Genomic DNA, 226,044 nt, shown 5'->3' with positions numbered 1-226,044 from the left:
CAGAAGGTGAAGGAGGGCGTCGTGTTCTGCGACGTCTGCGGCAACGTCTCGGCCGAGACGACGTGCCGCATCTGTTCCGACGCCCGCCGCGACCCGTCGGCGGTGTGTGTGGTCGAGGAGCCCAAGGACGTCCTCGCGATCGAGCGGACCCGCGAGTTCAAGGGCCGCTACCACGTTCTCGGCGGCGCTCTCGACCCGTTGTCCGGTGTCGGCCCGGAGCAGCTCCGCATCCGCCAGCTGCTCACGCGGATCGGGTCGGAGGAGATCACCGAGGTGATCCTGGCGATGGACCCGAACACCGAGGGCGAAGCGACCGCCACCTATCTGATCCGGATGCTGCGCGACTTCCCCGGCCTGACCGTCACCCGGTTGGCGTCGGGGCTGCCGATGGGTGGCGACCTGGAGTTCGCCGACGAGCTGACCCTGGGTCGCGCGATGTCCGGCCGCCGCACGGTGTGAGCCTCGCCGGCGACATCCTGACCGCGCCCGCCCGCCTGGGCGCTGTCCGGCTGGTCGCCGTGGACGGGCCGACGGGTGCGGGCAAGTCCACCCTCGCGGCCCGGCTGGCCGACGACCTGCGAACACGCAGCGTGGCCACGGCCGTGGTGCCGACTGATCACTTCGCCACCTGGGACGACCCGGTCGCCTGGTGGTCCCGGCTTGTCGAAGGCGTGCTGAACCCGCTCGAAAACGGCGTTCCCGGCACCTACCAGCGCACTGAATGGCCTGGTGGGGTGCCCTCTCCGGGCGCGTGGATCACCGTCGAGGTGCCCGATGTGCTCATCATCGAGGGTGTGTCCTCGGGCCGACGCTCCGTGCACCCCCGGCTCTCGCGGTTGATCTGGGTCGAGTCTGGCGATTTCGCGACCCGCCTGGAGCGCTCGGTGGCCCGCGACGGTGAGTCGAGCCGGGCCGAACTGGTGCGCTGGCAGGCATTCGAGTCCGGCTGGTTCGCCGTCGACGACACACGGGCGCGCGCTTGCGTGCGTGTCCGTTCCTGACCATTTGACGCAGTCGGGTGTCCGCTGAACGGACGAACGATCAAGAAACGTCACGCATCGTAGGCAAGCTGTCGCGTAACGGTGATTCTGCGTATACCAGTTGGCCGGATCGTGACCTGCCGTAGCTGAGGGAAGTAGTTATGAGCGGCTATGGTCGGCGACCACACGGTGAGATCCCGTGCACAGTTTTGAGCGGAAAACGAGGAGTGCGTGATGGCTTACCAGCGATCCGCGCGACTTAGCCGGCAGGCGCACACGCCTCGGCTCGTCGCGCAGTCGCCTCGGCACGGGCGGTTCGTCGGATGACGCCGCCGCTCGAAGTGACCGAGTCGACCGCTGAAGCGCCACCCGAGGTCATCCTTGTCGGGATGAGCAAGAAGGCGATCCAGGGCCGTTCGCTCAGCCAGATCGCGTGGCTGCGCCTCAAGCGCGACAAGATCGCCATCGCGGGCGCGTTCGTGATCATCGCGCTGATCCTCGCGGCTATCGCGGCGCTGGTCTTGGACCGTGTCTTCAACGTCATCGGTCCGAACGACTTCCATCAGGACCTGATCGACACCGAGGGCGGGACGCTCTCGCCCAAGGGCACGTTCGGCGGGATGAGCCTTGAGCACCCGCTGGGCATCGAGCCGGTCAACGGCCGCGACCTGCTGGCGCGCATCTTCGCCGGATCGTGGATCTCGCTGCTGATCGCGTTCCTCGCCACCGTGCTGTCGGTCCTGATCGGCACCGTCATGGGCGTGATGGCCGGGTTCTTCGGCGGCTGGATCGACACCATCATCAGCCGCTCGATGGACGTCTTCCTCGCGTTCCCGCTGCTGGTCTTCGCGATGGCGCTGGTCGGCGTCATGCCGGACACGATCTTCGGCCTCGGCTCGGAGACGGTCCGCATCGGCATGCTGACCTTCATCATCGGCTTCTTCAACTGGCCCTACATCGGGCGCATCGTCCGCGGCCAGACCCTGTCGCTGCGCGAGCGTGAGTTCGTCGACGCGGCCCGGAGCCTGGGCGCCCGCGGCCCGTACATCCTGTTCCGGGAACTGCTGCCCAACCTGGTCGCCCCGATCCTCGTGTACGCCACGCTGCTGATCCCGACCAACATCCTCTTCGAATCCGCGCTGTCTTTCCTCGGGGTCGGCATCAACGCGCCGACCGCGACCTGGGGCGGCATGCTTTCGGAGGCATCGCGCTTCTACACGATGCCGCACTTCATGCTCTGGCCCGGTCTGGCGATCTTCGTGACCGTGCTGGCCTTCAACCTGTTCGGAGACGGGCTGCGTGACGCCCTCGATCCGCGGGCTCGATAGGTGATTGGTTCCGGTAATCCCATTGCTCCGGGAAAGAAAGGGTGCAACCGCAAGATGAACAACAAGCGCTTGGTTACCGCGGTGGCCGCGGGTGCGGTTGTCGTCATGGGCCTCTCGGCCTGTGGTGGCAACGGCACCGGCGGCGACAAGAACGGCGGCGGTGGCACCGCCACCCCTGCCTTCAATGCGGCGCTCACTGAGACATTCAACCCTTCGGACAAGAAGGGGGGAATCGTCAAGATCGCCAATGCCGGCACGTGGGACTCCCTGGACCCGGGTGAGACCTACTACGGGTACTCCTGGAACTTCCTGCGGCTCTACGGCCGTTCGCTGCTGATGTTCAAGCCCGCCCCCGGCGGCGCGAGCAACGAGCTGGTCCCGGACCTCGCCGAGAGCCTGGGCGTGGCCAGCGAAGGCGGCAAGACCTGGACCTACAAGCTGCGTGAGGGCATCAAGTACGAGGACGGCACCACCGTGACCTCGAAGGATGTCAAGCACGCGGTGCTGCGGTCGACCGACAAGGAGACCTTCCCCAACGGTCCCGCGTACTTCGAGGGCTACCTCAACCTGCCCGAGGGCTACAAGGGCCCGTACAAGTCCAAGGGCATCGACACCACTTCGGCGATCGAGACGCCGGATGACCGCACGATCGTCTTCCACCTGAAGGCTCCCTTCGGTGGTTTCGACTACTTCGCGCACCTGCCGCAGACCGTTCCGGTCCCCGAGGCCAAGGACACCGGCGCGAAGTACCGCGAGAAGGTGCTCTCCACGGGCCCGTACAAGTTCGACAAGAACGAGATCGACAAGCAGTTCAACCTCGTTCGCAACCCGGAGTGGAAGCCGGAGACCGACCCGAACCGCAAGGCGCTGCCGGACGGCTACGAGGTCACGATGAACGTCAACGCCGACGACATCGACAACCGGGTCATCTCGGGCGACATCCACATCGACATCACGGGCACGGGCGTGCAGCCCGCGTCCCTGAGCCGCGTGCTCAGCGACCCGGCCCTCAAGGCGACCGCGGACAACCCGACGATCGCGCGTCTCTGGTACACCTCGGTCAACCCGACCGTCGCTCCGCTGGACAACAAGGAATGCCGTAAGGCCGTCCTGTACGCCGTGGACCGCACCGGCTACCAGACCGCGTACGGCGGCGCGTTCTCCGGTGGCGACATCGCGAGCACGCTGATGCCGCCGCAGATCCCCGGCGCCGAGAAGTTCGACCTCTACCCGGCGGGTGCTGACAACAAGGGTGACGTGGCCAAGGCCAAGGAGGCCCTGACGGCTTGCGGCCAGCCGAACGGCTTCGAGACCAACATCGCCTACCGTTCCGAGCGGCCGAAGGAGAAGGCCGCCGCGGAGTCCATGCAGCAGGCACTGGCCCGGGTCGGCATCAAGCTGACGCTGCGCCCGTTCCCGCAGGGTGACTACTTCTCGCAGTTCGCGGGCAACCCGCCGTACGTCGTGGCCAACAAGCTCGGCCTCGCGCTCAACGGTTGGGGCGCCGACTGGAACGACGGCTTCGGCTTCCTGTCGCAGATCGTCGACAGCCGCGTGATCCGTGAGACCGGTGGTTCGTCCAACACCTCCGTGCGCATCCCCGAGATCGACAAGATGCTCGATGAGGCCATCGGCGAGACCGACACGGCCAAGCGCGAGAAGATGTGGGGCGCCATCGACAAGCGCGTCATGGAGGAAGCGGTGATCCTCCCGGGCGTCCACAGCAAGAGCTTGATCCTGCGTGGCAAGGGACTGACCAACGTGTTCGTCTCCGACGCCTATGGCATGTACGACTACCTCGCCATGGGTCTCGCGTAACCACGTTCCCCATCGGTAACTCCACGATAGGCAGGTGAAGGCAGCAGGTGGCAGGTCCGGGTGACCCCCGGGCCTGCCACCGGTGCCGGCCACGGTGATCACATACATCTTCCGGCGGCTCTTCGCAGCGGTCGTTCTCCTCTTCATCGTGAGCGCGGTGACGTTCTCGATCTTCTTTGTCATGCCCAGGCTCGTCGGCGGCACCCCGGAAACCCTGGCCACCCGCTATGTGGGCCGGGCCGCGACCGCCGAGACCGTCAAGATCACCGCGGAGAAGCTCGGCTTCTACGACCCGGTGGTCGTCCAGTACGGCAACTGGGTCAAGGGCGTCGTCGTCGGCGCCGACTTCGACTACGGCGCCGGTGTCGAGCGCTGCCCCGCGCCGTGCCTCGGCTATTCCTTCCGCACCAAGCAGCCGGTCTGGCCCGAACTGCTCGACCGCGCACCGGTGACGATGTCGCTGGCCGCGGGCGCGGCGACGCTGTGGCTGATCGGCGGTGTCGCGGTGGGCACGCTCTCCGCGCTGCGCCGCGGCACGTTCTTCGACCGCACGGCCATGGGCATCGCCCTCGCCGGTGTGTCGCTCCCCATCTTCTTCACCGGGCTGATCTCGCTGACGTTCTTCAGCTATTCATTGGGCTGGACAGCGCCAGGAGGCGCGTACACACCGTTGCTGGAGAATCCGGCGGAGTGGGCGTACAACCTGCTCTTGCCCTGGATCACGCTCGCGTTCCTGTTCTCCGCCCAGTACGCGAGGCAGACCCGAGCGGGCATGCTCGACACGATGAACGAGGACTTCATCCGGACCGCGCGGGCGAAGGGTCTGCCCGAACGCACCGTGGTGGTCAAACACGGTCTGCGCGGCGCGCTCACCCCGATCCTCACGATCTTCGGCCTCGACGTCGGCCTGCTGCTCGGCGGCGCCGTCCTGACCGAGAGCGCGTTCTCACTGCAGGGCCTGGGCAAGTACGCCATCGAGGGCATCACCAACTACGACCTCCCCAAGGTCATGGGTGTCACGATGTTGGCGGCCTTCTTCGTCGTGGTCGCCAGCCTGGTCGTGGACCTCCTTTACGCCGTCGTCGACCCGAGGGTGCGCACCAAGTGAGTGAGTTTTCCGAAGACAGCCTCGACGGCGGCGCCGTGACCCGGCCCGAGCCGTCGACGAACCCGGACGCGTTCCTCGAGGTACGCGGCCTGCGGGTGCATTTCCCCACCGACGACGGTGTCGTCAAGTCGGTCGACGACCTGTCGTTCAGCGTCGCGCGCGGCAAGACCCTGGGAATCGTGGGCGAGTCCGGCTCGGGTAAGAGCGTGACCAGCCTGTCGGTCATGGGTCTGCACAAGGCGGGCACGGCCAAGATCACCGGTGAGATCCTGCTCGACGGCGAGAACCTCGTCGGCATGAGCGCGGAGAAGGTGCGCGCGCTACGGGGCAAGCGGATGGCGATGATCTTCCAGGATCCGCTGTCGGCGATGCACCCGTATTACACGGTGGGCAACCAGATCATCGAGGCCTACCGCGTGCACAACAAGGTCGCCAAGTCGGTGGCCCGCAAGCACGCGATCGACTTGCTCGACAAGGTCGGCATCCCCAACCCCAAGGGCCGGGTCGACGACTACCCGCACCAGTTCTCGGGCGGCATGCGGCAGCGCGCGATGATCGCGATGGCGCTGTCCTGCGACCCGGAGCTGTTGATCGCCGACGAGCCGACGACCGCGCTCGACGTGACGGTGCAGGCGCAGATCCTCGACCTGATCCGGGATCTGCAGCAGGAGTTCAACTCCGCGGTCATCATCATCACCCACGACCTCGGCGTGGTCGCCGAGCTGGCCGACGACATCATGGTGATGTACGCGGGCCGGGCCGTGGAGTACAGCACCGCCGAGGACATCTTCAACTCGCCGCAGCACCCGTACACGTGGGGTCTGCTCGGCTCGATGCCCAGGCTCGACCGTGACCGCACCGAGCGGCTGCTGCCGATCCCGGGCACGCCGCCGAGCTTGATCAACGTGCCGGACGGCTGCCCGTTCAACCCGCGCTGCGCCTACGCCAACCTCAACGGCGACCTCAGCATGACCGAGCGGCCCGAGTTCCGTGACATCGGCGGCGACCACCACATCGCTTGCCACCTTTCCGCCGAGAACCGGGTCCGCATCTGGGACACCGAGATCAGGCCGAAGCTGTGAGTATCGAAAACGGGGACGCCGTGAGCGCACAGACCGAAACCCAGCCCGTCGAGGCCGAGCGGACCGGCGAGGCGCTGCTGTCCGTCGAGGGACTGAAGAAGCACTTCCCGATCCGTAAGGGTTTGCTGCAGCGCCAGGTCGGCGCCGTGCAGGCGGTCGACGGCCTGACCTTCGACGTGATGAAGGGCGAGACCCTCTCGCTGGTCGGCGAGTCCGGCTGTGGCAAGACGACGACCGGCAGGCTGCTGACCAGGCTGCTGGAGCCGACCGCGGGCAAGGTCGTCTTCGACGGCAAGGACATCTCGCACCTGTCCGTCGGCAAGATGCGACCGCTGCGCCGCGACATCCAGATGATCTTCCAGGACCCGTACTCGTCGCTGAACCCGCGGCACACGGTCGGCACGATCGTCGGGGCGCCGTTCAAGCTGCAGAAAGTCAAGACCGAACACGGTGTCAAGCGCGCGGTGCAGGACTTGTTGGCACTGGTGGGTTTGAGCCCGGAGCACTACAACCGCTACCCGCACGAGTTCTCCGGCGGCCAGCGCCAGCGCATCGGCATCGCCCGCACGCTTGCCTTGCGCCCCAAGCTGATCGTCGCCGACGAGCCGGTCTCGGCGCTGGACGTGTCGATCCAGGCGCAGGTCGTCAACCTGCTGGAGGACCTGCAGACCGAGTTCGACCTGACGTACGTGATGATCGCGCACGACTTGTCGGTCGTGCGGCACGTGTCCGACCGGGTGGCGGTGATGTACCTCGGCAAGATCATGGAGATCGCGGACCGCACCGCGCTCTACGAGCGGCCGATGCACCCGTACACTGTGGCGCTGCTCTCGGCGGTGCCGATCCCGGACACCGCCCGGCGCGGCAACCGTGAGCGGATCAGGCTGCAGGGCGACGTCCCCAGCCCGGTCAACCCGCCGTCGGGCTGCCGTTTCCGCACCCGGTGCTGGAAGGCGCAGGAGATCTGCAAGCTGGAGGAGCCGCCGCTGGCGGAGTTGGCTCCCGGCCACCGCGCGGCGTGTCACTTCCCGGAGAACACGGACAAGCTGACCATCGATCCGACCGGTGCGTCGCGTTCCTGAGTAGACAGACCGAGAGCGGCCAGGGGTTTCCTGGCCGCTCTCGCTTATTCCCCGGTGGCCCCGTCGATGCGCTCGCGGAGAAAGTCAGCATGGCCGTTGTGCCGCGCGTATTCCTCGATCATGTGCGTGAGCACGTAGCGAAGCGAGAACTCCTCATCGCCGTGGCGTCCGAGCACATCGAGTGATTCGGCGCTGTCGACGATGGCCCGCGACCGGGCACACGCCTCATCCCAGACCTCGACCGCTTTTTCCGGATCAGCCTCGTCGACGTCGAACTCGGAGCGTTCCCCGTCTGCTCCGCGGCCCCAATAGCTCGGGACCTGCTCCCCGTTGATGACGTTGCGGAACCAGCTCCGCTCGACGTCGGCCAGGTGCCGGACCAGTCCGAGCAGCGATATCGCGGAAGGGGGAACGGCTTTCTCTTTGAGCTGTTCCCCGGTCAGGCCTGCGACCTTCATCGCGAGGGTTTGGCGCTGCCAGTCCAGGAACTGGGTCAGCGAAGCGCGTTCGTCTGCCACCCGCGAGGGTTCGGTTCTCTGCTGCTTGTCCACTCCGCGATCATTTCACCCCCGGTGCGGATCAGGGTGAACACTGGCTTGTATTACAAGGCGAACTTCTACGCGCTCGTCGACATGCGTTGGAGTCGCTCCACGCCCGATGAGGTTCCACTCCAACCCATCGAGGGCATGCGTTGACCACAGCGGACCAAGCAAGTCATCCACGGCGAGGGTGAGAACGGTCGATGGGCGCGTCGGGAAGCTTGTAGAGCCCATCTTCCTCGGCGACTCGCACCATCTCGTCGAGACCGGCGCCCCGTGCGCGCCTGGCGCGCTCTTGGTAGGCGAGCACGTCGGCAAGCCGCACCCGCCGATGCCGGGCGGGTTGATCGAACGGGATTTCGCCGGATTCCAGTAAACGCACCAAGGTTGGCCGGGACACGCCGAGCAGACGCGCGGCCTCGCTTGTCGTCAGGATCGTGTGCAACGGCGCGATGGTGATCGCGAACCCTTGAGACAACGCCTGAAGCACGTCCCTGAGCACGTCGTAGATCTCGGCGGGGACGTCGAGTCGGCTCCTCGTTCGCGCACCTGGAGAGTTGACAAATGATCACTGGCGGCGCGAACCGGTGGTGAAACGAGCAGGAAACGCGCCGGTCATCGATTGGCAGCACCCCTGCTGCTCAATGGGTGTCTGCTGTCCTTGGAGGCGCCATGCCCGACACCGACCCCTTCGCGGTCACCTTGCGGTTCAAGGACATCCACGGTTACCGGCGGGCCTACCGGATGGGCGGCAGCGGCCCGGTCCTGCTCTTCATCCACGGCATCAGCGACTCCTCGGAGACCTGGCGGGACGTGCTGCCCGACCTGGCCGAGCGCTACACCGTCATCGCGCCTGACCTGCTCGGTCACGGTGACTCCGACAAACCGCGGGCCGACTACGCCGCCGCGGCCTACGCCTGTGGGATGCGGGACCTGCTCGCCGTCCTCGACGTCGACACCGTGACCGTCGTCGGCCACTCGCTTGGCGCCGGGGTGGCGATGCAGTTCGCGTACCAGTTTCCCGAGCGCTGCGAGCGGTTGGTGCTGGTCAGCGGGGGTGGGGCGGGTCGGGCGGTGCACCCGCTGCTGCGCCTGGCCGCCGGGCCGTGGGCGGAGGCGGTGATCCCGCTGGCGGTGTCGCGCCCCGTCAACGCGATCGCCGACGGGATCCTGGCGGTGCTGCCCCGGCTGCCCGTGTCCAGCCACACCACCGACCTGACCTACGTCCTGCAGCGCTACCGGCTGCTGCGCGAACGCCGCGCGCGGGCCGCGTTCCTGCGGACCCTGCGGGCGGTGGTCGACCAGCGCGGCCAGGTGGTGACGATGCTCGACCGCAGCTACCTGGCCATCGGCATGCCGACGCTGTTGATCTGGGGCGCGCGGGACCGGATCGTCCCAGCCGCCCAAGCCGAGGTCGCCCAGGCCGCGCTGCCCGGCAGCAGGCTGGAGATGTTCCCCGACTCCGGCCACTTCCCGCACCACGACGACCCCGCGCGGTTCGTCAAGCTGATCGACGAGTTCCTGGAGGGCACCGACCCCGCCGAGTATGACCCGGCCCGGTGGCGGGAGATCCTGCGCGGCGGCCGTCCCGACTGACCCATTGCGGTTCCGAAGCGGATGCGTCGTTTGCCCGATGCGCCCGCGGTCACTGGGTTCCTAGCGTGAGTCCATGACCAGCATGCCGATGTTCGCCGGAATCGCCTCGACGGTGATCTTCGCGTCGAGCACGCTGCCGATGCTCCTCAAGGCCCACCGGACCAGGGACCTCGGCTCCTACAGCCTGGGCCACATGTTGCTCGCCAACCTCGGCAACCTGATTCACTCGCTCTACGTGTTCAGCCTGCCCGCCGGTCCGATCTGGGCGCTGCACGGCTTCTACACGGTCAGCACGGCGCTGATGCTGGTCTGGTTCGTGCGGTACACGAACCTACCTATTGCCCGCCGCCGGCAGATGGGTGTTCTGTCCGACGCGGCGGCCCCGCCCGGTCCATAGCGTTCGAAGCCCCCACTTCAGGAGGCGCGACATGACCACCCAACACATCGAGACCCTGATCATCGGAGCCGGCCAGGCCGGCCTATCCACCGGCTACCACCTGCGCGAACTCGGCCGCCCGTTCCTCATCGTGGACGGCAACGACCGGGTCGGCGACAACTGGCGCAGGCAGTGGGACACGCTGCGGCTCTACACACCCGCCAAGTACGACGGGCTGCCCGGCCTGCCCTTCCCGACGGACAGCTGGTCCTTCCCGCACAAGGACGAGGTCGCCGACTACCTCGAAAGCTACGCCCTGCATTGGGACCTGCCGGTGCGGATGAGCACCCGCATCGACCTCCTCGAAGCGCGCCCCGGCGGCGGGTACACCGTCTCGCTCGGCGCGGACACGATCACGTGCGACAACGTCGTCGTCGCGACCGGCACTTTCGGGCGCACGCCTTACGTTCCCGCCTTCGCCGGCGAGCTCGACCCGAGCATCCGGCAGCTGCACTCCAGCGAGTACCGCAGGCCAAGCCAGCTCCAACCCGGCAAGGTCCTCGTCGTCGGCGCCTCGCACTCGGGCACCGACATCGCCTACGAGGTGGCGCCCATCCACGAGACCGTCCTCTGTGGACGTGACTGCGGCCAGATCCCCATGCGCCTGGAGTCGCGCAAGTTCCGGGCGGCCTTCCCCACGATGCTGTTCGTCGCCCGGCACGTGCTCAACCGCCGCAACCCGATCGGCCGCAAGGTGATGGACGAGATCCGCGCCCACGGCGGCCCGATGCTGCGGGTGAAGCGCGCGGACCTCGAGGAACGCCATGTCGAGCGGGTGCTGTCCCGGGTGACCGGCGCGTACGGCGGCCTTCCCGTGCTCGACGACAAGCGGGTCGTCGACGCGGCGAACGTCGTCTGGTGCACCGGCTTCAAGCAGGTGTTCGACTGGATCAAGCTGCCGATCTTCGGGGAGAGCGGCTGGCCGACCGAGTTCCGCGGCGTCGTCGACGACGTGCCCGGGCTGTACTTCTGCGGCCTGGCCTTCCAGTACTCGTTCAGCTCCATGGTCCTGCCCGGCATCGGCCGCGACGCCGAGTACCTCGCCCGCCGGATCGCCGCCCGCGCGCCCGTCCCAGCCTGAAAAAAGGCAGGTCAGGGCCTATCCTTTGACCGAGGGTGATGCGTGATGAGCGTAGTCGACGACCTGGCGAGGGCCCGCGCGGCGTTCGAGCACCGCGAGTGGATGGCGGCCTACGAGGCGCTGTCCGAGGCGGACGACGCCGCGCTGACCGCCGACGACTTCGCCCAACTCGCCACCGCGGCCTACCTGGTCGGCAGGCCGAACGACTGCGTCCAGGCGATGCAGCGGGCCTACCAGGGACACGTGGACGCGGGGGACACCCTTGGTGCCGTGCGCTGCGGGTTCTGGCTCGCGATGGTCCTGCTCATGGGAGGCGAACCGGCGATCAGCGGTGGCTGGGTGAGCCGCTGCCAGCGCCTGCTCGACGACGTCCCTGGCGACGTCGTCGAGCGCGGCTACCTGCTGGTCCACTCGATGTTGCGGAGCGTCGTCACCCGCCAGTTCGAGTCCGCCCACCGGCTCGCGCTCGACGTCACCGACTACGGCCGCCGGTACCGCGACGCCGACCTGCTGGCCAACGGCCTCAACGCGCAGGGCAGGCTGCTGCTCTACTCGGGCCGCGTCCCCGAGGGCCTGGAGCTGCTCGACGAGGCGATGATCGGGATCTCCACCGGCGAGGTGTCGCCGGTCTTCGCCGGCCAGGTCTACTGCTCGATGATCGAGGCCTGCCAGGAGGTCAGCGACTACGGCCGCGCCGCCGAGTGGACCAGCGCGCTGACCTCGTGGATCGACGCGCAGCCGGGTCTGGTCATGTTCACCGGCCAGTGCGCGGTGCACCGCGGCCAGATCATGCGGGTCCGGGGCGCGTTCGCCGAGGCGGTCGAGGAGTTCGAGCTCGCCGTGCACCGCTACGTCACCGTCGAGTCCCCGGCCGCGGCGGGCCTGGCGATGGCCGAGTGCGGCGATGTCCTGCGGGTCCGCGGTGACTTCGCCGCCGCTGAGGAGGCCTACGACCGCGCGGCGGGTTACGGTATGAGCCGCAGCCCGGGCTCGCCCTGCTGTGGTCGGCGCGGGGTCGCAAACCGGCCGCCGTGGCCGCCGTGTGCCGGGTGCTCGCCGAACTGCACGACCCGGTGCACCGGTCGCATCTGCTTCCGGGGGGTGTGGAGGTGTTGCTGGACGCGGAAGAGGTCGACCGCGCCGACGAATTCAGCGTCGAACTCGCCGACATCGCGGGGTCGTTCCGCTGCCCCGCACTGCGTGCCATGGCCTGCTACGCGCGTGGCGCGGTCTTGCTCGCCCGAGCCGACCCCGCCGCGGCGTTGCCCGAACTGCGCATCGCCCGGCAGGAGTGGCAGCGGCTCAGCTCGCCGTACGAGCTGGCCCGGAGCCGGGTGCTCATCGGCCGCGCCCTGCGCGAACTGGCCGACGAGCAGTCCGCGACCACGGAGTTCGCCGCCGCCCGCCAGGTCTTCCACGACCTCGGGGCGCTCCCGGCCGAGCAGGAGGCCGCCCACCTGCTCGCCCCCGCCGCCCCGGGCGGCCTCACCGCGCGCGAGGTCGAGGTGTTGCGGCTGGTCGCGGCCGGACGCAGCAACCCGGAGATCGCCGCCCGGCTGGTCCTGAGCGAGAAGACCGTGGCCCGGCACCTGTCGAACATCTTCACCAAGCTCGACGTCACCTCCCGCACCGCCGCCGCCGCGTTCGCCTACGAGAACCGGCTCGTCTGACCGGATCGCTCTCCAAAGTGGACTCGGTTTGGTTAAAGCCTTCACATTGAGCTCTCGTGAGCCGGTAGCGTGCCGCCAGCCCGACACGCGATCCCGTGTGTGATTGGGGGCATCACCGAATTGAAGGTATTCATGAGCACCGACACGCCCGCGCCCGCTCCGTACGTTCCCGCGGAGGAGCCCGCGCCCAAGAAGAAGAGCATCGGCGTCAAGATCCTGACCTACATCGTCGGGGCGATCGTCGTGGCTGGACTCATCTACGGGTTCAACTACTTCTCCAGTGACGCGGCGCAGGCCAAGGCAGGCGAATGCGCGAGTGTCACCGGCACCACCGCCAAGCCCGAGTTCAAGGTCGTCGACTGTGGCGCCGCCGAGGCGAACTACACGATCGGCAAGGTTCTTGGCTCGACCACCGAGAAGTGCGGCGGCGGCTACGACGAGTACACCGAGAGCGCGCGCAGGGGTCCGGACTCGAAGCTCTGCCTGGTCCCGAACGTCGTCGAGGGCGCCTGCTACGAGGACCCCTCGACGTCCAAGGCCATGGGCATGGCGAAGACCGAGTGCAAGGCGGGCACCATCAAGGTCGTCAAGAAGGCCGAAGGCGTCGAGGACGAGAAGCTGTGCACGGAGTCGGCGCCGCTGACCTACCCCGAGCCGAAGCTGACCCTCTGCCTCGCGCCGGGCGAAGCCGCCTGACGCTCTGACAGACAAGAAGGTGCGCGTGCCGCTCGTCGGCACGCGCACCTTTCGTTTGTCCTATCGGTCAAGGTCCGACACGATCGGCGGATGTCGGGACTGGATCGGCCGGTGGTTGTCGCCGTGTGTGGGACCCCTGGGGCCGGAAAGACCACCGTCGCCCGCGCGACGGCGTGCCGGCTCGGTGTGCCGTTCCTGACCCGGGACGAGCTCAAGACCGGTCTGGGACTGTCTTCCGCTTCCGTCGCCGAGGACGGCGACGTTCGGTTCACGCCAGACTTCCATGTCGCGGGCGGTCCGGTGAGTCAGCGGGCTGAGGCGGTGATGGTCGACGCCGCGCGGCTGTTCGCTTCCGCGCGGATGAGCTTCGTCGTCGAGTCTTCCGTGTTGTCCCACAAGCTGCTGGACGCGCTGGTCGACGCCAGAGTGCTCGCTGTTCATGTCACCGCTCGCGAAGCGGTCATCGACGGACGCCTCCGCGCCCGGGCCGCCGCGGGCAGGCCTATCGACCAGCAACTCGCGTCCCAGTTCCAACGGGGCGAGATGCAGCCGTCGATCTTCAAGCCGCCAAACGGAATCGATGTGGTCGAAGTCGACACTTCGGATCACGAGAACCCGGACGTCGGCCCGATCGAGGCAGCGATCAGCGCCCTGCTTCGGTGACAGAAGGTGCGCGTGCCGCCGAAGCGGCACGCGCACCTGGTCCTACTTGTGCGCCCGGTTCACCGCGGACACCACGGCCCGCAGCGAAGCGGTGACGATGGAGCTGTCGATCGCCACGCCCCACAGCACCTGGTCGCCCACCGCGCACTCGACGTACGCCGCCGCGCGGGCGTCGTCGCCCGACGTCAGGGCGTGCTCGGAGTAGTCGAGCACCCGCACGTCGTAGCCGACGCTCGCCAGGCCGTCGACGAACGCCGCGATCGGGCCGTTGCCCGCGCCGGTGATCTCGTGGTCCTCGCCCTCGACGCCGACCGTCGCCGCGATCTCGTCGCGGCCCTCGCCGTCGTCGGCGATGCGGCTGCGGCGCAGGCGCAGCGGGGACACCCGGTCCAGATACTCGCCGGCGAAGACGTCCCACATCTCCTTCGGGCTGACCTCGCCACCCTCGCTGTCCGTGACAGCCTGGATGACCTGGGAGAACTCGATCTGCAGCCGGCGCGGCAGCTTGAGCTGGTGCTCGGTCTTCATCACGTAGGCCACGCCGCCCTTGCCGGACTGCGAGTTGACCCGGATGACCGCCTCGTACGACCGGCCGATGTCCTTCGGGTCGATCGGCAGGTACGGGACCTCCCACGGGTGGTCGTCGACCCCCACGCCCGCGGCGTCGGCGTCGGCGCGCATGGCGTCGAAGCCCTTGTTGATCGCGTCCTGGTGGCTGCCGGAGAACGCGGTGAAGACCAGGTCGCCGCCCCACGGGTGGCGCTCGGCGACCGGCAGCTGGTTGCAGTACTCGACCGTGCGGCGGATCTCGTCGATGTCGGAGAAGTCGATCTGCGGGTCGATGCCCTGGCTGAACAGGTTCATCCCCAGCGTGACCAGGTCGACGTTGCCGGTGCGCTCGCCGTTGCCGAACAGGCAGCCCTCGATCCGGTCGGCCCCGGCCAGGTAGCCCAGCTCTGCCGCCGCGACGCCGGTGCCCCGGTCGTTGTGCGGGTGCAGGCTCAGCACCAGCGAGTCCCGGTTGTCCAGGTTGCGGTGCATCCACTCGATCGAGTCGGCGTACACGTTGGGCGTGGCCATCTCGACGGTCGCGGGCAGGTTGACGATCATCGGCCGCTCGGGCGTCGGCTGCCAGATCCCGGCCACCGCGTTGCACACCTCGGCGGCGTAGGACAGCTCGGTGCCGGTGTAGGACTCTGGGGAGTACTCGAACCGGAAGTCGGTGTCGCCGTACTTCTCGGCGAAGGACAGCACGACCTCGGCGCCGTCGGTGGCGATCTTCTTGATGCCCTCGCGGTCCTGCCGGAACACCACGCGCCGCTGCAGGATCGACGTCGAGTTGTACAGGTGCACGATCGCGCTGTGCGCGCCCTCGACGGCCTCGAAGGTGCGCTCGATCAGCTCGGGCCGGGCCTGGGTGAGGACCTGGATGCGCACGTCGTCGGGGATCGCGCCCTCGGTGACGATCTCGCGGACGAAGTCGAAGTCGGTCTGGCTCGCCGCCGGGAAGCCGACCTCGATCTCCTTGTAGCCCATGCGCACCAGCAGGTCGAACATGCGGCGCTTGCGGGCGGGCGACATCGGGTCGATCAGCGCCTGGTTGCCGTCACGCAGGTCGACCGCGCACCACAGCGGCGCCTTGGTGATGCGTTTGGTGGGCCAGGTGCGGTCGGGTACGTCGATCGGCTCGACCAGCTCGGGGAACGGGCGGTACCGGTGGAACGGCATCGAGCTGCCGCGCTGCGGGTTCCACGCGGGCTGGCCGTCCGGGATGGGACGCGACGGCGTCCGGATCCGGCTGTTGGCGGAGGTGTAGGCGTCTGAACTGCTCATTGCGGGGGCTCCTGCTTGACGGTGTCGGGGACCGGCGGCGACGCCCGAACTCCGCGACGGGGAGCCGGCCTGATCAGGCCCCGTCGCGGCAGCGAAGCAGGAGGAGAGCGTGAGCCACGCACTCAGCGTAGCCACGGACCGGCCCGATATGGAAACCCGCGTCCACATGGTGGGCGATGACCTTGTTAGGCCATCTGGCCGAGTTTGCGAATCGGCAGGTCGGGGCACCCTTCGGGCATGACTACGCGCAGATGGTACGCAACACGAGGCACCGGCACCGCGGCCCGGATCGTGTCCGGCATCGGTGCACTGTTCGCCTTCATCATCCTCATCTACATCCTGTTGGTCATCTTCGGCGCGAACATGGCGAACGCGTTCTCCAGGTTCATCCAGTCCATGGCGGAGCCCCTCGCGCTGTTCTTCCCCGGCCTGTTCCCGATCGCCAACGCGACGCTGAACGTGATCGTGAACTACGGCCTCGCGGCGCTGTTCTGGATCGTCGTCACGGGCCTCATCGCGCGCGTCATCTCCTGATCGCACGCATAGCCCTCGGGCGGGGCGCCGTGCCAGACTGCCCGCATGGCTGACAGCACCAAGAAAACAGGCCGCCAGAGCCGCACGGGCGCACAGTGGCGGGCCGACGTCGTCGGCCTCGTCGCGAACCTCGTGCGGTGGGCGGGCCTGTTGATCACCTTGGTCCTGGTCGTGCACGTCATCCTGGTGATGGGCAACGCGAACACGGCAAACGGCATCACGACCTTCGTCCGCGACACCGCGGACGTCTTCGTGCTGGCGTTCAAGAACCTGTTCCCGCCCGAGGACGCGAAACTAGGTGTGCTGGTCAATTACGGCCTGGCCGCGATCTTCTGGCTCGTCGTCACCACGATCCTGGCCAGGCTGATCCGCCGGCTCGGCTAAAAAGGTTCGCCCCAGTCGGTGAAGGCCAGCTCGGAGAGCGGCAGCCGCGCCCGGGGCCTCGTCTCGCGTTCCCGCTTCTCTGGTGGGAGCAGCTCCGGCGGTCCGAGCACGCCGACCGCCACCGCGACCAGCGGCCTGACCGTCTCCGGCAACGAGAACTCCGCGGCGATCCCGGCCTTGTCGAACCCCGCCATCTGGTGCGCGACCAGCCCCTCGGCCACCGCCTGCAGCACCAGGTTCTCCGTCGCCAGCCCCACGCCGTACTCCGCGTACGGCACCTCGCCTTTGGGGTTCACCGTCGCGGCGCAGGCGATCAGCAGCGCGCCCGCGTTGCCCGTCCACGCCTGGTTGCCGCGGTTGAGCTGCCCGAAGATCCGGTCGAATGTCGGCGTCCCGCGCAGTCCGACGAGGTAGCGCGCGGGCTGGGTGTTGCCGTATGACGGCGCCCACCGGGCCGCCTCCAGCATCCGCCGCATCGCCTCCTCGGGCACGACACCGGAAGGGTCGAGCGCGCGCGGACTCCAGCGTGCCTTGATCAACGGATGCGGGTCAGATGGCCCAAGGTCAGATGGCATAGTCCCAGGCCGTGATCGAGTACGCGCCGAACCACGCCGACGCCACCGCGATCCCGGCGAGCGTGAGCACCACGGTCGACGGGCGGCGCTTGGCCAGGGCGAGGGCGATCGGGAGCAGCAGCGTGAACGCCGGGAGCATCAGCCTGGCCTTGGAGTTCATCAGCCCGTTCGAGCACAGGTCCATCGCCAGCACCCCGGCCGCGTACACCAGCAGCGGCCACTCCAGCCGCCGCCGCCAGCCGATGACCAGCAGCGCCAGCGCGCCGATGATCAGCCCGACCGTCGCCACTTCCAGCACCGACCGCGCGTTGCCGAGCACGTCCATCGTGAACCGCACGGTCGCGACACCGCCGTCGAACTCCGAGTCCCAGCCCCGGCGCTGCAGGGCGAACCAGCCGTCCCACTCGCCGGTCTGCACGCCCACCCACGCGAGGTAGCCGATCAGCCCGACCGGGGCGAGCACCCCGCCCAGCCACGGCCGCCACGAGTCGCGTCGCTGGAACACCGCCACCAGCGCCGCCAGCCCCACGGCCAGGATCAGCGCCGACGCCGTCGGCCGCACGAGACCCGCGGCCGCGCAGCACAGCCCGGCGCCGATCCACTGCCGTTCCAGCACGAACACCAGCGCCCACACGGCCAGCGCGCAGAACATAGCCTCGGAGTACGCCATCGACAGCACGATCGCCATGGGCGACGCGGCGAACAGCGCCACCAGGATCAGCCCGACGGTGCGGGACCCACCGGTGACGATCGTGCCCAGCCTGGTCAGCCCGTACGCGCACACCACACCAGAGGCGATGGTGACCGCCAGCGCTGAGGGCAGCAGCCGGAACCCCAGGTCGCTGAGCCAGCCGACGACGGTCGGGTAGCCGGGGAAGAAGGCGAGCGGTGTCTCGAAGCTGCGCCTGCCGAACGCGTCGACCAGGTTCGGCGGGACACCGGCGTAGCCGTTCCCGGCGATCGCCAGGAACCACTGCCCGTCCCACGACCTGAGCGCGTCGGTCGTCGAGATGTCGTTGCGGCCTGCCATCCAGCTCAGGATCAGCAGCCCGAACTCGCGGATGCCGAGGAAGATCACCCCGGGTGCGATGACGTAGGTGATCCGTCGGGCGGTCCACCGCCGCGCACGCCTGGGGGCCACCTCAGGCGGCGCCGTCGTGGTTTCCTCAGCGCTCGCGGGCGCCACGTCCGTCGCAGACACCCCGATCCTCTCCATCCGCAGGCCGTCCGGCCCAGCGTAGCCGCACGTGCGCGAGCTGTCGGGCAGTGGCGGGAGACACAGAGCACCTCGGGGCGAAGCCGGTGCGCAGGTAGGCTCTCCTGCGATAAGCGTGGCGGCCTCGGCTGCCCGCCCGCGGGCCTGAGGAGGTTGCACGCAGTGGCGCTCGTCGTCCAGAAGTACGGCGGATCCTCGCTGGAGAACGCCGACCGGATCAAACGGGTCGCCGAGCGGATCGTCGCGACCCGCAAAGCGGGGAACGACGTCGTAGTGGTCTGCTCCGCGATGGGTGACACCACCGACGAACTCCTTGACCTGGCCAAACAGGTGAACCCGGTCCCGCCGGAGCGCGAGATGGACATGCTGCTCACCGCGGGTGAGCGGATCTCCAACTCGCTCGTGGCGATGGCGATCAGCGCCCTCGGCGCTGAGGCCAGGTCGTTCTCCGGCTCCCAGGCGGGCGTGATCACCACGTCGGTCCACGGCAAAGCCCGGATCATCGACGTCACCCCCGGCCGCGTGCAGGCCGCGCTCGACGAGGGCTACATCGTCCTCGTCGCCGGCTTCCAGGGTGTCAGCCAGGACACCAAGGACATCACCACTCTGGGCCGCGGTGGTTCGGACACCACAGCGGTCGCTCTCGCCGCGGCGCTCAACGCCGACGTCTGCGAGATCTACACGGACGTGGACGGCGTCTACACCGCCGACCCGCGCATCGTGCCCGACGCGAAGCGTCTCGACCGCGTCACCTACGAGGAGATGCTCGAGATGGCGGCGGGCGGAGCCAAGGTGCTCATGCTGCGCTGCGTCGAGTACGCGCGCCGCTACGGCGTCCCGATCCATGTCCGCTCGTCGTACAGCACAAAGTCCGGCACGATCGTCGCCGGATCAATGGAGGACTTGACCGTGGAACAAGCGATGATCACCGGCGTCGCGCACGACCGGTCGGAGGCGAAGGTCACCGTGACCGGTGTCCCGGACCACGCAGGCGTGGCCGCCCGGATCTTCCGGACCGTGGCCGACAGCGAGATCGACATCGACATGGTGCTGCAGAACGTGTCCAGCACCGTGTCCGGCAAGACCGACATCACCTTCACCCTGTCCAAGAGCAACGGCCCCACGGCCGTGGCGGCGCTGGAGAAGATCCGCGAGGAGCTGGGCTTCTCCGCGGTCCTCTACGACGACCACATCGGCAAGGTGTCGCTGGTCGGCGCCGGGATGCGGTCGCACCCGGGCGTCACGGCGATGTTCTGTGAGGCGCTGTCCAAGGCGGGTGTGAACATCGAGATCATCAACACCTCGGAGATCCGGATCTCGGTCCTGATCCGCGACACGCAGCTCGACGAGGCTGTGCGCGCGATCCACGAGGCGTTCGACCTCGGCGGCGACGAGCAGGCCGTCGTGTATGGGGGGACTGGACGATGACCCAGCAGACGACGACCAAGCCGACGCTGGCCCTGGTGGGCGCAACCGGCGCCGTGGGCACCGTGATGATCGACATCATGAACGGCCGCAAGGAATGGCCGTGGGGTGAGGTCCGGCTGATCGCGTCGCCGCGGTCGGCGGGCAAGAAGATCACCGTGCGCGGCGAGGAGCTGACGGTGATCGCCCTTGCGCCGGAGGTCTTCGACGGCGTCGACGTCGCGATGTTCGACGTGCCCGACGAGATCTCGGCCCAGTGGGCCCCGATCGCCGCCGAGCGCGGCGCGGTCGCGGTCGACAACTCGGGCGCGTTCCGGATGGACGCCGATGTGCCGCTGGTGGTGCCGGAGGTCAACAGCGACAAGATCGCCGACCGCCCCCGGGGCATCATCGCCAACCCGAACTGCACGACGCTGTCGATGATGGCCGCCATTGGCGCGCTGCACCACGAGTTCCAACTGCAGGAGCTTGTGGTCGCCTCCTACCAGGCGGCTTCGGGCGCCGGGCAGGACGGAATCGACCGCCTCCAGGCCGAGTACGCGGCCGTCGCGGGCAAGGACCTGGGTTCCAAGGCAGGCGACGTCCGCGAGGCTTTGGCGGCGGCGGGTCTGTCCCAGGAGGGCTCGCCCTTCCCGGCCCCGCTCGCGCTGAACGTCATCCCGTGGGCGGGCTCGCTCAAGGAAGACGGCTGGGCCAGCGAGGAACTGAAGGTCCGCAACGAGTCCCGCAAGATCCTCGGCATCGAGGACCTGAAGGTCTCGGCCACCTGCGTGCGCGTCCCCGTGGTCACCACGCACTCGCTGGCCGTCCACGCGCGGTTCGCCCGTCCGGTGACGGTGGAGCAGGCGCGCGGGATCTTCTCGGCGCAGCCGTCGGTGGTGTTGGTGGACGACCCGGAGAAGGGCCAGTTCCCGACCCCGGCCGACGTGGTGGGCGGCGACCCGACGTACGTGGGACGCATCCGCCAGGCGCTGGACTTCCCGAACACCCTGGACTTCTTCGTCTGCGGCGACAACCTGCGCAAGGGCGCGGCCCTCAACACCTACGAGATCGCGGAGCAGCTGGCCAAGCGCTGAGGCGACCAAGCGGACTCCGGGAACCTCAGTGTGCCGCCGCTGGGGTTCTTGGAGTCCCGCACGCGCACGGTGGCTGAGTAGGCGATCTCCACGCACTCGGCTTGACCAGCGCCACTGAAGCTCGACTTCCGCCACTCAGCGTGCATGCCGTTTCAGCTCCGTTCGTAATCGGCCGCCATCCTCGTCAGGAAGTTCACCGTATCGGCGGACCCCAAAGCGACCCTTACGAGCTTAGCTGTCTTGCTCCGGAATTTCTTGATCTCTTCGGGCGCATCCAGGAACCCGGAAACAGCCTCGCTCTCCAGGTAGACGATTGGTGGCTCGGAGCGGAACTCCATGAGCGAGAACATGCCGGGGTTGGTGTATCCCCCGTGTTTGAACGGGATCACGAGAATCGTCACGTTGGGCGTGGACGCTCTGCCGATCAGCCAATGGATCTGTTGAGCCATCACCTCGGGCCCGCCGAATGGCCTCTTCAATACAGATTCGTCGAGAATGGCCACGTATTCGGGCCCATTCGGATTTGTCAACACCTTCTGGCGATCGAGACGTGCCGCCACCATCGCCTCTTGATCAGGCCCGGTGATGTCACCGGCGGCATGCACTGCCCGCGCGTAAGCGGGGGTCTGCAGGAGGCCAGGCACGGTCGAGTGCGCGAAGTGCACGATCACGTTCGCCGCTGACTCGAAGCCTGCCAGCGCGGGCAACAGCAGCGGCAGGCGATCGCCGGTCTCCAGCCATTCCCGCGCGTTCAGGTTCTCCGCCAAGTCCAGCAATCGGACCCTCTCCGGGCCGGTCACCCCATAAACCGCCAGCAGCGCCGCGATATCCGTGATGTGCGATATCCGCTTCGCTTTCTCCGTGCGATTCAGGGTCGCGGTGGAGGTTCCGATTCGCGCGGCGGCTTTCTGGGTGTTCAGGCCTGCCTGCGCCCGAAGGACCTTCAACTCCATCGCCAAGGCCCGCATCCGGGCGGGCAGCCTGTTGCTGATCATCGACCCATGACAACGGTCCTTCCCACCCGCCGCAACCTGCCCGAACGGGGTAACCATCGCGGGTGGTGAGATCGCGACCCGGCAGGGTCAGCGTCACCTCCCTTTCGTAGGCTGTCGCCGGACAGCGCGGAGGGGGATCTCATGGCCGAGCCGAGACTGGTGGCCGGGCGCTACGCATTACTTGGGGAACTGGGCCGCGGCGGCATGGGTGTCGTGTGGCTGGCTGAGGACCGGGTCATCGGCAGGCGGGTCGCGCTCAAGGAACTGCCGTTCCCGCCCGGGCACAACCCGGCGGTGTTCCAGGAACGCGTCCTGCGGGAGGCGCGGACGGCGGGTGGGCTCAACGACCCGGCGATCGTCACCGTGTTCGACGTGTCGTTCGAGCGGGGCTTCGCCTACCTGGTCATGGAACTGGTCCAAGCCCCCACCCTCGCCGACCTGATCGCCGCCGGACCGCTGGCCGAGGCCCGGGTCGTGACGATCGCCCGGCAGGTGCTCGGCGCACTGAAGAGCGCGCACGACGCGGGGATCGTGCACCGCGACGTGAAGCCGAGCAACATCATGGTGTTGCCCGGCGACCGGGTGAAGCTCGCCGACTTCGGCATCGCCCGCGGCGTCGACGACCCGAGCCTCACCGCGACCGGCGGCATCATGGGCTCCCCCGGCTACATGGCGCCGGAGCTGTTCGCCGGGTCGCAGCCCGCGCCCGCCTCCGACCTGTGGTCGCTCGGCGCGACCCTCTTCCACGCCGTCGAGGGCAAAGCGCCGTTCACGCGGACCACCACGGCCGCCACCATGCACGCCATCCTCACCGAGCGTCCCCAGCCACGCCGCTGCGGCGAGCCCCTCAGCTCCCTGCTCAACGGCCTGCTGAGCCAGGACCCGGCCGAGCGGCTCACCGGCACCAGGGCCGCCGCCCTGCTCGGCGTGCCCGCGGACGTGGAAACGACCGTCACGTTCCCGCCGGTCGCTGTCCCGGACGGCTCAACCGAACTCGTCGCCCCGGTTGCCGACTCGACCGAACTCGTTGCCGGACCGACGATGGCGGTCGCCGCCCCACAGCGGTCGACCCGCGAGAACGTCATGGACAGTGTGGCCCCCGCAGCCCCGGTGTGGGTGAGCGACGACCCGTGGGACGAGAAGAAACGCCCCAGCCGCAAGGTTCCCGCCCTCCTGGCGGGCTCGGCGACGGTCGTCGTCGCCGCTCTGGTCACGGTCTTCCTGTTGGTCCCCGGGGACGAGGAAACCCCGACGGCGATGCCGGTCGTGGACAAGCAGACCCAGTCGTCGACGCCACCCGCCACGCTGACGGAGACCCCGACGTCGTCTTCCGACGCGCCCAGTTCCACCGCGCCGCCGAGCAACAGCGCCTCGGGCGCACCGACGTCGGGGGCCGCGGCCTCCGGTTCGGTCGAGCCCACCACGGTCTCGGCGGGCCAGCCCGCCCCGCCCAAGCCGACCACCGCGGCCCCCACGACCACACCGCCGCCGACGTGGACGCGCACCACGGTCACCCGCTACAACCACTCGACTGGCTGGCACGTCCTCACGACCCCGGCCTACCCCGCGCCCGCCGGCTACAGTCGCGAATACCCCCTCGGCGCGCTGTCCGCGAAACCGGCGCCCGGCACCAAGAAGCTGTACTCCTGCAAGCAGAACGCCTCAGAGGACCACTTCACGTCGGCCGATCAGAGCGGCGGCTGCGAGGGCCACAAGGTGATCGGCCTGCTCGGCTACATCTTCACCGCGCCCCCGGAGGGAGCGAAGTCGGCCTCGCTGTACCGCTGCACCTACAGCGGCGGCCACTTCGACTCGATTCACGCCAACTGCGAGGGCTACAACCAGGAATATCGGCTCGGCTACCTGCTGATCTGACGACAAAGCGCAGGCCGCCGGGATGCGGCGGCCTGCGCTTGTCAGTGATCCCTCAGTGCTGATCAGTACCGCTAGGGAACCGGAGCGGGCTCCGGTTCCTCATCGACCGGCGGCGCGGGCTCTTCAACCGGCGGGGCGGGCTCTTCAACCGGCGGCGCGGGCTCCTCGACCGGCGGCGCGGGCTCTTCAACCGGCGGCGCGGGCTCTTCAACCGGCGGCGCGGGTTCCTCAACTGGCGGGGCGGGCTCTTCAACTGGCGGGGCAGGCTCCTCGACCGGCGGTGCAGGCGGCTCCTCCGGCGGAGCCTCGTCCTTCACGCATTCGCCCTCGGTCAACGCGTCGAGTGCCTTGGCGGCGCCCTCGGCCTCGGGGCCCATGGAGGTCAGCTTGGGCTCGGACGTCGTCACCAACGCGATCGCACCGTACAAATGGGACAGTAGTTTCGCCGTGGCCTCGTGACAGGTGTCGAGTTCCACGCCTTCACCCGGTGGCACGTCCGGCAGGCATTCATCGGTCTGCAGCGTGGTCACGAGAGTCCGGAACGACGAGACGAGGTCTGTGGTCGTCGCGAGATCCGGCTCCTCGGCCTGCGCCTCTTCGCTCAGCGCGGACAGGTTGTCCTTCAAGCTGTCGAGCGATTCGCTGCATGTCCTGGTTGGTTCAGCGGCGGCCGAGGGCACGCCGAGGCCCACCAGACCGGTGGCAGCGGCGGCCAAACCAATGGCCAATTTCCTGAACATTCGGCTCACTTCCCCTGTTACGAGTTGAAGATCCGAAGTGCGTTCAGTCGTACGACTCAGTCGATGCCCGGGCTAGCCGATCGTAAGCACAGCTCCGATGGTTCCTCTTGCCGGGAACCGACATTCACCTTTTCGTGAAAACGCCAGGTAGCCGCCGCGACGCCCGCCACGACCAGTCCGCCCGCCCCCGCGACGGCGAATCCCCAAGCGGGCGAACCATGATCGACAACGAAGCCAACCAGGGGAGTTCCCGCCGCCGCGCCGAGGGTGAACGCCGAACTCTGCAAGCCCGTCGCGACCCCGCGCATCGACGCCGGAGCCAGGCTGCCCACCTTCTCGTTCGTGGCCGCCAGCGTCGGCGCGCACAGCGCGGTCGCCGGAATCAGCGCGAGCGTCAGCAGCAACCACCACTGGCCCGACGCGATACCGACCGGCACGGTCAGCAGGCTCATCAGTCCCATGAGGACAAACTGCTCGAAGGGCCGCCGTAGCGTGCCATAGACGACACCGCCGACCGCCGAAGCGACACAGGTGATCGCGATGACCAAGCCGGTCCACTTGAGCTGGCCCGTCTCGCGCAGCGCGGCGACCACGGCGACATCGATGCCGGCGAGCACGAAGACCGCGCCACCGCCGACCGCGAGCACACCGAGCAGGCGCGGGGTCAGCCATTCCCGGCGCGGCAGCCGTCGCCCGCCCGCGACCTCTTCGTGGTCGGCCCGCATCTTGGGGTTCATCACGAACAGCAGCGAGCCGCTGAGGAACACCGCGACCGCCATCGCCGTCAGCGTCCACGAGGTCGACATCTGCGTCGACAGGGCGACCGCCGCCGCGGGGCCGATCATGAATGTCATCTCGGTCGAGACCGAGTCGAGCGAGTACGCCGTGCGCCGCAGGTCGGCGGTCACGACCGCGGCGATCGCCTGGCGGCCGATCGACATCGCGGGGATCACCAGGAAGCCGCCGAGGAACGCCAGCCCGAGCAGAGTCTCGTAGTTCATGTACCGCGCCGACGCCCAGAACGTCGTCTCGCCGATCGTGACGATCATCAGCAGCCTGCGCAGGCCGTAGCGGTCGACCACCCGGCCCATGATCGGCGAGCCGAGCGCGATCCCGACCGTCGCCGAGGCGCCGACGAGACCGGCTTGGCCGTAGCCCATGTCCATGCCGACGGCGACATGCAGCATCAGCACGATCGCCGCGGCCGAGACCGGGATTCGCGCGAAAAGCATGACGATCATCAGCGTGCGCACACCGGGGAGGCCGAGCGTCCGGCGGTACTGCTGCATGGGTTCATCCGACCTTGTTCGGTTGGTCTAGGCAACCGAATTACGGCCGGACTCAGGTCATGGCGAGTGCCGTCTTCAGCGTGGCCGCCGCTTCGCTGGTCGCTTCCTTGAACCTGGTCCCCACGCCGATGAAAGTGGCGTAGCCGTGGATCAGGTCCGGGTGCCGTCGGGCGATCGTCGCGACCCCGGCCTCCTTCAGCTTCTCCGCGTACGCCTCGCCTTCGTCCCGCAGCGGGTCGAAGCCCGCGGTCGCGACGTAGGCGGGGGGCATGTTCGTGAGGTCTTCGGCCAGGAGGACGGAGAACCGGGGGTCCGACCGCTCGGCAAGGTCCGGGCAGTAGTGGTCGCTGAACCAGTCCATGTCGTCGCTGGTCAGGAAGAAGCCCTCGGCGAACAGTTCGCGGGAGCGGCGGCGGACGGAGGCGTCAACGGCCGGGTAGAAGAGCAACTGGAAGACAGGCTTGGGCCCGCCGGCCCGCACCGTCTGGTGAGCGGTGACGGCAGCCAGGTTGCCGCCCGCGCTGTCGCCGCCGACGGCGATCCGGGTGGGGTCGATGCCCAGTTCGGCGGCGTTCTTCACGGCCCAGTGGAAGGCGGCCAGCGCGTCGTCGGCGGCGGCGGGGAACCGGTGTTCCGGGGCCAGCCGGTAGTCGACGGACAGGACCTTCACGCCTGCCTCGATGGCCAGGAAGCGGCAGAGGTTGTCGTGGGAGTCGAGGGAACCGACCACCCAGCCGCCACCGTGGTAGAAGACCAGAAGCGGAACGTCGTCGCCGAGGCCGTCCGGGGTGTAGAAGCGGGCCGGGATGTCGTTCTCGATGGTGAGACCGCGCACAGCGACCGGCTCGATCGGGGGGCCGCTCACCAGCGCCTTCGAGGCCGCCAGCCGCTCGCGTGCCTGCACCGGTGTGCCGTCGGCGAGCTTGTACCCGGCCAGCTTCTCCAAGACCAGCAGGAGTTGGGCGTCGAGCGCCAATTCCTGGCCGTCTATGCGAATCGGGGCGCCCACGAGGAGCCTTCGCACGGACTTCGGCAGGGCGTAGGTCGCCCGGACGGTCGCCGCCTGGACGCGCGGGGGGACGTTGTTCATCAACTTTGACATCAAGCCTCCTCGACTTCCCGCAGGACGTTACCCGCCGGTAGGGCGCTGGTCACGCTTCTGTCGGGTGGAAGGATGGCGGACGTGACGATCTCGGTAGTCGGAATCGGTGGGTCGCTGCGCGCGGACTCGCAGTCGGAGCGCGCCCTGCGGGTCGCGCTGGCCGGGGCGGCGGAGGCGGGGGCGAAGACGACGATCCTGTCCGGGCCCGACCTGGTGCTCCCGTTCTACGACCCGGCCGTCCCCGAGCGCTCCGCGGCGGCCATGCGGCTGGTCGAGGAACTGCGCGCGGCCGACGGGGTCGTGCTGGTCTCGCCCGGCTACCACGGGACGGTGTCCGGGCTGGTCAAGAACGCCCTGGACTACGTCGAAGACCTCCGCGACGACGACCGGCCCTACCTGCACGGACGCGCCGTGGGCTGTGTGGCCAGCGCGTCCGGCTGGCAGGCCTCGGTGACCACGCTGACCGCCCTGCGCTCGGTCGTCCACTCGCTGCGCGGCTGGCCGACGCCGCTGGGCGTCGCGGTGAACTCGGCCGAAGTGCTGTTCGACGGCTCCGGCGAATGCGACGACCCGCAGGTCTCGACGAACCTGCGGACCATCGGCCTGCAGGTCGTCGAGTTCGCCCTGGCGCACTCTTAGCGCAGCTTCAGTGCCTTCAGCGCGAAGTACACCTCGATCAGCGACTGCTTGATCGTCTCCGCGACCACCAGCGAGCCGTGGCCCGCGTCGTAGCGGTAGACCTCGTACGGGGCGTCGCGCTCGGCCAGCCGGTCGAGGTAGTTGTCGATCTGCCGGATCGGGCAGCGCGGGTCGTTCTCGCCCGCCACCACCAGCACCGGTACCCGCACCTGGTCGACGTAGGTGATCGGGGAGCACTCGACGTAGCGGTCGTGCAGCTCCTCCGGTGAACCGCCGAACAGGGCGCGGTCGAACGCGCGCAGCGGCTCCATCTCATCCTCGTAGGCGGCCAGGTAGTCGGCCACCGGGACGCCGGCGACACCCGCGGCCCACAGCTCCGGCTGGGTGCCGAGGGCGAGCAGGCTCAGGTAGCCGCCCCACGAAGCGCCGTTGACCACGCAGCGCGCGGGGTCGGCGAGACCGGACCCGACCGCCCAGGCGTGCACGGCGGCGACGTCGGCCAGCTCGGTCAGGCCGGGCCTGCCCTCGATCGCGTCCCGCCAGGCGGAGCCGTAGCCGGTGGAGCCGCGGTAGTTGACGTGCACGACGGCGAACCCGGCGTCGAGCCACATCGCGCGGTAGGCGGAGAAGCGGTCCTCGTCGGCCGCGTGCGGGCCGCCGTGGAGGCTGAACACTGTGGGCAGCGGGCCGTCCGGGGCGTTGTGCGGGCGGGAGACCAGGGCGTGGACGCGACCGTTCTCGGTCTCCACGAACACGTCTTCGAGCTTCACGGAGTGTGGCGCGGCGTCGCCCGGGGCCGCGAGCAGGACGCGCTCGGTGCCGTCGGTGAACAGGGCGCGCACGACCGTCGGCGCGGCGGCGCTGGACCAGGAGTACTCGACGGTGCCGTCCGGCCGGGGGCTGGCGGACCCGATCGTGCCCTTCGGGGTGTCCAAAGTGGACAGCGTGCCGGTGGCGATGTCGTAGCGGTGCAGGGAATCGCGAGCCTCGTGTGTGTGCGCGACCAGCAGGGCGGTGCCATCGGTAAACCACGCGGCGGTGACCTCGCCGGGCAGGTCGATGGTGATCTCCTGCTCGGTGTCGGCCTCGACGTCCCAGATCAGCAGCTCCTCGCGGCCCCGGCGCTCATGCGAGACCAGCAGCCTCGGATCGCCCGCGACCGGGCAGAACGCGATGCCGTCGAGGCCCTTGCCCTTGCCGTCCCACTTCTCCGCGACGGTCGACCCGTCGGCCACCGACAGCACCCGCAGCGCCGGGTGGCGGTTGTCGCCGTGCTCGGAGTGGGCGATCGCGACCAGCCGCTCGTCGAACGACAGCGCCGAGACCCCGCCGTCGTGCTCGTCGCGGTAGATCACCTCGGCGTCGGCGTCGCCGCGGGCCAGGAAGATCGTCGTGCCGTCGTCGTCCGCCACACCCACCACGGCGACCTCGCGGCCGATCTCGACGCCCGCCGGGTAGCCGTCCTTGGTCCCGCCGACCGCGGGGACGGGCTTGCCGTCGCTCGGGAGGCCGGCGAACGGCTCGCGAACCCAGCCGCCGAATTCGTCGCCGTCGGTGTCGGCGAACCACCAGATGCGCTCGCCGTCCGGGGCCACCTCGGCGTGCAGCGTGCCGTTGGAGCGGTCGGTGACCTGGCGGTGGGTGTCGGTGGCCCGGTCCCAGGCGTAGACCTCCCAGACGCCGCTCACGTTGGAGACGTAGACGTTGCGGTCGGGCGCGTCCCTGGCCCAGCTGGGCAGCGAGAGCCGCGCGGCGTGGAACCGCGCGCGCCACCGCTGCTCGGCTTCGTCATCGGCGAACAGGCGGTCGGGGACCTCGGCGACAGGATGGTTGGTCACGGGTCCGATCCTGCCAGGCGGGTAGCCTGGACGTCGTCCGATGTGCCCGGTGGGGGAGCCGCGATGTCAGATCCATGGCAGGGCCAGTTCGCGCCCCAACAGGCCTTCTTCAGCCCGCGCGCGCCGGAGCCGCCCCGCAAGAAGCCGGTCAAGCTGTGGGCGTTGCTGTCCGTGCTGGTCGTGGCGGTGCTCGCGGCCGTGACGTGGCTGGTCGTCGAGACCAGCCGCACCCCCTCGCGCCCGGCGACGTCGGCCGCCGAGTTGGACCGATCGACCAAGACGGTGACGGCGGAGGACGGCCGCAGCGTCATGACGGTGCCCGCCCAGTGGGCTGAGCTGCCCTCGGACTACCGGGTGCCCGGCAGCGTGCTGGCTCTGGGGCAGATCTACCAGGAGCGCTACCTCATGGTGATCTCGGACGACAAGTCCGATTTCGAGGACTTCGCCGACTACGAGGAGACCGCCGAGATCTCGCTGACGCAGCTGTCCGGCGCGGTCGTCGGGCAGCCGGTCGACACCACCCTCGGGGGTCTGCCCGCAGTGCGGTACGAGGTCAACGGCACGTTCGACGATGTCGCGGTCGTGTACTGGTGCACGGTGGTCGAGGGTGAGCGCGCCTACCATCAGATCCTCACCTGGACCCTCGCCGACCGCCGCGTGGCAAGCGAGCCGGCGCTGCGAGAAGTCGTGGATACCTTCCGGGAAAAGTAGTTCCCGCCCTATGGTGGATCAGTGACCTGGAAACTGGAAGTGAACGCGGGGGCGTGCATGGCCTCCGGTCTGTGCGCGGGCATCGCACCTGACCACTTCACCCTCGAGGGCGTCAGCGCGGTGGCGAATGCCCCCGAGGTCGAACCCCACGACGACGTCCTCGCAGCGGCCGAATCGTGCCCCGCGATGGCCATCTCGGTGACCGAGAACGGCCGTGATCTACTGGCCTGAATTGTCGTACCCCTCGGGTAGTTTTCCTTGGTAGACAAGGGAAACGAGGGGAGCCACGATGATCAGCACGACATCGTTCGCGGAGTACGCCACGGGCAGTCGGCGCAGGCGCACGGAGATCGTCGCCGCCCAGCTGGTGGCAGGCGACGTCCAGTTCTACCGCCCCATCCTCGACGCGATCCGGGTCGCGGTGTCGGTGGGTGATCTCTCGGTCTTGGCGCGCGCGGTGGACCAGGCGGAGCTGACCGGGCAGCCCCGAGCGTTCGCCCAAATCGCCGACGGCTTCGTGGGCTGGTGGTCAAAGGCGCGGGCTGTCCCGATTCGCTGCGGGGCAAGCGCTTTGCGGGTCGGGGACGTGGACCTGTCCGTGGTCCCGCACCTGGCGGTCCGGTCGTCGGGGGGCGATCAGGTGATCATGTTCCACTTCAAGGAACAACCCCTGGAACGGGACGCGGCCCATGCGGCCTTGCGGATCTTGCAAATCTGCATGGACGACTTGGTCCCCGGCGGCTCGGCCCTGATGGTCGACGTGCGGCGAGGGAAGGAACACCGCTTGGCCCGCAACGTAAACCTGACCTCAGTGGACGCCTGGCTGACGGCATCGGCCAGCGCTTTCGCCTCCCATTTGCGGGCGGCTTTGTAGTTCGTGCACGAGTTCAGGCCCGGTCCGGGCCTGAACTCGTCACTCGCCGGTGAGCTCCTGGAGCTGCTCGGCGGCGGTGGAATTGCCCTTTTCGGCGAGCCGCCGCAGTTCGTCCATGTCACCCAGTTCGGTCGCGAGCTCGATCAGTTGATCAGCGGCGGTGGAGTTCCCGCCATCGGCGAGCCGTCGCAGCTCGTTCATGTCACCGTTCTCAGCGGCGAGTTCGATCAACACATCGGTCGCGTCGGAGCTGCCTTTGTCGGCGAGCCGTCGCAGCTCATCGAGGTTGCCACGCTCGCCGGCGAGTTCGACCAGCATGTCGGTCGCGTCGGAGCTGCCTTTGTCGGCGAGGCGCCGCAACTCGTCGAGGTTGCCACGCTCGCCGGCGAGTTCGACCAGCATGTCGGTCGCGTCGGAGCTGCCTTTGTCGGCGAGGCGCCGCAACTCGTCAATGTCGCCCAGTTCGCCTGCCAGTTCGATCAGCTCGTCGAGCGCGTCCGCGTCGCCCGCTTCGGCTCGCTCGCGCAGGACGGACATGTCGGAGTCAGTCATGACGCCCAGCTTTGAACGCCCGGTTCTCGTCCGCAACCCGGTAACCGCACCCGGGCCACCAACCCGCTGTGAACGGACGTGTTCTCAGTGGCTGGGGCGCGCCCACCGGCGCAACGCGTCGATGGTGGTCTCGGGTGAGGTGTTGAAGCAGAACACGATGCCGGGGACGAGTTCGTTGAGCAGGTTCACGACCCGTTCGAACAGCAGGGTGTGCTCCTCGGCCATCCGCAGGCCGGCGCCGATCATCACGACCTGGATGGGTCGTTCGGCGACGCACCCGTGGATCTTCTGCACCGCCTCGTCCACGTCGGCGGGGACCTGGCACGCCACGATGTCGAAACCGGCCTCACGCAGTGCCGCGTCGCCTGCCGCGATCCGGGCCGCCAGCATCTCCTCGGTGAGCTCCGGGTGCCTGCTGAAGTCGACGGCGCTCGGATGCAGCCCGAGCGACAGGATCGTGTCACCCATTGCTTCGCCTTTCATCGTCGTCACCACGCGACGGTCCCGTCGCGGTCGAAGAACCCACCGGTCGGCCCATCCGAGCCGACGCCCGCCAGCCGGACGATCGCGTCGGTCCCCTCGGCCACGGTCTGGAAACCGGCGTTGTCGGTGAGGTCGGTGGCGGTGTAGCCAGGATCCACGGCGTTGACCCGGATGCCGTCCAGCGCGCGGGCGTACTGACTGGTGATCATGTTCAGGGCGGCCTTCGACGCGGGGTAACCGAGCGTCGGGGGCACCAGCCCGAACCACCGCGGGTCATTGGCGACGGTGAACGATCCCATTCCACTGGACACCATGACGATCCTGGGCTGCTCGGCGGCACGCAGCAGCGGCAGGAAGGCGTTCGTCACCCGGATGGGGCCGAACACGTTCACCTCGAACAGGTCCCGCAACTCGGCGGCCCGGGTGTCGGCAGGCGGGCGGGCGGGCCCGCCGATGCCCGCGTTGTTCACGAGTACGTCCAGCCGCCCCGCGTGTGCCTTCACGGTGTCCGCGGCCGCGGCGACGGACTCGTCGGAGGTCACGTCGAGCGGGACGAACCGCACGACCAACCCGTCCCCGGCCAGTTCCGCCACCGCCGCGGTGCCACGTGCGGTGTCACGCGCCGCCAGGAACACGTCCCATCCCAGCGTGGCGAGCCGCCGCACGGTCTCCCGTCCCAATCCTTTGTTCGCCCCGGTGACCAGGGCGGTGGTCGCTGCTGCTGTTCTCGTTGTCGGCACAGTCGTAGCGTCGCCGCGGCTGCGGCCGGGCGCCAGGACCGCCGGGGCATGGGACCGCCGGTACCACCCCGAGCGGCCGCCCGTCCGGCACGATGGGATGTGTGGACAGAGCCGAACTGGCAGTGGTGCTGCGCACCGCGCGATCGCGCGTCAAGCCCGCCGACGTCGGCCTGCCCGCAGGCCCGCGCAGGCAGGTGCCCGGCTTGCGCCGCGAGGAGGTCGCCCACCTCGCGGGCCTCGGCGTCGACTACGTGATCCGGCTGGAGCAAGGCCGCGGCCCCAGGCCATCGCCACAAGTGCTCAGCGCGCTGGCCAGGACACTTCGGCTCAGTGACGACGACCGCGACATGATGTTCCGGCTCGCGGGCGCGACACCCCCACAGGCGGGCCGCGTCCCGATGCTGGTTCGGCCGAGCGTGCTCCGGCTGCTGGACCGGGTGGTGGACCTGCCCGCCCTCGTGCTTTCGGCCAAGTCCGACGTGCTCTCCTGGAACCCCCTCGCCGCCGCGCTGCTCGGTGACTTCTCGGAGTTGCCGCCCCGGCGACGCAACCTCATCTGGCAGCGGTTTCTCGGTAAGACACCGGACCCTGACACGGATGCCGACTGCGTGGGTTGCCTGCGGACCGCGCAGTCCCGCTACCCCAAGGACCCCGACCTGGCCAGACTCGTCGCCGACCTGCGTGCGGGCAGCGCACGGTTCGACAGCCTGTGGCGAGCCGGACGCTCCGGGCGGCTGCGTGCCGGCAGCACGACCATCGATCACCCGGAGCTCGGCAGGCTCTCCCTCGACGTCGACACCCTCCAGGAACCGGAGACTGACCAGACCGTCCTGGTCTACTCGGCTGCGCCAGGCACACCCGAGTCGTCGGCGCTGGACCTTCTCCGCGTCACCGGCCTCGAACGGCTCACCTACCGACATTCGGTGGTTCATTGAGGCAAAGACAAATCAAGGCCCGTCCACATGAGAGTGGCCAGGCCTTGATTGGTCGGGGTGACAGGATTTGAACCTGCGACCTCTTCGTCCCGAACGAAGCACGCTACCAAACTGCGCCACACCCCGAGTGCGACGAATGAAGTCTAGCGAACCTTCGCGCGGGCTCCGAATCGGGCTCCCCTTGTGCCCTCGCGAGCCGGGTCGCCGCCGGTGGGGCGGGGGACCAGGGTCAGCAGGCTCGCTTCCGGCGGGCAGGCGAAACGCACTGGGGCGTAAGGGGAAGTGCCCATGCCCGCGGACACGTGCAGCCAGGTGTGCGCGCCCCAGCGGGACGAGCCGCGGGCCCGGGAGCGGTCGAGTTCGCAGTTGGTCACCAGGGCGCCGTAGCCGGGGATACGGAGCTGGCCGCCATGGGTGTGGCCTGCCAGGACCAGGTCGTAGCCGTCCTCGGCGAAGCGGTCGAGGACGCGTGGCTCCGGGGAGTGGGTGACGCCCAGCCGGAGGGTGGCGGTCCGGTCGGGGCGGCCGGCGATCTCGTCGTAGCGGTCGCGCTTGAGGTGGGGGTCGTCGACGCCCGCGGCGGCGATGAGGCGGCCGTCGACGGTCAGCCGGGTGCGGGTGTGGGTGAGGTCGTGCCAGCCGCGCTCAAGCATGGCGGCGCGCAGGTCGCGCCACGGGAGGGAGATGCCGTGGATGCGCTTGTCCGAGGGGAACAGGTAGCGCGCGGGGTTCTTCGGCTTGGGCGCGTAGTAGTCGTTGCTCCCGAAGACGAACAGCCCAGGCCGGTTGAGCAGCGGGTTCAGCGCCCGGATCACGGCGGGCACAGCCTGCTTGTGTGCGAGGTTGTCACCGGTGTTGACGACCAGGTCCGGGTTGAGACTGTCCAGCTCGGCGACCCACGCCTGCTTCGACTTCTGCCCGGGCATCATGTGCAGGTCGGAGATGTGCAGCACGCGCAGCGGGCGGGAGCCTTCGGCCAGGACCGGCAGGGTCGCCTCCCGCAGCGTCCAGCGGGTCCGTTCGTACCCCGCGGCGTACGCGAGGGTGGCGGCGCCGAGGGCGGTCGTACCGAGGGCGATGCGGCGCAGGGTCGTGGCTAGGTCACTCACGCCAACGAGGGTACGGGGCGCGGTGTGCGTGCCGGGTATTGCGTTTGTGCGGCCAGTAGGGTTCTCGACATGGCTGAGCTCAAGAACCGGTTGCAGGCGGACCTGACCGCCGCGATGAAGGGCCGCGAGAAGACTCGAACGGCCTCCCTGCGGATGGCCCTCGCCGCGATCACCACCGAGGAGGTCGCGGGCGACTCGGCCAGGGAACTCACCGACGACGAGGTTCTGAAGGTCCTGGCCCGCGAACTGAAGAAGCGCAAGGAAGCCGCGGAGGCCTTCGCGGGCGCCGGCCGCGCGGAGTCGGCCCAGGCCGAACTCGACGAGGCCGAGGTGCTCGCCGCCTACCTCCCCAAGCAACTCGACGACGCCGAGCTCGCCGGCCTGGTGGACAGCGCTGTGGCTGAAGTCACCGAGCAGCTGGGCTCGGCGCCCGGCCCGAAGCAGATGGGCCAGGTCATGAAGGCCGCCAACGCCAAGGTCGCGGGCCGCGCCGACGGCGGCCGGGTCGCCGCCGCGGTGAAGGCCAAGCTCACTGGCTGAGCGCGCGAACCGAACGACACTGGGCTGCTATCCCTCGCCGGATGGCGGCCCAGCTTGTTCCCGGCGGCCCGTCTGACTGACCCCGGGCTCTGGGTAGGCGGCCATGCGGGCTGGCTAGGCCTGTCGATCGATTCGGTCGGGCCGGCCGGGTGGTGGGTCAGGCGGGCGGGGGCGTTCGGGTTGGCCAGTCGGGTCGGTCGGCCACCCAGCCCATCCGCCCGGCCCATCCGTCCACCAGCCCCTTCAGTTGGCTGCCCCGCGGGGAGGCTGCCACTCCAGCCGGTCGGCGCCGGTCAGCAGGCGCAGGTGGGCGGGCAAGCAAGGCGGGGACGTGGATTCGTGGTGTGGGCGATCCCGCCGCCGTTAGGCGGTTCCGTGTGGGCGTGCCTCACGAGGCTGGAACGACACTGGACCGCTATCCCGACCAGGGATAGCGGCCCAGCGCTGTCATGGATCAACCGGTCCGATGGTGATCGGTGGCCCGTTGCCCCCGCCGTTGCCTGGCGGCCCGGTTCCGGGTCCCGGTGGTGGCGGCAGGCCTGGGCCGGTGCCCGGTGGGGGCTCCGACGGCGGGATCGGCGCGTCCGACGTCTTCGGTGGCGGGACGTAGCCCGAGCTCACGAAGATGGTGATCATCTCGCCCGCCAGGGCGGCCCCGCGTGGTGACTGGCCGACGACGGTGCCCTTCTTGGCCGCGTCGTTGCGGGTCTTGGGGGCTACCTGGTAGCCCGCGTTCTGCAGGATGGACGTCGCCTCTTCCTGGGACTTGCCGATGACGTCCGGGACCTTGATCTCCGGGCCGCCCTCGAGGTACCGCTGGTCGGCGGGGGGCAGACCGTCGGCGGGTTGCCCCTCCAGGACCTTCGACATCGTGTTGAACCAGGTGCGGGCGGGGACCCGGCCGCCGTAGATGTTGCCGCCGCCGCCGCACAGCCGCGGTGGGTCGCCGTCGCAGATGCCCTGGGGGCGGGGGCTGTCGTTGAACGTCAGGACGGCCGCCGCGAGTTGCGGGGTGGCGCCGACGAAGCCCGCCGACTTGTGGTCCTGGGTGGTGCCGGTCTTGCCGATCATCGGCCGGTTCCAGCCGACCTGACCCGCCGCGGTGCGGGCGGTGCCGCTGCCCTCGTGGTCCTTGCCGAGCCCATGGGCGAGCGTGTTGGCCAGCGGCTCCGCCACGGCCTGCTCACACGGCTGCTCATTGATCTCGATCTTCTTGCCGTCCCGGTCCAGCACCTCGACCAGCGGCGTCGGCGGACACCAGACGCCGCCACTCATGATGGTGGCGCCGACGTTGGCCAGCTCCAGGGTGCTCAGCGGGCCTGGGCCGAGGGTGAACGAACCCTCGCCGGGGTTGTTGGGCTTCGGCTTGAAGAAGTCGGACTGGCTCAGCTTGACCTCGGCCCGCTTGCCGTTCGGGTCCGGGTCGACGCCCGCCAGGCTGGCCTGCATGGTGTCGCGCAGGCCGAGCCTGCTCGCCATGTCGACGACCGGGCCCATCCCGACCCGCTCTTCGAGGATCACGAATCCGGTGTTCGGCGACGTGGCCAGCGCGTCCTGCAAGGTCATCTTGGCCGGGTAGTTCGGGCCCGCGTTCTCCACGCAGTACCAACGGGTGTTCGGCTGCCCGGTCGCCGGACAGCTCTTGCCGCCACCGCGGAAGACGCTGGAGACGTGCTTGAACGGCACATTGATCTGGTTCATGATGCCGCCGCCCTTCTCCAGGTAGGCCGCGGCGGTGAAGATCTTGTAAATGGACCCGGCGCCGAACTTGTTGGCGATCCGGCTCGGCAGACCGTAGGTCGTCTGGCCTTTCGCCTGGTCCAGGCCGTAGTCACGGTTGGCGACCAAGGCGATGACCTGGTGGCGCTCCTTGCCGGGCCGCACGATCGCCATCGTGTTCGCGATACCCGGCTGCGTCTTCGGGACCTGGCCCTCGGCGGCGGCCTTCGCCAGCTGGGTGGCGCGGGCGTCGAAGCTGGTCTTGATCGTGTAGCCGCCGGTCTGGATCTGGTCCTGGGTGAAGCCGAGCTTCTGCAGGTACTCGTAGACGTACTGGCAGAAGAAGCCGTACTCCGGCCCGGCGCCGACGCAGTTCGCCGCGGGCTTCTTCGGGGCGGGGAGGATCCCGAGGTCTTCCTTCTTCGCGGCCTCGGCGGCGTCGGGGGAGAGCTTCTCGTTCTCGACCATCTTGTCGATCACGACGTTGCGCCGGGCGAGCGTCTCCGTCGGCTTGCGCCACGGGTTGTAGAGGACCGGGTTGTTCACCGCGCCCGCGAGCAGGGCGGCCTGGGCGACCGAGAGCTTGTCCGGCGTGGTGCCGAAGTAGGCGCTCGACGCGGCGCCGATGCCGTAGACCTCGTAGGCGAACTCGACCACGTTGAGGTAGCCGGTGAGGATGTCTTCCTTGCTCATCTTCTGCTCGAGCTGGATCGCGATCCGCGCCTCGCGCAGCTTGCGCGCGATGGTCTGCTCCTGGGCCTTGGACTGCTCGGTCTTGTTGCCCCGGTTGACCACGTTGATCAGGTAGTTCTTGACGTACTGCTGGGTCAGCGTGGACGCGCCCTGCACGTCGCCGCCGGTCTGGTTCGACACGGCGGCGCGGATGGTGCCCTTCCAGTCGACACCGTTGTGCTGGTAGAACCGGCGGTCCTCGATCGAGACCAGCGCCGCCTTCATGGTCGGCGAGATCTGGTCCGGGGTGACCGGGATCCGGTACTGGTCGAACAGCGACGCGATCGGAACCCCCGCGCTGTCGGTGATCGTGGTGATCAGCGGCGGGTCGGTCGCGACAAGGTCGGCCGACACACTGTCGATCGTGTCACTGGCTCGGTTCGACACCACCCCGAGTGCCCCCATGACAGGGAACATCATCCCGGCCACGAGCACACCGGCGAGCAGGCAAAGACCGAGTAGTTTCAGCAGGCTGTCTCCCAAACGCACATGGTCAGCCTACGCGCCTGGCGGTCGGCTCACCGTGAGACGACGCGCGCCTGTGGATAACTCGCGGGGGCGCGGGATTCTCTCACCTGGGGAGGTTGCGAGTTCATCAAATTGCGTAACGCGCGTCTCCCCGATGTTTTCGATGGAACCGATACCCACTAAGGTTCGTCAACGTCTCACGACAGGCAGAACAGCCCACGGGCTGGGACGCAACCGGTACCGGGGGGTATTCGGTTCAGGGTCGCGACGACGACAGGGGTGGGGGCTATGCATCTCGAAACCAAGGTCGACTGGCGAGTTCGCGCGACGTGCCGTGACGAGGATCCGGACGGTCTGTTCGTCCGCGGCGCCGAGCAGCGCAAGGCCAAGCTGGTGTGTATCGCGTGTCCGGTGCGGACCGAGTGCCTCGCGGAGGCGCTGGACAACCGCATCGAGTTCGGCGTGTGGGGCGGCATGACCGAGCGGGAACGCCGGGCGCTGCTACGCCGCAGGCCGGACGTGCTTTCCTGGCGCGACCTGCTCGACAACGCGCGGCGGAGTCACTCCTTCGACGACGAGGAAGAAGACGTCCGCGTCGGCTGATCTCCGGCCAGGCTCGTCCCGATCCGCCGCAGGCCTTCCAGGTCGTGCACGTCGGCGGGCATCGCGGGCACGTGGACCAGCGCGACCGCCGGGTGTGCCTTGGTGAAGCGGGAGATCAGTCGACGCTCCCGCTGCGCCAGCGCCACCCGGTCGGCGTGCAGCCGCAGCACGGCCGCGGCCAGGGGGGCCTCACCGGCCGACTCCAGGCTGTCGGCCGCGGCGATCGCCTTCGGCGCGGACAGCGCGGTGAGCACCGGGTGGGTCCGGTTGACGACCAGCCCGGCCAGCGGCATCGACTCGGCGGCCAGCCGCTCGACGAAGTAGCTGGCCTCGCGCAGCGCGTCCGGTTCGGGCGCGGCGATCACGACGAACGCCGTGCCCTCCGACCGCAGCAGCTCGTAGGTCTTCTGGGCGCGCTCGCGGAAGCCGCCGAACATGCCGTCGAAGGCCTGCACGAACGCGGACGCGTCGGCGAGCAGCTGACCGCCCACGATCGTGGACACGGCCTTCGCGAACAGGCCGAACCCGGCGCTGACGACCTTGCGCAGACCCCAGCCGCCCGCCCGGGCGGGCCCGGTCAGCAGCTTGATCATGCGGCCGTCGAGCGCGGTGGACAGCCGCTGCGGCGCGTCGAGGAAATCCAGCGCGGACCGCGACGGCGGGGTGTCGACGATGATCAGGTCCCACTGCGCCTCGCCTGCGAGCTGCCCGAGCTTCTCCATCGCCATGTACTCCTGGGTGCCGGAGAACGACGTGGAGATCGTCTTGTAGAACGGGTTCCGCAGGACTTCCTGCGCGCGCTTCTCGCCCGCGTGCGCCAGCACCATGTCGTCGAACGTCCGGCGCATGTCGAGCATCATCGCGCTCAGCTCGCCCGCGGGCTCGAAGCCTTCGACGGACACCGATTTCGGGGTGTTGCCCAGTTCCTTCAGGCCCAGCGCTTGGGCGAGCCTTCGCGCGGGGTCGATCGTCAGCACCACGGCCTTGCGGCCGCGCTCGGCCGCGCGCACGGCGATCGCGGCGGCGGTCGTCGTCTTGCCGACGCCGCCGGAGCCGCAGCAGACGATGACGTGGGTGGCGGGGTCGTCGATCAGCGCGTCGACGTCGAGGCCGCTCATCGGACGCCCTGGTCGACTAGGGACTCGGCGAGTTCGTACAGCGCGGCCGTGTCGACACCGTCGACGAGGTCGGGCAGTTCGACGGCGGGCAGGTCGACCTCCGCGAGCTGAGCGCGCGCGCTCTGTTCGGCCTGGACTCTGATGGCGTGTTCCACGGTTTCCTCGACCAACCCGTCGATGTCCTCGGCGGAGAGCTTCAGGCCCGCCGACATGAGCCCGTCGCGCACCCTCGTCGCGTCGACCCGGCCGTCGGCGGCCGCGGTGACCGAGCGGGCGGGCAGCCGCGGCGGCCGGACCCGGTTGACCATGATCGCGCCGGGCCGCAGGTCGGCCTCATCGAGTTCCTCGACGGCCTCGACGGTCTCCCGCACCGGCATCTCCTCCAGCAGGGTGACCAGGTGGATGGCGGTGTCACCGGAGTGCAGCAGCCGGATCACGCCGTCGCTCTGCCCCTTGATCGGGCCGACCTTGGCCAGGTCGGCCATGGCCTTGGTGACGTCGAGGAACTTCACGATCCGGCCGGTCGGCGGCGCGTCGAGCACGACCGCGTCGTAGACGTGCCTGCCGTGGTCGTCGGTGCGCGTCACGCACTCTTTGATCTTGCCGGTGAGCAGCACGTCGCGCAGGCCCGGCGCCAGGGTTGTGGCGAACTCGATCGCGCCCATCCGGCTCAGCGTGCGGCCCGCGAACCCCAGGTTGTAGAACATTCCGAGGTATTCGAGCAGCGCGGCCTCGACATTGATGTGCAGCGCCTTGACTTCCCCGCCCGCCGCGGTCAGCGCGACCCGCTCCTCGGAGTACGGCAGCGGCTGGGTGTCGAAGAGCTGGGCGATGCCCTGCCTGCCCTCGACCTCGACCAGCAGCACCCGCTTGCCCGCCGACGCGATGGCCAGCGCGAGCGCCGCGGCGAGGGTGGTCTTGCCGGTGCCGCCCTTGCCCGTGACCACGTGCAGTCGGGCGCGGGCGACTTCCTCTGTCCAGCCGACGACGGGTGTAGTCACGACATTCAGCGTAATTGCCCGGTAGGCGCTCCCGCCCGACCGGTCAGCCGACGAGCAGCATCGCCGCCCCGGCGATCCCGACGACGATGACGACGCCCCAGGCCACGGGCGGTGCGAGGACCGTCAGCGTCAGCACGCACAGCAACGCCAGGACAGTGACGCAGATCGCGCCCGCGATCGCGACGCTTCCCGCGGAGCCGGTGCGTTCGCGCACTTTGGCCATCGTGACCAGCAACAAGACGATTCCGCCCGCACCGAGCAGGGCGGCCGCGAGCACACGCCAGGTCTCCACTTCGCAACCGTACCCATCAACTGTATGAAGCTGTTCTAGGCTGCCGCCCATGACGAAGTGGGAGTACGCCACGGTGCCACTGTTGATCCACGCGACCAAGCAGATCCTCGACCAGTGGGGCGAGGACGGCTGGGAGTTGGTGAGCGTCGTCCCCGGGCCGACCGGTGAGCAGATGGTCGCCTACCTCAAGCGTCCCAAGGGGGCCTGATGAGCAGGCACGACCGTCTCGCCGAACTGGGCATCGAACTGCCCAAGGTGCCCGCCCCCGCGGGGTCCTACCTCCCGGCCGTGCGCACGGGCTCCCTGGTCTACACCTCGGGCCAGGTGCCGATCGTCGACGGGGCGGTGGTGGCCACCGGCAAGGTGGGCGCCGACATCAGCCCTGAGCTCGGCGCCGAGCTCGCCCGGATCTGCGCGCTCAACGCGCTGGCCGCGATCGACAGCTTCATCGGGCTCGACGCGGTGACCAGGGTCGTCAAGGTCGTCGGGTTCGTCGCCTCCGCCGAGGGCTTCACCGGCCAGCCCGGCGTGCTCAACGGCGCGTCCGACGTGCTGGCCGAGATCTTCGGCGAGGTCGGGCGGCACGCGCGTTCCGCCGTCGGGGTCGCCGAGCTGCCGCTGGGTGTGCCGGTCGAGGTCGAGCTGATCGTCGAGGTCGCGTGAGCGCCGCGGCCGAGTGCCACGAGCTGCTGCTGCGGCTCGCCGGCCGACTCGGCGACCGGGAGCTCTGGCGGCTGCGTGACTGGCTGGCCAGCGACTCGCTCGACGCGGTCGCGCGCGCTCTGCCGCTGACCCTGCTGCGGGAGCGGGTCGCGATCACGCCCGCCGAGTTTCGCCTGATCAACAGCGCGCTGCTGCCGTCCGGCGCGGACGGCGAACGGCTCAATGCGGTCTCGTGGGTAGACGAAGTCGACGATCTCGACTACACCTTCTCTGCGGAGTCGCCCGAATGGGTGAGCATGGGCGATTCGGTCGCGGTCGTCCTCATGGCGATGCTGCGCGGTCGGCCCGACGTGGTCGAGGCGCGGTCGGCGTGGCGGCGCGACCGGGCCGGGGGCGGCGCGGCGACCAGGGTCGTCCTGGTCATCGCCACCGGTGACGCGGCCCGGCTCACCGGGGAACTGCAGCGGGTGCTGCGGGCCCTCGGGACCTACGAACCGGCCGTCGAGGTCCTCCCGGACGACCTCGAGATGCCCGCGTACCACGAGGCCGCCTACGCGGCTTCGGAACCGCTGGTGGCCAAGGGGCACTTAGTCCCGAGCTAGCCCGACTACGTGGAGGGGTCCATCGTGACGAAGGTCGCCGCTGGTGCCGGATGGGCGGGAGTGACACTCCCGGTCCGCGTCCATGATCTTTTGTTGTCGCTCGCGGGCAGGCTCGATGACGACGCCTTGGCCGACGCCCGCGAGCTGCTCGCCTCCACCGAAGTCGACCGGGCGCTGGAGCTGATCGTCGGCTCGCTGGCCGCGGGTCCGATCCCGGTCACCCGGGTCGAGCGCGACGAGCTGACCGAGCTGATGGTGGCGGCGCACTGCGACCCGGCGGTGGTCGAGCGGATCAGGGTGATCGAGACCGCGGTCAGCACGACCCACAAGTTCTCCGCGGGCAAGATCGGCGGCGTCGGCGCCGACCAGGGGGTCGCCGAGGCGACGATCCAGGTCCTCGACGTCCTCCCCGACATCCGAGCGGTGTGGGCGGTCTGGCGGCTGACCCCGGCGGGGGCAGCGTCCGGCCCGGTGCCGCACCGGATCGTGCTCATCCGGATCGGCCCGACCGGCTCCGGCCCGGCCACCGCGTACCGCGTCGAGCACGCGCTGCGCCGCGCCGGGCTGACCGCGTCTGTCGAGGTTCTGCGCGACAGCACGGAATCCAGCGACTACCACCACTCGGCGATGCGCTACGCGACGTCGGTTCCGCTGGAGCGCACGTCGTCCAAGCCGCCGGTCACGAAGGCGTGGAAAGAGCGGGCCGCCGCCGAGACCAAGCCCGTCACCACGCCGGAGCCCTGGATTCCGCAGGCGAGCGACGGCGAGGCCGACGACGACCAGGAACTGACCCTGCTGCGCGAACTGCAGGAAGAACTCGCCCGACGCGAGGGTGGCGGCGACACGCCCGGCTGGAAGTCGAGTGAGTCCTACGGCTGGCAGGAAGCCAACCGGTCGACCCTGGTCAACGGCGTTCCGTTGCAGCAGAAGGAAAAGAGCTAGAGTTTTGCGGCCACCGCGCCGAGCAGCCGCTGAATCATGAGTCCTCTATGGACGTTCAATGGATGCTCGGTGCGGCGGTCGCGGACCAGGCCGGTGAAGTCGTCGAGCAGTGCGGCGTAGGCGTCTTGGGCGCTGCCCACCCGGCCGCTCAGCTCGCGGTATCCGCCGTCGCCGTAGACCGACACGTCGGTGACGGTGGGGTCGACCGGCATGAACATCGACAGGGTCGAGGTGCTGGTCGCGCCGCTCTCGTGCGCCAGGACGACGGTCCAGAGGTCGGCCACGCCATGGTGGGCGGCGACGACCTCGACCACGGGCCCGAGGGCGGCGTCGAGCAGGTCGAAGACGTGCGGCCCGACGTCGACGAGCGCGCCGCCCGCGTGCCGCCAAGTCGACCCTGAGTACTTGCCGCCCAGTAGGGCCCCGGACAGCCACCGCGCGTTGCCGCCCGACCAGGTCTGTCCCTGAACGTCATCGAGCCACTGGATGACCTCCGGCGCGAACCGGCGGATGAAGACGACCATCGACGCGACCCCCGCCCGCTCGATGGCGTCGACCAGGCGTTCGGCGGTCTCGACGGAGTCGGCGATCGGCTTCTCAAGGATGACGTGCTTGCCCGCGTTGGCCGCCTTGATCGCCATCTCGGCCTGGATGGCGGGCGGGACGGCGAAGGCGACGGCGTCCACAGTGGACAGCAGCTCGTCGAAATCCGCGATGACCGGGACGCCCATGTCGGCCGCCGCCTCCGGCCGCCTCGCCCACACGGCTGCCAACTCGGTCCCCGGGTGCGCTGCGATGCCCGGGGCGTGCACCGCCGTCGCCCATGGCCCCGCTCCAACCAACCCGACTCGTAAAACAGTGTCGTCCATGGGCCCATTTTGCCGGAATGGTCTATACCTCGCGCAGGTGGTCGTGACGGAAGGCCGCAGGTGTCAGCCGCGGCCGATCGCTCAATAGCCGAAAATGTTGTTCGAGCGGGGGGAGCCTGCCTCGAACCGGGTTTCCACGTCCTCGTAGCTCTGCCAGCTCTCGGTGTCGTCCGGGTCGAGCACGTGCAGCCACGTGCCTTCCGCCGTCCCGTCGGTCTTGGCGCCCGCGATGACGATCCGGTGCCATGGCGCGCCGGGGACGATGATGCCCTTGGGGCCGTTGTCGAGCAGTTGCAGCCAGCCCTCGGGGGTGTAGCAGGCGGGGGCCACCAGGAACATGTCGAGCTGCGCGAGCGCTGTGTCGACCTCGGACACCGTGGCGCCGTCCCTGGGCAGGCCGACGTGGTCGCACAGGGTGTGGTCGTCGAAGTTCGAGCCGTCGCGGTAGTTGACGATCATCGCCAGGCACGCGGCCCAGCAGGTGTCCTGGCTCTGCTGGGCGATGTAGGTGACCGCGTGGTCGACCTCGCCCGGCTCCCAGCCGGTGGTTCCGTCGCCGGTCGCGTCGGTGCCCTCCGGGTCCGGTTCGCCGGGCGGCAGCGACACGTGGTCGCGCAGCCCGCCCCAGGTCTGCCGTCCGACGATGCCGTCGACCTGCATGTTCATCGCGGTCTGGTAACTACGGACGGCGGCGTCGAGGGCCTCGTCGAACACCCCGGTGTCGTCGCCGTCCCAGTAGCCCTCGTTGCGGAGGAGCTGTTGAAGGTAGGTCACCCAGTCCGACTCGGTTGACCCCGTGCGCAGAAGGATTTCGCCAGCCATGCGTCCAGGGTCGAGCACGTCGGCGGCGGTGGTAATGCCCTTCCGGGCAGTCATCGGTTCGGCCCTGCGGACATGGGTGGAGCCGTTCGGCGCGTGGCCGGTGGCACAGTCCGGCGCGGTGCCGACCGCGTAGGGTCGGGGCGTGCGTGAGCTGCCCAAGGAACTGGTGCTGCCGGAGGGGTTCGTCCCCGCGGAGCCGCCCGACCCGCCGGTCGTCCCGAAGGACGCCGCGACCGTGATCCTGGTCCGTGACGGCGAACCCGGCCTGGAGGTCTTCCTGCTGCGGCGGGTGGTCGGGATGGCCTTCGCCGGCGGCATGACGGTGTTCCCCGGCGGCGGCGTCGACCCGCGCGACGCGGACGCCTCCGTCGCCTGGCACGGTCCAGACCCGGCGTGGTGGGCCGAGCGGTTCGGCTGTTCTCCGTCGATGGCACGCGCCCTGGTCTGCGCGGCGGTGCGGGAGACGTTCGAGGAGTCCGGTGTCCTGCTGGCAGGCCGGGACGCGGGCAGCATCGTCTCCGACGCGCGCCCCTTCCACGCTGCCCGACAGGACTTGGTCGACCGCAAGTACTCCTTCGCCCAGTTCCTCGCCGACAACAACCTCGTCCTGCGCGCCGACCTCCTCCGCCCCTGGGCGAACTGGGTCACCCCCGTCGAGGAACCCCGCCGCTACGACACCCGCTTCTTCCTCGCTGCCATGCCGGTGGGCCAGCACGCCGACGGCGACACCACCGAGGCCGAGGACGTCGCCTGGCAGCCCCCGTCGGAGGCCCTGCGCGACTGGGCGGAAGGCCGACGAGGCCTGCTCCCGCCCACGTGGGTGACCCTCGCCGACCTCGACGAGCACGCGACGGTCGCCTCCGCGATGGCCGCCGAACGCGCCGTCGACAAGATCATCCCCAAGGTCGTCCGCGACGGCACCCAGGTCCGCGTGGTCCTACCCGGCGACCCGGCGTACGGGGTCGCCGAATGAGCCACCCCGCCTACGGCGTCGTCCGGCAGGTCACGCCCTTTGCCTCGGTGCTGCTGGAAGACAACCCCAGTGCGATGACCCTGGACGGCACCAACACCTGGCTCCTCCGCGCCCCCGGCGCCGAGGGTTGCGTCGTGGTCGACCCGGGTTACGAAGACGAGCCACACCTGACCCGCGTGATCGAGGCCGCGGGCAAGATCGAGGCCATCCTCATCACCCACCACCACGCCGACCACGTCCAAGGCGCCACCTGGCTGGCCCGCCACGCGGACGCGCCCGTGCGAGCGTTCGATCGTGAACTGTGTCTTGGCGAAGGTCCTCTCGTCGACGGCGAAGAACTGACGTTGGCGGGACTGGGCCTGGAAGTCATCCACACCCCCGGGCACACGGCCGACTCGATCTGCCTCGCCATTGACCACAATGGACAGTCGGCGATGCTGACCGGCGACACCGTGCTAGGTCGCGGGACAACCGTGATCGCTCCACCGGACGGCGACCTCGGCCAGTACTTGGACTCCCTTCGACTACTCAGCGGCAGGCGGGGTGTGGTGCTGCCAGGCCACGGACCGGACCTGCCGGACCTGGCGCTGGTAGCGGGACAGTATTTGGCGCACCGGGAAGTACGTCTCGACCAGATTCGGGCGGCCCTGCGAACCCTCGGAACAACGGCGACTCCTGGACAGGTAGTAGAGATCGTTTACGCGGACGTCGACCAGTCCCTATGGCCGGCGGCTGAGTGGTCTGTCCATGCACAGCTGGAATACCTGCGCCGCACCGAACAAGCCTGATCCGCGTCTCGGGGGACATCACTGGCCGGAAACGCAAGGGGCGCAACCAACGACTCGACTGAGTAACCCGCCCTACCAGCACGAACGCATGAGGCTGATCCCACCGACCTGTTTGATGGTCGCCGGCCAAGGGCTCGCCCCCGCGAACGCTAGGGCTGATCCCAAACAGGCACCAGCAGCCGGAGCCAGCCGGCGAACCACCCAATAGGCGCCAACCCCTTAGCCTGCAAGGGAATCGCCGAGTCAGCCGGTCTTCGGCGGCAGCATCGGCATGATGATGTACCGCAACTCCACCTCCCCACTCTCCACAGCCGTCACGACCGTCGCCCGCATCCCCGGCTGGATCGCGAGCCGGATCCGCCTGCCCGCGAACGGGCGTAAGGCGTCGATCAAGTAGCGGGCCTGGTAGGACGGGCTGGTTCGGCCGCCGTCGACTGTGGCTTTCACGGATTCCTCCGCTTCTCCGGTCTGCCGGTCCGAGGTGCGCAAACGCACTTCGCTGTCGCCGACTTCGAGGGAGATCACGCCCCGGGCGTCGGTGTAGAGGGCGACTCGGCGGGTGGCGCCGGCAAGGGCGTCGGCGTCGGCTTCGAGGTGGGTGTCGAAGTCGGACAGGGCGAGCTTGGACTCCGACAGGTAGGTGCCGTCCAGCACCGCGGTGGTCACAACCATGTCTTCCCAGGCGAGCGACAGCCGGTTGGCGTCGACGCCGATCGACACGTCGCCCACCACCTGCTTGCCGATCTCCGCCAGCAGGGTGGCCGGGATGAGGGCGTCGATCGTCGACGGCCCCGGATTCCACGGGATCGTGGCGATGGCCATCCGGTAGCGGTCCGTGGCCCGCAGCACCAGCTTGTCGCCCTCCGACCGCACCCGGACACCGGTGAAGATCGGCAGCGCTTCGTCGCGGGCGGCTGTGGTGGCGACCGTGGACAGGGCCGAGGCGAACACCGCCGCCGACACGGAGCCGCTGGGGGCGGGCGGCTCGGCGACGCCGGGGTGCAGGTCGACGTCGAGCAGCGGCAGGGCGAAGCGGGCGCCCTCCGCCCGGATGGCGAGGCGGGCGCCCTCGACGACCAGCCGGACCTGTGGTTGTTCCAGCGCCCGCAGCGTCTCCGCCAGCGGTTTGGCCGGGACCAGCACCTGACCCTCGGTGTGCACGAGCGCGTCGCAGCTGATGCACGCTGTGCGTTCGCGGTCGTTGGCGGCGAGCACCACGCCCCGGGCGTCGGCGGTGAGTAGTAAGCCGCCGAGCACCGGGTCGATCAGCTTGCCCGGCACCAGCCGGACGACGTCGGCGGCGGCCGCGGCGAGCTTCGCTGTGGTGATCGTCAAGTCCATGAGGCGACCGTAGCTCGATCCACCGACACATGCGGAAAATTGTCCACAGGTGGTCAGACGAGCGCGGGTTCCATGGCCTTGACCTGGGTGTTCACGTCGACGACCGTGCCCCGCCGGGCGTAGACGACGGCGGCGAAGAGCAGTCCGACGACGCTGGCGCCCAAGTACGACGACGCGATGCTCACGTGTTCCACGAGGTATCCGCTCACCGACTGCCCGAGCGCCAGGCCGAGGGTCACCGCGGTGATCACCCAGCCGAACGCCTCCGTGACCGTGCCCTTCGGCGCGACCAGTTCGAGCGCCGCCGAGTGGGCGGTGGCCTGCGGCGTGACGAGCATGCCCGCCACCAGCAGCGCCGCGCCGAGCCACACCAGGGTGGTCGGTATCGCGAGGAACGCCACGAGCACCGCGAACCCGCCGAGGAGCACCGGCAGCCGCAGCGACATCGCCCGCGGCCACGGACGAATTCCGTAGAGCACGCCGAAGATGACCGAGCTGATCGACCACAGTCCGAGCAGGAACCCACCGGCGGGCGGGTTGCCCGCGGTCGTGGCGGCGGCTGGGACGGCGACCTCGATGAAGCCGATGGTCGCGCCGAAGCCCATCGCGGCCAAGGCCACGGTGCGCATGCCCGGTGAGGCCAGGGCGCCGAGCATGCCGTGGTCCCCGCGGTCGGCCCGGTTCGGCCGGAAGTGGCGCACGGTCGGCATCAGCGCGAACGACGTGCCGCCGACGATCATGCATGCGGCACCCGCGACCACGCCGGTCCCCGCCCACGGCGCCGCGAGCAGCACACCGGCCAGGGCGGGGCCGAGGATGAAGAAGACCTCCATGCTGATCGCCTCATAGGCGAACGCCGCGTTTCGGGCGGGGCCCGCGGGCAACAGCCGGGTCCAGTTCGCCCGGGACGCCGAACCGATCATCGGCTCGGTGGTGCCGACGGCGAAACCGAGGATGACCAGCAGGTACGTCGGGGCGTGCGCCTCGACCGCCAGGATGGCCACGGTGGTGAACACCGCGAATATGGCCGACGCGACCAGGAGCGGTCGCGAGGGGCCGACCCGGTCCATGATCCGGCCCTGGGTCACCGACCCGACGGCCACGCCGATCAGCGAACCTGCCGAGACGAGGCCGGCGATAGCGAACGACCCGGTCGAGCGCTGGACATAGAGCAGCAGCGAAAGGCCCATCATCGCGATCGGCAGCCTGCCGACCAGGGCCGACAACACCGGACCGCGCGCGCCTGGGGTCGTCAGGGCCGTGCGGTAGTCGGCGAAACCGGCAGAGTGGGACATGCGTACCAGTATGCCGCACTCTGGTACGGACGTACCAGTAAATATTGGGTGGTTTAAGACACCAGGTTTGGTGGTAGGTCTCGGTTGAATAACGGTAGAGGGTGTTCCGTGCGAACTCGCGCAACGAAACCCGGCGATCGGAGTCCTTGAGGGTGATACCTCTTGAGGTCAGCGCCAGAGATTTGCGATGGTCTGTATGTAGGGCGTTACACCCAACTGGCGGAACGCGATACGCCAACTGAATACCACGATTTCCCTCCGGCATACGGGTTCGGGGCCTAACCCGGAGGGCGGGGAGCGTGGACCGTCGGGGGATGGTTCGCGCACTTGCGAGAGGTCGGTGCGCCGCGTCGGGGGCGGCGCCCGACCTCTCGCCTCTTTATTCGGCTGTCAGCGGGCCCGGCGGGCGAGCCGCTCGGGGTCGAGAATCAGCACGCTCTTGCCTTCGAGCCGCAGCCAGCCGCGGTGCGCGAAGTCGGCGAGCGCCTTGTTGACGGTCTCGCGGGAGGCGCCGACGTACTGGGCGATTTCCTCCTGCGTGAGGTCGTGGGTGACGCGCAGCAGCCCGGCTTCTTGGCTGCCGAAACGCTGTGCGAGCTGCAGCAACGCCTTGGCGACGCGGCCGGGCACATCCGTGAAGATGAGGTCGGCCAGCATGCCGTTGGTCCGCCGCAGCCGTCGGGCGATCACGCGGAGCAACTGCTCGGCGATCTCCGGTCGGGTACCGATCCACTGGCGAAGCGCCGGTCGGTCCATCGTCACCGCGCGTACCTCGGTGACCGTGGTCGCCGTCGACGTGCGCGGGCCCGGGTCGAAAATCGACAGCTCGCCGAACATGTCGGACGGTCCGAAGATTCCGAGCAGGTTCTCGCGGCCGTCCGGAGACTTCCGCCCAAGCTTCACCTTGCCGGACTGGATGATGTACAGCCGGTCGCCGGGCTCGCCTTCGGCGAAGATCACGTGTCCCCGGGGGAAATCCACGGCTTCGAGCGTCTGTGCGAGCGCTTCCGCCGCGGCCGGCTCGACCCCTTGGAAGATGCCCGCACGGGCCAGGGTCTCATCCACCTCGGTCCTCCTGTATCCACCTCGGCCGCCGCATCAATGCGGCGCCGACTCACGCTTACAGTGTAGGGCGTTCGCCAGGTTTGCCCTGACGGCTCGCCGACAGCGCGGGTCGCGCGTTCGGCGGGCCGATGATCGCCCAGTTGGATGACCCTAGCGCCTATGCCCCGCCCTTGCGACCGCGCAGCTTCGCGGCGCGTCCACCGACCCTGCGCAGCCGGAACAGCTCAAGTGCGCGGCCGATGCCGTGGCCGAAGAGAGCACGGACCTCGTCGGGCCGGGCGGACTCCAGGAACTCCTCGACATCGGTCTCTTGGACCGCGACATGGCGGATGCGGGTTTCCACGCGTTCCATGAACAGCGCGAAAAACATGATCACCAGGGGCACTACGAACACGAACCAGACTGCCATGGTGTCGTCGATCCTCGTCTGTCGTTGAAGATTCTCGATGGTCTGATGCGTAGACGTCTGGGGCACATTTCGGGTTGTCCGACGGCCCGTAGGCTAACGAGGTGCCTCCGACCACCCGACGCCCGCCCCGTGCTGCCGCCGCGGAGGCGGACTCGGAGGCGGAATCCAGTCTCTCCTTGACCCGCCGCGCCCGCCGGATGACCCGCGCCCTGGCCGAGGGCTACCCCGACGCGCACTGCGAGCTGGATTTCACCACCCCGCTGGAGCTGGCTGTGGCGACAATCCTGTCCGCGCAGTGCACCGATGTGCGGGTCAACCTGACGACTCCCGCCCTCTTCGCAAAGTACCGCTCGGCCGCCGATTACGCCGGCGCCGACCGCGCTGAGCTGGAGGAGATGATCCGGCCGACCGGTTTCTACCGGAACAAGGCGAACTCGCTGATGGGTCTCGGCGCCGCCCTCGTCGAGGGCTTCGGCGGCGAGGTTCCCGGCAGGCTCGACGACCTGGTCAAGCTGCCCGGCATCGGCCGCAAGACCGCCAACGTGATCCTCGGGAACGCCTTCAACGTGCCCGGCATCACAGTGGACACCCACTTTGGCAGGTTGGTGCGCCGCTGGAAATGGACCGAGGAGGAAGACCCGGTCAAGGTCGAGCACGCGATCGGCGCGCTGGTCCCGCGCAAAGACTGGACCATGCTGTCGCACTGGGTGATCTTCCACGGCCGCCGTGTCTGCCACGCGCGCAAGCCCGCGTGCGGCGCCTGCCTGCTGTTCCGCGACTGCCCGTCCTACGGCGCGGGCCCGACGGAGCCGGAGCAGGCGGCGAAGCTGGTCAAGGGCGTGGAGGCCGAGCACCTGATCGCCCTGGCCGAGCGCACCCGCGACGGCTACCGGCCCGGGAAGCCGAGCGAGTGAAGTCGCGTTGGGCGTTGGTCGTGGTGATTCTCCTGGTCGCGGGGGTCGTCGCACTCTGGCCGCGCGGTGACGACCCCAAGCCCCCGGCCCCAGGTCCGGACCTGACCGCGGCGCGGGCCGAAGCGGCGCTCATGCCGTGCGCGACAGCCGCGGGCGGGCCGGAATCGGTGCGCGGGATCACAGCGGAATGCCTGGCCGACGGGGCCAGGGTCGAGGTCGCGGGGGTGCTCGCGGGCCGGCCCGTGCTGCTCAACGTGTGGGCGACGTGGTGTCAGCCGTGCCGCGAGGAACTCCCCGTCCTCGCCGAGTACGCGGCGGGCACGGACGCTATCGCCGTTGTCGGGCTCGCGATAAAGAGTCCCACCGGCGACGCTCTAGGCCTCCTACGAGACCTCAACGTCAAGTTCCCCAACCTGCTGGATACAGACGGCTCGGTCGAACGCGGCCTGAAGATCCCCGCCGCGCTGCCCGCGAGCTACCTGATCGCCGCAGACGGGACCGTGACGTTCATCTCCGACCCGCGGCTGCTGCGGTCGGTCGACGACGTGCGCGGCGCCGTCACCCGCTACCTCGGAGGCGCCCGATGACCCACGGACCGCTGGTCGACCCGGCTGAGCTGCCGGATTGGCTCGCCCCGCTGGTCGCCGCCACCGCCGACCTCGACGCGGACATGTGGCGGCGGTTCTCGCCTGCGGACGCGACCGCCCGTGACGCCGCCGTGCTGATCCTGCTGGGGGAGGACTCCGACCGGGGTCCTGACGTGCTCTTACAGTTGCGCGCGACCGGTGACGACAAGCACTCCGGTCAGGTCGCCTTTCCCGGCGGCAAGACCGAACCCGAGGACGACGGCCCGGTGGCCACCGCGCTGCGCGAGGCCATCGAGGAGACCGGCGTGGACCCGTCCGGGGTGCGACCGGTCGCGCTGCTGCCGTCGCTGCACATCCCGGTGTCGCGTTTCCACGTGACGCCGGTGATCGGGTACTGGGAGAAGCCGAGCCGGGTGTGGGCCGTCGACGCCGCGGAGACGCAGGCCGTGGCCCGGGTGCCGATCTCGCACCTGGCCGATCCGGCCAACCGGTTCATGGTGAAGCACCCGTCGGGGTACGTCGGGCCGGGTTTCGCGGTGCCGGACATGTTGGTGTGGGGTTTCACCGCGGGACTGCTGACGCTGCTGCTCGCGGTAGGCGGCTGGGAACAGCCATGGGATGCCGCGGACGTCCGTGACCTTGACGTAGCGTGGCGCTCCACCGGTAACCGAGGCGCGGAGGTCTGAGGCTTGAACTGGGTGGACGTGCTGGTCGTCGCACTCGCCGTGCTCGCGGCGATCTCGGGCGCCCGCCAAGGGGTGATCACCGCGCTGCCCGCGTTCATCGGGGTGCTCCTCGGGGCGGTCGCGGGCATCAAGCTCGCGCCGCTCGTGGTGTCCCGGATCAATTCGACGCCGACCAGGGTCGCGTTCGCGGTGGCGATCTTCGTGCTGCTCGTCGCGCTCGGCGAGACCTTCGGCGTGTGGGCAGGCCGCACCATCCGGCAGAAGTTCTCCTCACCCCGGCTCGCGGGTGTCGACAGCGCGCTCGGGGCGGTGGTCCAGGGCGCTGTCGTGTTCGTGGTGTCGTGGCTGATCGCGCTGCCGCTGACGACGGTGGGCGGGCTTCCTGGGCTGTCCTCGGCGATCAAGGACTCGGCCGTGCTCGGCGGGGTCAACGAGGTCATGCCGCAGGCCGCGCGCGGGCTGCCCAACGAGCTGCGGCTGCTGCTCGACGTGTCGGGGTTCCCGGCCGCGGTCGACCCGTTCAACCGGACGCCGAACAAGGAAGTCGAGCCGCCGGACCCCGCGCTGCAGGCCAGCGCCGTCGTCCAGCGGGTCCGACCGAGCGTCCTCAAGATCAATGCCAAGGCGCCGTCGTGTGAACGGGCGCTGGAGGGCAGCGGGTTCGTCATCGCGCGCGAGCGGGTCATGACGAACGCCCACGTGGTCGCGGGCACCGACGAGGTCAGCGTGGAGTCGGGCGAGTCACAGCTGCGGGCGCGGGTCGTGCACTACGACCCGGCGACCGATGTGGCGATCCTCGCCGTGCCGGGGCTGACCGCGCCGCCGCTGCCGTTCGCTCCTGGTGACGCGAAGAGCGGGCAGGACGCGATCGTGCTCGGCTACCCGCTCGACGGTCCGTACACCGCTTCGCCCGCGCGCGTGCGTGACCGGATTCCGCTTCGCGGACCGGACATCTACGACTCGGCGACTGTCAACCGCGACGTGTTCACCCTGCGCGCGAAGGTGCTCAGCGGGAACTCGGGCGGCCCGCTCGTCGACACCGACGGCCAGGTCGTCGGCGTGATCTTCGGCGCGGCCGTGGACAACTCCGAGACCGGCTTCGCGCTGACCGCCGCCGAGGTTCGCGAAGAAGTCGGCCGCGCCCCCGGCCTCACCGAGCGAGTCGGCACCAGCCGCTGCGCCAGCTAGTCCGCGAGTCGCCCCGCCAGGCAAACGAGTCGCCCGCTCCGGCAACTGAGTTCGACATTCGCCCATCGTGAATGTCGAACTCAGTTGCCTGGAGGGGCGACTCGTTTGCTGGAGGGGGCGACTCGCGGTTAGGGCAGGAACGTTGTGAGCAGGCGGTTGGTGGCGGCGGGGGCTTCTTCGTGGGGGAAGTGGCCGATGCCCGGCAGGACGTGCTTCTCGGCGCGCGCGCCGAGCCAGCGGGTGGAGGCGTCGCGGGTCCGGGCCAGCACGCAGGGGTCTTCGGCGCCGTAGAGCTGCAGGACCGGGTGCTCGATCTTGCGCTGCATGGCCTCGACGTAGCGCCTGCCCTCACTGCGCAGCTGTGACCGCATCGCCCACCGGTAGTACTCCAGCGAGCAGTGCGCGGCGCCGGGGACGAGCATGGCCCGCTGGTATTGGTCGACAGCGGCCGAGAAGTCGCGGTGTCCGGTCCACATCGGGCTCGACCAGGTCTTCATCAGCGTTTCCACGGTGGCCGCGTTGTCGCGGGTCAGCCAGCGTTCCGGCGCCATCGGGACCTGCGCGCGGAACACGTGTCCCACCGCGCGGGCCTGGTTGTGCCGCTGCCCACGCAGCGCGGTGCGGCGGATCTCGGTGCGCAGCGCCAGCGGATGCGGCGCCGACAGCGCGGCGACCGAGTGCACAACGCGGGGGTGTAGCGCGGCGACAGTCCAGCCGACCATTCCGCCCCAGCCGTGCCCGACCAGGTGCGCGCGGCTTTCACCCAGGGATTTGACCAAGCCCGCGATGTCGCCCGCCAGTGTCCACGCGTCGTATCCGCGCGGGGGTTTGTCGGAATCGCCATAGCCGCGCAGGTCGACCGCGACGGCCCGGTAGCCCGCGTCGCCCAGGGCGGTCAGCTGGTGGCGCCAGGTCCACCAGAACTGGGCGAACCCGTGCAGGAGCAGGACCAGCGGGCCTTCACCGGTCTCGGCGATGTGCAGCCGGATGCCGTTCGCGTGGATGTCGCGGTGCGACCACGGTCCGTCGACTCTGACTACCGAGGGGTCCGGGCGGGAGCGCACGGCGCTGCTCAGCGGTCGGCCGCTCAGTGGCGAGCGGGCACATGCTCGTTGCCGCTGTGCTCACCTCGGTGGGTAAGCGCCGCGGCGGTGTCCTTCATCGAGTTGATCGTGCGCCGCGGCGCCCGGATCGCGCGAACCTTGCGCCAGCCGAGGAACCCGAACAGGGCCGCGAGCGCCAGCATCAAGCCGAACACGATGCCGAAGGCGGCCGAGCGGACCAGGCCGATGTCGGCCAGGAGTTCGGCGAGTGCGAAGAACAGGAAGAACGAGCTGTAGAGCAGGACCGTGAGGGCGACGATGAAGAAGATGCTGCCCTTGAGACCTTTCTTGATCTCGCCGGTGACCTCGGACTTCGCCAGCTCGACCTCGGCGCGCACGAGCGTCGACAGGTGCGTCGTGGCGTCCTTGACCAGGTTGCCTATCGACTGGTCGCCCGCTTCGGCGAAGGCCCGGTCGTCGGCAAGGGGGATCGAGGGCACCTTGGGCAGCCCCGAACCATTGCGGTCTCCGTTTGCGTGCGCGCTGCTCACGAGCGTCATCGTGCCATGCTCGATGCGACCAGGCCGACCGGCCGGTAAATCCGGGCTTTATTCGGCTTGGTGGGCGCGACTTCGGCGGGCCAATAGTGCCGCCGCGAACAAGGACGCCGCCGCCGAGGCGACCAGCACCGCGGCTTTGGCGAGTTCGGCGTCGGCCTTGCCCAAGGACAGCTCGGCTATCAGCAGGCTGACCGTGAATCCGACGCCGCCCAACATCGCCACCGCGCTGATGTCACGCCAGCCGAGACCGGGTGGCAGCACCGCGAGCTTGGTCCACACCGCCAGCAGCGACGCCCCGACGATCCCGACGAACTTGCCGACGATGAGGCCGATGATCACCGCGAGCGCCATCCGGTCGGTGTAGAGCTTGCCCAGTGCCTCGCCGTTGACCGGCACGCCGGCGGCGAAGAGGGCGAACACGGGGACGGCGAACCCCGCCGACCACGGCTGCAGCCGGTGTTCGAGCCGCAGGGCAGGCGACTCCTTCTCGAACTTGTCACGCCGGACCCGGGTCAGCAGGCCCATCGCGACGCCCGCGACCGTCGCGTGGACGCCGCTGGAATGCACCGCGACCCAGATCGCGACCGCCAGCGGCACGTAGATCCAGTACGCGGTGACCCGCTTGTGCTGCAGGAACCAGTACAGGGCAAGCAGCGCCAGGGCGATGCCGAACGCGACGAGGTCGAACGTCGCGGTGAACAGCACGGCGATGATCAGGATGGCGCCGAGGTCGTCCACCACGGCCAGGCTGAGCAGGAAGATCCGGGCTCCACTGGGCATCCCCGCCCCGGTCAGCGCCAGCACACCCAGCGCGAAGGCGATGTCGGTGGCGACGGGAATGGGCCAGACATCGCCCGCCCGTGGGTCTCCCCAAGCGACCGATAGCGCTATCAGTGCGGGGATGACCATTCCGCCGATAGCGGCTAGAGCGGGCAAGAGCGCTGCCTTGAAACGCGACAGTTCGCCGATCACCAGCTCGCGCTTGAGCTCCAGGCCCACGACGAAGAAGAAGAGAGCGAGCAGACCGTCTTTCGCCCACGCTCCGACGGTGAGATTCAGGTGGAGCAGGTGCGGCCCGATCTCGGCGTCACGGATAGCCGTGTAGATGCCGGAAGCGGGTGTGTTCGCGAGGATCAAGGCGGCCGCGGTGGCCGCGAGGAGCACCAGGCCACCGACGGTCTCAGTTCGAAGGAACCTGGCGAACTCGGCTACGGCCTTGGGCGCGGCGCTACGACGTCGCTGTGACACGGGTTACTCCTTGGTCGGCGGACACCTCCGGCTCACGCCGACCAGGCTTCCCGGCACACCATCGACAACCTTATAGGACGATCATGACCAGCGAAAACGCTGACGCCGCCCCCTCCGTCGGGCCGTTAGGCGATGATGCGCGGGTGCGCACTGACTCGAACAGACACATCGGCGTGTTCCGGGCGATCAAGCTGATGTTCCTGCTGCCCCGCCGGGGTCGCGGCTTCTGGTACAGCCTGGCGATCGACCTGCTGTGGCCGCTTCTCGCGATCAGCACCCGGCTTCGCTTCCGCGGCGAGCTGCCCAAAGAGGGCGGCCTACTGCTCGCGTCCAATCACCTCTCCAACGCCGACCCGGTGACGGTCACCGCGTTCGCACTGTCCGCGGGCCGGATTCCGCGCTTCCTGGCGAAGTCGAGCCTGTGGAAGGTGCCGGTGATCGGGAACGTGGCGCGCGGCGGCGGTCATATACCGGTCGAGCGGGAGACCGCGCAGGCCCGTGGCGCCTATCACGGCGCGGTCGACGCGGTCCGCCGCGGCGAGTGCGTGCTGTTCTTCCCCGAGGCGGGGTTCTCCGACGACGTCGGCCACTGGCCGTCCGCGCGCGTGAAGAACGGTGTCGCGCGAGTCGCGCTGGAGACCGGCGCGCCCGTGGTGCCGGTGGTCAACTGGGGCACCCACACGCTGCTCCCCGCGAAAGCGAAGTTCCCCAAGCTGTTCCCGCGCAAGACCATCGACATCGTGGCGGGTGATCCTGTCGACCTCTCCGACATCACGGGCACCGACCGCGAGGCGCTCAACGAGGCGACCCGGCGGATCATGGCCGCGATCACCGACCTGCTCGCCGAACTCCGCGGCGAGCGCCCACCGGTTCGCTAGTGCTGTGTTCGTGGACACAGCACTAGAGCACCGTCACCCCGAACAGGACGCCGATCGCGTACGTCACCGCCATGGCCAGGCAGCCGACCCCGACGTTCCTGATCACCGCCGTCTTCACCTTCGCGCCGCCGAGTCGGGCGCTCACGGCTCCGGTGATCACCAGGCCGATGACGACGGCGGCCGCGCACGTCCACACCCGCAGGCTCACCGGCGGCAGCGCGATCGCCAGCAGCGGCAGCAGCGAGCCGAGCGCGAAGGACACCAGCGACGCCAAGGCCGCCTGCCACGGGCTGGTCAGGTTGTCCGGGTCGATCTGCAATTCCACCTCGGCGTGGGCGCGCAGAGCGTCTTTCTCGGTCAATTCCCGGGCGACTTCGGCGGCCAGTTCCGGCGAAAGTCCTTTTTCGACATAGATGCCCGCGAGTTCGCGTTCCTCGGCTTCAGGCATTTCGGCGAGTTCGCGCTTTTCCTTGAGGAGCAAAGCCCGCTCGGTGTCACGTTGGGTGCTCACCGACACGTATTCGCCGCCCGCCATCGAAAGGGCGCCCGCGACCAGGCCCGCGACACCGGCGACGAGGATCGCGCGGTTGTCCGTCGTCGCGCCCGCGACACCCACGACCAGGCCCGCGGTCGAGATGATTCCGTCGTTGGCGCCCAGCACGCCCGCGCGCAGCCAGTTGAGCCGCTCGCCGACGCCGCCCGTGTGTGGTTCGGCCGCATGCGGGCCCGGCCGCGCCTCCATTTGTGTCACACCTCAATGAAAGCACGGCCGGGAATCGTTCGGGTAACGCAGGATCGCCTTGATATGAATAGGCAATCCTCATTTAAGTAAGGCTTGCCTGTCAGTCCTCCGACGGCTTGTTGGCCAGTCCCTCGGTGATCAGGTTCATTACCGCGCTGTCGGCCAGGGTGGTGGTGTCGCCGATTTCCCGGTTCTCCGCGATGTCGCGCAGCAGCCGCCGCATGATCTTGCCGCTGCGGGTCTTGGGCAGTTCGGTGACGACGAGGATCTGCCGTGGCTTCGCGATCGGGCCGATCTCCTTCGCCACGTGGTCGCGCAACTCGCTGACCGCCGCCTCCGGTGTGCCCTCTGGGCGGTTGCGCAGGATGACGAACGCGACGATGCCCTGGCCCGTTGTGGCGTCGGTGGCGCCGACGACAGCGGCTTCCGCGACGGTCGGGTGCGACACCAGTGCGGACTCGACCTCGGTGGTGGAGATGCGGTGGCCGGACACGTTCATGACGTCGTCGATGCGGCCGAGCAGCCAGATGTCGCCGTCGGCGTCGTACTTGGCGCCGTCGCCCGCGAAGTAGAAGCCCTCATCGGCGAACCGGGACCAGTAGGTCTCGCGGAAGCGCTCTTCGTCGCCCCAGATGCCGCGCAGCATTGACGGCCACGGCTGGGTGAGCACGAGATAGCCGCCGCCACCGGGCTGCACCTGCTTGCCCGCCTCGTCGACGATCGCCGCGCCGATCCCCGGCAGCGGACGCTGGGCGCTGCCCGGCTTGGCCTCGGTGACCCCGGGCAGCGGGCTGATCATGATCGCGCCGGTCTCGGTCTGCCACCACGTGTCGACGATCGGGATGCGGTCACCGCCGATGTGCTTGCGGTACCAGATCCAGGCCTCCGGGTTGATCGGCTCGCCGACCGAGCCCAGCATCCGCAGCGACGACAGGTCGTAGCCCGCGGGGATCTGCTCGCCCCACTTCATGAACGTGCGGATCAGCGTGGGCGCGGTGTAGTAGATCGTCACCCCGTGCTGCTGGATGATCTCGAAGTGCCTGCCCTCGTGCGGGGTGTTGGGCGTTCCCTCGTAGACCACCTGCGTCGCGCCGTTGGCGAGCGGGCCGTAGACGATGTAGGTGTGCCCGGTGATCCAGCCGATGTCGGCGGTGCACCAGTAGACGTCGGTCTCGGGCTTGAGGTCGAAGACGGCGTTGTGTGTGTAGGCGGCCTGGGTCAGGTAACCGCCGGACGTGTGCAGGATTCCCTTGGGCTTCCCGGTGGTTCCCGAGGTGTAGAGGATGAACAGCGGGTGCTCGGCGTCGAAGGCCTCGGGCGTGTGCGTCTCGGGCTGCTTGTCGACGACGTCGTGCCACCACAGGTCGCGGCCCTCGGTCCACGGGATGTCGGCGCCGGTGCGCCGCACGACCAGGACATGCTCGATGCTCGGCGTCTCCGCGGTGGCCTCGTCGGTCGACTCCTTCATCGGCGCGGGCTTGCCGCGGCGGTACTGCCCGTCGGAGGTGATCAGCAGCCGCGCCTGGGCGTCGTCGATGCGCGAGCGCAGCGCGGTGGGGGAGAACCCGCCGAAGACCACGCTATGCACGAGGCCGAGTCGCGCGCACGCGAGCATCGAATAGATAGCCTCGGGCAGCATCGGCATCTGGATCGCCACGCGGTCACCGGCGTTGAGGCCCAACTCGGCGAGCGCGTTGGCCGCCTTGCTGACGTTGCGCTGCAGGTCGGCGTAGGTGATCGTCACCGAGTCGCCGGGCTCGCCTACCCAGTTGATCGCCACCCGGTCGCCCAGGCCCGCCTCGACGTGCCGGTCGACGCAGTTGTAGGCGACGTTGAGCTGTCCGCCGACGAACCACTTCGCGAACGGCGCGTCGTCCCAGTCGATCACCCGCGACCATTTGCTCACCCAGGTCAGGCGCTCGGCCTGCTTGGCCCAGAACGCGTCGCGGTCGGCGTCGGCGTCGGCATACCACTGCGCCGAGGCGTTCGCCTGCGCCGCGAACTCGGCCGACGGCGGGAAGACCCGGCTCTCCGTCGACAAGTTGTCCAACGCTGGACTTTGACCGGACTGCTCGGTCATGGGACCTGACCTCCTAGGTAGATGCCTGACAAGGTCGAACCTATAGCGATCCGGGTCACCCCGACAGTCCTTGGCGATAAAGGTTTAGACCAATTTCCACCGTGGCGCGGACCACCTCAGAGTGCCGGGTACTGTCCGGTAGGTGACCGATCCCCTGGCCCCGCTGCTCGCCCTTCCCGGTGTCGAGGACGCCGTGCGCTCCGCGCGGGACTCGGTCGCCGAAGTCCACCGGCACCCGACGAACCGCCGCGGCTGGCCCGCGACGGCGGCCGAGGCGTCCGTGCGTGCCGCCCGCGCGTCGGCCGTCCTCGACGGCGGCGACCCGGAGATCCCCGAGATCGGCGACGTCAGCGATCCGATCCTCGCAGGCGCCCTGCGGGTCGCCGAGGCGCTTGGGCCGCTGCTGCCGACGTGGGAACGCGCGCCGCTGCAGGCGCTGGCGAAGCTGCACCTGCTCGCCGCGGCCGACCTGACCGACGGCGAGTCGCTGGGCAGGCCCAAGTCCGGCGCCGCGCCCCGGCTCGACTTGCTCGGCGGCCTGGTCGCGGGCGGGACGAAGGTGCCGGGACCCGTTCTGGCCGCCGTCGTGCACGGCGAACTGCTCACCCTTGCGCCCTTCGGCACCGCCGACGGCGTGATCGCCCGCGCCGCGGCCCGCCTGACGTCGATCGGCACCGGGCTGGACCCGAAGGGCCTCTCGGTCCCGGAGGTGTCCTTCATGCGCCGCGCGGACCGCTACCGCGCGGCCGCCGCCGGCTTCGCCACCGGTGAGCCGGAAGCGGTGGGCGCGTGGATCATCTTCTGCTGCGAAGCCGTCGAGGCGGGCGCCCGGGAAGCGACGAGTATCGCGGACGCATCACTCGCTGAGTAACGTCTATAACGCTCAAACGTACCAACGCATTGTGTTTCTGCTCGCACTTCGACTCTTTTGGTAACACAGAGGGTCTTTTTGCGAGGTCTCAGGCATGGGGTTCACTCGTTTGGGGCTAATTCTTGCTGCTGGTGTGGTTGTCACGCCGTACGTCCTCTTTCCGGGAGTGGATGGCGGTGGCCACGGTGCTGACAGCGCCGACCACCACATCGTCCCGACCGCTGCGGCGATGGTGCCGGTCGCGCCCGCGCTCGCGCGCGACGGCTGGACCGTCAACGCCACGGGCGAGCGGCCGGACGCGCGCGCGTCCAACGTCCTCGACGGTGATCCGTCGACCATCTGGCACAGCGGCGCGGACGCGCGGCACTCGATCACCATCGACATGCGACGCACCCAGCGCGTGTCCGGCCTCGCCTACACGCCCCGGCCCCACGGCGGGAACGGTGCCATCGGCCGCTACGAGGTGCGGCTCAGCACCGACGGGACGACGTGGTCGGACCCGGTGAGCAAGGGCGTCGCGCTGGACGATCCGGCGGTCAAGACCATGAGCTTCGCCGTGAGCGGCGCCCGGTTCGTCCAGCTGACGTCATTGGCCGAGGCGGGTGCGCGCGGCCCGTGGGCCAGCGCCGCCGAGCTCACCTTGTTCGGCGATCCGGGTGGTCCCGTGCCCGCGACGCCGCTGGCCCGGGGCGACCGCACCGCGACCGCCACCGACAAGGCGATCACCCTGGACCTGAAGGCGCCGATGGTGGTCACCGGGCTGACCTACCGGCACCCGGGCGCGCGCGTCGGCGAATATCGGGTCGCGGTGTCGACCGATGGGAAGACCTTCGGCCCGGCCGTGGCCTCCGGCGTGTGGGACAACGGCGACAAGGTCAAGGACGCCGTTTTCGCCGGCGAGGTCACCGGTCGCTTCGTGCGACTGACCTCGGTCACCGGATCGGTTTCGGCGAAAGCTGAGATCGACTTGGCCGGTCCGGTCCCCGGCGGCGCCGCGCCGCTGAGCCGATACGGCTGGAGCGCGACCGCGTCCGATGAGGACAGTGCGAATCCCGCGGCCAACATGGTCGACGGGCGGCAGGACACGGTGTGGCGGGGCCGGGGTTCCAAGCTCTCGTCGTTCACCGTCGACCTCAAGCGCGAACAGCCGGTGTCCTCGATCGCGCTCGCTCCCCGCAACCCTGGCGGCGTCGCGAACTACTCGGTCGCGGTCAGCACCGATGGCACGACCTTCGGCGCGCCCGTCGCGTCGGGCACCTGGTCTGACGATGGGCTGGTGAAGACGGCTGTACTTAAGGGAGCGCCCAACACCCGCTTCGTCCGGGTGACCTCGACCGCGGAAGCCGTGGAGGGCGCGGAGTTCTACGCCTATGCGGCGATCGACCCGGCGAGCACCACCGCGCTCGACCGCACGGGGTGGAGCGCCTCGGCCTCCGATGAGGAAACCGATCCGAGGTACGACGGCCGGGCCGCCCTCGCCATCGACGGCACGGACACGACGATGTGGCACTCGAAGTGGACCGGCGTGCCCGCGCCGCTGCCGCACTGGATCACCCTCGACATGAAGACCGCCAAGACGGTCGCGGGCATCCGCGTGCAGCCGCGCGGGGACGGTCTCTCCGGCTGGAACGGCCGGATCGGGCAGTACCAGCTCCGGGTGAGCAACGACGGCGTCAACTTCGGCGACCCGGTCGCCGCGGGGACGTGGCCCGACACCTCCACGCCCCAGACGGCGCTGCTCACCTCGACCGTGTCGGCTCGCTATGTGCGGCTGACGGCGCTCACCGAGGCGGGCAACCGCGGCCCGTGGACGACGATCCCCGAGCTCAACGTGCTGACCCCGGCGCCGCCGCCGGACAAGAGCCAGGCTGGTTCCTGGTCCGCGGTGAACGGGTATCCGCTGATCCCCGTCGCCACCGCCGTGCTGCCCAACAACAAGCTGTTGATGTGGTCGGCGTACCTGCCCGACAACTTCGGCGGGACGAACGGCTACACGCAGACCGCGATTCTCGATCTGACCACGGGGAACATCACCAATCGTCGGGTCTCGAACACCGAACACGACATGTTCTGCCCCGGCACCTCGGTGCTGCTCGACGGTCGTGTCCTGGTGACCGGCGGCAGCGACGACAACAACGCCAGCATCTACAACCCGTTCACCGACACCTGGTCGCGGGCCGGAACGCTGAACGTCCGGCGCGGATACCAGGGTCAGACGACCTTGTCGACGGGCGAGGCGTTCATCGTCGGCGGCTCGTGGAGCGGCGGCGAGGGCGGCAAGACCGCGGAGGTCTACTCACCCGGCCGCAACTCGTGGCGCCTGCTCAGCGGCGTGCCTGCCGAACCGCTCATGACAGCGGACCGGCGAGGTGCGTACCGCGCCGACAACCACGGCTGGTTCTTCGCCGCCAGCGAAGGCCGTGTGTTCCACGCGGGGCCGAGCAGGCGGATGAATTGGATCAGCACCAGCGGCGACGGATCGATCACCGACGCCGGGCCGCGGGGCGACAGCCCGGACGCGATGAACGGCAACGCGGTCATGTACGACATCGGGAAGATCCTGACCGTCGGCGGCTCACCGCAGTACTCCGAAGGCGATGCCATCAACCGCGCGTACTCGGTCGACATCAGCACGGGCAAGAGCGCCACGGTGACCCGGGTCGGAGACCTGGCGATCCCCCGCACGTTCGCGAACAGCGTCGTCTTGCCAGACGGCAAGGTGGCCGTTGTCGGCGGCATGACCTACGGCGTCGGGTTCAGCGACCAGACCGCCGTGTACATCCCGGAACTGTGGGATCCGGCCACCGGCCAGTTCACCAAGCTCGCCCCCATGGCGGTGCCGCGGACCTACCACAGCGTGGCCAACCTGCTGCCGGACGGAACGGTCTTCACCGGTGGCGGCGGCCTTTGCGGGAACTGTGCGGTCAACCACCAGGACGGCCAGATCCTCACCCCGCCATACCTGCTGAACCCGGATGGCTCACCGAAGCCGCGCCCGAAGATCGTCGCCGCGCCCGGCGGAGCCACCCTCGGCGGGACGTTCACCATCGCGACGGACAAGCCCGTGACGGCGTTCTCGCTGATGCGGCTCAGCTCGATCACCCACTCGGTGGACAACGACCAGCGGCGCATCCCGCTCACGCCGGTCGCGCTCGGGGGCAACTCCTACGAGGTGTCCGTGCCCACCGATCCCGGTGTCGCGCTGCCTGGGTACTACATGCTGTTCGCGATGGACGCGAACGGTGTGCCCAGCGTGGCCAAGATGGTCAAGATCAGCGAGCCGTTCGTGGCCCGGGTCGGTTCGCGCGGTCCCGGCTGAGCTTCCGCAGGCGCGGGCAGGCTGCCGTCGTTATCGTGGGCGGCAGCCGAGCCCGGCGCCTGAGGAGGATCCACACCCGTGAGCGCGATTGACGACATCCTTGGCCAGATCCCGCTGTCCCAGCTCGCCGCCCAACTTGGCGTAGACGAGGGCACCGCGGAGCAGGCGACCCGTGCCGCGCTGCCCGCACTGCTGGGCGGAATGCAGGCCAACGCCCAAGACCCGGCGGGCGAGCAGTCGCTGCTGAAAGCGTTGGGGCAGCACGATCCCAGTCTCGTCGAGGGCGGCGTCGACCTGGACCAGGTGGACACAACGGACGGTTCGAAGATCGTGAACAACGTCTTCGGCGCGCAGCAGTCGGAGGTCGTCAACACCCTGGGCGGGCTGCCCGGCATCGACGGCAAGGCGCTGATCGCCAAGCTGCTGCCGCTGCTCGCCCCGATCGTGATGTCCTACCTGGCCAAGAAGCTCGGCGGCAAGCTCGGCGTGCCCGTGCCGGACCAGTCCCAGCAGCCCCAGCAGCAGAGCGGCGGCGTCCTCGGGGATCTCCTCGGCGGCCTCCTCGGCGGCGGCTCCTCCGGTGGCGGCGGGCTCGGCAACCTGGGCGACCTGCTCGGCGGACTCCTGGGCGCCGGTCGCAAGTAGACAGTGCGCCGTGGCGCACCCGGCTGGGTGCGCCACGGTTTCCTAGATGACGTGTGCGTCGAGCAAGCCCAATGCCTGCCGGACGTGGCCGCTGGTCTCCGTGAGCGCCTGCCGGGCGCTCGGGGTGTCCACACCGGACAGCAGGTGCACGAGCGCGACCTTGAGGTCGCCATGCGACTCGGTCAGCGCCGCGGAGCACTCGGCCATGCCCAGGCCCGTCGCCTCGCGCAGGATCCGCAGGGTCCGTCCGCGCAGCTTGGCGTTGTTGGCCCGCATGCTGACCATGAGATTCGAGTACGTGCGGCCCATCTTGACCATGACCGCCGTGGAGAACGCGGTCAGCACGAGCTTCTGCGCCGTGCCCGCCTTCATCCTCGTCGAACCGGAGATCGCCTCGGGCCCGGTGTCGACCACGATCACCAGGTCGATCTGCGACGTTCGCGCGGCGTTGGGATTGTTCGACACCAGTGCCGTCGTCGCACCGATGCCGTGCGCGGTCTCGAGGGCGCCGATCACGTACGGGGTGCGGCCGGAGGCGGTCAGGCCCAGGACGAAATCACCGGGCCGGACGTCGCGGTTCATCTCCTCGGCGGCGGCCAGGTCGTCGTCCTCGGCGGCCTCGGCGGACCTGTGGACGGCCCCCGGGCCACCCGCGTGGTGAACCTGGAACCAGTCCGGCGGGGTGTTGTACGTCGGGGCGAGTTCCGCGGCGTCGAGGGTGGCGATGCGGCCGGAGGTGCCCGCGCCGACGTAGTGCACGCGCTTGCCCGCGCGCAGGGCCACCGTCGCCAGGTCGACCGCCTGCGCCAAGAGCGGCAGCGCGGCGGCCACGGCGTCCGGGACCGCGCGGTCCTCGGAGTTGATCGTCCGCAGGATGTCGACCGTCGACATCTGATCGATGTCGGCGGTGCGCGGGTTCCTCCGCTCCGTGGGGGAGTCGACATGCACGGTTTGCCGAGGCACCGTCATCTCACACAATCCCTTCCCCGAAGCGGCCAGACCCGCGCACCACAGATCACTTCCCGGTGTCTCGCGGCTTGCGCCGTCCGTCGTGCCGGGTCTCGAGCCGGTGCGGTCCGACCGCGTCCCGAGTCGAGTCGAGCGCCTTGATCGTCTCGTCCAGGTGCCGCTGCGCGACCCCGATGAACAGGCAGTCGACCACCGTGAGCTGCGCGATCCGGCTGGCCGTCGCACCCGAGCGGAAGGTGGTCTCCCGCGCGGCGGTGGTCAGCACCAGGTCGGCCACCTCGGCGACCGGCGAGGTCGGGTAGTTCGTCAGCGCCACCGTGGTCGCCCCGTGCTCACGGGCGACCCGCAGGGCCTCGACGGTGTCGGCGGTGGCGCCGGTGTGCGAGATGGCCACCGCGACGTCGCCGGGCTTGAGCACGGCGGCCGAGGTCAACATGATGTGCGTGTCGTTCCACGCGAAGCTGACCCGCCCGATCCGATGCAGCTTCTGCTGCAGGTCGAGCGCCACGAACGCGCTGGCACCGACGCCGTAGACGTCGACCCTCCCCGCGCTCGCGACGGCGCTGACGACCTTGGCCAGCACATTGATGTCGAGTTGGTCCGCGGTTTCCTCGACGGCCCGGGAATCGGCGAAGGTGACTTTCCCGACGACGGTCTTGAGGTCGTCCTCGGGGTTGATGTCACCACCGAGATCCCGGTCGGCGTGCGCCTCGGACCGGGCGGTGTCGGCGGCAAGCGCGATGCGCAGCTCGGGGTAGCCCCCGACGCCGATCGCCTTGCAGAACCTGGTCACGGTCGTCTCGCTGGTGCCCGCGGCCTCGGCGACCTCCGTGATGCTGCGGCGGGCGACGGTAGACGGGCTCTCAAGCACGACCTTGGCCACCCGTTGCTCAGCTCGGGCCAGGCCCGGCAGGAGCGAACGAATGCGGACCAGGGGACTTGACTCGCTGTGTTCTGCTGTCATTTGACTCGCACTCACGTGGGAAACTTACTAACAGTGATGGGGTAGGACAAGGCGGTGCGTCACCTTTGTCGGCAACGCTACCCAAACGTGTCAGTTTCAGCTGTGGGCCTGGGTGGGGCTTGTTCACGGAATCGCTGGTCGACTGCGGATTGTTAGCGTCAAACGGTCAACAAGTTTGGAGCCGCCACCCATCCGGCGCTATCAGGTGGGGTTCTTTCTCACCGTTAAGCAGCGATCGATCACCATCGGTGACCAAAATGCGATCGACGTAGAAACCACGGCCTAGATATCTGCCATCGGTGCTCGCCCGCCAGCGAACGGTGAACTGACCGGCCGCGGGCACGTCGGCGTTGATCGTCCACCAACTCCGGTGGCCCGCACCGGCCAAAATGTCCACTTCGCCGGGTGGTGCGCCCCGGCCCGCCGCCCGCATCGGCAGCGCGTGCCACCTCTGGCCGTCGGCGCTCCACTCCAGCCGGAGCGAGTCACTCGATTCGGTATCCACGAACGTGTCGAACGTGACTTCCGCCGACCCCGTCCCGGTGAGTCGGGGCGAGGTCAGGGTCGACGTCGTGGCGTCGGCCCAGCCGGTGAACCAGGCGACGGGTCCGTGCCTGGGCCGCACCGCCATCGACCGGGCCAGCCCGCTCGCGAGCCGCTCCCGGGCGACGTTGATCGATCCCCACGCCCGCGACGGGTGGACGCGGTTGGTCAGGAGGATGGTGAAAGACCGCGACGCCGGGTCGATCACCAGTGACGTGCCGGTGAACCCCGTGTGCCCGGCGGTCCGTGGACCAGACAGCGCGCCCATGTACCAGCGCTGGTTCAGCTCGAAACCCAGGCCGTGGTCGTTGCCGGGGAACTGCTGCGTGTGGTTCGTCAGCATGTCGCGGACCGTCTCGGTGCGCAGGATCCGCCTGTCCGCGTAGGTGCCGCCGTTGAGGATGGCCTGCGCGAGGACAGCCAGGTCGTCGGCGGTGGAGAACACGCCCGCGTGCCCGGCGACACCGCCCAGCGACCACGCGTTCTCGTCGTGCACCTCGCCGCGGACCATCCCGCGCGGGGGCGAGGACTGGAACTCCGTCGCGGCGACGCGGTGCAGCTTCGCGGCGGGCGGGTTGTAGCCGGTGTCGCGCAGACCCAGCGGTTGGGTGATCCGCTCGGAGACCAAAGCGTCGAGCGGCTTGCCGGACCTCCGTTCGACCAGGACGCCGAGGGTGATCAGGTTGAGGTCGGAGTAGACGTACCTCGACCCTGGCGGGTACTTCGGCGCCCGGTCGAGCACCGCGGCGATCCGGGACGGCTTGTCCGGCCAGTCTCGCCACAGCGGGATGAACGGCTCCAGGCCGGAGGTGTGGGTGAGCAGCTGCTTGACGGTGATCGAGTCCTTGCCGTTGGACCCGAACTCGGGCAGATAGGCCGCCACCGGCGCGTCGACGTCCACCGACCCGTCCTCGACCAGGCACAACACGGCCAGGGAGGTGAACAGCTTGCTCACCGACGCCAGGTCGAAGATCGTGTCCGACCGCATCGGCACCTGTCGCTCGGCGGGCAGCTCGGTGCCCGACGCGTCGGTGTAGCGCACCGCCTGACCCGCCTCGGACCGCGACACGATCACCCCGCTGTGCGCGGACAACGTGACCGCGCCCGCGAACAGCGGCCTAGTCGGGTTCGGCCGGGTCCACGCCTCGATCGCCCGCTCGGCCTCGGCGAGGGGACCCGGGTCGAGGCCGACGGACGCCGCGGAGCCGGCCCGCAGCACGGTGCTCGCCGGAGCGAACCCCTGCCACGGCCGGTCGAACCGGCCCGCCGCGCTCTCCGCCATCGCCTCCGAACCGCCCGCCATGAGCACTACCGCCACTACCGCGGCCGCCACCCGTGCCATCGCACCCCGTTTCACCGATAGAGGAGGTAGGGCTCCCTGAGTCGCCCGAAATCGGCCAGCTCGGACTGCCACGCGCCCACGATCTCGGCCGTGTCCGCGCCCCCGTCGACCATCCGCCGAAGCCGGTCGGAGCCGGTCAATTTGTCGATAAAGAGATCCGGCCGCCACCCGAACACCGCCGGGAACAGCCGTTTCACCGTCACGAGCATCGCCACGGCGGTGTGGATCGCCTCGAAGCGCCGCTCGTCTGTCATGTGCACCTGCACGCCACCGCACGCGGCGCCGGCGAACTTGCCGAAGGTCGGGACGAAGTACTGCTCGCGGAAGCGGACCCCGGGCAGGTCCAGCGCGTTGAGCTCCTCGGCCCAGCGCCAGTCGAGGCCGGGCGCGCCGATGATCTCGAACGGGCGGGTCGTGCCCCGGCCCTCCGAGAGCACCGTGCCCTCGAACAGGCAGGTGCCGGGGTAGGCGAGCGCGGTCTGCGGGGTCGGCATGTTGGGGCTTGGTGGAACCCAGGTGAGGCCGGTATCGGCGAACAGGTGGTCGCGCCGCCAGCCGGTGACGCGCTCGACCGTCACCTCCCGACCCAGGAACTCGCCGCCGAACAGCCGGGCCAGCTCCCCGACCGTCATGCCGTGCTGCTGCACGATCGGCTGCCGACCTACGCCGGACGCGTAAGCGGGGTCAAGCCTTGGTCCGCGCGGGGAGCCGCCGATCGGATTGGGGCGGTCGAGGACGATGAACTCGAGGTCCTTGGCGGCGCTCATCGTCGTGTACATGGTCCAGATGTAGGTATAGAACCGGGCGCCCACGTCGGCGATGTCGAAGACCACGGTGTCCACACCCGCCTTCGCGAACTGCGCCGCGAGCTTGGCGGCGGTAGCGCCGTAGGCGTCGTAGACGGGGATGCCCGTGCGGGGGTCCAGGTAGTCGCCCTGCGAGCCGCCCGCCTGTGCGGTGCCCCGGAAACCGTGCTCGGGCCCGAAGACCGCCGTCGGACGCACACCCGCGGCCACCATCGAGTCGACCACGTGGGTGCCGTCGCGCAGGACGCCGGTCGGGTTCGACACGATCCCGAGGCGCCGCCCGGCCAGGCGCCGCCAGCCTTGGGCGGCGAGCATGTCGGCGGCGGGCGCGGTCCGGCCGCGGGGCTGTGCCGTGGCGGGTGCCGCGCCGGCTGTGAGCAGGGGAGCGGTGAGCGCGGACGCGGCGAGGAACCGTCGGCGGTCCATCCCGGCTACCAGCTCAGGCCGTGGTTGAACGGATAGCGCACTTCGCTCGGATCGGCGCCGTCCGGGACCGCGACCGGCAGCTTGCCCTTAGGCAGGATCTCCCCGGTGATCACCTTCGTGAGGGACTCCAGGGATACCTCTCGCCACGAGTACGTCGCCAGCCACGTGGGCGCGTCGACGAAGCCCGCGTCATACGGAACCTGGGAGGCCACGGCGATGACCGGCTTACCGGTCTCCAACAGGCGGGTGAGCAGTGTGCGCTGGGCGAGGTTCGCGGACAGGTTGTTGGTCAGCACGATCACGAGGTCGACGTCCTGGGCGGCCTCGACCGCCTCGGTGATCTTGGTGTCCACCGGTCTCGTGCCGGTCGGCAGCGGGGTCGTGTCCCAACCCCGGGCGCGCAGTTGCGCGGCCAGGAGGGTGGGGGACTTGGCCGAGTTCACCGTGTCGCCCACCCCGGCGACCAGCGTCTTCGCCGGTGTCCGGCGGGGCAGCAGGCCGGCGTCGTTGCGCAGCGCCGTCACCGTGCGATCGGTCAGCCGCTGGATCGCGGCCTTGTGCTCAGCCGTGCCCACCAGGGCCGGGACGCGCTCGACGGCCACGAACGGCCTGCTCAGGATGCCGCGCTTCGCTTTGAGGGCCACGATTCGGCGAACGCTCTGCTCGACGCGCTCGACCGTGAGCCTGCCGCTCTGCACCGCGGCGAGCACGGAATCCATGGCCAGCCGCAGATCCGGCGGCATCAGCAGCTGGTCGACGCCGGCCTCGATCGCCAGCACCGGGATCTCGGCGTCGCTGAACATCTCCCGGATCCCTTGCATGCCAAGGGAGTCGGACACGATCACGCCCTGGTAGCCCATCTCCTCGCGGAGGAGCTCGGTCATGATCGGCTTGGACACGGTGGCGGGGACGCGGGTTGGATCCAGGCTGGGGAACTGGATGTGCGCGGTCATGATCGAGTCGATGCCCGCCGCGATCGCCGCGCGGAACGGCGGCAGGTCCACCCTTTCCCACTCCTCGGCGGACCGGTTGATGATCGGCAGGCCGGTATGGCTGTCGGTCGCCGCGTCGCCGTGTCCCGGGAAATGCTTCGCGGAAGACGACACGGTGGCTATCGGCCTGCCGCTCTCCTGATAGCCGCGCACCTCCGCGGTGACCATCTCGCTGGTGAGAACTGGATCCGCGGAGAACGACCGCGCGCCGATGACCGGGTTGAGCGGGTTGGAGTTCACGTCGGCGACCGGTGCGAAGTTCTGGTTGACCCCCATCGCGCGCAGCTCATGGCCGTTGATCGAAGCCAGCGTGCGCGCGTCCGCGGCGTTGCGGCCCGCGCCGATCGCCATGCTTGCCGGGTACTCGGTGGCGGGCGCCTCGACCCGGGTGACGTTGCCGCCCTCCTGGTCGATCGCCACCACCATCGGCAGCCGGGCGCCCGACTCGATCGCCGCCCGCTGCAGGCCGTTGGAGAACTTGGCGAGCTGCACCGGGCTGTCGACGTTGTCGGTGCCGCTGTTGTTGAAGTAGATGACCCCGCCGACCTGGTACCGCCGCACGACCTCGGCGGGGGTGTCCACGCCGTAGGTGGCGCGGTTCATCGAGTGGACCTCGTCGGCCGACTTGCCCCAGACACTGGCCACGAACAACTGGCCGACCTTCTGCTCGAGGGTCATCCGACCGAGGAGGTCGTCGGTCCAGGCATCCACGGAACGCGCGCGGATCTCGTCCTCCGCTGGTTTGACGGCGGGGATCGCGCTCGCGACGACACTCACAGTCGCCATGGTGGCGGCGGCGATGAGGAGCGCCGCCAGTGGCCGTGGAGTACGCACCCTGCCTCCCGGTGGGTCGTGTCGGCGCTTGTTAACTAATAACAACGCCTACACGGAAGTTACTCACGTCACGATCACCGGGTCAACGCGGTGTTTGCCGCCTGTGGACAACTGCCCCTGAAACGGAATTGGGCGGCTCCGCTCCGGAGAGCGGAACCGCCCAAACCTCCGCGCGAACACTCGGGTTACCAAGCGTGCAACGTTGTCGTATCAACATGGCCTCGGCGTCCGGCGTCCCGGTACGCAGTCCCTTGACGACATGCCTCCCGCGGCGTGCTGCGCGTGGGTGCTCGGTGCTCGCGCACGGAGTTCGCTCGGGGTGGATCGGAGCTTCTCTTCGCTTCGTCCCTGGCCGGCTCGAAGTCCGCATCTCCATTTGTACCCAGTGAGGAAGGTCACTTCAAGGGCACTTTCGGGTGCACCGGTAAAGAGCGCGGAAAGCATCGACCAGCACCGTCCGTGAGCGTAGGCTGGACGCTCTGTTTGTGTGTTACTCGGACTGGATCAGGTGGGTACCGCCAGTCGGGTGTATCCGAGAATTACTTGCGACACCGTGGCCGGTCAGCGCCTGCGCCTGCGGTAGCCGTACCAGGCGGCGCCCGCCGCGGCGGCCGCCGCGCTGAGGCTGATCGCCGTCACCGCCACCGCCGTGCCGGACGGCGCGTGGAAGCGCGAGCGCAGCGACACCGGCTTGGAGAACGTCAGGATCGGCCAGCCGCGCTCGGCCGCGATCTTGCGGAGTCCGCGGTCCGGATTGACCACCGACGGGTGCCCGACCGCTTCCAGCATCGGAAGGTCGGTGCTGGAGTCGGAATAGGCGTGGCTCGCGGCGAGGTCGTAACCGTGCTGCTCGGCCAACTCGCGGATCGCGGCGGCCTTGTTGTCGCCGTAGCAGTAGAAGTCGATCTCTCCGGTGTAGCGGCCCTCGGCCGACACCATCCGCGTGCCGACGCTGTGCGTCGCGCCGATCATCTCCGCGATCGCGGCGACGATCTCCTCGCCGGAGGCGGAGATGACGACGACGTCGTGGCCGTTGGACTGGTGCTCGGCGACCAGTTCGGCCGCCTCGGCGTAGACGAGCGGGTCGACGATGTCGTGGAGCGTTTCCTCCACGATCGAGCGAACTTGCACGACATCCCACCCTGCGCACAGCGACGTGAGGTGCTCGCGCATTCGCTCGACCTGGTCCGCATCCGCGCCGGAAGCCGCGAAAACGAACTGCGCGTAAGCACTCTTGAGCACTCCGCGACGGTTGATGAGGCCGCCTTGGAAGAACGGCCTGCTGAACGCCAGCGTGCTGGATTTCGCGATGACCGTCTTGTCCAGGTCGAAGAACGCCGCGATCCGGCCCGGTTCGAGTGGGTCGGCGCTGCTGCCGGAATCGGTCACGCCGCCAGCATAGGAGCGAGCCGCCGGCGGGCCGTCGCGGTATGCCCACGGGGTGAACTCCACCGGCGTCTTCGGCAGTTCTGTAGCCAAGACACCCAGGGGAGGGGATACAGTATCCATAACCGGCCTAGTGCCGGGACGGTTCAGTCCGACCCCCCGGGGCTGAACCTCTGACGGCCCCCGCCCCTCCCCCCTGGCGGGGGCCGTCCTATATCCGCCGCAAGTCGGCCCCCTCCCAGCCTGCCGGCACCCGCCGACAAAACTCGGCGCCCACCACCGGTCTGTCCACAGTGACCACGGACCTGTCCACAGCCCGACCGGCGGGGATTGTTCTCGACGCCCTCTCGAACGATCGTGATCACAGCGGCCGCCGACGGCCGCCCCGATCCGAAGGGAGCTGGTCGTCGTGGCCCGACCGGTGGCGTGCGTACATGAGGACAGCCTGCTCGACGAGGTGCTGCGGGTGGCCGCGGCGGCGGGCTGCGCGGTCGAACGAGTCGCCGACATCGCCGATCTCCGAGCCCGCTGGCAGGACGCCCCGCTCGTCATCCTCGACGCCGACGCGGCGGCGGCCTGCCTCGCCATCGCGTTGCCGCGCAGGGAAAGCGTGGTCCTGGTGTGCGCGGGCGCCCCGCCGCCGGCCACCTGGTCCGACGCGGTCGCCCTCGGCGCCGACCGGGTGGTCACCTTGCCCGACGGTGAATCCTGGCTGGTGGAAGCGTTTGCGGACACCACGGAGAGCCCGGCGGGCAAGGCGGGCCGAGTCGTCGCCATCATCGGCGGGAGCGGCGGCGCGGGAGCCTCGGTGTTCGCCGCGGCCGTCGGCCTCACGGCGCTCGACCTCGGCCACGACGCCCTGCTCGTCGACTGCGACCCGCTTGGCGGCGGCCTCGATCTGGTGCTGGGGGCCGAGCAGAGCCCTGGGATGCGGTGGCCCGACCTGCGCCTCAAATCGGGCCGCATCCCGGTGTCCAGCCTGCGGTCCGCGCTCCCCGGACGCACCAAGGGCGACACACGACTCACGTTGCTGTCCGGCGCGAGATCGGGCGAGGCGCCCAGCCCCGAGGCGGTGGCCGCTGTCATCGACGCAGGCAAGCGGGGTGGCGAGACCGTCGTATGCGACCTACCGCGCGCCCCAGGCGACGCGGCCCACGCCGCACTGGACCGCGCGGATCTCGCGGTCGTGATCGTCCCCGCCGAAGTCCGCGCCTGCGCGGCGGCCCGCAACGTCGCCGTCCGAATCGCCGCCCGCGGCATCCGCGCGGCGGTGATCGTCCGCGGCCCCGCCCCGGCCCGACTGGCCTCGCCCGCCGTAGCCGAGGCCGTCGGCCTGCCCCTACTCACAACCCTCCGCACCGACCGTGCCTTGGCGCACTCCCTGGACCACGGCGACTTCCAAGTCCGCGGCTCCCTAGCCCGTGCGGCCCACGCTGTCCTTGCGGAGCTCCAACCATGACCGAAGGCAAGGCAGTGACGACCCACTTTGTCGACCGACCCCGCCGGCTACTCTCGGGCAGCGCCCGGGAAATCACCACCACCTCCGCTGTGACCCACGCGGCCCGCGAGGAAATGAGTGGGGTAGGCCGCCAACGACGTCCTAGTTCGCAGCTCCCTCGCACGTGGGACGCGTGCGGTTCCTGCGGAGTCCGATCATGATCGGCGGCACGGCAGTGACAACCGACTTTGTCGGCAGGGTTCGCCCGCGGGTGGCGAGTGGTGCGCCAGAGATCACCTCCGGCGTCGTTCCCCCACCCGGTGTCATGGGCCACAACGACTTCCAAGTCCACGGCCCGTTCGCGGGTGCGGTTCTTGCGGAGAGCGGATCATGACCGGGGGGACGGCAGTGACGACCGACCTTGTCGACCGGGTCCGCAGGCGGCTCGCGGGCGGCGCCCGGGAGATCACCTCCGCCGCCGTGGCCCAAGCCGTCCGCGACGAAGCCGGTGGGGTCGTGGGCCACGACGACGTCCTCACCGCGTTGACCCTGCTGCGTCAGGAGTTCGTCGGCGCGGGCCCGCTCGATCCGCTGCTCCGCGACCCGGCCACCACCGACGTCCTCGTGACCGCACCGGACCAGGTCTGGGTCGACGGCCCGGGGGGCCTGCGGCGCACCGAAATCCACTTCCGCGATGAAGACGCCGTCCGCCGCCTCGCCCAGCGACTGGCCATGGCCGCCGGCCGCCGCCTCGACGACGCCCAGCCCTACGTCGACGGCTGGCTGCCGAGCGCGGCCACCAACACCCGAATCCGCCTGCACGCCGTGCTGCCCCCGATAGCCGAAGCGGGCACCTGCCTCTCCCTTCGCGTCCTCCGCCCCGCCGCCCACGGCCTCACCGACCTGCGCCGCCTCGCCACTTTCGACGACCACCTTCACGACGTCCTCCGCGCGATCGTCCACGCGCGGCTGGCTTTCCTGGTCTCGGGCGGAACCGGGAGCGGAAAGACGACTCTCCTGTCAGCCCTGCTCGGCGAAGTCCCACCAGGCGAACGCGTCGTCTGCGTGGAGGACGCGGGCGAACTGCAACCCGCCCACCCCCAATTCGTCCGCCTGGTCACCCGCCCGCCGAACATCGAGGGCGCGGGCGAGATCACCCTGCGAGACCTGGTCCGCCAAGCCCTGCGAATGCGCCCCGACCGGCTGGTGCTGGGCGAAGTCCGCGGCCCGGAGGTCTGCGACCTTCTTGCCGCCCTCAACACCGGCCACGACGGCGGCGCCGGAACGGTCCACGCCAACTCACCCACGGAAGTCCCCGCACGCCTCGAAGCGCTGGCAGCCCTGGGCGGCCTGACCGCCACTGCCCTGCACAGCCAGGCTGCCGCCGCCATCCACCTGATCCTCCACATGCGACGGTCATCGGCCGGAGCCCGACACCTACAACAGATCGCCCTGCTCACCAGATCACCCACCGGCCTGGCGATAACCCCCGTATGGAAGGACAGCGCGTGGACCCCGGCCGCCCCAGCCCTCACCGCCTTGCTGCGGAACGCGGGCGTTTCCGTGCCCACGCTTCCAACACCATGCTGACGCGAACGGATCCCCAGCGGTGGCAAGGGGATCCTAGGTCCAGCCACGGGACACCAACTCCCGCCGAAGCCAGGCCCGGGACGAAGGGGAGCCGCCCTACCGTCACCGCTGCGCGGAGATCCGCTGTGGCCGCCTGCCCGGGAGTTCGGAGGGGCCGCACAAGCCTTTCGCGGCTGAGCTGGATCAAGTCGCCGCGGTCGAGTGCACTCGGGTGGCTGGCCTGCCGACCTCGCCCGAGTCTCCGGCGGCTCGCCTTGCTTGAGTTGTCATGGTTGTGTGCGCCCAATCCGGCGGCGCGTTGGACGCGTCTGTGGCTGGTCGAAACCAAGTCGCCGTGGCGGCGTGCGGCTTGCCGGACTCGCGTGAGTTCTCGCCGGCTCATCGTCTTCGGCTCGTTGCGGCCGGAGGCGGCTGCGCATCGGGCTCACGGGAGGTCTCGACAATCGGCCGTGGTGAAGTCGCGGTGGTGGTGCGTGGTCCGCTGGGCTCGGGAGAGTTCGCGCGGTTGGCCCCATCCGAGTCGTCGCGGCGGCGTGCGGCCTGCCGTAGCTCGCGTGGGTCAGTGCTTGTTGGTCGCGGTCAAGTCGATGTGGTCGGGTGTGCTCCGCTGGGGTTGCGCGAGGTTTCCGCGACTGACCCGGTTCGAGTCGTGGTTGCGGGCGACCTACTGGGCGACTGCGAGGCCGCGGCTGCTCCTGCTCAAACGCGTAGGTGAGGGCCGATGCTGATCCCACCCGTTCTGCTGTTGGCCGCCGCCGTTCTCGCCTGGCCGTCCGACCAGGCTTCCCTCCGACTGCGACGCCTCACGACTCGGCCACGCGCGACGCTCCTCTACAAGCCGAAGCACACAGGTCTCGTCGCCGCACTGGCAGCGGCTCTTGTCTGCGCCGCCATGGTCGGTCCTGGGTGTGGCATTGCCGCCGCGATGGCCGTACTCACCGTGGGGCACCAGATTCGGGACCGCCGCCGAATCCGGTCCCGCCTCGCCGCCACAGCCGGGCTGGCCGAAGCAATCCGGTCGCTCGTCGCCGAGTTGCGGGCAGGTGCGCACCCCGCAGACGCAGCCGAAGGCACGGCACGTGACGCGGAACCCGCGGTCGCGGCGACCCTGCGGTCCGCCGCGGCGGCGGTGCGGCTCGGCGGCGACCTCGACGGCGCGTTCAGCGCGACCGGGCCCGAAGCCGCGGTCGCACGAGCGTGGCGCCTAGCCACGCGCCATGGGTTGGCGCTCGCGGACGTCCTGGACGCGGTCCGGGCGGACCTCGACCATCAGGTCGGCTTCGCCAGACAGGTCATCGCCCGGATGGCGGGCCCCCGGGCCGGCGCCATGGTTCTCGCCGGACTGCCGGTCATCGGCCTTCTCTTGGGCCAAGCGATGGGCGCGGCCCCGTTGGCGGTGCTCATGAACTCGTTCGGCGGCCAAGTCCTGCTCGTCGTCGGTGTGGCGCTGGAGTGCGCGGGCGTTCTGTGGTCGGCGTGGTTGACCAGCCGGGTGGTCGGACGATGACCCAATTCCTGCTGCTCGCCTTGGCGGTTCTGGGCGGTGTGCCACACCGGTCCGCGGCACTTCGACAGGTCCGCGGGGTCGGCAGGCTACTTGATCCGGCCGGTGTGGTTGACCGAACGGGTGATCGCACTATGACCCAGTTTCTCTTGCTTCCTGTCGCGGATATGGGCGGTAGTGGGTCTGTGGCATGTCGGCGGGTTCGGTTCGTCGGCTGGCTGTTGGATCTGTGGTTCGTGTGGTTGGCGAGTCGGGTGGTCGCTATGACTCGGTTTCTTCGGCTTGTTGTCGGGGTTTTGCCTGGCGAGCTGGGGTGGTCCGCAGCATTTCGGCGGGTTCGGATCGCCGGCTCGTCGCTGGATCGGTGGTCGACATGGTTGACCAGCCGGGTGGTCGCGCCATGACCCAATTCCTGCTGCTCGCCGCAGCGGTTCTGGTTGGGGTGCCACACCGGTCCGCGGCGCTTCGGCTTGGTCGGATCTTCGGGTCGCCGACCACAGGCGTCCCCGGAACTCGACGGTTCTCAAGAAGACTGCCTCGGCGGTCGCGGGACACCGATGACGGCACCTACGCGGCCACCTGGGACTTGCTCGCAGCCTGCCTGTCTTCGGGGATGGCGGTTCCGGCCGCGATCCGAGCGGTTGCCGTCGACCTGCCGGAACGCGCCGGTCAGGCCTTGCGGGACACCGCCGACCTCCTTGCCCTCGGCAGCGACCCCGTCGAGGCGTGGTCGCTCGCGCTTGAGTGTCCGGCGACGGCGGGGCTTGCCCGCGGTGCCCGCCGGACGGCGCGGTCGGGGGCGGCACTCGCCGGTGTCGCCAGGGCCCTCGCGGCCGATGCCCGCGCGCGGACCGGTGAGGCCGCGGAGGTGCGGGCGCAACGTGCGGCCGTGTTGATCAGTGGGCCGCTCGCGCTCTGTTTTCTTCCCGCCTTTCTTTGCCTGGGCGTAGTGCCGATCGTGCTCGGGCTGGCGGGCGTCCTGTCGAACCACCTCTGAATGGAGATCCAGATGACCCAGTTCCTGCACCGCCTCCGCCGGTCCGACGACGGCATGAGCACCGTCGAGTACGCGATCGGCACCATCGCCGCCGCCGCGTTCGCGGGCATCCTCTTGGCCGTCGTCAACAGCGACGCGGTCATGAGCGGCCTCAACGCGCTCATAGCCCGGGCGATGGGAGGTGCGGCGTGACCTCCGACCGCGGCGCTGTCACGGCCGAGGCGGCTGTCGTCATGTCGGCGCTGATGGTCGTCCTCACGCTCGTTGTCGGTGCCTTGCTGGCCGTCACCGACCACATGCGCTGCATCGACGCGGCTCGGGAGGCCGCGCGGCTGGCCGCGCGCGGTGAGGTGGACCGTGGGCGGACGGTCGCGGCAGGCCTCGCGCCTCGTGGGGCCGACATCCTGATCCGGCGGGACGGCGACGCTGTCTCCGTCGAGGTCCACGCCGATTCCTCGGCGGGCATCCGCTTACGGGCGGACGCATACGTGATCGCGGAGCCTGGGACGTCCGACCCATGAGATCGGGCGACGAGGGCGTCGCGACGGTGTGGGCGGCGGGAGTGATCGCCATGGTGATGGTGCTCGCGGGCCTGGTCGCGGGGTTCGGTGCGGCCCTGGCGACCAGGCACCGGGCCGAGGCGGCGGCCGACCTCGCAGCACTGTCGGGTGCCGTGCACGCGGTGTCCGGTGAGGAGACCGCCTGCGCCCGGGCCCGGTGGGTGGCCGACCGCATGCATGTGGAGCTGGTCGGCTGTCGGCTGAGCGGTTGGGACGTGTCCGTGCATGTTGCCGCCCAACCGCCGAGCTTGATCGCGGCGTTCGGCCCGGCTGAATCCGCCGCAAGGGCGGGGCCGGTCGGCAACGGTCAAACGGTCGACCTCGCACGGTGAACGGCATCACAGTCACCGCCCGATCGGCGGCTTGCCGCAGCGGATGATCATGTTGTTGATCTTTATTTCCGCAGGTCGTAGCCGTGGTCGCGCGGGGTGGTGAACCTGGCGCCGCAGCCCGGGATGACCGCGTCGACTTCAGCCTGTCGTCGACGACGACCGGTTGGCGGCGCTTCACCCGCCATTCCGCCGCCGTTTCACTCACCTCGTCAAAGCGACCAGTTGTCGACTGCAAGTTACGTATCGCACGTCGAATGTCGTCTAGTAGTCATAGGCCGCCGAGCGCGGCGCCCGCACCGCGAGGAGGCACTGCCGGAGATGTTGGAAACCGATAGGTCGGAAAGCTGGCGGAGAGCGTTCCGGGTCGAACTGCGAGCGGAAGCGATCGGCCTCGCGTTCCGCGGTTGGCCCGTTCTTCCGGGCACCTATCCGGCAGGCGAGCACTGGGCGGGACGCGAAGGCGTCGAGGACAGCGGACCCGTGCCCGTCCACCGCGACTGGCAGGAACGCATCGGCACCAAGGCCGAGCAGGTCGCCACCTGGTGGACCGGTCGTCCCTACAGCCTGCTTCTGGCCACTGGCAAGGTTTACGACGCGATCGAGGTCGACGACGACCTCGGCAGGCGTGCCGCAGGCGTGCTGCGCTCGGTCGGCATGCCCGTGCCGATCATCGCGACGCCCGACCGCCGCTGGTTCTTCCTGACCCAGTCCGGCGCCGAGCTCAACCACGAGCTCGCGGCGGAGCCGACCATCACTCTGCACGCGGACGGCAGCTGGATCACGTTGCCGCCCAGCCCTTTCCAGCACGGTGTCGTCCACTGGCGAGTGAAGCCCGACGTGTGCGGCTGGGAGATCCCGACCTCGCGCACCGTGCAGGACGCACTGCTCGACGCTTTGCAGGAACCCACCCGCGATCGACTGGTCACCCAGCTCATCGGGGCGGACTAGCCCAACTGACCACTGTGGCCGGTTCACGCTCGACATTCCCGCGAGCGATGAAGGCCACCCGCCAACGCCGGTTCCAACGCGCCACACGCCACCTCCCGCCCTCGGCGGGCGCGACGGACCGGCAGCCAGCCGAGCAGCACCTGGAGGCGACGGCCTCCCGCACGGCCCACGGAACCGAAGACCAGCGGCACCAGCCGCACTCGGCGACACCCCGCCCGGGACGAACCGCCTGCCCGACACCGACCGCCTCCCAGGTGTCCCAGCGCAGTGCGAGTACTCCCCGCCGATGGTCTTGGCACCCGAGGGCCCTGCGGTAGCAGGCCAGTCGCACGCTCGGCGGCACAGCAGTGCGCCGGGGTTGCGCGTCGGTGTCCCCACCGACGCCCCCCGGCGCCTGCCGCGTTTCGGCCAGGCTCGCTTCGATCCAAGCCGGCGGCACGGATCCGGCCCGGCACCGTGTGTGAGGGAAGCGCGATCCGGAAGGCCCCCCGGCGCCTGCCGCTCTTCCCCGGGCTCAGGTCCGGCCGGGCTCGCTGCGCGATCGGGGGTGTGGGCCACGTCGGTCGGCGTGATCACGTTGGTGGCGGCCAGATCCGGTTCCACGGCCACCCTGTCTGGCGACCCGGACCGGGAGTGCCGAGCGAGGGAGCACCAGCCAGCCCGCTGACGCCCCGGAGGCTGCCGCGTTGGGCCAGGCGCCCATTAGGCTGCGTTCTTCGACATCTCTGGGGGGAACCATGAGAACTTCGCTGCTCGCTGCCTGCGTCAGCGCGGGCTTATCCCTGACCGGTTGCGCCAAGGATCAAGGGAACAACGCCCCGCCCGCATCCAGCGCGACCGTGCCGCCCACGACGTCATCGAGCTCCGCCGCTCCCAAGCCGCGGGCCGTGGATCCGGCCAACATGACGGCGGCGGCGGTGTTCGGCGGCGACATGCTCGGGGTGGATGTCTCGACCGACCTGTGCGAGTTCCTGCGGCCCGATGATCTCCAGGACCTCGGTGCCTCCAGAGTTGCCGACCCGCAGGGGTTCGCGCGGTGCGCGATCGAGATCGGCGCCCCGACCAGCAGCACCGTCTACGCGGGCCGCTTCTTCGACGTCGCGGCCAAACCCGTCAAGGGCGCACCCAAGGCGCTCGCGGGCGGGCTCAAGGAGTACGGCGGCGGCTCGGCGGGCGGCTGCGCGAGCCAGGTGGTGTTCCCCGACAACGTGGGCCTGCGAGTGTGGGCGTCCGGGCCCGCCACCGGCCTGTGTCCCCTGGTGCGTCGCGCCATCGACGCCATGGTCGGTCGGTTCGACGACGGGACGGTGCCGCCGCGGCCGGTCCCGGCCAACTCGCTGGAGCGACTGGACGCTTGCGTCTTGCTTCCCGCGGACGTGTCCAAAGCGGTCCCCGGCGCGCGGCGTGGCCGCGAGGCCCAGTTGGACCGGCATGTCTGTTCGAGCGCGCCCAGCAACAAGGCGTACGGCGTCCTGGCTTTCGCCGCCGGGTACGCGCCGGTGGCGGACGGTGCGTCGGTGAGTGAGGTCGTCGCAGGCCGTCAGACGGTCGTCGCCACCCGACCCCGGCAGGACGGCGGCAAGTTCTACTGCGAGGCCGGCACGTCCGTGCGGCCGTTCGACAACAAGGACCTGCCCGGCGCGATGGAGTACGCCGTCGCGGAGGTCGTGATGTTCACCGCGCCGAAGGACTGCTCGGCGGCGAAGGCTCTCGCCGGCGTGTTGTGGCCGGCGCTGCCACCGGCCTAAGACCGCATCTCATTTGGGGTTGTTGTGAGTCAGCAGATCCAGTTTGAGGGCTCGGCGGTAGCAGATCACCGCGCAGGCCAGCTGGGCGAATGCCGTGAAGTGGGCGGCTTTGCGTTCATAGCGGCGGGCCAGCCGACGGAATCGGGAAACCCACTCCAGGGTTCGTTCGATGACATACCGGTGGCGACCCAGCCGCTTGGCGGACTCGATGCCCCGGCGGGCGATCCGGGCGATGATGCCCCGCCGGCGCAACGCCTTGCGGCAGGACAGGTAGTCGTAGCCCTTGTCCGCGTGCAGCTTGCGTGGTCGGCGGCGAGGCCTGCCAGTTGGCCCCTTGACCGGTGCCACGGCATCGACGACGGTCTCCAGTTCCAGGTGGTCGTTGCGGTTGGCCGCCGTGACGACCACGGCCAACGGCAGGCCACCGCGCTCGCTCACCGCATGGATCTTGCTGCCGGGCTTGCCCCGATCGACCGGGCTGGGACCGGTCAGATCCCCCCTTTGACCGCGCGGACGTGCATGCTGTCCACCGACGCCCGCGACCAGTCGATCGCACCGGCGGAGCCGAGCAGGTCCAGCACAGCCTCGTGCAGCCGAGCGAACACCTCCGCGGCGACCCACTCGGTAAACCGCCGATGCGCGGTCGGGGCACTGACCCCGAACGAGGCCGGTAGCGCCGACCAGGCACATCCGGTCTGTAGCACGTACAAGATGGCCGCCAACACGACACGGTCGTCCAATCGGCGCCGACCCCCGCCCTGGTGGCGTTGCGGCGCGTCGGGCAACACCGGATACGCCAACAGCCACAACGGCTCCGGACACCACTTCTCCACATCGTTCATCGTTGATCAACATATCGCCTACCAGCCAACCCACCCAAATGAGATGTGGTCTAAGGGCTCAACACCCGCAGGATCGTCGACAGCACCGAGACGGCGCCTGCCTTGTCCAGCGGCTCGTTCCCGTTGCCGCACTTCGGTGACTGCACGCAGGACGGGCACCCGCTCGGACATTCGCACCCGCTGATCGCCTTGCGGGTGGCAGTGAGCCAAGGGACGAGAGCCGCGTGGCCACGGTCGGCGAAACCGGCGCCGCCGGGGTGGCCGTCGTGGACGAAGACCGTGGGTTTGCCGGTGTCCGGGTGCAGCGCGGTGGAGACGCCGCCGATGTCCCAGCGGTCGCAGGTGGCGAACAGGGGCAGCAGGCCGATGGCGGCGTGTTCGGCCGCGTGCAGGGCGCCCGGGATCGTCGCCGGGGCAACGCAGGTGAGCAGGTCTTCGCTGATCGTGTACCAGACCGACCGGGTCGTCAGAGTGTGCTCGGGCAGGTCGAGTGGCACTTGGTCCATGACCTCACCCGACGGCAGTCTCCGCAGGTAGCCGACGACCTGGGACGTCACGGCGACCTCGCCCAGGCACACTGTCACCTCGCCCGCGCCCGCCCGGTGCACCACGCGGGACTGTGTGTCCAGCACTGAGATGTCCACGACCTCGCGTGCCTGCGTGGACCACTCCGGGTTCTCCGCGTGCACCATCGCGAGCCCGGCCTCCAGGTCGAGGTCGTCCACCACATAGGACGCGCCCTGGTGCAGGTACACCGCCCCCGGGTGGACCGACGTGCACGCGCTGCCCGGACTCACCGTCCCGAGCATCCGCCCGGAGTCCGACTCCACCACCGCGATCTGCTCACCGCCCGAGCCGCGGATGTCGACATCGCCGTGTGGCCGATCCCGCGCCGTCCAATACCAACCCGCCGGCCGTTTGCGCAGGACTCCGTCGTCGACCAGGCCGTCGAGCACCGTGCGCGCACCCGGCCCGAATGTCGGCAGGCAGTCGACGGTCAGCGGCAGCTCGGCCGCCGCGCAGGCTAGCTGCGGGGCCAGCACATACGGGTTGCCCGGGTCGGTGACTGTCGCCTCGATCGGCTTGTCGAGCATCGCCGACGGGTTGTGCACGAGGTAGGTGTCGAGCGGGTCGTCGCGGGCCACGAACACCACCAGCGACCCGTCGCCCGCCCGGCCCGCGCGACCCGCCTGCTGCCAGAACGACGCCACCGTGCCGGGGAATCCGGCTACCACCACGGCATCGAGGCCCGCGATGTCCACGCCGAGTTCCAACGCGTTCGTGCTGGCCACGCCCAGGAGATCGCCGCACGCCAGGGCCTTCTCCAGGGCTCGTCGCTCCTCGGGCAGGTACCCGGAGCGGTAGGCGGCCACCCGGTCGGCCAGCTCTGGGTCCACTTCGGACAGAGCGCGGCGGGCGCTCAGCGCCGTGAGTTCGGCGCCTCGGCGGGAGCGGACGAACGCCAGTGTGCGGGCTCCCTCGATCACCAGGTCGGTGAGGATCCGGGCGGTCTCGGCGCCCGCCGAGCGGCGGACCGGGGCGCCGTTCTCGCCGGACAGGTCTTCGAGCAGCGGCGGCTCCCACAGTGCCACGGTCCGGGCGCCGCGCGGGGAGTGGTCGTCGGTGACCGCCACACAGTCCATTCCGGACAGTCGGGTGGCGGACGCGCCCGGGTCGGCGACCGTGGCCGAGGCCAGGATGAACACCGGGTCGGACCCGTACTTGCGGGCGATGCGGGCCAGCCTGCGTAGCAGGAGCGCGACGTGGGAGCCGAAGACGCCACGATAGGTGTGGCACTCGTCGACCACCACGTACCGCAGCTGCCGGAAGAAGGTCGCCCAGCGGCCGTGCGCGGGCAGCACGCCGCGGTGGAGCATGTCCGGGTTGGTGAACAGCCACCGCCCGTGCGCCCGCGCCCAGTCGCGCTCGGCCATCGGGGTGTCGCCGTCGTAGGCGCAGGCTCGCAGGTCGTTCAGGTCCAAGGCGCGCAGTGAGCGCAGCTGGTCGGCGCCAAGGGCTTTGGTCGGCGAGAGGTAGAGCGCGGTCGCGCGCGGTTCGTCGAGGAGGGCGGAGATCACCGGCAGCTGGTAGGCCAGCGACTTGCCCGACGCCGTCCCGGTCGCGATCACCACGCTGCGGCCGCCGTGCGCGTGGTCGGCCGCCTCGACCTGGTGCGCCCACGGCTCCATGACCCCGCACTGGGCGAACGCCTCCCGGACACGCGAGGGGGTCCACGAGGGCCACGGGACGGCGGTGGCCGCGCGTTCGGGCAGTTCGGCGACATGGGTCAGTGGATCTTCCCCGGCGGGCACCCCGGCGAGGACCCGTTTGAGCAGCACGGCGCCGCGTTCCGAACCCACGGGTCGAGCTTGGCACACGGGTGTGACGTTGTTGCTCGGTAGGCGAATCGGCCGGAGATGATCATGAGATCTTCGTCACAATAAGCCCACGTAACATCACTTACAGTGCACGTTATGGGACGGCTCGCGTCTGTGATCCGCCTTACCAATAGACTCCGCCGTCATCCCACCGAATGTGGTGGTGCACACGTCGAAATCGGAGTCGATGCACGCTCGGGCGGATGTCGGCGCTGAAACAGGCAGATCATCAGGAGGACGGATGTCCGGGCAATCCCTCGCGGCGGACCTGACGCTCACCGGCGGCGACAAAGGTGTTGTCGTCGTGGTCGCCGCGATCGCCCTCGCCGCTCTTGCCGTTGGTTATGTCCTGCTCAAGGAGGTCCTGGCCGCTGGCACAGGGACCACGAAGATGCAGGAAATCGCCAAAGCGGTGCAAGAGGGCGCGGCGGCGTATCTCAAGCGGCAGCGCAACACGCTTCTGGTATTCGGCAGCGCGGTGTTCTTGCTGCTGTTCCTACTTCCCGCGGATAGCGGCGGCGAACGGATAGGCCGGTCCCTGTTCTTCTTGGTGGGCGCGGTGTTCTCGTTCACCATCGGCTATCTCGGCATGTGGCTGGCGACGCAGGCGAACCTGCGCGTCGCCTCCGCGGCCAACGATGAGGGCGGCCGCGAGAAGGCCACCCGCATCGCGTTCCGCACCGGCGGCGCGGTCGGCATGGCGACCGTGGGCCTCGGCCTGTTCGGCGCCGCGATCGTCGTGCTCGTCTACGCAGGCGAGGCCCCGAAGGTCCTGGAGGGCTTCGGTTTCGGCGCCGCGCTGATCGCGATGTTCATGCGTGTCGGCGGCGGCATCTTCACCAAGGCCGCGGACGTCGGCGCCGACCTCGTCGGCAAGGTCGAGCAGAACATCCCGGAGGACGACCCCCGCAACGCCGCCACGATCGCCGACAACGTCGGCGACAACGTGGGTGACTGCGCGGGCATGGCCGCCGACCTGTTCGAGTCCTACGCGGTGACCCTGGTCGCCGCGCTGATCCTCGGCAGCACCGCGTTCGGTGTGCAGGGCCTGCTCTTCCCGCTGATCGTCCCCGCGCTCGGCGTGATCACCGCGATGCTGGGCGTCTACATCACCAAGGCCCGCGCGGGCGAGAGCGGCCTGACCGCGATCAACCGCTCGTTCTACATCTCGGCGCTCTTCTCGGCGGTCCTCTGCACCGCGGCGGCGTTCATCTATCTGCCGAACTCCTTCGCGGAACTCACCGGCGGCACCACCGCGGGTGAGCCGGGCAGCCCGGCGCTGATCGCCTCCATCGCCGTGATCATCGGCATCGTGCTCGCCGGCGTCATCCTCTGGCTGACCGGCTACTACACGGGCACCGACCACAAGCCGGTCAAGGAGGTCGGCAAGACCTCGCTGACCGGTGCGGCCACGGTCGTCCTGTCGGGTATCTCGGTCGGCTTCGAGTCCGCTGTCTACACCGCGATTGTTATCGGCGCGGCGGTTTACGGCGCGTTCCTGCTCTCCGGTTCGATCATCGTCTCGCTCTTCGCGATCGCTCTCGCCGGCTGTGGTCTGCTGACCACCGTGGGCGTCATCGTCGCGATGGACACCTTCGGCCCGGTCTCGGACAACGCCCAGGGCATCGCCGAGATGTCCGGCGACGTGACCCCTGAGGGCGCGCAGATCCTCACCGAGCTCGACGCCGTCGGCAACACCACCAAGGCGATCACCAAGGGCATCGCGATCGCCACGGCGGTGCTCGCGGCGACCGCGCTGTTCGGGTCGTACCAGACCGCGATCGTCGAGGCGCTGGGCAAGGCGGGCGAGACCTTCAAGACCGAGGACTTCATCGTCTTCAGCCCGGATGTGCTGTTCGGCATCCTGATCGGCGCTGCGGTCGTGTTCATGTTCTCCGGTCTCGCGATCAACGCGGTCACCCGCGCGGCGGGCGCCATCGTCTTCGAGGTGCGCCGCCAGTTCCGCGAGATCCCCGGGATCATGGAAGGCACCGGCAAGCCGGAGTACGGCAAGGTCGTCGACATCTGCACCCGCGACTCGCTGCGTGAGCTGGCGACCCCGGGTCTGCTCGCGGTCCTCGCCCCGATCGCCGTCGGCTTCGGCCTCGGTGTCGGCCCGCTCGCGGGCTACCTCGGCGGTGCCATCGCGGCGGGCACGCTGATGGCGGTGTTCCTGGCCAACTCCGGTGGTGCGTGGGACAACGCGAAGAAGCTGGTCGAGGACGGCCACCACGGCGGCAAGGGGTCCGAGGCGCATGCCGCCACGGTCATCGGCGACACCGTGGGCGACCCGTTCAAGGACACCGCCGGTCCCGCGATCAACCCGCTGATCAAGGTGATGAACCTGGTCTCGCTGCTGATCGCGCCCGCCATCGTCTCGTTCTCGGTCGGCCCGGACGCCTCCACGGGTCTTCGGGTCACGATCGCGGCCGTGGCTGTGGTGCTGATCGTCGTCGCGGTGGTGGTGTCGAAGCGTCGCGGTACGGCGATCGCCGACACGCCGGCGGAGACGGTCTCCAACGGAGTCTGATTCCGACGTAGTGCTACGGGGCCGGTTCCGCCGTCGGGCGGGACCGGCCCCGTTCGCGTCGCCGCCCGGCGGGGGTGCCGGGGGCGTGCGAGCATCGAGTCGCCACCCGGGAGCACCCATCAAGGAGCAGAACCATGGTTCGTCGTCTCGCCGCGTTCGCCGCGGCTGCCGTGACGCTGTCGTTCGGTCTGGCGGGATGCGGATCGGACGCGCCGACCACCTCCGGCACGACCACGACCACGACCACCACGGCGGCGGCCGCGAACGGCGACGCCGTGGCGTGGGCCGACAAGGTCTGCGCGGCGGTCGCCCCCGAGGTCGAGAAGTTCCAGGACACGCCGACCGGCGACCCGAACAACCTCCAGGCGACCAAGGACGGGTTCGTCACCTATCTCGGCGGGATGGCGCAGGCTCTCGACCGGATGATCTCCGGGATCAGGGACGCGGGCACGCCCCCGGTCGCCGACGGCGACGCCGCCGCGAAGGCCGTCGAGAATTCGCTCGCGACCGCCAAGGACACCGTCACCAAGGCCAAGGACAACCTGGCGAAGGTCGACGCGAGCAACCCGCAGGCGTTCCAGGCCGGGATGGCCCAGGTCGGACAGGACCTCCAGGGTCTCTCCCAGATGGAAGACCCGACCAAGGGCCTGCGCGGCAACAAGGAACTCAACGAGGCCTTCGAGAAGTCGGAGAAGTGCAAGGCCCTCAACGAGCCCGCCACCAGCAGCCCCCCGACCTCCTGAGTACGCCCACCACCTAGCTGAGTACGCCCTGACCCAAACAAGCTTGCGACTCACCGCCGCGTAAGGGGACCGTGACGGAACCCGACCACGGCTCGCGCCCAGCCGCACCCGTCACCTGAAGGGTGACCAAATCCCAGAATTCCGGGGAGGCGGGCTAGCCATCACCCGAACGTGTTCGGTAACCGAAGTCCTTTACGCTTATCGAACTTCTGTTCTATTCTGGCCGCCGTGGCGCAGCTGTCGTTCTTCTCCGCCGAGGCGACTCAGCCGCGAGTGGCAGATCTCGCGGGGCTGCTGTGCGGGCCGGGCCGGACGGTGGTGTTTGCCAAGGCCACGGCCAAGTTGATCGTGCCGGTCGACGACGTCTGGCGGGCCAGGGCGCTGGTCGCCGCGTGCGCTGAGCGGGGCGTCCGGGCACAGGTCCGGGTCGAGGAACAGGCCACGATCGTGTGCACCGCGTTCCGGGTCGACCTGGCGCCGCTCGCCGCCGCGTGGTCCGACGGTGATGACAAGGTGGTGCCTGGCGGGTTCACGCCGGATGGCGCTACCTTGCGGATGTGGGTGCTGGCGGCGGGCCGCTGGGACAACAGCGGGTATGTCCTGCCGGTCGACCAGGCCGTGCCGGACACCCATGAGCCACTGCGTGAGAGCCTGGCGCGGTGCGGTCTGCCTGCGACGGCGCAGGTGGACGGGTCCGGTCTGAAGATCGTCGGACGAAGGCGGCTGGCCCGGCTCCGTGAGCTGGTCGGGCCGCTGGTCGACCCGGGCTGCGGGGGACAGTGGCCCGAGGTTTCCCGGATGCGCGTCGTGTCCTGAGCGTGCTACAGGTGGTACAGGTTCATACTCGTTCGGCCTGTCCAGGCAGGCACGGAGAGCCCCTGAAATAGGGCATCGGCTGTGCGGCGTGCACACTGACTGGCTGACACGGGGCTCAAGACGGCGTCATAGAGAGCGGGAAAGCGTGGCTGGCTCGACAGGGACGAAGAAGAACGGTGGTGGCACCGACGGCGCTCAGCCTCGTCGGCTGGTGATCGTCGAATCGCCCGCCAAGGCGCGCAAGATCGCGTCCTACCTTGGCCGGAACTTCGTCGTCGAGTCGTCCCGCGGCCACATCCGTGACCTTCCGCGCAAGGCAGCCGAGGTTCCGGAGAAGTACAAGGGCGAGTCCTGGTCGAACCTGGGGGTCAACGTCGACCAGGGCTTCGAGCCCATCTACATCGTCACGCCGGACAAGAAGGCCACGGTCACCGAGCTCAAGGGCCTGCTCAAGGACGTCGACGAGCTCTACCTCGCGACAGACGGCGACCGCGAGGGCGAAGCCATCGCGTGGCACCTGCTCGAAGCGCTCAAGCCCAAGGTGCCGGTGCGCCGGATGGTCTTCCACGAGATCACCGAGCCCGCGATCCGCGCCGCCGCCGAGAACACCCGTGAGCTCGACCGCGACCTCGTCGACGCCCAGGAGACCCGCCGCATCCTCGACCGCCTCTACGGCTACGAGGTCAGCCCGGTCCTGTGGAAGAAGGTCATGCCGCGCTTGTCGGCGGGCCGCGTGCAGTCCGTGGCGACCCGCATCGTGGTGCAGCGTGAGCGCGAGCGCATGGCGTTCGTCGCCGCCACCTACTGGGACATCTCCGCGACGATGGACGCGGGTGCCGAGGTCGAGCCGCCCACGTTCGGCTCCCGGCTGCTGTCGGTCGACGGCACCCGCCTGGCCACCGGCCGCGATTTCGGTCAGGACGGTCAGCTCAAGGCGGGCACCGATGTGCTCCTGCTGGAGGAGGCCGAGGCCCGCCGCCTCACCGAGAGCCTGGCGGGCGCCGCGCTCACCGTCTCCAGCGTCGAGGAGAAGCCGTACACCCGTAAGCCGTACGCGCCGTTCATGACCTCGACGCTGCAGCAGGAGGCGGGCCGCAAGCTCCGCTTCTCCTCCGAGCGGACGATGCGCGCGGCCCAGCGGCTGTACGAAAACGGTTACATCACCTACATGCGTACCGACTCCACCACGCTCTCGGAGACGGCCATCACCGCGGCCCGCCAGCAGGCCACGGACCTCTACGGCGCGCAGTTCGTCTCGCCGCAGCCCCGGCAGTACACCCGTAAGGTCAAGAACGCCCAGGAGGCGCACGAGGCCATCCGACCGGCCGGTGAGGTGTTCCGCACCCCCGGTCAGGTCGCGGGTGAGCTGGAGACCGACGAGTTCCGCGTGTACGAGATGATCTGGCAGCGCACCATCGCCTCCCAGATGGCCGACGTGCGCGGCACGACCATGACCGTGCGGATCAGCGGCGCCGCCGCCAGCGGCGAGGAGTGCGTCTTTTCCTCCTCGGGCCGCACGATCACCTTCGCCGGCTTCCTGCGGGCCTACGTCGAGGCGGTCGACACCGAGACCGGTGGCGAGGCCGACGACGCCGAGCGCAGGCTGCCGCTGCTGGTCAAGGGCCAGCCGGTCACCGCGGCCGACTTGTCCGCGGACGGCCACAGCACCAGCCCACCCGCGCGGTATTCCGAGCCCAGCCTGATCAAGGCCCTCGAAGAGCTCGGGATCGGCCGACCGTCGACGTACACCTCGATCATCAACACGATCCAGGACCGCGGCTACGTGTGGAAGAAGGGCTCGGCCCTCGTTCCGTCGTGGATCGCGTTCTCCGTGATCGGCCTGCTGGAGCAGCACTTCGGGCGGCTCGTCGACTACGACTTCACCGCCGCGATGGAGGATGAGCTCGACCGCATCGCGCTCGGCGAGCAGCAGCGCACCAACTGGCTCACCGGCTTCTACTTCGGCGGCGAGATCGGCCCCGAGGGCTCGGTCGGCCGTTCCGGCGGGCTCAAGAAGCTCGTCGGCTCCGGCGTCGAACACATCGACGCCAAGGAGGTCAACTCCATCCCGGTCTTCACCGACGCCGAGAACCGCCCGGTCGTCGTGCGGGTCGGCCGGTACGGGCCGTACCTGGAGCGCGAGGTCGACGGCGCGGCGCAGCGGGCGAATGTGCCCGAGGACCTGGCGCCCGACGAGCTGACCCTGGAGCTGGCCGAGAAGCTGTTCTCCACCCCGATGGAGGGGCGCAGCCTCGGCAACGACCCGGTCACCGGGAACGAGATCGTGGCCAAGGAAGGCCGCTTCGGCCCGTACGTCACCGAGGTCCTGCCCGAGGCCGAGGAGCCGCCGCCGCCCGCCGAGGGCGCGAAGAAGACCCGGGCCAAGGCGCCCGCCAAGCCCAAGCCGCGCACGGGCTCGCTGTTCAAGGACATGGCCCTGGACACGATCACCCTCGACGACGCGCTGAAGCTGCTGTCGCTGCCCCGCGTGGTCGGTACCGACCCGGCGGACGGTGCGGAGATCACCGCGCAGAACGGGCGCTACGGGCCGTACCTGAAGAAGGGCACGGACTCGCGCTCGCTGACCACCGAGGACCAGATCTTCACCGTCAGCCTTGAGGAAGCGCTCAAGATCTACGCCGAGCCGAAGAAGCGCGGCAGGCAGGCCGCCGCGTCGGCCCCGCCGCTGCGCGAACTGGGCAACGATCCCGTGTCGGGCAAGCCGATGGTCATCAAGGACGGCCGGTTCGGGCCGTACGTGACCGACGGCGAGACCAACGGCTCGCTGCGCAAGGCCGACAGCGTGGAAACGCTCACCGACGAACGTGCCGCGGAGCTGCTGGCCGAGAAGCGGGCCAAGGGTCCGGTGACGAAGAAGGCACCCGCTCGGCGTAAGGCGCCCGCGAAGAAGGCTCCGGCGAAATCGAAGTCGTAGCCCTCTGCCGCTCAAACGGGTGAACGTTTAGCCTGCGAGGGGTAACCCACCCGAGAGGGGCCCCGAATGGGTGAATCGTTCCGTGCTGACGACGAGCGCGATCTGGATCCCTCTCGGCTCCGGCTCCCGCGCGCCGTCCGGCCGCCCGTCGCCCCGATCGTGCGGCTCGGTCTGATCGAGTACCCGCCACGTCTGGGGTGGCCGTATGAGCCGCGCGCCGGGGTGCGGAGGATCAAGCTGAGCGTGTCGCTGGTGATCCTCGCCGCCGTCGTCCTGCTCTTCATCGCGTACCAGGTGGTCAGCGGTTTCCTCGGGATGATCAATGGACTTGTCAACTAGATCACGCAAAGTGAGCCCGATCGGGTTCGGTTTGTGCGAGCCTGTCCCGACATCCCAGCTACGCTGGGCTTGACACTTGGCGTGGAAATGGGGTGGAGGGCATCGGCGGGGGCCCGAACGGACAGCTCAGGACCAAGGAGCAGCCCACGGGCGCGGAAGCGTCCATGGCGCACCGGGCCCGCAGTGTCCTGGCGATCCGGCCGTTCCGCAGGCTCTGGGGTGTCACCTACCTGTGCAGTGTCGGTGACTGGCTGTCACTGCTCGCTCTCACCGGGTTGGTGGCGTCGCTGACGCACGACTACAAGGCGCAGAGCTTCGCCTTCTCCGGCGTCGTGCTGACCCAGCTCCTGCCCGGCCTGCTGTTCGCCCCCCTCGGCGGCCTGTTCGCCGACCGGTTCGACCGCCGCAAGGTCATGGTCCTAGCCGACATCGCGCGGTGCGGGCTGTTCCTGTCCATCGCGGTCGTCGGGTCGACGCTGTGGCTGTTCATCGGCAACTTCCTGATCGGCTGCTGTGCGCTGCTGTGGATCCCGTCGAAGGACGCCGCGGTCCCCAACCTGCTGCGCAGGCCCGACCAGGTCGAGACGGCCAACCAGCTCGGCATGGTGATGACCTACGGCATCGCCGTGATCAGCGGCGCGGGCCTCTACTCGCTCATCACCGGTATCAGCTCCAACCTCGGGCTTCCGTTCAGCACCAGCGACCTCGGCATCGCCCGGTTCATCCTGACGATCAACGGCCTGCTCTACCTGACCGCCGCGATCATCGTCGCCACCCGCATCCCGGAGCTGTCTAAACGGGCTCCGGTGGTGGCCAAGCCGCAGGACAAGGACAAGGACCAGGACAAGCCGCAGAAGAACGGCTTCCTAGCGATGGTCAAGGACGCAGGCCACTTCGTGCGGACCACGCCGATCGTGCGCGGCCTGCTCGTCGGCATGATCGGCGCGTTCGCCGCCGCGGGCGCGCTGATCGGCTCCGCCCAGCTCTACGCCGACAGTCTGCGCGGTGGCCAGTCGGCGTTCGGCCTGCTGTTCGTCGCCCTGTTCATCGGCCTCGCCACCGGCATGACCGGCTCGCCGAAGCTCGCCCGCAGGCTGCCGCACAACCGCCTCTTCGGCATCGCGATCGTGGTCGCGGGCCTGGCGCTGATGCTCGTGGCGCTCTCCCCGCACCTGGCCGTCTCGCTGATCACGGTGGCGGTGCTCGGGGCCAGCGCGGGCGCGGCGTTCCTCACCGGTGTCACGATCATCGGCACCCAGGTCGAGGACGCCATCCGCGGCCGCATCAACGCCATCTACCAGTCCCTGATGAAGATCATCCTGGCCGGCGCGATGGCCGCGACGCCGGTGCTGGTCGGCCTGGTCCGGCCGCATGAGATCAGCCTGTTCGGCAAGCAGATGCTCGTCGACGGGACCCGGCCCGTGCTGCTCGGCGCTGGCCTGATCGCCGCGCTCGTCGGCATCGTCGCCTACCGGCAGATGGATGACCGCCGGTCGGAGACGATCCTGTCCGACCTGGTCGCCGCCATCCGGGGCAAGCCGCGGCGGTCCACCGGCCTGCTCATCGCCGTCGAGGGCGACACCCACCTCGACACCTCGACCCAGGCCCAACTGCTCGCCGACTGGCTGCGCGGCCCGGCCGGCCGGGAAGTCTTCCTCGCCACCGACCCGGCGCTCGACGACGAACGGCTGCACGCGGTGCTCACCGGCGCTTCGCTGTCCAGCGCCCGCGCCCACGCGCTGGTGGCCGCCGCGGTCCGCGCCGACCTGGTCGAACGCGAGATCCGTCCCGCGCTCGAACGCGGTGCCCTGGTCGTCATGGAGCGTTTCGTCGACAGCCCGCTGGCCCACCTCTCGGTCGCGGCCGGGCTCGACCCCGCGGAACTGGAAGGCCTCGCCGACTGGGCGACGTCACGGCTACGGCCCGACATCACGGTGCTGCTCGACCGCGATCCGGGCACCCTCCCGAAGTCGCCGGGCAACACCGAGCATCATTGGCATGTGCAGAGCGTGCTGACCGATATGGCCGCGGCTGATCCCGACCGCTACGTGGTGGTCGACGGCGACGGCACCATGAAGGATGTCGCCGACCGGGTCCGCCTCGCGGTGCAGACCACCCTCGCGGGCCGCAGGCTCGGCGACCTCGTGCCGGAGCGGGCTTCCTGATGGGTGGAGTCTGGTCGCAGCTCGTGGGGCAGCCGGACGCCGTCGAGGTCCTCACCGCCGCCGCCCAGTCGGGCGCCCGGCTGGTCGATGGCACCGGCACGGCCGCGGGGATGACGCACGCCTGGCTGTTCACCGGTCCACCCGGCTCCGGCCGCTCCGTCGCCGCGCGGGCGTTCGCCGCCGCGCTGCAGTGCACGGCGGGCCAGGAGGTGCCGGGCTGCGGCGAGTGCCAGGGCTGCCACACCGCGATGGGCGGCACCCACGCCGATGTGCGCATGGTCGTCCCGGAGGGCCTGACCATCTCGGTCAGCGAGATGCGCGCGTTGGTGCAGACCTCCGCCCGCAGGCCGACCGGCGGCCGCTGGCAGGTCGTGGTCATCACCGACGCCGACCGACTGACCGAGGGCGCGGCGAACGCGCTGCTCAAGGCGGTGGAAGAGCCACCACCCCGGACGGTCTTCCTGCTGTGCGCGCCATCGGACCACCCGGACGACGTCTCGGTGACGATCCGCTCCCGCTGCCGCCGTATCGCTTTGCGAACCCCTGCGGCGGACGCGATCAGCGAAGTCCTGCGCCTGCGCGACGGGATTGACACCGACACCGCGAACTGGGCCGCCTCGGTCTGCGGCGGCCACGTCGGCCGTGCCCGCAGACTGGCGACCGACCCGGCGGCCCGCGACCGCCGCGAGAAGGTTCTGAAGATCCCGCTGCAACTGCGCAGAATGACCGACGTCTTCGACGCCGCGGGCGAACTGGTGAAAGCAGCGGAGGCCGACGCCACCGAGGTCAGCGAAACCCGCGACGAAGCCGAGAAGGACGCCCTGCGGACCGCCATGGGCCATGGCGGCACGGGCAAGGGCACCGCGTCGGCGTCGCGGGGGAGTGCGGGCGCGATCAAGGAGCTGGAGAAGCGGCAGAAGTCCAGGGCCACCCGCACCAAGCGGGACGTGCTGGACCTCGCCCTGGTGGACCTGGCGGGGTTCTACCGGGATGTCCTGGTGGTCCACACGGGATCGGATACGACGCTGAACCATCCGGACCACGCGGATAACGCGGTCAGGGCCGCACAGAACTGGTCGCCGGAGTCGGCGCTGCGCAGGCTTGAGGCGGTGCTCGGGTGCCGGGAGGCGTTGGAGCAGAACGTGAAGCCGCAGATCGCCATCGAGGCGATGGTGGCCGTGCTCTATTCAGGCTGAGGTCCACGCGCCCAGCCGCGGAAACGCACGCACCCCGCCTGGCCGAAGCCAGACGGGGTGCGGCCCCTTGATCGATCAGTCGGTGTGCCGATCCGGCGTGATCTTCACCTGTGCGACTCGGGGGCGGCGGGGCAGTGCCGCCACCAGCACGACACCCACCAGGAGCATCGCGGTGCCCGACCAGAACATCGGCACCGACTGGTACGCGGCGCTCGTGTAGGCCAGCGGCGGGGTCTGCTTGCCCTGCGGCGCGGGGGCGGGCGGCTGCGTCGGTGTCGCGGTGCCGCAGACGACACCACCGGTCGGCGCGAACGCGCGGGCGACCTGTTCGCCGAGCGAGACCTGGGCCAGCGCGGACGGCAGGTTCGGCAGGCCGAGCGCGTCGGTGGGCAGGACCTGCAGGTCGAGCATGCGGGCGGTGGCGCCGAGCTGGTAGCCCTTGAACGGCTGCGTCGCGTTCTCACCCTTCTGGGTCAGGTTCGCCACCGACAGGCGGATGACGCCGAGGTCGAGCTTCTGCAGGCCGCCCGCGATGGCTTCCTGCGCGCCCGCGCCGTTGCCCAGCAGGCCGCCGATGATCGGGAGCTTGTCGGCGCCCGGGATGGACGGTGCGCCGGGCAGCGGGATCCCGATCGGGAGGTCCATCTTCGGGTTCGCGGCGTCGAGCTTGCCCAGGCTCTTGCCACCCTGGACGACTTCGAGGACCGGCGCGGTGTACTTGACCGTCGAGGTCTTCTCGTCGCCGGTCGAGGTGACCTGCAGCGTCGGCTGGCTGACCACGTTGATCGACACCTCGTACGGCGTGCCCGCGAGCAGCTTGAGCGCCGCGACCTGCAGCGTCGAGGTCGACTGGACCGCCTTGTTGGCCGAGCCGGGGATGGGCACCAGCTTCACGACCGCCCGGGCCGACAGCGTGTTCGGCAGGCTCAGCAGCGAGCCCTTGCCGTCGGTGGTCTTGGTTCCCTGGCCGCCCAGCACGCCGCCGAGGGTGCTCAGCGGGCCCGCCAGGCCCTTGATGCCCTCGATGATCGCCTTGTCGGCGTTGGCATCCAGGTTCGGCGCGTCGAACACGCCGGTGAGGTCGGTGCCGCCGGGCAGCGTCGGGATGGCGTTGAGCGCGGACAGGCTCGCCAGTTCGGTGGCGGCGTCGGCGATGGTGTCGACACACGGACCGAGCGTGTCGCTCCAGTTGGCCTGGACCCGGCCGTTGAGCAGCCCGGCCTTGACCAGGGTGTCGAGCGGTGAGGTCGGCAGGTTGAGCCCAGCGGTCTTCGGCTGGGGGTTGTTCGGCGGCGCGGTCTGCGACAGCGCGCCCGGCGCCTGCGGGCTGACGCCCTGGAACGCGAACCCACCCGGCGCGGACTGCGCGATGGCCTTCTCAAAGGAGAGGTAGGCCTCGGAGTTGGCCTGCGCGCTGGCGAGCCCGATGCCCATCTCCGCGGCGGCCTGCTTCGGCAGCTTGTCCTCGGCGCCCGGGATGATCGTCTTGGTCGGCGTGGAGTTCGGCAGCAGCCGGACGATGGCAAGGCCCGTGCCCGCGTCACCGATGGCATGGCCCAGCGGCTGCGGCCCGATCGGCGCCGACGGCGGTGGTGCGCTCGGGTTCGCGGGCTGCGGCACAGGGGTGGTCGGCTGAGCGGCCGCCGGGGAAGCGACCATCACCAGGACCGCGGCCGCGGCGGGCAGCGCCAGCACGGCAGACTTGCGTCGGGACATCGTCGGGGTCCTCCTCGGGCGATCCACGCGGACCGGCTATGGATTAAACGACACTAGGCCCCTCAAGTGACGCGATTCGCACCCGGTATAGTTGCCGCCAGCACGCCGCCTTAGCTCAGTCGGCTAGAGCGATTCACTCGTAATGAATAGGTCAAGGGTTCGACTCCCTTAGGCGGCTCGCAGGTCAGGCCCCGTCCACTGTGGAGTGGACGGGGCCTGACTCGTCTCTGGGTGACAAACTGGGTGACTAAGCGGCCCCGGTCTCGACCTCGTCCTCCTGGTCGGCCATGGGGAACAGGCGATCCATGACCACAGCCCCGTCCTCGATCACTGGCCGGATCTGCTTCCGGTAGACCCGCTCAGTCACCGACGTGCCCGCGTGGCCCACGAGCCGCGAGATCTGCTCGATCGGCACACCCCGGTCGGACAGCAGCGAGACGAAGCTGTGACGCAACTCACGAGGTGTCCACTTCGCAGCGTCCAGACCGGCCGCCTTGACGACCCGACGGAAGTCGCGGATCACGTTGTTCGCGTCCTGCGCTGTTCCGAACATCGTCGCGAATACCAGACCGTTTTCTTGCCAGAGTTCCCCTGCCGCCTTGCGGGCTTCATCCTGCTGGACCTGGTGGGCTTTCAGTGCATCGATCGCACGTTGGGGAATCGCAAGTGCCCGGCGGGATTTCTCCGTCTTGGTATCGCCGGTCGCGCGGACCGAACGCAGCACCGAGACGCTCGGTAGAACGGGCGGTGCCGCTTTTGGGTTTCCGTGGTAGTCGACATCAGCCCATGTCAGTGCGCGTAGTTCCTCAGTACGGGCACCGGTCAGCAATGAAAGCACCACATACCCGCGCATAGTGGATTTCTCGGCTGCGGCGATGACCGCTTCTGCCTGCGCAAAGGTGAGGGCCTTGGATGGCCTTCCCTTGCCCTGTCCAGTGGGGCAGTCACAAAGAAGGACGACGTTTCGCCGGACCTTCTCGCGCACTTGCGCGCGGGTGACTGCGCGCCGCAGGACCGAACGGAGATTACGCAGTGTGGACGTGACCATGATCTTCGACCTATCGATCAACCAGGCTTCCACCTCGTCGGCGGTGAGACCCACCAATTTTCGCTCTCCCAGGTGGGGGATGAGGTGGTTGTCAACCAATGACCGGAGGTTGGCAACGGTGTTCGGGTCGCGCCCCAGGAGGGCGTAATAGGCAAGCCAGTCGTTCACCGCTTGCTCAACGGTGTAGTCGTCGGACTCCTTCGACTTCTCTCCGTCGTGAATGTCGCGGAGCATCTTCCGCAGGTGCTCTTTCGCGGCCGTCTTCGTTTTTGTGCTGCGCTTCCTGGTGATGCGTTTTCCGTTCGGCTTGTAGCCGATCGTGACTTCTGCGAACCAGCGTTGACGCTCTTCGTTCCAATAGAGCGCTCCGTCTCCCGGGTTGCGACGCTCGGTCATGCTGCCCCCGCTTCGGAGATGAGAAGTTGGACGTAATCGTTGATTGCGAATGCTGGGATAAGCCGCGTCCGGCCTTGCACGACGGAGCGGAGTCGCCCAGAGCGGATGAGTTCATAGATGACCGATCGGCTCATGGAGAGCAGGACCATCGCTTCCGGTATTCGGTAGAGGTGCCGGATTGGGACCACGGTCGGCACGACGGACACGGGTGCGGTCACGGGGCACCTCCGGTTGTAAGCGCTACCTCCGCTACCTCCGCTACCGCGCAGGTCAGACCGGTAGCGGATGGATTTTCGGTAGCGCTACCAGCCGCTACCTCGAACAGGGCGGTAGCGGCAGGTAGCGCTACCTCGGTTTCATCCGCTACCGGTCTGACCTGCGCGGTAGCGGAGGTAGCGGAGGTAGCGCTTGTGGTCAGGTAGCGCGCCCAGACGTCGGCGAGTCCGCCGTGTCCGGTGGCGGCATAGCCCTTGAGGACGCGCCCGCCGGGGAGCTTCACGTCACGGGGGCGGATGCCGTAGCGGCGGAGTTCGGCAGCGATGCGGCGGCCGTCGAGGGGCTTTCCGTCGAGGTCGTCCCAGGACGATTCCTCCAGGTCCCGCAAGGCGGTTACCAGGTCGGCCGTGGTCATGCGTTCGGCCCCGGCGGCGGTAAACACGTCGTGCATGTCGGCAAGCAGCCTGATTCCGACTGAGCCGGTTTCGAGGCCGGTGCCGGAGTTGGTGAAGTGCTTGCACGCGTCGGCGGCTTTGGCGGGCCACTGTGCGCCAGCCGCAGCCGCAACGGCGAGCAGGGGACGCCAGATCTCGGCGGGCCGGTCGCGGACGCCCTCGGGCATGGTGGGCGTGCCGTTGGCGACCTCGTCGATCACGGTGCCGACCCATGTGGCGAGGGCGGCGCGCAGTGGGGCGGCTTCCATTTCGACGCGCTGTTCCCAGAACTCTTCGACTTCTTCGTCTGGGCGGCGGCGTTGCATGTGGACGGTGATGGCGCGGGACACGATGGTGTCGGGCATTCCTCCTGCGATGCCAGCCAGTGCGACGGGTGCGTAGACGGGGAAGTCGGCCACGCTCATGGAGCGCGCGTCTCCGACACAGCGGGACACGGTGGCGGAGCGCTTGTATCCGGCGTTGAGCAGCGCGCGGAGGTCTTCGTTGTTGCCGCCCTTGTTGTTGAACACCGCGTCGACCTCGTCGAACAGCAGCGTGATCGGTCCGTCGAGCAGCAGCCGGAAGATGGCGGCGGGGGTGATGTTCATGGTCATCTTGGGTTTGGCCACTAGGAACTGCGCGACCTCCAGGACGCGGGTCTTGCCTGATCCGGGTTCGGCGCTGGACAGGATCAGCCGCGGGGTGATGTAGAGCTGTGCGGCGGCGTGGGTGTGGGCGTACCAGAGCGCCAGCATCGGTGCGCAGTGCTCCGAGGGGAACACGTTGAACCGCGACACGAAGTGCTCGACGGCGTCGAGCAGCGCCGCCCCGCTGGCGTTGGCGTAGGGATTGGCGTCACCGGGGATGAGTTGCAGCGCGGCGGTCATGCGGCCCTCCCGATGGTGGTGGACCGCGTCGCCGTGGTGCGGGTGGTGAATCGGGCACGGTGTGCGGCGAGTTCGGTGGTGACGTGGTTGGTGAAGGTGTCGAGGTCGGCGAGCACGGGACGCGCTGCGGCTTGGGCCAGGGCGGTGCCGAGTTCGGTGACGCGGCGGCGGTAGCTGGTCTCGATGAGCCGGGTGATGTGGAAGTCGAGTGCTACCAACGGGACGGCGACGGTGTAGGCGTTGAACACCCAGCGGGTCAACAGGTGCGCGTGGTTGGTGTCGCCGAACGCGCCGACCCGTTCGGCGAACCCGAGCAGCGTTGCCGGGTCGAGGCTGGGCACCTCGTCGGCCACGAGCGCGGCCATGAGGTCGAAGGTGAGGCGGGCGGTCGGGTTGGTGAAGTCGCGGTAGTGCAACCGTGTGAGCTTCGGGTGGGCTTCGGTGGGCGTGGCTTGCATGAGGGTGCCCAGGACGATGGTTTCCGGGTCGATCGTGGGGCTGGTCATGTGAAGTCCTTAGTGACAGTGGGTAGTCGAGAGTTGGGTAGGGGGTGCCGTCTCCGTGGCTGGTTGCGGGTCGCGGAGAGGGCGGTGTGGCGGGTTAGTTCGCGGGTTAGGCGTGACCCTCGGGGTTAGATTTCTAACCCGGTGGGTTAGATGGCCTGGTTGTGGCTGTGAGCTGGGCGGAGTCCGCCCAGGGTTAGCGGGTTAGCGGGTTAGATGCCGTCCCTGGGCGGTGCTCCGGGTGCCGTTTTCGGGGTGCAGCGAGGTTCCTGCCGGGCTAACTCACCCGTGGTTGTCGTCGTCGAGGTCGGCTGTCGACCGCATGGCCATGGTGTTACGCACGGTGACAGGGTCGATGGGGTATTTGTTCTTGCTGCTGGGCACCCGGACGCCGAGTTTGGCGAGTGCGGCGACGAGTTTGGGCACGGTGAGGTCCTTGTACGGTCGCCAGGTCGGTGCGAGGGTGCGCAGCGCGCCGAGGGCTTCCCCGGCGGGGACGGGCTCGTCGCCGAGGACGTCGTCGAGGTCGTCGAGCAGGTCGCGCGTGGTCTCGACCAGCGGGGTGGGCCGGTCGCCCGCGGCTGGGGTGCCAGGGGCGAGTTGGTTCATGGCGCGCTCGATGATGTCGGTGGCGGCGTCCCATCCGCTGTCGTCGTTGACTTCGAGGAAGAACGTGCGCACGATCTCGAAGAGTTCGTCGCTGACTCCGGTGGCGACCATGGTTCCCCGGTCGACGTTGAAGCGAAGTTCGGTGGCGCGGATACCGGCGGCGAAGCTGCCATCGCCGAGGAATCCGTCGTTGCTGCGCCAGGTCTTGACCGAGAAACACCCGTTGATGCCCAGGTTCTCGACCAGTTGCGACGGGATGGCGTCGGCCCGTGAGGACTGGGTGTCGTACCCGGTGACGACACCGACCTTGCGGCCCCGCTTCACCGTGGCGATGGCCAGTTCGGCGGCTTCCTTGCCGCACACGCTGTCGGTGAACAGTTCGTGGCATTCGGAGAACATGGCCACGATCGGCCGCAAGTCGGGGTGCTGCTCGGCAATGGGGCGGGTGAGTTTCTTCGCGCCGATCTCGGCGAGGCGTTCCTCGCGGCGTCCGACCTCGTCGTAGAGCTCACGCAGATGCTCGGTGGCGATCTGGGCGTGTTCGGGTGTGGCCCCCTTGTGATAGGTCGACAGGCGGGGGGTGAAGGCGTCGAAGTCACCGTTCCCGGCGAACACGTGCACGCGCAGCTCGGCGAGCGGGTCCAGCGCCGCGCCTGCCATGACGACTCGGGCGGCGTTGGACTTGCCCTGTCCAGGTTGCCCACCGAATCCGAAGTTCGATCCGACCAGCGTGTAGGACACGATGTCGCCGCGTTGGGTGATACCCACCGGAACCCCGGCGAACACGTCCGCGGTGCCCTCGTTCATCAGCGGGTACTGAGGAGTGGGCTTCTCCATGACACCGGCGTCGGCGACGTAGAGGTTGACGAAGGTAGGTTTGCCGCCCTTCTCCTTGCCGTAATCGCTGGGCCACACCTCCACGGCGTTGCGGTAGAGGTTCGCGCCCAACACGTCGCGCTTGTCGGCGACCATGGTCGGGGTGACACCGGGGGGCAGGTCGAAAATGGCCCGGTATCCCTTGAACACCCCGGAGCCTTCCCTGGTGGGGGTCAGGTCGAACCGGGGCAGCCACCCGTTCTTGAACGCCTTGTTCATCGCGGGAACACCCAGGTGTTGCAGCGCCCGGACGATGCCGTCAGCGGTGAGCAACACCCCACCTTCTGCGGCGGTGTTCTTGGTCGTGCTCAGCCACCCCATCGCCGAACTGTCGGCGCGGCGGCGTCCCTCGTTCCACAGGTAGGCCAACCCCACCCACGGGGCGGCCAACACCAGCGGCCCCCAAGCCACGGTGACCACCACAACCACCCAGGACACGAACGTGAGCACGGCGTTGAACGGGTCGAGGAACGCGGCGATGTCCTTCTGCGCACAAGCCAGGATCACCCCGAGTCCGATCAGGACACACAGCAGGGAAACCGCCCCGATCAGCAGGGCTTTCGCCACCAACAGCGGCGCGTTGAGCCAGTCCATCGCGCGTCCGTGGCGGCCGGCCTTGAACCGCTCACCGCGTTCCTCCCACAGAGTCAACGTCTCCATGTCGCCCGCGGCTTCGGCGGCGCGCATCATCCGCTCATACCGGGATGTGGTGCGGGAGTCCCACACCCGTTTGCCGACGACCTTGACCCCGGCAGGCACGTACAACACGTTGCGCAGCACGGTTTTGGCTACGGTCTTGGTGGTGTCGTGGGTGGCCACGGTCTGCACCCGCCGCGCGGTGGCCACGACCATGGCGCGGGTGGTCGCGACCCGATCGGCGGCCGTGCGGGTGCGGCGCTCGATCGCCGTTCCCGGCTCGTCTGCCACGATCTCCGCGTCGATCACCACCGTGTCCACGTCGGTGCCGGTAGCGGTGTTGTTGGCGCGCAGCGGGATCACGTTGTCCGTGTCGAATGGACGTTCGGTGTTGGGGTTGCTCATGCGGTCACCTCCGTGTCGTCGGTGTGGTGGGTGAGGTGAGCCAGCGCGGCGCCGGACCCGAGGACGACCACGGGCAGGCAGGCCACAAGGGTGGTGATCGGCCAGGGTGCGGTGTTCATGTGGGCGGCGGTCATCAGGTGGTAGGCCACCTGACCGGCCGCACCCAGGACGAGAGACCCGATGGCGGACCACTTGGCGAACCGTGTGACCTTGGTGCCGTGCCCACCGGTGAGCCAGACCTTCAGGGCGTAGGCGGCGTAGGTCTCCACCCCGATCGGCAGCGTGATCGAGCTGTCGAGGGTGAAGCTGTCGGCGATACCGGGCAGCAGGACGATCTCGCCGAACCCGGCGAGCTTGCCCAGACCCACCCAGCCACCCCAGATCGCGACGAACGCGGGCGCGGCCAGCAGCAGTAGCGGCCAGTGTCGGGGCAACCGCACCAGGCCGGTACGGGCGGCCGGGACCGGCGTGGCCGGTGTCGTCACGGTGTCGGGAACCGGGTCCGTGTCCGGGTCTCCGGCTGGGGTGACCTGCACGGATACCGGGGCGGCGGTCTCGGTCGTGATCGGGTCCACGGGGTGGGTCTGAACCGGGAACGGGTCGGTGGGCATGTCGTCGTGCTCGACCGTGACCGGGTCCGCCGTGGTGGCGGGTGCGGGTTCGGTGAGCAGGTCCAGCACCCGCTTCGCCTTCGGTGCACCCACCTTGAACTCGGTCATGATCTGGTTGCGGGAGGGCAGGTCCCCGGACTCGGCGGACCGGGTCCGCAACCGGGCCACGATCGCTTCCTCCGGCACCGGGTACGCCTTCTGCGTGCTCGTGATCGTGGCCATCAGAGCTTCTCCCCACGCTTCTCGGCGGCCTTGCAGGCCGGGCAGTCGATGGCGGTGAACATGACGTGCTTGGAGCCCTTGCCCAGGGTCATCCCGCACAGGGTCTTGACCTTGCTGTCCCACCACGACCGCTTGCCCACGTGCACGTAGTCGATGGGGCGCTTCGCCTTCTTGCCCATCAGTGGTTCCCCCCGTCGATCTCGTGGCGCAGCTCGGCGATGGCGTCCTCATGGGTGGTGCACTCGGCGGCGAGTTCGTCCAACTCGGCCCGCAGCGTGCGGACGGTGCGGGTCTGCTCGCACAGCAGCGCCCAGAGGGCGGCGCGCTGCTGGCGGGCCTTGTGCAGCTCGTAACGCAGCTGCACGTTGTCCAGCGACAGGCCACCCGCCCAGTCGACGGTGACGCGGTGCGCGGTCCGCTCGGACTCGAACATCTCGGCCCACAGTGGGCCGGTGGTCAGGGCGTCAAGCATCATGGGGTTCTCTCCAGTCGCCTCGTGGTGGTTGGGAGCCCCGGACTGGCGGGCGTTCTTGGCGGAGTGACCGCCGGTCCGGGTGGTCGTCGAGTGCGTGGTCATGAGGACCTCCGCTTCGAGTCGCTGGGGATCTCGGCTAGGGCGGCGAGGATTTCGGCGTGGCGACCGCTGGTCACCTTGTTGCCGTCCTGGTCGATCGGCCCTCGGTAGCCGGACTCCCGCAACGCGAAGAACTTGCGGTCTGCTTCGGCCCTGTCGTTCTCGTTCTTGCGTGCCATGACAGCTATGTCCCTTTCGGACGTACGGGATTCAGTGGGGCGGAACGGGTTCAGTGGCCGCACTTGCAGCACACCCACTTGCGGGTGTTCGGGTCGTAGTGCTTGTAGCAACCCTCCGGGCACATGGCGGTTCACCTCGTTTCGGTGTGGGTCGGCGACACGGGCGGGTTGAGCAGGTGCGCGGTGTCGGCGAGGATCGCCGCGTGGTCGAAGGCCAGTGCGGTCGGGTCGCCCAGCAGCGGGGCCAGCGGCACCCACTGCGCGGCGGTGGCATCGTCCCCGGCGGTGGCGGTCGGGGCGGTGTCGTAGGTGGCCAGGTAGGCCGCTGAGACGTACCGGCCACGCGGGTCACGCTCGGGTGCGTCGTAGACCCCGACCCTGGTGAACAGCCGCGCCCGGTTGGCGTCGACACCGGTTTCCTCGGCGAGTTCCCGACGCGCGGCGGACTCGAACGTCTCGCCCGCGTCGACCTTCCCACCGGGCAGCGCCCAGCGGCCCACGAACGGATTCCATCCGCGCTTGATCAGCAGCACGTGGAACTCGCCATCGATCATCGCGACCGCGACGATGTCGGCGGTCAGCGTCGCCACGGCCGGGTTCTCCTGGTACTCCACGGGTGTCTCCTGGTTCGTCATCGCATTCACCTGTTCTGACGTCGGGCGTTCGGGCAGCCCGGCGCGTGGCCGAACTCGCATTCGCAGTACGGGCAGTCGGTCCCCGGCTCGGGGTCGTGGTCGGTGTTCACGCTGCGATCTCCCATTCGGTCGTGGTCGCGCTCGGGGCTGTGGTGCCGTACTCGCCGGTCTCCCAGCAGGGGTGGCACAGGCCGTGGTCACGCGGCACGACGTATCCGGCGTCGCGACCGCAGGTGCCGCAGATGCGGCGGGCGAGGTTGGCTTTCGCGATGGCGGTCTGCTGGGCGGGGGTGGCGGTGCGCTTCGGCGCGGCCGTGGAGATGAGGAACAGTTCGGCGAAGACCTGCTTGCAGGCGCGGCGGCACCGGAAGTACATGTAGGCCACCGGTTCCTGACCGTTCGGCCGCAACCCGAGTGCCCGCAACTGGCGGCGGGTGGCCAGCAGGCCCCGCGGGGCGATGCCCCACGAGAGCAGCGGCAACCCCAGGTGCTTGCCCCTGGTGAACTCCTGGCACGGCGACCACGGCACATCGGTGAGCACCCACGGGTACTGGCGTCCGCTCATCGCGGGTTCACCTCGTCCCGACCGGCTTGGGCGGCTTCGCGTCGGCAGGCCAATCGGGCGGCAGTGCGCACCCGTCGATGGCGGCCCGTCGCATGATCGGGGTGTCCGGGTAGATGTTGAACGGGTGCCCCTGTAGGTCGCATTCGTAGCTGTACTCCCAGGGCAACCCGTTCGGCCGGGTCGGCCCGTCCGGGTCCTCCGTGGGCTTGGGGTTGGCCGTTGCGGGCTTGGTGAGCGCGGGCCTGGTCGGTGCGATCGGTGCGATCGGTGTGACCGGGGTGCTGGCCGGCTTGTGTCCAGCCATCGCGGCGACCGCGACAGCCAGCAGGACCCACTTCGTGGCGCTCATCGGTCACCACCCCAGTGGCCGTGGTGGGCGATGCGGCCGACCGCGTCCGGGCCGGTCAGGCCCAGCTCGGCGGCCCAGTCGTCGATGACCGCCCACATCGTCAGGTCGTGGGTCGTCAGCAGGATGTCCGCGACGGTCTCGGCGAGCGTCATTGCGGTGATGGCCTGGTTGCGGTTGATGAACCGCTCGGGCAGCCACGACACCGCCCACGGCCCGTAGGTCTCACCCGAGTGCACCGTGTGCGCCTCATGCCGGGTGCGGTCGCTGACCATCGCGTCGTCGGTGATCCTCATCGTCATCACGCGGCCTCGATCTTGGGCGAGGACACCGGGAAGTGGCCGATTCCGCTCGACTTGCCCTGACTGGGCATCCCACCGACCAGCACGTTGCCGCCGAGGAGCGTGGACCACGTCGCGGCCCGCCGGTTCCAACGGCGACGCTCACGCCGCATGTCGGCCACCTGGTCGGCGAACGGCGACGTCGGCTGACGTACCGGCACAACCTGGGCGAACACCTCGGTCATCAGCGCATCGATCTCAGACTCGGTGTAACCATCGGGGTCGAACCACGGCGCGGATTCGTTGCTGTACATGAGAAGGAACTCCATTCAGGCGAAGAGCACGTTGAGGAACGTCATTGCTCGATCAGCGCCTTCGCTGATCACTGGAACAGGGCGCGGGCGAACGTGGTCAAGCCGTCGATGACCGCTCCCGCTTTGTCGCCGGCGGCGCTCACGAAGTGCGCGGTCCCGATCGGGTCCTTGATCACGAAAAACAGGAGAGCGGCCAGCACGAGCAGAACGACTTTCTTCGTCTTGCCGCCATTGATCTTCGGCAGGTGAAGCGCTGACTTCGCCATCTCGGGGCCTCCTGTAGAGTGAGTTCGACAAACGTTTGACGTAGGAAGCATGGCAAAACGCCAAACGTTTGTCATTACCCCAAACGAGTGAACATGAGGAGACGCTGTGGAGCAGGGCGGAAAGTTGGACTTCCGACAGATCGCCGCGAGCATCAAGGCTGCGATCGTTGACGGGCGCTACCCATCGGCGACGGTGCTACCGCCCGAACCGGAACTGGCGGCTGAGTTCGGGGTCTCCCGCAGCCTGGTCAACCGGGCAATGCAGGTGCTGGCGGCTGAAGGGCTGGTCAGAGGGCGTCAGGGGCGGGGGACCATGGTGACGTGGCTGCCGCCGATCCTGCACTCAGCAGCTCGCTACTCGCGGGACACGCGCGAGCAGTCTCAGGCGCGCGGTGCGTTCGATGCCGAGGTGAGGACACTTGGCCTGGAACCACGGCACGAGATCACTACGGAGCGCATGGAGGCACCTGAAGGGATCGCGGCCATCCTGGGCCTCGAATCGGGTCGAATCAATGCGGTCGTCCGGCGGCGGCGCTTGCTGGCATCGGGTATCCCAGTGCGTTTGAACGCTTCGTACTTCCCGCTTGAGATCGCTGGTGGGACCGTGCTGGAAGACGCGGACGCAATCATCGTGGGTGGCGTCAAGTCAACGCTGGCTGACCTTGGCTATGCACAAAAGAGCGCAGTCGAGCGCGTCAAGGTTCGGCAGCCGACCGACATCGAGAGTCGGGCGCTGGAGATCAGCACAGAAAGGAGCGTCCTGGACATCTGCCACACCGGCAAGTTGGACAATGGGCGGGCAGTCGAGGTGACGACTACCGTGACTCCTGCCCACTATCTCATCATCGAAAACGAATTCGCGCTTACCTGAGTTGAGGAATAAGTGAACCCGAACGAGCAAGGCTACCCGGCCTACATCTACGACCTATCCGATCTTGATCGGCATGTGGCCAATATCCGGGATGCCATGGGTGACATTGAACTCTACTATGCAGTCAAGGCAAATCCTGACCCCCGGCTACTCGATGTCATTTATCGCTACGTGGATGGATTCGAGGTTGCGTCGGGCGGTGAACTCACGCATATTCGCGATCACTTCCCGGACGCTCCAGTGGCCTTTGGTGGTCCAGGTAAGACTGACCCGGAGCTGTTTAGCGACGTGACCCGGTTGCACGTCGAAAGCCTCGGCGAACTTTCCCGTCTCATAGACTCGGGTAGGGCGGCCGACATTCTGCTGAGGGTTAATCTTGATATAACCGTCACCGGCGCGGCGCTCGTCATGGGCGGTGGTGCCACACCATTCGGCATGGACCCTGGCGATGTGCAAAGGGCGGTTGACATCCTCAAACGTCAACAGGCAGTGCGCTTGCGCGGAATTCACGCGCACCTTGCAAGTGGTCTTGATGCGCTGGCCATGCTAAATCTTGCCGAGTCCGTTCTGGATTACACTAGGAGCCTTGGCATTTCCGAGGTGAACCTTGGAGGGGGGATGGCGGTTTCCTACGTGAACCCGAACGACAGGTTTGACTGGGAAACGTACGGAAACGGCTTGATGAAGATGCGGGCACCCGGTGAAGTGCTCCGAATCGAGCCAGGGCGATCCGTCTCCGTATACTGCGGCAAGTACGTTACCCAGGTTATTGACGTCAAGCGAGTACACGGCAAGCGGTTTGCAGTCGTCGCTGGTGGTACCCACCACATCCGTACGCCCGCTACCAAGAACCACAGTCAGCCGATCGCAAACGGCGTGCTAGGTGAACCAACGACGATCGTGGGTCAGCTTTGCACGCCAAAAGACACCTTGGCGCGCGACGTGCCTATTGACGTGAATCCGGGCGATATTATCGAGTTCGCCATGGCCGGAGCCTATGCTTGGAACATTTCACACACGGAGTTCCTCATGCATCCGAAGCCGCGATTTGAGTACGTCGAATCGTAGGCCAGTGAGATTGCCCAGGTTCAGACACCTGGTGGGCTTCACAACGTGGCGAACGGAGTTTGAGGGCTTGTCCAGGGATTTCGGGCGGCTGAGTTGGCCGTGACGGGCCTAGCGGCCCATGGGCGGTGTGATGGGGCGTCTGGCCAGGTGGAGGCCGCTGCAGCGGCCGTGGATTTCAGCCGCCTGCTGCCACCCGGATTGGGTGACGAACTGGGTGACAACCTGGTCGTTCGAGCCGGGACAACCCCGGACGTCTGTGGACGCTGTAAGGCTCTGAACAGCACAGACGTCACGGTCAACAAATGACTGGTCACCCTCGTAATGAATAGGTCAAGGGTTCGACTCCCTTAGGCGGCTCGCAGGTCAGGCCCCGTCCACACGCTGGTGTGGCCGGGGCCTGACTCGTCTTGCCTGACAAGCCGCTTGGCTCAGCGGGTTATTCACCGGAGGGTGGCCCGGGGCCACGTCGGCAAGGATCACTCTCCTGAGTGAGGTGGACGCTCAGGAAACGGCGTCGGCGCCCGCGGGTTCCCATAGCTGGACGGGATTCCCCTCCGGGGCGGCCAGGTCGGCGAATCGCCCGTTCGGATAGGTCTCGCCATGCACCTCGACCTCGACTCATGACCGCTCGTCGTAGCTCTCCGGCGGGCCGGGGATACCCAGGTTGGTCTCGTACCAGCGGGTCAGTCTCTCGGGGTCGCGCGACCGGAAGAAGAAGCCGCCGATGCCTGTGATTCGTTCCATAGTTCTGTCCCCTCTCGCCTGTCCTCGCACCACGTACTTTGGGGCGAGTGACCCATGATCTGTTCTCCGACGCGATTACCAGCACCGACGCGCTGCGCGAGATCTACGAGATGCCGTCCGGGGCGGCCGCGAGCAAGGAGATTCCGGCGCTCGACGACATGGCGCGCAAGCTGATCGCCTGTTCGCCGATCGTGTTCCTGGCCAGCGCCGACGCCCAGGGTCGGTGCGACGTGACCCCGCGCGGCGGGCCGGCCGGGTTCGTGTCCGTGCTCGACGACGGCACGGTGGTCATCCCCGACGCCACCGGCAACCGGCGGATCGACACGCTTCGCAACGTCGTGGAGACCGGGCGGCTCGGGCTGATCTTCCTGATCCCGGGGCGCGGGCAGACGCTGCGGGTCAACGGACGGGCTTGTGTGTCCGCGCGCCCGGACTTGCTGGCCGGGCTGACCAACGTGGGCAAGCCGCCGCGGTCGGCACTCGTCGTGACGCCGGACGAGGTGTTCACCCACTGCCCCAAGGCTTTCGTGCGGTCCGGGGTCTGGCAGCCGGAGACCTGGCCGTCCGCCGATGCCCAGCCGAACCCGGCCGAGGTGTCGCACGCGCACCTCGGTGACCCGAACATCACGCTCGCGCAGATCGAGCAGGACCAGATCGACAGCCTGCGCTACCGGCTCGCCTAGGCCGACCGCTTGCGCGCCGACCACGCCGTCGCGAGGACCAGGCTCGCGGCGGCGAGCGCACCCACGGCGGCTGAGGCGATGCCGTAGGTGAGGGACGGTTCGCGGGTGGTCAGGACCGAGACCAGCAGCCACACCGCCGCGCCCACGAGCGCACCCAGTGGCAGCGCGGTGAAGGGGGCGGCCGGGCGGCGGTGTCCTCGGCGCAGGGTGCGCATGGTCGACTCGATGTAGGCCAAGCCGAACAGGCCGAGCAACAGGCTGCCCGCGCCCATGACGCTAGCCATCGGGTGCTGCTTGCTGACCACCGTGAACCGCTGCACGGGTCTGTCGCCGATCGTGATCTCGCCGGTCGCCGCGCCGCCGACCGTCCAGCGCATGATCGCGCTGGGCTCCACGATCGCCTCGAACGTGCCGTCCGGGTTGGGCCGAACGGTCGGCACGAGCCTGCCGCCCATCGGGATGCCTGCCGCGTTGAACTCCAGCAAGATCTTCACTTCGCCGGGCGCGCTGCCGGTGACCTTGAACGGTTTGCTCAGGTTGAGCTCGACCGCATCCTTGGTCGGCGTGCCATCGATGGTGATCTTCTGGCCCTCGTCTTGGTGGCTGAGAGTTGCAGGCGCAAGGAAGGGCACGATCGCCAGGACGATCACCGCGACCGCGGCGACCAGGCCGGGCCACAACGGCGACGGGCCCTGGCGCATCAGCTCGCTGGCGGGCCGAAGCCCACGGCCGCGGGCTTCGGCGAAGTCGATCGAGCGCGTCGGTTCGTGGACCGTGCCGCGCACCGGCGGGGTGACGATGGTGGCCGCGTCGGGTTGGCGGTGCAGCTGCTGGGTGATGCTGCCCATCACCCTCGGCCCTAGGTGGACCGGCACGCGGGAGCGCTCCAGCCAGCCCGGGCCGAACACCGCGGTCGCCGCCGCGCTGAGGTCGACGGCGAACGCCTCGGCGTCGCGGTAGCGGTGCACCGGCTCGCGGGCGATGCTGCGCATGACCACTGTGGACAGTGGCTCCGGCACCCTCGGCAGCGGCTGCGGGTCGTTGAAGATGCGTTGGCGCATCATGCTCACCGCGCCGCGGGTGCGGTCGTAGGGCAGTTCGCCGCAGAGCAGTTCGTAGAGGACCGTGCCCGCCGCGTACACGTCGGCGGCCGGGCTGAGCGGGTTGCCCATGGCCTGTTCCGGCGCGATGTAGGCCGGCGTGCCGAGCACCTCGCCCGCGTGGGTCACCATCGTGGCGCCCTCGCTGACCACCTGGGCGATCCCGAAGTCGGCCACCTTCATCACGCCCGCCGACGTGAAGAGCAGGTTCTTCGGCTTGACGTCGAGGTGCAGCACCCCTGCCGCGTGCGCCGCGTGCAGCCCGCCGAGCATCGCCAGCGCGATCGCGCACGACTGCTCGCCGGTCAGGCCCTCGTCGTGGAACTTGGAGTAGACGGTGCCGCCGTCGAGCTTCTCCATGACCAGCAGGTTGTCGCGGCCGGTCTGCACATAGTCGTAGACCGGCACGATGTGCGGGTGGTCGAGGCTGGCCAGCACCCGCGCCTCCCGGTCGAACCGGGCGTTGACGTCCGGGTCGCCGATGAGGTCGGCGGGCAGCTGCTTGATCGCCACGTGCCTGCCGAGCGAGCGGTGCACGCCTTCGTACACCACACCCATGCCGCCGGAGCCGATCTTGTCGCCGACGCTGTACTGCGGCAGTGCCGAGGCGAGACCCGCGGGTGCGGTCATTCAGGCCACCTTTGGGGATCGAGGTGCTGGGTCGTGAGGTTCACGGTCCGGCCGTCGTCGGGGACCGGCGCGGCGGCGGGCGCGTCCGGGACCGGGTGCGGGGTCAGGAAGCCCAGGGCCATGGCGATGAGCGCCGCGCCGAGCACGATCGGGATCTCCACCTCGACCTCGGGCGGCACCAGGCGCAGCACGGACAGGGAGACGACTGCGACCAGTCCCGTGCCGATGCCCGCGGGCAGGAAGCGCAGCGCCCGGCGGAACCGGTTGGGGGAGAGGCGGTGGCGGGCGAGGGCGAGCAGCGCGCCCGCCCAGGTGAGCGCGGTCAGGAGCAGCATGGCCAGGCCGAAGACGCCGTAGACCGACCAGAACGACCCCTGGACGTCGGCCACGGTCTCCGCGCCGCCGAGCACGGTGCGGTCGTCGTCGAGCAGGGTGACCGACGTCGGGAGCAGGCCGATGGCTTGTCCGTCGAGGTCACGCACGTCGAGCGGGAACGTCCGGGTGGTCCGGCCGCGCGCCGGGACCTCGAACGGGAGTGTGGTGTCGTAGGCGTAGAAGGTCAGGGCGAGCGCCACACCGGACACCCTGATCAGCCGCACCTTCTGCGGTTTCGACCCGGGGTTCTCGGCGGTGATCGACAGCTCGGCGACCTTGCGGGGGTCGAGCGTGACCGTCCGCCCGTCGATGTTCTTGCCGTCGATCGTGACGGTGACTCTGAGTGGCTCGTCGCCATCCTGGGCGGCGGCTGGGGACGCGCCCAAGACCAGCGCTGCCGTCACAAGGGCAACCGCCGCCGCGATAAGACGTCCCATGGGATAACCCCTAGTTGAACGGGCCCGATTGAGGCGGAATGCTACAGCGAGTCGATGCTCGCCGGAGCGTTCCATCGGACGAGGGAAGTAGCCGTGCGCAGTGTTAGACGCTTAGTGGCCATCGTCGTTGCGACAGTTGTCGTGACGCTAGTGGTGCTGCCAGTGACCCAGGCCTCCGCCCAGACCACTTCGCAGCAGCCCACGCGCAGTTTCACCCTCTCGCTGAGCTCCGCCAGCGGACCCGCCGGGGGCAGCTTCACGATCAGCTGGAAGATGACGCCGGTCGACTGCAAGACCATCAACTTCACCTGGGCGCCCGGCCCGATCCCCGCCAAGACCGCGGCGGCTTCCGGATCCGTGCTGGTCAACGTGCCTGCCAATGCCGCGCAGACCACCCACTCCATCTCCGCGGTTTGCGGGACCGCGCACAAGGCGGGCACTCGCTACACGGTCAAGGGAACGGTCCCGACCACGCCGCCGGTCACGACGACCACGAACCCGCCGGTCACCACCACGACCAGGCCCCCGGTCGTCACCACAACCACCCGTCCCCGGCCCACCACGACCACCACGCGGCCGACGACGACCACCACCACCACTCCCGTCACGACCACGACCACGACACCCGCGACCACGGACGTCCCCACCACGACGCCCGAGATCACCAACGTCCCCGAGCCCAAGCGGGACCTCAAGCTCGACCGCGAGGCCATCCAGCCCGGTGACTCCCTCGAAGCCACTGGCCGTGGGTGTGATCCCAACCACACCGTGCTGCTCACGTCGGGTGGCGAGAAGGTCGGTGCGACCGTCGCGGACGAGCTGGGCGAGTTCCGGACGACGGTGCAGTTCAGCAAGATCGTGCCCGGCCGCCACCTGATCACCGCCGAGTGCGGCATCGTCCTGACCGGCGCTGTCGATCAGCTCGTCACCAGCTCCACCGGCGGCAGTTCGAGCACCTTGGTCATCCTGGTTTTCTTCGTCCTCGCAGGCGCCGCACTGATCCGGTTCACATAGACCGCATCGCCCGGAACACCCGCTCCCAGCGAGCGGGGTCCGGCGCCCTTCGGTCGCCTTCGACCCTGCAAAACCCTTCGCCTCGGACTTGGCCGGGTGCGGCCGGCCAAGTCCGAGGCGAAGGGATGCGAACAGCAATGAAGTTGTGTTCGCAATATCGACCTTTCCGGTAGCCGACTCACATCCGAGCCAGGTATCAATTGCTCTTATGGCCGAACTTGAGATTCGTCACCTGCGGGCGATCTGCGCCATCGCCGACGAGGGCAGCGTGTCCCGGGCCGCGATCCGGCTCGGCGTCACCCAGCCCGCGCTCACCGCCCAGCTGCGCTCGATCGAGCGGCTCATCGGCGGCGAGCTGTTCCGGCGTTCGCCCAACGGCAGCGTGCCGACCGAGCTGGGCCGCAGCGTGGTCCGCTCGGCCCGGATCGTGCTGGAGGACATGTCCGCACTGCTGGCCACGGCCCGCTCACACGTGCGCCAGCCGGGGAAGACGCCGCTGGTCATCGCGTCGACGCCGCTGCTGTTCACCAGCGCGCTGATCGGTGAGCTGCGGGCCTGGTTCGCCGCCGAACTGCGCACCGAGATCGACTCGTCGGCATCCGCGCTGCTCGATCTCGTCGTCGCGAAGCAGGCCGATCTCGCCGTCTTCGAGCGGTTCGAGGGCATGGAGCACCGCACCCTGACCGACGTCGAGGTCCGCACGATCGTCGAGGAGCCGCAGTTCGTCGCGCTCAGCTCGGACAGCCCGCTCGCCGAGCAGGACGAGATCGACCTGGTCGACCTGGCCGACCTCGACTGGGTCGTGCCCCCTCCGGACCAGGACAGCATGCGCCTGCGGTTCCGCTCGACCTGCGAGTCGCTCGGCTTCACCCCGCGCATCACCCACCACGTCACCGAGGGCCGCACGGCGATGGCGCTGGCCGCGGCGGGCGCGGTCTGCCTGGCCCAACCCGCCTCGCTGGGCGGGCCGGGCTTCGTCATCCGGCCGCTGCGCGGGTCCGTCCTGACTGTGCCCGTGGTGGTGGTCATCCGGCTGGACGGGATGTTCGCCGCCCGCAGGCAGGAGGTCTACGCCTGCGTCGCCCACGCCTACCGCTCGATCGTGGAACGCAACCCGACCTACGCGAAGTGGTGGGACAACCACCCCGAAGCCCACACCGACCTAGACGCCGCCCTCGCCCTCCCCCGCCCCAGCCGACCGAGTTAATGGCGCGCCCTTCGGGCGCGCGGTTCGGTCGCCTTGATGGCGACGATTCGGGGTCCCCTGGATTCGGCGCGGGGCTGGCGGTGATGTGGTGATTGTCGCGGTGGGCGCCGAATCCAGGGGACCCCGAATCGTCGCCGCGACCTCAGGTCTTGGTGGGCTTTAGGGTCCAGAGGACGGTCATCTCGGCGGTGGTCACGCCCTCGGCGTTGCGGATGGTGCAGTCGACGGCGAACTCGGGGCGTTGTCCGGCGTCGAGTTCGGCGATCACGTCGGCGGCGGGCCTGGTCAGCACGGCTTCCGCCGTGAGGTTGCCGCGCGCGAGCTTCTTGTAGCGGATCTCGGAGCTGACGACGAGCGGGGTCGCGCGACCCATCTGCTCGGAGAACGACGCCAATCCGACCGCGCCGGACGCGGTTTCGGCGAGCCCGAACATCACCGCCGCGTGCGGTCCGCCCACGTGGTTGCGCTGGTTCTCGGCATCGGCCAGCTCGCACACCACCCGGTCGGCGGCGACCTCGGTGAACTCCACGCCCGCCGTGGTGACCCAGGGGACGGTCTTCTTCATCGCGTCGGCGACCCAGCTGTAGTCAGTGCTCATGGACCGCACATTACTCGCCGGTAACTTGGGTTGGCCACCGCGATAGAATCAGGGCATGCATGAGCCCGCGCTGTCGCACCTCGCCGCGTCCGATCCCGCCATCGCCGAGCTGGTCGAAGGCGAGGCCCGCAGGCAGTTCGAGAAGATCCGGCTCATCGCCTCGGAGAACTACGTCTCCACCGCGGTGCTCCAGGCCACCGGATCGGTGCTGACGAACAAGTACTCCGAGGGCTACGCGGGCAAGCGCTACTACGAGGGCCAGCAGTACATCGACCAGGTCGAGAAGCTGGCGATCCAGCGGGCCAAGGACGTCTTCGGCGTCGAGCACGCCAACGTGCAGCCGTATTCCGGCTCGCCCGCGAACCTCGCCGTCTACCTCGCCCTGGCCAACCCCGGCGACACCGTCATGGGCATGGCGCTGCCCGCGGGCGGGCACCTGACCCACGGCTGGAGCGTCTCCGCCACCGGCAAGTGGTTCCGCGCGGTGCAGTACGGCGTGCGCAAGGACACCGGCCGCGTCGACATGGACGAGGTGCGTGAGCTCGCGCTGGCCGAGCGGCCCAAGCTGATTTTCTGCGGCGGCACCGCGATCCCGCGCACGATCGACTTCCCGGCGTTCGCCGAGATCGCCCGCGAGGTCGACGCCGTGCTCGTCGCCGACATCGCGCACATCGCCGGCCTGGTCGCGGGCGGCGCGCACCCCTCACCGGTGGGCCACGCGCAGATCATCTCGACCACCACGCACAAGACCCTGCGCGGACCGCGCGGCGCGATGCTGATGTCCGACGCCGCCCACGCGAAGGCCCTGGACAAAGCCGTCTTCCCCGGCCTGCAAGGCGGGCCGCACAACCACACGACCGCCGCCATCGCCGTGGCGCTCGCCGAGGCCGCCCGGCCCGACTTCCGCGACTACGCGGCCGGGATCGTCGCCAACGCCAAGGCGCTCGCCGACGCCTTGACCGAGCGCGGCTTCGAGCTGGTGTCCGGCGGCACCGACAACCACCTGATCCTGGTCGACCTGACCAGCAAGGGCGTCGCGGGCAAGCCCGCCGCGCAGGCGCTGGACCGCGCGGGCATCGAGCTGAACTACAACTCCGTGCCTTTCGACCCGCGCAAGCCCTTCGACCCGTCCGGCATCCGGCTCGGCACCGCCGCGATCACCACCCGCGGCTTGGGCGTCGAGCAGATGCCGCAGCTGGCGGCGTGGATCGACCGCGCGGTCGGCGCGAGCGACGAGGCCGAGATCGACGCCGTGGCCGCTGAGGTGCGCGAACTGCTCGCCGGCTACCCGATGCCGGGCTGGGTCTGACGCGAGCGGCGTCACACGAAAAACAAGTTGCATGCACCAACTGAAAAGTGCATGCTTGTATCGACCAACTAATTGGATGATGCAAGCAAGTAGGAGCAGTCATGGCCGCGTCGGAAGTCGAGACAGCGCCGCTCACTGACCGCGATCTGGACAACGGCCAACGGCTGGCGAGCGTGCTCTTCGCGTTCGGCAAACAGCAGGCCACGGTCTCGGCGCGGATGAGCAAGGCGGGCGTCGACCGCTCCGCGATCATCGTCCTGAAGACGCTGGTCATGTTGGGCCCATGCCGGTCGAGTGTGCTCGCGGGGGCGATCCACTCCGACCCGTCGACGGTGAGCCGACAAGTCGCCACCCTGGTCAAGGACGGCCTTGTCGAACGCCGCGCGGACCCCGAAGACGGCCGCGCCAGCCTGCTCGCCGCCACCCCCGAAGGCCTCGCCCTCCTGGAAGCCAACCGGGCACGGTTCGCCGTGTCCCTGGCCCGGATGGTCCGCCACTGGGAACCCGCTGACCTCGACCAGTTCATCGAGCTGTTCGAGCGCTTCCTCAGCGACCACGACGACTACCTACCGACTCTGATCAGCGAATGCGCCCAACCGGTGCGTTCCGAAGGGGGGAACCAATGACCGCACCGACGACCTCGGACGCCGGGCCAGGGCAACTGACCCACCGGCAGATCCTCACGGTTCTGTCCGGCCTCATGCTCGGCATGCTGCTCGCCGCGCTGGACCAGACGATCATGGCCTCGGCCATGAAGACCATCGCCGACCAGCTGCACGGCCAGACGATCCAGGCGTGGGCGACCACCGCCTACCTGATCACGGCCACCATCTCGACCCCGCTCTACGGGAAGCTGTCCGACATCTTCGGCCGCAAGCCGATGTACCTGACGGCGATCTCGTTCTTCCTGCTCGGCTCGGTGCTCTCCGGCATCGCGGGCTCCATGTACGAACTCGCCGCCTACCGCGCGGTGCAGGGACTCGGCGCGGGCGGCCTGATGTCGCTGGCGCTGGCGATCATCGCCGACATGGTGGCTCCCCGGGAGCGCAGCAAGTACCAGAGCTACTTCATGGCCGTGTGGGGACTGTCCAGTGTGGCCGGACCGGTCGTCGGCGGGTTCTTCGCCGGGCTGAGCACCTTCGCCGGCATCGAGGGCTGGCGCTGGGTGTTCCTGCTCAACGTGCCGATCGCCCTGGTCGCGCTGGCCGTCGTGGCCCGCCACCTGAACGTGCCGCACAAGCCGGTTCCGCAGAAGGTCGACTACCTCGGCGCAATCCTGCTGACCGTCGGCCTGGTGCCGCTGCTGATCATCGCCGAGCAGGGCCGCCAGTGGGGTTGGGCCTCCGGGCCCGCCCTCGCCATGTACGGCATCGGCGCGGTCGGGCTCGTCGCGTTCTGGTTCAACGAGCGCCGGATGGGCGACGCGGCCCTGCTGCCGCTGCGGCTGTTCGGCAGGCAGTTCTCGCTGATCAACGCGGTCAACTTCGTCATGGGTGTCGGCATGTTCGGCATGCTGATGTCGCTGCCGCTGTACCTGCAGATCGTCAAGGGCGCGTCGCCGACCGAGTCGGGTCTGATGACGCTGCCGCTGACCTTCGGCATCCTCGCGGCCGCGATCATCAGCGGTCGGATGATCAGCCGGACTGGCCGGTACCGGATCTACCCGATCGTCGGACTCGGCCTGACCGCCGCGTCGCTGTTCCTGTTCGCGCAGATCGGCGTCGACACCCCGCTGTGGGCGACCATGCTGATCATGGTGCTGGCGGGCGCGGGCCTCGGCCTGTGCATGCAGCCGCTGATCCTGGCCATCCAGAACGACGTCGACCCGCGTGACATCGGCGTGGCCACCTCGACGGCGACGTTCTTCCGGTCCATCGGCGGCACCGTCGGCACCGCGGTGTTCCTGTCGATCCTGTTCACCGTGGTCGGCGACCGGATCTCCGACGCCTTCGGCTCGGTGCGCACCGACCCGGCGTTCACCGAGGCGCTCACGCAGAACCCGCAGTTCGCGGCGTCGCTGCAGGGCGGGATCGACCTGAACAACACGTCGTTCCTCACCACCCTCGACCCGACGCTCGCCCGGCCGATCCTGACCGGGTTCTCCAGCTCGCTGGACACGGTGTTCCTGGTCGGCGGGGTTGTGGTGCTGGCCGCGTTCGCGCTGATCTGGTTCCTCAAGGAGACGCCGCTGTCGACCAAGTCCGGTCTGCAGCGGATCGCCGAGGAGGACGCTCCCGCGCCGGTCGCGGTGCACTGACCGCTCTGTTCGAAGAGGCCCCCGGCTCGGCGAATTCCAGGGGTCGTTGCAACACAAGTGATCAACTGGCTTCGGTCAGGAGTTTAGCCAAACGCTCGGCTGGGGTGTCCCAGCCGAGCGTTTTGCGTGGGCGGCGGTTGAGCTGGGCAGCGACCGCGGCCAGGTCGTCGGGCGTGTGGACCGCGAGGTCGGAGCCCTTGGGGAAGTACTGGCGCAGCAGGCCGTTGGTGTTCTCGTTCGAGCCGCGTTGCCAGGGTGAGTGTGGGTCGCAGAAGTAGACCGGCATGTCGGTGGCGGTGCTGAACTCGTGGTGGCGGCCCATTTCCGAGCCCTGGTCCCAGGTCAGTGAACGCTTCAGGTGGCCGGGCAGCTTCGCGATGGTGGTGATCAGGGCGTCGCGGACGTGCTCAGCGGTGCGGGAGCGGCCCAGATGTACGAGCAGGACGTAGCGGGTGCTGCGCTCCACCAGGGTGCCGATCGCGGATTGCTGGTCGCCACCGATGATGAGGTCGCCCTCCCAGTGGCCGGGGACGGCGCGGTCCTCTATCTCGGCGGGTCGATCGCTGATCATCACCATGGGATGGGTGAACCGCGGTTGGCGCTGAGCGGTGATGCGGCGGGGTTTACGCACGGTACGGCCGGTGCGCAGCGCCTGGGCGACCTCGCGGCGCAGCTCGCCGCGAGCCTGGACGTAGAGGGCCTGGTAGATCGTCTCGTGGGTCACGTGCAGCTCCGGCCGGTCGGGATGATCGCGGCGCAGCCGGCGGCTGATCTGCTCTGGACTGCACTTGTCATCGAGCATGCCCTGGACGTGCTCGCGCAGCTCGGGGCAGGCGGCGATCTTGCCGATCTTCGGCCGGGGACGGCGGGCCTCGGCACGATCCTGGGCGCTGTGCGGCCGGTAGTCCCCCGACTCGGGGTGAGCGTTTCGCGTGATCTCCCGGCTGATCGTCGACGGGCTGCGGCCCAGCTCGGCCGCGATCGACCGCCGCGACCGGCCCGCGCGCCACAGGTCGGCGATCACGATCCGTTCCTCGACCGACAGAAATCGGTCGGTCAACGGCGCAGGCCGGGCGGGAGGCAATGGATCTGCCTTCCGCCCGGCCTGACTTGCACGACCATGCCGCCACCGGTGACCGGTCCTGCGGTTGATCCCGACGATCCGACACGCCTGAGCTGTTCCCACACCTCGCGCCACAAGATCAAGATAGTGCTGGCGCTCGGCGGACAACTTCTTCCGGCCCTGAGACGACCGGTTCTCGCGGATCTCGAACACTGCAACCCCTGAACAAGTCAGGTGTTGCGACGATCCCTAGAACCCAAGCTCGCCGCCGGGGGCCTCTTCATATGGCGATGGTGAGGGTGGCGGTGAAGCCGCTGTCGACATCGCCGGTCGCGGTCGCCAGCTGGGTGTCGTGGTCGTCGCGGAAGACCATGTCGGACTCCAGCGACGACCGCTGCATGTTCCGGACGCTCTGCGCGTAGCCGTCCGTGGCGTAGACCGTGTCGCAGACGGTCAGCTCGATGGTCAGCGGGACGCCGGCGGCGGTGGTGGTCGAGGAGCCGAAGCTGGAGCGGATGTCGCTTCGGACGATCCCGCTCTCGGTGAGCACGTTCGGGCCGTTGGAACCGTCGCCCGGATAAGGACCGGCGGTCTCCTCGGGGATCGTCTCGGCACACTCGGCCGCTTTGGTGCTCGTGCTCGTGGTGGGCTGGTTGTTCGTTGTCGTGGCGCAGCCGACAAGGACCAGCCCCGCGCCACCGAGCAGGGTGAGCATCCGGCGTCTGCCGAGGGTGGCCAGGTCGAAGGCGAGTCCGCGGTCGTCCATGGCACCCATGGTCGGCCCGGTTCCTGGGTGTCGGCGGTGTAGCGGCTGTGACAGCGAGAGGCCCCGCGCGGCGCTGCCGTGCGGGGCCTCTCGGGGTGGATCAGTGCGGAAGGCCGCCTTCGTCCTTGAGTCGCTTGTACGACCGGTGGATCTCAGCCTCGGCCTCGGTGCGGCCGACCCAGCTCGCGCCTTCGACGCTCTTGCCGGGCTCAAGGTCCTTGTAGACCTCGAAGAAGTGCTGGATCTCCAGGCGGTGGTACTCCGCCAGGTGGTGGATGTCGCGCAGGTGCTCGGTCCGCGGGTCGTGCGCCGGGACGCACAGGACCTTGTCGTCGCCACCCTTCTCGTCGGTCATGCGGAACATGCCGATCGCGCGGGCGCGGATGAGGCAGCCGGGGAAGGTCGGCTCCTGCACCAGGACCAACGCGTCCAGGGGGTCACCGTCCTCACCGAGGGTGTTGTCCACGAAGCCGTAGTCGGCCGGGTACTGCGTGGCGGTGAACAGGGTGCGGTCGAGCTTGATGCGCCCCGACTCATGGTCCATCTCGTACTTGTTTCGATTTCCCTTGGGGATCTCGATGGTGACGTCGAACTCCACGCCGTCCCTCAATCGTCTCGGCTGTCCTCGTTACGCCACTAGTGTGGACCACGGCGTCCCGATGGCCCGAACCGAACTGGGTCCATCGGGGTGTGAGATTCAGCGGGGGGTAGGGGAGGAACGCGGGTGCCCGAGCACGGCCAGTCGGCTCAACCGAACCGACGCACATCTCAAACGCAGGGCTCTGACCAGCAGGAACGTCCGGATCTCGCCGATTCCGCCGTCCCCGCCTGGCCTGCGGGCGAAGACGAACTGTGGCCGTCCCTCGACGACGACGAGGTTCCCGCCGCGTCGAAGTCCGCCGACCACGCGCCGTTACGTGATGAGACCCACGTCGAAAAGACCCCCGGAACTCCCCCAGCGACAACCACCCAGCCGAGTGAATCCGCGGAAAATTTCGCCTGGCCGACAGCCGATTCGGTCGCTGTGGGTGAGCCCGAGCCGCCCACGGAGGCCGCGTGGCCCACGGCGGACGGCGTCGAGGGCTTCCCGTCGGTCGACCCGGACCCGGTTCCGGCCCTTGCGGACGACCACGGGTTCCCGGTGGTGGACCCGGAGGTTTCGGTCTCTGATGTGGCGTCCGCCGAGCCCGGGGCTGTGGCCGATCGGGGAGTCGACGAGGAAGCGCCCGCCGAATCCGAGCCCGCGCCATCCGAGCCCGCGGAGGTTGTCGAGCCTGACGCGGCGGCGTCCGAGACTGTTGATCAATCGAGCGACCGTCCGTCGGAGGACGAGCCTGACCTGGACCCCAAGGCGCCGGTCGATGAGTCCTCGGTCGATGAGGAGCAGGCAGTTGCCTCCGAGTCGCCGGTAGCCGACGAAACACCTGTCGGTGAGGAGGCCCCGGTTGTCGACGAGCCCGCTGCCGAGGCAGCACTCGTCGACGAGGAGACGCCGGTCGACGAGCCGCGGGTCGCCGACGACGCGCTGGTTGGCGAGCAGGCTTCGGTCGATGTCCCTGCCCCGGTCGCCGATGATCCACAGGTTCCGGACGAGACAGAGGTTGGCGAGCAGGCGTCGGTTGATGAGCTGGTCGGGACGGACGAGCCGCAGGCTGGTGTCGAGTCGGCAGTCGCCGACGAAGCGAGTGCCGGCGAGCAGGCCCCCTTTGTCGATCAGCCGCAGGGTGAGGACGAGCGAGAGGTTGGCGGACAGGCTTCGGCTGACGGCGGGCCCGTCTCAGTCGAGAAGCCGCCGGTCGTCGACGACCCCCCGGTAATTGACGAGCTCTCGGTTGTTGGTGAGGCGCCGGTTGTCGACGTGCTGCCGGTTGTAGACGAGGCGCCGGTTGATGAGGCGCCGGTTGTTGACCAGGCGTCGGTCGTAGATGAAACGTCGGCTGTTGGCGAGTCCTCGGTGGTCGACGAGCCTGCGGTTGTCAGTGAGACGGCGGTCGTCGAAGAAGAATCCGACCGGGCGGATGATGAGTCGCCGGATGACGGCCCCGGGATCGAAGCGCCGGGCCCCGACGCAGGCGGCGATGAGCCTGAGCAATCGGCGACCGACGAGCCCGACGTCGATCCCACGCCCGAGGTGGCGGGCCACGACAGTTCGGCAGTCGAGGAGCCCACGGGCGACCCCGGCGCGGATTCGGGACCGGCCGCCGAGACCTCTCGGCTTCAGGTTCCCGAGGGCAAGACCATTCCCACCCGCAAGCCGACCGTGCCCCCGCTGCCGGTTCCGCCGCCGACCGTCGGCCGCGCCCCGCTGCCCCGGCCGACCACGCCCAAGCGCCCGCCGCGCCAACCCGCCCCGCAGGCCACGGCGAACACGGCCGAGACGACTCAGCTCATCGCCCGGCCGTCGCTGCCCCAGCCTCCCGCCCGACCCGTCCAGCCGCCCCGCCAGCCCGCCCGCCCCACTGGCCCGGACACCACCGCGTCGCGGTCGGAGGATGCCGCCGGGTCCGCGAGCGAGGTAGCCGATGATCGGCCGGATCGCGGCACCGCTGACGCCGGAGTGGCAGAAAGCACGACCTACTTCAGGCCGGTTCAGCGACCGCAGACCGAGCAGGCTCCCGCCACCGAAAGCGTTGCGGCGGAACCGGACGACCCCGCCGACCGCACGCACGCCGAGTCGAATCCCGACGCTGAAGACACCACCTCCTCTTCCGACCCGGTCCGCCGGCCGGAACTCGAAGAGGCCCAGTCCCCCCAGACGGACCGCCCGGCAGCCGAACGCGCCGCGCCCGTGGTCGAGCCGAGCCCCGCCACCGAAGGCGCGACGTATCTCGCACCAGTCGGCCGCCCGGAAGAGGTCCAGCCGCCCGAGGCGGACGGCTCCGACGATGACCGCCCGGCAGCCGAGCACCATCCCGATGACATCGCTGACTCGACGTCTGTCGCGCCGGTCTCCGCGCCGGAAGGGGGCGGCGAGTCCGACGGCGACCGCCCGGCAGCCGACGGCCATCCGGATGACCCGGCGGGCTCCACGCTCGATGAGCCGGTGTCCGGGGCGGATGGCGCGACCCTTGTCGCACCGGTTCATGAGTCGCCCGAGGCGGATTGGCATCGTTCGGACTCCGACGATGACCGCCCGGCAGTCGAGCATCGCTTGGACGAAGTGGGCGACTCCGCGGTCGAGCAGGGTCCCGCTGCCGAAGGCGCGACCTTTGTCGCGCCGGTTCGTCGGTCGGAAGAGGTCGAGCCGCCCGAGGCGGGCGACTCCGACGAGGACCGTGCGGCGGTTGAGCGGCGCGTGGACGATGCCGGTGGCTCGGCGGTCGAGCAGGGTTCTGTCGCGGAGGGCACGACTTTTGTCGCGCCGGTTCGTCGGTCGGAAGAGGTCCAGTCGCCTGAAGTGGACTGGCGTCATTCCGATTCCGACGAGGACCGTGCGGCAGTCGAGCATCGATCGGACGGCGTCGTCGACTCCCCGGTCGAGATTCCGGCCGCCGAAAGCACTACCTATTTCGCCCCGGTTCGGCGGCCCGAGGAGGCTCAGCCGCTCGAAACGGGTTGGCAGGGCTCCGATTCCGTTGAAGAACAACCGGTGGTCGAGCAGGTTGCCGCCGCTGAAAGCACCACCTATTTCGCACCGGTCCGGCGACCGGACGACGAGACGCCGCCCCAAACCGACTGGCGCCGCTCCGAGTCCGAACAAGACCACCCGGCAGTTTCGCGCCCCGAAGATCGCTCCTTTGAGGACAGTGCGGAGCCACCGGCTTGGTCGAGCGCCGACGCGGACCGCACACATGCCGACACGCTTCGGGCAGACGAGGCTTCTCACGCCGCGATCCAGGATTCGCCGTGGTCGACCGCTGAGCAGGTCGATCAAGGTCAGACGCCCCCGGTCTGGCGCACCGAGGACCGCTCGAACGCCACCGTGGATCGTGAGCCACGGGGTCCGGCTTGGCGCACCGAGGACCGCCCACAAGCCACCACCCCCGACCACGAACCGCGGGATCCGGCCTGGTCCGGCCCCGGCCCGGACCTGATCGAGGACCGGACCTGGCAGTCCACCGACAACGCCGCGTTCGAAGCGGGCACCACCTACCTCGACCTGTCCCGCCTGCCCGCCTCCGAACGGCCCGGCGCCGGGCTCGACACGCCACGGACAGACTCGTTCGGGAGGCCCTATCCGCCGCAGCCCCAGGACATCGAACGCCACCTCGGCGACTCGGGACTCGCCCGCCCGGACCAGCGCCACCCCGATGAAGCGCCCCGCTGGGACCAGGCCCGCCCCGGCGACGCCGGTTTCGCCCCCGGTATAGCGCGCCCGAATCAGGTCCACCCGGACCCGCGCCGACCCGATGGCCGATCGGAGAGCCGGCCCGGCAGTCGACCGGACAGCTGGACCGACAGCCGATCCGATGGCCGACTGGACAGCCGGCCCGGCAGCCGACCGGGCACCTGGTCTGACAGCCGGCCGGATGGCCAACCCGACCAGCGCCACCCGCACGATTCGGGCTTCAACCAGACACGCCACCCCGGCGGCTACCCGGTGCCCGGACACGCGCCCAACCGTGGGCCGCAGGCCTACGACCCCACGCGCCGGGGCGGGCCGCGGTCCTACCCCGGGATGGAGCCCGCGCAGGTCCGGCCCCGCACCGGTCCCGATTCGCTCCGCCGGGAACCGGTCAACCCGGCCGACGTCGACTCGATCCGCGACGCCCCTGGCTTCACCCTCGCCGACGATCAACCGAAGCCCGAAGACCGGCCCGAGCCCCGCAAGCACAAGGGCCTGCTCGTCGGCGGTGTCATCGCCGCGGTCCTCGCGCTCGCGGCGGGCGCCGTGGTCGCCATCCCCGGTCTCGCCGCCAAGATCGGCCTGGCCGGCGCGGATGACGTCGAGATCGCCCCGCCCGCGCCCGCCGTCCAGTTCAGCCCGACCCTGCGCGGCCCCGGCTCCGACGTCCCGGCGCCCACCGCCGCCGGCGTGCAGGCCGCGCTCGCCGGTCCCGCGGGCAATCCCGCCCTGGGCACGCTCACCGGCACGGTGATCGACCCGGCTTCCGGTGAGGTCCTCTTCGCGCGGAACCCGACCACCGCCATGGTTCCCGCCTCGACCACCAAGCTGCTCACCGCGGCCGCCGCGCTGCTCGCGCTGCCGCACGCCGAGCAGCTGACGACTCGCGTGGTAGCGGGGGAGAAGCCGGGTTCGGTGATCATCGTCGGCGGTGGCGACCCCACGCTTTCCTCGCTGCCGCAAGGCAAAAACTCCGTCTACCCTGGTGCCGCGCACCTCGACGACCTGGTGGCCCAGGTCAAGGCGGCCGGACCCGTCGACACCGTCTACGTCGACCTCGGCCGCTACACCGGCGCCCTCGTCGAACCCAGCTGGGACCCCGTCGACGTCCCGGCAGGCTACATCTCGCCGATCGTCCCCGCCATGATCGACGGCGCCCGGGCGGACCCGACGAAGGCCGTCTCACCGCGGTCGGACAACCCAGCTCGCACGCTGGCCGAGGCGTTCGCCAAGCGGATCGGCGCCAGCGTCCCCGCGAAGGCGCAGGCGACCGCCGCCCCCGGCGCCAAGGTGCTCGGCGAGGTGCGGTCGGCACCCTTCGTCGAGTTGGTCGACAACGCGTTGCAGAGTTCCGACAACGTGCTCGCCGAGACCCTCGCCCGCGAGGTCGCGCGCGCCACGAACCAGGAGACCTCGTTCGTCGGTGGCACCAAAGCCATCATAGAAACCCTGCGCAGCAACGGTTTTGATGTCACAGGAGTATCCCTTAGCGACGCGAGCGGGATGTCCGGGCAGAACAAGGTCACCGCGGCCCTGCTCGCCGAGGTGCTCAAGGTCGCCGCCGCCCCCGAGGGATCCGACCCGCGAATCGACAAGCTGCGCCCGATGCTCGGCGGGCTTCCCGTGGCGGGCGGTAACGGCACACTCGCGAACCGCTACACCGAAGGTGCCGCGGTGGGCAAGGGCTGGGTGCGGGCCAAGACCGGGACACTGCCCGCGCTGCAGGTGAACTCGCTGGCGGGCGTGGTGCTCGACAAGGACGGCAGGCTCCTGGTGTTCGCCCTGATGACCAACGCCTCGAACACCCTGCAGGCCCAGCCCGCACTCGACGTGCTCGCCGCCACGCTTCGCCAATGCGGGTGCCGATAGCGGGTAGCGTCGCGGGTGTGAACGCGGCGACCAGTGCGGACATGGCCGGGTCGACGGGCGAGGTCTCGCCGGTCGACTGGGATCTGGCGGTCTCGACCGCCCAGCGCCTGGTGCGCTCGGGCCCGGTGGTGAGCCGCGATGAGGCCGAGCAGACAGTCGCCCACCTGCGCGAGATCACCACGGTGGCCGAGGGGCACGTGCGCGAACTCACCGGCCTGGGGCTCGACCTGCCGCTGCTCGAAGGCGACGTGGTCGACCGCGACGGCTGGGTCGAGGCGGCGGTGGACAGCATCGCGGCGCTCACCGCGGGCGCCCTGCCGCAGCGGTCCGGCAACGTCGCGGGCAGCGTCCTCGCGGCCAGCGCGGGCCTGCAGGCGGGCATGGTGCTCGCCTACCTCGGCAGCCGGGTCCTCGGCCAGTACGACCCGTTCGGCGGCGGCAGCGGCAGGCTCCTGCTCGTCGCGCCCAACATCGTCGCCGCGCAGCGGGCCCTGGACGTGCCGTCCGACGACTTCCAGATGTGGGTCTGCCTGCACGAATGCACCCACCGGCTGCAGTTCACCGCGGTCGACTGGCTGCGCGACTACTTCCGCGACCAGGTCGCGACCTTCATCAGCGGGCTCGACGACAGCACGAACAACGCCTTCACCAGGCTGCCCGAGGTACTCAAGGCCGCGCGGTCCCGCCCGGACCCGGTGGGGATCATGGAGCTGCTCCAGTCGCCTGAGCAGCGCGAGATCTTCGACCGGCTCATCGCCCTGTCGACCCTGCTCGAAGGCCACGCCGACCACGTGATGGACGCCGTCGGGCCGCTCGTGGTGCCCAGCGTCGCCACCATCCGCCAGCGCTTCACCGTGCGCAGACGCGGCGGCGGCATCCTTGACCGTGTGCTGCGCAGCGTCCTCGGCGTCGACGCGAAGATGAAGCAGTACGCCGAGGGCGCGCGATTCACCAAGCACATTGTCGACGCGGTCGGCATGGACGGCTTCAACAAGGTGTGGACCTCGCCGGAAACGCTGCCGCTGCGCTCGGAGATCACCGACCCGGACGCCTGGCTGCGGCGCACCAGTGACCGGTAAGCCCCACCCCGCGGTCGCCGAGGTCCGGCTGGCCGTCCGCAAGCTGCTCACCGAAGCAAGCCCCGAGTCGCACGTCTGCGTGGCCGTCTCCGGCGGCGCGGATTCGCTCGCCCTCGCCGCGGCCACCCAACACGTCGGGTCGCGAATGGGGCTGCGAGTCGTCGGCCTGACCGTCGACCACGGACTGCAAGAGGCCTCGGCCGACACGGCGAAGAGAACCGCGGACCAACTGACTGACCTCGGCCTCGACGACGTGCGTGTGCTGCCCGTCGTCGTCTCCGGCGCTGGGGGCTTGGAGGCAGCCGCCCGCCGGGCCCGCTACGCCGCTCTACGCGCGGGGTCCGACGGCGGTCTGGTCCTGCTCGGCCACACCCGTGACGACCAGGCGGAGACCGTCCTGCTCGGGCTCGGCCGCGGCTCCGGCCCGCGCTCCATCGCCGGGATGCGCTCCATCGACCCGCCGTGGGGCAGGCCGCTGCTCGACGTCACCCGCCAGAGCACCGAGGCCGCGTGCGCCGCCCTCGGGCTGACCCCGTGGCAGGACCCGCACAACCTCGACCCCCGCTTCACCCGCGTCCGCCTCCGCCGCGAAGTCCTGCCGCTGCTCGAGGACGTCCTCAACGGCGGTGTCAGCGCCGCCCTCGCGCGTACCGCCGCGCAACTCCGTGAGGACCTCGCCGCCCTAGACGACCTTGCCGCGGACCTCCTCGAAGCCGCCACGGACGGCGACGACCTGCGAGTGGCGGAGCTCACGTCCGCGCCCCCGGCGCTGCGCAGGCGGGTCCTGCGCACCTGGCTGACCCGCGCGGGCACACCCGAACTGACCGACGCGCATCTCCGTGCCACCGACGAGCTTGTCGGAAACTGGCGAGGCCAGGGCGGGACCGCCCTGCCGGGCGGCTTGGTGGCGAGGCGCGCGCATGGCAGGCTGATTTGCGACAAGCATGACCGTTGAGAGGGGCACCGTGTACGACGGCGACATCGCCTCCGTGTTGATCACCGAACAGCAGATCGGCGAGAAGGTCGCGGAGCTGGCCAAGCAGGTCGCCGACGACTACCCGGAGAACGGCACCGACCTGGTGCTGGTGGGAGTCCTCAAGGGCGCGGTCATGTTCATGACCGACTTCGCCCGCGCGCTGCCCGTGCCGGTCCAGTTGGAATTCATGGCCGTCAGCTCCTACGGCTCGGCCACCTCGTCCTCCGGTGTGGTCCGCATCCTCAAGGACCTCGACCGCGACATCGCGGGCCGCGACGTGGTGATCGTCGAGGACATCATCGACTCCGGCCTCACCCTGTCCTGGCTGCTCAAGAACCTCGCTTCGCGTAACCCGAAGTCCCTTGAGGTCGTCACGCTGCTGCGCAAGCCGGACGCGGTGAAGGTTGACGTCCCGGTGAAGTACGTCGGCTTCGAGATCCCGAACGAATTCGTCGTCGGGTACGGCCTGGACTTCGCCGAGCGCTACCGCGACCTGCCCTACATCGGGACCCTTGACCCGAAGGTCTACACCTCGTAAGCCCGACCTGGGAACTGACAGCGCCCAGTCGGCGTTGACAACGATGGACCCCTCACCGGGCTTCATTCGGTGAGGGGGACAAAGCGGGCGGTACTCTGGTGGGACCGGAGTGCCCCGCCCGGTCGGGTAATGGTCGTCATTGCCCTCGCGTGCAAGTCAGGGAGGGTGGAGGCCGCTCGCCGGCCGTAAGTGCATGGACCGCAAGCGCCTGCTTCGCAACCCGCTGCTCTGGATCCTGGCGGTGTTGCTGCTCTATTTCGCCTTCAGCATGCTGTTCGACGACACCCGTGGGTACACGTCCGTACCCACGTCGAAGGCCGTCGCGCAGATCCAAGGCGGCAACGTCAAGCTCGCCGAGCTGGGTGACAAGGAGCAGCAACTCAAGCTGACCCTGAACACGCCCATCGACCAGGATGGGCAGCAGGTCACCAAGATCATCTCCCAGTACCCGGCCGGTGCCACCCCGCAGATCTTCGACTCGATCATCGGCAAGACCGGGACCGAGTTCAAGACGATCGTCACGCAGGACTCGTTCCTGACCCAGATCCTGATCTTCTTGATCCCGCTGGGTCTGCTGTTGCTCCTGCTCATGTGGATGATGAACAACGTCCAGGGCGGCGGGAACCGGGTCCTCAACTTCGGCAAGTCCAAGGCCAAGCAACTGCCCAAGGACATGCCGAAGACGACGTTCGCCGACGTGGCGGGCGCCGACGAGGCGGTCGAGGAGCTCTACGAGATCAAGGACTTCCTGCAGAATCCCGCGCGGTATCAGGCGCTCGGCGCCAAGATCCCCAAGGGCGTGCTGCTCTACGGTCCGCCCGGAACGGGTAAGACCCTGTTGGCCCGCGCTGTCGCGGGTGAGGCCGGGGTGCCGTTCTACTCGATCTCCGGTTCGGACTTCGTCGAGATGTTCGTCGGCGTCGGCGCCTCGCGTGTCCGCGACCTGTTCGAGCAGGCCAAGCAGAACTCCCCCTGCATCATCTTCGTCGACGAGATCGACGCGGTCGGCCGCCAGCGCGGCGCGGGCCTCGGCGGCGGTCACGACGAGCGTGAGCAGACCCTCAACCAGCTGCTCGTCGAGATGGACGGCTTCGACGCACGCGGCGGGATCATCCTGATCGCGGCGACGAACCGGCCCGACATCCTCGACCCGGCGCTGCTGCGCCCGGGCCGCTTCGACCGGCAGATCCCGGTGTCCGCACCGGACCTGATGGGCCGCAAGCGGATCCTGGAGGTGCACTCCAAGGGCAAGCCGATGGCACCCGACGCGGACCTGCACAGCCTGGCGAAGCGCACCGTCGGCATGTCCGGCGCCGACCTGGCCAACGTCCTCAACGAGGCCGCCCTGCTCACCGCCCGCCAGAACGGGTCGATGATCGACGGCGCCGCGCTGGAGGAGTCGGTCGACCGGGTCATCGGCGGTCCCGCGCGCAAGAGCCGGATCATCTCCGACAAGGAGAAGAAGATCACGGCCTACCACGAGGGTGGCCACGCGCTCGCCGCGTGGGCGATGCCCGACCTGGAGCCGGTCTACAAGCTCACGATCCTGCCGCGCGGTCGCACGGGTGGTCACGCGCTGGTCGTCCCCGAGGACGACAAGCAGCTCATGACCCGCTCGGAGATGATCGCCCGCCTGGTGTTCGCCCTGGGTGGCCGCTCCGCCGAGGAGCTGGTCTTCCACGAGCCGACCACCGGCGCGTCCAGCGACATCGAGCAGGCCACCAAGATCGCCAAGGCGATGGTGACCGAGTACGGCATGAGCGCCCGGCTCGGCGCGGTCAAGTACGGCCAGGACCAGGGCGACCCGTTCCTGGGCCGCTCGATGGGCCACGCGCCGGACTACTCGCTCGAGGTCGCGCACGAGATCGACGAGGAGGTGCGCAAGCTCATCGAGGCCGCGCACACCGAGGCGTGGGACGTGCTCAACACCTACCGCGACGTGCTCGACGAGCTGGTGGTCGAGCTGCTCGAGAAGGAGACGTTGACCCGCAAGGACCTGGAGCGGATCTTCTTGAACGTCGAGAAGCGCCCCCGGATCACCGCGTTCAACGACTTCGGCGAGCGCACCCCGTCGGACAAGCCGCCGATCAAGACCCCGCGCGAACTCGCTAAGGAACGCGGCGAGCCTTGGCCGGAGCCCGAGCCCACCCCGGTGGCCGTGGCGCCCGGTGGCCAGGACCTGCCCGGCGGCCCGCCGCACACCAACCCGGAGCCGCCCAGCGGCAACGGCGCCGTCCCCAACGGCACCCCGCCGCCGTACGGCGCACCGCCTCCCTATGGCAACCCGCCGCAGTACGGCCAGGGCCAGCAGCCCCCGCCGTACGGCCGTCCGCCGGAGCCCCAGGGCCCCGGCAGGCACGCGGGTCCGCCGCACTACGGCGCACCGCCCGGCTGGACCCCGGCGACGACGCCGTCCGGCCACCCGCAGCACCAGGGCGGCCCGCACCAGTCGTGGCAGCCGTCGTGGGGCGAGCGGCAGAACGAACAGCGTGGTGAGACGGGTTCCACAGGTCGGGATCAGGACTCCGATGGGCGTCCGCAGGGTTCCTAATGGGATGGTGGCGATAGCCAGCCCATCTCGGAGGTTCCGATGAACGACAGCCGCGGGAACGGGGCCGGGACGTACGACGTCCCGGCCCCGGTCTTCGACCAGGACCGCGCCGAGAAAGCCGTCCGCGAACTCCTGCTCGCCTGCGGCGAGGACCCGGACCGCGACGGTCTGCTCGACACCCCGGCCCGCGTGGCCCGCGCCTACGCCGAACTGTTCGCCGGGCTCTACACCGACCCCGAGTCGGTGCTGAACAAGACTTTCGACGAAAGCCATGATGAATTAGTTTTGGTCACCGACATTCCGATGTTTTCCACCTGTGAACATCATTTGGTGCCATTCCATGGAGTAGCGCACGTCGGCTATATCCCGAATGAGCAAGGGCGAATCACCGGATTGTCCAAACTGGCCCGTCTCGTCGACCTCTACGCCAAGCGTCCGCAGGTGCAGGAGCGGCTGACTTCGCAGGTCGCGGACGCCATGATGAAGAAGCTCGAACCCCGCGGGGTCATCGTGGTCATCGAGGCGGAACACCTTTGCATGGCGATGCGCGGAATTCGCAAACCCGGTGCGCGGACCACGACTTCGGCGTTGCGGGGGATTCTCAAATCGTCGCCGTCGTCGCGGGCCGAGGCGATCGAGCTGATCAATGGACGGACTAGGTGACCGCACTGCCCGACCCCGGCCGCTGCGCGGTCATGGGGGTGCTGAACGTGACCCCGGATTCCTTTTCGGACGGTGGCCGCTACCTCGGTGTCGACGACGCCGTGGCGCACGGGGTCGCGATGTGGCGGCGTGGGGCGGACCTGATCGACGTCGGCGGTGAGTCCACCCGGCCCGGCGCCGCGCGGATCGACGCGGCGACGGAGATCCGGCGCGTGATCCCGGTGATCAAGCAGCTGTCCGCGGAAGGGGTCGCGGTCAGTGTGGACACCACGCGGGCGGAGGTCGCCGAGGCCGCGGTCGCGGCGGGCGCTTCGGTGATCAACGACGTCTCCGGTGGGCTGGCCGACCCGGCGATGGCCGGTGTGGCCGCCGCCACCGGGGTCCCGTGGATCCTGATGCACTGGCGCGGGCACAGCCGGGACATGGATTCGTTGGCAGAGTACGAAGATGTCGTAACCGAAGTTCGCGACGAACTGCTGGCCCAAGTGGACGCCGCCGTCGCCGCGGGCGTCGCCCAAGAGGCGATCGCGCTCGACCCGGGACTCGGGTTCGCGAAGAACGCCGAGCACAACTGGGCGCTGCTGGCCAAGCTCGACGTCTTGATCGACCTCGGATTCCCGGTCCTGGTCGGCGCCTCACGCAAGCGCTTCCTCGGGACGCTGCTCGCCGACCCGGACGGCACACCGCGCCCACCCGACGGCCGCGAGGACGCGACCGCCGCCATCTCCACGCTCGCAGCCGCGGCGGGCGCGTGGGGTGTGCGGGTGCACGACGTCGACCGCTCGCTGGACGCGGTCGTGGTGGCCGCGGCGATCAAAGGAGCCTCCCGGTGACGGACCGGATCACGTTGACCGGGCTCAAGGTCCGCGGCAACCACGGCGTCTTCGACCACGAGAAGCGTGACGGTCAGGACTTCACCATCGACATCACGCTGTGGATCGACCTCGACCAGGCCGCCGCGACCGACGACCTGCGCCACACCGTGCACTACGGCGAACTCGCCGAGCGCGCCGCCGCGATCGTCGCCGGTCCGGCTCGCGATCTCATCGAGACGGTCGCGGGCGAGATCGCCGACGGCGAGATGAAGGACAGCCGCGTCCACGCCGTCGAGGTGACGGTGCACAAGCCGAGCGCGCCGATCCCGCTGAGCTTCGCCGACGTCGCCGTGACCGTGCGCCGGTCCCGGCGGTCGAAGGGCAGCCGGTGACCAGGGCGGTCCTGTCGATCGGGTCCAACCTCGGCGACCGCGCCGCCAACCTCCGGGTCGCCGTCGACGGGCTGGCGGACGTCCTGATCGCCGTGTCCCCGGTCTACGAGACGGCGGCGTGGGGTGTCGCCGACCAGCCCGACTTCCTCAACGCGGTGCTGATCGTGGACGACGACGCAACAGACGAATGGGGCTGGCTGCGACGCGCGCAGGAGTTGGAGAACCGCGCGGGCCGCGTCCGCACCCTGCACTGGGGGCCGCGGACGCTGGATGTGGACGTGGTGACGGTCGACGGCGTCCGCAGCGAGCACCCCGATCTTGTGCTCCCGCATCCCGGCACGCACGAGCGGGGCACGGTCCTGGTGCCCTGGCTCGACATCGAGCCGGACGCCGAGGTTCCCGGGCGCGGGCCTGCTCGTGATCTTCTCGCTACCTTGGACACCGAGGGCGTGCACAGGCGCGATGACCTTGACTTAGGAGTAGCCCGGTGAGGTTCACCAAGGCACGTGATCTGGTCCCCGCGGGCGCGGTCACCGCCATCGGTGTGTACCTCGGTATCCGCCTGCTCTACGGCGAACTGCCGCCGCTGCCGACCTTCGCGGGCATCACGCTGCTGGTCTTGGCGATCGTCGAGACGGTCTTCGGGTTTGGCCTGCGCGGCCGCATCCGGGCGACGTCGGGCAAACCCGTGCAGGCGTTGACCGCGGCCCGTGCGGTGGCGCTCGCGAAGGCCTCGTCGCTGCTGGGCGCGATCATGTTCGGTGCGTGGCTCGCGGTACTGGGGTATGTGGTGCCGGAAAGCGCGCGGGTCGCCGCCGCCAAGTCGGACGTCCCGAGCGCGATCATCGGCGTTGTTTGTTCGATCTTGCTAATCGCGGCGGCGCTATGGCTCGAACATTGCTGCCGGACCCCGGATGACCGCGATGACCTGCGTCAGGACCGGTTTCGAAACACCGAATGACCTCCGTTTGGTCTCGCCAAGGTAACGGCCCGGTACGGTAAGGCCCATGACGGGCCGGACGGACGCCACCGCGGAGCGGGAAGCGCGCTCTTCGAGCGCGCGAATCATGCTCGCCGCCGCGGTCGGTCTCGCACTCGCAGCGACCGCCGTCCTGGTCCTCAGCGACTCTGTTCGCTGGATGCGCCTGGGCGTATTGGCCGCGTTGTGGGCCGCCCTCGCGGGCGCGTTCCTCGCCGCGAAGTACCGCAGACAGATAGCCGACCGTGCCGAAGACGCCCAAGCGCTGCGCAAGGTCTACGAACTGGAACTCGAACGCGAGGTCGCCGCCCGCCGCGAGTTCGAACTGGAAGCAGAAGCCGAGGCACGGGCCAAGGTCGAATCCGAGGCCCGCGACGACCTGGCCGAGCTCCGCGAGGAACTCCGGGCCATGCGGGAGAATTTGGAGAAACTCCTCGGCGGCGGCGAAGTCCTCGTCGAACGCATCGCCTTACGCGCCGAGGCCACCCGCATGCGGTCGGTCGACGGCGACCAGCGCGCCGTCGGCGCTGGACAGGGCGCCCAACTCCGCCGTATCACCGCCGCGAAGTCCGTTCCCGGCGACGCCGAGACGGAGATGATCGAGCGCATCCGCGCGGACGCGAAGGCCCAGCCGCGCAACCGTCGCCCCGACTTCAAGCCGCATCCGGCGGAGGTGTCCGACCGCTGGTTCATCGACGGCCCGGACAGCGAGCCGATCGACCCCAACTGGACGCCGTCGTGGGAGACGGGGGAGCAGCCCCGGATCCGCGTCGACCAGAACGGCAGGCGTCCCGAGGTGCGCCCCCGCACCGTCGAGCCGCTGCGGCGGGAACCCGAGACGAGCAAGGGGGTTCGCCCGGCGCAACTGCCGGGAGGCTCGGCGGCGCAGCGGAACGGCACGGACGCGCGGTCGAATGGCGCGGCGGACGTGCGCGCGCCACAACGGCTGAACGGGTCGGCTGAGCCCCCGGCGGAGGAGACCAGCAAGGGCATGCGGCCCGCGGCGGGACAGAACGGACACCCCGCCACCGAGTCCGGCCCACGCCCGGCGCAGCGGCTGCCGAACGGCTCGACCGCACACCCGGCCGCCCAGACGAGCAAGGGCATGCGCCCCGCCGCCGACCCGAACCAGCCGCTCCGCCAATCGACGGCGACAGAGTCGGACCCGCGAACCCGCGCACGACAGAACGAGCGTTCCGCGCCGGAGACGAGCAAGTCCATCCGCCCGCTCGCGTCGAACGGCTCGGGCCACCCGGAGACCGGCCAGGCCATGCGCTCGCCGGGCCACCCCGAATCCAGCCAGGCCATGCGCTCCTCGGGCCACCCGGAGACGAGCCAGGGCATGCGTCCCGCCACGCAGAACGGGTCGGGCCACCCGGAGACCGGCCAGGCCATGCGCTCGCCGGGCCACCCCGAATCCAGCCAGGCCATGCGCTCCTCGGGCCACCCGGAGACGAGCCAGGGCATGCGTCCCGCCACGCAGAACGGGTCGGGCCACCCGGAGACGAGCCAGGGCATGCGTCCCGCCACGCAGAACGGGTCGGGCCACCCGGAGACGAGCCAGGGCATGCGTCCCGCCACGCAGAACGGGTCGGGCCACCCGGAGACGAGCCAGGGCATCCCCCCGGTCCGCCGGATACCCGCCGGCGACCAACCGGCCGCGGAGACCAGCAAGGGCGTGCGCCCGGTCCACCCGGCCGCCGAAACGAGCGCAGGCATGCGGCGTGCACGGATAGCGGCCGGGCTGGAAAGTCCCGCGGAGGCCGGCCTCGGCCTGCGTCCCGACGCCCGGCCCCAGTCAGGGCTGGCATCACCCGAGCGCCGGGCCGAGACGAGCCTGGGTATGGGTCGGGGTGCTGAGCGGCAGGTTGAGACCAGCCTGGGTATGCGGCGGGACATGCCCGAGCGGCCGGTCGAGACCAGTCTCGGCATGCGGCACGCGGCACCGGAGGGTGAAGGTGGCCACGGCACCCGACAGGCAGCGGAATCGACGGGCCGGTCCGGCTCCTGGACGCAGGACAGCCCCCGACGCCCCGACAGCGCAGCCGACCAGCGACGCCGTCAGGACCCCCCCGCCCCGCAGCGGCTCAGTGACAAGACGGCGGTGGACCCCGTCGACCCCCGCGTGGCCCCGCCCGTGCGCGCCGACTCCGAGGGCGGCCGCAGGCGCGCGCCGACCGGCACGTTCCCCCCGGTGACCCCTGCCCGCCTGCCGGTGGCCGCGAGCCCCGCCGAGACCAGCGGATATCAGCCCAGTGGCCGCCGTGCGGCCGAGGGCGCTGATGAGAACGGACACCAGTCCCGGTCGACCGGCCGCAGTTCCGTAGAGCCCACGCCGACCACCGGCCGCCGCGCCGCGGAAGTCACTCCGGCCGAGACGAGCGGGTACCAGCCTGCCGGTCGCCGGTCGGCGGAAGCCACCCCCGCCCGTCGTGCCCCGGAGGCCACTCCGGCCGAGACGAGCGGGTACCAGCCTGCCGGTCGCCGGTCGGCGGAAGCCACCCCCGCCCGTCGTGCCCCGGAGGCCACTCCGGCCGAGACGAGCGGGTACCAGCCCGCCAGCCGCCGGTCGGCGGAAGCAACGCCACCCCCGGCCCCCACCGGCCGCCGCGCCAAGCCGGACGACGACGAAGGCGGCCGCAGGCGCCGGTCCGAAGGCACACCACCGTGGCAGGACACCACCACCGAACCGGCGGGCTCCCACGCCGAGGGCACGTCCGTAAAGGACCTCCTCGCCGCCCACGGTGGCACCGCGAGCACTGGCCGCCGACGCCGCCGCGAGGACTGACACGCAGCAACAACGCGTCGCTCCAGACGGAATCCGAGCCCTGCCTCGGTGGCTCTGCTGAGCGTGCCCGACGGCTTGGCACTCACGGCGGCAGCGTCGCCAACACGGGTTGTCGCGGCTGATTCGGGGTTCGTTCCGTGAGGCGCTTGAGGCAGTTGGGGCCTTGGCGTTCGCTGTGGCGGCGCCCGGGGTCGTCGCCACAGCGGGTTTGTCGCCAAATTGGCGCTCATTGCCATGCTGGTTCCGGGGGGCGTCGCCATCGTCGTCGCGGAGCGCGGAATCGTGGCTGATAAGTGCTCGTTTCCTGGCTGGTCTCAAATCCAGCACCCGCGAGCCCTGCGAGCAGCAGTCGAGTGTGGTCAGCCATCACAAGCGTGATCACCATGCCCGGTAGGTCTTCGTAGCGTGACCGGCTTCCACCCGTTGGGAGCGTTCGCGCGCCCGCCACCTGTTGTCGGCCCTAAGATCACTGTTCGTGTATCGACTTCCCACTTCCAACCGGCCCACCCGCGGGCTCACCGTCCTGCTGCCCATCGCGGGCCTGGTCGTGTTGGCGGCCTGTGGGCTGACCCTCCTCGCGCTTAGTACCGCGCGGGTGGGGATTGTCGCCGAGTTGGTCGGGGTGGGTGCCGCGCTGTTGCCCGTCGGGCCGGTGGTGGCGGCGTTCCTGTGGATCGACCGGTGGGAGCCGGAGCCCGCCCGGTTGCTCTGGCTGGCGTTCGCCTGGGGCGCGTGTGTGGCGACGATCGCCGCGCTGCTGATCAACAACACCGCGGAGGCGGTGGGCGATCTGTTGCTGGGCATGGGAAACGGCGACAAGATCAGCGCGGTCGTGTCCGCCCCGCTGTTCGAGGAGGCGTTGAAGGGCGCGTTCGTCCTCGGGATCTTCCTGTTCCTGCGCGAGGAATTCAACGGCGTGGTGGACGGGATCGTCTACTCCGGATTCGTCGCCGCCGGGTTCGCCTTCACCGAGAACATCTACTACTTCGGCCGTGCGTTCGCCGAGTACGGCATCGGCGACAGCTCGTCCCCGGGTGTGGTGGCCGCCTTCATCCTGCGCGGTGTGCTCTCGCCGTTCACGCACCCGCTGTTCACCGCCATGATCGGCATCGGGATCGGCATCGCGGCGACGACCAAGTCGCGGAAGGTCGCCGCGCTGGCGCCGTTCTGCGGATACCTGGTGGCCGCGCTGCTGCACGCCCTGTGGAACGGCGCCGCCACGCTCGGGACGGCCACGACCTTCCTCAGTGTCTACTTCCTGGTGATGGTCCCGCTGTTCGCCGCCGTGCTGATCTTCATCAACTGGCACCGCAAGCGCGAGCAGCGCATCGTCGCCTCCGCGCTGCCCTTCATGGTCGAGAGCAACTGGGTGGTCGCCTCGGAGGTCGACCTGCTGGCCAGCCTGGACGGCAGGCGCAAGTGGCGCAAGCAGGTCCGGGCCCGGGCGGGCAAGCCCGCGGCACGCGCGGTGGGGAACTACCAGGCCGCCGTCAGCGAGCTGGCGTTCCTCCGCGAGGCGATGCGCCGCGGCACGTGCGGGCCGGACGCCGATGACCGTGAGGTCGAGTTGATCGCGCTGGTGCGGGTGCGCCGCGCCGAGGCGGTGCGGGCGGCCGAGCAGCACGTCTGACCACTGTGGTGGAGGCGACACCGCCCGGTCCGGTGAAGCTGGTCACCTGACCGCCACGCGGCTTTCGCCGGACAGCTACTCTCGCGCCGTCGTCTGGTACCCAGCACTGTCGCGGGACTGGAACGAGATAGGGAGCCATTCACTATGTGCTCGAACGGGTTGAACCGATGACCCGGCCGGCCAGGTTGGCGGTCGGAGTCGTGTCGGCGGGCCGCGTAGGCGCCGTCCTGGGCGCCGCGCTGAGCCGTGCCGGTCACACCGTCACCGCGGTGTCCGCGGTCTCCAAAGCATCCCTCGGCCGGGCCGAGACCCTCTTGCCCCACGCGTCCGTCCGCCCGCCGGACGAGGTCGCGCGCGACGCCGACCTGGTCCTGCTGGCCATCCCGGACGACGTCCTCCCGGGCATGGTCCGCGGCCTGGCCGCCGCGGGCGCGCTGCGTCCCGGGCAGATTGTCGTGCACACCAGCGGCGCCCACGGTGTCGACGTGCTGGCCCCCGCCGCCGAGCAGGGCGCGCTCACCCTCGCGCTGCATCCCGTGATGACCTTCACCGGCCGCGCCGAGGACCTTGAGCGCATCGCCGCGTGCTGCTTCGGGGTGACCGCCGCCGACGACGACATCGCCGCCTGGAACGTCGCCGAGGCGCTGGTCGTGGAGATGGGCGCCGAACCGGTCCGGGTGCCGGAGAAGGCCCGCCCGCTCTACCACACTGCCCTCGCGCACGGCGCGAATCACCTGGTCACGCTGGTCGGGGAGTGCGCGGACCTGCTGCGCGCCGCCGACGTCGGCACCCCCGAGCGGCTGCTCGGCCCGCTGCTGTCCGCGGCGCTGGACAACGCCCTGCGCCACGGCGACCGCGCCCTCACCGGTCCGGTGGCCCGCGGCGACGCCGGGACGGTCCGCAAGCACGTCCGCGTGCTCGCCGACAGCGCCCCTGAGATGCTGCCCGCCTACCGGGCGCTCGCGGCCCGAACCGCCTACCGCGCGAGCGAGTCCGGCCTGCTGCGCGCCGACCTGGTCGCCGACGTCGAAGCCGCCATCACCGAGGAGCCGTCATGACCACGCCCCGCTTCGCCACGGGCAAGCTGAACGTCCTCAGTGGACCGCAGGACGTCGCGAAGACCACCCGCGCGCTGCGGGCGACCGGTCGCAAGATCGCGTTCGTGCCGACCATGGGCGCGCTCCACGACGGCCACCGCGAGCTGCTCCGCACGGCCCGCCGGATCCCGAACACGGTCCTGGTGTCGTCGATCTTCGTCAACCCGCTGCAGTTCGGCGCGGGCGAGGACTTCGACCGCTACCCGCGTCCGCTGGAGGCCGACCTGGAGGTCTGCGCCCAGGAGCGGGTCGAGCTGGTGTTCACCCCGGAGAGGGAGGCGCTCTACCCGCCGGGCGCCCAGGTTACCGTCCACCCCGGCCCGCTGGGCGACGAGTTGGAAGGCGTCGTCCGGCCCGGCCACTTCGCCGGCGTGCTGACTGTCGTGGCGAAGCTGTTCAACATCGTCCGGCCGGATTACGCCCTCTTCGGCGACAAGGACTACCAGCAGCTCGCCCTGATCAAGAAGATGGTGCGCGACCTCGACATGGAGGTCTCGGTCATCGGCGTGCCGACCGTCCGCGAGGACGACGGCCTGGCCATGTCCTCTCGCAACGCCTACCTCGACCCCGAGCAGCGCGCCGCCGCGGTCACCCTGTCCGCGGCCCTCGCCGTGGGCGCGCACGTCAGCGAGAGCGGCGGCCAGGCCATGCTCGCCGCGGCGCGCGCGGTGCTCGACCAGACGCCGGAGCTCAAGGTCGACTACCTGGAGCTGCGCGGTCTCGATCTGGGACCGGCTCCGGAGAAAGGCGACGCCCGGCTGCTCGTCGCCGCCAAGATCGGCGCCACCCGGCTCATCGACAACGTCCCAGTGCTGTTGGGCACACCGGACCTCGCTCAACACGCCTGAGAAGGGATCGACACGATGCTTCGCACGATGCTCAAGTCCAAGATCCACCGCGCCACCGTCACCCAGGCCGACCTGCACTACGTCGGCTCGGTGACCGTCGACCCGATCCTGCTGGAGGCGGCCGACCTGCTGCCCGGCGAGCAGGTCGCGATCGTCGACGTCACCAACGGCGCCCGCATCGAGACGTACACGATCGAGGGTGAGCGGGGCAGTGGCGTCATCGGCATCAACGGCGCCGCCGCGCACCTGGTGCACCCCGGCGACATCGTCATCCTGATCGCCTACGGCCTGATGGAGACCGCCGAGGCCGCCGCGTACGAGCCGAAGGTCATCTTCGTCGACGCGGACAACAAGATCGTGCACGAGGGCGCCGACGCCGCCCACGTGCCCGCGGGCTCCGGCCTGCTCAGCGGGGCGGTCACGGCCGAGGCGCCCGCCGAGACCGTCGACGCCGCCAAGTTGGACGCGCTGCTCGCCATCGAGAACTGATGCTCCTCACGATTGATGTCGGCAACACCAACATCGCCCTGGGCGTCCACACCGACGACGGTGAGCTGCTGCGCGACTGGCGGATGCGCACCGACACCCGAATCACCGCCGACGAACTCGCCCTGACCATGCGCGGCCTGCTCGGCGACCACGCGGACGCCATCACCGGCGTCTCCGCGCTGTCCACCGTGCCCGCCGTGCTGCGCGAGCTGCGGGTGATGCTGGCCCAGTACTACCCGGAGGTCCACCGGGTGATCGTGGAGCCAGGCGTGCGCACGGGCGTGCCGCTGCTGGTGGACAACCCGAAGGAGGTGGGAGCAGACCGGGTGATCAACACCTTGGCCGCCCACCACCTGTTCAGCACCGCCTGCATCGTCGTGGACTTCGGCACCTCGACCAACATCGACGTCATCTCCGCCAAGGGCGAGTTCCTCGGCGGCGTCTTCATGCCCGGCATAGAAATCTCCGTCGACGCCCTGGCCGCCCGCGCGGCCGCCCTGCGCAAGGTGGAAATGGTGCGCCCGCGCTCGGTCATCGGCAAGAACACCGTCGAGTGCCTGCAGTCCGGGATCATGTACGGATTCGCGGGCCAGGTGGACGGCTTGGTCGCCCGCATCACCAGGGAACTGGAACGCACCGGCCACGGCGGCCCGGTGACGGTCATCGCCACCGGCGGCCTGGCACCCTTGGTGGTAGACGAGTCTGTCTCCATCGCCCACCACCGCCCCGACCTGACGCTCATGGGCCTGCGCTTGGTCTTCGACCGCAACAGCTAGTGCTGCACGGCCCGTACCGCCACGGTCGACAGCGGCCGGATGAACTCGCCCGACGCGGTTTCCGGCCTGCTCCGCAGGTAATCGCGCACGTCGTCGAGCAACGCGGCGCGTTCGGCCGGGGGAGCCAACGCGACCTGCGAGTGCGTGCCGAGGGTGGCGATGAACGACTCGATCGTGCGTGGCTGCGTGTGCGGCACGAAAGTGTGTTCCGCCGGGGCCAGCCGTTCGTGCTCGGGAACCATCCAGCCCACGATGAGCACCGCGCCGATGCTGGTACTGGTCGCCTCGGCCAGGCCTGCCATCCACGGCACCGTCACGTCGTCGCGATTCCAGAACAGCCCGAGCACCCCACCCGGACGCAGCACGCGGGTGATCTCGGTCAGCGCTTCGGGCGTGTTGAACCAGTGGAACGCCTGCCCCGCGACGACGGCGTCGAACGACTCGTCCGCGGCCGGGATGGTCTCCGCGGCGCCGTCGAGGACGGTCACTCCTGGCTGCCGTCGGCTCAGTTCCGCCCGCATGGCGGGGTCCGGCTCAACCGCGGTCACCGAACACCCCAACCGCACCAGCCCCTCGCTCAGCAGGCCCGTCCCGGCGGCGAGATCCAACACGGATTTCCGGTCCCCAAGCGCCCACTCGATCGCCGCGAGGGGGTAATCAGGCCGGTGCTCGGCGTAGACAGCGGCATTAGCTCCGAAAGAACTGGCGCGCTCGGCGAACAGCTCCGGGTGATCCATGAATCGACCGTAGCGCGTATACCGCGTGCGGTGCCCGGAGCGCCTTCCGTACCCTTCGACCTGTGAACGAAGAGCTTCCAGACACCGCTGCCACCGACGACCTCCCCGAGCAGATGCGGATCCGTCGGGAAAAGCGGGAACGGCTGCTCGCCGCCGGTGTCGATCCGTACCCGGTCGAACTTCCGCGCACCCACACCCTCGCCAAGGTTCGCGCGGAGTATTCCGAACTGCCGACCGACACCGCCACCGGCGACATGGTGGGCGTCGCGGGCCGGGTCATGTTCCTGCGCAACACCGGCAAGCTCTGTTTCGCCACTCTGCGTGAAGGCGACGGAACCGAACTGCAGGCCATGTTGAGCCTGAACAACGTCGGCGAAGAGGCCCTTTCGGCGTGGAAGTCGGATGTCGATCTTGGTGACTTCGTATTCGTAGAGGGCGAGGTCATCACTTCTCGTCGCGGTGAGTTGTCGGTGCTCGCCAATGAGTGGCGGATGGCGTCGAAGTCGCTGCGGCCGATGCCGGTCGCGCACAAGGCGATGAGTGAGGAAACACGCATTCGGCAGCGCTATGTCGACCTGATCCTGCGGCCGCAGGCGCGCGAGACCGTCCGCAAGCGTTCAGGTGTCGTTCGTTCACTGCGTGAGAGTTTTCACTCCCGTGAATACCTCGAAGTCGAGACGCCCATGTTGCAGACGATGCACGGCGGCGCCGCGGCCCGGCCGTTCGTCACGCGCTCCAACGCGATGGATATGGACCTGTTCCTGCGTATCGCCCCGGAGTTGTACCTCAAGCGGTGTGTCGTCGGCGGCTTGGAGCGGGTCTTCGAGATCAACCGGAACTTCCGCAATGAGGGCAGCGATTCCTCGCATTCGCCCGAGTTCGCGATGCTCGAGTTCTATGAGGCGTACGGCACCTACGACACGATGGCGGCGCTGACCCGCGCACTCGTGCAGGAGGCGGCCGACGCGGTCAACGGCTCGCAGGTCGTCACGCTCAACGACGGAACCGAGTACGACCTTTCCGGCGAGTGGACGACGCTGACCATGTACGGGTCGCTCTCCGAGGCCGTCGGTGAGGAGATCACCCCGGAGACTTCCGTTGAGGCGCTTAGGAAGCACGCCGACCGGCTGGAGCTTTCGGTGGACCCGAAGCTGGGCCACGGCAAGCTGATCGAGGAACTCTGGGAACACCTCGTCGGTGATCATCTTTTCGCCCCGACATTCGTGCGCGATTTCCCGGTGGAGACCTCGCCGCTGACCCGGCAGCACCGCAGTGTGGCCGGAGTCGCCGAAAAGTGGGATCTCTACGTCCGCGGATTCGAGCTCGCCACCGGTTACTCGGAACTCGTGGACCCGGTCGTGGAACGGGAACGCCTGGAGGATCAGGCGCGGCTCGGCGCGGCAGGCGATGACGAAGCGATGCTTCTGGATGAGGACTTTCTGCGTGCGCTAGAGTACGGAATGCCACCGAGTGGCGGCGTCGGAATGGGTATCGATCGACTGTTGATGGCGCTGACCGGCCTGGGCATCCGTGAGACGATCATGTTCCCCTTGGTTCGCCCGGAATGACTCGACTCGGACACTAACGCAATCCACGCGATTTGCGCTAACCTCTGTCGAGGTGTATTTCTACCTGTGACGGCCGAGCACTTCAATGGGCCGGCACATTCTCGCCCGGAGGAGGCGCAATGGCGCAGAAGGTTACGGTTTCACTGGTCGACGACCTTGACGGCTCGACGGCCGAAGAGACGGTCGAGTTCGGGCTGGATGGCGCGTCCTACCAGATTGACCTGTCCTCGAAGAATGCCGACAAGCTGCGTGAGGCACTTGCCGACTTCATCGAGAGCGCCCGCCGTTCCGGCGGTCGCAAGCGTGCGGCGAAGGCCGCCGTGGGTCGTGCGCCGCGCGCCGCGACCGCGGATCGCGAGCAGAATCAGGCGATTCGCGAGTGGGCACGCAAGCAGGGCATGAAGGTGTCGGACCGCGGGCGCATCCCGTCCGAGGTTCTCGACGCGTACAACGAGCAGGCCTGACCCTGCTCTGAAGGGGCTGCCCGCTTCCGCGGGTGGCCCCTTGCTTTTTGACCGGTTTTTGTGGGGCAGCGGAATTTCAGCGCTTGCGGCACAGTCGCGGGCAGGTCGAGCACTCTCCGCTGCCCTGTTCGAGCAGATAGTGGAAGCAGCAGCTTTCGCGCCTGCGGGTCCATTCAGTCGAACCCCCGGAAATCGCGGCGGGTCGCAGCGTGGACGCCGAGGTGAACGGTGAATGGCCCGCGCCGAGGACCAGGGCGGCGTCCAATGCGCCCGCGGCTTCGTCGCCGTTATAGCGACCGGCCAGCCAAAACGCATTGTCCAAGGCGTCTGTCGCCGCTCCCCAGAGCGTGTGGTTTCCCAACCGCACCTGGGGGCCGAACACGGCGATGAAGCGGGCCGCGTGCGACCGGAACCGGCCGCGCAGCACGGCCGCCAGCGCGAGGTCGTCGGCCACGACGACGGCGTGCGGGTCGCCCGCCGCGGGGTCGTCGGGCAGGCAGGTGAAGCCGGGCGAGAGCAGGGCGACGGCGTCCGGGTCGGACATCGGCACGGCCCGGTGGAACGCGACGTTCTCCGGCCGCAGCGACGGCACCCGGCGCGCGTGGTGGAACAGCAGCCCGGCGGCGAAGCCGGGGGTGAGCAGGTACCAGGACATGAGGTACGCGGCGACGGTGCGCTCCGGCGCCTCGCCGTACGTCTCGCGCATCCAGCGCGCCAGGTCGGCGCTCCAGGCCGCGACCGCGCCGGGGTCGCTGAGGAAGTCCTCGGATGTCGTCCAGCCGGGCTCGTCGGGGACTCCGAGACGCACGCGCAGCCGGTCTTGGCGAGTATTGACGAAGGCGACGGACGAGGCCAGGTCGATGTGCCTGGTGCTGTACCCGGCCGTCACCGGAGCAGGCCCCCGGGGCGCGGCTTGAGTCGCATCGGCGCCCCCGTCTCTTCGGTGGCCTCTTTGGTGAGGCTTACCTAACCTTACCGCGCGGTCGGGTGATCCCGCAGGCTGGTACCCCGGTGTGTTCGCGCTCAGCGGACAACCCCGGTTTCGCGGAATCCGCGCCGGTCACCGCACGTTGTGGAGGGTGAAGGGACCGCTGGGCGCGGCTGACGCGGGTGTTCGGCATGCAGTGGCACTGAGAGCTGACGCCGGGCCTACTACAGTGGTCCCACGGTGCTGAATCCACTAAAAGAGAGTGGAGAAGGGCCGCCGGCGCAGCAGTCAGGGAGTGAGAATGTTCGAAAGGTTCACCGACCGCGCGAGGCGGGTGGTCGTCCTGGCCCAAGAAGAGGCCCGGATGCTCAACCACAACTACATCGGCACCGAGCACATCCTCCTGGGCTTGATCCACGAGGGTGAGGGTGTCGCCGCCAAGGCGCTCGAGTCGTTGGGGATCGCCCTCGAGGGCGTGCGCCAGCAGGTCGAGGAAATCATCGGCCAGGGACAGCACGCGCCAAGCGGACACATCCCCTTCACCCCGAGGGCGAAGAAGGTCCTTGAGCTGTCGCTGCGTGAGGCGCTGCAGCTCGGACACAACTACATCGGCACCGAGCACATCCTGCTCGGGCTCATCCGCGAGGGCGAGGGCGTCGCCGCCCAGGTCCTGGTGAAGCTGGGTGCCGACCTCAACCGCGTGCGCCAGCAGGTGCTGCAGCTGCTCTCGGGCTACCAGGGCGGCGAGAAGGCAGCCGAGTCCGGCGGCCGCGGCGAGGGCGCCCCGTCCTCCTCGCTGGTGCTCGACCAGTTCGGCCGCAACCTCACCGCTTCGGCGCGCGAGGGCAAGCTCGACCCGGTCATCGGTCGCGCCAAGGAGATCGAGCGGGTCATGCAGGTGCTGTCGCGGCGCACCAAGAACAACCCGGTCCTCATCGGCGAGCCCGGCGTCGGCAAGACCGCGGTCGTCGAGGGCCTGGCCCAGATGGTCGTCAAGGGCGAGGTGCCCGAGACGCTCAAGGACAAGCAGCTCTACACCCTCGACCTGGGCTCCCTGGTCGCCGGATCGCGCTACCGCGGTGACTTCGAAGAGCGCCTGAAGAAGGTCCTCAAGGAGATCAAGACCCGCGGCGACATCATCCTGTTCATCGACGAGATCCACACCCTCGTCGGCGCGGGCGCCGCCGAGGGCGCGATCGACGCGGCCTCGATCCTCAAGCCGATGCTGGCCCGTGGTGAGCTGCAGACCATCGGCGCGACCACGCTCGACGAGTACCGCAAGTACGTCGAGAAGGACCCGGCCCTGGAGCGCCGCTTCCAGCCGATCCAGGTCGGCGAGCCGTCCCTCGAGCACACCATCGAGATCCTCAAGGGCCTGCGCGACCGGTACGAGGCGCACCACCGCGTCACGATCACCGACAAGGCGCTGGTGGCGGCGGCCACCCTGGCCGACCGCTACATCAACGACCGGTTCCTGCCGGACAAGGCGATCGACCTCATCGACGAGGCGGGCGCGCGGATGCGCATCCGCCGGATGACCGCGCCGCCGGACCTGCGCGAGTTCGACGAGAAGATCGCCGACGTGCGCCGGGACAAGGAGTCCGCGATAGACGCACAGGACTTCGAGCGGGCCGCCAAGCTTCGCGACAACGAGAAGCAGCTGCTGGGCCAGAAGTCCGAGCGGGAGAAGCAGTGGAAGGACGGCGACCTCGACGTCGTCGCCGAGGTCGACGACGAGCAGATCGCGGAGGTGCTGGCCAACTGGACCGGCATCCCGGTGTTCAAGCTGACCGAGGAGGAGACCTCCCGCCTGCTGCGCATGGAGGACGAGATCCACAAGCGGATCATCGGCCAGGAAGACGCCGTCAAGGCCGTCTCCCAGGCGATCCGCCGCACCCGCGCGGGCCTCAAGGACCCGAAGCGGCCGTCTGGCTCGTTCATCTTCGCCGGCCCGTCCGGCGTCGGAAAGACCGAGCTGGCCAAGACGCTGGCGAACTTCCTCTTCGGCGATGACGACGCCCTCATCCAGATCGACATGGGCGAGTTCCACGACCGCTACACCGCCTCGCGGCTCTTCGGTGCCCCTCCCGGGTACGTGGGCTACGAGGAGGGTGGCCAGCTGACCGAGAAGGTCCGGCGCAAGCCGTTCTCGGTGGTGCTGTTCGACGAGATCGAGAAGGCGCACCAGGAGGTCTACAACACCCTCCTGCAGGTGCTGGAAGACGGGCGTCTGACCGACGGTCAGGGCCGCACGGTGGACTTCAAGAACACCGTGATCATCTTCACCTCGAACCTCGGCACCCAGGACATCTCGAAGGCCGTCAGCCTTGGCTTCACCGGCGGCATCGACCAGGGTTCGAACTACGAGCGGATGAAGAACAAGGTCAACGACGAGCTCAAGAAGCACTTCCGGCCGGAGTTCCTCAACCGCATCGACGACATCATCGTCTTCCACCAGCTCACCCGTGAGCAGATCATCACGATGGTGGACCTGATGGTCGCCCGGGTCGAGAAGCAGTTGAAGAGCAAGGACATGGCCATCGAGCTGACCGACAAGGCCAAGTCGCTGCTGGCCAAGCGCGGGTTCGACCCGGTGCTGGGCGCCCGCCCGCTGCGCCGTGCGATCCAGCGCGAGATCGAGGACCAGCTCTCGGAGAAGATCCTGTTCGGGGAGATCCAGCCCGGCCAGATCATCATCACCGACGTCGAAGGCTGGGACGGCACCGACGAGCAGAGCCACGACAAGGCGACGTTCACCTTCCGGGGCGAGCCCAAGCCGAGCATGGTTCCGGACTCGCCGCCGGTGGAGCTTTCGGCGCCCGCCGCTGAGCCCGCTGAGGGTGACGAGGCTTCCGGCTGATTTATCTCGCTCTAGGGCGGTCTCTCTTCGGAGAGGCCGCCCTTTGGCGTTTCTGGGAAGTGCAGGTCTAAGCGCTGCTGATTACCGTCCGCTGACGCTTCTGGGATGGGGATGACCGGGCGTTGCCAGGGAGACGACACTGGCGGCATGCCGGTTCCGGCTGTTCGGCTCTTTGCGCCGGGCCCGACTGCGGCCGCTGTACGTGACCCGACGAACTTGCTCTGCCACAAACGCGAATGTGCGTCCCTCCGGAGGTGTGTGATGACTGTCCTGGTGACCGGCGCGACCGGTTCTGTCGGCTCCGCCGTCGTTCGCGAATTGCGCGAGCGCGGTGTGGAGGTGCGCGCGTTCGTCCGTGACCTCGACCGGGCGAAAGCACTGCTCGGCGACGTCGAATGCGTCGCGGGCGACTACGGCGATCCGGGATCGATCCGGCAGGCGATCAACGGTGTCGACCGCGTGTTTTTGTGCAGCCGCAACGATCCCCGGCAGCTCGAACACGAGACCAACGTGATCGACGCGGCAGCCGCGGCCGGGATCGGCAGGCTGGTGAAGATCGGTGCGAACGGCGCGCGGGTCGGGTCGCCCCTGGCGTTCTGGGACGCGCACGGGCGCATCGAGCGGCACCTGGAGCTGGTGGGTGTGCCCGCCGTGGTGCTGCACCCCAGCAGCTACACGTCGAACCTGCTCGCCTCGGCGGAGACGATCAGGCACCTGGGCAAGCTGTTCGCGCCCGCGGGCGAGGCGAAGGTGACGCTGATCGATCCGCGCGATGTCGCGGCCGCCGCCGCGGTCGTCCTCACCGAGGACGGCCACGACGGGCGGACTTATGTGCTGACCGGGCCGGAGGCGGTCACCTACGAGCAGGTGGCGGCCGCTGTGTCCGCCACCATCGGCAAGCCCGTGGACTACGTCGACGTCCCGGACGCGATGGCGCGCGACGGGATGCTCCAGGCGGGGTTGCCGCCTTGGCTGGCCGATCAGCTGGTGATCCTCTGGCAGCAGCTCCGCCAAGGCGCCGCGGCCGAGACCACCGACGTGGTGCGGGTGCTGACCGGCCGGGAGCCGCGTTCGGTGGCGGACTTCGCCCGTGACCACGCGGGGGCGTTCCTGGCTTGAGGTGTGGGCGGCCATGGCAGGCTGGGCGGGTGCAGGTGGACTTGCTCGGCCCGCTTCGGGTATCCGGTTCCGACCTCGGCGGCAGCAGGCTGCGGATGCTTCTCGCCCGGCTGGCGCTGGAGCCCGGCAAGGTCGTCACCTCCCCGACCCTCATTGCCGCGCTGTGGGCCGACCAGCCGCCTACCAACGCCCTGCACACGCTGGTCTCCCGGCTTCGTCGAGCCGTAGGAGCCGATGTCGTCGAGTCCGATCCGAACGGTTATCGGCTGGTCATCGGCGCGGCAGACGTCGATGTCCACGAGTTTGAGCGGCTGGCTGCCGAGGGGCGCGCGGCGCTGAAGGACGGCCGGGTGGGTGCGGCCGCCCAGATCCTTCGCGCGGCCTTGGCGTTGTGGCGGGGGCCTGCTCTCGCGGGCATGGCGGACGCGCCCTTTGCCGGTCCCGTGATCACGCGGCTCGACGAGTTGCGGCTCTCCGCGCAGGAGGATCGGGTTGAGGCCGACCTGAGGCTTGGCGTCGACGTGATCGCTGAGCTGACCTCGCTGACCGCCACCCATCCGCTGCGCGAGCGGCCCGCCGGGCAGCTGATGCGCGCGCTGGCGCTCGCCGGCAGGCAGGCGGACGCGCTCGCCGCCTATGAGCGGGTCCGCGCCGACCTGGCTGACGAGTTGGGGGTCGATCCGGCCGCCGACCTGCGTGAACTGCACCTTGCCGTGCTGCGCGGCGACCTGGCGCCCGCCAAGCCGAACCGGGGGCTTCCGGCGGCCCGCACCAGTTTCGTCGGCCGCCGGGCCGAGTTGGCCGTGGTCGGCGACCTGCTGAAGTCGTCGCGGCTGGTCACGCTGGTCGGGCCGGGTGGCGCGGGCAAGACCCGGTTGTCCGTCGAGTTCGCGGCCACTGTGGACGGTCCGGTGTGGTTCGTCGAGCTCGCCGCGGTTCGTGAGCCTGAGGATGTGTCCGCCGCGGTCCTCGCCGCGCTTGGCGTGCGGGAGTCGCCGCTGATGGAAGGGCCCGGGGTGCGGGCGCACGCGGCGTTCGACCGGGTCGCGGAGGTGTTGTCCGGTCAGCGCTGTCTCGTCGTGCTCGACAACTGCGAGCACCTGATCGCCACCGCCGCGGCGTTCACCGACGCCCTGCTTGCCCGGTGCCCTCGGCTCACCATGTTGGCCACCAGCCGGGAGGCGCTGGCGGTCACCGGTGAGTCGGTGTTCCAGGTCGGGCCGCTCGCGCTGCCCGCGGGCACCTCGACCGAGGAGGTCGCGGGGTCGGACGCGGTCCGGTTGTTCACCGACCGGGCGTCGGCGGTGTCACCCGGGTTCAAGGTGGACGCCGACGCCGTGGAGATCTGCCGTCGCCTTGACGGCCTGCCGCTGGCGCTGGAGCTGGCCGCCGCCCGGCTGCGGTCGATGACGGTGCGCCAGGTCGCCGACCGGCTCGACGACCGCTTCCGGCTGCTGACCGGCGGCAGCCGCACCTCGCTGCCTCGACACCGGACGCTGCGCGCGGTCGTCGAGTGGAGTTGGGGCCTGCTTGAGGAAGCCGAGCGCGACCTGGCGGCGCGGCTGTCGGTGTTCCACGCGCCCGGCACGCTCGAAGCGGTGGCCGCCGTGGCCGAGCAGCCCGCCGAGGACGTCGTCTACGTGCTGGCGTCGCTGGTGGAGAAGTCGCTCGTGCTTGTCGGCGACGGACGCGACGGCCAGGTGCGCTACCGGATGCTGGAGACCGTGCGGGCCTACGCCGCCGAGCGGCTCGACGAATCCGGTGCGACGCCGAGAATCCGGGACGTCTTCGGCAGGTACTTCCTCGCCCTGGTCGAGGAGGCCGAGCCCAAGCTGCGCACCGGCGAGCAGATCCACTGGCTGTCTCGGCTCAAGGCCGACCAGGAGAACCTGGTCGCCGCCGTGCGCTACGCCATCGCGGTCGCCGACGCGGATCTCGCTTGCCGGCTGGCGGTGCGCGCGGTGTGGTTCTGGATGCTGGTGGGCGGGCAGCAGGAGGCGCTGGCGTTCGCCAAGCAGGCGAGTGCCCTGCCTGGTCCCGCACCAGCCCACGCGCGGGCCGCGCTGCGGACGATCGGCGCGTTCGACCCGCGGGCCGGGATTCCGCAGTCCGATGTGCTGCGGGAGCTGTTGGCCGAGCTCACCGCGACCGGCGCCATCGAGCGCTATCCGATGCTGGGGATGGTCGGGCCGATGCTCACCAGCCTCTCCGGTGACGTCGAAGGCGCCATCGCCGACCTGGAGGCCCGGCTGGACCACCCGGACCTCTGGGCCCGCGGGATCTCGTTGCTGGGACTGGCGTTCGTGCGGGAGAACTTCAGCGAGCCCACGGGTATGGACGACCTCGCCCAGCGGGCGCTGGAGGCGTTCCGGAAGACCGGTGACCGTTGGGGTCAGGGCATCGCCATCTGGACCCTCGCCGAACACCAGTCCCTGCGCGGCGAGCACGCGGCGGCGATCGCCGCGCATCGCGAGTCGCTGCGGCTCGTCGAGGAACTCGGAGCCCTGGACGAGATTCCCACGCTCATGGGCAAACTCGGCATCCAGCTGGCCCGGGCGGGGGAGCCGGAGGCCGGGGAGCGGGCCCTGCTCGACGCGATCACCCTGGCCCGGGGGCGCGGTCCCGCCGAGACCGTGGCCGCCCTGTACGCCTGGCTGTCCACTGTGCTCAGACAGCGCGGGAACCTGGTGCGCGCTCGGGAACTTCTCGTCGAGGCGGAGGGAGCCATGCTGGATGTGCCAGTGTGGGCTCCGCACTGGTGGGTGGCCCATCTCGTTGTCAGGGCGCAGATCGCCATCGACACCGGTGACACCGACTCGGCGTTCGCCGATCTCCGGGAGGGTTTCGAGGCGATCCAGACACTGCCGGATCTGCCGGTCACGGCGGCTGTCGCGGAGGCGACCGCGCGGGCACTGTGGTGCGCGGGCGACGCGACCGCCGCCGCGCGCCTCCTGGGGATCAGCATCGCGATCCGCGGGACGCCTGACCTCGGCAATCCTGATCTGTCCACTTTGGAATCGGGGATCGACGCCCGGATCGGCGCCAAGGCCCGGACCGCCGCGGTCGGCGGCGGCCGGGCCCTCGACCGCGTCGCCGCGGTGGCCGAACTGTGCTCGGTGCTGGGCGCCGGTCAGCCCACTCGCCTGCGGTAAGCCCGCAGCGCCAACGGGAAGAACACGGCCGCGATGCCCAGTGCCCAGACGAACGCCCACCCCGCGTGGGCCATCCAGTCGCCGCCGAGCAGCAGGCCGCGGCCCGCTTCGGTGAGGTGGGTGACCGGGTTGATGTCGACCCACGCGCGCAACCAGCCCGGCATGGTCGACGAGTCGACGAACACGTTGCTGCCGAAGGTCAGCGGGAAGATGAAGACCAGCAACGTGCCCGGCACCGCCTGCGGGCTCTTGACCAGCATCCCGACCCAGACCGACACCCAGCACAGGCACAGCCCGAACAGGATCATCAGCCCGGCGGCGATCAGGGCCCGGACCGGGTCGGTCTGCACCCGGAACCCGAGGATCATCGCGAAGCCGACCAGTACGACCAGCGTGATCACGAACCGCACGATGTCGCCGAGCACCGCGCCGACCAGCGGCGCCGACCGGGCGATCGGCATGCTGCGGAACCGGTCGAAGACGCCCTTGCCGATGTCGGTGTTGAGCGCCATCCCGGTGCCCAGGCTGGCGAAGGCGATGTTCTGCACCATCAGGCCGGGCACCAGGAACTGCAGGTACTCGCTGGTGCTGCCCTTGAGCGCGCCGCCGAACATGTAGACGAACAGCAGCAGGAACATGATCGGCTGCAGGGTGACGTCCAGCAGCGACTCCGGGTTCTTGCGGATCTTGATGACACTGCGGCCCGCCAGCGCCAATCCGTGTCGGATGGCCTGACTCGGTCCAATGTGGAGTGTCGCGGTGGTCATGCAGGCATCCCTTCTGGGGTGCTGGTGCGGCCGGTCATCGCCAGGAAGACCTCGTCGAGGCTGGGCAGCCGCAGGGCGAGTTCGTCGACGGTGATGCCCGCGTCGTCCAGCCTGCGCACCAGCGTGGAGAGCAGCATCGGGTCGTCGACGGGGGCGGTGAGCAGGCCGGTCTCGAGGTCCACATGCGGCTGGCCAGTGAGGTCGCGCAGGATCGCCTCGACCGCCGCGACGTCGCCTGCCAGGGTCGGCCGGACCTGCAGCGTCTGGCCGCCGGTGCGGCGCTTGAGGTCGTCGGGGGTGCCGGTGGCGATGACCTTGCCGTGGTCGATCACCGTGATCAGGTCGGCCAGTTGGTCGGCTTCCTCCAGGTATTGCGTGGTCAGCAGCACTGTCACGCCCAGATCGACCAGGCCCCGGATGGTGGACCACACCTCGTTGCGGCTGTGCGGGTCCAGGCCGGTGGTCGGCTCGTCGAGGTAGAGCACCTCGGGCCTGCCGACCAGGCCCGCCGCGAGGTCCGCCCGCCTGCGCATGCCGCCGGAGTAGGTCTTCACCGCCCGCCCGGAAGCGTCGGTCAGCTCGAACTGGGCGAGCAACTCGGCGGACCGGGCCTTCGCCTGGGCTTTGGTCAGGCCGAGCAGTTTGCCGATCAGCACCAGGTTCTCGGTCCCGGACAGGTCCTCGTCCAGCGAGGCGTACTGCCCGGTCAGCCCGATCAGCCCACGCACGGTGGTCGCGTGGGTGCGCACGTCGAACCCGCAGACCCGAGCCGACCCCTCATCGGCACGGAGCAGTGTCGCCAACACCCGCACCGCCGTCGTCTTGCCCGCCCCGTTCGGGCCGAGCACGCCCAGCACCTTGCCCTTCGGCACCACCAGGTCGACCCCGTCGAGCGCGACGGTGTCACCGAACCTCTTGACCAAGCCCTCGGCTTCGATCGCGTTGGACATCCAGTCCCCTCCTTCAGTCCAGTCGAGCCTGTCGGCCCGCGCTGTCAGACCGCGCACAGCACGCTGTCAAACCGGTCGGACGGGTGACAGCACCGGACACGGTGAACGAGTTGCCGGTGGGTATCGGCCCGGTGCGGGATCATGGAGGGATGGGACTCGAAAGTGGACGGCCGTGACCTGGGGGCTCGACGACGCCATGAAGGAGCCGAGGGAGCCCCCCGCCCGGCGCAAACGGTGGGTCACGGCGGTTCTCGCGCTGTTCGTGCTGACGCTGCTGGGCCTGTGCGTGCTCCGGTTGGGCGGGTTCGACGTCAACCGGTTCACGACGGCGGGGATCGCACTCACGCCGTACCTGGCCGCGGCCGGGGTGCTGCTGGCCTTCCTCTCCCTGGCCCTGCGGCGAAGGCTCCTCACCTTCACCGCCCTGGTGCTGGCGATCTCCCTGGGCGTCGTGCTGATCCCCCGCTACCTCGCCGACGGTGAGCCGCTGCCCGTCGGCCAGCGGGTGCGGGTGATGACGGTGAACCTCCTGATGGGCAAAGCCGACGCGCCGACCGTCGTCAGACTGGCCCGCGACGCCAAAGTGGACGTGCTCGTCCTGCAGGAACTGACCCCTCAGGCGCTCAACGCCCTCGATTCGGCGGGTCTGCCCGGGCTGCTGCCACACCGGATCGCCCAGCCCGCGGGCGGCGCTTCGGGGTCCGCGATCCTGGCGAAGGTGCCGCTACGGCAGATCGTGCTCGTCCAGGGAAGCTTCCACGACCAGCCCGCGGCTGTCGTGGACCTCTCGGGCAACACCGACATCGAGATCGTGGCGGTTCACACGTACCCGCCGGTCCTCAACGAGGAAGGCCGACGTCGCTGGCAGGCGGATCTGGCGGCGCTGCCGTCCTCGGACTCGAATGGCCGCCCTCGCGTCCTGGCGGGCGACTTCAACGCGACCCTGGACCACAAGGCGCTGCACGGGGTGATGGATCGGGGCTACTGGGACAGTGCCGAGGTCGTGGGGGAGGGGCTGCGGCCGACGTGGTCGCAGTTCCCGTACGGGCCGCCGGTGGCTATCGACCACGTGCTGGTCGATCGGCGGTTGGGGGTGGCCGAAGTGAAGGTCTACGACCTGCCCGGCAGTGATCACAACGCGCTGGTGGCCGAGGTCGCGCTGCCTCGGTGACCGTCAGCCAGCCGGGACTGGATCTCGCCCAATGCCTCCGCCGCGGGCATCGGCAGCGAGATCCCCCGCCCGTGTCGGACCTCCGGCTCCCGAGGATTGATCCGGATCAACGCCCCCGTCGCCGCGCTGGCGAGTTCCGCCTGCCTGCGCACCGTGGGAATCGCGTTGCCCGCGCCGATCTCCACCACCACCAGCCGCTTCCCATGCAGGCCGCGTCGCCAGCTCGCGAGCGCGTCCAGGTCTCGCCGGCTGCGGTCGGGAACCCAGGTGTAATCACCGAACATCAGGATGTTCGGCCGGGCGAGGGCGCCGCAGCTCGGGCATTCGGGCAGTGGCCCGGTGGCTCGCATCGTCTCGGGGTCGACTTCGATGTCGATGTCGTCGGCGGGCCAGACGGCCGACCGGCACGGGAGCGAGCACTGCAGGTGGTGGATCGACCCGTGGACCTCGGCCACCTCGGTGAACCCGGCTTTCTGGAACTGGCCGTCCACGTTGGAGGTGAAGGCCCAGGCTCCCCAACCCCGCAGGATGTCGAATCCGCTGTGCGGGACGGTGGCGCGGTAAAGCGCCAGGCGGTGGCCGTAGAAGCCCCACGCGAGCTCCGGGTCGCTGCCGAAGTGGACCGGGTCGGCCATCTCGACGAAGCTCAGCCCGAGCCGCTGGTACGGCGGGTACGCCCGCCAGAACCCCTCGTCACCACGGAAGTCGGGCAGGCCGGAGTCGACCCCCATGCCGGCGCCCGCGCACACCATGACGGCTTCCGCGCCCGCGACCAGCTCAGCGGCCTGGTCTAACGCCGCCCTCACTCGCCCGCGCGCGGACCCGCGCTCTGCACCACCTCGAACTCCAGCAGGCTGGCGCCCGTCGACACCGGCTTCGCCCGCTCACCGGCGTGCGCCTGCCGGGACGAGCCGTTCGCCCAGGCCTGGAAGTGCTCCTCGGTCTCCCACCGGGTGTAGACGAAATACCGCGTCTCACCCGAAGTCGGGCGCAGCAGCTCGAACCCGAGGAACCCGGGCTCACCCTCCACCGCCCCGAGCCGCGCGGCGAAGCGCTTCTCCAGCTCGGGCCCAGCGCCCTCAGGAACCTCAATCGCGTTGATCTTCACTACAGCCATGCCCCAAGCCTAACCGTGCCGGCGAACGTCCGAATCGCGTCGTTGAACCGCTCCGGCTGCTCGATGTTGCACAGGTGGCCTGCCGTCGGGATGACAACCAGGCGGCCGTGGCGGATCGGGGCGGCGAGTGCGGCGCCGACGGTGTCGGCCGGGGCCCGCTTGTCGTCGTCGCCGTAGAGCAGGAGCACTGGCACGTCGATCGTCGGGAGTACCGGGCGGAGGTCGGCCTCGGCGACCGCGTGGGCCATGGTTCGGAAGCCGCCCGGGTGGAAATCGGACATCATCGCCGATACCTCGTCGGCGTGGGTGTCGCTGGTCAGCAGGCCCGGCAGCCAGTCGGGCACGAAGTCCTCCGGTGCCATTTCGGATTGGGCAAGGCATGACGCCAGCCGCTCGGCGCACACCTCCGGCGGCAGGGACCCTGCCCAACCGGCGTACGCGCTCGCCAGGACGAGCCCGGAAGCGACACCCGGGTGCCTGCGCTGGAACTCGATGGCCAGGGCTCCGCCCCAGGACAGGCCGCCGATCACCGGGTCGGCCAGTTCCAGCGAGGTGATCACCGCCGCCAGGCAGTCGGCGTACTCGGCGAACCGCCAGGTCGAGGGTGGGTCGGCTGACTGGCCGCAGCCGGGAGCGTCCCAGGCGACGACGGTGAAGTCGTCCCGCAGCCCGTCGAGTTGTCGTCGCCACAACCGGCTGTCCTGCAGGATCCCGTGGAGCAGCACGAGCGGCGGACCCGTGCCCGCCACCTCGACCGCGACACCGTTGACCACGACGTAATCCATACCGACCGAATCTACTTGCGGAGGCTGCCCGGGTAGAGGAACTCGTCGGCGGGCTGGCTCGCCGAGCGGAACCAGGCGTCGAAGAACGCCGTCAGGTCTTGGCCGGAGACCTCGCCCGCCAGCTTCTCGAAGTCGGGCCAGCCGGCGTTGCTGTCCTTGTGCTTGGCGATCCAGTCCTTGAGCAGCCGGTCGAACGCCGGGTCGCCGATCTGCCTGCGCAGCGCGTGCAGCGCGAGTTGGCCCTTGTCGTAGACGGCGGTGAACTCGTTGCCCGCGCCCATGTCGTAGAGCTTGCGGTTCCAGTAGCGCTCACGGTCGTGGTTGCGCGCGACCTGCGTGCGGTACCGGTCGTCGAGGTTCGCCTGGTCCTTGGCCTCCGCCCACATCCACTGCGCGTACGAGGCGAAGCACTCGTTGAGGCAGATATCGGCCCACGTCTTCACCGACACGGCGTTGCCGAACCACTGGTGGGCCTGCTCGTGGACCACGACCTCCAGCTCCGCCCACTTCGCGTAGACGGGCCTGCCCTGGGTCTCCAGCGAGAAGCCGATGTTCTCGTTGAGGTAGATCCCGCCCGCCGCGCTCTGCGGGTACGCGCCGAACTTGGCGCTCAGGAAGTCCAAGACTTCGGGCATCCGCGCCTGGACCGCCTTCTTGTCCTCGGTCCCGGGCGCGTACGCGTTGACCACCGGCGTCCCGCTCGCCAGCGTGGACCGCTCGAAGGTCCACTTGTCGATGCCGATCGTGGTCAGGTACGTGGCCAGCCGGTTCGGCTCGACCCACGTGAAGGTCGTCCAGCCGCTCGCGGCGACCGGGGGCTCCTCGCGGCCGTTGGAGATCACGCTCCACCCATCGGGCACCCGCGCGGACAGCCGGAACGTGGCCTTGTCGCTCGGGTGGTCATTGACCGGGAACCAGTGGCTCGCCGCGTGCGGCTCACCGGCCGCGAACGCGCCGCCGGATTGGGAGATCTGCCAGCCACCGGCGCCGAGGCCTTTGTCCTCGCTCGGCTGCGGCTCGCCCTGGTAGCGGACCCGGGTGGCGAACTTCGCGCCCTTGGCGACCTCGGCCGCCGGGGTGACCACCAGCTCGTGCTTGCCCTCGCGCTCGAACTTGGCGGGCTTGCCGTCGACCTCGACCGCCGACACCTCGAACCCGAGCAGGTCCAGGTTGAACGTCGACAGCGCGTCCGACGCGGTCGAGGTGACCACCGTGTCGCCGTCGAGCACCTTCGTCGCCGGGTCGTAGCTCAGCGACACCGCGTACCCCTCGACGTCGTAGCCGCCGTTGCCGTCGTTCGGGTAGTACGGGTCGCCGATGCCGTCGGCCGACGGCGGCGCCACCTGGGCCGAGCCGAGGGGTGACGACGGCGCGGGCGAACTCGGTTCGGGCGCGTTCGTGCAGGCGGTGAAGGCCACCGCCGCGAGCAGAACGCAGCACACGCGGACAACCGAGTACATCCAGGACACTCCAGCCATAGGGGATGAGTCCATCATGGCGGGCAAGCTGTGTAGCCGGGGTTGCTTCCGGCAGACTCGGGCCCATGCTGGTCGAGTTCGGTGGTGCGGGTCAGCCGATCCTGCTGCTGCACGGTCTGATGGGCCGGGCGAGCACGTGGTGGCCGGTGGCGCGGTGGCTGACCGCGTACGGCCGGGTCGTCGGCGTCGACGCCCGCAGCCACGGGCGCAACCCACATCGCGGCGGCCACTGGCGCACGCCCGATTTCGTCGGGGATGTCGCTGATGTCCTTTCCGAACTCGGCCCGTCCGTCGTGATCGGACACTCCATGGGCGGCCTGCACGCCCTCGGGGCCGCCGCCGAGCACCCCGATCTCGTCCGCGCGGTCGTCGTCGAGGACATGGCCGTCGACCTGCGCGGCCGCACCGCCGACGGCTGGCGGGCGATGTTCGACGCCTGGCCGACGCCGTTCCCGTCGCTCGGCCACGTGCACGAGTTCTTCGGCGCTCTGGGGCCGTACTTCGCGGAGTGCGTGGAGGAACGCGACGGCGGCTACCGGCTCATCGCTTCGATCGACGACCTGTTCGAGATCGCGGGCGAATGGGGCGAACGGGACTACTGGGACCTGGTTGAGAAGGTGCGGTGCCCGCTGCTGGCGATCGAGGCGGAGCACTCGATGATGCCGCCCGGCCAGCAGGCGGAGATCGCCAAGCGCGCCGACGGCAGACACCTGATCGTCGAAGGCGCAGGCCACGTCGTCCACAACGACGCCCCCGACACCTACCGTGGAGCCGTCGAGGCGTTCCTCTCTGAGGTCTTGAACCGCTAAAGCTCGACCAACACGTCGATCTCGTTGCTCGCGGTGTCCATCACGGCGATCTGTCGCGCCCGGACCCGGATCGGGGTGACCGGGAACAGGGCGTCGAATCCCGCGACCAAGTGCTCCCGCGTGACCCCGTGGACCAAGGTGCAGTGCGCCATCCACGCGCCCGGCAAGTAGTAGGCGCTCGGGTTGCGGACCCGGCCCGCGAGCACGTCGTGCACCGCCGAGTGCACCGCCAGCAGTTCGCCGTCGGTCACCGCGGCGAGCATCAGGACGTTCTCCGTCGACGAGAACGTCGACAGCGCTTCGAGCCCGATGTTCGGCACGGCCAGCATCCGCAGGTCGCTTTTCAGCGCGGCCCGGGTCTTGGCCGGGATGTCCGTGGCCATCGCCAGCGTCAGGTGCGGCGGGAACTTGCGCACCGCAGGCAGCCCGGCCGCGTCCAGCTTCGCCCACAGGTCCCGGACCTGGCCGTCGGCCTTCGGATCGAACGTCAAAACGACACCCTGCGCCATGGCCGAGATCGTGCCGGCTACCCGTCGAGCAGCGTCCGCCAGTCCTGCGTCTCGACGACCGTCCCACCCGCCGACAGCGCGCGTGCCGCCTTCGCCGCGTCGCTGTCGCCGTGCGGGTCGACCTGCCGGATCAGCAGCGGCCACGCGGCGGCGCCGATCAGGCCGCTCTCGTCGGCGACCGCGGTGGCGTAGCAGGGCTCGTTGGGCAATCCGACGCTTCGCGCGAAGCGGCTCATCGCGGCGAACGTCGACGGGCCGAAGACGCCGTCCGTCGGCACGTCGCGCTCACCTCGGTCGCGCAGCAGGTGTTGGGCGGCCAGAACGCGAGGCCCTGTGTCACCGGGTTGCAGCAGCGGCCAGCGCTCGGGCTGGGTGACCGGCACGGCGAGCCGGTCGCCGACGATCTTGCGCAGTTCCGGCAGCCGCTTATAAAGCAAATCGCCGGGGCACTGGGTGTTGGCGAAATCGCGGTGGCCGCGGATCTCGGATGGCTTGATCTTGTACTGCCGGGCGATGAACGTGACCAGGTCGACCAGCGAGTTCCACTGCGCCTCGGGCATGTCGACGGTCGTATAGGTCCCCTCGTTCTCGATGCCGATGACCTCGCTGTTGCGGTTGGCCACATGGGCGCCCCGGACGTGGTGCGCGCCGTCACGGACGATCTCGAGGCTGCGGTGCCGCCCCTCGGTCAGGTGCCCGCCCCGGCTGTTGGTGAACTGCTGGCCGGTGTCGATCCACCCGCGACTGTCCATGTGGTAGTTCTGGATGGCCCGCGACAGCTTGAAAGCCTGCTCCTTGCTCAGGTCCTCGCTGTTCTTCGTCGCCGTGTGGTGTACGACGATGTACGCGGGTGTCCGGGCGAGCACCTCGATCGACTCTTTCGGCGGGCGGGCCGCCCATTCGGCGGTCGTCCAGACCTTCGGCTTGGTGTCGTCGGCGGTGGCGGTGAACGTGGTCACGGACAGGGCGGAACCGGCCAGTCCCAGGGTCGCACCGGTTCGGCACAGGTCGCGGCGGGTGAGTGCCAACTCGACCTCCCAAGGGTCAATGTTCGCCGGGCAACGCGAACAGTCCGTCAGCGGTCTGCTCGACCAGGCAGTCGACCAACAGCGAGTCGAGGCACCGGTCTCGTTGACCACTGTCAGCCCAAACCAGGTCCAAGCGCGACTTGGCGGCGGGCTCGGCCGACCCGCGAAGCACGTCGAGGAGCAGCCCGCGCACCTGCCGGTCGGTGCCCGCGAACCGTTGCGGAGCCTTGGAAGGGCCGGTGTAGGCCGGGCGGCCCGCACGCTGCCAGGCGCAGGTGGACAGCACCGGACAATCCACACAGCGGGGTGAACGGGCCGTGCAGACGACCGCGCCCAGCTCCATCAGCGCGGCCGACGCGCGCGCCGCGGTGGCGTGGTCGGCGGGCAGCAGGGCGTCGACGTCGGCGAGGTCCCGGGTGGTCGACGGCGGCCCGGCCTCACCCGTGCCGTGGACGGAGCGGGCGACGACCCGGCGGACGTTGGTGTCGACCACCGGCGCGCGCAGGCCGTAGGCGAACGCGGCCACCGCGCGGGCGGTGTAGGCGCCGATGCCGGGCAGCGCGAGCAGGGTGTCCACATCGGCGGGCACCACGTCGCCGTGCTCGGCGGCGATCACCCCGGCCGCGGCGTGCAGCCGCAGCGCCCGGCGGGGGTAGCCGAGCTTGCCCCAGGCGCGGACCACCTCGCCTTGGCTCTCTGCGGCGAGCGCGGAGGGCACGGGCCAGCGGGCCATCCAGGTCAGCCAGATCGGCTCGACCCTGGCCACGGGGGTCTGCTGCAGCATGATCTCGCTGACCAGCACGCCCCACCCGGTGGTGCCGGGGGCACGCCAGGCGAGATCGCGGGCGTTGGCGTCGAACCAGTCGACTACGGCGTGGACGTCCATCGTCCGCCGAAGTTAGTCCACCTCGGTCAGAGCGGCGTTGTTGACGTCGTAGATGAAGCCGCGCACCGCGTCCCGGTGTGGCACGAAGGGGCTGCGGCGGACCCGCTCGACGGACTGGCGCACGCTGTCCTTGACCTCGCGGAACGCCTCCACGGCCCACGGCGGGCGCAGGCCGGTGTCGGCCTCCAGGTCGTTCTTGAAGTCGTCGTCGGTGATCTGGGACAGGCCGCACAGCGTGTGCTGCATGACGATCACCTCGCGGGTGCCGAGCTTGCGCTGGCTGATCGACAGCGACCGGATCACGTCGTCGGTGACGATCCCGCCCGCGTTGCGCATGATGTGGACCTCGCCGTGCTTGAGGCCGAAGACGTCGAACACCTTGATGCGAGCGTCCATGCAGGTCACGACCGCCAAGTGCAGGCTGGGGACGGGCGTGAGGATGTTCGGGGCACCGTGGTCGGGCCCATCCAGATGGCGCTGGAGCAGGTCGTCGATGGCGGCCATGGGAAACCTCCAGGTCAGGTGGAGCGTGTGCCCAGTGATTGGAACGTCACTCCCACCCCCGAACAAGGGGGAATAGACGAATCTCACTGATAGTGGAGCCTGTCCGCTGCGACACACCCCGATCGGGTTACCGCGAATCCGTGGCGGTGGGTAGCGGCGGGATTACCGTTTTGGCGATGATCGACCCACCCGAAGCCGACTCCCGCAGCGTTTACCTGCGCAGACGAGCGCTGGCCGGCGCCGGGGCAGTGCTCGGCGTGGTCCTGCTGGTGTGGCTCATCAGTGGCCTGATCGGGTCCGACGAGGAACCGCAGGTTCAAGGGGCGGCGGCACAGGTTCCGGCCAGCGCTCCGCCGTCCACGGTGTCGAGCCCGCCCGCGTCCTCGTCGAGCGCGGCGCCGACCAGTTCCGCGGCGGAGAGCCCGGCCCCGCCGCCCGCGCCGCCCCCGGACCCGAACCAGCCGTGCCCGGACGCCGCCACCGCGGTCACCGTCGAGCTGGGTGCGCCGTCGTATCGGGTCGGACAGCGGCCGAAGCTGAGTCTCGTGGTGGTCAACTCCGGTGCCGTTCCCTGCACCCGAGACCTGGGGCATGAGCTGCGGGAGCTGCTGATCACCACGCCGGACGGGGCCACCCGGATCTGGTCGAGCAACGACTGCTACTCGCCCAAGGGCGCCGAGCCGACAATCCTGCGGCCGGGCGAGCGCAAGCAGTACGACGTGAGCTGGGCGGGCCGCACCTCGGCCCCGGGCTGCCCGTCGAAGCGGTCCGCGGTCCCGGCGGGCACCTACGCGGTGACACCCAAACTGGGCGGTCTTGTCGGACCCGTGGTCCCGCTGGTCCTCACGCCTCGCTGAACCACAAGAGACGGGGCACGTGCCCCGTCTCCTGTGGACGTTCGGTCACGGACCGAACCAGCGCTCCTCGGCGGTGCGCGGGGCGGCCGACGTCGCGCCCAGGATCAGCTCGGTCGGAAGGGTGATCTCCCGCGGGCGGGTCGGGTCGGGGGAGGCCAGCAGCAGCTTCCCGGCCGCCTTGCCCTTCTCCAGCACCGGCTGCCGGACGGTCGTCAGCCCGAGCCGCTCGCCTTCGGCGATGCCGTCGAAGCCGGTGATCGTCAGGTCCTGCGGCACCCGCAGCCCGCGCCGCTTGGCCTCGGCCAAGGCGCCGAGGGCCAGGATGTCCGAGGTGCAGATCAAGGCCGTGACGTCGCGGTCCGCGTCGAGCAGCTGCGCCGCGGCCGTGGCGCCGCTGGCGGTGCTGTGGTCGAAGCGTTCGACGACGGGGACGCGGCTCCAGTCGACACCGACCTTGGTGAAGGCCTCGGACAGGCCTGCCAGGCGGGTGCGCTGGACGTGGAAGTGCGCGGTCTTCTGCCGCTCGACCGGCGCGAAGCCGTCGTTGCGGTCGCGGGCCAGGCGCATGCAGATGACGCCGACCTTGCGGTGGCCGAGGGTGATCAGCTGCTGGGCTAGGCCCATGATCGCGCCGCGGTCGTCGATGCCGACGCGGTCGACACCGTCCACCGTGGGCTGGTCGGCCACGACGGTGGGCACCGGTCGCGACAGGACCGCCGCGAGGTGCGGGTCGTCATCCGGTACCGAGTAGACGACGAAGCCGTCGACACCCGCGCGGTGCACGGCGGCGACGTCCTCGCGTTCCGGGTTGACCGGCACGAGGTGCAGCCCCTGGCCCGCGACCTCGCAGGCCAAGGCCAGGCCCTCCAGAAAGCCCAGCGCCGCGGGGTCGCGGAAGGCATAGGAGAGGTTCTCGGTGAGCAGCAGTCCGACCGCGCCCGCCTTGCGGGTCCGCAGGGACCGGGCGACCGGGTCGGGCCCGGGATAGCCGAGCCGCCGAGCGGTCTCCAGGACTCGGCGCCGCAGCTCTGGGGAGAGCTGATCGGGCCGGTTGTAGGCATTGGACACCGTGGTGCGGGACACCCCGAGTTCCGCTGCCAGCGACGCCAGCGTCGCTGGTCGTCGCACATGCATAGACCGCGCCATGGGCTGACCGTAACGGTTCAGAACCAATTGCAGAAGTCCGGCCTCCGCGCCACCTGTGCACAGCGTCACCCGCTCGGGTGTTCAAGCGGGAATGTGGTGACGTATGCTGCGAATCGACAACGGTTTCCATTGTCGTCGTACCCACCGATAGCCCACAGGAGTGCTTCCGATGACCTTCTCTCCCTCACGGTCCGTCACGGTCGTGGCCGGGCTGGCGGCATTCGCCGTCGTGGGCGTGTCGGCCTGCTCGACGACCACCAGCCCGCCCGCCGCTGAGCAGGGCAAGGTCTCGGTGGTCACCTCGACCGAGGTGTGGGCGAGCGTCGTGCGGGCCGTGGGCGGCGACCTGGTGTCGGTGCGGTCGATCATCAGCGGCAGCACGGGCGACCCGCACGGCTACGAGGCCAAGCCCGCCGACGCGGCCGCCTTCCAGGGCGCCAAGCTCGCCCTGTCCAACGGCGGCGGCTACGACGACTTCTTCGCCACCCTGGCGGTCAACGCGGGCGGCGATCTGCGCAAGATCGTCGCCGTCGAGTTGGAACACAAGGACGAGCACGCGCCGTCGGAGACGAAGTCCGCCGAGGCCGCGCCCGCCGAGGGCGAGCACGACCACGCCAACGAGCACGTCTGGTACGACTTCGAGACCGTGCACGGGGTGGCCGAGAAGCTGGCCGCCGAACTGGGCGCCATCGCGCCGGAGCACAAGGACAAGTTCACCGCGAACGCCACCGCATTCGGCGGCAAGCTCAAGGAACTCGAGAAGAAGGCCGAGGCCATCGGCGCGGCCAAGCCCGGCACGAAGGTCGCCGCCACCGAGCCTGTCGCCGGCCTGCTGCTGGCCCACGCCGGCCTGGCCGACGCCACGCCAAAGGAGTTCACCGAGGCCGTCGAGGAGGAGACCGACCCGCCGGCCGCCGCCATCGCCGAGACCGAGGCACTGGTCACCGGCAAGCAGGTCGCCGCGCTGATCTACAACGAGCAGACCGAGACCCCGGTGACCAAGTCCATCAAGGACAAGGCCGCCGCCGCCGGCATCCCGATCGTGACCATGACCGAGAGCCTCCCCGAGGGCGTCACCGACTACCTTGACTGGATGACAAAGCAGGTCGACTCACTCGCGGGAGCCCTGGCGAAGGCATGACCGTAGACCGCAGCGCGCGCACGGCCACGCCGTCCTTACCGGACGGCGTGGCCAGTGTCGTCTCCATGTCCGGGGCACGACTGTCCTATGGCGACCGCGTGCTGTGGGACGGCCTCGACCTGGACGTGCGACCCGGCGAGTTCATCGCCGTCCTGGGCCCCAACGGGTCCGGGAAGACCAGTCTCATGCGGGTGCTGCTCGGGCTGCAGAAGCTTTCCAGCGGAACCGTTCGAGTCGCGGGCGCCGCCCCCGGCAAAGGCAACCGGCGCATCGGCTACATCCCGCAGCAGCGCGCGCTCGACCCGACGCTCGCGCTGCGCGGACGCGACCTCATCGGCCTCGGTCTCGACGGCCACCGCTGGGGTATCGGCTTCGCCGGCCGCGGCGAGCGGGCTCGCAAGGTCGACCACGCGCTGGCCGAGGTCGGTGCCACGGCGTTCGGCGACCGGCCGGTCGGGCTCCTCTCCGGCGGCGAACAGCAGCGGCTGCGCGTCGCCCAGGCACTGGTCAACGACCCCCGGGTGCTGCTCTGTGATGAGCCGCTCCTGTCGCTCGACCTCGCGAACCAGGCCGCCGTCAGCAGGCTGATCGACGAGCGCAGGCGGTCGGCAGGCACCGCGGTGCTGTTCGTGACCCACGAGATCAACCCGATCCTGCCGCTGGTCGACCGGGTGCTCTACCTCGTCGACGGCCGCTTCCGGGTCGGCTCGCCCGAGGAAGTCATGACGTCCCGGACGCTCACCGAGCTTTACGGCACCAAGGTCGAGGTTGTGCGCGTCGGCGGCCAGATCCACGTCATCGGCGCCCACAGCGACCTGTGCGAGGACAACCCGCACCACCACGCGGAGCACTGATGGACAAGTTCTTCGACTTCGAGCTGACCGCCCAGCTGCTCCGCTACGACTTCGTCGTCGCCGCCCTGTTCGCCGCGCTCGTGCTCGGCCTGCTCGCGGGCGTGCTCGGGCCGCTGATCGTCAGCCGGAACATGGCCTTCTCCGTGCACGGCACGAGCGAACTCGCGCTGACCGGCGGCGCGGCCGCCCTGCTGCTCGGCTGGGACACCGGCGGCGGCGCGCTGGCCGGTGCCATCGTCGCGGCGCTGGTCCTGGGTCTGCTGTCGCGCCGCAGCTCCGACTACGACTCGGTGATCGGGGTCGTGCTCGCGTTCGGGCTCGGCATCGGCGTGCTGATGCTGTGGCTCTACAAGGGGCGGTCATCGAACAAGTTCGGGCTGCTCACCGGCCAGATCGTCGGCCAGGACTTCGCCAGCCTCACGCTGCTGATCGGCTGCGCGGTCGGGGTGTTCGCGGTGCTCGCGGTGATCTACCGGCCGCTGCTCTTCGCGAGCGTCGACCCGGCGGTCGCTCAGGCTCGCGGGGTGCCGACGACGATGCTGGCGCTGGTGTTCGCGGTGCTGGTGGGTGTCGCCACGGCGTTGGGTGTGCGGACTGTTGGGTCGCTGCTGGTGTTGGCGCTGATGGTGACACCCGCGGCCGCGGCTTGTCGGGTGACGGCCAGTCCGCTGCGGGCGACGTTGCTTTCGGTGTTGTTCGCTGTTGTCTCAGCGGTGGGCGGGATCTTGCTGTCGCTGGCACCGGGGGCTCCGGTGAGCGCGTTCGTCACGGCGATCTCGTTTTTGATCTATTTGGTTTGCTGGGGAATCAGCCGCTCACGCCGCCAACTAGCCCAGTAGCAACAGCACCTGCAGCTCGCCGACCATGGCTCCGATGGCGGCGCCGACCGCGATCAGTTTCCACTCGTCCTGGCGGAACGCGGGACGCAGTAGGCCCTCGTATTCCTCGCGGGTGAGGCGGTTCATCTTTTCCGCGATGGTGTTGCCGATGTCGAGCGCCTTGCTCGCGTACGGCTCGGCCTGCAACGCGGTGTGGTCGAGATAGGTCATCGCCTTGTCGGCCGCGGCGTGCTTCATTTCCTGGAAGCGGCGCGTGCCCACAGCGACGGCGACGAACGGCTTGGCGATGCTTGCCTGCTCGTCGACGGTCTTCTGGACGATTCGCTGGATCATGGTGAGCAGCCGGTCGGACTTCGGGCCGCGCAGGACGCCGTCGATGATGTTCGGGACCGTCATGACCTCGCGGGCGACCAAGTCGCCGTATTGGCGGGCGACTTCGAGTCGGCGGCGCTGGAAGACGCCCTGGAATGGGAAGATGCCCAGGATGCGGCGCCGTTCGCGGGGGAAGAACACCAGCTTGATGGCCAGCCAGTCGGTGATCCAGCCGATGGTCGCGCCGAAGATCGGCAGGATCAGCGGCTCGCGCGTCAGCGCCCACACGAAGGTCTGCACCACGCCGAGTGCGAGGCCGAAGTAGATGCCGCAGCGGGCGATGAAGGACATCTCCGGCCGCGAGATGTCGCGGGTGAGCCGGACCAGCAGCTCCTTGTCGCGCTCCAGGGCGCTCACCGCGACCTGTTCGACGTCGAGGACCTCGCCGATGTTGGTGCGGATCTCGTGCATGATCTTGCGGACCATGACCGGCGCGCCCGCCTGGACCTGCTTGATGATCAGGTCCTGAGCCAGCACGGGCAGCATCTCCCACAGCTGCGGGTGGTAGCGCTCCATGACGTCGCGGGCGATCTCGTCGATCGTCATCAGCAGCGGGCCCTGGATCTGCCGGGCCACCTCATCCGGGTCGAGCCGGTCGGCGATCTCCTGCGGGTCGATGAGCTTGCCGGTGATCAGCTGCGCCGACGTCCGGATCATCCGTGCAGAGTTGCGCGGCACCACGCCCTGCCAGCCCAGGAACGGATCCCAGATCCCCACAAAGCGCAGGGGGCGGAACATCATCTCGATGGCGGCGCGTTTGGTGACGTAGCCGATGACCGCCGCGATGAACGGCATCGACACGTACACCGGCCAGTGGGCGGCGAAATCGTCGAGGATCAGGACGCCCTCCCTTATCTACCTGTCGGTAGATTAGTGCAGCACCAGCAGGACCTGCAGTTCACCCACGAGGAACCCGATGATCGCGCCGACCGCGATGAGCTTCCACTCGTCCTGTTTGAACGCGGGCCGCAGCAGGCCCTCGTACTGCAGCGGGGTCAGCTGCTGGATCTGCTTGATGATGGTGTTGCGGATGTCGAGGGCGTCGGTCGCGTAGGACTCGACGTGGCGCAGCGTGTCCGGGATGCGCTCGATCGCCTTGCGGGCGGCCTCGTGCTTCATCTCCTGGTACTTGCGTGAGCCCACCGCGGCCACCACGAACGGCTTCGCGATGCTGGTCTGGGTGTCGATCGCGCGCTGGACCTCGCGTTGGATCATCGCGTAGAGCCGGTCCGACTTGGGGCCGGTCAGCACGGCCTCCATGACGTTGCGGACCGTCATGATCTCCTTGGCGATCAGGTCGCCGTAGTCGTGGGCGACCTCCATCCGGCGCTTCTGGAACATGCCCTGCCAGCCGATGCCGAAGAACTTCTTCGGCTGCCGCGGGAAGAAGATCATTTTGAGGGCGAGCCAGTCGGTCAGCCAGCCGGTGAGCCCACCGAAGATCGGCATGATCCACGGGTTCTTGGTCAACGCCCAGGCGACGAGCTGGACCAGCCCGATGATGAACCCGAAGTAGATGCCGGACATCGCGATGAACCGCATCTCCGGCTGCGCGGTATCGCGAATCAGCCGGTTGAGCATGGCCTTGTCGCGCACCAGGTTGCGCACGGCCATGTCCTTGACGTCGAGCACGTCCTCGATGTTCGCCGACAGCTCCCGCATCAGCTTCTCGACAATCCGCGGCGCCTCCGCCTGCACCCGGGAGAGCACCAAGCGCTGTGCCTGTTGCGGCATCAGCTCCCACAGGTTGGGCTGGTACTGGGCGAGCAGCTCGCGGGTGATCTCGTCGACCGCGCGGGAGATCGGCTCGCGCAACTCCTCGGTGACCTTCTTCGGGTCGAGCCGGGCGAAGATCTCCTTCGGATCGATCAGGTTGGTCGTCATCAACTCCATCGCGGTGGACGCCATCCGATGCGAGTTGCGCGGGATGACCCCCTGCCAGCCGAGGTAGCCGACACCGACGAACTCCAGCGGCTTGAACATCATTTCGATGGCCGCGCGCTTGGTGATGTACCCGATGATCGCCGCGATGAACGGCATGGACACATAGATGTGCCAGTGCGCGCCGAAGTCGTCGAGAATTGCTCGCCAGTCCACAACCCCTCCGTCCATCGCGCGCGGTTGAGGATCGCACGCACCCGGAGTATCCGAACGAGTGACCGGCCCATTCTGTGCTGCGGAATGCTCACGGGGTGAGCAGAACGGATCAAGCACCCGTCGGCGCGTCCAACGTCTGTACTTGGTCGGGGCGAGCCTGCGCTCGTCCGGAGCCCGCACGCTGATCCGGTCGACCACGACGAGATCGAACCCGCAAGTCATATGGCTTGCCGAGTTCCTCGACGTGCGTCGCACCACGATCGAGGTAGTAGCGCGTGACTTCGCGAACCGCGTGTTGTTCGAACGCGCGCCGCAGTTTGCTGTCCTGCACGCGCCGAACACCGCCGGCAATCACCCCGGGTTCGGTCTCCACGGGTGCCATCCCGTCCAATTCGGCGAGGACCGGGAGCAGCGGGGGCATGTTGTCAGCTGTCGTGACCCTAGAACTGGTAGTACAAAAACGGGCTGAACGTGCCCGTGGCGACCAGGATCGTGGCCCACAGCAGGCCCGGCCCCATGACCGCCGCCCGCAGCACCGTGGCCGTGCGGCCGCGGGAGGACTCCAGCATCGGGCCGGTGACCGGCGACGCGGGCATGAAAAGGATCGCCAGGGCCACCAGCAGCACCACCAGGACCTGGTTGCCCAGTGCCGCGTCCACCTGGTCGGTGAGGCCGGAGAAGTCCGGCAGCAGCATGTGGCCGATCATGACCAGCGCCTGCCCGAGGTCGGCCGCGCGGAAGAACACCCAGCCGAACACCACCAGCGCGACCGTCAGGGCCCGGCGGCCGACGCGGCGCAGTGGGTCGGTGGGGGCGCGGTCGAGGCCGTAGCCGCGTTCGATGATCAGCAGGGCGCCGTGGAACATTCCCCACACCAGGAACGTCCAGTTCGCGCCGTGCCACAGGCCGGTGAGCACGAAGACCACGCACAGGTTCCGGTACGTCTTGGCCGCGCCGGAACGGTTGCCGCCCAAGGGGATGTAGACGTAGTCGCGGAACCAGCGCGATAGCGACATGTGCCAGCGCCGCCAGAACTCCGTGATCGTGACCGACGAGTACGGCCGGGCGAAGTTCTCCGGCAGCCGGAAGCCGAGCATCCGGCCCAGCCCGATCGCCATGTCCGAATACCCGGAGAAGTCGAAGTACAGCTGCAGCGTGTATGTGATCGCGCCCAGCCAGGCCACGGCGAAGGTCATCTGGTCGGCGGGCGTGGCGAAGCACTGCTCGACAAGCGGGCTCAGCGAATCGGCGATGATGACTTTCTTGCACAGCCCCAAGGCGAACCGCGGGAACCCGGACGCCACGTCGTCGAGCCGGTGGGTGCGCGGCTGGGGGAGCTGGTCGGCGATCTCCCGGTACCGCACGATCGGCCCGGCCACCAGCTGCGGGAACATCGCGATGTAGGTGACGAACGCGACCGGCTTGCGCAGCGCCGGGCGTTCGCCGCGGTAGATGTCGACCACGTAAGAGATGTGGTGGAACGTGTAGAACGAGATGCCGATCGGCAGCAGCAGGTGCACGACCGGGAAGTCGCCGCCGAGCAGCCGGGCGAACCCGGCCAGCTGCTCGGTCGCGAACCCCGCGTACTTCCACACCACCAGCACCGCGACGTCGAACCCGACGACACCGAAGAGCAGCCTGCGCCGCCGCTTTTGGTGGGTGTCCCCCTCATCGGGTTCGAGGTAGTGCCCGGCGGCGAAGTTGACCACCATGCAGGCGAGCAGCAGCAGCGTCGTGGGACCCGCGCCCGCCGCGTAGAACAGCAGGCTGGCCCCGGCGACGACCCCGTTGCGCCAGTGTCTGGGGGAGAGCAGGACGGCCACCAGGACCACGGGCGTGAAGAACCATAGGAACAACGGACTGGCGAACGACATCCCTTGGCCCCCTCGACCCCACGACGCCAGCGACCCTAGCCGACCGTCGGGAACCGGCAGTCGGAAGCCGGGATCCGGTGAGGGTTCTCACCTCGGTGGATCCCGGCTGCGACGTCGGTCAGACGCGGCCCGCGGCCCGACGACGGCGCGCGACCTCGGCCAGCACGACACCGGCGGCGACGGAGGCGTTGAGCGACTCCACGCCCGCCGACATCGGGATCGAGATCGTCGCGTCGCAGGCCTCCTTGACCAGGCGCGACAGGCCCCGGCCCTCGGAGCCGACGACCACGACCAGCGGCGACGTGGCCAGGTGCAGGTCGTCGAGTTCCATCGAGCCGTCGGCGTCCAACCCGATGATCATCAGGCCCTGGCTCGCCAGCGCCCGCAGCTCACGGGTGAGGTTCGTGGCGATGGCGACCGGGATCTTCGCCGCCGTGCCCGCGCTCGTGCGCCATGCGACGGCGGTGATGCCCGCGCTGCGGCGCTGCGGAAGCAGCACACCGTTCGCGCCGAACGCCGCCGCGGAGCGGATGACCGCGCCGAGGTTGCGGGGGTCGGTGACGCCGTCGAGCGCCACGATCAGCGGCGGCTCGTCGGTGGACCGCGCCGCCTCGAGCAGGTCGTCGGGGTGGGCGTACTCGAACGGCGGGACCTGCAGGCCCAGGCCCTGGTGCATCGCCATGCCGGTCAGCCGGTCGAGCTCCGGACGCGAGACCTCCAGCACCGAGATGCCCCGGTCGGCGGCCATGCGCACGGCGTCCGCGACCCGGTCGTCGGTGTCGATGCCGATCGCCACGTACAGCGCCGTCGCCGGGATCTGGGCGCGCAGGCACTCCACTACCGGGTTGCGGCCCGCCACCAGCTCGCTGGTGGGCTTGTCCTTCGACCGCTGCTCACGCTTGGCCGAGGCGTTCGCCTTGCGGTACGCGTGATGGCCGGGGCGCTCCTCGGCCTTCGGCGTCGGGCCCTTGCCCTCCAACGCCTTGCGTCGCTGACCGCCGGAGCCGACGACCGGGCCCTTCTTGGAGCCCGGCTTGCGCATCGCGCCTTGGCGTTTGGAATTGCCTGCCACGTCAGTCCTTAACTGTCCACAACGGACCGCCGGGGGTGTCCTCGACGGCGACGCCCGCGTTGAGCAGGCGGTCTCGGATCGCGTCGGCGAGGGCGAAGTCCTTGTTCGCCCGTGCTCGCTGACGCTCTTCGAGCAAGTCCTCTACCAGCGCGGCCACCGCTGAACGCAATCCGGTGTCCACAGTGGAGCTGTCGCTCCACCGCTCGGACAGCGGGTCGAGGCCGAGGACCTCGGTCATCCCACGCACCGTGGCGGCCGCCTCACGGGCGGCGTTGTCGTCGCCGTCGTCGAGCGCGGTGTTGCCGACGCGCACGGCGTTGTGCACCGCCGCGAGGGCGGCCGGAGTGGCCAGGTCGGCGTTCATCGCGGCGGCGAACTCGGCGTTCGGCTCGGCGATTCCCACGACCCCGGTGCGCTGGGTGATCTTGCGCAGGAATGATTCTACGCGCTGGTACGCGCGCACCGACTCTTCGAGCGCCGCCTCGGAGTACTCGATCATCGACCGGTAGTGCGGGCCGACCAGGTAGTAGCGCAGTTCCTGCGGCCGAACCCGGTTGATCATCTCCGGGATCGACACCACATTGCCCAGCGACTTCGACATCTTCTCGCCACTCATGGTGACCCACGCGTTGTGCATCCAGTAGCGCGAGAACCCGTCACCGGCCGCGCGCGACTGGGCCTGCTCGTTCTCGTGGTGCGGGAACACCAGGTCGATGCCACCGCCGTGGATGTCGAACTCCGGGCCCAGGTACATCGCCGCCATCGCCGAGCACTCCAGGTGCCAGCCGGGGCGGCCGCGGCCCCACGGCGACGGCCACGACGGCTCACCGGGCTTCGCGCTCTTCCACAGCGTGAAGTCGTGGTGGTCGCGCTTGCCGCGCAGCGTGGACTCGCCCTGCGTCCAGTCGTCGAGCGGTCGGCCGGACAGCTCGCCGTAGGCGGGGTACGAGGGCACCGAGAAGTAGACGTCGCCATCGGCGGCGTACGCGTGGCCTGCGTCGATCAGCCGCTGCATGAGTTCGACCATCTGGGTGATGTGCCCGGTCGCGCGCGGCTGGATCGTCGGCGGCAGGCAGCCGAGCACGCCGTAGGCCTCGTCGAAGGCCCGTTCGTGCGTCGCCGCCCACTCCCACCAGGGCCTACCCGCTTCCGCGGCCTTGTTGATGATCTTGTCTTCGATGTCGGTGACGTTGCGGACCAGCGTCACGTCGTGGCCGGTGTGGGTCAGCCAGCGGCGCAGCACGTCGAAGTTCAGGCCGCTGCGGACGTGGCCGATATGCGGGATTCCCTGGACCGTCGCCCCACACACGTAGATCGATGCGGCCCCGTCCTTCAGCGGCGTGAACTCACGCTGACCGCGGGTGGCGCTGTCGAAGATGTGCAGGGACACGGCATTCTCCTGAGGGAATCAATTCTTACCGGGGAAATGGTACGGCTATTGCGGGGGCGACCTGACGGTCAGCCCGCGATCCCGCATGTTCGCAACGCGCTGATCAGCGCGTCGGGGCGCGCCTGAGTCGGCCGCGGCTCCACCCGCTCGAACCGACAGCCGAGCGCGACGGCGGCTCCGTCGGCCTCGACGCTGTCGCCGATCATCAGCGCCCGGTCCGGTTCGACACCGAGGCGTTCGCAGGCCACCAGGAAGATCTTCGGGTCGGGCTTGACCACGCCCTCGGCGTAGGACAGGACGTATTCGTCGACCAGGTCGGCGATCCCGCGCGCCTCGAAAGCGCCGCGGACGTCCCACGCGATATTGCTGACGACCGCGACCGGGATTCCGGCGTCTTTGAGCGCGCGCAACGCGGCGGCCGTGTCCGGGTAGGGAACCCAGGAACGCGGCTCGCGAATGCGCTCGTAGAGCGTCTCGGCCACCCCCGGGCCCAGATCCAGCCCCGCCGCCCGCAACGCCGCGATATAGACGGAGCGGTGGACATTGGGGTCGAGGTCGCGCCGCTCCCAGTCGTCGCGAAACTCGGCGGGCAGATGCGCGGACGGCCCGACCGGCGCGGTCAACCCCACCAGCAACGCGTCCTGGGCGACCTCGTCGAGCGCGGCGCCGTCGTGGCCCACCAGCCCGTGCACCCACGCGGCACCCGGTTCCAGACGGAACAAGGTGCCGGAGTAATCGAGCAGCACGCCACGGATGGCCACGGCGCCCAACTTAGCCCACCGAGGTCTGCCAAAACCTGCCGGTTATCTGCCGGCCGGCCCTCGCTCAGCCGAATTCGAGCCGGTCGGGGTCGGCGGCGCTCTGCTCCTCGGGACGTGACCACGGCGTCACGGGTCGCTGTCGGGGCTGACCGTCGACGACGAGATCGGTGCGTTCGGCCCAGAAGCAGACGTAGTCCCGGACCGGTTCGGCGTCGTGCAGCGGGTCGAGATACCGCCACGCGATGTCCACGCCCGCCGGGTTCTTGCCCGCCACCGAAAAGTACGACGCGTGACCCTTGTAGGCGCAGGTCGTCCTGGTGTCGCTCGGCACCAGGAGATCCATCTCGACGTGGTCCGGCGGGAAATACCACCGCGGCGGCAGGTGGGTCTCGAGCAGCAGCTTCGGGCGGTCGCCTGCCGCCAGCATGATCCCGACGTGCGAGACCTCCACGTGCCGCGAGCTGGTCAGCACCTCGATCCGCTTGAAGGGATCGTGCGCGTGGCCGACGGTCTCCTGCTCCTCAGCCCACCACGAGTCGAAGGCGGCGAAATCGAGGACCACCATCCCGGTGAGGTCATGGTCGGCGGGAACGAACCCGACCCCGCGAAGGGTCACCCCGTCCACGACGAGGTCGACGACCGTCCCGGCGCAGGTGTGGAGTCCGAAGTCGGCCGGGCCCAGCATCGGTGGGAGCGCCGCGAGGTCAGGGGGCGGCGGTTGCGGCTCCGAGGGAACGACCTGGCCGCGGATGTCGCCGACCGGCACCGCGTAGACCGGGACCAGTCGCCGCGGTTCCCACACCAGGACGGCGGCCCAGGTGTCCACGACTACCGAGTCGGCGAGGTGGGCGCGGGTCCGGAAAGCGACGGGTTCATAGCGGAGGTCGGACACCGCCGCACCGAGATGATGCTTGATCCGCAGCGCCATGTCGGCTCCTCTCACGTCGTCCGCCCCAGTGTGCTCCCGGTCGCGAGCGATCGGGTGGTTCAGCTGGAGCGTGGGATGAGAGGCGTGGCGGCGCGAGATGCGGACGGGAACGCTGCGTCAGGTTTGCCGCGGTTGGGTGATCAGCGCCGTGGCGATCGCGGCGATGCCCTCGCCGCGGCCGGTCAGGCCCAAGCCGTCCGTCGTGGTGCCCGAGACCGACACGGGGCCGCCGACGGCCGTCGACAAGACCTCCTGAGCCTCCGCCCGGCGGGTGCCGATCTTGGGGGCGTTCCCGATCACCTGCACGGCCGCGTTCTCCACCCGCCAGCCGGACTCGTCCAGCAGCCGCCGGACCTCGGCGAGCAAAGTCACCCCCGACGCGCCCGCCCAACGAGGGTCGCCGGTGCCGAAGACCGCGCCGAGGTCGCCGAGCCCCGCCGCCGACAGCAGCGCGTCGCAGAGGGCGTGGGCGGCGACGTCGCCGTCGGAGTGGCCCTCGCAGCCGTCGACGCCGTCCCACAGCAGACCGGCGACCCAGCAGGCGCGGCCGGCTTCGATCGGGTGGACGTCGGTGCCGATACCGACTCTCACTGGCCCTCCTGGGCGGCCAACACGGCCTCAGCGATCGCGAGGTCGAATGGGGTTGTGATTTTCATCGCATATGGGTGTCCGGGCACGGTCGTGACCGCTATCCCGAGTTTTTCGACCAACCCGGCGTCGTCGGTCGCGGAGTGGCCCGCCGCCGCATAGGCCTCGGCCAAGGTCGCGGCGTCGAAGCCCTGTGGGGTCTGCACCACGCGCAGCCCGGCCCGGTCGGGAGTGGCGAGGACGGTGCCGGACGGGTCGACCTGTTTGACCGTGTCGGCCATGGGCAGCACCGGGATCACCGCCCGCGCTCCCGCTTCGACGGCGGCGACCACGGCCTGGATCACCGAGGGCGGTGTGAAGGCCCGCGCCGCGTCATGGACCAGCACGACCCGGGTGTCCGGGATCACCTGTAGCGCGTGTCTCAGGGCGAGCCCGACCGATGCCGTGCGGTCGACTCCACCGGCCACGACCATGGCGGGCAGCCCGGCGGCGTCGAGCAGGGCGGCTGTCGCGGCGAGCTCGGCGGGCGGGGCCGCGACGACGACATGCCGCACGCAACCCGCGTCAAGCAGGCCGCGCACGGCATGTGCGAGGAGAGCTGTCCCTCGGACCGGGACGAACGCCTTCGGCATACCGAAGCCGAGCCGCTCGCCACGTCCAGCGGCGGGCACGAGCGCCACAGTGCTCATGCCCGGCTCCGGACGGCGATCCCAGGGGATGTCATGCACATCTCAATCGGGCCAGGTCTCCGCCGAGCTGCCCGGTCGGGACGTGCAAATCAGACTGTTGCGGTTGACAGGACCTCGTCGAGCAGAACCTCAGCCTTGTCTTCGTCGGTGCCTTCGGCCAGCGCCAACTCGCTGACCAGTATCTGGCGAGCCTTGGCCAACATCCGCTTCTCACCTGCGGAAAGGCCTCGATCCTTCTCACGCCGCCAGAGGTCTCGCACCACTTCGGCAACCTTGTTCACATCGCCGGAGGCGAGCTTCTCAAGGTTGGCCTTGTACCGACGCGACCAGTTGGTCGGCTCTTCGGTGTGAGGCGCGCGCAGCACGTCGAAGACGCGATTGAGGCCCTCCTGGCCCACGACATCCCGCACGCCGACGATCTCGGCGTTGTCTGCGGGGACGCGAACCGTGAGGTCACCCTGCGCGACTTTGAGGACGAGGTACTGCCTTTCCTCGCCCTTGATCACGCGGGTCTCGATCGCTTCGATGAGTGCGGCACCGTGGTGCGGGTAGACGACGGTCTCTCCGACCTTGAAAACCATGTGTCCTCTGCCCCTTTCGCTGTAGTCATCTTAACACGTGCCTGCTTGTCGACGAGAGGGGAGGCGTAACCGTCTCCGCAGGTCAGCGGCCACATGATGGTGCGGGCGGGGGTTGACAAGTTCCCTCTTGCTGTACTCAGGCCCTATTTCCGAAGACGCCCGTACTGCCGCGAATTGATCCACTGTGGACGTGATTGTGATCGCTCTTGATCCGTAGTGGCCGACCACACGCGGGCCCGATTCCTTGCGCGGGCTACGCTTCCGCTCGATAGGTGGAATGTCCGCAGCAGACGCAGGAGCTCTCGTGAGTCGTGCACAGCAGAACTCGACCGGACGGCTGCGCTTGGCCACGGCCGCGTCGGGACTCGCGCTGACCGCAGTTCTGGGTGCCGCCGGGTGCTCGGCAGGCCAGATCACGCAGACCGATTCCCAATTGCCGGCTGTCAGCGGAGCGACGGGCCAGGCCGGTCCGATCGCGGTCCGCGACGCCAAGCTGGCGTTCCCGCACGAGGGCTTCTACGCCGCGGGTGACGATGCCCCGCTGATCCTCAGCATCATCAACACCGCCGCGGCCGAGGACGAGCTGCTCGAGGTGAGCAGCCCGTTCGCCGCCGAGGTCAAGCTCGAAGGCGACCAGGCCGTCCCCGGCACCGCGGCCCTGGCCGTCGGCAAGCCCGGCGAAGAGGCCAAGGGCGCCGAGCACGGCGAAACCTCCTCCTCAGCGCACCCGACCTCAGGCTCGGCGCACCCGACGACGTCTGGTTCGGCCCACCCGACCACCTCGGACGCGGCGCACCCGGCGACCACGAGCGCAGCTCCGACGAGCGCGGCCGCGACCAGCGCCGCCAAGACCGTCGGCAAGCTCCAGATCGTCCTCGCGGGCCTCAAGGAGAAGCTGCACCCGGGCAGGTTCATCCCGGTGACGTTCGTCTTCGCGAAGGCGGGGACGATCACCATCGAGCTGCCGATCGGTCAGCCGGTGGGCCCGCGCGGTGAGTCCGGGGACCACTGACCCGGTTTTGTCGGCGCGCGGCGCTAGCGTGATCGCGTGGCCAAACCCGCTAAGCCGAGTTACCGCTGTGCCGAGTGCGGCCACGGCGTCGCCAAGTGGCTCGGGCGCTGCCCGGAGTGCCAGGCGTGGGGAACGCTGTCGGAAGTCGGCGTCCCCCGCGCCGCGCTGACGAAGATCAGCGCGGGGCTCCCCAGCGTCCCGGCCCGGCCGATCGCCGAGGTCGACGTCGAGTCGGCGAAGGCCCGCAAGACCGGCGTGTCCGAGCTCGACCGCGTCCTTGGCGGCGGGCTCGTGCCGGGTGCGGTGGTGCTGCTGGCGGGCGAACCGGGTGTGGGCAAGTCGACCCTGCTGTTGGAGGTCGCCTACCGCTGGGCCGCCCGCGACGGCGAGTACGGCCCAACCCTGTACGTCACGGGTGAGGAGTCGGCGGGCCAGGTGCGGCTGCGCGCCGAGCGCACCGGCAACGTCCACGCCTCGATGTTCCTGGCGGCCGAGAACGACATCTCGGCGCTGCTCGGCCACGTCGACGCCGTCAAGCCGGGGATGCTGGTCGTCGACTCGGTGCAGACCATGGCCTCACCGGAGGTCGATGGCACGCCGGGCGGGGTCACCCAGGTCCGCGCGGTCACGGCCGCCCTGGTCTCGCTGGCCAAGGAACGCGGCCTCCCGGTCCTGCTGGTCGGCCACGTCACCAAGGACGGGTCGATCGCGGGCCCCCGAGTGCTGGAACACCTCGTGGACGTCGTCCTGCACTTCGAGGGCGACCGCCACTCCACCCTGCGGATGCTGCGCGGGATCAAGAACCGCTTCGGCCCGGCCGACGAGGTCGGCTGCTTCGAACTCGTCGACAGCGGCATCGTCGGCGTCACCGACCCGTCCGGCCTGTTCCTCAACAAGCGCGACGTCGGCGTCGCGGGCACCGCGGTCACCGTCGCGGTGGACGGCAAACGAGCCCTCCCGGGCGAGTTGCAGGCACTGGTGGCGAAGTCGCCGCTGGGCACCCCGCGCCGGGCGGTCAGCGGCCTGGACTCGGCCCGAGTGGCGATGGTCCTGGCTGTGTTGGAACGCCGCGGCGGCATCAAACTCGGCGACTCCGACGTGTACACGGCGACGGTCGGCGGCATGAAGATCACCGAACCCGCCGCGGACCTCGCCATCGCCCTGTCGGTCGCGACGGCGGCCCGCGATGTGGCGCTGCCCGCCGACTTGGTCGTCCTGGGCGAAGTGGGTCTGGCGGGTGAGGTCCGGCGGGTGAGCGGTGTCCGCGCCCGGCTCGCGGAGGCGATGCGGCTGGGCTTCACGAAAGCGCTCATCCCGCCCGACTGCGGTGAGGTGCCGGACGGGATGCAGATCCGGATAGTGCCGGACCTGGGGTCGGCGATGAACAACCTGTCGGTCCTGCGTTAGGGCGTGACGCCGATGCCCGCGACGATGACGGGCTTCGAATACCAGACGGTGCCTTCGTACCCGACTGAGGGATCCAGCGCGCCGGGCAGGACGACCGTGCGAATTTCCACGAGATACGCGGTCGTCGGGTCGAAGTAGTAGTCCGTCCGGCCGCCCGCGTCGTACTCGCCCGCGCTGATCAGGACGGCTGCCGTGCCGTCCGCGAGCCGTTCGTTCCGCACATCGATCTTCGGTAGGAGAGCCAGGGTGGCGAGGAGCAGTTCGCGCTCCGCGGCCCGGACGTAGGGGCGGCTCATAAGTGACATCAGCAGCTCGTCGCGGGCCTGCTCGGGTGCGTCCAGCGCTGTGCCCAGACGTGCGCGCATCGCTCGGTACTGGGCCTCGGGTGTGATCTCCAGAGGCGGGTCGTGGGGCTGGTCCACGCGGGGGTGGCGATTGACCTGGGGCGGCTGACCCGCCTCCGTCGTCCGGACCAACATCTCCTGGCCGGCCTCGGCGGGCATCCACATCTCGGTGACGAACCTCGTCAGCGGCCCGTCGCGAAAGGCCCGAGACTCGGTCTCGATTCGGAAGTACTGGTAGCGCCCTGGGGGAATCACCTGTTCGGTCACGGCCGCCGCGAGGTCCGCGACGGCGTTCACGGGCCTTGGCGGCAGCAGCGGCAGGCCACCTTCGTCCTTGATCACAGGCGGTGCGGGCGGCTGCTCCGCGGGGTCGACGGAACTGCTCCGCACAACGACGACGGAGACCACGGCCACGGCCAGCAACGCGGCAGCGACCAGCCAAGGTGCGCGACGGGTGGCCTTCGGTGCGGATTGCCGAACCACGGGCAGCGTGATCACTTTCGCGCCTCTCGGCTCGGTCGCCGCCGTCACGCGGGCCCGGCCGTCGGCGAAGGCGTCGTCGGTCATGGAGGGCACATCCGCCCGCAGCTCGTCGAGCAGGACGTCGAGGTCGTCAGTCATGGGCCTTCTCCGAGGTGAGCTCGTCGCGAAGCGCGGTGCGGGCGCGGTGCAGCCGGGTGCGGACAGTGGCGACCTTGACGTCGAGTGCCTCGGCGACCTCGGTGGGCCCCAAACCCGCCCAGGCCACCAGCAGCAGCACGTCGCGTTCGACGTCGCGCAGGTCGGCGATCGCACCCGCGATGCGCCGGACCTCGGTGGCCGCGTCGACCCTGGCCGCCGCCGCGTCCATCGGGTCGGGCCAGCTGAGCCGCTCGTCGCCGCGAGCGAGTGCGCGCAGACCGCGGACTTCGGTGCGGGTGTGCCTGCGAATGAGGTTCGTCGCGATCCCGAACAGCCACGCTCTCGCCACCGCCCGCTCGGGCCGGTAGTCGGCCCGCCGCTCCCAGGCGACCAGGAAGGTGTCGGCGACCAGGTCGTCCGCGGTCGCCACGTCGAGCCTCCGGGCGACATAGCGGTGCAGGTCCCGCGCGTGGGTGTCGTAGAGCAGCGTGAGCGCGGTCGCGCCATCCGGACCCGACAGGTCTGGCCGGTCCCCCGAAGTCGTGCTCGCCATCGTCACAGCACTACTTGCCCGCGCGCGGTGCGAACGTTCCGGCTCAGCGGCGGGTGAGTCCGACGTGCATGTCGTGCAGCCTGCCGACCAGGGCGCGGCGGTCGGCCGGGGCGAGGATCACTCGTGGCTCGCGTCCGGGGACAGTGAGGTTGAGCCAGCGGCCGTGGATTGTGTCGGCGTACCGCAGCGGGTGGTCGACCGGGATGCGGCGTCCCATGCTGTCCCGGACGGCGGTGTAGAGCTGGCCGCCGCCGGTTGTCGGCGTCTCCATGATCCGCTGCGCGAGCCGCGACTCCGCCGAACCCTGGCGGCTGCCGACGGCGACCGTCATCCGACCCGTGGTGGCTGGTGCCAGGTCGGCGAGGTTGACGGTGATCGCCTGCCCGCGCGCGGGCGGCACGTCCGGCGCCTGCGCGACGAGCAGCTCGGGGAGGCGTTCGGGTTCGGCCTGGGTCAGGTGCACGGTGTCACCGGTCCGCACAGCCAGGACAGCGTCGCGTCCCGTCGCGGCGGCCAGCACGCCGATGGTGTTGTCGCCTTCGTTGAGCCAGCCGTAGAACTCGGCGCGGGCCTTGCAGAGCAGGGCGAGCGTGGCTTCCAGGTCGGCGTCGAGCCTGCCTCGGCGGTCGATCCCGCCGTACCGCGCGATCTCGGCGCGCGCCTGGCTGTCGGCCGCCTGTTCCGCCTCGCGCGGGGACCACGTCGCGGTGGGTGCCAGCGTGATGTGCAGTTCGCCGAGGTTGTCGGTGCGGACGGTCCGGGCCAGGGTCGACACGGACAGGGTTATCGGCCTGTCGAGCACCCGCTAACCCCCGATGACCGGGGGAGCGGTGATCTCGTCGGTGCCGAAGATCGCGTCCGGGTCGCTTTCGAGCAGGTACGACGGAGACTGGTGTTCGAGGTCGTCCTCGCCCTGGCCGCCTGCCCCGCCGCCGCCACCCATCGGACCGCCGCCACGCGCGCCGCCGGAACCAGCGCCACCACGGCCTTGACCTTGGCCCGCGTGCGCGTCGCCGCCGCCGAACATGCCGCCCGCACCGGACCGGCCGCCAGCTCCCGGGCCGGCACCCGCACCCGCGCCTGCGCCGCCGCGCATTCCTTGGCCTGAACCGGAGCCGCCGGCACCGCCGCGCGAACTGCCGGGTTCCCCGCCGGGGCGGGAGCCGGGCGGGAGTTGGCTGCCGGGCGGCCGGCTGCCGGGTGGCACCGAGCCGGGAGGCCGGGAGCCAGGTGGCAGCGAGCCGGGAGGCCGGGAGCCAGGTGGCAGCGAGCCGGGAGGCCAGCCACCGGGCGGCGGGTAGGACGTATTCGGCGGGTTCACCGGGAGGGAGTTGATCGGGGGTTGATTGGGCAGGTTTGTTGACGGCGGCGGAGTCCAGCCGTTTGGCGTGGTCGCCTGCGGCTGCGTGGTCGAGTTCGACGTGGGGGTGGTCCCGGTGTTGCCGGTCCCGTCGCCGCCGTTGATCTCCGGCGGCGCGACGCGGTTGCGCGGCGGCCCACCGTCGTCGGGCGGCGTGCTGCCGGGGTCGGGGCCGATGACGATCTCGGACTGGTCGGGCGTGAGGTTGCCGTACGTCGTCGGCATACCGCCCGCGTTGTAGTTCGAGGAGTCCTCGTACTGCCGCATCACCGCGACGTTGCCGTCATTGGCTTCGTTGTACCCGCGCATCTGCGACTCGTAGTCGTCGCTCGCGCCGCCGAAGGAGCTGATGTTGTCCCACAGGCCCGGCTTTTCGGGCTGGTTCGGGATGGGCTGCACCGAGTTCTTGGCCTGGTCGTAGGAGTCGACCTGGCGGACGGTGAGGTCCTGGGCGGTGGTCAGCTCGGGCCGGGCGAGTTCGTGCTCGACCACCAGCGGCCCAGCCCCCCGCCGCGCCGCGCCACCGGCGTCACCTTCCCAGACAGCTTCCATCGCCGTCGTCAGTTGGCGGACGTCAGCAGCCCATTCCGCGTACTCGGCTTCGACCTCACGGATGACATCGGCCGCGCTGTTCAGCTGCCCGGTACCACGGCCGGTCTGGAAGTTGTCGTAGATCGTTCGACCATCCATGTCACGCCCCCGCCTTCATGGTCGCGATCACTTCACCAGCGACCACCTTGACCTTGTCGCAAGCCTTGCGACCTGGTCCGCCGCGTGAGTTCACATAGAAGATGAGCTCGTCGCGAACGCCTACAACTATGCTGCAGTGCCCGTCGTCTCGGCCATCGGCGATGGCGGCGAACACTGCTGGGTAGCCGCTGACGTTAGTGGGTTCAAAGTACTTCCACCGGCCCCGATTGTTGACGCGGTAGTGGTCGGAGAGCCCGTTCTCGTTCCCTGGCTTAAAGGCAATGGTGTAGCTCTCACCCTTGTTGTTGTCCCAGGAGCAGTACGGGCCATCGGTTCCTTTGCCCACGGCGCCTTCGGTTTCCAGGCCGAGCGTTGTTGCTTGGTCCGCCGTGAGAAGAGCGCAGGGCTTCTCGACGAACACGGTCGCATCGAGCGGATCTTTCACCCTTGGCGCTTCGCCAGGAGTGCCTTCGGACGGCTCGCTCGCGGATGTCGTGGGTGTCGATGGTCCGCTGGTGGGAACCGGTGTGCCGGGCTGCGTCGTGCAACCTGCCAGCGAGATCGCGGCGATCGCGAGGGCGAGTCGGATGGTGGCGTTCATCGTGCTGTCAGGCTCCGTCCGAGTGCTGCACGGCTGAGGTGTTGTGGCCTTCGGTGTTCTCGTATGCGTCGCGCGCCTCGGTGAGTTTCTTGATGTAGCCGTCGGCGTACTTGAACATCGCAAAATTGTGCTCGATGGCCTTGGAGAGGCTCGCCACGGTGGCGTCGGCTTCCTTTTGGCTCATCTCATCGTCAGCAGGAGGCTCGATCGACTGGGCCGCATCGTCCAGTTTTTCGCCGCTAGAGTTGATCTTGTCGCGGATGACGGTCCACTGGGCGATGAGCGAGTTGAGTTCGGCGACGCTGGCGATGCGGAACTTGCCGCCGGTGCCGCCGCCTCCGGCCTGCATGTGGTCGCCCGTGCCCCACGGGATGATGTCGTTGAACGTGTTGACAACTCGGCCTGTGCCTACCTCGGCGTTGAGTTGTTGGTCGACCGTTCCCGGTTCGGTGCCGTCAGGCATCGTTCCCCCTCGTCGCATGCCAGCTCCCGGGTCGGGAGTTTACCCACTCTGTGGAGCCGCTGGGTTGCGTACCGTGCAACTGACATGGGTCGGCCCGTGCCACTTTGACGTGGCACGGGCCGATCGGGTTTCAGTGTGACTTCGCGACCCGGATCAGGTCGGTGAACGCGGTGGTGGGCAGTGTCAGTGACCCGGCGTTCGGGTTCTTGGAGTCCCGCACCAGGGCGTGCGGGTCAGCCAAGGCCAGTTCGACACAGTTCGCGTCGTTGCCGCTGCGGCTGCTCTTGCGCCAGCGAAGTTCCATACTCAGCCTCCATCGAAGTCCTTCGCGATGGACCGCACCAGCTCGACTGAGTCCGGCTCATCCAACGCGACCTCCAACAGCTTCTCCGCCGTCAGCCTATAGAGGGCGACCTCGTCTGGATCATCCCGAAAAAGACCAGTCGTGCGAGCCTCGACGAACACCACGGTCGGATCCTTGGCGAAGTCCATGACGACGAACTGCCCCATCAAGCCCGGGTGTGCGGCGACTGATCCGGGGATCACCCGAAGCGACACGTGGTCGCGGTCTGCGAGGTCGACCAGGTGGCGAAGCTGCCGTGCCATCACCTTCGGGCCGCCGACGGGGGTTCGAAGAGCACGTTCATCGATGATCAGGTTGAGCTGTGGTGGGTTCGGGCGGACCAGAATCCGCTGGCGTGACATCCGTCTGCCGATCCGTACCTCGATGTCGTCACCCTCTTCGTCCACCTGAATGGCGGACACGATGGCGTATGCGTAATCGGCAGTCTGCGCAAGCCCGGGGATCAGCAGAAGTTCGAAGTCTGTGATCACCGTGGCGTAGCTTTCGAAGTACAGGTAGGTCTGGCTCTGGACGGTCGACTTCGTGTATTCGACCATTCCGGACCCGCCCGAACGTCCCACCGCCAGGCCTAGCAATCGGTCTCGTTCCGGCCCCACGACGCCGACGATCGCCAGGATGGCGGACACTTCCTCCAGCGTCGGCTCCCGCTTCCCGGTCTCCAACCTGCAAATAGTGCTCGCCGACGTCCCGAGACGCTCGGCTACGTGCTCCAGAGTCATCTGCGCGTCCTTGCGGTACCGACACAGCTCCGCGCCGAGTCCGCGCGAATTCACTCCGAGCCTGGTTCTATTCACCATTCCCCCTTGCGGTGTACGCAAAATAAGACACCAAAAACGCTATCCGACAATGCCGCCCAGGCCAAGGAAGATCGCCCGATCGTGCAGTTGCAATGAATTGCCGCCAGCCGTGAAGCTGATGTCACCGAATTCGAGGAGGAGTGTGAATGGCAGCCGACACGCGAACCGCGGCGGTGTTGGACAACAACGTCCGCACCCATTTGGCGATGCTGCTGACCGGCACCCAATGCGGCAGCGACAGCCAGGTTCTCGCGTTGGCCCGCATGGAGACGCACCGACTGGTCGGCGCGGTGCTGGCCGCGCTGCGCGACCACGCTCTCGACTCCTCGGGCCGGTGCACGGTGCACGGTGTGCGGCGGGCGGACCTGCTGCCTCCGCACCGAGATCAGCCACTCACTGCTCCCGGTGCGACCGCCCGCCGACCCGGGCGGCGGCTGACCCCCGACAGCCGCCCGAATCGGCGGCGCGGGCGGGCTTCTCCCGCCGACCTCCTGCCCGCGCCGCCACCGACCTGGGGGATCCGATGCTTTGCGTCAACTGCAACAGCGATGCCCACGAGTGGGGCGAACACGAAGACGACCGATTCCCCGAACTGACCTTGCACCGCTGGTGGTGTGTCTGCCCGCTGTGTCCCGACTGCCCGGCCCTGGCGGTCACCGTCGACACCTCGCTGTCCTGGCGCGGGCAGCACCGACTCGCATGATCAGGAGCAACCGCCGATGAACTGGGGACGATCCATCCTCGACGCCCGCCGCGGCCACATCCGCGAAACCCGCGACGGCGTGCCGCGCACCTTCGTCACCAGCGGCACCCGGGTCGGCCTCGGCGTCTGCGGTGCCCTGCTCGTCGCCGACATGCCAGCCCAAGGCGACTTCGCGAAATGCTCCGCCTGCCTCGCCATCGCCGAGGCAAAGCACGAACAGCACCAGGCTGACAACACACCGTCACGACAAAGCTAAAGGGAACAGGACGGCGGATCGAAAGTCCGCATGTCGGCAGATCGAAAGGCAACACTGCGGCAGATCGAAAGTGTCTGTGCTCTGACCTGGTGCGCAAAGCGATCGAGTATGTTCCCCGCCGTGTGACTGATCTGGTGATGGAGGCCCTCTCGGACACCCGTGTAGTCGTGGTCAATGGCGCCGATCCTCGGACCTGGGTAGGAACAGGGGGGCGACTTGCGGGAATGCTGTGCGCAGTTCCTGTTCCGCATCCCTGTTTCGCCAGGGTGGGTTCTCGCCGACAGCAGCTGCCGCCCCGCTCACCTGGAAATCTTCAACCTTATCCAAGTCATCGAAGTTTGCTGTGATCCCGACGTCATGCCGGCCGCTTGACTCGACAAACTTGTTGCAGTCGTAGCGGCGGGAACTCGACTTGCACCTGAACCCTTGCGCCTTAAGTGCGGGAAGCACGTCGCGGCTGATCGATACATTAGGAAAGCACAGCGTGAATCCCTTCTCGTTGCATCTGACCGGACTCCCCGGTTCGGGAGGATCTGCTTGGCGGCTGGATGACTCGACACCGGATTGGCTTTGAGACGGGAGTGGGGAAGTGTCGTTGGCGCGTACGTCGTCTTGGTCGCGGGAGAACACCAGAACGGTCGCGACGCCTAGAGCGACGGCAACGACCACCGCTATAGCCACGACCCACGGCATGGCTGACCGCTTCGGCGGTGGCGGCGGCGGAGCCTGCTGCCAGGAAGATGGATACGGACCAGGATTCGGGGGCGCACCCCATGAGCCTTGACCGTGTTGCCGTCCGTGGTGGTTCATCCCCGTGGCACAACTCTATGGGTCGGCGTCGCGGGTTCGATGAGGTTCGCCCGATCACGAAACGCTGGTTCCGACACTGAAAGTCAGCAGCGTCGATCCGGTGCGATACAGCTCGACAAGCAGCGGACGCAGCTCCAAACCCGCCGACGTGAGCTGGTAGCTGGTGCGGACGGGAAATCCGGGAAGCGTGTCCCGCAGGACCAGCCCCTGGTCCACCAACTCCGTCAGCCGCTCGGTCAGCACCTTCGCCGACAACTCGGGCAGCGCCTCGCGGAGGTCGGAGAACGATCGCGGGCCGGGCATCAGCTCCCGCAGCACCAGCGTCTTCCATCGCCCGGAGATCGCGGCGAGGGCGACCTCGACCGGACACCGCGGCTCCGGGCGGCTGGTCCGGCCGCGGTCGTCGGGCACCAACTCGCCGTGGGTTTCCGTTTGGTGACCTTCGATCCGGCGGTCTTGGCTGGACGCATGAACGTTGAGCACGACACCAGTGTCCCCCTCACCACCGACCCGGCGCGGCACCCCTTCGTCTTCGCCGAGTCCTTCAACAGCGGCAGCGGCGACGCGGTCGAGCGGGTCTACGAGCCCGGCGCGGTGTTCGTCCAGCCGGACGGCAGCGCGGTCACCGGCGACGACCGCGTCGCGGCGAACGGTGCGTTCCTCGCGATGGGCAGGCCGATCGAGGTGACGCCGCGCCAGGTGCACGTCGCGGGCGACATCGCCTTGATGATCGTCGACTGGGAGCTGGGCGGTGAGGGACCCCGTATCGCGGGCACCGCCACCGATGTGGCCCGGCGCGGTATCGACGGGCGCTGGCGGTACGTGATCGACAACCCGTTCGGCCTGGCGAGCGGGCAGCCTCAGTAGTTGGTCCACTCTTCGCGCGCGTAGCGCAGGATGACCGGGTCCATCAGGGTCGACACCGCCAGGTCGCCCGGGTTGCGTCGGTCGGGCGGGAACACGGTCGCGGCCGCCAGGGTGGCCGAGTCCAGTGACCGCAGCGGCATCCCCGTCGGCAGGGCGAGTGCCGGTGTGGCCTCGCGGGCGGCGAGATGGAATCCCCACTCGCCGAACGCGGGGACCGACACCTCATACGGCACGGTCTTGAGGCCCGCGGCGCGCAGGGTGTCCTCGACGCACCAGAAGGCGTTGGGGGCGAAGTACGGCGAGCCGGACTGGACGGTCATCCGGCCGCCGGGGGCCAGCGCGCGTTCGACCAAGCCGTAGAACTCCAGTGAGTACAGCTTGGCCGTCGCGGTGGAGTCGGCGTCGGGCATGTCGACGATGATCACGTCGTACTGCTCGGCCGCGCCGCGCAGCCAGGTGAAGGCGTCCTCCGTTCGCACGGCCACCCGCGGATCGGCGAAAGCGTTGCCGTTCAACGAGGTCAGCCGCGGCTCGGTGCGGGCCAGGTCGATGATCGCCGGGTCGAGTTCGACCAGGGTGACCCGCTCGACGTCGGGGTAGCGCAGGATCTCGCGCAGCCCGAGGCCGTCGCCGCCACCGAGGACGAGCACTCGGCCGTGTGGCCCGGACATCGCCGGGTGGACCATCGCCTCGTGGTAGCGGTACTCGTCGACGGAGCTGAACTGCAGGTCGCCGTTGAGGAATAGGCGCACGTCGTGGGTGCCTGCGAGGGCGACCGACTCGGTCAGCACGATCTCCTGGTACGGCGTGCGTTCCGCGTGCACGACCGGGTCGGCGTAGAGGGCTTGGCGGGCGGTGACCTCGAAGTCCTCCGCCATCACATAAGCCCCGCCCAGCACGCCGCCGACGACCACCGCCGATCCGATGAGGACGGCTTTGGCGCGTCGGCCGAGTTCGGTGCGGAACACCGTCAGCACGAGCCCGAGTCCGGCGACGGCGTTGACCATGCCGACCACCAGGGCACCCTCGATCTGGCCGAACAGGGGCAGCAGCACGAACGGGAACGCGAGCCCGCCGAGTAGCGCGCCCACGTAATCGGCGGCGAACAGGTCGGCGACCGCGGAACCGGCTTCCTGGCGGCGGATGCGCTGCAGCATCTCCATCAGCAGCGGGATCTCCGCGCCGATGAGCGTGCCGAGGACGAGCGCCATCGCGATGAGTGCCGGGGTATAGAGGCTCAGCCAGGCGAACGCCGCGTACAGCAGCAGCACGCTGAGTCCGCCGAGCAGGGCGAGCACCAGCTCCACCGCCGCGAAAGCTGCGGCAGCCTTGCGCTGCAACGGTTTTGCCAACAGCGCGCCCATGCCCATGGCGAACACCATGAGCGAGAGGACGATCGACGCCTGCCCGACGGTGTCGCCGATCAGGTAACTGCCGAGCGCGACGAGGGCGAGTTCGTAGACGAGCCCGCACGCCGCGCACACGAACACGGTCGCCAGCAGCGCGATCCTGGCCGACCGGGTCCGGGTCATGAGATGGCGGCGGCGATGATCACGCTGACGACGAGGTGCGCGGTGGCCGAGACCCACACGCCAGGGTGGCCTTCCTCAGTGCAGATGACCTCGCCGAGGCTGCCCGGCGTCATCACGTCGATCACCACGAAGGCGAGGCTCATGAGCGCCAAGCCGATCACGCCGTACACGGCCGTGTTGAGCAGGCCGACGGCCACGTTGTCGTCGCTGATCACGATGGCCGTGGTGAGGATGACGCCGATGCCGAGCAGGCCGGAGCACAGCAGCACCGCGGCGTTGCGGTTGCGCTCGACCCAGATCAGGTCCCGCAGCTTGCCGGGCGTGGCGACGTCGACGAGCACGAAGCCCAGCGTCATGAGGACCAGACCGACGGCCCCGTAGGCCAGCGTGCCGAGCAGTCCGTTGAGCAGGTCGGACACGGTGACTACCCTTCTTGACTGCGCTTGCGGCGCAGGATGAATCCGATGACCAGGCCGATCAGGGCCGCTCCACCGAAGATCGACAGTGAGATGATCGCGCCGCGGTGGGCGGCGACGAAGTCCGAGCCGGGCCGCCCGATCGCGGTAGCGGGCTGGGCGCCCGCGACCTCGGGCTCCAGCGGCTGGACTACCCCCTTCTCGACCAGCAGCAGGGGAAGCGCGAGCGCGCCGTAGGCGGTCGCGGTGGTCGGCTCCGCAAGCAACGCGGCGGTGTCCACGCCCAAGCGGGACAAGTCCGCTGAGGCCAGGTATGGCAAGTCGGTCGAGGTGCGCACGGTCACCGACGCGGAGTCCTCCGACTCGCTCGCCGCCGACGTGTAGTTGATCGTGGTGGTCAGAATCGCGTACCGCCCGCACGTGTTGGCGGAAACGTCGGTGCCGCGGCTCGACCCGGACGTGACCGGCTTGTTTGGGCCGTTGTTCACCGCCCAGCCGTAGCAGACACCGTGCGCCGCCTCGGCTTTCGCGAGTCGGGCGACCAGGTCATCCCCGTCGGCCTCCGACAGCGTCGGGATCGTGGTGTCGTTGTCGGTTGACGACCACCAGCCCCCGTCGAGGCCCATCAGGAAGACGACCAGCGCGATGACGGTGGTCCAGATGATGGCTTTCTTCACTTGCCCGCCCCCGGACCCCGGCCCCGGAACGACTCCCCGTGCCCGGAGGTCCAGCCCCAGTTGCCGCCGACCGACGAGTGGTACGTGCGGTAGGCGCGCTCCACGTCGTCGACCCGGATGACGCTGCCCTTTCCCTGTGGCCGGACCAGCACCATGTCGTCGTTGTAGCGCAGGTACACCCCGCTCGCGTCGGCGTACTGCGAGACGGGCTTCCATTTCCCCGCGATGTTCGCCGCCACCAGGGTCGGCGCCTGCCCGCTGGTGAAGGCGATCTCCTCGCCCCGGTCCAGGTTCGCCGCGCGGGTGTAGGTGTTGTCGACGTAGTCACGCACGGTCGTCCCGCGCGCGAGCATCGCGATGGCGATCACCGCGGCGATGGCGCCGAGGATGCCCGCCATCCAGAACCAGAAGCGCGGTTTGGTCGTCACCGAGGGAGGCGCAGTGGGCGAAGGCGGGGGCTTCTTGTGTTTGCGGCTGTTGTTCATTCCGGCCCCGCCGGGTAGATGCGCACGTCATAGATGGACAGCTTCGCGCCTGCTGCCGCTTCCCAGTCGGCGTCGCCGTAGGCCTCAAAGGACAACAGCGAGTCACCGGCGGTGTAGTCGTGGTACTTGACGACGCCCTCGGCGTTGAGGCCGGTCGTCGCCTCGCTGCGGAACTTCGCCTTGCCGGACTCATCGGAGCGGTACTGCTTGCCGTCGTGCGAAAGCGTTTTCGCCCCCGGCACGAGGTCGACGTCGAGCTCTGTCCAGGCGACCAGCTCCAGCTCAGGGTCCTCCTCGACGGAGAGCCACACCCGCTCACCGCTGGTCAGCTCCAGCAGGTGCTCGGACCACGACCACCCACCCTCATCGAGCCGCAGCGTGCCCCGCACCATGTAGGACTCACCGCGCAGCTCGACCAGGTCACCGGCCTTGAGCTTGCGCGGATCACCATGGATCGCGTGATGATCGTTGTCCGCGTACGGGTCGACCGGGCTCTTGGCGACCGCGGGCTTCCGCTTGCGCAGCCAGAGCCCCACCACCACCGCACCTATGGCCGCCGCGACGACAACGAGCAGCAGGACGACAAGTCCGTCCACTCAAGACCCCCTACCCAGATCCGACTCAGCGGCTCACACGGTAGGACATAGCGCAGCGTGGTCGGACCCGATCCCGCAAATTCAGTCGGGCCGCGACTGTGAGCGATCGCCCGATGCCTATCGCGGCATCCGAGCCATCGCGATGAGATCGTCGCCCTGCAGTTTGCGGACCTGTGGCAGCGCGAAGGTCTTGCGCGACGCGTGGTCGATGAAGATCGTTTCGGGTTGACCAGACTCGAGGCGTCGGCGTTCGTCGTCCCACAGAGCGAATGTGCGACGGTAGATGCCTTGCGCCAAGCTACGTTCTTCGTCCGTCAACTCGCGGTTGGCGGTTCGAGCGCACTCCAGGACCCCCTGGACTCTGTCGTACAACGCGAAGACGGTGCCTTCACCCCGCGGCCATTCCAAGCGCACGCGCTCGGTGTGCCGCACGAAGGTGCGATCCTGGTAGTCGCGGTTGTGGAATCCTGAAGTTCTGGACGCTCGCCGCGTCAGTCACTGCGAACCGCTTCCTTCTCGACGGGCAGGCCGGCGATGCCTACCGCATCGCGGACGATCACTCCGTGTTTGTCGCGCCACCTGCCATCTCGGCCAGGTGTTCACCGCGCATATCGACGCCGACCTGGCCACCGGCGTTGACCACCACGAGGACGCCGGGCAGCACCGACAGCATTGGCCGCAGGACAAGCCGTTCGGGGGTGTCGGTGCCCGGTGGAAGGTATCGGGGCGACGAGTAGACCGGGAGCACGTGGTTCCCCTCGGCGTCGCGCACGATCATCGGGCCGCCGTCCGGCGCGGGTACCGTCCAGAACTCGTTGTCGAGGGCAGGGATCAACACCGCCTCATACGGCAGCCATTCGGCGGTGACCAGGTTGAGCACGTTCTCGAACGGGGTCTCCGGGTCGGGAAGGCCCAGGCGGCGCGGGCCGGGGCGGTACTGGTTGTTGAGCCAGGATTCGCCCGTCGGTTCACCGTCCGGACCGACGCGGTACGCGCCAAGCAGTGTTGGCGTCGGTAGTCCGCCCAGTAGCCGGGGGTCGGCTTCCTTGTCGGCGCACCACAGCCAGCCGTCAGGGTGTTTGCGCGCTTCCACGCGCATCGCATCCGTGATGGGCGGAAGGCCTGGGTGCGGCGGTGTGCTGGGTGTGTATCGGGGGTCGAACACGACATGCGCTCGGGTGGCCAAGGCCTCGAGCAGATCCCGGTTCGGTGGGTCGGAGGGCAGGCCGGGGACGCCGTGCCATGCGCCTACCAACGCGCCGACCAACGCGCCGGTGAGCGAGTCAGGGGCAGCGGACAGCGCGGCGGACGGGTCATGGCCGAGTTTCGCGGCGATCAGGAGGGCACGTTCCCACGGGGTGTCCAACCACTGGTCTCGCACCGAGGTCTCGCGCTGTTCGCGCAACTCGAGAATGTGTGGATAGAGACCCAAATCGGTCAACGCCACGGGTGTCGCCCGGGAGAGCAGCGCACGGTCGAAGACCCGGTCGAACACCGGGCTGATGTCCGCATTCCATATGGGACCGGCGAGCCAGTGATTGCCCGACGCCACGGCCGCGACCAACCCAAGCACCTCAGGGACGGGAGTGGCTGTGGGCAGCATGGCGTCCAACCAACCCCGCGGGGATCGGTCCAACCACAACGAGAAGTGCTCCCTCTCCGCCCGGTCGTGTGCGTCGTGCAGCAAGTCGTCCGTGGCCCGCAGCAGCCCCGCGGTCAGCGTTCCGTCACCGCCCGCGATGGACTCGCCGAGGGCGAACCCCACGTAGGCACCCGCGACCCAGGCCCAGCCGTGCGGCTGCTTGCCCATGTGGTCCCACTCGACCGCCTTGCCGAATGTCGGCGCGATCCACATCGGATCCCTGCCGTGGCCCCAGAAGCGCTGGGCACCAGGGGGTGGCGGTCCCTTTCGGTTTGAGCAGGTCCAGATCAGGGCATCGGTGAGCACGGCGCGTTCGTCGCCGTCAATCGTGAAGCCGTTCGCCTTGGCTTCGTCCAGCCGCTCCATCAGCCGCGCCCGAACCACCTTGGCCAGATGCGGCCCGCTGGTCGGATCCAAGGCCAACAGGGCCTTAATCACCCGCTCGGTCCAGGCATGGTCGAATTCGGGCAGTTCCCGGTCCACAGCGGGAGGGTGCGGGAACGGTTCCGGCCACCGGTGCAGGGAATTGGCGATCTCCTTGGACAGTTGGACCTGTGTCGGGTGGCCGGGGTTGATCCGCACCTCGTCCGCGGGCATCGTCGACAGGAGTTCGCGCACGCTGATCTCCCGCCAAGACCAGGTGCGCGGCGGCATGCGCACCGGCGCGCTGTACGCCTCCAGCCACGTCCGGCCGTTCTCGTCATGCACCCGGTACGCCTTGCGGAACGGGCAATACACCGTGATATCGAGGAATCCGGCGAACAGCCGGGGGTCATCCCCAAGCCACTCCTGCTGGTCGTAGCCGAGGAACTTGTCAGCGGGGGTTTGCGGTGCGGGCCAGCCCAGCCACACCGAACCCGGCCTGTACGCGGCGTTGCGACGGAACTCGGCCGAGCCATGCGCCCGCACCCAGCCCAGCACGGCCGACTCCGGAACGCTTAGGTGCGCGAACGCTGTCTGATCCCATTCCGGGTCGACCACCGCGAGGTCCGGCCCAGGCTCGGGCCAGAACTCCGGGACACCACGTATCCAAGGTGACGGCGGACCCGAGGAGACGAACCGCCGCGGCGCGCTGCCGTCGTCTGGAACCTCTAGCGCGGGCAACGGCACGATGTCGTCGTCAACGGCGTTGTATGGCACGTACCACTGGCCGCGCACCAGCACGACATCCTCGGTGAGGACGCGCAGTTGATCAGCGGCTGGTCCGTGGGTCGCTCGGATCCACTCCAGTGCGACGGCGATAGCCTCGTCTCGGTTCACCGACTGCCGCCTCTCGTCTCCGCGGCTTCGAGCCCGCGGTCAAGCCATCCCAGGAACGCCGGATAGTTCGCCGTCACGCTCAGCCGGGCCAGGTGGCCTGTCGGGTCGATGGTCAACCGGCCTGCCGCGTCCACAAGCACCCGTTCGCGTGCCATGCCCACAAACGACATTTGCAGTCCGGCGGCGAGAGTCAAAGCGTCGTGTTGGATCGTGGCCGGGTGGAAGCGGTCGAACCATTGATCCAGGTGGGCGGCCACCAGCCTCGCCCAAGGAAGTGCGTCTGACCGGGAGAGGCGATGGTGCAGTGTGCTGCCGCGGCGTATCTCGATCTTCGGGGTGAATGTGGTGTCCGACAGGACCAGTTTCGGCAGGTGAGCGGTGCTCACCAGCGTGGCGGCCGCGGCCGGGTCCATGCGGAAGTTGTGCTCAGCACGCGCGGGGTCGCGGTAGTTCACCGCGCCGCCCTTCTGCGTCACAACCAATCGCTCGGCGAGATCCGGCCGTGCTGTCAGCACTTCGGCCAGGTTGGTGGCTGGGCCGATGCCGACCCAGCGGATCAGCCCGTCCGAGGCGGCGCAGACACTTGTGACCGCGTCCACCACACCACCCGGCTGGGCGGCAACAGGCTCCGGCACCAACCCTTCTACACAGTCCAGGCGGGTGTTGCCCAGATCCGCCCCGGCCACGACCGGAACATCGGCGCGCCCCAACAGGTCCAACAGCAGCCGAACGAATCCGGCTCGTCGTCCACCCAGTTCGTCCACGGTGGTCACCAACGCCAGCGTCGGCTCCTGTGCCGCGAGAACGATCGCGATGGCGTCGTCCGGGTCACCGCCCGCGTCGGTGTCCACGATCAATGGCGCACCCGCTTGTGAAGGCGGGAACGGCCCCCCGGACACGGTTTGCGGCAAACCGAAGCGCTCCGCGAGGTCCACCAAGTCCTGCCGTTCACGATTCAACTCCGCGCCGCTCAAAGCTTCCCTCCCCGCAACCGCTCGGCGAACTCCACGCGCTCATGAATCGACTGCAGCGCCGCGAAGTCCGTCCACACGCGATGCCGCTCCGCGACCCCAAGGTCGCGTACGGAATCCTCCACCATCTTCACCGCGTGCTTGTCCCCTCGTCGTACCAGCGAGTCCATGACCTCGCGCATGCGTGGATCCGCCGCCTGGTCCTGTGCCACCCACGACCGCACGTGGGCCTGTCCACGCTCAGCAGCGGCAGCCAACTCGGCCCGCCACTCCCCGCCCGCGTCGCGTCGGGCGGCCACCTCATCGGCCACGTCCATCACCGCCCGAAGCGCGACGGCCTTCGCGCCTTCCCGCACAGTCGGGTCCGTGAACGGCTTGGCGACCTTGACCGGGTTGATACCTGACAGCGGGTCTGCCTCGAACCGCTGCGGTTGCTGCGTCGGACCGCTCTCGCCGATCCCACGTGGACTGGACATGGTTCCGTGCAATGTCTCCTCGATCAGCCCGATCGCGTCCTGGTGGGCGAAGGTCAGAACCACATCGTCGGGCAGGTCCACCAGGGGCTTGCCCGCGCCGTCTTCGGGTCCCAAGTCCACCAGGTAGCCCTTCTTCGCGTCCGGGTGTGGGTCGTCGGGGGATTGTCCATGGAAAGCGTAATGCCCTCGGAACGTGGGATTCGGGTACGCGGCGGTCAGCAACTCCTGCACCGTGCCCTTGTAGCTGGTGTCGACGAGACTGATGCCCGCGGCACGCAGAACAGGCACACCTGCCTCGTCCAGATAGTCCGTCAACCGGTCGAACGCGCCGGGAACGTCCTCGTCCGCGACCTTCTTGTGCAGGCGATAGTCGTTCACCGCGCTGAAATCGCGGGTCGGGTCGTCGCGCTCGATGTCTCGCAGGGCCGCCTCCACCACAGCCCTCGACAACACCACCTCACTGGCGTGCTGGTCGAAGAAGGCCGGGTCCAGCGCGCGGGTCGCCAGTGCCAGGCTGTGACCATCCCGGCCGAGGAACACCACCCGGTGGGCCGGATCCGCGGCGACCAATGCCTTCAGATCGCTTTGCATGCGCGCGGCGATTTCCACAATGATCGGTGCGGTGTATTCGCGGGTCACGTCGTAGGTGTCCGCCAACGCCTGCCGTTGCGTGGGATCGGCGATCCCGAGATCGTCCGCCACGTCGCCCACGGCGGAGTCCCGCTGCTCCTCGGGGGTCTGGCCGTAGCCGCCGTCGTCCGGGACGACGGAGTGCGCCGTGTCGTCGGTGTAGTCCGCCGACAGCAGCCGCACGTCCGTCGCGTCCGGTGGCAGGGCGGCCAGCTTGCCCGTCTGCGGGTCGGCGAACGCGATGCCCTCGTCGGTGTGCGCCACGCGAACAACGTGGCCGTGCACGCGACCGTCCTCGTCGGTGAATCGGAAAGCCACCGCCCCGCGCGATCCCACCGGTGTGTCCGCCACCGCCGTGACGACGCTGTCGAAATCGGGATGGCTCGTCCAGTCGCCACCCAACGCCTCGCGGACCCGGCCCAGCCTGCCTTCGGTGGCCACGTCCTCCGGCCTGGTGGGCTTTGCCTCCACCACTTCGCCGTGATAGCGGCGCTCGTCGGCGATCAGTGCCTCGACGCAGTTCGTGCCGTAGCCATCCTCCAGCGGGCGGTCGGCGTTGCGCGAGTTGACGCCCTCGATGCCCGGGAACGCGCGTTCCAGCAAGTTGCGCTGACGAGCGTCATCTCCTGTGCCCGCGTGAATCGCGGCAGGTGGCGGGGCCTGTTCCGACGGCTCCGGTTCTCCGTCGAGGACCCTTTTGATGCGATTGGGGTCGGCCTCCGGGGGGTGGTAAACCGGGCTCTCATTCCGCGGCGGGTCGGCCCGATGTTCGGTATGGGGCCTCTCGACCCCGGGCGCCTGATCGTGCTCGACCTGCCCCTGCTGATCCCGGTCGGGGACCTCACTCGTGTCATCAGTCCGCAGGTGTTTGGGCACCAGCGATAGCTCTGCCGGCGGCTCCCACTTGGCTTCGGGACGCAGATTCTCGGGAATCTTCGGCGCGTCGGCGCGGTGGCCGCCGAGGTAGCCGGGGTTCGGGACGAACGGGCCGAGCGTTCGCTTGCCGGTGCTGTCCACCTCGATCTTGTGCCAGCCCTCGATGTGCTGGGTCCTGATTCCGCCCGGAAAGACGACTTCGCCCTCGGCGTATCGGGTGCGGTTATCACCCGCACGGTCTTGAGTCTTGTCAGTGAAAATTCCGCCAGGCGCCTTGACCCGGTAGACGTAGCCCATGGTGGCGTCGCCTTTTTTGGCCGCGCCGAAGCCGATGGCGATTTCCGGGTCGGTGGAGGTGCTGACGAATGCGTTCGTTTGACCGTGGACATGCTGGAGGAAGTCAGCGGACTCGGCGGATACCGTCATCCTGAACCCGCCATGGGGCAGGATCTCGTGGGGCGCCCGGGAGTCACCCCGGAACAGCACGTCCGAGTCGTCTTGCCAGGTGTCCACGTCCCGCATGACCGGAACGACGCCGATACCGTCGAGTGGTACGTGGTCCAACGCCACGGGAGGACGCCCGTCCTGACCGACCGGCGTGGGCGGGGCGTCGTCGGGCGGACGCTGGGTGGGTTGCGCCAGTTCGGGGGCACCGGGATGCGGCCTCCCGGGTTGCGGATGACTCGGGTTCGCCTCGCCTGGGCGCGGCTGGCCGGAGACCGGCCGGCCACGATGTGACAGGTCTTCGCGGTCTTGGCCAGGGTGTGGTCCACTCGGTGGCCTTCCCGCTGGCGCGGTGTCGTGCTGCCTCGGACGCGGCGGCGTGCCTTGCCATGGTCCGCGCTGCTGAGCGAAACCTCCGGGCTGCCGTGGCGCTTCGGATCGGTTCGGATCTTGGTGTTGTGGCGTTCCGAGACCGTTCGGCGGGTTGCCGGGCCGATGAGGCATCCCGGGCCCGTTTGGCGGATAGCCGGGGCGCTGGGGCGCGAACCCGCCCTGCGGTGGCACGCCTTGGTTCGGCGGGGTTGAGCCGGGGTGCTGCGGGCGGGGTGGGTTGCCGGTGGTCGCCGGGTTTGCCTGTGGGGGGAAACCGCCGTGCTGCGGCATTCCACGCGGGCCCGGCGGTTGCGCGGGTGGTGCCATGCCCGGGTGGGGCTGGTGGGCAAACCCGCCCGGTCGCCCGGGCGGGCCCGCGGCAGGCGGCATGCGCCTGGGCGGCTGGCCGTACGGGCCCGCGGCTGGTGGAGTGCCTCGGTGTGGCTGGCCGGTGTGTGGGGCCGTGCCAGGGTGCCTTGGCTGTGTGCCGCGGTTGGCTTGGCCGGGACCGCTGTTGTACGGGGCCATGCCTGGTTGCCCTGGTCCGGCGGTGCGGCCGGGTTGGGTGTGATGCGGGCCCGCGCTTGGTTGTCCAGGTCCTGCGGCAGGATTGGCTCGGTTGGGCGGGGCGGTTGCCGCCGGGTTCACGGGTCCGGTGGCGGGGTGTGTGCCTCGGTTCGGCTGCCCAGGCTGACCGCTGGGTGGGAAACCTCCAGGCGAGTTGCCGCGAGGCGGTTGGCCGGGACCGTTGTGCTGCGGCCCGGGCATGCCACGGTTCGGCTGGCCCGGATGGCCGTGCTGCTGCGGACCGGGTGGCGTGCCCCGATTCGGCTGACCGGTCTGCGCGGGCGGAGGACTCCCTGTGGTGCCACGGTTCGGATGGCCCGTGGGCGCGGCGCCTGCCTGCGGTGTGCCCCGGTTCGACTGACCTGCCTGTGGTTGGCCGAGCGGAGGGGGCGCACCGCGGTTGGGTTGCCCTGTCTGTCCGGTTTGGGCATTTGCCGCGGGTGGCGCACCGCGGTTGGGCTGGCTGCTCTGCGCTTGGCCCACCTGAGCGCCGGGGGCTCCCCGGTTCGGTTGGGCGGACGCGCTGAGAGGGGATCCGCCGGGTGTCCCGCGGTTCGGCGACCCGGCCGGTGGCGTTCCCTGGTTCGACCCAGCAGGCGGCGCTCCTCGGCTCGGCTGCGCGGTCTGCGGCGACGCGCCCTGGCGGGTTGGTGCCGACCCGGCTGGTTGCGTTCCCCGATTCGGGGCACTCACCGGTGGAGTCCCGCGGTTCCCCGTAGTGGGCGTCCTCCCACCAGGTGTTCCGGTGGGCGCGGTCGTCTTGGAGACCGGCGACACCGGAGTCCCGCTGTTCGGTGACCCGGTCCGCCCCGCGCCACCTTGCACGGTCGGCGAGCCCGACGGGCGCGCCGCGTTGCCGCTGGTGCCGGACTGGCCGGTGCTGCCTGACCCGCGCGAAACGGTCGGCGCCGCACCCTTCGTCTCGATCCCGCCCAGCTTGGACGCCGAAGCCTGGTCCGTGCCGCGCGTCGCCTGTGCCGTTGCCTTGGTTTTCGCGCCCGCGTTCTCCGCCGCTGTGGCCGCCTTGTCCGCGCCGCTGCGGGCGGTCGCGATCGCTTCGTCGGCCCGGCCCATGGCGACCTGGCCGAACACGCCCGCGCTGCCCGCGCTCGCGCCGATGTTGAGCTTCGCGGCCACCCCATCGCGGAGTTGGCTGCTGCGGCTGGAGATCCGTCCGCCCAGCGACTCCACGGAGTCGGGGTTCATCCCGACGCCGCGGCCCCCGCTGACGCCCGGCGAAGAAGACCCGCTCGACGAGGACGACGACGGCCTGCCGCTGTCGCCGCCGTGGTTCGTCGTCGAAGGTGAGCTGTCGTCCCCCCTGCGCCGGGCCATCAGGCGTTGGCCGGCGGCATTTCGTACGGCTGGACCGCGTCGTAGGCCGTCTTCGCGTAGTCGCCGTAGTCGGCGAAGCGCTCCAGGCCCTTGATCAGGCCCTGCATCTTCTCGCCCAGCTCTTTGAGCCTGCCGCCCATGCGGGTCATGGCCGCGCTGAGCCTGGACAGCTTGCCCGCGATCTTCGTGGCCAGCATCGCCGCGCGGGTTCCCGCGTAGCCCGCGTAAGCGGCGATGGAGCTGCCGAGTGAGACCACGGCCGTCGCCGCCGCCATGATCGCGCCCGCGACGAGCTCGCCGAGCAGCTCGGAGATCAGGTCGAACACCATGGCGCGCAGTTCGCAGACCAGCGCGCCGGACAGCGCGTAGATCGCCGCCGTGCCGTCCATTGTGGACCCGAGGGCTTCGTACTCTGCCGCCATCTGGTCCATGTTGGCGCGGAACGCGTCGCTTGCCTCGCCCGACCAGTCGTCGACCGAGCCCATGTCCTCACGGTGCTCCCGGGCGATCATCTTCATCTCCAGCGCCGCGGACTTGAGCTGGTCGACGTTGGCGTTGATCTCGTCCGGGTTGCCCAGCAGCGCGTCGAGAGGCTCGCGCAGGAAGCTGACGTGCTCAAGCAGCCAGCCAACGCCTGCCGACGCGATCCCGGCCAGCGGGTTGGCGGCGAACCCCACCGTCTCCACCACCAGACCCGCGCCGCCGATGGCGACGTCGAGAAAGTCCGGCCCCTCGCCTTCGGCGTCCGACGTCAGCGACTGTACGAACCCGTCAACGCTCTCGACAACGCCCGCACCACTGGACCACGTGGTCGAACCAGCTTCCTCAGACACGCACTACCCCCAGGACCGAGCTACTTCTTGAAGATCGCCGATTCGTCGCTGAAATCACCGTCGTCGAGCGAGTTCACGCTCGGATCGGGGCGGCGCGGTCTGGCCTTGGGCGGTTGCGGCGGCGGCTGCATCTCCTCGATGAACCCGGGCCGGTGCCGCTCCTGAGCCGCGGGCGCCTCTTCCTCCGGCGGCAGGTACTCGGTGATCGCCCGCAGCGTCTCCGATTCCGGCCCGTGCGCCGCCTCGAACACCTCGGCCACCTTCGCCGCGGCCGACCGCTGGGCTTTGCGGGCCACCACCATGAGCTCAGCCGACAAAGCCGTGTGGGACTTGCCCATCGCCGCGGGAGTCAGGCGGACATCGGTCAGCGCGCCGTTGGCCGCGACCGCCACCGTGATGGCGCCGTCGTCAGACGAAGCCGAGGACGCCGCACCGGCCAGGCCGTCCTGGACCATGGCGGCCTTGGCCTGTGCGGCGGCGATCTTCCCCTCGAAGTCGCGCATCCACTCTTCTGGCGATTTCACAGTCCCCCCAGGTGTCCGGAACAGGCTGCCACACCACGCGACGTCACCGCAGGCGAAAGGCCGACTACGCGGAGAGAAGCTGTGCGCACCTGATCAGCCCGAGATGCGAATAAGCCTGCGGGTGGTTGCCCAGGGAACGCTCCGCGATCGGGTCGTACTCCTCCGGTAGCAGCCCCGTGGGCCCGGCCGCGTCGACGATCTGGGCGAACAGGTCCTCGGCCTCCGGGCGGCGGCCGGTGAGCAGGTACGCCTCGATCATCCACGCCGCGCACAGGTGGAAGCCGCCCTCGTCGCCGGGCAGGCCGTCGTCGCGGTGGTAGCGGTACACCGTGGACCCCGAACGCAGCTCCGCCTCGATCGCGGTGACCGTGGACTGGAAGCGCTCGTCGGCCGGGTCGATCAGGCCGACCATGCCGATGAGCAGCGTCGCGGCGTCGAGGTCGGTGCCGTCATACGCCGTGGTGAACGCCTTGACCTCCTCGTTCCAGCCATTGGTCAGCACGTCGTGGGCGATCTCGGCGCGCAGGAACTCCCAGGCGGGCTCCGGCTCGCGGTCGTACGTGGCCGCCAGGGCCAGCGCGCGGTCGATCGTCAGCCAGCACATGACCTTCGAGTACACGTGGTGGCGCGGGCGGTGCCGCTCCTCCCAGATGCCGTGGTCGGGCTCGTGCCAGCGCCGGGTGACCGCTTCGGCCATGGCGCACACCATGCGCCAGTCGTCGTCGGTGAGCTTGCCGCGCGCCTCCGAGAGGGCCACGACGAGGTCGACGACGGGACCGAACACGTCGAGCTGGACCTGCTGGTTGGCGAGGTTGCCGACGCGCACCGGGCGGGAACCCGCGTAGCCGGGGAGCGTGTCGATGACCGCTTCCGGGCCGAGCGTGGTGCCCGCGATCGTGTACAGCGGGTGCAGCCGCTCCGGGCCGGGCAGCGTGGCCAGCACGCCGTGCACCCAACCGAGGAACGCTTCCGCCTCGGCGGTGGAACCCAGTGACACCAACGCTTTCGCCGTCATCGACGCGTCGCGCAGCCAGCAGTAGCGGTAGTCCCAGTTGCGGATGCCGCCGATCTCCTCCGGCAGCGACGTGGTCGCCGCGGCCATGATCGCGCCGGTCTCGCTGTGGCACAGGCCGCGCAGCGTCAGCGCCGAACGCGCCACCAGCTCCTTCTCGACCGGCGGCAGCACCAGCGTGTCGAGCCACTGCGACCAGTACGCGCCGGAGCGCGCCTTGCGGTCGGCCTCGGGGATCTCGTGCGGCTCAAGGCTGTCGGTGCCGCAGCGCAGCTCCAGCACCACCGGGCTGTCCGCGGTCGGGTGGATCACCGCGCGGGCGGTGTCGTGCATGCCGTCGGAGGTGATCTCCCAGGCGACACCGGGGGCGCGCAGGGTGATCGGGTCCGAGGTGTCGAGCACTCGGATGCCGTCGGCCGAGGCCTCCAGCCGCACCTGCACCTGGCCGAACTCCGGGCGCGGCGCGAAGTCGACCACCGCCGGTGCCGTGCCCGACACCACCCGGATCAGGTCGGTGCGGTGCGCGTCGGTGAAGTGGTCGAGGTAGTCGGTGACGAGCAGACCCGACCAGCGGGTCTCGACCGTCATCGTGCCGGGCAGGTAGCGCTGGCCGAGCGGGAGACCGCCGCGCTCCGGGGTGACCGAGAAGTGGCCCGCGGCCGTGCCGCCGAGCAGGTCGGCGAAGACCGCCGCCGAGTCCGGCTCCGGGTGGCACATCCAGGTGAGGCGGGCGTCCGGGGTGACCAGGGCGACCGAGCGCTCGTTGGAGAGCATCGACAGCCGCTCGATCGGCACCGCCTGCTCGCCGTAGAGCCAGTTGCGGCGCTCCTCCAAGACCATGGCGAGCACGGTGGCGACGTCGATCGGGTCGCTGATCCGGTACGCGGCAAGGCTTTCGCCGTCACCGACCTTGATCCCGACGTCCGGGCCGGAGATCCGGGCGAACGCCTTCTCGTCGGTCACGTCGTCGCCGACGAAGATCGCCGCCGTGGCACCGACCTGGTGGCGCAGCACGTCGAGGGCGTGGCCCTTGTCGGTGTGGATCACCGCCAGCTCGACCACGGCCTTGCCCTCGGTGACCTGCACGCCTTCCCAGGTGCACGGGCCGGACCGGACGACAGCGAGAATCCGCTTGGCCACATCGGGCTCCGCGCGGCGCACGTGCACGGCGATGCTGGCGGGCTTGACCTCCAGCTGCACGCCGGTGGCGCCCTCGACGAGCCGTTCCAGCTCCGCCTCGACACGGGTGTGCAGCGCACGGGCGTCGGCGTCGAGCGCGTGCACGAAGCCCACGTCGAATTCGGAGCCGTGGCTGCCGACCAGGTGCACCTCCGAGGGCAGCCGCGACAGCGTCGCCAGGTCGCGCAGCGCGCGCCCGGAGATCACCGCCGTGGTCGTCTCGTGCAACCCGGCGAGCGAGCGCAGCGCGCCCACCGACTCGGTGTGCGGCCGTGCTTTTTCCGGATCCTCGACGATCGGCGCGAGGGTTCCGTCGTAGTCGCAGGCGACCAGCAGTCGCGGTGTCCTCGCGATCTGCACGATCGCACGGCGCAGGTCGGCGGGCAGGGACTCGGCGGTCAACGCCTTCTCCTGGGGCTAGGGGCTCTGTTCAGGGCTCAGGGCGTCGAGGAATGATCGAGCCCACCGGTCGACGTCGTGGGTCAGCACTTGACGCCTCAGCGCGCGCATCCTACGACGGCCTTCAGCTGGATCGATCGTGAGGGCCGCATGCATGGCGTTCTTGACTCCGTCAAGATCATGCGGATTCACCAGGAATGCGCTCGTGAGCTCGGCCGCGGCACCCGCGAACTCCGAGAGCACCAGCGCGCCGCCGAGGTCGTGGCGGCAGGCCACGTACTCCTTGGCGACGAGGTTCATGCCGTCGCGGACCGGCGTCACGAGCATCACGTCCGCGGCGGAGAAGAACGCGGCCAGCTCCGCCCGGTCGACCGACTGGTGCAGGTAGTGCACGACCGGGCGGCCCACCCGGGCGAACTCGCCGTTGATCCGGCTCACCACTTGCTCGATGTCACCGCGCATGCGCTGGTAGTGCTCGACCCGCTCCCGGCTGGGCGTCGCGAGCTGCACCATGGCGACGTCCTGCGGGTCGATCCGGCCCTCGGTCAGCAGCTCCTGCAGCGCGTAGAGCCGCAGGTCGATGCCCTTGGTGTAGTCGAGGCGGTCGACCCCGAGGATGATCTTCTTCGGGTTGCCCAGGTCGGCCCGGATCTGGGCCGCGCGGGTCACGGTCTCGCGCTTGCGGGCCAGCGCGTCGAGGCCGTTGGAGTCGATGGAGATCGGGAACGCGCCCACGCGGACCGCGCGGTCGTCGACCTGGATGACACCGGGCCGGGTCCGCACGCCGACGGCGCCGCGGGTCGGCTCCAGGCCCAGCAGCCGTCGGGCCAGCCAGAGGAAGTTCTGCGCGCCGCCCGGGCGGTGGAAGCCGACGAGGTCGGCGCCGAGGAGGCCACGCACGATCTCCGCGCGCCACGGGAGCTGCATGAACAGCTCGGTGGGCGGGAACGGGATGTGCAGGAAGAAGCCGATCCGAAGGTCGGGCCGCTGTTCGCGGAGCAGGGCCGGGGCCAGCTGCAGCTGGTAGTCCTGGATCCACACCGTGGCGTTGGGCGCGGCGACCTTGGCGCAGGCGTCGGCGAAGCGGTGGTTGACCTTGACGTAGCTGTCCCACCAGCCTCGGTCGAAGACCGGGGGAGCGACAACGTCGTGGTAGAGCGGCCACAGGGTCGCGTTGGAGAAGCCTTCGTAGTAGTCGCGGACCTCGTCGGCGGTGAGCGTCACCGGGTGCAGGCGCAGCCCGTCCTCGGTGAACTCGTCAACCTCCACGTCGGCCACGCCGGGCCACCCGACCCACGCGCCGGTGTTCTTGCGCAGGAACGGGGCGAGCGCGCTGACCAGGCCGCCGGGGCTGTGCTTCCAGCGTTGTGAGCCGTCCGGCAGCCGCTCTAGGTCGACCGGAAGCCGGTTCGCGGCGACGATGAAGTCGGCGCCGTTGTTGCTGGGGGCGTTGTCGCTGCTCACGCCTGGCGTGCCTCCTTTGGAAGCCGGTGCGGGATGCCCGAATTCCAAGGCTAGTCACTCCGCGCCGTCACCGCGTGATGCGAATGTCTATGACTCGGTGTGACGTTTGTTGGGTTGCAATGGGCCGGATAGCCGGGGCCCGGCGAGCCGGCGCTCCAACCGCCCGAGCTTGGTGCGCACGGGTTGTGCCAAGTATTCGCCGAGCACCACGCCCGCTGCCAGCGCCAACGCGATGGCGGCGGCGATCATCAGCGTGGAAAGGCCGGCGGGGGAGCGCTCGATCGCCAGTTCGTAAAGCGCACGGTACGTCGGAAGGCCGGGAAGCAGCGGGACCATGCCGGAGACCGCGACAATCAGCGGCGGCATCCGGAACCGCCGGGAGATGACACCGCCGGCGAACCCGATCACCACGGCCGCCCCCGCGGAGGCGACGATCGGCCCGGCCCCGGCCAGCACCAGCCCGCCGTACCCCGCGGTCCCGACGCCACCCGCGACGGCGGCGACCAGCATGGAGCGTGGAGGGGCGTAACTGGCCAGTGCGAAACACCCGGCGGCGGCCGCCCCGGCCAGCGTCTGCACTGGCAGGCGCAGAGCGGAGGGCGGCAGGGGATCGGCCAGCGGCGTCTCGGGCAACCCCAGCGCCACGGCGATGTTGAGCGCGATCACGACGCCGGCGGTGAGCCCCGCCGTCATCAACGAGACCTCCATCGTGCGGCCGGCGGCGGTGACGTTGAACCCGGTGATGGCGTCCTGGACAGTGGAGACAACCGTCAGCCCGGAGAGCAACACCGTGATAGCGGCGGCTACCAGGACGGTGGCTTTCACCGCCGGAAACATCCCGCTCGCGAGCAGCGCGAGCGCCCCGCCGGTGGCCAGCGCACCGCCGAGAACCTGCTGGAAGAAGAACGGCAGCGCCCGCCGGTTGAGCATCCGCCCCACCCGGTCGATGAGCGCGGTGATCAGCGCGGCGAACAGCGCCATCAGCGGATCCCCACCGATGAAGATCGTGACCGCGGCGGCCAACCCGGCGTAGGAGGCGGTCGCCACCCACCGCGGGTAAGGGTGCTCGGCGGAGTTGACCCGATTCAGCTCGGCGTGCGCGTCCTCGACCTCGATCCGGCGTGCCGTGATGTCCCGCACAAGCTTCTCGACCGCCGCCAGCCGTGTGTAGTCCAGGCTGCGGGTCTGCACCACGCGCAGGGTGGTCACCGGGGAAAGCTCGGTCCCGCGGTGACAGGCCACGGTGATCGACGTGAAGATCACGTCGACCTCACAATGCGGAAGCCCGTAGGCATTGGCCACCGCGATGATCGTCGCGGTCACATCGGCGGCCCCCGCCCCCGAGGACATCTGCACCTCACCGATCCGCAAAGCAAGATCCAAAACGAAGTGGACCGTCCGCTCTTCGGGGAGTGCGGGCCCCTGCACGACTATCGGCTCAACCGTCGGCTCCGCGACCACCTGCCGCCGAGCCCGCGTGAATCTCACGCTCCGACCACCTCCATGTGTGTCCGCTCGACGGTTACCGATCAAGGCCCACTCCGCAACCGGGTGATGTGTCGGCTTAGGATTGGGCGGACACCGCGGGGTGTCGTGCCGGTGTAGCTCAATTGGCAGAGCACTCGCCTTGTAAGCGAAAGGTTAGGGGTTCAAGTCCCCTCACCGGCTCAAAACGAAGATCATCAGTCCGGCTGTGGCCTTTTGCGGAGGCTGTCCAGCGCCGCCATCCGCTGAGATGGGCCAAGCTAGCTTTTCGTGGTGATCGCGTATCCGCCGATGCCCGCCGAGGTTCAGGTCCTGTTCGCCGATGGGGATGCGGCCGGGCGAACATTGTCGGTGCCCCTGCCGCCGGGCCGGGCCGTCGTCTCCGATGAGGGGGACGGTGACGGACCGGTGCTCTGGCTCAGCGACAAACCGGCCGTGGCGGGTCTGTGGGCTCGGCTGCGGGTCGAGCATGGTCGTTCGGGGTTGTGGCCGGGCGAACGATGCCGATGGCGAGGAGTTTCGGCCTTGGGGTGCCGGTGAATTGTTTCCGGCGAATATGTCCTCACCCACGAGCATGATCCGGGCGCGCTTCTGGCGAGATGGTGGGCGAATCACACGACGGTCGACGAAGACCACGACATGCTCTCTCTGGCTGACCGGCTCGCGGTCACCGCCCCGTACGGCCGCCGATGGCCCGGCCTGGCACCGGGCATGGATGTGGGCGCTGATCCGGATCGCCTCGCCGACGAACAACCTCACCACCAACCCCCCGCAGCTGGTGCCCGGGCGCGCTGGTCGAGACCCGATTCTTCGACCTGGGCGACATCAAGGATCAGCAGGTGGCGGTCACCATCGGCATCAACCGCCCGGTCCCGTTCGTCGGCTACTCGAACTACCGGACCAGCGTGAGCCTGATCGAGCGGTGAAATAGGGAACGGCCCCGGAGCTGGGGGTCCGCCGGGGCCGTTCTCCCTCTGCATCGCCCGCCGCCGGAGATCGTTTCAGGTGGACCCAAGAAATCTTTTGACGTCCACATCGGACAGTATGTGACCTGCGGCGGAAATGAGCCTCGGCGAACTGTCAGACAGATCGATTACCTTCGATGTCATGGCTACATTGGTGTCGTTCCACGCCCACCCGGACGATGAGTGCATCTCCTGCGGTGGGGTCATGCGCAAGGCCGCCGACGAAGGCCACCGGGTCGTTCTCGTAGTGGCGACCCGGGGCGAGTTGGGCGAGGTCCCCGACGGTTTCCTCGGTGAAGGCGAGTCCCTCTGGCAGCGCCGGGTCGAGGAGACCCACGCCGCCGCCAAGATCCTCGGCGTGTCCCGCGTCGAGTTCCTCGGCTACCACGACTCCGGGATGATGGGCGAGCCCAGCAACGACGCGGAGGGCTCGTTCTGGACCGCGTCGGTCGAGGAGGCCGCCGACCGGCTGGCCAAGGTCCTCGTCGAGGAGAACGCCGACATCCTCACCATCTACGACGACTTCGGTGGCTACGGCCACCCCGACCACATCCAGGTCCACCGGGTCGGCAAGCGCGCCGCCGAGCTGGCGGGCACGCCCAAGGTCTACCAGGCGACGATCAACGCCGACCTGATCCGCCGGGGACGCGAGGAGGCGGAGGCCCGGGGCGAGACGAGCTTCGCGCCGCCCGCGGACATGAAGATCGGCAAGCCCGAATCGGAGATCACCGCCGCCGTCGACGTCTCGGCGTACCTGGTCACCAAGCGGGCGGCGATGCGCGCGCACGCCAGCCAGATCAGTGAGGAGTCGTTCTTCCTCGCCATGCCGGATGAGGCGTTCCTGGGCGCGTTCGGCGTCGAGTGGTTCATCCGCGAGGGCCACGGGCCGGGGATCACGGAGAAGGACTTGTTCGCTGACCTGACCGGGTGACTTCGGCGACAACCTGAGTGACCTGCGCTTTCTTCGCTCGTTGTGGTACACCAGAGATCCCGATGAGCCTGGAGGCCGCCATGGACGACGATCGGCGCGCGCTTGCCTCCGCCAACGGGTCCGACCCGACCGCCGAGATGGTCGACCGGGCGGGTCGGGCCCTTGGGTGGCTCTATCGCAGCGGGTGGCAGGTCGCGCGGCGGCTGCCGGGCGGCGAGGTGGCCGAGCGGCAGGTGCAGAAGGTCGAGGAAGCCATCGTGGCCGAGGTGCGCAAGCACCTGGAGCCGCTGCCCGACCCGGAGCCCCGGCAGATCGAGGCGGCCCGGGTCCGGGAGCCGATGCGGCTGGCGATGGCGCAGCTGCTGGAGCGTTCGGTCACCGACAGCAAGGACGCCGCCCGCGACCACTACTTCGAGTCCGTCCTGCGCCAACTGCTGCCCGACGAGGCGCGGATCGTCTCCGCGCTGTCCGACGGCACCGTCTTCCCGCTGATGCACCTCGCCGCGCGGACCGCGCGCGGCGGGGCGCCGCGGTTCGTGCTGGAGAACGCGTCGACGGTCGGCCGGGTCGCCGGGGTGGTCCAGCCGGGTCTCGTGCCGCTCTACGTCGGCAGGCTGCTGCGGTTCGGGCTCGTCGAGGTCGGTGAGGAAGACCCGACGCTCGGTGTGGCCTACGAGATGCTGCTCACCGACGACCGGGTCCGCGCCGCCGAGGACCGGGCGAAGGCACAGAGCCGGTTCGGTGCCAAGGCGATCCGGCTGACCCTGCGGATCTCGGAGCTGGGCGCCCAGTTCTGGGCGGTCTGCGACCCGAGTGCCCGTGGGCTGACGGTCCGGGACCGTCGGTGAACAGCATGATCGCGGACTTCCAGACCAACTGGATGGTCTACGCGTCGATGCCGTTGATCGCCGCTCTGATCGGCTACGTCACCAAGCTCGTCGCCATCCGGATGATGTTCCAGCCGCTGGAGTTCGTCGGCAGGAAGCCGTATCTCGGCTGGCAGGGCATCGTGCCGCGGCGGGCCGCGCGGATGGCCAGCATCGCGGTCGACACCATGACCGACCGGCTGATCTCGGCGAGCGAGGTGATGGGCAGGCTCGACCCGGAGCGCGTGGTCAAGGAGATCGAGAAGCCGCTGCTCGCCGGGGTCGAGGAAATCGCCGCCGAGATCGCCCACGAGTTCCAGCCGGGGCTGTGGGAGAACCTGCCCGAGCAGGTGCGGAGCCGGATCGTGCGGCACATCCAGGCCGAGGCGCCGGGCGTGGTGGCATCGCTGCTGGAGACGGTCAAGAACGACATCGACGCCGTGTTCGACCTCAAGGACATGGTCGTCACGAACCTGGTCCGGGACAAGGCGCTGCTCAACCGGATCTTCCAGCACGCGGGCCGCAAGGAGTTCCAGTTCATCGCCCGGTCCGGCATCGTGTTCGGCTTCGTCATCGGCTTCGTGCAGATGTTCGCCTGGGCGGCGCTGAAGAACCCGTGGGTGATGCCGATCTTCGGTGGCTTGACCGGCTGGTTCACCGACTGGCTCGCCCTAAAGATGATCTTCAATCCGAAGCAGCCGACCCGCTACCTCGGGATCTTCGAGTGGCAGGGCCTGTTCCTCAAGCGCCGCAAGGAGGTCGCCGCGGACTACGGCGACCTGATCGCGCGCGAGATCATCACCCCGAAGAACGTGATGGAGGCGGTCCTGCGCGGGCCGCTGTCGGACCGGTTGTTCGCGCTGGTCGCCGCCCAGGTCCGGACCGTGATCGACAAGCAGTCCGGCGCGGCCCGGCCGCTGGTGATGCTGGCCGTGGGCAGCGGGCGCTACCAGGCGATCAAGAACAGCATCGCGGAGAAGGTCATCGCCCGGCTCCCGGAGACGATGACCCACATCGAGTCCTACGCCGAGGACGCGATGGACATCCGCAACACCCTGGTCACCAAGATGCAGGAGATGTCGGAGGACGAGTTCGAGGAGCTCATCCGGCCCGCGTTCGAGCAGGACGAGTGGATCCTGATCACCGTCGGCGCGGTCCTCGGCTTCGGCGTCGGCGAGCTCCAGCTGATCCTCGTCGAGAACTTCGCCCACTGACCCGCGAGTCCCCAACTCCCGACAATGAATTCCAGTTCGGCCGGTGGACAAGTCGGTCGAAGTGAGAACTCGCTGTCGGGAGTTGGGGACTCGCGGCGTGCGGGGTGTGGCGAGCGCAACTACGGTCGGGCGTATGGCTTATGTCGCGTCGGACGACCGGTATGACCGCATCCCCTATCGGCGGTGCGGTCGCAGCGGGCTGAAGCTGCCCACCGTCTCCCTCGGGCTGTGGCACAACTTCGGCGACGACCAGCCGCACGAGATCGGCCGGACGATCCTGCGCCGCGCGTTCGACCTCGGTGTCACCCACTTCGACCTGGCCAACAACTACGGCCCGCCCTACGGCTCGGCCGAGCGCAACTTCGGCCGGGCGCTGGAGCGCGAGTTCGGCGCCTACCGCGACGAGCTGGTGATCTCCACGAAGGCAGGCTACGACATGTGGCCCGGCCCCTATGGCGAGTGGGGGTCGCGCAAGTACTTGCTGTCCTCACTGGACCAGTCGCTCGGGCGGATGGGCCTGGACTACGTCGACATCTTCTACTCCCACCGGTTCGACCCGGACACGCCGCTGGAGGAGACCGTCGGCGCGCTCGCGAGCGCCGTGCAGCAGGGCAAGGCCCTCTACGTCGGCGTCTCGTCGTACTCGCCGACCGCGACCCGCCAGGCGGCCGAGCTGCTGCGCGCAGCCGGGGTGCCGCTGCTCATCCACCAGCCGTCGTATTCGATGCTCAACCGCTGGGTCGAGGACGAACTGCTCGACACCCTCGGCGACCTGGGTGTGGGCTGCATCGCGTTTTCCCCGCTGGCGCAAGGCCTGCTGACCGACAAGTACCTCGACGGCGTTCCCTCCGGCTCGCGCGGCAGCCGGGACTCCTCGCTGCTGCCCGAGATGCTGTCGGAGGACAACCTGCGGCGGGTGCGCGGCCTCAACGAGATCGCCAAGTCCCGCGGGCAGACGCTCGCCCAGCTGGCGGTGTCCTGGGTGGTGCGCGACGAGCGGGTCACCTCGGCGCTGGTGGGCGCCAGCTCGGTCGAGCAGCTGGAGAGCACCCTGCGGGCGGTCGACGGGCCGCCATTCACCGACGACGAGCTTGCCGAGATCGACCGGTACGCGGTGGATTCCGGCATCGACCTGTGGGAAAGCTCCCGATCATCGGGATAGTGCGGTAACACGGTGTCAGCGGGCCGCACAACCGTGGTGTTGTCATCCTCACGGGGGTATTCACGAAACCGCTGGTTAACCGGTCGCGCGCCGATCGGGCAACCGGTATGCGTGAAACGACCCTGTTACCTTGCCGTGGCATGTCGGGAAAACGGGAACGGGAGGAAATCGGCGCTCCGTCCATAGCGGACGGGTCGGCGATCTGGAGAATCGCGCGGGATTCACGCGCGCTCGACCTCAATTCGTCCTACGCCTATCTGCTGTGGTGCCGGGATTTCGCGGAGACATCCGCGGTCGCGCGCGTCGACGATGAGGTCGTGGGTTTCGTCATCGGATTCATCCGGCCCGAGCGGCCGGACACCGTCGTGGTGTGGCAGATCGCCGTCGACGAGTCGCAGCGCGGATCGGGTCTCGGTGGTCGGCTCCTCGACCACCTGATGGCTCGCGTCGCAGCTCAGGGGGTGCATCACCTGGAGACGACCATCACGCCGGGAAACGGTCCCTCGATCGGCCTGTTCGCCTCGCTGGCGGACCGGCACGCCGCGCGGCTGCGCCGCAGCGCGCTGTTCGACGCCGATCAGTTCCCGGACGACCACGAGGCTGAAGACCTCTACCGAATCGACTTTCCGAATGGGATGGAGAGCAGTGAGCGTTTTCGACATGATCGAATCCGAGGTGCGGAGCTATTGCCGGAGCTGGCCGGTGACATTCGATCGCGCTAGCGGCAGTCGGATCTTCGATGAGCATGGCCAGGGCTACCTCGACTTCTTCGCCGGAGCCGGAGCGCTCAATTACGGGCACAACAACCCGATTCTGAAGCAGGCCGTGATCGACTACATCCAGCGCGATGGTGTGACGCACTCGCTGGATATGCAGACCGTCGCCAAGCGGGACTTCCTGGAGACCTTCAGCGAGACGGTGCTGGCCCCGCGCGAGCTCGACTACAAGATCATGTTCCCTGGCCCGGCGGGCGCGAACGCCGTCGAGGCCGCGCTGAAGCTGGCCCGCAAGGTCACCGGCCGCGAGTCGATCATCAACTTCACCAACGCCTTCCACGGCATGACGCTGGGCGCGCTCTCGGTCACCGGCAACTCGCTCAAGCGCGGCGGCGCGGGCGTCCCGCTGGTGCACGCCACGCCCATGCCGTTCGACAACTACCTCGACGGCCTCACCCCGGACTTCATGCTGTTCGAGCGCCTGCTCAAGGACAGCGGCAGCGGCCTCAACGAGCCCGCCGCGGTCATCGTGGAGACCGTGCAGGGTGAGGGCGGCATCAACGTCGCCAGCGTCGAGTGGCTGCGCAGCCTCTCGGAGCTGTGTCAGCGGCAGGGCATCCTGCTGATCGTCGACGACGTGCAGATGGGCTGCGGCCGGACCGGGCCGTTCTTCAGCTTCGAGGCCGCGGGCATCAAACCCGACATCGTGTGCCTGTCGAAGTCCATCGGCGGCTACGGCCTGCCGCTGGGCCTGACCCTGCTGCGCCCGGAACTCGATGTCTGGGAGCCGGGCGAGCACAACGGCACCTTCCGCGGGATCAACCCGGCGTTCGTCGCCTCCACGGAGGCCCTGAAGACCTACTGGACCGACGACACGCTGGAGAAGTCCACGCTGGCCAAGGGCGAGCAGGTCGGCCGCGCGCTGACCGACCTCGCGCTGGCCTACCCCGAGGCCGCGCTCAAGGCCAAGGGCCGTGGTCTGGCTCGCGGCTTGCGGTTCGTAGACGGCGACATCGCGGGCAAGGTGTGCCGCGCCGCGTTCGACCGGGGTCTGCTGATGGAGACCGCCGGCCCCGACGGCGAGGTCGCCAAGATCATGCCGCCGCTGACCGTCACCGACGCCGAGCTGGAGGAAGGCCTGGCGGTCGTCGGCGACGCCGTCGCCGCGACCCTGGGAGGCCTGCGGTGATCGTCCGCTCGGTGCACGACCTGACCGACACCGAACGCGACGTCAAGACCCCGAACTGGCGCAGCAAGCGGATCATCCTCGCGCAGGAGGGCGTCGGCTTCTCGGTGCACGAGACGACGCTGGAGCCGGGGACGGTCAACGACTTCTGGTACGCCAACCACGTCGAGGCCGTGTTCGTCGTCGAGGGCGACGGCGAGCTGCTCGACAAGGAGACCGGCGAGACGCATGTCCTGGCGCCCGGGTCGCTCTACCTGCTCGACGGCAACGAGCGTCACCAGCTGCGGCCGAAGACCCGCATGCGCACGGTCTGCGTGTTCAACCCGCCCGTGACCGGCCGCGAGGTGCACGACGAGAACGGTGTGTACCCGCTGCTGACGACCGAAGGAGAAGCGCGGTGACGCTCTCGACGCAGGACCGCTACCGGACCCGCACCCGAGACCGGCTCGAGCCGATCTCCCGGCTCGAGCCCACCGTCTGGTCCGGAGTGGACGGACCGATCGACGCGGCGACGCTGGTCGCCCACGACGCGCGCGGCTTCTCGGTGTTCCAGGACCTCCTCGGCCCCGCCGAGGTGCGCGCGTTCCAGGACGAGCTGCGGCGGCTGTCGACTGACGACAAGCTCAAAGCCGACGAGCGCACGATCGTCGAGCCGAAGTCGCGGGAGGTCCGCTCGATCTTCGAGGTGCACAAGATCAGCGGCCTGATCGCCGAACTGGTGCGCGACCCACGGGTGATCGAGCGGGCGCGGCAGATCCTCGGCTCCGACGTCTACGTCCACCAGAGCCGGGTCAACTACATGCCGGGCTTCCGCGGCAAGGGTTTCTACTGGCACTCGGACTTCGAGACCTGGCACGCCGAGGACGGCATGCCGAGCCCGCGCGCGGTGAGCATGTCGATCGCGCTGACCGACAACTTCCCGTTCAACGGCGGCCTGATGGTCATGCCCGGCTCGCAGCGCACGTTCATCCCGTGCGTCGGCGAGACGCCCGACGAGCACTACAAGGCGTCGCTGTCGATGCAGGAGATCGGCGTGCCGAGCGAAGCCGACATCACCACGCTCGCGAACGCGTGCGGCATCGAGCAGTTCACCGGGCCCGCCGGGTCGGCGCTGATGTTCGACTCCAACGTCATGCACGGATCGGGCAGCAACATCACGCCGTTCCCGCGGTCCAATATCTTCGTCGTGTTCAACAGTGTGGAGAACGAACTGGTGGAGCCGTTCGCCGCCGCTCAGCCGCGGCCGTCGTTCATCGCCACCAGAAGATGACCGATCGCTCGCGGTTTGCTAAGTTGTCGCGAACCGCGATGCGGAGATGCTTCGTCGGATGTTGACCAAGAGCCCGCTGTGACCGCACTCGGGGTGCAGTCCGGTGCGCTGTCGGTCAACTTCGATGGAGAGTGCGCCCCGGGGTCGTCCGAATCGGGAACGGACAACCCCGGGGTGTGCGCCAATCGGCTGACTCTTCGAGTACCCCCTACGTCACCACCCGTTTGCCCTTAGGTTGTCTGCGGTGTGTGAACGCGCCCGTGGGGACGGGCGCGTCAACCTGGGGGTGGCGTGGTGGACTCAAGTGGTGACGACGGAACGCGCTTCTGCGTGCTCGGCCCGGTCGGTGTGGTGGTGGGGGACCAACTGCACTCCATCGGCGGGCCGGGACTGCGGGGGTTGCTCGCGATCCTGCTTTTGGAACCCAATCAGGTGGTTCCGATCGAGCGGATTGTCGACATCTTGTGGGACCACGAACCACCGGTGACGGCCCGCACGATCGTGCAGGGCTACGTGTCCCGCACCCGCAAGTGGCTGTCCACATTGGACCCTGCGACGTCGATCGAGACGACCGGGGCGGGCTACCAGCTGGTGATCGACGAGAGCCGGATCGATGTCTCGATGGCCCGGCGGCTGCTCGCGGGGGCGCGCGGGCGGGAACCCGAGGTCCGCTCCGAGATGCTCGCCCGGGCGCAGGCGCTGTGGCGCGGGCCGGAGCTGTCCGACATCGGCGACCGGGTCCGGGCCCCGGAACTCGCCGAGCTGCGGCTCGCGGTGATCGAGGCCCGCATCGACGCCGACCTCGAACTCGGCAGGCATGACGACGTGATCGGCGAACTCGCGGCGCTGGTCGACACCCATCCGTTCCGGGAGCACCTCGTCGGGCAGCTGGTGCTGGCTCTCTACCGGTCGGGCAGGCGGGCGGGGGCGTTGGAGATCTACCAGCGCTTCGCCCAGCGGGCGGCGGGCGAACTCGGCCTCGACCCAGGCCCTGGCCTGCGTGAGCTGCACAGCCGGGTGCTGCGCGACGACGAGCGGCTGCTGAAGCCGCGGGCGGAGCCGGTGGTCAGCCCGCGGCTCGGGGTGCTGAACCCGGCCCAGCTGCCCGCGCCGCCCTCGGGCTTCGCCGGGCGCGAGTCGGAGCTGGCGTGGCTCGACGGGGTGCGCGGCGCGGGGGTCGCGGTCCTCGCCGGGCCGGCGGGGATCGGGAAAAGCGCGCTGGCGCTGCTGTGGGGCAGCCAGGTCGCGCGCGAGTTCGTCCACGGTCAGTTGTATGTCTCGCTGCGCGGATTCGACCCGCGGCACCCGCCGCTCGACGCCGCCGACGTGCTCACCCGGTTCCTGCTGGCGCTCGGTGTCGCCGCGGTGGACATCCCGTCCGATGTGGCCGAGCGGGCCGCGCTGTTCCGGTCGCTGCTGGCCGACCGCAAGGTCCTCGTGCTGCTCGACGACGCCCGCGACTCCGAGCAGGTCCGGCCGCTGCTGCCAGGAGCCGGGCGGTCGCTGGTGCTGGTCACGAGCAGGCGAAGACTCGATGGACTGGTCGCCGACGGCGCGCGGCTGCGGGTCGTGGACACCCTGGCCGCCGACGCGGCCGTGCAGCTGATCGAGCACGCGGCGGGTCCGCCCGTCGACACCGCCGAACGCGCGCAGCGGGCGCGGCTGGCCCGGCTGTGCGGGTTCCTGCCGCTGGCGCTGCGGATCGCGGGCGCACGGCTCGCTGTCAGTCCGCAGTGGACGGTCGGTGACCTGGTGGCGGAGCTCTCCGATGAGCGCACCCGGCTGGGCGCCCTCGATGTGGAGGACGCGAACACGAGTGTCCGGGCCGCTTTGGACGTCACGGTCCGTCGTCTCGACGAGCCGCACGCGGCCACGCTGCGGGCGCTCGGCGCGTTTCCGGGGCAGTGGGTGAGCCCGTACGCGGTGGCTGCGCTGTGCGGGACCGACATCGCGCGGGCGCGGGCCACGCTGCGGGTGCTCGCCGGGTCGTTCCTGGTCTCGGAACTGGACCGGGACGTCTACGGCATGCACGACCTGGTCCGCCTCTTCGCGCGCGAACTCGCCGGGTCCGGTGTGGAGCCGCTGCGGGCGGTGGCCGGGCACTACCTCTACGCCGCCGACACGTGCCGCAGGCACCTCCGGGCGGTCGACGACGACATCTCGCCTCTTGCCTCCCCATGTCCCGAAATCCCCGACCGCGACGCCGCGCTGGACTGGTTCGACCGCGAGTGGCCCAACCTGCTCGCCGTCGCGGCCGCCTGCGCCGACGCCGGTTTGCACCGAGAGGTCTGGCAGCTGGCCAGGGTCGCGGGCGACTACCGCCGAGTCCGCTCCCGCCGCGACGACTGGGAATGGCTGCTGGACCTGGGTCTCACGTCGGCGCGAGCGTGCGGGGAGCGGCGCGGCCAAGTGCTGCTGCACCTCAGCCGCTGCGTCCTGCTGACCCGCTTCGGCGCCGAACACGAGACGATGACCGACGCGGACGCCGCTGTGCTGCTCGCGGCGGACCTCGCCGACCCCAAACTCAGCGCGATGGCCCACAACACGCGAGCCAGCGCCTGGTACGGCCAGAAGCGCTTCGCGGAAGCCCTCGGCGGCTACCGGGAGGCCCTGTCGCTGGCGCGGGTCGCGAGGTACCGGTTGGGGGAGGCGAACCTGCACAACAACATCGCCCAGGTCCACTTGAACCTGGGGGAGCCGGGCTCGGCGCTGGAGCCGCAGCGGACGGCGGTCGGGCTGTACCGGGAGGTGGGGGACCTCGGCTTCGTGGGCTTGGCGCTGGCGAACCTGGCCGAGCTGGAGCATGAACTGGGCCTGCTGACGGAGTCCGCCGCCAACGCGCGGGAGGCGGTGGCGCTGGCGGAGGTCAACGGCCTGGAACTCACGGAGGCCTTCGCCCGCGAAGTCCTGGCCCGGTCCCTTCGCGACAGCGGCGACATCGCGGCCGCCCGCACGGAACTCACGATCGCGATCGAGCGCTACCGCCAAGCCCAGTCCCCAGCCGCCGACGCCGCCCGCGCCGCCCTGGCCTCCCTCCCCCCAACCCCCTGAACGTCGAACTCACTTGCCGGAAGGGGCGACTCACTTGCTGGAAGGGGCGACTCGCGTGGAACGCGAGTCGCCCCGCCAGGCGAACGAGTTCGACGCTCGGGCAAGTGAGTTCGACATTCGGTGGGTTTAGCGACGGTTTAGTGGGGATGATCGAGTCGCCGGCAGGGTTGGCCGCGGCGCCCAGTCAGGTGCCATTGGGCTGCGCGGCTTGGGGGTGCGCGGGCCAGACGTACCGGCCGGCGCTCCTGGGGGGAGAGAGCCGGCCGGTCGTTCGTCAGGGGTAGGAACGGCCTAGACGTTGGCGGCGTGGTCGTCGCCCAGGTACGGGCGGGACTCGCGATAGGGGCCTAGTTCCCGGTGCTTCGGCGCGAGGCCGTCGCCCATCGACTCGCCCATGATCTGCCTGCGGATCCACGGGATGAGGTGCGTCGTGGTCCACGCGAGGTCGGCCTGCCGCGAGTGCAGCCACGGCTTCGGCTCGGCGGGCGGCAGCGGCTCACGCCAGTCGTCGCCGGTCCGCACCGACAGGGCCTCCGCGACCCGAAGGGCGATGCGGCGGTGGCCGTCGCTCGAGAAGTGGAGCCGGTCGTCGCACCAGGAGCGGCGGTCGTGGAGGACGTTCATGGACCACAGGTCGACCAGGATGGCTCCGTGGCGCTCGGCGATGGCGTGCAGGTGTCCGTTGTAGATCGCGACCTTGCCGCGCACCCGGCGCAGCAGCGGCTGCACCTGCGGGTCCGGGCCGGTGAACATCACGACCGTGCACCCAGCCGCCCGCAGTTCGATGACGGCTTCCTCGAAGAGCGCCGCCACGTTGTCGGCGTCGCGGCCAGGGGTGATCAGGTCGTTCCCGCCGCCGCACAGGCTCACCACGTCCGGGCGCGTGCGCACCGCGATCGGCACCTGTTCGTCGATGATCTCCTGGAGCATCTTCCCGCGCAACGCCAGATTGGCGTATTGAAACCCCGGACTCTGCTCCGCCATCATCGCGGCCAGGCGGTCCGCCCAGCCCACGAAGTGGCCATCCGGCCCCTCGTCACTCATCCCCTCGGTGAAGCTGTCACCGAGCGCGACCCAGCTCGACCACCCGTGCATCGCCGTCCCCCTCCCGCCGCGAGCCGATCTATCTCCCACCCCGATCAAACGCCCAGAATGCCGTGGCATTCCCGACCTACGCCACCGTCGGTTACCGAAGCGTAGAATCAGTTACCGCTGGTGACCACTCATTTCCTGTTCGATATCCCGAGTTAGGACTACCTAACAGATTCGGCGTACGGCAGGCTGTACGCGTGGCCGCCTCTTCCGACACCCTCGCCGACCTGCTCGGCGGGCGTCGGGGCGCGGTCGACGCCACCGTACCGCCTTTGGCCTTCCTGCTTGGCTGGTTGCTGACGGATCACCACATCGGCTGGGGTGCGGGCGTGGCGGTCGCCGCTGCCTGCGCTTTGTGTGCCTACCGGCTCATCACTGGGGCCAAGATCACAGCCGCGCTGGGCGGTCTCGCCGCGATCATCGCCGCCGCGCTCGTCGTCCTTTACACCGGCCGCGCCGAAGATTTCTTCCTGCTGCGGTTGCTCGTCAACATCGCCAGCGGGCTCGCCTGGGCGGTGTCCATCCTGATCCGCTGGCCACTGCTCGGCGTTGTCGTCGGCGCGATCCTCGGGCAGAAGGCGCGCTGGCGCCGCGACCCGGACCTGCTGCGCGCGTACGGCCGGGCGAGTTGGGTGTGGGTCTTCGGCCAGTACGGCATCCGCACCCTGGTCTTCGGCGCGCTCTGGCTCTCCGGCAACGCCCTCGCCCTTGGCATCGCGCAGGTGGCGCTGTCCTGGCCGCTCGTGGGAGTCGTCGTCGCCGCCAGCGCGGTCATCCTCCGCCGCTCGCTGCCCGACGATCACCCAGGCCTGCGTCACCCGCGCATCCCGGCCTAAACCACTGTGACGCCGCCACACGGATGTGGCACGCCCGCCCCGAACGCCGCACGCGCCGCCAGCCAACCCGCCCCCGCGACCCCGTCCTTCGCGGTCCGCACGTCATGGCCGTCCAGGATCGCGCGAAGCCGCGCCCCAATAGGCGTGTCCGGCCCCGCCACCGTCCCGACCAGCACGATCGGCCCGCCGGACCACGCCTCGACGGCCTGCGACGCCAACGCCCGAGCCGCCCGTTCAATGATGTCGTCGGCCACCGGATCACCCGCGTGCAGGCTGACCAGCGGCGCGAACCGGGCCAGCCGCACCGGGGCGTCCGCGTTCACCGCCCTGATCAACCGGGCGAAAGCGTTGTCCGGCCCGCCGATCGCGAGATCGAGAACGGCCGACGCCAGGGGTCCGAGCCGGTCGCCCCGCTGCACCGCCTGGATCGTCGTCCGCACGGCTTCGCGCCCGATCCAGAACGCCGAGCCCTCGTCGCCGAGCAGCCACCCCCAGCCGCCGACCGTCGAGGCGTGCCTGCGGTCGGTGATCCGCATCGCGATGGACCCGGTGCCCGCGATCAGGACGGTCCCGTCCGGGTCGGCCGTGCCCGCCGCGAACGCGACCTCCGCGTCGGACAGCACCAGCGCGGGCGCGCGCACGCCCGCCGCGGCCAGCGCCGACCGGAACTCCTCGGCGACCGCGGGATCGCTCAGTCCCGACGCGCCCGCCATGCCCAACACGCACGAGACGGCCGTGTGCGACCCGACCGCCGCCGCGACCGCCGCGCCGATGTTGGCCGCCGCCGCCGCCGGTGGGTGCGAATTCGGGTTTCCACCACCGGATTCGCCCCGGCCGACCACTTCGCCGGACGCGGTCACGGCCACCGCCCGAGTCGCCGTGCCACCGGCGTCGACACCTACCGCGACCTCGCCCACCGCATCCTCCTTCGTCATAATTACGCCATTCGGCGTAACGTGGTGATCGCCCGCTCCGTTCAACCCCCTCGACGGAGCGGGCTCCCCCGCCTCCCCGGAATTTTAGGGTTTTGGTCACCCGCCGCGTGCTGCGTGCGGTTTGGTGGGGACCGTGGTCGGGTTTCGTCACGGTCCCCCTTAGGTAACTGAGTGCCCGCTCTATCTGGTTTTGGTGATTTTGGAGAGGCCGCGGGGGTGGTCTGGGTCGCGGCCGCGGGCGAGGGAGAGTTCCAAGGCCAAGCGCTGCAGCGGCAGGATCTCGATTATTGGGGCGACCTCCTCGGCGGTGCGCGGGAGCGCGATCTCCGAGCCGAACGCGGACCCGACCGTGGTGATGTCCGCGCCGCTGCGCCGGACGAGGTCGATCACCTCGGCCATCGCGTCACCGCCCGCGCCGACACTGGTGATCGCCAGGACCGACGTCTCGCTGTCGAGCGCCGCGATCGGGCCGTGCAGCAGGTCGGCGCCGCTGTAGGCGCGGGCCGACAGGTAGCTGGTCTCGGCCAGCTTGAGCGCGGCCTCCGCCGCCGTCGCCGAGGAGAACCCGCGGCCGGTGCACACGACCCAGTCGGCGAACCGCATCCGGGCGACCGCCGCTTCGACCCCCTCGGCGGCGAGGGCGCGCGCGGCGAACTCATCGATGCCGTGGGCCGCCATGCCGTCCTGGCCGCGGATCGCGTCGACGAGCAAATAGAGCGTCAGCAGGGTCGCCGAGTACGTCTTGGTCGCCGCGACCGCGAGTTCAGGGCCCGCGCCGACGTCGACGGAGAACTCCGCGGCCTCGTTCAGCGGCGAGTCCGCCGTGTTGG

General features: G+C 69.3%; 217 protein-coding genes and 3 tRNA genes (2 of these 220 running past the window's edge). 108 read left to right on the top strand and 112 right to left on the bottom strand.

Annotation, left to right across the window (positions count from 1 at the left end; translation table 11 throughout):
* The 7 genes from recR to ACUZ2Y_RS18445 form a co-directional block, all read left to right on the top strand.
* Nucleotides 1–459 carry the 3' portion of a recombination mediator RecR gene (gene recR / locus ACUZ2Y_RS18475; protein WP_091380237.1) on the top strand. It extends 138 nt beyond the left edge of the window, so 459 of the gene's 597 nt are visible here — the last part of the coding sequence; its start codon lies off the left edge, out of view; the stop codon is at nt 457–459.
* Nucleotides 456–1,001: a uridine kinase family protein gene (locus ACUZ2Y_RS18470; RefSeq protein ID WP_476320497.1), complete on the top strand. Its 546-nt coding sequence runs from the start codon at nt 456–458 to the stop codon at nt 999–1,001. The genes recR and ACUZ2Y_RS18470 overlap by 4 nt, the downstream gene beginning before the upstream one ends.
* Nucleotides 1,002–1,303: 302 nt before the next feature.
* Entirely contained in the window at nt 1,304–2,308 is a 1,005-nt protein-coding gene (locus ACUZ2Y_RS18465; RefSeq protein WP_476320495.1) for an ABC transporter permease, read from the top strand.
* Between the two features lie 54 nt (nt 2,309–2,362).
* Nucleotides 2,363–4,126, top strand: a complete 1,764-nt coding sequence (locus ACUZ2Y_RS18460; protein WP_476320493.1) for an ABC transporter substrate-binding protein — start codon at nt 2,363–2,365, stop codon at nt 4,124–4,126.
* 94 nt (nt 4,127–4,220) lie between these two features.
* Nucleotides 4,221–5,234 carry an ABC transporter permease gene (locus ACUZ2Y_RS18455; protein WP_476320491.1) on the top strand — a complete coding sequence of 338 codons (1,014 nt, stop codon included), beginning with the start codon at nt 4,221–4,223 and terminating at the stop codon, nt 5,232–5,234.
* Nucleotides 5,231–6,316: an ABC transporter ATP-binding protein gene (locus ACUZ2Y_RS18450; RefSeq protein WP_476320488.1), complete on the top strand. Its 1,086-nt coding sequence runs from the start codon at nt 5,231–5,233 to the stop codon at nt 6,314–6,316. The genes ACUZ2Y_RS18455 and ACUZ2Y_RS18450 overlap by 4 nt, the downstream gene beginning before the upstream one ends.
* A gap of 20 nt (nt 6,317–6,336) precedes the next feature.
* Nucleotides 6,337–7,398, top strand: a complete 1,062-nt coding sequence (locus ACUZ2Y_RS18445; RefSeq protein WP_476320486.1) for an ABC transporter ATP-binding protein — start codon at nt 6,337–6,339, stop codon at nt 7,396–7,398.
* A gap of 44 nt (nt 7,399–7,442) precedes the next feature.
* Here ACUZ2Y_RS18445 and ACUZ2Y_RS18440 read toward each other — a convergent pair whose 3' ends face one another.
* Together ACUZ2Y_RS18440 and ACUZ2Y_RS18435 are read right to left on the bottom strand one after the other, a co-directional pair.
* On the bottom strand, nt 7,443–7,916 hold the full coding sequence (locus tag ACUZ2Y_RS18440; RefSeq protein WP_476320484.1) for a DinB family protein: 474 nt from the start codon (nt 7,914–7,916) through the stop codon (nt 7,443–7,445).
* A 196-nt stretch (nt 7,917–8,112) separates the two neighbouring features.
* Nucleotides 8,113–8,439 (bottom strand): helix-turn-helix domain-containing protein, encoded by a 327-nt coding sequence (locus tag ACUZ2Y_RS18435; protein WP_476320481.1) that lies wholly within the window; start codon nt 8,437–8,439, stop codon nt 8,113–8,115.
* A 170-nt stretch (nt 8,440–8,609) separates the two neighbouring features.
* Here ACUZ2Y_RS18435 and ACUZ2Y_RS18430 point away from each other — a divergent pair, with 170 nt between their 5' ends.
* The 3 genes from ACUZ2Y_RS18430 (at nt 8,610) to ACUZ2Y_RS18420 (ending at nt 11,050) form a co-directional block, all read left to right on the top strand.
* A complete protein-coding gene (locus ACUZ2Y_RS18430; RefSeq protein WP_476320479.1) occupies nt 8,610–9,533 on the top strand; it encodes an alpha/beta fold hydrolase in 924 nt (307 codons plus the stop codon).
* 73 nt (nt 9,534–9,606) lie between these two features.
* Entirely contained in the window at nt 9,607–9,930 is a 324-nt protein-coding gene (locus tag ACUZ2Y_RS18425) for a hypothetical protein (protein WP_476320477.1), read from the top strand.
* Nucleotides 9,931–9,961: 31 nt separating this feature from the next.
* Nucleotides 9,962–11,050: a flavin-containing monooxygenase gene (locus ACUZ2Y_RS18420; protein ID WP_476320475.1), complete on the top strand. Its 1,089-nt coding sequence runs from the start codon at nt 9,962–9,964 to the stop codon at nt 11,048–11,050.
* 18 nt (nt 11,051–11,068) lie between these two features.
* On the opposite strand, the gene ACUZ2Y_RS18415 is transcribed toward ACUZ2Y_RS18420, so the two are convergent.
* A complete protein-coding gene (locus tag ACUZ2Y_RS18415; protein ID WP_476320473.1) occupies nt 11,069–11,896 on the bottom strand; it encodes a hypothetical protein in 828 nt (275 codons plus the stop codon).
* Nucleotides 11,897–12,081: 185 nt separating this feature from the next.
* Between ACUZ2Y_RS18415 and ACUZ2Y_RS18410 the strand changes: the two genes are divergently transcribed.
* The 3 genes from ACUZ2Y_RS18410 (at nt 12,082) to ACUZ2Y_RS18400 (ending at nt 14,079) form a co-directional block, all read left to right on the top strand.
* Nucleotides 12,082–12,720 (top strand): helix-turn-helix transcriptional regulator, encoded by a 639-nt coding sequence (locus ACUZ2Y_RS18410; protein ID WP_476320470.1) that lies wholly within the window; start codon nt 12,082–12,084, stop codon nt 12,718–12,720.
* Nucleotides 12,721–12,852: 132 nt separating this feature from the next.
* Nucleotides 12,853–13,416 (top strand): LppU/SCO3897 family protein, encoded by a 564-nt coding sequence (locus ACUZ2Y_RS18405; protein WP_476320468.1) that lies wholly within the window; start codon nt 12,853–12,855, stop codon nt 13,414–13,416.
* Nucleotides 13,417–13,506: 90 nt separating this feature from the next.
* Nucleotides 13,507–14,079 carry a P-loop nucleotide/nucleoside kinase family protein gene (locus tag ACUZ2Y_RS18400; protein ID WP_476320465.1) on the top strand — a complete coding sequence of 191 codons (573 nt, stop codon included), beginning with the start codon at nt 13,507–13,509 and terminating at the stop codon, nt 14,077–14,079.
* A gap of 42 nt (nt 14,080–14,121) precedes the next feature.
* On the opposite strand, the gene leuA is transcribed toward ACUZ2Y_RS18400, so the two are convergent.
* Complete coding sequence (leuA, locus tag ACUZ2Y_RS18395; protein ID WP_476320463.1) at nt 14,122–15,912, bottom strand: 2-isopropylmalate synthase; 1,791 nt, start codon at nt 15,910–15,912, stop codon at nt 14,122–14,124.
* 237 nt (nt 15,913–16,149) lie between these two features.
* On the opposite strand from leuA, the gene ACUZ2Y_RS18390 reads away from it, so the two are divergent.
* Nucleotides 16,150–16,446 (top strand): hypothetical protein, encoded by a 297-nt coding sequence (locus tag ACUZ2Y_RS18390; RefSeq protein WP_476320461.1) that lies wholly within the window; start codon nt 16,150–16,152, stop codon nt 16,444–16,446.
* Between the two features lie 45 nt (nt 16,447–16,491).
* Nucleotides 16,492–16,830, top strand: coding sequence for a hypothetical protein (locus ACUZ2Y_RS18385; RefSeq protein ID WP_476320459.1), 339 nt, complete (start codon nt 16,492–16,494; stop codon nt 16,828–16,830).
* Here the strand turns inward: ACUZ2Y_RS18385 and ACUZ2Y_RS18380 are convergent.
* The gene (locus ACUZ2Y_RS18380) at nt 16,827–17,405 is read right to left on the bottom strand and encodes a nitroreductase family protein (protein WP_476320457.1); all 579 of its coding nucleotides are present in this window, start codon (nt 17,403–17,405) and stop codon (nt 16,827–16,829) included. The two genes, ACUZ2Y_RS18385 and ACUZ2Y_RS18380, sit on opposite strands and share 4 nt — an antisense overlap.
* On the bottom strand, nt 17,395–18,606 hold the full coding sequence (locus ACUZ2Y_RS18375; protein ID WP_476320455.1) for a hypothetical protein: 1,212 nt from the start codon (nt 18,604–18,606) through the stop codon (nt 17,395–17,397). Before ACUZ2Y_RS18375 ends, ACUZ2Y_RS18380 begins: the two co-directional genes overlap by 11 nt.
* 177 nt (nt 18,607–18,783) lie before the next feature.
* Here ACUZ2Y_RS18375 and ACUZ2Y_RS18370 point away from each other — a divergent pair, with 177 nt between their 5' ends.
* A complete protein-coding gene (locus ACUZ2Y_RS18370; protein WP_431424387.1) occupies nt 18,784–20,049 on the top strand; it encodes an aspartate kinase in 1,266 nt (421 codons plus the stop codon).
* Nucleotides 20,046–21,122: an aspartate-semialdehyde dehydrogenase gene (locus tag ACUZ2Y_RS18365; RefSeq protein ID WP_476320452.1), complete on the top strand. Its 1,077-nt coding sequence runs from the start codon at nt 20,046–20,048 to the stop codon at nt 21,120–21,122. Before ACUZ2Y_RS18370 ends, ACUZ2Y_RS18365 begins: the two co-directional genes overlap by 4 nt.
* Here the strand turns inward: ACUZ2Y_RS18365 and ACUZ2Y_RS18360 are convergent.
* Complete coding sequence (locus ACUZ2Y_RS18360; protein WP_476320450.1) at nt 21,089–21,268, bottom strand: DUF397 domain-containing protein; 180 nt, start codon at nt 21,266–21,268, stop codon at nt 21,089–21,091. The two genes, ACUZ2Y_RS18365 and ACUZ2Y_RS18360, sit on opposite strands and share 34 nt — an antisense overlap.
* A gap of 6 nt (nt 21,269–21,274) precedes the next feature.
* On the bottom strand, nt 21,275–22,117 hold the full coding sequence (locus tag ACUZ2Y_RS18355; RefSeq protein WP_476320448.1) for a helix-turn-helix domain-containing protein: 843 nt from the start codon (nt 22,115–22,117) through the stop codon (nt 21,275–21,277).
* A 141-nt stretch (nt 22,118–22,258) separates the two neighbouring features.
* Between ACUZ2Y_RS18355 and ACUZ2Y_RS18350 the strand changes: the two genes are divergently transcribed.
* Complete coding sequence (locus tag ACUZ2Y_RS18350; protein ID WP_476320446.1) at nt 22,259–23,992, top strand: protein kinase domain-containing protein; 1,734 nt, start codon at nt 22,259–22,261, stop codon at nt 23,990–23,992.
* A gap of 71 nt (nt 23,993–24,063) precedes the next feature.
* Here the strand turns inward: ACUZ2Y_RS18350 and ACUZ2Y_RS18345 are convergent, their stop codons facing one another.
* Genes ACUZ2Y_RS18345 through ACUZ2Y_RS18335 form a run of 3 tightly spaced genes read right to left on the bottom strand, consistent with a single transcriptional unit; the run spans nt 24,064 to nt 27,123 of the window.
* Nucleotides 24,064–24,732: a hypothetical protein gene (locus ACUZ2Y_RS18345; RefSeq protein WP_476320444.1), complete on the bottom strand. Its 669-nt coding sequence runs from the start codon at nt 24,730–24,732 to the stop codon at nt 24,064–24,066.
* A gap of 56 nt (nt 24,733–24,788) precedes the next feature.
* A complete protein-coding gene (locus ACUZ2Y_RS18340) occupies nt 24,789–26,021 on the bottom strand; it encodes an MFS transporter (protein WP_476320442.1) in 1,233 nt (410 codons plus the stop codon).
* 52 nt (nt 26,022–26,073) lie between these two features.
* Nucleotides 26,074–27,123, bottom strand: coding sequence for an alpha/beta hydrolase (locus ACUZ2Y_RS18335; RefSeq protein WP_476320440.1), 1,050 nt, complete (start codon nt 27,121–27,123; stop codon nt 26,074–26,076).
* Nucleotides 27,124–27,204: 81 nt separating this feature from the next.
* On the opposite strand from ACUZ2Y_RS18335, the gene ACUZ2Y_RS18330 reads away from it, so the two are divergent.
* Nucleotides 27,205–27,762, top strand: a complete 558-nt coding sequence (locus tag ACUZ2Y_RS18330; RefSeq protein WP_476320438.1) for an NADPH-dependent FMN reductase — start codon at nt 27,205–27,207, stop codon at nt 27,760–27,762.
* On the opposite strand, the gene ACUZ2Y_RS18325 is transcribed toward ACUZ2Y_RS18330, so the two are convergent.
* Nucleotides 27,759–29,600, bottom strand: a complete 1,842-nt coding sequence (locus ACUZ2Y_RS18325) for a S9 family peptidase (RefSeq protein WP_476320436.1) — start codon at nt 29,598–29,600, stop codon at nt 27,759–27,761. The genes ACUZ2Y_RS18330 and ACUZ2Y_RS18325 overlap by 4 nt on opposite strands.
* Before the next feature lie 63 nt (nt 29,601–29,663).
* Here ACUZ2Y_RS18325 and ACUZ2Y_RS18320 point away from each other — a divergent pair, with 63 nt between their 5' ends.
* From ACUZ2Y_RS18320 to ACUZ2Y_RS18310, 3 genes are read left to right on the top strand one after another with little or no spacing between them, the layout of a single operon-like run.
* Entirely contained in the window at nt 29,664–30,311 is a 648-nt protein-coding gene (locus tag ACUZ2Y_RS18320) for a hypothetical protein (RefSeq protein WP_476320433.1), read from the top strand.
* Nucleotides 30,312–30,332: 21 nt separating this feature from the next.
* On the top strand, nt 30,333–30,542 hold the full coding sequence (locus tag ACUZ2Y_RS18315) for a ferredoxin (protein ID WP_476320431.1): 210 nt from the start codon (nt 30,333–30,335) through the stop codon (nt 30,540–30,542).
* 58 nt (nt 30,543–30,600) lie between these two features.
* Entirely contained in the window at nt 30,601–31,185 is a 585-nt protein-coding gene (locus tag ACUZ2Y_RS18310; protein WP_476320429.1) for a hypothetical protein, read from the top strand.
* Between the two features lie 39 nt (nt 31,186–31,224).
* Here ACUZ2Y_RS18310 and ACUZ2Y_RS18305 read toward each other — a convergent pair whose 3' ends face one another.
* The 3 genes from ACUZ2Y_RS18305 to ACUZ2Y_RS18295 all read right to left on the bottom strand — a co-directional run bounded on the left by ACUZ2Y_RS18305 (nt 31,225) and on the right by ACUZ2Y_RS18295 (nt 32,960).
* Nucleotides 31,225–31,737: a hypothetical protein gene (locus tag ACUZ2Y_RS18305; protein WP_476320427.1), complete on the bottom strand. Its 513-nt coding sequence runs from the start codon at nt 31,735–31,737 to the stop codon at nt 31,225–31,227.
* An 84-nt stretch (nt 31,738–31,821) separates the two neighbouring features.
* The gene (locus tag ACUZ2Y_RS18300) at nt 31,822–32,205 is read right to left on the bottom strand and encodes a hypothetical protein (protein WP_476320425.1); all 384 of its coding nucleotides are present in this window, start codon (nt 32,203–32,205) and stop codon (nt 31,822–31,824) included.
* 20 nt (nt 32,206–32,225) lie between these two features.
* Complete coding sequence (locus ACUZ2Y_RS18295; RefSeq protein WP_476320423.1) at nt 32,226–32,960, bottom strand: SDR family oxidoreductase; 735 nt, start codon at nt 32,958–32,960, stop codon at nt 32,226–32,228.
* Nucleotides 32,961–33,052: 92 nt separating this feature from the next.
* On the opposite strand from ACUZ2Y_RS18295, the gene ACUZ2Y_RS18290 reads away from it, so the two are divergent.
* Nucleotides 33,053–33,895 (top strand): helix-turn-helix transcriptional regulator, encoded by an 843-nt coding sequence (locus ACUZ2Y_RS18290; RefSeq protein WP_476320420.1) that lies wholly within the window; start codon nt 33,053–33,055, stop codon nt 33,893–33,895.
* Between the two features lie 49 nt (nt 33,896–33,944).
* Here the strand turns inward: ACUZ2Y_RS18290 and ACUZ2Y_RS18285 are convergent.
* Nucleotides 33,945–34,021 (bottom strand) — tRNA-Pro (locus ACUZ2Y_RS18285).
* A 17-nt stretch (nt 34,022–34,038) separates the two neighbouring features.
* Nucleotides 34,039–34,983, bottom strand: coding sequence for a metallophosphoesterase (locus tag ACUZ2Y_RS18280; protein WP_476331922.1), 945 nt, complete (start codon nt 34,981–34,983; stop codon nt 34,039–34,041).
* A gap of 90 nt (nt 34,984–35,073) precedes the next feature.
* Between ACUZ2Y_RS18280 and ACUZ2Y_RS18275 the strand changes: the two genes are divergently transcribed.
* A complete protein-coding gene (locus tag ACUZ2Y_RS18275) occupies nt 35,074–35,544 on the top strand; it encodes a GatB/YqeY domain-containing protein (protein WP_476320418.1) in 471 nt (156 codons plus the stop codon).
* Between the two features lie 447 nt (nt 35,545–35,991).
* On the opposite strand, the gene ACUZ2Y_RS18270 is transcribed toward ACUZ2Y_RS18275, so the two are convergent.
* Complete coding sequence (locus tag ACUZ2Y_RS18270) at nt 35,992–38,484, bottom strand: penicillin-binding protein (RefSeq protein ID WP_476320416.1); 2,493 nt, start codon at nt 38,482–38,484, stop codon at nt 35,992–35,994.
* A 267-nt stretch (nt 38,485–38,751) separates the two neighbouring features.
* Here ACUZ2Y_RS18270 and ACUZ2Y_RS18265 point away from each other — a divergent pair, with 267 nt between their 5' ends.
* The gene (locus tag ACUZ2Y_RS18265) at nt 38,752–39,066 is read left to right on the top strand and encodes a WhiB family transcriptional regulator (protein WP_091380130.1); all 315 of its coding nucleotides are present in this window, start codon (nt 38,752–38,754) and stop codon (nt 39,064–39,066) included.
* On the opposite strand, the gene bagB is transcribed toward ACUZ2Y_RS18265, so the two are convergent.
* Genes bagB through ACUZ2Y_RS18250 form a run of 3 tightly spaced genes read right to left on the bottom strand, consistent with a single transcriptional unit; the run spans nt 39,024 to nt 41,477 of the window.
* On the bottom strand, nt 39,024–40,184 hold the full coding sequence (gene bagB / locus ACUZ2Y_RS18260; RefSeq protein ID WP_476320414.1) for an ATPase BagB: 1,161 nt from the start codon (nt 40,182–40,184) through the stop codon (nt 39,024–39,026). The genes ACUZ2Y_RS18265 and bagB overlap by 43 nt on opposite strands.
* The gene (gene bagA / locus ACUZ2Y_RS18255; RefSeq protein ID WP_476320412.1) at nt 40,181–41,185 is read right to left on the bottom strand and encodes an ATPase BagA; all 1,005 of its coding nucleotides are present in this window, start codon (nt 41,183–41,185) and stop codon (nt 40,181–40,183) included. The genes bagB and bagA overlap by 4 nt, the downstream gene beginning before the upstream one ends.
* A 43-nt stretch (nt 41,186–41,228) precedes the next feature.
* A complete protein-coding gene (locus ACUZ2Y_RS18250) occupies nt 41,229–41,477 on the bottom strand; it encodes a hypothetical protein (protein ID WP_476320410.1) in 249 nt (82 codons plus the stop codon).
* A 49-nt stretch (nt 41,478–41,526) separates the two neighbouring features.
* Between ACUZ2Y_RS18250 and ACUZ2Y_RS18245 the strand changes: the two genes are divergently transcribed.
* From ACUZ2Y_RS18245 to ACUZ2Y_RS18230, 4 genes are read left to right on the top strand one after another with little or no spacing between them, the layout of a single operon-like run.
* The gene (locus ACUZ2Y_RS18245; RefSeq protein ID WP_091380118.1) at nt 41,527–41,685 is read left to right on the top strand and encodes a DUF4177 domain-containing protein; all 159 of its coding nucleotides are present in this window, start codon (nt 41,527–41,529) and stop codon (nt 41,683–41,685) included.
* The gene (locus tag ACUZ2Y_RS18240) at nt 41,685–42,140 is read left to right on the top strand and encodes a RidA family protein (protein WP_476320407.1); all 456 of its coding nucleotides are present in this window, start codon (nt 41,685–41,687) and stop codon (nt 42,138–42,140) included. Before ACUZ2Y_RS18245 ends, ACUZ2Y_RS18240 begins: the two co-directional genes overlap by 1 nt.
* Nucleotides 42,137–42,742, top strand: a complete 606-nt coding sequence (locus tag ACUZ2Y_RS18235) for a hypothetical protein (protein ID WP_476320405.1) — start codon at nt 42,137–42,139, stop codon at nt 42,740–42,742. The genes ACUZ2Y_RS18240 and ACUZ2Y_RS18235 overlap by 4 nt, the downstream gene beginning before the upstream one ends.
* A 24-nt stretch (nt 42,743–42,766) precedes the next feature.
* Nucleotides 42,767–43,684 carry a hypothetical protein gene (locus ACUZ2Y_RS18230; RefSeq protein ID WP_476320403.1) on the top strand — a complete coding sequence of 306 codons (918 nt, stop codon included), beginning with the start codon at nt 42,767–42,769 and terminating at the stop codon, nt 43,682–43,684.
* Here ACUZ2Y_RS18230 and ACUZ2Y_RS18225 read toward each other — a convergent pair.
* The gene (locus tag ACUZ2Y_RS18225) at nt 43,681–44,553 is read right to left on the bottom strand and encodes a Gfo/Idh/MocA family protein (protein ID WP_476320401.1); all 873 of its coding nucleotides are present in this window, start codon (nt 44,551–44,553) and stop codon (nt 43,681–43,683) included. The genes ACUZ2Y_RS18230 and ACUZ2Y_RS18225 overlap by 4 nt on opposite strands.
* Before the next feature lie 81 nt (nt 44,554–44,634).
* A complete protein-coding gene (locus tag ACUZ2Y_RS18220; protein WP_476320399.1) occupies nt 44,635–45,375 on the bottom strand; it encodes a peptidoglycan-binding protein in 741 nt (246 codons plus the stop codon).
* A 151-nt stretch (nt 45,376–45,526) separates the two neighbouring features.
* Here ACUZ2Y_RS18220 and ACUZ2Y_RS18215 point away from each other — a divergent pair, with 151 nt between their 5' ends.
* Nucleotides 45,527–46,348, top strand: a complete 822-nt coding sequence (locus ACUZ2Y_RS18215) for an NUDIX hydrolase (protein WP_476331920.1) — start codon at nt 45,527–45,529, stop codon at nt 46,346–46,348.
* Complete coding sequence (locus ACUZ2Y_RS18210; RefSeq protein ID WP_476320397.1) at nt 46,345–47,136, top strand: MBL fold metallo-hydrolase; 792 nt, start codon at nt 46,345–46,347, stop codon at nt 47,134–47,136. Before ACUZ2Y_RS18215 ends, ACUZ2Y_RS18210 begins: the two co-directional genes overlap by 4 nt.
* A 243-nt stretch (nt 47,137–47,379) precedes the next feature.
* Here ACUZ2Y_RS18210 and dnaN read toward each other — a convergent pair whose 3' ends face one another.
* The 4 genes from dnaN to ACUZ2Y_RS18190 all read right to left on the bottom strand — a co-directional run bounded on the left by dnaN (nt 47,380) and on the right by ACUZ2Y_RS18190 (nt 51,246).
* Complete coding sequence (dnaN, locus tag ACUZ2Y_RS18205; RefSeq protein ID WP_476320395.1) at nt 47,380–48,477, bottom strand: DNA polymerase III subunit beta; 1,098 nt, start codon at nt 48,475–48,477, stop codon at nt 47,380–47,382.
* 53 nt (nt 48,478–48,530) lie between these two features.
* A complete protein-coding gene (locus ACUZ2Y_RS18200; RefSeq protein ID WP_476320392.1) occupies nt 48,531–49,772 on the bottom strand; it encodes an MFS transporter in 1,242 nt (413 codons plus the stop codon).
* Nucleotides 49,773–50,162: 390 nt separating this feature from the next.
* Nucleotides 50,163–50,837: a Crp/Fnr family transcriptional regulator gene (locus tag ACUZ2Y_RS18195; protein ID WP_431422965.1), complete on the bottom strand. Its 675-nt coding sequence runs from the start codon at nt 50,835–50,837 to the stop codon at nt 50,163–50,165.
* A 157-nt stretch (nt 50,838–50,994) separates the two neighbouring features.
* Nucleotides 50,995–51,246, bottom strand: coding sequence for a hypothetical protein (locus ACUZ2Y_RS18190; protein ID WP_476320390.1), 252 nt, complete (start codon nt 51,244–51,246; stop codon nt 50,995–50,997).
* Between the two features lie 197 nt (nt 51,247–51,443).
* On the opposite strand from ACUZ2Y_RS18190, the gene nth reads away from it, so the two are divergent.
* The 4 genes from nth to ACUZ2Y_RS18170 are packed head-to-tail and all read left to right on the top strand — an operon-like array spanning nt 51,444 to nt 54,621.
* A complete protein-coding gene (gene nth, locus ACUZ2Y_RS18185) occupies nt 51,444–52,160 on the top strand; it encodes an endonuclease III (RefSeq protein WP_476331918.1) in 717 nt (238 codons plus the stop codon).
* Complete coding sequence (locus tag ACUZ2Y_RS18180; protein ID WP_476320388.1) at nt 52,157–52,747, top strand: TlpA family protein disulfide reductase; 591 nt, start codon at nt 52,157–52,159, stop codon at nt 52,745–52,747. The genes nth and ACUZ2Y_RS18180 overlap by 4 nt, the downstream gene beginning before the upstream one ends.
* Nucleotides 52,744–53,433 (top strand): NUDIX hydrolase, encoded by a 690-nt coding sequence (locus ACUZ2Y_RS18175; protein WP_476320386.1) that lies wholly within the window; start codon nt 52,744–52,746, stop codon nt 53,431–53,433. The genes ACUZ2Y_RS18180 and ACUZ2Y_RS18175 overlap by 4 nt, the downstream gene beginning before the upstream one ends.
* A gap of 3 nt (nt 53,434–53,436) precedes the next feature.
* On the top strand, nt 53,437–54,621 hold the full coding sequence (locus ACUZ2Y_RS18170) for a MarP family serine protease (RefSeq protein ID WP_476320384.1): 1,185 nt from the start codon (nt 53,437–53,439) through the stop codon (nt 54,619–54,621).
* Between the two features lie 128 nt (nt 54,622–54,749).
* Here the strand turns inward: ACUZ2Y_RS18170 and ACUZ2Y_RS18165 are convergent, their stop codons facing one another.
* From ACUZ2Y_RS18165 to nhaA, 3 genes are read right to left on the bottom strand one after another with little or no spacing between them, the layout of a single operon-like run.
* The gene (locus tag ACUZ2Y_RS18165; protein WP_476320382.1) at nt 54,750–55,685 is read right to left on the bottom strand and encodes an alpha/beta fold hydrolase; all 936 of its coding nucleotides are present in this window, start codon (nt 55,683–55,685) and stop codon (nt 54,750–54,752) included.
* A 23-nt stretch (nt 55,686–55,708) separates the two neighbouring features.
* Nucleotides 55,709–56,224, bottom strand: coding sequence for a phage holin family protein (locus ACUZ2Y_RS18160; protein ID WP_476320380.1), 516 nt, complete (start codon nt 56,222–56,224; stop codon nt 55,709–55,711).
* A gap of 48 nt (nt 56,225–56,272) precedes the next feature.
* Entirely contained in the window at nt 56,273–57,472 is a 1,200-nt protein-coding gene (gene nhaA, locus ACUZ2Y_RS18155) for a Na+/H+ antiporter NhaA (protein ID WP_476320378.1), read from the bottom strand.
* A 194-nt stretch (nt 57,473–57,666) separates the two neighbouring features.
* On the opposite strand from nhaA, the gene ACUZ2Y_RS18150 reads away from it, so the two are divergent.
* On the top strand, nt 57,667–58,350 hold the full coding sequence (locus ACUZ2Y_RS18150) for a lysophospholipid acyltransferase family protein (protein WP_476331916.1): 684 nt from the start codon (nt 57,667–57,669) through the stop codon (nt 58,348–58,350).
* Nucleotides 58,351–58,372: 22 nt separating this feature from the next.
* Here the strand turns inward: ACUZ2Y_RS18150 and ACUZ2Y_RS18145 are convergent, their stop codons facing one another.
* Nucleotides 58,373–59,092 (bottom strand): VIT1/CCC1 transporter family protein, encoded by a 720-nt coding sequence (locus ACUZ2Y_RS18145; protein ID WP_476331915.1) that lies wholly within the window; start codon nt 59,090–59,092, stop codon nt 58,373–58,375.
* Nucleotides 59,093–59,192: 100 nt separating this feature from the next.
* Nucleotides 59,193–61,172, bottom strand: a complete 1,980-nt coding sequence (gene acs / locus ACUZ2Y_RS18140) for an acetate--CoA ligase (RefSeq protein WP_476320376.1) — start codon at nt 61,170–61,172, stop codon at nt 59,193–59,195.
* Nucleotides 61,173–61,314: 142 nt separating this feature from the next.
* Between acs and ACUZ2Y_RS18135 the strand changes: the two genes are divergently transcribed.
* The 3 genes from ACUZ2Y_RS18135 (at nt 61,315) to ACUZ2Y_RS18125 (ending at nt 66,007) form a co-directional block, all read left to right on the top strand.
* Nucleotides 61,315–62,043 (top strand): oxidoreductase, encoded by a 729-nt coding sequence (locus tag ACUZ2Y_RS18135; RefSeq protein ID WP_476320374.1) that lies wholly within the window; start codon nt 61,315–61,317, stop codon nt 62,041–62,043.
* A gap of 133 nt (nt 62,044–62,176) precedes the next feature.
* Nucleotides 62,177–65,362 carry a discoidin domain-containing protein gene (locus ACUZ2Y_RS18130; protein WP_476320372.1) on the top strand — a complete coding sequence of 1,062 codons (3,186 nt, stop codon included), beginning with the start codon at nt 62,177–62,179 and terminating at the stop codon, nt 65,360–65,362.
* 78 nt (nt 65,363–65,440) lie between these two features.
* The gene (locus tag ACUZ2Y_RS18125; RefSeq protein ID WP_476320369.1) at nt 65,441–66,007 is read left to right on the top strand and encodes a DUF937 domain-containing protein; all 567 of its coding nucleotides are present in this window, start codon (nt 65,441–65,443) and stop codon (nt 66,005–66,007) included.
* A 42-nt stretch (nt 66,008–66,049) separates the two neighbouring features.
* Here ACUZ2Y_RS18125 and ACUZ2Y_RS18120 read toward each other — a convergent pair whose 3' ends face one another.
* The 6 genes from ACUZ2Y_RS18120 to ACUZ2Y_RS18095 all read right to left on the bottom strand — a co-directional run bounded on the left by ACUZ2Y_RS18120 (nt 66,050) and on the right by ACUZ2Y_RS18095 (nt 74,272).
* The gene (locus ACUZ2Y_RS18120) at nt 66,050–66,976 is read right to left on the bottom strand and encodes an N-acetylmuramic acid 6-phosphate etherase (protein ID WP_476320367.1); all 927 of its coding nucleotides are present in this window, start codon (nt 66,974–66,976) and stop codon (nt 66,050–66,052) included.
* A 46-nt stretch (nt 66,977–67,022) separates the two neighbouring features.
* Nucleotides 67,023–67,940, bottom strand: coding sequence for a MurR/RpiR family transcriptional regulator (locus ACUZ2Y_RS18115; protein ID WP_476331913.1), 918 nt, complete (start codon nt 67,938–67,940; stop codon nt 67,023–67,025).
* A 166-nt stretch (nt 67,941–68,106) separates the two neighbouring features.
* Complete coding sequence (locus ACUZ2Y_RS18110; RefSeq protein ID WP_476320365.1) at nt 68,107–69,825, bottom strand: serine hydrolase domain-containing protein; 1,719 nt, start codon at nt 69,823–69,825, stop codon at nt 68,107–68,109.
* 11 nt (nt 69,826–69,836) lie between these two features.
* A complete protein-coding gene (locus ACUZ2Y_RS18105) occupies nt 69,837–71,057 on the bottom strand; it encodes an exo-beta-N-acetylmuramidase NamZ family protein (protein ID WP_476320363.1) in 1,221 nt (406 codons plus the stop codon).
* Between the two features lie 5 nt (nt 71,058–71,062).
* The gene (locus ACUZ2Y_RS18100; RefSeq protein WP_476331911.1) at nt 71,063–72,835 is read right to left on the bottom strand and encodes a glycoside hydrolase family 3 protein; all 1,773 of its coding nucleotides are present in this window, start codon (nt 72,833–72,835) and stop codon (nt 71,063–71,065) included.
* A 609-nt stretch (nt 72,836–73,444) separates the two neighbouring features.
* Nucleotides 73,445–74,272: an HAD-IB family hydrolase gene (locus ACUZ2Y_RS18095; protein ID WP_476320361.1), complete on the bottom strand. Its 828-nt coding sequence runs from the start codon at nt 74,270–74,272 to the stop codon at nt 73,445–73,447.
* A 406-nt stretch (nt 74,273–74,678) separates the two neighbouring features.
* On the opposite strand from ACUZ2Y_RS18095, the gene ssd reads away from it, so the two are divergent.
* The 9 genes from ssd (at nt 74,679) to ACUZ2Y_RS18050 (ending at nt 83,386) form a co-directional block, all read left to right on the top strand.
* Nucleotides 74,679–75,728, top strand: coding sequence for a septum site-determining protein Ssd (gene ssd, locus ACUZ2Y_RS18090; RefSeq protein WP_476320359.1), 1,050 nt, complete (start codon nt 74,679–74,681; stop codon nt 75,726–75,728).
* A 387-nt stretch (nt 75,729–76,115) separates the two neighbouring features.
* Nucleotides 76,116–77,297, top strand: a complete 1,182-nt coding sequence (locus ACUZ2Y_RS18085; RefSeq protein ID WP_476320357.1) for a TadA family conjugal transfer-associated ATPase — start codon at nt 76,116–76,118, stop codon at nt 77,295–77,297.
* A 721-nt stretch (nt 77,298–78,018) separates the two neighbouring features.
* Complete coding sequence (locus ACUZ2Y_RS18080) at nt 78,019–78,804, top strand: type II secretion system F family protein (RefSeq protein WP_476320355.1); 786 nt, start codon at nt 78,019–78,021, stop codon at nt 78,802–78,804.
* Between the two features lie 397 nt (nt 78,805–79,201).
* The gene (locus tag ACUZ2Y_RS18075; RefSeq protein ID WP_476320353.1) at nt 79,202–79,798 is read left to right on the top strand and encodes a type II secretion system F family protein; all 597 of its coding nucleotides are present in this window, start codon (nt 79,202–79,204) and stop codon (nt 79,796–79,798) included.
* A 12-nt stretch (nt 79,799–79,810) separates the two neighbouring features.
* Nucleotides 79,811–79,990: a DUF4244 domain-containing protein gene (locus ACUZ2Y_RS18070; RefSeq protein ID WP_476320351.1), complete on the top strand. Its 180-nt coding sequence runs from the start codon at nt 79,811–79,813 to the stop codon at nt 79,988–79,990.
* On the top strand, nt 79,987–80,319 hold the full coding sequence (locus ACUZ2Y_RS18065; protein WP_476320349.1) for a TadE family type IV pilus minor pilin: 333 nt from the start codon (nt 79,987–79,989) through the stop codon (nt 80,317–80,319). Before ACUZ2Y_RS18070 ends, ACUZ2Y_RS18065 begins: the two co-directional genes overlap by 4 nt.
* A complete protein-coding gene (locus tag ACUZ2Y_RS18060) occupies nt 80,316–80,690 on the top strand; it encodes an Rv3654c family TadE-like protein (protein WP_476320347.1) in 375 nt (124 codons plus the stop codon). Before ACUZ2Y_RS18065 ends, ACUZ2Y_RS18060 begins: the two co-directional genes overlap by 4 nt.
* 318 nt (nt 80,691–81,008) lie before the next feature.
* Nucleotides 81,009–81,638, top strand: coding sequence for a bifunctional DNA primase/polymerase (locus ACUZ2Y_RS18055; protein WP_476320344.1), 630 nt, complete (start codon nt 81,009–81,011; stop codon nt 81,636–81,638).
* A 737-nt stretch (nt 81,639–82,375) separates the two neighbouring features.
* Nucleotides 82,376–83,386: a hypothetical protein gene (locus ACUZ2Y_RS18050; protein ID WP_476320342.1), complete on the top strand. Its 1,011-nt coding sequence runs from the start codon at nt 82,376–82,378 to the stop codon at nt 83,384–83,386.
* A gap of 9 nt (nt 83,387–83,395) precedes the next feature.
* On the opposite strand, the gene ACUZ2Y_RS18045 is transcribed toward ACUZ2Y_RS18050, so the two are convergent.
* Both ACUZ2Y_RS18045 and ACUZ2Y_RS18040 read right to left on the bottom strand, forming a co-directional pair.
* Nucleotides 83,396–84,228 (bottom strand): IS5 family transposase gene (locus tag ACUZ2Y_RS18045; RefSeq protein WP_476320340.1). Its coding sequence is split into 2 segments (ribosomal slippage): nt 83,396–83,907 and nt 83,907–84,228, totalling 834 coding nucleotides; the frame shifts between segments, so codons are not numbered across the junction.
* A gap of 50 nt (nt 84,229–84,278) precedes the next feature.
* Nucleotides 84,279–86,588, bottom strand: a complete 2,310-nt coding sequence (locus ACUZ2Y_RS18040) for a DEAD/DEAH box helicase (RefSeq protein ID WP_476320338.1) — start codon at nt 86,586–86,588, stop codon at nt 84,279–84,281.
* Nucleotides 86,589–86,847: 259 nt separating this feature from the next.
* On the opposite strand from ACUZ2Y_RS18040, the gene ACUZ2Y_RS18035 reads away from it, so the two are divergent.
* The 7 genes from ACUZ2Y_RS18035 to ACUZ2Y_RS18005 all read left to right on the top strand — a co-directional run bounded on the left by ACUZ2Y_RS18035 (nt 86,848) and on the right by ACUZ2Y_RS18005 (nt 97,330).
* Nucleotides 86,848–89,136: a sodium-translocating pyrophosphatase gene (locus tag ACUZ2Y_RS18035; RefSeq protein ID WP_476320335.1), complete on the top strand. Its 2,289-nt coding sequence runs from the start codon at nt 86,848–86,850 to the stop codon at nt 89,134–89,136.
* A 134-nt stretch (nt 89,137–89,270) separates the two neighbouring features.
* Nucleotides 89,271–89,879, top strand: coding sequence for a hypothetical protein (locus ACUZ2Y_RS18030; RefSeq protein WP_476320333.1), 609 nt, complete (start codon nt 89,271–89,273; stop codon nt 89,877–89,879).
* Between the two features lie 228 nt (nt 89,880–90,107).
* Nucleotides 90,108–90,695: a hypothetical protein gene (locus ACUZ2Y_RS18025; RefSeq protein ID WP_476320331.1), complete on the top strand. Its 588-nt coding sequence runs from the start codon at nt 90,108–90,110 to the stop codon at nt 90,693–90,695.
* A gap of 145 nt (nt 90,696–90,840) precedes the next feature.
* A complete protein-coding gene (gene topA / locus ACUZ2Y_RS18020) occupies nt 90,841–93,630 on the top strand; it encodes a type I DNA topoisomerase (RefSeq protein ID WP_476320329.1) in 2,790 nt (929 codons plus the stop codon).
* Between the two features lie 66 nt (nt 93,631–93,696).
* On the top strand, nt 93,697–93,969 hold the full coding sequence (locus ACUZ2Y_RS18015; protein WP_476320326.1) for a hypothetical protein: 273 nt from the start codon (nt 93,697–93,699) through the stop codon (nt 93,967–93,969).
* Between the two features lie 164 nt (nt 93,970–94,133).
* Nucleotides 94,134–96,134, top strand: coding sequence for a bifunctional MFS transporter/dTMP kinase (locus tag ACUZ2Y_RS18010; protein ID WP_476331909.1), 2,001 nt, complete (start codon nt 94,134–94,136; stop codon nt 96,132–96,134).
* On the top strand, nt 96,134–97,330 hold the full coding sequence (locus ACUZ2Y_RS18005) for a DNA polymerase III subunit delta' (RefSeq protein ID WP_476320323.1): 1,197 nt from the start codon (nt 96,134–96,136) through the stop codon (nt 97,328–97,330). Before ACUZ2Y_RS18010 ends, ACUZ2Y_RS18005 begins: the two co-directional genes overlap by 1 nt.
* 75 nt (nt 97,331–97,405) lie before the next feature.
* On the opposite strand, the gene ACUZ2Y_RS18000 is transcribed toward ACUZ2Y_RS18005, so the two are convergent.
* Complete coding sequence (locus ACUZ2Y_RS18000; protein WP_476320321.1) at nt 97,406–99,046, bottom strand: hypothetical protein; 1,641 nt, start codon at nt 99,044–99,046, stop codon at nt 97,406–97,408.
* Nucleotides 99,047–99,150: 104 nt separating this feature from the next.
* Between ACUZ2Y_RS18000 and ACUZ2Y_RS17995 the strand changes: the two genes are divergently transcribed.
* Nucleotides 99,151–99,224, top strand: a tRNA-Thr gene (locus ACUZ2Y_RS17995).
* Nucleotides 99,225–99,293: 69 nt separating this feature from the next.
* On the opposite strand, the gene ACUZ2Y_RS17990 is transcribed toward ACUZ2Y_RS17995, so the two are convergent.
* The 15 genes from ACUZ2Y_RS17990 to ACUZ2Y_RS17920 all read right to left on the bottom strand — a co-directional run bounded on the left by ACUZ2Y_RS17990 (nt 99,294) and on the right by ACUZ2Y_RS17920 (nt 109,049).
* The gene (locus ACUZ2Y_RS17990; RefSeq protein ID WP_476320319.1) at nt 99,294–100,490 is read right to left on the bottom strand and encodes a tyrosine-type recombinase/integrase; all 1,197 of its coding nucleotides are present in this window, start codon (nt 100,488–100,490) and stop codon (nt 99,294–99,296) included.
* Nucleotides 100,487–100,678 (bottom strand): helix-turn-helix domain-containing protein, encoded by a 192-nt coding sequence (locus tag ACUZ2Y_RS17985; protein ID WP_476331907.1) that lies wholly within the window; start codon nt 100,676–100,678, stop codon nt 100,487–100,489. The genes ACUZ2Y_RS17990 and ACUZ2Y_RS17985 overlap by 4 nt, the downstream gene beginning before the upstream one ends.
* A gap of 26 nt (nt 100,679–100,704) precedes the next feature.
* Complete coding sequence (locus ACUZ2Y_RS17980) at nt 100,705–102,027, bottom strand: DUF3631 domain-containing protein (protein ID WP_476320317.1); 1,323 nt, start codon at nt 102,025–102,027, stop codon at nt 100,705–100,707.
* A complete protein-coding gene (locus ACUZ2Y_RS17975; protein ID WP_476320315.1) occupies nt 102,024–102,533 on the bottom strand; it encodes a hypothetical protein in 510 nt (169 codons plus the stop codon). Before ACUZ2Y_RS17975 ends, ACUZ2Y_RS17980 begins: the two co-directional genes overlap by 4 nt.
* A 279-nt stretch (nt 102,534–102,812) precedes the next feature.
* Nucleotides 102,813–105,056: a cell division protein FtsK gene (locus tag ACUZ2Y_RS17970; RefSeq protein WP_476320313.1), complete on the bottom strand. Its 2,244-nt coding sequence runs from the start codon at nt 105,054–105,056 to the stop codon at nt 102,813–102,815.
* A complete protein-coding gene (locus tag ACUZ2Y_RS17965; protein ID WP_476320311.1) occupies nt 105,053–105,889 on the bottom strand; it encodes an ABC transporter permease in 837 nt (278 codons plus the stop codon). Before ACUZ2Y_RS17965 ends, ACUZ2Y_RS17970 begins: the two co-directional genes overlap by 4 nt.
* The gene (locus tag ACUZ2Y_RS17960; protein ID WP_476320309.1) at nt 105,889–106,068 is read right to left on the bottom strand and encodes a hypothetical protein; all 180 of its coding nucleotides are present in this window, start codon (nt 106,066–106,068) and stop codon (nt 105,889–105,891) included. Before ACUZ2Y_RS17960 ends, ACUZ2Y_RS17965 begins: the two co-directional genes overlap by 1 nt.
* Complete coding sequence (locus ACUZ2Y_RS17955; RefSeq protein ID WP_476320307.1) at nt 106,068–106,466, bottom strand: hypothetical protein; 399 nt, start codon at nt 106,464–106,466, stop codon at nt 106,068–106,070. The genes ACUZ2Y_RS17960 and ACUZ2Y_RS17955 overlap by 1 nt, the downstream gene beginning before the upstream one ends.
* A complete protein-coding gene (locus tag ACUZ2Y_RS17950; protein WP_476320305.1) occupies nt 106,463–106,642 on the bottom strand; it encodes a hypothetical protein in 180 nt (59 codons plus the stop codon). Before ACUZ2Y_RS17950 ends, ACUZ2Y_RS17955 begins: the two co-directional genes overlap by 4 nt.
* A 131-nt stretch (nt 106,643–106,773) precedes the next feature.
* The gene (locus ACUZ2Y_RS17945; RefSeq protein WP_476320303.1) at nt 106,774–107,277 is read right to left on the bottom strand and encodes an NUDIX domain-containing protein; all 504 of its coding nucleotides are present in this window, start codon (nt 107,275–107,277) and stop codon (nt 106,774–106,776) included.
* Nucleotides 107,278–107,383: 106 nt separating this feature from the next.
* Nucleotides 107,384–107,842 carry an RRQRL motif-containing zinc-binding protein gene (locus ACUZ2Y_RS17940; RefSeq protein ID WP_476320301.1) on the bottom strand — a complete coding sequence of 153 codons (459 nt, stop codon included), beginning with the start codon at nt 107,840–107,842 and terminating at the stop codon, nt 107,384–107,386.
* Between the two features lie 7 nt (nt 107,843–107,849).
* Nucleotides 107,850–108,191, bottom strand: coding sequence for a hypothetical protein (locus tag ACUZ2Y_RS17935; protein WP_476320299.1), 342 nt, complete (start codon nt 108,189–108,191; stop codon nt 107,850–107,852).
* Nucleotides 108,188–108,490 (bottom strand): hypothetical protein, encoded by a 303-nt coding sequence (locus tag ACUZ2Y_RS17930; RefSeq protein ID WP_476320297.1) that lies wholly within the window; start codon nt 108,488–108,490, stop codon nt 108,188–108,190. Before ACUZ2Y_RS17930 ends, ACUZ2Y_RS17935 begins: the two co-directional genes overlap by 4 nt.
* Nucleotides 108,490–108,783, bottom strand: a complete 294-nt coding sequence (locus ACUZ2Y_RS17925) for a hypothetical protein (protein ID WP_476320295.1) — start codon at nt 108,781–108,783, stop codon at nt 108,490–108,492. The genes ACUZ2Y_RS17930 and ACUZ2Y_RS17925 overlap by 1 nt, the downstream gene beginning before the upstream one ends.
* Nucleotides 108,784–108,851: 68 nt before the next feature.
* The gene (locus ACUZ2Y_RS17920) at nt 108,852–109,049 is read right to left on the bottom strand and encodes a hypothetical protein (protein ID WP_476320293.1); all 198 of its coding nucleotides are present in this window, start codon (nt 109,047–109,049) and stop codon (nt 108,852–108,854) included.
* Between the two features lie 106 nt (nt 109,050–109,155).
* Here ACUZ2Y_RS17920 and ACUZ2Y_RS17915 point away from each other — a divergent pair, with 106 nt between their 5' ends.
* Both ACUZ2Y_RS17915 and ACUZ2Y_RS17910 read left to right on the top strand, forming a co-directional pair.
* Nucleotides 109,156–109,920, top strand: a complete 765-nt coding sequence (locus ACUZ2Y_RS17915; RefSeq protein WP_476320291.1) for a GntR family transcriptional regulator — start codon at nt 109,156–109,158, stop codon at nt 109,918–109,920.
* 12 nt (nt 109,921–109,932) lie between these two features.
* Entirely contained in the window at nt 109,933–110,988 is a 1,056-nt protein-coding gene (locus ACUZ2Y_RS17910; protein WP_476320289.1) for an alanine racemase, read from the top strand.
* Nucleotides 110,989–111,606: 618 nt separating this feature from the next.
* Here the strand turns inward: ACUZ2Y_RS17910 and ACUZ2Y_RS17905 are convergent.
* Complete coding sequence (locus tag ACUZ2Y_RS17905) at nt 111,607–111,732, bottom strand: hypothetical protein (protein ID WP_476320287.1); 126 nt, start codon at nt 111,730–111,732, stop codon at nt 111,607–111,609.
* A gap of 47 nt (nt 111,733–111,779) precedes the next feature.
* On the opposite strand from ACUZ2Y_RS17905, the gene ACUZ2Y_RS17900 reads away from it, so the two are divergent.
* Nucleotides 111,780–112,415, top strand: coding sequence for an MSMEG_1061 family FMN-dependent PPOX-type flavoprotein (locus ACUZ2Y_RS17900; RefSeq protein WP_476320285.1), 636 nt, complete (start codon nt 111,780–111,782; stop codon nt 112,413–112,415).
* Here the strand turns inward: ACUZ2Y_RS17900 and ACUZ2Y_RS17895 are convergent.
* The gene (locus ACUZ2Y_RS17895; RefSeq protein ID WP_476320282.1) at nt 112,412–114,145 is read right to left on the bottom strand and encodes a serine/threonine-protein kinase; all 1,734 of its coding nucleotides are present in this window, start codon (nt 114,143–114,145) and stop codon (nt 112,412–112,414) included. The two genes, ACUZ2Y_RS17900 and ACUZ2Y_RS17895, sit on opposite strands and share 4 nt — an antisense overlap.
* On the bottom strand, nt 114,142–114,957 hold the full coding sequence (locus tag ACUZ2Y_RS17890; protein WP_476320280.1) for a hypothetical protein: 816 nt from the start codon (nt 114,955–114,957) through the stop codon (nt 114,142–114,144). Before ACUZ2Y_RS17890 ends, ACUZ2Y_RS17895 begins: the two co-directional genes overlap by 4 nt.
* Nucleotides 114,958–115,119: 162 nt before the next feature.
* Between ACUZ2Y_RS17890 and ACUZ2Y_RS17885 the strand changes: the two genes are divergently transcribed.
* Nucleotides 115,120–115,971 (top strand): hypothetical protein, encoded by an 852-nt coding sequence (locus ACUZ2Y_RS17885; RefSeq protein ID WP_476320278.1) that lies wholly within the window; start codon nt 115,120–115,122, stop codon nt 115,969–115,971.
* A 208-nt stretch (nt 115,972–116,179) separates the two neighbouring features.
* On the top strand, nt 116,180–117,178 hold the full coding sequence (locus tag ACUZ2Y_RS17880) for a LysR family transcriptional regulator (RefSeq protein ID WP_476320276.1): 999 nt from the start codon (nt 116,180–116,182) through the stop codon (nt 117,176–117,178).
* Nucleotides 117,179–117,320: 142 nt separating this feature from the next.
* Here ACUZ2Y_RS17880 and ACUZ2Y_RS17875 read toward each other — a convergent pair whose 3' ends face one another.
* Nucleotides 117,321–117,776, bottom strand: a complete 456-nt coding sequence (locus tag ACUZ2Y_RS17875; RefSeq protein WP_476320274.1) for a DUF4442 domain-containing protein — start codon at nt 117,774–117,776, stop codon at nt 117,321–117,323.
* Between the two features lie 55 nt (nt 117,777–117,831).
* Here ACUZ2Y_RS17875 and glyA point away from each other — a divergent pair, with 55 nt between their 5' ends.
* The 3 genes from glyA (at nt 117,832) to ACUZ2Y_RS17860 (ending at nt 121,342) form a co-directional block, all read left to right on the top strand.
* The gene (glyA, locus tag ACUZ2Y_RS17870; RefSeq protein WP_476320273.1) at nt 117,832–119,085 is read left to right on the top strand and encodes a serine hydroxymethyltransferase; all 1,254 of its coding nucleotides are present in this window, start codon (nt 117,832–117,834) and stop codon (nt 119,083–119,085) included.
* Between the two features lie 101 nt (nt 119,086–119,186).
* Nucleotides 119,187–119,711, top strand: coding sequence for a MarR family winged helix-turn-helix transcriptional regulator (locus ACUZ2Y_RS17865; protein ID WP_476320271.1), 525 nt, complete (start codon nt 119,187–119,189; stop codon nt 119,709–119,711).
* Nucleotides 119,708–121,342, top strand: coding sequence for an MDR family MFS transporter (locus ACUZ2Y_RS17860; RefSeq protein ID WP_476320269.1), 1,635 nt, complete (start codon nt 119,708–119,710; stop codon nt 121,340–121,342). Before ACUZ2Y_RS17865 ends, ACUZ2Y_RS17860 begins: the two co-directional genes overlap by 4 nt.
* Before the next feature lie 61 nt (nt 121,343–121,403).
* Here the strand turns inward: ACUZ2Y_RS17860 and ACUZ2Y_RS17855 are convergent, their stop codons facing one another.
* From ACUZ2Y_RS17855 to ACUZ2Y_RS17845, 3 genes are all read right to left on the bottom strand, one after another.
* Nucleotides 121,404–122,618, bottom strand: a complete 1,215-nt coding sequence (locus ACUZ2Y_RS17855) for an IS30 family transposase (RefSeq protein ID WP_476320266.1) — start codon at nt 122,616–122,618, stop codon at nt 121,404–121,406.
* A gap of 67 nt (nt 122,619–122,685) precedes the next feature.
* A complete protein-coding gene (locus tag ACUZ2Y_RS17850; protein WP_476320264.1) occupies nt 122,686–123,171 on the bottom strand; it encodes a peptidase associated/transthyretin-like domain-containing protein in 486 nt (161 codons plus the stop codon).
* Nucleotides 123,172–123,271: 100 nt separating this feature from the next.
* Nucleotides 123,272–123,769 carry an inorganic diphosphatase gene (locus ACUZ2Y_RS17845; protein WP_091379924.1) on the bottom strand — a complete coding sequence of 166 codons (498 nt, stop codon included), beginning with the start codon at nt 123,767–123,769 and terminating at the stop codon, nt 123,272–123,274.
* A gap of 426 nt (nt 123,770–124,195) precedes the next feature.
* On the opposite strand from ACUZ2Y_RS17845, the gene dacB reads away from it, so the two are divergent.
* From dacB to ACUZ2Y_RS17765, 16 genes are all read left to right on the top strand, one after another.
* Nucleotides 124,196–129,325, top strand: a complete 5,130-nt coding sequence (dacB, locus tag ACUZ2Y_RS17840; protein ID WP_476320262.1) for a D-alanyl-D-alanine carboxypeptidase/D-alanyl-D-alanine endopeptidase — start codon at nt 124,196–124,198, stop codon at nt 129,323–129,325.
* Between the two features lie 41 nt (nt 129,326–129,366).
* A complete protein-coding gene (locus ACUZ2Y_RS17835; RefSeq protein ID WP_476331904.1) occupies nt 129,367–130,404 on the top strand; it encodes a zinc-dependent metalloprotease in 1,038 nt (345 codons plus the stop codon).
* The gene (gene tilS / locus ACUZ2Y_RS17830) at nt 130,394–131,359 is read left to right on the top strand and encodes a tRNA lysidine(34) synthetase TilS (protein WP_476320260.1); all 966 of its coding nucleotides are present in this window, start codon (nt 130,394–130,396) and stop codon (nt 131,357–131,359) included. The genes ACUZ2Y_RS17835 and tilS overlap by 11 nt, the downstream gene beginning before the upstream one ends.
* 10 nt (nt 131,360–131,369) lie before the next feature.
* Nucleotides 131,370–131,918, top strand: a complete 549-nt coding sequence (gene hpt / locus ACUZ2Y_RS17825) for a hypoxanthine phosphoribosyltransferase (RefSeq protein ID WP_187219781.1) — start codon at nt 131,370–131,372, stop codon at nt 131,916–131,918.
* Between the two features lie 193 nt (nt 131,919–132,111).
* The gene (gene ftsH / locus ACUZ2Y_RS17820) at nt 132,112–134,469 is read left to right on the top strand and encodes an ATP-dependent zinc metalloprotease FtsH (RefSeq protein WP_476320258.1); all 2,358 of its coding nucleotides are present in this window, start codon (nt 132,112–132,114) and stop codon (nt 134,467–134,469) included.
* Nucleotides 134,470–134,508: 39 nt separating this feature from the next.
* Nucleotides 134,509–135,132, top strand: a complete 624-nt coding sequence (gene folE / locus ACUZ2Y_RS17815) for a GTP cyclohydrolase I FolE (protein ID WP_476320256.1) — start codon at nt 134,509–134,511, stop codon at nt 135,130–135,132.
* Complete coding sequence (gene folP / locus ACUZ2Y_RS17810; protein ID WP_476320253.1) at nt 135,129–135,965, top strand: dihydropteroate synthase; 837 nt, start codon at nt 135,129–135,131, stop codon at nt 135,963–135,965. The genes folE and folP overlap by 4 nt, the downstream gene beginning before the upstream one ends.
* Nucleotides 135,962–136,339: a dihydroneopterin aldolase gene (gene folB, locus ACUZ2Y_RS17805; RefSeq protein WP_476320251.1), complete on the top strand. Its 378-nt coding sequence runs from the start codon at nt 135,962–135,964 to the stop codon at nt 136,337–136,339. The genes folP and folB overlap by 4 nt, the downstream gene beginning before the upstream one ends.
* Nucleotides 136,336–136,830 carry a 2-amino-4-hydroxy-6-hydroxymethyldihydropteridine diphosphokinase gene (gene folK, locus ACUZ2Y_RS17800; RefSeq protein WP_476320249.1) on the top strand — a complete coding sequence of 165 codons (495 nt, stop codon included), beginning with the start codon at nt 136,336–136,338 and terminating at the stop codon, nt 136,828–136,830. Before folB ends, folK begins: the two co-directional genes overlap by 4 nt.
* Complete coding sequence (locus ACUZ2Y_RS17795; protein ID WP_476320247.1) at nt 136,827–137,300, top strand: DUF3180 domain-containing protein; 474 nt, start codon at nt 136,827–136,829, stop codon at nt 137,298–137,300. Before folK ends, ACUZ2Y_RS17795 begins: the two co-directional genes overlap by 4 nt.
* Nucleotides 137,301–137,346: 46 nt before the next feature.
* Nucleotides 137,347–140,106 carry a DUF6779 domain-containing protein gene (locus ACUZ2Y_RS17790; RefSeq protein WP_476320245.1) on the top strand — a complete coding sequence of 920 codons (2,760 nt, stop codon included), beginning with the start codon at nt 137,347–137,349 and terminating at the stop codon, nt 140,104–140,106.
* Nucleotides 140,107–140,581: 475 nt separating this feature from the next.
* Entirely contained in the window at nt 140,582–141,736 is a 1,155-nt protein-coding gene (locus tag ACUZ2Y_RS17785) for a PrsW family intramembrane metalloprotease (protein ID WP_476320243.1), read from the top strand.
* Nucleotides 141,737–141,903: 167 nt separating this feature from the next.
* On the top strand, nt 141,904–142,794 hold the full coding sequence (locus tag ACUZ2Y_RS17780; protein ID WP_476320241.1) for a Rossmann-like and DUF2520 domain-containing protein: 891 nt from the start codon (nt 141,904–141,906) through the stop codon (nt 142,792–142,794).
* Nucleotides 142,791–143,681, top strand: coding sequence for a pantoate--beta-alanine ligase (panC, locus tag ACUZ2Y_RS17775; protein ID WP_476320238.1), 891 nt, complete (start codon nt 142,791–142,793; stop codon nt 143,679–143,681). The genes ACUZ2Y_RS17780 and panC overlap by 4 nt, the downstream gene beginning before the upstream one ends.
* A gap of 15 nt (nt 143,682–143,696) precedes the next feature.
* Nucleotides 143,697–144,170 (top strand): aspartate 1-decarboxylase, encoded by a 474-nt coding sequence (gene panD / locus ACUZ2Y_RS17770; protein WP_476320235.1) that lies wholly within the window; start codon nt 143,697–143,699, stop codon nt 144,168–144,170.
* A complete protein-coding gene (locus tag ACUZ2Y_RS17765) occupies nt 144,170–144,946 on the top strand; it encodes a type III pantothenate kinase (protein ID WP_476320232.1) in 777 nt (258 codons plus the stop codon). Before panD ends, ACUZ2Y_RS17765 begins: the two co-directional genes overlap by 1 nt.
* Here the strand turns inward: ACUZ2Y_RS17765 and ACUZ2Y_RS17760 are convergent.
* Complete coding sequence (locus tag ACUZ2Y_RS17760; RefSeq protein WP_476320230.1) at nt 144,943–145,683, bottom strand: class I SAM-dependent methyltransferase; 741 nt, start codon at nt 145,681–145,683, stop codon at nt 144,943–144,945. The genes ACUZ2Y_RS17765 and ACUZ2Y_RS17760 overlap by 4 nt on opposite strands.
* A 113-nt stretch (nt 145,684–145,796) precedes the next feature.
* On the opposite strand from ACUZ2Y_RS17760, the gene lysS reads away from it, so the two are divergent.
* Together lysS and ACUZ2Y_RS17750 are read left to right on the top strand one after the other, a co-directional pair.
* Nucleotides 145,797–147,251, top strand: coding sequence for a lysine--tRNA ligase (gene lysS / locus ACUZ2Y_RS17755; protein ID WP_476331902.1), 1,455 nt, complete (start codon nt 145,797–145,799; stop codon nt 147,249–147,251).
* Between the two features lie 119 nt (nt 147,252–147,370).
* Nucleotides 147,371–147,715, top strand: coding sequence for a histone-like nucleoid-structuring protein Lsr2 (locus tag ACUZ2Y_RS17750; RefSeq protein ID WP_476320227.1), 345 nt, complete (start codon nt 147,371–147,373; stop codon nt 147,713–147,715).
* A 76-nt stretch (nt 147,716–147,791) separates the two neighbouring features.
* On the opposite strand, the gene ACUZ2Y_RS17745 is transcribed toward ACUZ2Y_RS17750, so the two are convergent.
* Nucleotides 147,792–148,604: a (2Fe-2S)-binding protein gene (locus tag ACUZ2Y_RS17745; protein WP_476320224.1), complete on the bottom strand. Its 813-nt coding sequence runs from the start codon at nt 148,602–148,604 to the stop codon at nt 147,792–147,794.
* A gap of 340 nt (nt 148,605–148,944) precedes the next feature.
* On the opposite strand from ACUZ2Y_RS17745, the gene ACUZ2Y_RS17740 reads away from it, so the two are divergent.
* The 3 genes from ACUZ2Y_RS17740 (at nt 148,945) to ACUZ2Y_RS17730 (ending at nt 155,774) form a co-directional block, all read left to right on the top strand.
* The gene (locus ACUZ2Y_RS17740) at nt 148,945–151,503 is read left to right on the top strand and encodes an ATP-dependent Clp protease ATP-binding subunit (protein WP_476320222.1); all 2,559 of its coding nucleotides are present in this window, start codon (nt 148,945–148,947) and stop codon (nt 151,501–151,503) included.
* Nucleotides 151,504–151,764: 261 nt separating this feature from the next.
* The gene (locus ACUZ2Y_RS17735) at nt 151,765–152,622 is read left to right on the top strand and encodes an SDR family oxidoreductase (RefSeq protein ID WP_476320219.1); all 858 of its coding nucleotides are present in this window, start codon (nt 151,765–151,767) and stop codon (nt 152,620–152,622) included.
* A gap of 29 nt (nt 152,623–152,651) precedes the next feature.
* A complete protein-coding gene (locus tag ACUZ2Y_RS17730; RefSeq protein ID WP_476320217.1) occupies nt 152,652–155,774 on the top strand; it encodes a BTAD domain-containing putative transcriptional regulator in 3,123 nt (1,040 codons plus the stop codon).
* Here ACUZ2Y_RS17730 and ACUZ2Y_RS17725 read toward each other — a convergent pair.
* Both ACUZ2Y_RS17725 and ACUZ2Y_RS17720 read right to left on the bottom strand, forming a co-directional pair.
* On the bottom strand, nt 155,753–156,541 hold the full coding sequence (locus ACUZ2Y_RS17725) for an ABC transporter permease (protein ID WP_476320214.1): 789 nt from the start codon (nt 156,539–156,541) through the stop codon (nt 155,753–155,755). The genes ACUZ2Y_RS17730 and ACUZ2Y_RS17725 overlap by 22 nt on opposite strands.
* Nucleotides 156,538–157,491, bottom strand: coding sequence for an ATP-binding cassette domain-containing protein (locus ACUZ2Y_RS17720; protein ID WP_476320211.1), 954 nt, complete (start codon nt 157,489–157,491; stop codon nt 156,538–156,540). Before ACUZ2Y_RS17720 ends, ACUZ2Y_RS17725 begins: the two co-directional genes overlap by 4 nt.
* 172 nt (nt 157,492–157,663) lie before the next feature.
* On the opposite strand from ACUZ2Y_RS17720, the gene ACUZ2Y_RS17715 reads away from it, so the two are divergent.
* On the top strand, nt 157,664–158,662 hold the full coding sequence (locus tag ACUZ2Y_RS17715) for an endonuclease/exonuclease/phosphatase family protein (RefSeq protein ID WP_476320208.1): 999 nt from the start codon (nt 157,664–157,666) through the stop codon (nt 158,660–158,662).
* Here ACUZ2Y_RS17715 and ACUZ2Y_RS17710 read toward each other — a convergent pair.
* Genes ACUZ2Y_RS17710 through ACUZ2Y_RS17695 form a run of 4 tightly spaced genes read right to left on the bottom strand, consistent with a single transcriptional unit; the run spans nt 158,623 to nt 162,042 of the window.
* Nucleotides 158,623–159,414 (bottom strand): SIR2 family NAD-dependent protein deacylase, encoded by a 792-nt coding sequence (locus ACUZ2Y_RS17710; protein ID WP_476331900.1) that lies wholly within the window; start codon nt 159,412–159,414, stop codon nt 158,623–158,625. The genes ACUZ2Y_RS17715 and ACUZ2Y_RS17710 overlap by 40 nt on opposite strands.
* Before the next feature lie 50 nt (nt 159,415–159,464).
* Nucleotides 159,465–159,779 carry an antibiotic biosynthesis monooxygenase family protein gene (locus ACUZ2Y_RS17705; RefSeq protein ID WP_476320206.1) on the bottom strand — a complete coding sequence of 105 codons (315 nt, stop codon included), beginning with the start codon at nt 159,777–159,779 and terminating at the stop codon, nt 159,465–159,467.
* Nucleotides 159,770–160,564, bottom strand: a complete 795-nt coding sequence (locus ACUZ2Y_RS17700) for an alpha/beta fold hydrolase (protein WP_476320203.1) — start codon at nt 160,562–160,564, stop codon at nt 159,770–159,772. The genes ACUZ2Y_RS17705 and ACUZ2Y_RS17700 overlap by 10 nt, the downstream gene beginning before the upstream one ends.
* Nucleotides 160,565–160,575: 11 nt before the next feature.
* On the bottom strand, nt 160,576–162,042 hold the full coding sequence (locus ACUZ2Y_RS17695) for a M1 family metallopeptidase (protein ID WP_476320201.1): 1,467 nt from the start codon (nt 162,040–162,042) through the stop codon (nt 160,576–160,578).
* A 65-nt stretch (nt 162,043–162,107) separates the two neighbouring features.
* Between ACUZ2Y_RS17695 and ACUZ2Y_RS17690 the strand changes: the two genes are divergently transcribed.
* Complete coding sequence (locus ACUZ2Y_RS17690; protein ID WP_476320199.1) at nt 162,108–162,851, top strand: alpha/beta fold hydrolase; 744 nt, start codon at nt 162,108–162,110, stop codon at nt 162,849–162,851.
* Here the strand turns inward: ACUZ2Y_RS17690 and ACUZ2Y_RS17685 are convergent.
* From ACUZ2Y_RS17685 to ACUZ2Y_RS17670, 4 genes are read right to left on the bottom strand one after another with little or no spacing between them, the layout of a single operon-like run.
* Complete coding sequence (locus ACUZ2Y_RS17685) at nt 162,848–163,360, bottom strand: 2'-5' RNA ligase family protein (RefSeq protein ID WP_476320197.1); 513 nt, start codon at nt 163,358–163,360, stop codon at nt 162,848–162,850. The genes ACUZ2Y_RS17690 and ACUZ2Y_RS17685 overlap by 4 nt on opposite strands.
* A 17-nt stretch (nt 163,361–163,377) precedes the next feature.
* Nucleotides 163,378–164,388, bottom strand: coding sequence for a peptidoglycan recognition protein family protein (locus tag ACUZ2Y_RS17680; RefSeq protein ID WP_476320195.1), 1,011 nt, complete (start codon nt 164,386–164,388; stop codon nt 163,378–163,380).
* 16 nt (nt 164,389–164,404) lie between these two features.
* Nucleotides 164,405–165,274, bottom strand: coding sequence for an HhH-GPD family protein (locus tag ACUZ2Y_RS17675; protein WP_476320193.1), 870 nt, complete (start codon nt 165,272–165,274; stop codon nt 164,405–164,407).
* Between the two features lie 12 nt (nt 165,275–165,286).
* Nucleotides 165,287–165,778 (bottom strand): beta-class carbonic anhydrase, encoded by a 492-nt coding sequence (locus ACUZ2Y_RS17670; RefSeq protein WP_476320191.1) that lies wholly within the window; start codon nt 165,776–165,778, stop codon nt 165,287–165,289.
* A 176-nt stretch (nt 165,779–165,954) separates the two neighbouring features.
* On the opposite strand from ACUZ2Y_RS17670, the gene ACUZ2Y_RS17665 reads away from it, so the two are divergent.
* Complete coding sequence (locus ACUZ2Y_RS17665; RefSeq protein WP_476320189.1) at nt 165,955–166,635, top strand: hypothetical protein; 681 nt, start codon at nt 165,955–165,957, stop codon at nt 166,633–166,635.
* A gap of 45 nt (nt 166,636–166,680) precedes the next feature.
* On the opposite strand, the gene ACUZ2Y_RS17660 is transcribed toward ACUZ2Y_RS17665, so the two are convergent.
* On the bottom strand, nt 166,681–167,781 hold the full coding sequence (locus tag ACUZ2Y_RS17660; RefSeq protein ID WP_476320187.1) for a LacI family DNA-binding transcriptional regulator: 1,101 nt from the start codon (nt 167,779–167,781) through the stop codon (nt 166,681–166,683).
* Between the two features lie 169 nt (nt 167,782–167,950).
* Between ACUZ2Y_RS17660 and ACUZ2Y_RS17655 the strand changes: the two genes are divergently transcribed.
* The 3 genes from ACUZ2Y_RS17655 (at nt 167,951) to ACUZ2Y_RS17645 (ending at nt 170,615) form a co-directional block, all read left to right on the top strand.
* Nucleotides 167,951–168,922, top strand: a complete 972-nt coding sequence (locus tag ACUZ2Y_RS17655) for a metal ABC transporter solute-binding protein, Zn/Mn family (RefSeq protein ID WP_476320184.1) — start codon at nt 167,951–167,953, stop codon at nt 168,920–168,922.
* A 65-nt stretch (nt 168,923–168,987) separates the two neighbouring features.
* Entirely contained in the window at nt 168,988–169,776 is a 789-nt protein-coding gene (locus ACUZ2Y_RS17650) for a metal ABC transporter ATP-binding protein (protein WP_476331898.1), read from the top strand.
* The gene (locus tag ACUZ2Y_RS17645; protein ID WP_476320182.1) at nt 169,776–170,615 is read left to right on the top strand and encodes a metal ABC transporter permease; all 840 of its coding nucleotides are present in this window, start codon (nt 169,776–169,778) and stop codon (nt 170,613–170,615) included. The genes ACUZ2Y_RS17650 and ACUZ2Y_RS17645 overlap by 1 nt, the downstream gene beginning before the upstream one ends.
* Here ACUZ2Y_RS17645 and ACUZ2Y_RS17640 read toward each other — a convergent pair.
* The 10 genes from ACUZ2Y_RS17640 to ACUZ2Y_RS17595 all read right to left on the bottom strand — a co-directional run bounded on the left by ACUZ2Y_RS17640 (nt 170,604) and on the right by ACUZ2Y_RS17595 (nt 180,967).
* Nucleotides 170,604–171,782: a DUF445 domain-containing protein gene (locus tag ACUZ2Y_RS17640; protein ID WP_476320180.1), complete on the bottom strand. Its 1,179-nt coding sequence runs from the start codon at nt 171,780–171,782 to the stop codon at nt 170,604–170,606. The two genes, ACUZ2Y_RS17645 and ACUZ2Y_RS17640, sit on opposite strands and share 12 nt — an antisense overlap.
* Nucleotides 171,783–171,857: 75 nt before the next feature.
* Nucleotides 171,858–173,084 (bottom strand): DUF445 domain-containing protein, encoded by a 1,227-nt coding sequence (locus tag ACUZ2Y_RS17635; RefSeq protein WP_476320178.1) that lies wholly within the window; start codon nt 173,082–173,084, stop codon nt 171,858–171,860.
* Nucleotides 173,085–173,524: 440 nt separating this feature from the next.
* Nucleotides 173,525–174,958: an MBOAT family O-acyltransferase gene (locus tag ACUZ2Y_RS17630; RefSeq protein ID WP_476320175.1), complete on the bottom strand. Its 1,434-nt coding sequence runs from the start codon at nt 174,956–174,958 to the stop codon at nt 173,525–173,527.
* Nucleotides 174,959–175,076: 118 nt separating this feature from the next.
* Nucleotides 175,077–176,030: a 23S rRNA (guanosine(2251)-2'-O)-methyltransferase RlmB gene (gene rlmB / locus ACUZ2Y_RS17625; protein WP_476320173.1), complete on the bottom strand. Its 954-nt coding sequence runs from the start codon at nt 176,028–176,030 to the stop codon at nt 175,077–175,079.
* A gap of 1 nt (nt 176,031) precedes the next feature.
* The gene (gene cysS / locus ACUZ2Y_RS17620) at nt 176,032–177,420 is read right to left on the bottom strand and encodes a cysteine--tRNA ligase (protein ID WP_476320170.1); all 1,389 of its coding nucleotides are present in this window, start codon (nt 177,418–177,420) and stop codon (nt 176,032–176,034) included.
* 68 nt (nt 177,421–177,488) lie between these two features.
* On the bottom strand, nt 177,489–178,181 hold the full coding sequence (locus ACUZ2Y_RS17615) for an HAD family hydrolase (protein ID WP_476320168.1): 693 nt from the start codon (nt 178,179–178,181) through the stop codon (nt 177,489–177,491).
* 64 nt (nt 178,182–178,245) lie between these two features.
* Nucleotides 178,246–179,109 (bottom strand): DUF427 domain-containing protein, encoded by an 864-nt coding sequence (locus tag ACUZ2Y_RS17610; RefSeq protein ID WP_476320165.1) that lies wholly within the window; start codon nt 179,107–179,109, stop codon nt 178,246–178,248.
* Between the two features lie 117 nt (nt 179,110–179,226).
* Nucleotides 179,227–179,700 carry a 2-C-methyl-D-erythritol 2,4-cyclodiphosphate synthase gene (ispF, locus tag ACUZ2Y_RS17605; RefSeq protein WP_476320162.1) on the bottom strand — a complete coding sequence of 158 codons (474 nt, stop codon included), beginning with the start codon at nt 179,698–179,700 and terminating at the stop codon, nt 179,227–179,229.
* Nucleotides 179,697–180,386 carry a 2-C-methyl-D-erythritol 4-phosphate cytidylyltransferase gene (gene ispD / locus ACUZ2Y_RS17600; protein WP_476320160.1) on the bottom strand — a complete coding sequence of 230 codons (690 nt, stop codon included), beginning with the start codon at nt 180,384–180,386 and terminating at the stop codon, nt 179,697–179,699. Before ispD ends, ispF begins: the two co-directional genes overlap by 4 nt.
* An 89-nt stretch (nt 180,387–180,475) precedes the next feature.
* Entirely contained in the window at nt 180,476–180,967 is a 492-nt protein-coding gene (locus ACUZ2Y_RS17595) for a CarD family transcriptional regulator (protein ID WP_476320157.1), read from the bottom strand.
* A gap of 304 nt (nt 180,968–181,271) precedes the next feature.
* On the opposite strand from ACUZ2Y_RS17595, the gene ACUZ2Y_RS17590 reads away from it, so the two are divergent.
* Entirely contained in the window at nt 181,272–181,979 is a 708-nt protein-coding gene (locus ACUZ2Y_RS17590) for a copper chaperone PCu(A)C domain-containing protein (protein ID WP_476320155.1), read from the top strand.
* Between the two features lie 36 nt (nt 181,980–182,015).
* Nucleotides 182,016–183,386 carry a DNA repair protein RadA gene (radA, locus tag ACUZ2Y_RS17585; protein WP_091379775.1) on the top strand — a complete coding sequence of 457 codons (1,371 nt, stop codon included), beginning with the start codon at nt 182,016–182,018 and terminating at the stop codon, nt 183,384–183,386.
* Here the strand turns inward: radA and ACUZ2Y_RS17580 are convergent.
* The 8 genes from ACUZ2Y_RS17580 to ACUZ2Y_RS17545 form a co-directional block, all read right to left on the bottom strand.
* Nucleotides 183,383–184,351 carry a hypothetical protein gene (locus ACUZ2Y_RS17580; protein WP_476320152.1) on the bottom strand — a complete coding sequence of 323 codons (969 nt, stop codon included), beginning with the start codon at nt 184,349–184,351 and terminating at the stop codon, nt 183,383–183,385. The two genes, radA and ACUZ2Y_RS17580, sit on opposite strands and share 4 nt — an antisense overlap.
* Nucleotides 184,344–184,904: an RNA polymerase sigma factor gene (locus tag ACUZ2Y_RS17575; RefSeq protein ID WP_476320150.1), complete on the bottom strand. Its 561-nt coding sequence runs from the start codon at nt 184,902–184,904 to the stop codon at nt 184,344–184,346. The genes ACUZ2Y_RS17580 and ACUZ2Y_RS17575 overlap by 8 nt, the downstream gene beginning before the upstream one ends.
* 43 nt (nt 184,905–184,947) lie before the next feature.
* A complete protein-coding gene (locus ACUZ2Y_RS17570) occupies nt 184,948–185,706 on the bottom strand; it encodes an ESX secretion-associated protein EspG (protein ID WP_476320148.1) in 759 nt (252 codons plus the stop codon).
* A 3-nt stretch (nt 185,707–185,709) separates the two neighbouring features.
* A complete protein-coding gene (locus ACUZ2Y_RS17565; RefSeq protein ID WP_476320146.1) occupies nt 185,710–186,954 on the bottom strand; it encodes a hypothetical protein in 1,245 nt (414 codons plus the stop codon).
* A gap of 1 nt (nt 186,955) precedes the next feature.
* Nucleotides 186,956–187,555, bottom strand: a complete 600-nt coding sequence (locus ACUZ2Y_RS17560; RefSeq protein WP_476320144.1) for a DUF3558 domain-containing protein — start codon at nt 187,553–187,555, stop codon at nt 186,956–186,958.
* A 7-nt stretch (nt 187,556–187,562) separates the two neighbouring features.
* A complete protein-coding gene (locus ACUZ2Y_RS17555; protein ID WP_476320142.1) occupies nt 187,563–188,018 on the bottom strand; it encodes a hypothetical protein in 456 nt (151 codons plus the stop codon).
* A 130-nt stretch (nt 188,019–188,148) separates the two neighbouring features.
* Nucleotides 188,149–188,322: a DUF397 domain-containing protein gene (locus ACUZ2Y_RS17550; protein ID WP_476320140.1), complete on the bottom strand. Its 174-nt coding sequence runs from the start codon at nt 188,320–188,322 to the stop codon at nt 188,149–188,151.
* A gap of 2 nt (nt 188,323–188,324) precedes the next feature.
* Nucleotides 188,325–189,179, bottom strand: coding sequence for a helix-turn-helix domain-containing protein (locus ACUZ2Y_RS17545; protein WP_476331896.1), 855 nt, complete (start codon nt 189,177–189,179; stop codon nt 188,325–188,327).
* Between the two features lie 146 nt (nt 189,180–189,325).
* On the opposite strand from ACUZ2Y_RS17545, the gene ACUZ2Y_RS17540 reads away from it, so the two are divergent.
* Nucleotides 189,326–189,775, top strand: coding sequence for a hypothetical protein (locus ACUZ2Y_RS17540; protein WP_476320138.1), 450 nt, complete (start codon nt 189,326–189,328; stop codon nt 189,773–189,775).
* Nucleotides 189,776–189,898: 123 nt separating this feature from the next.
* Nucleotides 189,899–190,138 carry a hypothetical protein gene (locus ACUZ2Y_RS17535; protein WP_476320136.1) on the top strand — a complete coding sequence of 80 codons (240 nt, stop codon included), beginning with the start codon at nt 189,899–189,901 and terminating at the stop codon, nt 190,136–190,138.
* Between the two features lie 864 nt (nt 190,139–191,002).
* Here the strand turns inward: ACUZ2Y_RS17535 and ACUZ2Y_RS17530 are convergent.
* Nucleotides 191,003–191,431, bottom strand: coding sequence for a winged helix-turn-helix transcriptional regulator (locus tag ACUZ2Y_RS17530; protein ID WP_476320133.1), 429 nt, complete (start codon nt 191,429–191,431; stop codon nt 191,003–191,005).
* Between ACUZ2Y_RS17530 and ACUZ2Y_RS17525 the strand changes: the two genes are divergently transcribed.
* Complete coding sequence (locus tag ACUZ2Y_RS17525) at nt 191,417–191,815, top strand: YybH family protein (RefSeq protein WP_476320131.1); 399 nt, start codon at nt 191,417–191,419, stop codon at nt 191,813–191,815. The two genes, ACUZ2Y_RS17530 and ACUZ2Y_RS17525, sit on opposite strands and share 15 nt — an antisense overlap.
* On the opposite strand, the gene ACUZ2Y_RS17520 is transcribed toward ACUZ2Y_RS17525, so the two are convergent.
* The 9 genes from ACUZ2Y_RS17520 to ACUZ2Y_RS17480 all read right to left on the bottom strand — a co-directional run bounded on the left by ACUZ2Y_RS17520 (nt 191,809) and on the right by ACUZ2Y_RS17480 (nt 202,384).
* A complete protein-coding gene (locus ACUZ2Y_RS17520) occupies nt 191,809–193,347 on the bottom strand; it encodes a polyamine aminopropyltransferase (RefSeq protein ID WP_476320129.1) in 1,539 nt (512 codons plus the stop codon). The two genes, ACUZ2Y_RS17525 and ACUZ2Y_RS17520, sit on opposite strands and share 7 nt — an antisense overlap.
* On the bottom strand, nt 193,344–193,766 hold the full coding sequence (locus tag ACUZ2Y_RS17515; RefSeq protein WP_476320127.1) for a DUF350 domain-containing protein: 423 nt from the start codon (nt 193,764–193,766) through the stop codon (nt 193,344–193,346). The genes ACUZ2Y_RS17520 and ACUZ2Y_RS17515 overlap by 4 nt, the downstream gene beginning before the upstream one ends.
* A 5-nt stretch (nt 193,767–193,771) precedes the next feature.
* Nucleotides 193,772–194,440, bottom strand: a complete 669-nt coding sequence (locus ACUZ2Y_RS17510; RefSeq protein ID WP_476320124.1) for a hypothetical protein — start codon at nt 194,438–194,440, stop codon at nt 193,772–193,774.
* A complete protein-coding gene (locus tag ACUZ2Y_RS17505; RefSeq protein WP_476320122.1) occupies nt 194,437–194,868 on the bottom strand; it encodes a DUF4247 domain-containing protein in 432 nt (143 codons plus the stop codon). The genes ACUZ2Y_RS17510 and ACUZ2Y_RS17505 overlap by 4 nt, the downstream gene beginning before the upstream one ends.
* 53 nt (nt 194,869–194,921) lie before the next feature.
* Nucleotides 194,922–195,521: a DUF4178 domain-containing protein gene (locus ACUZ2Y_RS17500; RefSeq protein ID WP_476320120.1), complete on the bottom strand. Its 600-nt coding sequence runs from the start codon at nt 195,519–195,521 to the stop codon at nt 194,922–194,924.
* A gap of 117 nt (nt 195,522–195,638) precedes the next feature.
* A complete protein-coding gene (locus ACUZ2Y_RS17495) occupies nt 195,639–195,953 on the bottom strand; it encodes a hypothetical protein (RefSeq protein WP_476320117.1) in 315 nt (104 codons plus the stop codon).
* Nucleotides 195,954–196,077: 124 nt separating this feature from the next.
* Nucleotides 196,078–198,423 (bottom strand): SseB family protein, encoded by a 2,346-nt coding sequence (locus ACUZ2Y_RS17490; protein ID WP_476320115.1) that lies wholly within the window; start codon nt 198,421–198,423, stop codon nt 196,078–196,080.
* Entirely contained in the window at nt 198,420–199,274 is an 855-nt protein-coding gene (locus ACUZ2Y_RS17485) for a nucleoside hydrolase (protein WP_476331894.1), read from the bottom strand. Before ACUZ2Y_RS17485 ends, ACUZ2Y_RS17490 begins: the two co-directional genes overlap by 4 nt.
* Nucleotides 199,275–199,393: 119 nt before the next feature.
* A complete protein-coding gene (locus ACUZ2Y_RS17480) occupies nt 199,394–202,384 on the bottom strand; it encodes a scabin-related ADP-ribosyltransferase (RefSeq protein WP_476320113.1) in 2,991 nt (996 codons plus the stop codon).
* A 1,120-nt stretch (nt 202,385–203,504) separates the two neighbouring features.
* On the opposite strand from ACUZ2Y_RS17480, the gene ACUZ2Y_RS17475 reads away from it, so the two are divergent.
* Nucleotides 203,505–204,188 (top strand): hypothetical protein, encoded by a 684-nt coding sequence (locus ACUZ2Y_RS17475; RefSeq protein ID WP_476320111.1) that lies wholly within the window; start codon nt 203,505–203,507, stop codon nt 204,186–204,188.
* On the opposite strand, the gene ACUZ2Y_RS17470 is transcribed toward ACUZ2Y_RS17475, so the two are convergent.
* The 5 genes from ACUZ2Y_RS17470 to ACUZ2Y_RS17450 all read right to left on the bottom strand — a co-directional run bounded on the left by ACUZ2Y_RS17470 (nt 204,094) and on the right by ACUZ2Y_RS17450 (nt 210,993).
* Nucleotides 204,094–204,927: a WXG100 family type VII secretion target gene (locus ACUZ2Y_RS17470; RefSeq protein WP_476320109.1), complete on the bottom strand. Its 834-nt coding sequence runs from the start codon at nt 204,925–204,927 to the stop codon at nt 204,094–204,096. The two genes, ACUZ2Y_RS17475 and ACUZ2Y_RS17470, sit on opposite strands and share 95 nt — an antisense overlap.
* Nucleotides 204,928–204,947: 20 nt before the next feature.
* Complete coding sequence (locus ACUZ2Y_RS17465) at nt 204,948–205,430, bottom strand: YbaB/EbfC family nucleoid-associated protein (RefSeq protein ID WP_476320107.1); 483 nt, start codon at nt 205,428–205,430, stop codon at nt 204,948–204,950.
* Between the two features lie 85 nt (nt 205,431–205,515).
* Entirely contained in the window at nt 205,516–208,044 is a 2,529-nt protein-coding gene (otsB, locus tag ACUZ2Y_RS17460; RefSeq protein WP_476320105.1) for a trehalose-phosphatase, read from the bottom strand.
* A gap of 15 nt (nt 208,045–208,059) precedes the next feature.
* Nucleotides 208,060–209,505, bottom strand: a complete 1,446-nt coding sequence (locus ACUZ2Y_RS17455) for an alpha,alpha-trehalose-phosphate synthase (UDP-forming) (protein WP_476320103.1) — start codon at nt 209,503–209,505, stop codon at nt 208,060–208,062.
* Nucleotides 209,506–209,592: 87 nt separating this feature from the next.
* The gene (locus tag ACUZ2Y_RS17450) at nt 209,593–210,993 is read right to left on the bottom strand and encodes a threonine/serine exporter family protein (RefSeq protein ID WP_476320101.1); all 1,401 of its coding nucleotides are present in this window, start codon (nt 210,991–210,993) and stop codon (nt 209,593–209,595) included.
* Between the two features lie 107 nt (nt 210,994–211,100).
* On the opposite strand from ACUZ2Y_RS17450, the gene ACUZ2Y_RS17445 reads away from it, so the two are divergent.
* The 10 genes from ACUZ2Y_RS17445 to ACUZ2Y_RS17400 all read left to right on the top strand — a co-directional run bounded on the left by ACUZ2Y_RS17445 (nt 211,101) and on the right by ACUZ2Y_RS17400 (nt 222,351).
* Nucleotides 211,101–211,173, top strand: a tRNA-Thr gene (locus ACUZ2Y_RS17445).
* A gap of 924 nt (nt 211,174–212,097) precedes the next feature.
* Nucleotides 212,098–212,886 (top strand): PIG-L family deacetylase, encoded by a 789-nt coding sequence (locus ACUZ2Y_RS17440; RefSeq protein WP_476320098.1) that lies wholly within the window; start codon nt 212,098–212,100, stop codon nt 212,884–212,886.
* A gap of 80 nt (nt 212,887–212,966) precedes the next feature.
* Nucleotides 212,967–213,734, top strand: coding sequence for an Abi-alpha family protein (locus ACUZ2Y_RS17435; protein ID WP_476320096.1), 768 nt, complete (start codon nt 212,967–212,969; stop codon nt 213,732–213,734).
* 5 nt (nt 213,735–213,739) lie between these two features.
* On the top strand, nt 213,740–214,966 hold the full coding sequence (locus ACUZ2Y_RS17430) for a DUF445 domain-containing protein (protein WP_476331892.1): 1,227 nt from the start codon (nt 213,740–213,742) through the stop codon (nt 214,964–214,966).
* A gap of 133 nt (nt 214,967–215,099) precedes the next feature.
* The gene (gene mgrA, locus ACUZ2Y_RS17425; protein WP_476320094.1) at nt 215,100–216,128 is read left to right on the top strand and encodes an L-glyceraldehyde 3-phosphate reductase; all 1,029 of its coding nucleotides are present in this window, start codon (nt 215,100–215,102) and stop codon (nt 216,126–216,128) included.
* A gap of 107 nt (nt 216,129–216,235) precedes the next feature.
* The gene (gene ectA / locus ACUZ2Y_RS17420) at nt 216,236–216,850 is read left to right on the top strand and encodes a diaminobutyrate acetyltransferase (protein ID WP_476320092.1); all 615 of its coding nucleotides are present in this window, start codon (nt 216,236–216,238) and stop codon (nt 216,848–216,850) included.
* Nucleotides 216,774–218,033, top strand: coding sequence for a diaminobutyrate--2-oxoglutarate transaminase (gene ectB, locus ACUZ2Y_RS17415; protein WP_476320090.1), 1,260 nt, complete (start codon nt 216,774–216,776; stop codon nt 218,031–218,033). Before ectA ends, ectB begins: the two co-directional genes overlap by 77 nt.
* Nucleotides 218,030–218,431 (top strand): ectoine synthase, encoded by a 402-nt coding sequence (locus tag ACUZ2Y_RS17410; protein ID WP_476320088.1) that lies wholly within the window; start codon nt 218,030–218,032, stop codon nt 218,429–218,431. The genes ectB and ACUZ2Y_RS17410 overlap by 4 nt, the downstream gene beginning before the upstream one ends.
* Nucleotides 218,428–219,300: an ectoine hydroxylase gene (gene thpD / locus ACUZ2Y_RS17405; protein ID WP_476320086.1), complete on the top strand. Its 873-nt coding sequence runs from the start codon at nt 218,428–218,430 to the stop codon at nt 219,298–219,300. Before ACUZ2Y_RS17410 ends, thpD begins: the two co-directional genes overlap by 4 nt.
* Nucleotides 219,301–219,594: 294 nt before the next feature.
* Nucleotides 219,595–222,351 (top strand): AfsR/SARP family transcriptional regulator, encoded by a 2,757-nt coding sequence (locus ACUZ2Y_RS17400; RefSeq protein ID WP_476320084.1) that lies wholly within the window; start codon nt 219,595–219,597, stop codon nt 222,349–222,351.
* A 291-nt stretch (nt 222,352–222,642) separates the two neighbouring features.
* On the opposite strand, the gene ACUZ2Y_RS17395 is transcribed toward ACUZ2Y_RS17400, so the two are convergent.
* Nucleotides 222,643–223,446: an SGNH/GDSL hydrolase family protein gene (locus ACUZ2Y_RS17395; protein ID WP_476320082.1), complete on the bottom strand. Its 804-nt coding sequence runs from the start codon at nt 223,444–223,446 to the stop codon at nt 222,643–222,645.
* 194 nt (nt 223,447–223,640) lie between these two features.
* Here ACUZ2Y_RS17395 and ACUZ2Y_RS17390 point away from each other — a divergent pair, with 194 nt between their 5' ends.
* Nucleotides 223,641–224,279 (top strand): DUF3159 domain-containing protein, encoded by a 639-nt coding sequence (locus tag ACUZ2Y_RS17390; RefSeq protein ID WP_476320080.1) that lies wholly within the window; start codon nt 223,641–223,643, stop codon nt 224,277–224,279.
* On the opposite strand, the gene ACUZ2Y_RS17385 is transcribed toward ACUZ2Y_RS17390, so the two are convergent.
* On the bottom strand, nt 224,276–225,214 hold the full coding sequence (locus ACUZ2Y_RS17385) for an N-acetylglucosamine kinase (protein ID WP_476320077.1): 939 nt from the start codon (nt 225,212–225,214) through the stop codon (nt 224,276–224,278). The two genes, ACUZ2Y_RS17390 and ACUZ2Y_RS17385, sit on opposite strands and share 4 nt — an antisense overlap.
* Before the next feature lie 180 nt (nt 225,215–225,394).
* A protein-coding gene (locus ACUZ2Y_RS17380; protein ID WP_476320074.1) for an SIS domain-containing protein crosses the window boundary here: on the bottom strand, nt 225,395–226,044 show its 3' portion. 373 nt of this gene lie beyond the right edge of the window; only the last 650 of its 1,023 coding nucleotides appear in the window; its start codon lies off the right edge, out of view — the gene reads right to left on this strand; it ends in the stop codon at nt 225,395–225,397.

Source organism: Actinokineospora sp. UV203 (assembly GCF_056323665.1).
The sequence above is the reverse complement of the archived record's forward strand: the minus strand, read 5'-3'. Positions and strand labels throughout refer to the sequence as shown.

Bases quoted from the DNA above. Each gene is read 5' to 3' on its own strand.
- ACUZ2Y_RS18115 (WP_476331913.1), bottom strand. From the start codon at position 67,940: ATGACAGCAGAACACAGCGAGTCAAGTCCCCTGGTCCGCATTCGTTCG.
- ectA (WP_476320092.1), top strand. From the start codon at position 216,236: ATGCGTGAAACGACCCTGTTACCTTGCCGTGGCATGTCGGGAAAACGG.
- dnaN (WP_476320395.1), bottom strand. From the start codon at position 48,477: ATGGACTTGACGATCACCACAGCGAAGCTCGCCGCGGCCGCCGCCGAC.
- ACUZ2Y_RS17950 (WP_476320305.1), bottom strand. From the start codon at position 106,642: ATGGCACGCAAGAACGAGAACGACAGGGCCGAAGCAGACCGCAAGTTC.
- ACUZ2Y_RS18030 (WP_476320333.1), top strand. From the start codon at position 89,271: ATGGTTCGTCGTCTCGCCGCGTTCGCCGCGGCTGCCGTGACGCTGTCG.
- ACUZ2Y_RS18055 (WP_476320344.1), top strand. From the start codon at position 81,009: ATGTTGGAAACCGATAGGTCGGAAAGCTGGCGGAGAGCGTTCCGGGTC.
- ACUZ2Y_RS18380 (WP_476320457.1), bottom strand. From the start codon at position 17,405: ATGCCATCTGACCTTGGGCCATCTGACCCGCATCCGTTGATCAAGGCA.
- ACUZ2Y_RS18175 (WP_476320386.1), top strand. From the start codon at position 52,744: ATGACCCACGGACCGCTGGTCGACCCGGCTGAGCTGCCGGATTGGCTC.
- ACUZ2Y_RS18210 (WP_476320397.1), top strand. From the start codon at position 46,345: ATGAGCCACCCCGCCTACGGCGTCGTCCGGCAGGTCACGCCCTTTGCC.
- ACUZ2Y_RS17575 (WP_476320150.1), bottom strand. From the start codon at position 184,904: ATGGCGAGCACGACTTCGGGGGACCGGCCAGACCTGTCGGGTCCGGAT.
- ACUZ2Y_RS18015 (WP_476320326.1), top strand. From the start codon at position 93,697: ATGGGTGAATCGTTCCGTGCTGACGACGAGCGCGATCTGGATCCCTCT.
- ACUZ2Y_RS18300 (WP_476320425.1), bottom strand. From the start codon at position 32,205: ATGGGTGACACGATCCTGTCGCTCGGGCTGCATCCGAGCGCCGTCGAC.
- ACUZ2Y_RS17760 (WP_476320230.1), bottom strand. From the start codon at position 145,683: ATGGATCACCCGGAGCTGTTCGCCGAGCGCGCCAGTTCTTTCGGAGCT.
- ACUZ2Y_RS17935 (WP_476320299.1), bottom strand. From the start codon at position 108,191: ATGAGCGCCACGAAGTGGGTCCTGCTGGCTGTCGCGGTCGCCGCGATG.
- ACUZ2Y_RS17750 (WP_476320227.1), top strand. From the start codon at position 147,371: ATGGCGCAGAAGGTTACGGTTTCACTGGTCGACGACCTTGACGGCTCG.
- ACUZ2Y_RS17630 (WP_476320175.1), bottom strand. From the start codon at position 174,958: ATGTCGTTCGCCAGTCCGTTGTTCCTATGGTTCTTCACGCCCGTGGTC.
- ACUZ2Y_RS17595 (WP_476320157.1), bottom strand. From the start codon at position 180,967: ATGGTTTTCAAGGTCGGAGAGACCGTCGTCTACCCGCACCACGGTGCC.
- ACUZ2Y_RS17385 (WP_476320077.1), bottom strand. From the start codon at position 225,214: ATGACGAAGGAGGATGCGGTGGGCGAGGTCGCGGTAGGTGTCGACGCC.
- ACUZ2Y_RS17640 (WP_476320180.1), bottom strand. From the start codon at position 171,782: ATGCCGTTCATCGCGGCGGTCATCGGCTACGTCACCAAACGCGCCGCC.
- ACUZ2Y_RS17905 (WP_476320287.1), bottom strand. From the start codon at position 111,732: ATGGAACGAATCACAGGCATCGGCGGCTTCTTCTTCCGGTCGCGCGAC.
- ACUZ2Y_RS18425 (WP_476320477.1), top strand. From the start codon at position 9,607: ATGACCAGCATGCCGATGTTCGCCGGAATCGCCTCGACGGTGATCTTC.
- ACUZ2Y_RS18070 (WP_476320351.1), top strand. From the start codon at position 79,811: ATGACCCAGTTCCTGCACCGCCTCCGCCGGTCCGACGACGGCATGAGC.
- ACUZ2Y_RS18050 (WP_476320342.1), top strand. From the start codon at position 82,376: ATGAGAACTTCGCTGCTCGCTGCCTGCGTCAGCGCGGGCTTATCCCTG.
- ACUZ2Y_RS18265 (WP_091380130.1), top strand. From the start codon at position 38,752: ATGCATCTCGAAACCAAGGTCGACTGGCGAGTTCGCGCGACGTGCCGT.
- ACUZ2Y_RS17945 (WP_476320303.1), bottom strand. From the start codon at position 107,277: ATGACGAACCAGGAGACACCCGTGGAGTACCAGGAGAACCCGGCCGTG.
- ACUZ2Y_RS18060 (WP_476320347.1), top strand. From the start codon at position 80,316: ATGAGATCGGGCGACGAGGGCGTCGCGACGGTGTGGGCGGCGGGAGTG.
- ACUZ2Y_RS18080 (WP_476320355.1), top strand. From the start codon at position 78,019: ATGCTGATCCCACCCGTTCTGCTGTTGGCCGCCGCCGTTCTCGCCTGG.
- ispD (WP_476320160.1), bottom strand. From the start codon at position 180,386: ATGAGCACTGTGGCGCTCGTGCCCGCCGCTGGACGTGGCGAGCGGCTC.
- ACUZ2Y_RS18160 (WP_476320380.1), bottom strand. From the start codon at position 56,224: ATGACGCTCGTGAGCAGCGCGCACGCAAACGGAGACCGCAATGGTTCG.
- ACUZ2Y_RS17875 (WP_476320274.1), bottom strand. From the start codon at position 117,776: ATGAGCACTGACTACAGCTGGGTCGCCGACGCGATGAAGAAGACCGTC.
- ACUZ2Y_RS18405 (WP_476320468.1), top strand. From the start codon at position 12,853: ATGAGCACCGACACGCCCGCGCCCGCTCCGTACGTTCCCGCGGAGGAG.
- ACUZ2Y_RS18240 (WP_476320407.1), top strand. From the start codon at position 41,685: ATGAGCAGGCACGACCGTCTCGCCGAACTGGGCATCGAACTGCCCAAG.
- ACUZ2Y_RS18350 (WP_476320446.1), top strand. From the start codon at position 22,259: ATGGCCGAGCCGAGACTGGTGGCCGGGCGCTACGCATTACTTGGGGAA.
- ACUZ2Y_RS18100 (WP_476331911.1), bottom strand. From the start codon at position 72,835: ATGGCGACTGTGAGTGTCGTCGCGAGCGCGATCCCCGCCGTCAAACCA.
- ACUZ2Y_RS17735 (WP_476320219.1), top strand. From the start codon at position 151,765: ATGACTGTCCTGGTGACCGGCGCGACCGGTTCTGTCGGCTCCGCCGTC.
- ACUZ2Y_RS17690 (WP_476320199.1), top strand. From the start codon at position 162,108: ATGCTGGTCGAGTTCGGTGGTGCGGGTCAGCCGATCCTGCTGCTGCAC.
- panD (WP_476320235.1), top strand. From the start codon at position 143,697: ATGCTTCGCACGATGCTCAAGTCCAAGATCCACCGCGCCACCGTCACC.
- ACUZ2Y_RS17665 (WP_476320189.1), top strand. From the start codon at position 165,955: ATGATCGACCCACCCGAAGCCGACTCCCGCAGCGTTTACCTGCGCAGA.
- mgrA (WP_476320094.1), top strand. From the start codon at position 215,100: ATGGCTTATGTCGCGTCGGACGACCGGTATGACCGCATCCCCTATCGG.
- ACUZ2Y_RS17880 (WP_476320276.1), top strand. From the start codon at position 116,180: ATGGCCGAACTTGAGATTCGTCACCTGCGGGCGATCTGCGCCATCGCC.
- ACUZ2Y_RS17850 (WP_476320264.1), bottom strand. From the start codon at position 123,171: ATGGACGACCGCGGACTCGCCTTCGACCTGGCCACCCTCGGCAGACGC.
- ACUZ2Y_RS17675 (WP_476320193.1), bottom strand. From the start codon at position 165,274: ATGGACGTCCACGCCGTAGTCGACTGGTTCGACGCCAACGCCCGCGAT.
- ACUZ2Y_RS17700 (WP_476320203.1), bottom strand. From the start codon at position 160,564: ATGGATTACGTCGTGGTCAACGGTGTCGCGGTCGAGGTGGCGGGCACG.
- ACUZ2Y_RS18360 (WP_476320450.1), bottom strand. From the start codon at position 21,268: ATGCACGCTGAGTGGCGGAAGTCGAGCTTCAGTGGCGCTGGTCAAGCC.
- ACUZ2Y_RS17610 (WP_476320165.1), bottom strand. From the start codon at position 179,109: ATGGCGCTGCGGATCAAGCATCATCTCGGTGCGGCGGTGTCCGACCTC.
- bagB (WP_476320414.1), bottom strand. From the start codon at position 40,184: ATGAGCGGCCTCGACGTCGACGCGCTGATCGACGACCCCGCCACCCAC.
- acs (WP_476320376.1), bottom strand. From the start codon at position 61,172: ATGACCGAGCAGTCCGGTCAAAGTCCAGCGTTGGACAACTTGTCGACG.
- ACUZ2Y_RS18200 (WP_476320392.1), bottom strand. From the start codon at position 49,772: ATGTCCCACTCTGCCGGTTTCGCCGACTACCGCACGGCCCTGACGACC.
- ACUZ2Y_RS18225 (WP_476320401.1), bottom strand. From the start codon at position 44,553: ATGGACGACACTGTTTTACGAGTCGGGTTGGTTGGAGCGGGGCCATGG.
- ACUZ2Y_RS17395 (WP_476320082.1), bottom strand. From the start codon at position 223,446: ATGCACGGGTGGTCGAGCTGGGTCGCGCTCGGTGACAGCTTCACCGAG.
- ACUZ2Y_RS18460 (WP_476320493.1), top strand. From the start codon at position 2,363: ATGAACAACAAGCGCTTGGTTACCGCGGTGGCCGCGGGTGCGGTTGTC.
- ACUZ2Y_RS18035 (WP_476320335.1), top strand. From the start codon at position 86,848: ATGTCCGGGCAATCCCTCGCGGCGGACCTGACGCTCACCGGCGGCGAC.
- ACUZ2Y_RS17765 (WP_476320232.1), top strand. From the start codon at position 144,170: ATGCTCCTCACGATTGATGTCGGCAACACCAACATCGCCCTGGGCGTC.
- ACUZ2Y_RS18010 (WP_476331909.1), top strand. From the start codon at position 94,134: ATGGCGCACCGGGCCCGCAGTGTCCTGGCGATCCGGCCGTTCCGCAGG.
- ACUZ2Y_RS18105 (WP_476320363.1), bottom strand. From the start codon at position 71,057: ATGGACCGCCGACGGTTCCTCGCCGCGTCCGCGCTCACCGCTCCCCTG.
- ACUZ2Y_RS17990 (WP_476320319.1), bottom strand. From the start codon at position 100,490: ATGACCGAGCGTCGCAACCCGGGAGACGGAGCGCTCTATTGGAACGAA.
- ACUZ2Y_RS17695 (WP_476320201.1), bottom strand. From the start codon at position 162,042: ATGGCTGGAGTGTCCTGGATGTACTCGGTTGTCCGCGTGTGCTGCGTT.
- ACUZ2Y_RS18275 (WP_476320418.1), top strand. From the start codon at position 35,074: ATGGCTGAGCTCAAGAACCGGTTGCAGGCGGACCTGACCGCCGCGATG.
- ACUZ2Y_RS17970 (WP_476320313.1), bottom strand. From the start codon at position 105,056: ATGAGCAACCCCAACACCGAACGTCCATTCGACACGGACAACGTGATC.
- panC (WP_476320238.1), top strand. From the start codon at position 142,791: ATGACCACGCCCCGCTTCGCCACGGGCAAGCTGAACGTCCTCAGTGGA.
- ACUZ2Y_RS18465 (WP_476320495.1), top strand. From the start codon at position 1,304: ATGACGCCGCCGCTCGAAGTGACCGAGTCGACCGCTGAAGCGCCACCC.
- ACUZ2Y_RS18075 (WP_476320353.1), top strand. From the start codon at position 79,202: ATGACCCAATTCCTGCTGCTCGCCGCAGCGGTTCTGGTTGGGGTGCCA.
- ACUZ2Y_RS17525 (WP_476320131.1), top strand. From the start codon at position 191,417: ATGAACGTTGAGCACGACACCAGTGTCCCCCTCACCACCGACCCGGCG.
- ACUZ2Y_RS18390 (WP_476320461.1), top strand. From the start codon at position 16,150: ATGACTACGCGCAGATGGTACGCAACACGAGGCACCGGCACCGCGGCC.
- ACUZ2Y_RS17925 (WP_476320295.1), bottom strand. From the start codon at position 108,783: ATGTACAGCAACGAATCCGCGCCGTGGTTCGACCCCGATGGTTACACC.
- ACUZ2Y_RS17520 (WP_476320129.1), bottom strand. From the start codon at position 193,347: ATGACCCGGACCCGGTCGGCCAGGATCGCGCTGCTGGCGACCGTGTTC.
- ACUZ2Y_RS17685 (WP_476320197.1), bottom strand. From the start codon at position 163,360: ATGGCGCAGGGTGTCGTTTTGACGTTCGATCCGAAGGCCGACGGCCAG.
- ACUZ2Y_RS17430 (WP_476331892.1), top strand. From the start codon at position 213,740: ATGATCGCGGACTTCCAGACCAACTGGATGGTCTACGCGTCGATGCCG.
- ACUZ2Y_RS18005 (WP_476320323.1), top strand. From the start codon at position 96,134: ATGGGTGGAGTCTGGTCGCAGCTCGTGGGGCAGCCGGACGCCGTCGAG.
- ACUZ2Y_RS17740 (WP_476320222.1), top strand. From the start codon at position 148,945: ATGTTCGAAAGGTTCACCGACCGCGCGAGGCGGGTGGTCGTCCTGGCC.
- ftsH (WP_476320258.1), top strand. From the start codon at position 132,112: ATGGACCGCAAGCGCCTGCTTCGCAACCCGCTGCTCTGGATCCTGGCG.
- ACUZ2Y_RS17560 (WP_476320144.1), bottom strand. From the start codon at position 187,555: ATGAACGCCACCATCCGACTCGCCCTCGCGATCGCCGCGATCTCGCTG.
- ACUZ2Y_RS18110 (WP_476320365.1), bottom strand. From the start codon at position 69,825: ATGGCACGGGTGGCGGCCGCGGTAGTGGCGGTAGTGCTCATGGCGGGC.
- ACUZ2Y_RS17955 (WP_476320307.1), bottom strand. From the start codon at position 106,466: ATGACCACGCACTCGACGACCACCCGGACCGGCGGTCACTCCGCCAAG.
- ACUZ2Y_RS18430 (WP_476320479.1), top strand. From the start codon at position 8,610: ATGCCCGACACCGACCCCTTCGCGGTCACCTTGCGGTTCAAGGACATC.
- lysS (WP_476331902.1), top strand. From the start codon at position 145,797: ATGCGGATCCGTCGGGAAAAGCGGGAACGGCTGCTCGCCGCCGGTGTC.
- ACUZ2Y_RS18310 (WP_476320429.1), top strand. From the start codon at position 30,601: ATGATCAGCACGACATCGTTCGCGGAGTACGCCACGGGCAGTCGGCGC.
- ACUZ2Y_RS17975 (WP_476320315.1), bottom strand. From the start codon at position 102,533: ATGACCAGCCCCACGATCGACCCGGAAACCATCGTCCTGGGCACCCTC.
- ACUZ2Y_RS18305 (WP_476320427.1), bottom strand. From the start codon at position 31,737: ATGACTGACTCCGACATGTCCGTCCTGCGCGAGCGAGCCGAAGCGGGC.
- ACUZ2Y_RS18190 (WP_476320390.1), bottom strand. From the start codon at position 51,246: ATGGCAGTCTGGTTCGTGTTCGTAGTGCCCCTGGTGATCATGTTTTTC.
- ACUZ2Y_RS17660 (WP_476320187.1), bottom strand. From the start codon at position 167,781: ATGGCGCGGTCTATGCATGTGCGACGACCAGCGACGCTGGCGTCGCTG.
- ACUZ2Y_RS18220 (WP_476320399.1), bottom strand. From the start codon at position 45,375: ATGGCTGGCGAAATCCTTCTGCGCACGGGGTCAACCGAGTCGGACTGG.
- leuA (WP_476320463.1), bottom strand. From the start codon at position 15,912: ATGAGCAGTTCAGACGCCTACACCTCCGCCAACAGCCGGATCCGGACG.
- ACUZ2Y_RS18335 (WP_476320440.1), bottom strand. From the start codon at position 27,123: ATGTCAAAGTTGATGAACAACGTCCCCCCGCGCGTCCAGGCGGCGACC.
- ACUZ2Y_RS18340 (WP_476320442.1), bottom strand. From the start codon at position 26,021: ATGCAGCAGTACCGCCGGACGCTCGGCCTCCCCGGTGTGCGCACGCTG.
- ACUZ2Y_RS17895 (WP_476320282.1), bottom strand. From the start codon at position 114,145: ATGACCGCACCCGCGGGTCTCGCCTCGGCACTGCCGCAGTACAGCGTC.
- ACUZ2Y_RS17965 (WP_476320311.1), bottom strand. From the start codon at position 105,889: ATGGCCACGATCACGAGCACGCAGAAGGCGTACCCGGTGCCGGAGGAA.
- ACUZ2Y_RS17580 (WP_476320152.1), bottom strand. From the start codon at position 184,351: ATGACTGACGACCTCGACGTCCTGCTCGACGAGCTGCGGGCGGATGTG.
- ACUZ2Y_RS17920 (WP_476320293.1), bottom strand. From the start codon at position 109,049: ATGGCGAAGTCAGCGCTTCACCTGCCGAAGATCAATGGCGGCAAGACG.
- nth (WP_476331918.1), top strand. From the start codon at position 51,444: ATGACCCGCGCCCTGGCCGAGGGCTACCCCGACGCGCACTGCGAGCTG.
- ACUZ2Y_RS17435 (WP_476320096.1), top strand. From the start codon at position 212,967: ATGGACGACGATCGGCGCGCGCTTGCCTCCGCCAACGGGTCCGACCCG.
- ACUZ2Y_RS18365 (WP_476320452.1), top strand. From the start codon at position 20,046: ATGACCCAGCAGACGACGACCAAGCCGACGCTGGCCCTGGTGGGCGCA.
- ACUZ2Y_RS18385 (WP_476320459.1), top strand. From the start codon at position 16,492: ATGGCTGACAGCACCAAGAAAACAGGCCGCCAGAGCCGCACGGGCGCA.
- folE (WP_476320256.1), top strand. From the start codon at position 134,509: ATGAACGACAGCCGCGGGAACGGGGCCGGGACGTACGACGTCCCGGCC.
- ACUZ2Y_RS17780 (WP_476320241.1), top strand. From the start codon at position 141,904: ATGACCCGGCCGGCCAGGTTGGCGGTCGGAGTCGTGTCGGCGGGCCGC.
- ACUZ2Y_RS17440 (WP_476320098.1), top strand. From the start codon at position 212,098: ATGGCTACATTGGTGTCGTTCCACGCCCACCCGGACGATGAGTGCATC.
- ACUZ2Y_RS17550 (WP_476320140.1), bottom strand. From the start codon at position 188,322: ATGGAACTTCGCTGGCGCAAGAGCAGCCGCAGCGGCAACGACGCGAAC.
- ACUZ2Y_RS17890 (WP_476320280.1), bottom strand. From the start codon at position 114,957: ATGGGACGTCTTATCGCGGCGGCGGTTGCCCTTGTGACGGCAGCGCTG.
- ACUZ2Y_RS18320 (WP_476320433.1), top strand. From the start codon at position 29,664: ATGTCAGATCCATGGCAGGGCCAGTTCGCGCCCCAACAGGCCTTCTTC.
- ACUZ2Y_RS18290 (WP_476320420.1), top strand. From the start codon at position 33,053: ATGGGATGTGTGGACAGAGCCGAACTGGCAGTGGTGCTGCGCACCGCG.
- ACUZ2Y_RS17720 (WP_476320211.1), bottom strand. From the start codon at position 157,491: ATGTCCAACGCGATCGAAGCCGAGGGCTTGGTCAAGAGGTTCGGTGAC.
- ACUZ2Y_RS17790 (WP_476320245.1), top strand. From the start codon at position 137,347: ATGACGGGCCGGACGGACGCCACCGCGGAGCGGGAAGCGCGCTCTTCG.
- ACUZ2Y_RS17940 (WP_476320301.1), bottom strand. From the start codon at position 107,842: ATGAGCGGACGCCAGTACCCGTGGGTGCTCACCGATGTGCCGTGGTCG.
- ACUZ2Y_RS17930 (WP_476320297.1), bottom strand. From the start codon at position 108,490: ATGACGATGAGGATCACCGACGACGCGATGGTCAGCGACCGCACCCGG.
- ACUZ2Y_RS17465 (WP_476320107.1), bottom strand. From the start codon at position 205,430: ATGCGCGACTTCGAGGGGAAGATCGCCGCCGCACAGGCCAAGGCCGCC.
- ACUZ2Y_RS17710 (WP_476331900.1), bottom strand. From the start codon at position 159,414: ATGGTGTGCGCGGGCGCCGGCATGGGGGTCGACTCCGGCCTGCCCGAC.
- ACUZ2Y_RS17835 (WP_476331904.1), top strand. From the start codon at position 129,367: ATGGCCGGGTCGACGGGCGAGGTCTCGCCGGTCGACTGGGATCTGGCG.
- ACUZ2Y_RS18145 (WP_476331915.1), bottom strand. From the start codon at position 59,092: ATGGAGGCGCGGCCGGGCCCGCATGCGGCCGAACCACACACGGGCGGC.
- ACUZ2Y_RS17555 (WP_476320142.1), bottom strand. From the start codon at position 188,018: ATGCCTGACGGCACCGAACCGGGAACGGTCGACCAACAACTCAACGCC.
- ACUZ2Y_RS18420 (WP_476320475.1), top strand. From the start codon at position 9,962: ATGACCACCCAACACATCGAGACCCTGATCATCGGAGCCGGCCAGGCC.
- ACUZ2Y_RS17565 (WP_476320146.1), bottom strand. From the start codon at position 186,954: ATGGATGGTCGAACGATCTACGACAACTTCCAGACCGGCCGTGGTACC.
- ACUZ2Y_RS17650 (WP_476331898.1), top strand. From the start codon at position 168,988: ATGTCCGGGGCACGACTGTCCTATGGCGACCGCGTGCTGTGGGACGGC.
- glyA (WP_476320273.1), top strand. From the start codon at position 117,832: ATGCATGAGCCCGCGCTGTCGCACCTCGCCGCGTCCGATCCCGCCATC.
- ACUZ2Y_RS17980 (WP_476320317.1), bottom strand. From the start codon at position 102,027: ATGACCGCCGCGCTGCAACTCATCCCCGGTGACGCCAATCCCTACGCC.
- ACUZ2Y_RS17540 (WP_476320138.1), top strand. From the start codon at position 189,326: ATGGCAGCCGACACGCGAACCGCGGCGGTGTTGGACAACAACGTCCGC.
- ACUZ2Y_RS17860 (WP_476320269.1), top strand. From the start codon at position 119,708: ATGACCGCACCGACGACCTCGGACGCCGGGCCAGGGCAACTGACCCAC.
- ACUZ2Y_RS17670 (WP_476320191.1), bottom strand. From the start codon at position 165,778: ATGGCCGCCATCGACGACCTGCTCCAGCGCCATCTGGATGGGCCCGAC.
- ACUZ2Y_RS17645 (WP_476320182.1), top strand. From the start codon at position 169,776: ATGGACAAGTTCTTCGACTTCGAGCTGACCGCCCAGCTGCTCCGCTAC.
- ACUZ2Y_RS18355 (WP_476320448.1), bottom strand. From the start codon at position 22,117: ATGATCAGCAACAGGCTGCCCGCCCGGATGCGGGCCTTGGCGATGGAG.
- ACUZ2Y_RS17865 (WP_476320271.1), top strand. From the start codon at position 119,187: ATGGCCGCGTCGGAAGTCGAGACAGCGCCGCTCACTGACCGCGATCTG.
- ACUZ2Y_RS18000 (WP_476320321.1), bottom strand. From the start codon at position 99,046: ATGTCCCGACGCAAGTCTGCCGTGCTGGCGCTGCCCGCCGCGGCCGCG.
- ACUZ2Y_RS17535 (WP_476320136.1), top strand. From the start codon at position 189,899: ATGAACTGGGGACGATCCATCCTCGACGCCCGCCGCGGCCACATCCGC.
- ACUZ2Y_RS18150 (WP_476331916.1), top strand. From the start codon at position 57,667: ATGTTCCTGCTGCCCCGCCGGGGTCGCGGCTTCTGGTACAGCCTGGCG.
- ACUZ2Y_RS18245 (WP_091380118.1), top strand. From the start codon at position 41,527: ATGACGAAGTGGGAGTACGCCACGGTGCCACTGTTGATCCACGCGACC.
- ACUZ2Y_RS17655 (WP_476320184.1), top strand. From the start codon at position 167,951: ATGACCTTCTCTCCCTCACGGTCCGTCACGGTCGTGGCCGGGCTGGCG.
- ACUZ2Y_RS18120 (WP_476320367.1), bottom strand. From the start codon at position 66,976: ATGACGGTGCCTCGGCAAACCGTGCATGTCGACTCCCCCACGGAGCGG.
- ACUZ2Y_RS17545 (WP_476331896.1), bottom strand. From the start codon at position 189,179: ATGGTGAATAGAACCAGGCTCGGAGTGAATTCGCGCGGACTCGGCGCG.
- ACUZ2Y_RS18345 (WP_476320444.1), bottom strand. From the start codon at position 24,732: ATGTTCAGGAAATTGGCCATTGGTTTGGCCGCCGCTGCCACCGGTCTG.
- ACUZ2Y_RS18400 (WP_476320465.1), top strand. From the start codon at position 13,507: ATGTCGGGACTGGATCGGCCGGTGGTTGTCGCCGTGTGTGGGACCCCT.
- ACUZ2Y_RS17960 (WP_476320309.1), bottom strand. From the start codon at position 106,068: ATGGGCAAGAAGGCGAAGCGCCCCATCGACTACGTGCACGTGGGCAAG.
- ACUZ2Y_RS17725 (WP_476320214.1), bottom strand. From the start codon at position 156,541: ATGACCACCGCGACACTCCACATTGGACCGAGTCAGGCCATCCGACAC.
- ACUZ2Y_RS17705 (WP_476320206.1), bottom strand. From the start codon at position 159,779: ATGGCTGTAGTGAAGATCAACGCGATTGAGGTTCCTGAGGGCGCTGGG.